The 218,087-nt window shown below is 57.1% G+C and carries 207 protein-coding genes and 1 pseudogene (1 of these 208 running past the window's edge); 113 read left to right on the top strand and 95 right to left on the bottom strand.

The genetic code is table 11. From position 1 onward, the window contains the following. Positions 1-428: 428 nt before the first annotated feature. From ACR0NE_RS04125 to iolD, 9 genes are all read right to left on the bottom strand, one after another. Positions 429-1,976, bottom strand: a complete 1,548-nt coding sequence (locus ACR0NE_RS04125) for a S8 family serine peptidase (protein ID WP_170598199.1) — start codon at positions 1,974-1,976, stop codon at positions 429-431. Between the two features lie 21 nt (positions 1,977-1,997). After that, complete coding sequence (locus tag ACR0NE_RS04120; protein ID WP_170408598.1) at positions 1,998-3,149, bottom strand: phosphatase PAP2 family protein; 1,152 nt, start codon at positions 3,147-3,149, stop codon at positions 1,998-2,000. Between the two features lie 26 nt (positions 3,150-3,175). Beyond that, the gene (locus ACR0NE_RS04115) at positions 3,176-5,362 is read right to left on the bottom strand and encodes an adenylate/guanylate cyclase domain-containing protein (protein WP_170598202.1); all 2,187 of its coding nucleotides are present in this window, start codon (positions 5,360-5,362) and stop codon (positions 3,176-3,178) included. A gap of 2,201 nt (positions 5,363-7,563) precedes the next feature. After that, positions 7,564-8,553 (bottom strand): inositol 2-dehydrogenase, encoded by a 990-nt coding sequence (gene iolG / locus ACR0NE_RS04110; protein ID WP_170598205.1) that lies wholly within the window; start codon positions 8,551-8,553, stop codon positions 7,564-7,566. Between the two features lies 1 nt (position 8,554). Further along, positions 8,555-9,385, bottom strand: a complete 831-nt coding sequence (locus ACR0NE_RS04105; protein ID WP_170598208.1) for a class II fructose-bisphosphate aldolase — start codon at positions 9,383-9,385, stop codon at positions 8,555-8,557. Next, entirely contained in the window at positions 9,382-10,239 is an 858-nt protein-coding gene (locus tag ACR0NE_RS04100; protein ID WP_170395026.1) for a 5-deoxy-glucuronate isomerase, read from the bottom strand. Before ACR0NE_RS04100 ends, ACR0NE_RS04105 begins: the two co-directional genes overlap by 4 nt. A gap of 12 nt (positions 10,240-10,251) precedes the next feature. After that, the gene (gene iolC / locus ACR0NE_RS04095) at positions 10,252-11,229 is read right to left on the bottom strand and encodes a 5-dehydro-2-deoxygluconokinase (RefSeq protein ID WP_170598210.1); all 978 of its coding nucleotides are present in this window, start codon (positions 11,227-11,229) and stop codon (positions 10,252-10,254) included. Continuing rightward, positions 11,226-12,065 (bottom strand): phytanoyl-CoA dioxygenase family protein, encoded by an 840-nt coding sequence (locus ACR0NE_RS04090; RefSeq protein ID WP_170598213.1) that lies wholly within the window; start codon positions 12,063-12,065, stop codon positions 11,226-11,228. The genes iolC and ACR0NE_RS04090 overlap by 4 nt, the downstream gene beginning before the upstream one ends. Further along, positions 12,065-13,933 (bottom strand): 3D-(3,5/4)-trihydroxycyclohexane-1,2-dione acylhydrolase (decyclizing), encoded by a 1,869-nt coding sequence (gene iolD, locus ACR0NE_RS04085; RefSeq protein WP_170598216.1) that lies wholly within the window; start codon positions 13,931-13,933, stop codon positions 12,065-12,067. The genes ACR0NE_RS04090 and iolD overlap by 1 nt, the downstream gene beginning before the upstream one ends. Positions 13,934-14,062: 129 nt before the next feature. Between iolD and ACR0NE_RS04080 the strand changes: the two genes are divergently transcribed. The 3 genes from ACR0NE_RS04080 to ACR0NE_RS04070 are packed head-to-tail and all read left to right on the top strand — an operon-like array spanning position 14,063 to position 17,226. Further along, a complete protein-coding gene (locus ACR0NE_RS04080; protein ID WP_170598219.1) occupies positions 14,063-15,166 on the top strand; it encodes a Gfo/Idh/MocA family protein in 1,104 nt (367 codons plus the stop codon). A 19-nt stretch (positions 15,167-15,185) separates the two neighbouring features. Then, a complete protein-coding gene (locus ACR0NE_RS04075) occupies positions 15,186-16,079 on the top strand; it encodes a sugar phosphate isomerase/epimerase family protein (protein ID WP_170515248.1) in 894 nt (297 codons plus the stop codon). Between the two features lie 13 nt (positions 16,080-16,092). Then, positions 16,093-17,226, top strand: coding sequence for a Gfo/Idh/MocA family protein (locus tag ACR0NE_RS04070; RefSeq protein ID WP_170598222.1), 1,134 nt, complete (start codon positions 16,093-16,095; stop codon positions 17,224-17,226). Here ACR0NE_RS04070 and ACR0NE_RS04065 read toward each other — a convergent pair. After that, positions 17,223-18,227 (bottom strand): LacI family DNA-binding transcriptional regulator, encoded by a 1,005-nt coding sequence (locus ACR0NE_RS04065; RefSeq protein WP_170598225.1) that lies wholly within the window; start codon positions 18,225-18,227, stop codon positions 17,223-17,225. The genes ACR0NE_RS04070 and ACR0NE_RS04065 overlap by 4 nt on opposite strands. Positions 18,228-18,414: 187 nt before the next feature. Here ACR0NE_RS04065 and ACR0NE_RS04060 point away from each other — a divergent pair, with 187 nt between their 5' ends. From ACR0NE_RS04060 to ACR0NE_RS04050, 3 genes are all read left to right on the top strand, one after another. Then, a complete protein-coding gene (locus tag ACR0NE_RS04060; RefSeq protein WP_170395010.1) occupies positions 18,415-19,365 on the top strand; it encodes a sugar ABC transporter substrate-binding protein in 951 nt (316 codons plus the stop codon). Positions 19,366-19,452: 87 nt separating this feature from the next. Then, the gene (locus tag ACR0NE_RS04055) at positions 19,453-20,577 is read left to right on the top strand and encodes an ABC transporter permease (protein WP_170408588.1); all 1,125 of its coding nucleotides are present in this window, start codon (positions 19,453-19,455) and stop codon (positions 20,575-20,577) included. Position 20,578: 1 nt separating this feature from the next. Then, on the top strand, positions 20,579-21,367 hold the full coding sequence (locus ACR0NE_RS04050; protein ID WP_170395006.1) for an ATP-binding cassette domain-containing protein: 789 nt from the start codon (positions 20,579-20,581) through the stop codon (positions 21,365-21,367). A gap of 36 nt (positions 21,368-21,403) precedes the next feature. Here the strand turns inward: ACR0NE_RS04050 and ACR0NE_RS04045 are convergent, their stop codons facing one another. The 5 genes from ACR0NE_RS04045 to ACR0NE_RS04025 are packed head-to-tail and all read right to left on the bottom strand — an operon-like array spanning position 21,404 to position 25,604. Next, a complete protein-coding gene (locus ACR0NE_RS04045) occupies positions 21,404-21,946 on the bottom strand; it encodes a DUF3833 domain-containing protein (RefSeq protein WP_170395003.1) in 543 nt (180 codons plus the stop codon). Next, positions 21,943-22,560, bottom strand: coding sequence for a DUF3833 domain-containing protein (locus ACR0NE_RS04040; protein ID WP_170598228.1), 618 nt, complete (start codon positions 22,558-22,560; stop codon positions 21,943-21,945). The genes ACR0NE_RS04045 and ACR0NE_RS04040 overlap by 4 nt, the downstream gene beginning before the upstream one ends. Beyond that, on the bottom strand, positions 22,557-23,780 hold the full coding sequence (locus tag ACR0NE_RS04035) for an MFS transporter (protein ID WP_170598231.1): 1,224 nt from the start codon (positions 23,778-23,780) through the stop codon (positions 22,557-22,559). Before ACR0NE_RS04035 ends, ACR0NE_RS04040 begins: the two co-directional genes overlap by 4 nt. After that, entirely contained in the window at positions 23,780-24,319 is a 540-nt protein-coding gene (locus ACR0NE_RS04030) for a hypothetical protein (protein ID WP_170598234.1), read from the bottom strand. Before ACR0NE_RS04030 ends, ACR0NE_RS04035 begins: the two co-directional genes overlap by 1 nt. Continuing rightward, positions 24,276-25,604, bottom strand: coding sequence for an FAD-dependent oxidoreductase (locus ACR0NE_RS04025; protein ID WP_170598237.1), 1,329 nt, complete (start codon positions 25,602-25,604; stop codon positions 24,276-24,278). Before ACR0NE_RS04025 ends, ACR0NE_RS04030 begins: the two co-directional genes overlap by 44 nt. A gap of 185 nt (positions 25,605-25,789) precedes the next feature. On the opposite strand from ACR0NE_RS04025, the gene ACR0NE_RS04020 reads away from it, so the two are divergent. After that, the gene (locus ACR0NE_RS04020; protein WP_170515234.1) at positions 25,790-26,515 is read left to right on the top strand and encodes an SDR family NAD(P)-dependent oxidoreductase; all 726 of its coding nucleotides are present in this window, start codon (positions 25,790-25,792) and stop codon (positions 26,513-26,515) included. 2 nt (positions 26,516-26,517) lie between these two features. Here the strand turns inward: ACR0NE_RS04020 and ACR0NE_RS04015 are convergent, their stop codons facing one another. Further along, the gene (locus ACR0NE_RS04015) at positions 26,518-26,805 is read right to left on the bottom strand and encodes an I78 family peptidase inhibitor (protein ID WP_170566838.1); all 288 of its coding nucleotides are present in this window, start codon (positions 26,803-26,805) and stop codon (positions 26,518-26,520) included. Between the two features lie 129 nt (positions 26,806-26,934). On the opposite strand from ACR0NE_RS04015, the gene ACR0NE_RS04010 reads away from it, so the two are divergent. Next, entirely contained in the window at positions 26,935-28,047 is a 1,113-nt protein-coding gene (locus ACR0NE_RS04010; RefSeq protein ID WP_170394983.1) for an S-(hydroxymethyl)glutathione dehydrogenase/class III alcohol dehydrogenase, read from the top strand. 54 nt (positions 28,048-28,101) lie between these two features. Here ACR0NE_RS04010 and ACR0NE_RS04005 read toward each other — a convergent pair whose 3' ends face one another. After that, positions 28,102-29,040, bottom strand: coding sequence for a DMT family transporter (locus ACR0NE_RS04005; RefSeq protein WP_170408579.1), 939 nt, complete (start codon positions 29,038-29,040; stop codon positions 28,102-28,104). A 196-nt stretch (positions 29,041-29,236) separates the two neighbouring features. Between ACR0NE_RS04005 and ACR0NE_RS04000 the strand changes: the two genes are divergently transcribed. Beyond that, positions 29,237-29,704 (top strand): DUF1203 domain-containing protein, encoded by a 468-nt coding sequence (locus ACR0NE_RS04000; RefSeq protein ID WP_170394977.1) that lies wholly within the window; start codon positions 29,237-29,239, stop codon positions 29,702-29,704. Here the strand turns inward: ACR0NE_RS04000 and ACR0NE_RS03995 are convergent. Next, positions 29,701-30,693, bottom strand: coding sequence for an ABC transporter ATP-binding protein (locus ACR0NE_RS03995; RefSeq protein WP_170598240.1), 993 nt, complete (start codon positions 30,691-30,693; stop codon positions 29,701-29,703). The two genes, ACR0NE_RS04000 and ACR0NE_RS03995, sit on opposite strands and share 4 nt — an antisense overlap. An 87-nt stretch (positions 30,694-30,780) precedes the next feature. Between ACR0NE_RS03995 and ACR0NE_RS03990 the strand changes: the two genes are divergently transcribed. The 3 genes from ACR0NE_RS03990 to polA all read left to right on the top strand — a co-directional run bounded on the left by ACR0NE_RS03990 (position 30,781) and on the right by polA (position 34,579). Further along, a complete protein-coding gene (locus ACR0NE_RS03990) occupies positions 30,781-30,966 on the top strand; it encodes a zinc-finger domain-containing protein (RefSeq protein ID WP_170598243.1) in 186 nt (61 codons plus the stop codon). 44 nt (positions 30,967-31,010) lie between these two features. Beyond that, a complete protein-coding gene (locus ACR0NE_RS03985; protein ID WP_170598246.1) occupies positions 31,011-31,673 on the top strand; it encodes a YrbL family protein in 663 nt (220 codons plus the stop codon). A gap of 104 nt (positions 31,674-31,777) precedes the next feature. After that, positions 31,778-34,579, top strand: coding sequence for a DNA polymerase I (gene polA / locus ACR0NE_RS03980; protein ID WP_170598249.1), 2,802 nt, complete (start codon positions 31,778-31,780; stop codon positions 34,577-34,579). A gap of 45 nt (positions 34,580-34,624) precedes the next feature. On the opposite strand, the gene ACR0NE_RS03975 is transcribed toward polA, so the two are convergent. After that, complete coding sequence (locus ACR0NE_RS03975) at positions 34,625-34,855, bottom strand: DUF2798 domain-containing protein (protein WP_170408576.1); 231 nt, start codon at positions 34,853-34,855, stop codon at positions 34,625-34,627. A 73-nt stretch (positions 34,856-34,928) separates the two neighbouring features. Then, positions 34,929-35,684, bottom strand: a complete 756-nt coding sequence (locus ACR0NE_RS03970) for a TIM barrel protein (RefSeq protein WP_170598252.1) — start codon at positions 35,682-35,684, stop codon at positions 34,929-34,931. Positions 35,685-35,857: 173 nt separating this feature from the next. Between ACR0NE_RS03970 and ACR0NE_RS03965 the strand changes: the two genes are divergently transcribed. Beyond that, positions 35,858-36,871, top strand: coding sequence for a DMT family transporter (locus ACR0NE_RS03965; protein WP_480780085.1), 1,014 nt, complete (start codon positions 35,858-35,860; stop codon positions 36,869-36,871). On the opposite strand, the gene ACR0NE_RS03960 is transcribed toward ACR0NE_RS03965, so the two are convergent. Then, positions 36,796-37,374, bottom strand: coding sequence for a DUF1285 domain-containing protein (locus ACR0NE_RS03960; RefSeq protein WP_255611964.1), 579 nt, complete (start codon positions 37,372-37,374; stop codon positions 36,796-36,798). The genes ACR0NE_RS03965 and ACR0NE_RS03960 overlap by 76 nt on opposite strands. Before the next feature lie 64 nt (positions 37,375-37,438). Here ACR0NE_RS03960 and ACR0NE_RS03955 point away from each other — a divergent pair, with 64 nt between their 5' ends. From ACR0NE_RS03955 to ACR0NE_RS03930, 6 genes are all read left to right on the top strand, one after another. After that, positions 37,439-38,446: an AAA family ATPase gene (locus ACR0NE_RS03955; RefSeq protein WP_170394959.1), complete on the top strand. Its 1,008-nt coding sequence runs from the start codon at positions 37,439-37,441 to the stop codon at positions 38,444-38,446. After that, positions 38,443-39,318: a DUF58 domain-containing protein gene (locus tag ACR0NE_RS03950; RefSeq protein WP_170598256.1), complete on the top strand. Its 876-nt coding sequence runs from the start codon at positions 38,443-38,445 to the stop codon at positions 39,316-39,318. Before ACR0NE_RS03955 ends, ACR0NE_RS03950 begins: the two co-directional genes overlap by 4 nt. Further along, complete coding sequence (locus tag ACR0NE_RS03945; RefSeq protein ID WP_170598260.1) at positions 39,315-42,077, top strand: DUF4159 domain-containing protein; 2,763 nt, start codon at positions 39,315-39,317, stop codon at positions 42,075-42,077. The genes ACR0NE_RS03950 and ACR0NE_RS03945 overlap by 4 nt, the downstream gene beginning before the upstream one ends. Next, entirely contained in the window at positions 42,074-44,116 is a 2,043-nt protein-coding gene (locus tag ACR0NE_RS03940) for a hypothetical protein (protein WP_170598262.1), read from the top strand. Before ACR0NE_RS03945 ends, ACR0NE_RS03940 begins: the two co-directional genes overlap by 4 nt. A gap of 67 nt (positions 44,117-44,183) precedes the next feature. Continuing rightward, positions 44,184-46,397, top strand: a complete 2,214-nt coding sequence (locus tag ACR0NE_RS03935; RefSeq protein WP_170598265.1) for a response regulator — start codon at positions 44,184-44,186, stop codon at positions 46,395-46,397. A gap of 9 nt (positions 46,398-46,406) precedes the next feature. After that, positions 46,407-46,868 carry a VOC family protein gene (locus ACR0NE_RS03930; protein WP_170598268.1) on the top strand — a complete coding sequence of 154 codons (462 nt, stop codon included), beginning with the start codon at positions 46,407-46,409 and terminating at the stop codon, positions 46,866-46,868. Here ACR0NE_RS03930 and yaaA read toward each other — a convergent pair. The 3 genes from yaaA to ACR0NE_RS03915 form a co-directional block, all read right to left on the bottom strand. Next, a complete protein-coding gene (gene yaaA / locus ACR0NE_RS03925) occupies positions 46,859-47,629 on the bottom strand; it encodes a peroxide stress protein YaaA (RefSeq protein WP_170426033.1) in 771 nt (256 codons plus the stop codon). The genes ACR0NE_RS03930 and yaaA overlap by 10 nt on opposite strands. Positions 47,630-47,662: 33 nt before the next feature. Further along, positions 47,663-49,702, bottom strand: coding sequence for a DNA helicase RecQ (gene recQ, locus ACR0NE_RS03920; RefSeq protein WP_170598270.1), 2,040 nt, complete (start codon positions 49,700-49,702; stop codon positions 47,663-47,665). A 78-nt stretch (positions 49,703-49,780) separates the two neighbouring features. Beyond that, complete coding sequence (locus ACR0NE_RS03915; RefSeq protein WP_170394943.1) at positions 49,781-50,068, bottom strand: YggT family protein; 288 nt, start codon at positions 50,066-50,068, stop codon at positions 49,781-49,783. A 133-nt stretch (positions 50,069-50,201) separates the two neighbouring features. Between ACR0NE_RS03915 and ACR0NE_RS03910 the strand changes: the two genes are divergently transcribed. The 10 genes from ACR0NE_RS03910 to smpB all read left to right on the top strand — a co-directional run bounded on the left by ACR0NE_RS03910 (position 50,202) and on the right by smpB (position 58,351). Beyond that, entirely contained in the window at positions 50,202-51,569 is a 1,368-nt protein-coding gene (locus tag ACR0NE_RS03910) for an MFS transporter (RefSeq protein ID WP_170598272.1), read from the top strand. Further along, the gene (mepA, locus tag ACR0NE_RS03905) at positions 51,566-52,429 is read left to right on the top strand and encodes a penicillin-insensitive murein endopeptidase (RefSeq protein ID WP_170598274.1); all 864 of its coding nucleotides are present in this window, start codon (positions 51,566-51,568) and stop codon (positions 52,427-52,429) included. The genes ACR0NE_RS03910 and mepA overlap by 4 nt, the downstream gene beginning before the upstream one ends. Next, entirely contained in the window at positions 52,402-53,286 is an 885-nt protein-coding gene (locus ACR0NE_RS03900) for an esterase-like activity of phytase family protein (protein ID WP_170598276.1), read from the top strand. Before mepA ends, ACR0NE_RS03900 begins: the two co-directional genes overlap by 28 nt. 91 nt (positions 53,287-53,377) lie before the next feature. Beyond that, positions 53,378-54,025 (top strand): queuosine precursor transporter, encoded by a 648-nt coding sequence (locus tag ACR0NE_RS03895; RefSeq protein ID WP_170394930.1) that lies wholly within the window; start codon positions 53,378-53,380, stop codon positions 54,023-54,025. A gap of 263 nt (positions 54,026-54,288) precedes the next feature. Further along, on the top strand, positions 54,289-54,708 hold the full coding sequence (arfB, locus tag ACR0NE_RS03890) for an alternative ribosome rescue aminoacyl-tRNA hydrolase ArfB (protein ID WP_170394928.1): 420 nt from the start codon (positions 54,289-54,291) through the stop codon (positions 54,706-54,708). A gap of 60 nt (positions 54,709-54,768) precedes the next feature. Then, on the top strand, positions 54,769-55,515 hold the full coding sequence (locus ACR0NE_RS03885) for an SDR family oxidoreductase (protein WP_170598278.1): 747 nt from the start codon (positions 54,769-54,771) through the stop codon (positions 55,513-55,515). Positions 55,516-55,597: 82 nt separating this feature from the next. Further along, positions 55,598-56,611, top strand: coding sequence for a P1 family peptidase (locus ACR0NE_RS03880; protein WP_170598449.1), 1,014 nt, complete (start codon positions 55,598-55,600; stop codon positions 56,609-56,611). Between the two features lie 112 nt (positions 56,612-56,723). After that, the gene (locus ACR0NE_RS03875) at positions 56,724-57,137 is read left to right on the top strand and encodes a c-type cytochrome (RefSeq protein WP_170394920.1); all 414 of its coding nucleotides are present in this window, start codon (positions 56,724-56,726) and stop codon (positions 57,135-57,137) included. Between the two features lie 144 nt (positions 57,138-57,281). Next, the gene (gene idi, locus ACR0NE_RS03870) at positions 57,282-57,824 is read left to right on the top strand and encodes an isopentenyl-diphosphate Delta-isomerase (RefSeq protein WP_170394917.1); all 543 of its coding nucleotides are present in this window, start codon (positions 57,282-57,284) and stop codon (positions 57,822-57,824) included. A 44-nt stretch (positions 57,825-57,868) separates the two neighbouring features. Next, positions 57,869-58,351, top strand: coding sequence for an SsrA-binding protein SmpB (gene smpB / locus ACR0NE_RS03865; protein WP_170394914.1), 483 nt, complete (start codon positions 57,869-57,871; stop codon positions 58,349-58,351). Here smpB and glpK read toward each other — a convergent pair. The 3 genes from glpK to panB form a co-directional block, all read right to left on the bottom strand. Further along, positions 58,348-59,826, bottom strand: coding sequence for a glycerol kinase GlpK (glpK, locus tag ACR0NE_RS03860; RefSeq protein ID WP_170598280.1), 1,479 nt, complete (start codon positions 59,824-59,826; stop codon positions 58,348-58,350). The genes smpB and glpK overlap by 4 nt on opposite strands. Positions 59,827-59,896: 70 nt before the next feature. Continuing rightward, the gene (gene panC / locus ACR0NE_RS03855) at positions 59,897-60,748 is read right to left on the bottom strand and encodes a pantoate--beta-alanine ligase (protein WP_170598282.1); all 852 of its coding nucleotides are present in this window, start codon (positions 60,746-60,748) and stop codon (positions 59,897-59,899) included. Next, entirely contained in the window at positions 60,745-61,584 is an 840-nt protein-coding gene (gene panB, locus ACR0NE_RS03850) for a 3-methyl-2-oxobutanoate hydroxymethyltransferase (protein ID WP_170598284.1), read from the bottom strand. The genes panC and panB overlap by 4 nt, the downstream gene beginning before the upstream one ends. Positions 61,585-61,755: 171 nt before the next feature. On the opposite strand from panB, the gene ACR0NE_RS03845 reads away from it, so the two are divergent. From ACR0NE_RS03845 to ACR0NE_RS03825, 5 genes are all read left to right on the top strand, one after another. Next, positions 61,756-63,243: an ABC transporter substrate-binding protein gene (locus tag ACR0NE_RS03845; RefSeq protein WP_170408558.1), complete on the top strand. Its 1,488-nt coding sequence runs from the start codon at positions 61,756-61,758 to the stop codon at positions 63,241-63,243. Between the two features lie 154 nt (positions 63,244-63,397). Further along, complete coding sequence (locus tag ACR0NE_RS03840) at positions 63,398-64,345, top strand: ABC transporter permease (RefSeq protein ID WP_170426057.1); 948 nt, start codon at positions 63,398-63,400, stop codon at positions 64,343-64,345. Next, positions 64,342-65,157, top strand: coding sequence for an ABC transporter permease (locus ACR0NE_RS03835; RefSeq protein ID WP_170408556.1), 816 nt, complete (start codon positions 64,342-64,344; stop codon positions 65,155-65,157). Before ACR0NE_RS03840 ends, ACR0NE_RS03835 begins: the two co-directional genes overlap by 4 nt. Then, positions 65,154-66,752: a dipeptide ABC transporter ATP-binding protein gene (locus tag ACR0NE_RS03830; protein WP_170598286.1), complete on the top strand. Its 1,599-nt coding sequence runs from the start codon at positions 65,154-65,156 to the stop codon at positions 66,750-66,752. Before ACR0NE_RS03835 ends, ACR0NE_RS03830 begins: the two co-directional genes overlap by 4 nt. Positions 66,753-66,788: 36 nt before the next feature. Then, entirely contained in the window at positions 66,789-68,240 is a 1,452-nt protein-coding gene (locus ACR0NE_RS03825) for an aldehyde dehydrogenase family protein (RefSeq protein WP_170598288.1), read from the top strand. Here the strand turns inward: ACR0NE_RS03825 and pncB are convergent. After that, complete coding sequence (gene pncB / locus ACR0NE_RS03820; protein ID WP_170394888.1) at positions 68,237-69,529, bottom strand: nicotinate phosphoribosyltransferase; 1,293 nt, start codon at positions 69,527-69,529, stop codon at positions 68,237-68,239. The genes ACR0NE_RS03825 and pncB overlap by 4 nt on opposite strands. Before the next feature lie 164 nt (positions 69,530-69,693). Between pncB and ACR0NE_RS03815 the strand changes: the two genes are divergently transcribed. Then, a complete protein-coding gene (locus ACR0NE_RS03815) occupies positions 69,694-70,224 on the top strand; it encodes a hypothetical protein (protein ID WP_170598291.1) in 531 nt (176 codons plus the stop codon). A gap of 3 nt (positions 70,225-70,227) precedes the next feature. Here the strand turns inward: ACR0NE_RS03815 and pncA are convergent, their stop codons facing one another. Continuing rightward, complete coding sequence (gene pncA / locus ACR0NE_RS03810) at positions 70,228-70,821, bottom strand: bifunctional nicotinamidase/pyrazinamidase (protein WP_170598294.1); 594 nt, start codon at positions 70,819-70,821, stop codon at positions 70,228-70,230. A gap of 96 nt (positions 70,822-70,917) precedes the next feature. On the opposite strand from pncA, the gene trhO reads away from it, so the two are divergent. Both trhO and ACR0NE_RS03800 read left to right on the top strand, forming a co-directional pair. Beyond that, positions 70,918-71,823, top strand: coding sequence for an oxygen-dependent tRNA uridine(34) hydroxylase TrhO (gene trhO / locus ACR0NE_RS03805; protein WP_170598297.1), 906 nt, complete (start codon positions 70,918-70,920; stop codon positions 71,821-71,823). Positions 71,824-71,887: 64 nt separating this feature from the next. Then, positions 71,888-72,388, top strand: a complete 501-nt coding sequence (locus ACR0NE_RS03800) for a potassium channel family protein (RefSeq protein WP_170394876.1) — start codon at positions 71,888-71,890, stop codon at positions 72,386-72,388. 6 nt (positions 72,389-72,394) lie between these two features. Here the strand turns inward: ACR0NE_RS03800 and ACR0NE_RS03795 are convergent, their stop codons facing one another. Then, positions 72,395-72,724: a hypothetical protein gene (locus ACR0NE_RS03795; protein WP_170598300.1), complete on the bottom strand. Its 330-nt coding sequence runs from the start codon at positions 72,722-72,724 to the stop codon at positions 72,395-72,397. 191 nt (positions 72,725-72,915) lie between these two features. Here ACR0NE_RS03795 and betB point away from each other — a divergent pair, with 191 nt between their 5' ends. After that, on the top strand, positions 72,916-74,370 hold the full coding sequence (gene betB, locus ACR0NE_RS03790; RefSeq protein ID WP_170598303.1) for a betaine-aldehyde dehydrogenase: 1,455 nt from the start codon (positions 72,916-72,918) through the stop codon (positions 74,368-74,370). 680 nt (positions 74,371-75,050) lie between these two features. On the opposite strand, the gene ACR0NE_RS03785 is transcribed toward betB, so the two are convergent. From ACR0NE_RS03785 to ACR0NE_RS03765, 5 genes are read right to left on the bottom strand one after another with little or no spacing between them, the layout of a single operon-like run. Then, on the bottom strand, positions 75,051-77,198 hold the full coding sequence (locus ACR0NE_RS03785; RefSeq protein WP_170598306.1) for a hypothetical protein: 2,148 nt from the start codon (positions 77,196-77,198) through the stop codon (positions 75,051-75,053). Further along, positions 77,195-78,064 carry a flagellar motor stator protein MotA gene (motA, locus tag ACR0NE_RS03780; RefSeq protein ID WP_170408548.1) on the bottom strand — a complete coding sequence of 290 codons (870 nt, stop codon included), beginning with the start codon at positions 78,062-78,064 and terminating at the stop codon, positions 77,195-77,197. The genes ACR0NE_RS03785 and motA overlap by 4 nt, the downstream gene beginning before the upstream one ends. A 46-nt stretch (positions 78,065-78,110) precedes the next feature. Beyond that, positions 78,111-78,704: a MotE family protein gene (locus tag ACR0NE_RS03775; protein ID WP_170394862.1), complete on the bottom strand. Its 594-nt coding sequence runs from the start codon at positions 78,702-78,704 to the stop codon at positions 78,111-78,113. Next, the gene (locus ACR0NE_RS03770) at positions 78,701-79,213 is read right to left on the bottom strand and encodes a DUF6468 domain-containing protein (protein WP_170598308.1); all 513 of its coding nucleotides are present in this window, start codon (positions 79,211-79,213) and stop codon (positions 78,701-78,703) included. The genes ACR0NE_RS03775 and ACR0NE_RS03770 overlap by 4 nt, the downstream gene beginning before the upstream one ends. Positions 79,214-79,222: 9 nt before the next feature. Then, entirely contained in the window at positions 79,223-79,720 is a 498-nt protein-coding gene (locus ACR0NE_RS03765; protein ID WP_170598312.1) for a flagellar basal body-associated FliL family protein, read from the bottom strand. A gap of 119 nt (positions 79,721-79,839) precedes the next feature. Between ACR0NE_RS03765 and fliF the strand changes: the two genes are divergently transcribed. The 4 genes from fliF to fliP are packed head-to-tail and all read left to right on the top strand — an operon-like array spanning position 79,840 to position 83,030. Further along, positions 79,840-81,429 carry a flagellar basal-body MS-ring/collar protein FliF gene (gene fliF, locus ACR0NE_RS03760; RefSeq protein ID WP_170598315.1) on the top strand — a complete coding sequence of 530 codons (1,590 nt, stop codon included), beginning with the start codon at positions 79,840-79,842 and terminating at the stop codon, positions 81,427-81,429. Continuing rightward, positions 81,429-82,025: an ABC transporter ATP-binding protein gene (locus tag ACR0NE_RS03755; RefSeq protein WP_170598318.1), complete on the top strand. Its 597-nt coding sequence runs from the start codon at positions 81,429-81,431 to the stop codon at positions 82,023-82,025. Before fliF ends, ACR0NE_RS03755 begins: the two co-directional genes overlap by 1 nt. Beyond that, positions 82,018-82,305, top strand: a complete 288-nt coding sequence (locus ACR0NE_RS03750) for a FliM/FliN family flagellar motor C-terminal domain-containing protein (protein WP_170598320.1) — start codon at positions 82,018-82,020, stop codon at positions 82,303-82,305. Before ACR0NE_RS03755 ends, ACR0NE_RS03750 begins: the two co-directional genes overlap by 8 nt. Next, a complete protein-coding gene (fliP, locus tag ACR0NE_RS03745; protein ID WP_170598322.1) occupies positions 82,302-83,030 on the top strand; it encodes a flagellar type III secretion system pore protein FliP in 729 nt (242 codons plus the stop codon). The genes ACR0NE_RS03750 and fliP overlap by 4 nt, the downstream gene beginning before the upstream one ends. On the opposite strand, the gene ACR0NE_RS03740 is transcribed toward fliP, so the two are convergent. Further along, positions 83,031-84,473 (bottom strand): sensor histidine kinase, encoded by a 1,443-nt coding sequence (locus ACR0NE_RS03740; RefSeq protein WP_170598324.1) that lies wholly within the window; start codon positions 84,471-84,473, stop codon positions 83,031-83,033. Continuing rightward, a complete protein-coding gene (locus ACR0NE_RS03735; protein ID WP_170408540.1) occupies positions 84,470-85,207 on the bottom strand; it encodes a response regulator transcription factor in 738 nt (245 codons plus the stop codon). The genes ACR0NE_RS03740 and ACR0NE_RS03735 overlap by 4 nt, the downstream gene beginning before the upstream one ends. Before the next feature lie 217 nt (positions 85,208-85,424). On the opposite strand from ACR0NE_RS03735, the gene ACR0NE_RS03730 reads away from it, so the two are divergent. The 5 genes from ACR0NE_RS03730 (at position 85,425) to ACR0NE_RS03710 (ending at position 90,512) form a co-directional block, all read left to right on the top strand. Then, the gene (locus tag ACR0NE_RS03730) at positions 85,425-86,669 is read left to right on the top strand and encodes an ABC transporter substrate-binding protein (protein ID WP_170514081.1); all 1,245 of its coding nucleotides are present in this window, start codon (positions 85,425-85,427) and stop codon (positions 86,667-86,669) included. Between the two features lie 57 nt (positions 86,670-86,726). Beyond that, the gene (locus ACR0NE_RS03725; RefSeq protein WP_039543053.1) at positions 86,727-87,599 is read left to right on the top strand and encodes a carbohydrate ABC transporter permease; all 873 of its coding nucleotides are present in this window, start codon (positions 86,727-86,729) and stop codon (positions 87,597-87,599) included. Beyond that, positions 87,592-88,491, top strand: coding sequence for a carbohydrate ABC transporter permease (locus ACR0NE_RS03720; protein WP_010438517.1), 900 nt, complete (start codon positions 87,592-87,594; stop codon positions 88,489-88,491). Before ACR0NE_RS03725 ends, ACR0NE_RS03720 begins: the two co-directional genes overlap by 8 nt. A gap of 5 nt (positions 88,492-88,496) precedes the next feature. Beyond that, positions 88,497-89,594, top strand: coding sequence for an ABC transporter ATP-binding protein (locus ACR0NE_RS03715; protein WP_170408536.1), 1,098 nt, complete (start codon positions 88,497-88,499; stop codon positions 89,592-89,594). 108 nt (positions 89,595-89,702) lie between these two features. Beyond that, positions 89,703-90,512, top strand: a complete 810-nt coding sequence (locus ACR0NE_RS03710; protein WP_170394826.1) for a methyltransferase domain-containing protein — start codon at positions 89,703-89,705, stop codon at positions 90,510-90,512. Between the two features lie 59 nt (positions 90,513-90,571). Here the strand turns inward: ACR0NE_RS03710 and ACR0NE_RS03705 are convergent, their stop codons facing one another. Together ACR0NE_RS03705 and ACR0NE_RS03700 are read right to left on the bottom strand one after the other, a co-directional pair. Further along, complete coding sequence (locus ACR0NE_RS03705) at positions 90,572-91,180, bottom strand: MlaC/ttg2D family ABC transporter substrate-binding protein (RefSeq protein WP_170408534.1); 609 nt, start codon at positions 91,178-91,180, stop codon at positions 90,572-90,574. Further along, on the bottom strand, positions 91,170-91,985 hold the full coding sequence (locus ACR0NE_RS03700; protein ID WP_170598328.1) for an MlaA family lipoprotein: 816 nt from the start codon (positions 91,983-91,985) through the stop codon (positions 91,170-91,172). Before ACR0NE_RS03700 ends, ACR0NE_RS03705 begins: the two co-directional genes overlap by 11 nt. A 297-nt stretch (positions 91,986-92,282) precedes the next feature. Between ACR0NE_RS03700 and ACR0NE_RS03695 the strand changes: the two genes are divergently transcribed. From ACR0NE_RS03695 to ACR0NE_RS03680, 4 genes are read left to right on the top strand one after another with little or no spacing between them, the layout of a single operon-like run. Beyond that, positions 92,283-92,738 (top strand): RidA family protein, encoded by a 456-nt coding sequence (locus ACR0NE_RS03695; RefSeq protein ID WP_170514071.1) that lies wholly within the window; start codon positions 92,283-92,285, stop codon positions 92,736-92,738. Beyond that, on the top strand, positions 92,735-93,505 hold the full coding sequence (locus ACR0NE_RS03690; protein WP_170598330.1) for a glycerophosphodiester phosphodiesterase family protein: 771 nt from the start codon (positions 92,735-92,737) through the stop codon (positions 93,503-93,505). Before ACR0NE_RS03695 ends, ACR0NE_RS03690 begins: the two co-directional genes overlap by 4 nt. A 45-nt stretch (positions 93,506-93,550) precedes the next feature. Further along, complete coding sequence (locus ACR0NE_RS03685) at positions 93,551-94,738, top strand: GNAT family N-acetyltransferase (protein WP_170598332.1); 1,188 nt, start codon at positions 93,551-93,553, stop codon at positions 94,736-94,738. Beyond that, the gene (locus tag ACR0NE_RS03680) at positions 94,735-95,040 is read left to right on the top strand and encodes a 4a-hydroxytetrahydrobiopterin dehydratase (protein WP_170394812.1); all 306 of its coding nucleotides are present in this window, start codon (positions 94,735-94,737) and stop codon (positions 95,038-95,040) included. The genes ACR0NE_RS03685 and ACR0NE_RS03680 overlap by 4 nt, the downstream gene beginning before the upstream one ends. On the opposite strand, the gene ACR0NE_RS03675 is transcribed toward ACR0NE_RS03680, so the two are convergent. The 4 genes from ACR0NE_RS03675 to ACR0NE_RS03660 form a co-directional block, all read right to left on the bottom strand. Then, a complete protein-coding gene (locus tag ACR0NE_RS03675) occupies positions 95,023-95,331 on the bottom strand; it encodes a hypothetical protein (RefSeq protein ID WP_170408530.1) in 309 nt (102 codons plus the stop codon). The genes ACR0NE_RS03680 and ACR0NE_RS03675 overlap by 18 nt on opposite strands. Before the next feature lie 28 nt (positions 95,332-95,359). Then, positions 95,360-95,707 (bottom strand): EF-hand domain-containing protein, encoded by a 348-nt coding sequence (locus ACR0NE_RS03670; RefSeq protein ID WP_170394805.1) that lies wholly within the window; start codon positions 95,705-95,707, stop codon positions 95,360-95,362. An 11-nt stretch (positions 95,708-95,718) separates the two neighbouring features. After that, positions 95,719-95,964, bottom strand: coding sequence for a glycine zipper 2TM domain-containing protein (locus ACR0NE_RS03665; RefSeq protein ID WP_170466621.1), 246 nt, complete (start codon positions 95,962-95,964; stop codon positions 95,719-95,721). A gap of 103 nt (positions 95,965-96,067) precedes the next feature. Beyond that, the gene (locus ACR0NE_RS03660; RefSeq protein ID WP_170408529.1) at positions 96,068-96,553 is read right to left on the bottom strand and encodes a peroxiredoxin family protein; all 486 of its coding nucleotides are present in this window, start codon (positions 96,551-96,553) and stop codon (positions 96,068-96,070) included. A gap of 99 nt (positions 96,554-96,652) precedes the next feature. On the opposite strand from ACR0NE_RS03660, the gene ACR0NE_RS03655 reads away from it, so the two are divergent. From ACR0NE_RS03655 to ACR0NE_RS03640, 4 genes are read left to right on the top strand one after another with little or no spacing between them, the layout of a single operon-like run. Beyond that, positions 96,653-97,864, top strand: coding sequence for an FAD-dependent oxidoreductase (locus tag ACR0NE_RS03655; RefSeq protein ID WP_170598335.1), 1,212 nt, complete (start codon positions 96,653-96,655; stop codon positions 97,862-97,864). Further along, positions 97,861-98,418, top strand: a complete 558-nt coding sequence (rsmD, locus tag ACR0NE_RS03650) for a 16S rRNA (guanine(966)-N(2))-methyltransferase RsmD (protein ID WP_170598338.1) — start codon at positions 97,861-97,863, stop codon at positions 98,416-98,418. Before ACR0NE_RS03655 ends, rsmD begins: the two co-directional genes overlap by 4 nt. A gap of 1 nt (position 98,419) precedes the next feature. Beyond that, entirely contained in the window at positions 98,420-99,055 is a 636-nt protein-coding gene (locus ACR0NE_RS03645; protein ID WP_170598341.1) for an HAD family hydrolase, read from the top strand. Positions 99,056-99,080: 25 nt separating this feature from the next. Further along, positions 99,081-99,260, top strand: coding sequence for a hypothetical protein (locus tag ACR0NE_RS03640; protein ID WP_170394788.1), 180 nt, complete (start codon positions 99,081-99,083; stop codon positions 99,258-99,260). Here the strand turns inward: ACR0NE_RS03640 and map are convergent. Beyond that, entirely contained in the window at positions 99,248-100,060 is an 813-nt protein-coding gene (gene map / locus ACR0NE_RS03635) for a type I methionyl aminopeptidase (RefSeq protein ID WP_170515096.1), read from the bottom strand. The genes ACR0NE_RS03640 and map overlap by 13 nt on opposite strands. A 109-nt stretch (positions 100,061-100,169) precedes the next feature. Beyond that, complete coding sequence (gene sfsA / locus ACR0NE_RS03630) at positions 100,170-100,871, bottom strand: DNA/RNA nuclease SfsA (protein ID WP_170598344.1); 702 nt, start codon at positions 100,869-100,871, stop codon at positions 100,170-100,172. A 51-nt stretch (positions 100,872-100,922) separates the two neighbouring features. Between sfsA and ACR0NE_RS03625 the strand changes: the two genes are divergently transcribed. The 5 genes from ACR0NE_RS03625 to ACR0NE_RS03605 all read left to right on the top strand — a co-directional run bounded on the left by ACR0NE_RS03625 (position 100,923) and on the right by ACR0NE_RS03605 (position 104,795). Continuing rightward, positions 100,923-101,645, top strand: coding sequence for a molybdopterin-binding protein (locus ACR0NE_RS03625; RefSeq protein ID WP_170515093.1), 723 nt, complete (start codon positions 100,923-100,925; stop codon positions 101,643-101,645). Then, complete coding sequence (locus ACR0NE_RS03620; protein WP_170598347.1) at positions 101,642-102,352, top strand: GNAT family N-acetyltransferase; 711 nt, start codon at positions 101,642-101,644, stop codon at positions 102,350-102,352. Before ACR0NE_RS03625 ends, ACR0NE_RS03620 begins: the two co-directional genes overlap by 4 nt. Positions 102,353-102,377: 25 nt before the next feature. Further along, complete coding sequence (locus ACR0NE_RS03615; protein WP_480459544.1) at positions 102,378-102,935, top strand: peroxidase-related enzyme; 558 nt, start codon at positions 102,378-102,380, stop codon at positions 102,933-102,935. After that, on the top strand, positions 102,932-103,831 hold the full coding sequence (locus ACR0NE_RS03610; RefSeq protein WP_170598351.1) for an OmpA family protein: 900 nt from the start codon (positions 102,932-102,934) through the stop codon (positions 103,829-103,831). Before ACR0NE_RS03615 ends, ACR0NE_RS03610 begins: the two co-directional genes overlap by 4 nt. A gap of 148 nt (positions 103,832-103,979) precedes the next feature. Further along, positions 103,980-104,795 carry a DUF2189 domain-containing protein gene (locus ACR0NE_RS03605; protein ID WP_170514036.1) on the top strand — a complete coding sequence of 272 codons (816 nt, stop codon included), beginning with the start codon at positions 103,980-103,982 and terminating at the stop codon, positions 104,793-104,795. A 67-nt stretch (positions 104,796-104,862) separates the two neighbouring features. Here ACR0NE_RS03605 and ACR0NE_RS03600 read toward each other — a convergent pair whose 3' ends face one another. Beyond that, complete coding sequence (locus ACR0NE_RS03600; protein WP_170394766.1) at positions 104,863-105,768, bottom strand: LysR family transcriptional regulator; 906 nt, start codon at positions 105,766-105,768, stop codon at positions 104,863-104,865. A gap of 228 nt (positions 105,769-105,996) precedes the next feature. On the opposite strand from ACR0NE_RS03600, the gene ACR0NE_RS03595 reads away from it, so the two are divergent. After that, the gene (locus tag ACR0NE_RS03595; RefSeq protein ID WP_170598353.1) at positions 105,997-106,437 is read left to right on the top strand and encodes a DUF4399 domain-containing protein; all 441 of its coding nucleotides are present in this window, start codon (positions 105,997-105,999) and stop codon (positions 106,435-106,437) included. A gap of 26 nt (positions 106,438-106,463) precedes the next feature. On the opposite strand, the gene ACR0NE_RS03590 is transcribed toward ACR0NE_RS03595, so the two are convergent. The 3 genes from ACR0NE_RS03590 to ACR0NE_RS03580 form a co-directional block, all read right to left on the bottom strand. Next, positions 106,464-106,853, bottom strand: coding sequence for a hypothetical protein (locus tag ACR0NE_RS03590; RefSeq protein WP_170598355.1), 390 nt, complete (start codon positions 106,851-106,853; stop codon positions 106,464-106,466). Further along, positions 106,850-107,101 carry a hypothetical protein gene (locus ACR0NE_RS03585; RefSeq protein WP_170394756.1) on the bottom strand — a complete coding sequence of 84 codons (252 nt, stop codon included), beginning with the start codon at positions 107,099-107,101 and terminating at the stop codon, positions 106,850-106,852. The genes ACR0NE_RS03590 and ACR0NE_RS03585 overlap by 4 nt, the downstream gene beginning before the upstream one ends. Before the next feature lie 96 nt (positions 107,102-107,197). Then, positions 107,198-109,225 (bottom strand): NADPH-dependent 2,4-dienoyl-CoA reductase, encoded by a 2,028-nt coding sequence (locus ACR0NE_RS03580; protein ID WP_170598359.1) that lies wholly within the window; start codon positions 109,223-109,225, stop codon positions 107,198-107,200. A gap of 137 nt (positions 109,226-109,362) precedes the next feature. On the opposite strand from ACR0NE_RS03580, the gene ACR0NE_RS03575 reads away from it, so the two are divergent. Then, positions 109,363-109,848: an RNA pyrophosphohydrolase gene (locus ACR0NE_RS03575; protein ID WP_170598361.1), complete on the top strand. Its 486-nt coding sequence runs from the start codon at positions 109,363-109,365 to the stop codon at positions 109,846-109,848. A 6-nt stretch (positions 109,849-109,854) separates the two neighbouring features. Here ACR0NE_RS03575 and ACR0NE_RS03570 read toward each other — a convergent pair whose 3' ends face one another. The 5 genes from ACR0NE_RS03570 to ACR0NE_RS03550 all read right to left on the bottom strand — a co-directional run bounded on the left by ACR0NE_RS03570 (position 109,855) and on the right by ACR0NE_RS03550 (position 114,095). After that, entirely contained in the window at positions 109,855-111,192 is a 1,338-nt protein-coding gene (locus ACR0NE_RS03570; RefSeq protein ID WP_170598363.1) for a serine hydrolase domain-containing protein, read from the bottom strand. Between the two features lie 83 nt (positions 111,193-111,275). Next, positions 111,276-112,265, bottom strand: a complete 990-nt coding sequence (locus ACR0NE_RS03565; RefSeq protein ID WP_170466608.1) for an adenosine kinase — start codon at positions 112,263-112,265, stop codon at positions 111,276-111,278. Further along, a complete protein-coding gene (gene nth / locus ACR0NE_RS03560) occupies positions 112,262-112,906 on the bottom strand; it encodes an endonuclease III (RefSeq protein WP_170598366.1) in 645 nt (214 codons plus the stop codon). The genes ACR0NE_RS03565 and nth overlap by 4 nt, the downstream gene beginning before the upstream one ends. Before the next feature lie 96 nt (positions 112,907-113,002). Further along, a complete protein-coding gene (locus ACR0NE_RS03555) occupies positions 113,003-113,644 on the bottom strand; it encodes a cysteine hydrolase family protein (protein WP_170598369.1) in 642 nt (213 codons plus the stop codon). Between the two features lies 1 nt (position 113,645). Then, positions 113,646-114,095, bottom strand: a complete 450-nt coding sequence (locus tag ACR0NE_RS03550) for a MarR family winged helix-turn-helix transcriptional regulator (RefSeq protein ID WP_170598372.1) — start codon at positions 114,093-114,095, stop codon at positions 113,646-113,648. A gap of 120 nt (positions 114,096-114,215) precedes the next feature. On the opposite strand from ACR0NE_RS03550, the gene ACR0NE_RS03545 reads away from it, so the two are divergent. Together ACR0NE_RS03545 and ACR0NE_RS03540 are read left to right on the top strand one after the other, a co-directional pair. Then, positions 114,216-115,067 (top strand): bifunctional helix-turn-helix domain-containing protein/methylated-DNA--[protein]-cysteine S-methyltransferase, encoded by an 852-nt coding sequence (locus ACR0NE_RS03545; RefSeq protein ID WP_170598375.1) that lies wholly within the window; start codon positions 114,216-114,218, stop codon positions 115,065-115,067. A gap of 175 nt (positions 115,068-115,242) precedes the next feature. Then, positions 115,243-115,677, top strand: a complete 435-nt coding sequence (locus tag ACR0NE_RS03540; protein ID WP_170598378.1) for a glyoxalase superfamily protein — start codon at positions 115,243-115,245, stop codon at positions 115,675-115,677. Positions 115,678-115,732: 55 nt separating this feature from the next. Here the strand turns inward: ACR0NE_RS03540 and ACR0NE_RS03535 are convergent, their stop codons facing one another. Further along, positions 115,733-117,172, bottom strand: a complete 1,440-nt coding sequence (locus tag ACR0NE_RS03535) for an aldehyde dehydrogenase family protein (RefSeq protein ID WP_170598381.1) — start codon at positions 117,170-117,172, stop codon at positions 115,733-115,735. A gap of 218 nt (positions 117,173-117,390) precedes the next feature. On the opposite strand from ACR0NE_RS03535, the gene ACR0NE_RS03530 reads away from it, so the two are divergent. Beyond that, positions 117,391-118,041 carry a peroxiredoxin gene (locus tag ACR0NE_RS03530; RefSeq protein WP_170408508.1) on the top strand — a complete coding sequence of 217 codons (651 nt, stop codon included), beginning with the start codon at positions 117,391-117,393 and terminating at the stop codon, positions 118,039-118,041. 39 nt (positions 118,042-118,080) lie between these two features. Here the strand turns inward: ACR0NE_RS03530 and ACR0NE_RS03525 are convergent, their stop codons facing one another. Together ACR0NE_RS03525 and ACR0NE_RS03520 are read right to left on the bottom strand one after the other, a co-directional pair. Next, positions 118,081-119,076, bottom strand: coding sequence for a Hint domain-containing protein (locus ACR0NE_RS03525; RefSeq protein ID WP_170598384.1), 996 nt, complete (start codon positions 119,074-119,076; stop codon positions 118,081-118,083). Between the two features lie 316 nt (positions 119,077-119,392). Then, on the bottom strand, positions 119,393-120,022 hold the full coding sequence (locus ACR0NE_RS03520) for a TIGR02466 family protein (protein ID WP_170598387.1): 630 nt from the start codon (positions 120,020-120,022) through the stop codon (positions 119,393-119,395). A gap of 250 nt (positions 120,023-120,272) precedes the next feature. Here ACR0NE_RS03520 and ACR0NE_RS03515 point away from each other — a divergent pair, with 250 nt between their 5' ends. Together ACR0NE_RS03515 and ACR0NE_RS03510 are read left to right on the top strand one after the other, a co-directional pair. Then, the gene (locus tag ACR0NE_RS03515) at positions 120,273-120,854 is read left to right on the top strand and encodes a hypothetical protein (RefSeq protein WP_170598389.1); all 582 of its coding nucleotides are present in this window, start codon (positions 120,273-120,275) and stop codon (positions 120,852-120,854) included. 36 nt (positions 120,855-120,890) lie between these two features. Next, complete coding sequence (locus ACR0NE_RS03510; protein ID WP_170394711.1) at positions 120,891-121,391, top strand: helix-turn-helix transcriptional regulator; 501 nt, start codon at positions 120,891-120,893, stop codon at positions 121,389-121,391. A 294-nt stretch (positions 121,392-121,685) separates the two neighbouring features. Here ACR0NE_RS03510 and pnp read toward each other — a convergent pair whose 3' ends face one another. The 4 genes from pnp to ACR0NE_RS03490 form a co-directional block, all read right to left on the bottom strand. Continuing rightward, a complete protein-coding gene (gene pnp, locus ACR0NE_RS03505) occupies positions 121,686-123,836 on the bottom strand; it encodes a polyribonucleotide nucleotidyltransferase (RefSeq protein WP_170598392.1) in 2,151 nt (716 codons plus the stop codon). 224 nt (positions 123,837-124,060) lie between these two features. After that, positions 124,061-124,429, bottom strand: a complete 369-nt coding sequence (locus tag ACR0NE_RS03500) for a DUF1761 family protein (protein WP_170513987.1) — start codon at positions 124,427-124,429, stop codon at positions 124,061-124,063. Beyond that, positions 124,426-124,848, bottom strand: a complete 423-nt coding sequence (locus tag ACR0NE_RS03495; RefSeq protein ID WP_170566946.1) for an SRPBCC family protein — start codon at positions 124,846-124,848, stop codon at positions 124,426-124,428. The genes ACR0NE_RS03500 and ACR0NE_RS03495 overlap by 4 nt, the downstream gene beginning before the upstream one ends. Next, positions 124,829-125,182, bottom strand: a complete 354-nt coding sequence (locus ACR0NE_RS03490; protein WP_170426150.1) for an ArsR/SmtB family transcription factor — start codon at positions 125,180-125,182, stop codon at positions 124,829-124,831. The genes ACR0NE_RS03495 and ACR0NE_RS03490 overlap by 20 nt, the downstream gene beginning before the upstream one ends. Positions 125,183-125,450: 268 nt before the next feature. Between ACR0NE_RS03490 and ACR0NE_RS03485 the strand changes: the two genes are divergently transcribed. Beyond that, positions 125,451-127,052: a BCCT family transporter gene (locus tag ACR0NE_RS03485; RefSeq protein ID WP_170513982.1), complete on the top strand. Its 1,602-nt coding sequence runs from the start codon at positions 125,451-125,453 to the stop codon at positions 127,050-127,052. 116 nt (positions 127,053-127,168) lie between these two features. On the opposite strand, the gene ACR0NE_RS03480 is transcribed toward ACR0NE_RS03485, so the two are convergent. Continuing rightward, positions 127,169-127,378, bottom strand: coding sequence for a hypothetical protein (locus ACR0NE_RS03480; RefSeq protein ID WP_170598395.1), 210 nt, complete (start codon positions 127,376-127,378; stop codon positions 127,169-127,171). A gap of 450 nt (positions 127,379-127,828) precedes the next feature. Between ACR0NE_RS03480 and ACR0NE_RS03475 the strand changes: the two genes are divergently transcribed. Beyond that, the gene (locus ACR0NE_RS03475; RefSeq protein WP_170598398.1) at positions 127,829-129,076 is read left to right on the top strand and encodes an MFS transporter; all 1,248 of its coding nucleotides are present in this window, start codon (positions 127,829-127,831) and stop codon (positions 129,074-129,076) included. Between the two features lie 387 nt (positions 129,077-129,463). Here ACR0NE_RS03475 and rpsO read toward each other — a convergent pair whose 3' ends face one another. From rpsO to ACR0NE_RS03460, 3 genes are all read right to left on the bottom strand, one after another. Then, the gene (gene rpsO, locus ACR0NE_RS03470) at positions 129,464-129,733 is read right to left on the bottom strand and encodes a 30S ribosomal protein S15 (RefSeq protein ID WP_050605082.1); all 270 of its coding nucleotides are present in this window, start codon (positions 129,731-129,733) and stop codon (positions 129,464-129,466) included. Positions 129,734-129,876: 143 nt separating this feature from the next. Beyond that, the gene (locus tag ACR0NE_RS03465; RefSeq protein ID WP_480459540.1) at positions 129,877-130,926 is read right to left on the bottom strand and encodes a calcium-binding protein; all 1,050 of its coding nucleotides are present in this window, start codon (positions 130,924-130,926) and stop codon (positions 129,877-129,879) included. Positions 130,927-131,007: 81 nt separating this feature from the next. Then, positions 131,008-131,511, bottom strand: coding sequence for a DUF1643 domain-containing protein (locus ACR0NE_RS03460; RefSeq protein WP_170513974.1), 504 nt, complete (start codon positions 131,509-131,511; stop codon positions 131,008-131,010). Positions 131,512-131,617: 106 nt separating this feature from the next. Between ACR0NE_RS03460 and ACR0NE_RS03455 the strand changes: the two genes are divergently transcribed. Continuing rightward, positions 131,618-133,066: a pyridoxal-dependent decarboxylase gene (locus ACR0NE_RS03455; RefSeq protein WP_170598404.1), complete on the top strand. Its 1,449-nt coding sequence runs from the start codon at positions 131,618-131,620 to the stop codon at positions 133,064-133,066. A gap of 7 nt (positions 133,067-133,073) precedes the next feature. Here the strand turns inward: ACR0NE_RS03455 and truB are convergent, their stop codons facing one another. The 3 genes from truB to rbfA are packed head-to-tail and all read right to left on the bottom strand — an operon-like array spanning position 133,074 to position 135,169. Next, on the bottom strand, positions 133,074-133,982 hold the full coding sequence (gene truB, locus ACR0NE_RS03450) for a tRNA pseudouridine(55) synthase TruB (protein WP_170598407.1): 909 nt from the start codon (positions 133,980-133,982) through the stop codon (positions 133,074-133,076). A 54-nt stretch (positions 133,983-134,036) separates the two neighbouring features. Continuing rightward, on the bottom strand, positions 134,037-134,759 hold the full coding sequence (locus ACR0NE_RS03445; protein ID WP_170598452.1) for a phosphodiester glycosidase family protein: 723 nt from the start codon (positions 134,757-134,759) through the stop codon (positions 134,037-134,039). A 14-nt stretch (positions 134,760-134,773) separates the two neighbouring features. Then, entirely contained in the window at positions 134,774-135,169 is a 396-nt protein-coding gene (gene rbfA, locus ACR0NE_RS03440) for a 30S ribosome-binding factor RbfA (protein WP_170513964.1), read from the bottom strand. Positions 135,170-135,259: 90 nt separating this feature from the next. Here rbfA and dapB point away from each other — a divergent pair, with 90 nt between their 5' ends. Further along, on the top strand, positions 135,260-136,069 hold the full coding sequence (gene dapB / locus ACR0NE_RS03435; protein ID WP_170598410.1) for a 4-hydroxy-tetrahydrodipicolinate reductase: 810 nt from the start codon (positions 135,260-135,262) through the stop codon (positions 136,067-136,069). A gap of 72 nt (positions 136,070-136,141) precedes the next feature. Here dapB and tmpB read toward each other — a convergent pair whose 3' ends face one another. Together tmpB and tmpA are read right to left on the bottom strand one after the other, a co-directional pair. After that, positions 136,142-136,732, bottom strand: a complete 591-nt coding sequence (tmpB, locus tag ACR0NE_RS03430) for a (R)-1-hydroxy-2-trimethylaminoethylphosphonate oxygenase (protein WP_170426167.1) — start codon at positions 136,730-136,732, stop codon at positions 136,142-136,144. Then, a complete protein-coding gene (gene tmpA / locus ACR0NE_RS03425; RefSeq protein WP_170598413.1) occupies positions 136,729-137,865 on the bottom strand; it encodes a 2-trimethylaminoethylphosphonate dioxygenase in 1,137 nt (378 codons plus the stop codon). Before tmpA ends, tmpB begins: the two co-directional genes overlap by 4 nt. 99 nt (positions 137,866-137,964) lie before the next feature. On the opposite strand from tmpA, the gene ACR0NE_RS03420 reads away from it, so the two are divergent. Further along, positions 137,965-138,825 carry a LysR family transcriptional regulator gene (locus ACR0NE_RS03420; RefSeq protein WP_170426171.1) on the top strand — a complete coding sequence of 287 codons (861 nt, stop codon included), beginning with the start codon at positions 137,965-137,967 and terminating at the stop codon, positions 138,823-138,825. Here ACR0NE_RS03420 and ACR0NE_RS03415 read toward each other — a convergent pair whose 3' ends face one another. Next, positions 138,826-139,008, bottom strand: a complete 183-nt coding sequence (locus tag ACR0NE_RS03415) for a DUF1674 domain-containing protein (RefSeq protein WP_170394659.1) — start codon at positions 139,006-139,008, stop codon at positions 138,826-138,828. A gap of 90 nt (positions 139,009-139,098) precedes the next feature. Here ACR0NE_RS03415 and ACR0NE_RS03410 point away from each other — a divergent pair, with 90 nt between their 5' ends. The 8 genes from ACR0NE_RS03410 (at position 139,099) to ACR0NE_RS03375 (ending at position 148,018) form a co-directional block, all read left to right on the top strand. Beyond that, positions 139,099-140,358 carry an RsmB/NOP family class I SAM-dependent RNA methyltransferase gene (locus ACR0NE_RS03410; protein ID WP_170426173.1) on the top strand — a complete coding sequence of 420 codons (1,260 nt, stop codon included), beginning with the start codon at positions 139,099-139,101 and terminating at the stop codon, positions 140,356-140,358. 88 nt (positions 140,359-140,446) lie between these two features. After that, the gene (locus ACR0NE_RS03405; RefSeq protein ID WP_170598416.1) at positions 140,447-142,186 is read left to right on the top strand and encodes a heparinase II/III domain-containing protein; all 1,740 of its coding nucleotides are present in this window, start codon (positions 140,447-140,449) and stop codon (positions 142,184-142,186) included. Between the two features lie 22 nt (positions 142,187-142,208). Next, complete coding sequence (purH, locus tag ACR0NE_RS03400; RefSeq protein WP_170598419.1) at positions 142,209-143,798, top strand: bifunctional phosphoribosylaminoimidazolecarboxamide formyltransferase/IMP cyclohydrolase; 1,590 nt, start codon at positions 142,209-142,211, stop codon at positions 143,796-143,798. After that, positions 143,798-144,268 carry a signal peptidase II gene (gene lspA / locus ACR0NE_RS03395; protein ID WP_170513939.1) on the top strand — a complete coding sequence of 157 codons (471 nt, stop codon included), beginning with the start codon at positions 143,798-143,800 and terminating at the stop codon, positions 144,266-144,268. Before purH ends, lspA begins: the two co-directional genes overlap by 1 nt. Before the next feature lie 50 nt (positions 144,269-144,318). Then, positions 144,319-144,834 carry a DUF3035 domain-containing protein gene (locus ACR0NE_RS03390; RefSeq protein ID WP_170466572.1) on the top strand — a complete coding sequence of 172 codons (516 nt, stop codon included), beginning with the start codon at positions 144,319-144,321 and terminating at the stop codon, positions 144,832-144,834. 85 nt (positions 144,835-144,919) lie between these two features. Further along, the gene (locus ACR0NE_RS03385) at positions 144,920-146,260 is read left to right on the top strand and encodes a M16 family metallopeptidase (RefSeq protein ID WP_170394641.1); all 1,341 of its coding nucleotides are present in this window, start codon (positions 144,920-144,922) and stop codon (positions 146,258-146,260) included. After that, positions 146,257-147,561 carry a M16 family metallopeptidase gene (locus tag ACR0NE_RS03380; RefSeq protein ID WP_170598422.1) on the top strand — a complete coding sequence of 435 codons (1,305 nt, stop codon included), beginning with the start codon at positions 146,257-146,259 and terminating at the stop codon, positions 147,559-147,561. The genes ACR0NE_RS03385 and ACR0NE_RS03380 overlap by 4 nt, the downstream gene beginning before the upstream one ends. A gap of 307 nt (positions 147,562-147,868) precedes the next feature. After that, positions 147,869-148,018, top strand: coding sequence for a hypothetical protein (locus tag ACR0NE_RS03375; RefSeq protein WP_170648760.1), 150 nt, complete (start codon positions 147,869-147,871; stop codon positions 148,016-148,018). A 69-nt stretch (positions 148,019-148,087) separates the two neighbouring features. On the opposite strand, the gene ACR0NE_RS03370 is transcribed toward ACR0NE_RS03375, so the two are convergent. Genes ACR0NE_RS03370 through deoC form a run of 3 tightly spaced genes read right to left on the bottom strand, consistent with a single transcriptional unit; the run spans position 148,088 to position 152,272 of the window. Then, positions 148,088-148,903, bottom strand: coding sequence for an SDR family oxidoreductase (locus ACR0NE_RS03370; protein WP_170598425.1), 816 nt, complete (start codon positions 148,901-148,903; stop codon positions 148,088-148,090). A 25-nt stretch (positions 148,904-148,928) separates the two neighbouring features. Then, positions 148,929-151,262, bottom strand: a complete 2,334-nt coding sequence (locus ACR0NE_RS03365; protein ID WP_170598428.1) for an aldehyde dehydrogenase family protein — start codon at positions 151,260-151,262, stop codon at positions 148,929-148,931. Positions 151,263-151,273: 11 nt separating this feature from the next. Beyond that, positions 151,274-152,272: a deoxyribose-phosphate aldolase gene (gene deoC / locus ACR0NE_RS03360; protein WP_170514996.1), complete on the bottom strand. Its 999-nt coding sequence runs from the start codon at positions 152,270-152,272 to the stop codon at positions 151,274-151,276. A gap of 199 nt (positions 152,273-152,471) precedes the next feature. Between deoC and ACR0NE_RS03355 the strand changes: the two genes are divergently transcribed. The 6 genes from ACR0NE_RS03355 (at position 152,472) to ACR0NE_RS03330 (ending at position 159,782) form a co-directional block, all read left to right on the top strand. Beyond that, positions 152,472-153,425, top strand: a complete 954-nt coding sequence (locus ACR0NE_RS03355; protein ID WP_170513915.1) for a metal ABC transporter solute-binding protein, Zn/Mn family — start codon at positions 152,472-152,474, stop codon at positions 153,423-153,425. A 3-nt stretch (positions 153,426-153,428) separates the two neighbouring features. Beyond that, positions 153,429-154,232 carry a metal ABC transporter ATP-binding protein gene (locus tag ACR0NE_RS03350; protein WP_170598431.1) on the top strand — a complete coding sequence of 268 codons (804 nt, stop codon included), beginning with the start codon at positions 153,429-153,431 and terminating at the stop codon, positions 154,230-154,232. Between the two features lie 2 nt (positions 154,233-154,234). Then, positions 154,235-155,440 carry a metal ABC transporter permease gene (locus ACR0NE_RS03345; protein WP_170598434.1) on the top strand — a complete coding sequence of 402 codons (1,206 nt, stop codon included), beginning with the start codon at positions 154,235-154,237 and terminating at the stop codon, positions 155,438-155,440. Continuing rightward, positions 155,437-156,366: a metal ABC transporter permease gene (locus ACR0NE_RS03340; RefSeq protein ID WP_170426196.1), complete on the top strand. Its 930-nt coding sequence runs from the start codon at positions 155,437-155,439 to the stop codon at positions 156,364-156,366. Before ACR0NE_RS03345 ends, ACR0NE_RS03340 begins: the two co-directional genes overlap by 4 nt. A gap of 283 nt (positions 156,367-156,649) precedes the next feature. After that, positions 156,650-158,500 (top strand): DNA mismatch repair endonuclease MutL, encoded by a 1,851-nt coding sequence (mutL, locus tag ACR0NE_RS03335; protein ID WP_170394611.1) that lies wholly within the window; start codon positions 156,650-156,652, stop codon positions 158,498-158,500. 52 nt (positions 158,501-158,552) lie between these two features. Further along, entirely contained in the window at positions 158,553-159,782 is a 1,230-nt protein-coding gene (locus ACR0NE_RS03330) for a DNA recombination protein RmuC (RefSeq protein ID WP_170426200.1), read from the top strand. 3 nt (positions 159,783-159,785) lie between these two features. Here the strand turns inward: ACR0NE_RS03330 and ACR0NE_RS03325 are convergent, their stop codons facing one another. From ACR0NE_RS03325 to ACR0NE_RS03315, 3 genes are all read right to left on the bottom strand, one after another. Further along, the gene (locus ACR0NE_RS03325; RefSeq protein ID WP_255611950.1) at positions 159,786-160,127 is read right to left on the bottom strand and encodes a hypothetical protein; all 342 of its coding nucleotides are present in this window, start codon (positions 160,125-160,127) and stop codon (positions 159,786-159,788) included. Between the two features lie 112 nt (positions 160,128-160,239). Further along, positions 160,240-160,890: a ChrR family anti-sigma-E factor gene (locus ACR0NE_RS03320; protein WP_170408477.1), complete on the bottom strand. Its 651-nt coding sequence runs from the start codon at positions 160,888-160,890 to the stop codon at positions 160,240-160,242. A 10-nt stretch (positions 160,891-160,900) separates the two neighbouring features. Beyond that, positions 160,901-161,557, bottom strand: coding sequence for a sigma-70 family RNA polymerase sigma factor (locus ACR0NE_RS03315; protein WP_170598454.1), 657 nt, complete (start codon positions 161,555-161,557; stop codon positions 160,901-160,903). A 147-nt stretch (positions 161,558-161,704) separates the two neighbouring features. On the opposite strand from ACR0NE_RS03315, the gene ACR0NE_RS03310 reads away from it, so the two are divergent. The 4 genes from ACR0NE_RS03310 to ACR0NE_RS03295 all read left to right on the top strand — a co-directional run bounded on the left by ACR0NE_RS03310 (position 161,705) and on the right by ACR0NE_RS03295 (position 163,505). After that, positions 161,705-162,475, top strand: a complete 771-nt coding sequence (locus ACR0NE_RS03310) for a DUF1365 domain-containing protein (RefSeq protein ID WP_170598437.1) — start codon at positions 161,705-161,707, stop codon at positions 162,473-162,475. An 87-nt stretch (positions 162,476-162,562) separates the two neighbouring features. Then, positions 162,563-162,880 carry a DUF3775 domain-containing protein gene (locus tag ACR0NE_RS03305; RefSeq protein ID WP_170408475.1) on the top strand — a complete coding sequence of 106 codons (318 nt, stop codon included), beginning with the start codon at positions 162,563-162,565 and terminating at the stop codon, positions 162,878-162,880. 130 nt (positions 162,881-163,010) lie between these two features. Beyond that, positions 163,011-163,247, top strand: coding sequence for a DUF1127 domain-containing protein (locus ACR0NE_RS03300; RefSeq protein WP_170394595.1), 237 nt, complete (start codon positions 163,011-163,013; stop codon positions 163,245-163,247). A 57-nt stretch (positions 163,248-163,304) separates the two neighbouring features. Further along, the gene (locus tag ACR0NE_RS03295; RefSeq protein WP_223117180.1) at positions 163,305-163,505 is read left to right on the top strand and encodes a DUF1127 domain-containing protein; all 201 of its coding nucleotides are present in this window, start codon (positions 163,305-163,307) and stop codon (positions 163,503-163,505) included. Between the two features lie 66 nt (positions 163,506-163,571). Here the strand turns inward: ACR0NE_RS03295 and ACR0NE_RS03290 are convergent, their stop codons facing one another. Genes ACR0NE_RS03290 through ACR0NE_RS03275 form a run of 4 tightly spaced genes read right to left on the bottom strand, consistent with a single transcriptional unit; the run spans position 163,572 to position 167,063 of the window. Next, positions 163,572-164,714: a saccharopine dehydrogenase C-terminal domain-containing protein gene (locus ACR0NE_RS03290; protein WP_170598440.1), complete on the bottom strand. Its 1,143-nt coding sequence runs from the start codon at positions 164,712-164,714 to the stop codon at positions 163,572-163,574. Between the two features lie 3 nt (positions 164,715-164,717). Continuing rightward, the gene (locus ACR0NE_RS03285) at positions 164,718-165,773 is read right to left on the bottom strand and encodes a saccharopine dehydrogenase (protein WP_170598443.1); all 1,056 of its coding nucleotides are present in this window, start codon (positions 165,771-165,773) and stop codon (positions 164,718-164,720) included. A gap of 14 nt (positions 165,774-165,787) precedes the next feature. Next, positions 165,788-166,402, bottom strand: a complete 615-nt coding sequence (locus ACR0NE_RS03280) for a glutathione S-transferase family protein (protein ID WP_170426208.1) — start codon at positions 166,400-166,402, stop codon at positions 165,788-165,790. Between the two features lie 10 nt (positions 166,403-166,412). Then, complete coding sequence (locus ACR0NE_RS03275) at positions 166,413-167,063, bottom strand: histidine phosphatase family protein (RefSeq protein WP_170513888.1); 651 nt, start codon at positions 167,061-167,063, stop codon at positions 166,413-166,415. A 129-nt stretch (positions 167,064-167,192) separates the two neighbouring features. Between ACR0NE_RS03275 and ACR0NE_RS03270 the strand changes: the two genes are divergently transcribed. The 7 genes from ACR0NE_RS03270 (at position 167,193) to ACR0NE_RS03240 (ending at position 176,802) form a co-directional block, all read left to right on the top strand. Then, positions 167,193-168,380, top strand: coding sequence for a Zn-dependent hydrolase (locus ACR0NE_RS03270; protein ID WP_170598446.1), 1,188 nt, complete (start codon positions 167,193-167,195; stop codon positions 168,378-168,380). A 291-nt stretch (positions 168,381-168,671) separates the two neighbouring features. Further along, positions 168,672-169,769 (top strand): glycine cleavage system aminomethyltransferase GcvT, encoded by a 1,098-nt coding sequence (gene gcvT, locus ACR0NE_RS03265; RefSeq protein WP_480459533.1) that lies wholly within the window; start codon positions 168,672-168,674, stop codon positions 169,767-169,769. Between the two features lie 17 nt (positions 169,770-169,786). Further along, the gene (gene gcvH / locus ACR0NE_RS03260; protein ID WP_170393732.1) at positions 169,787-170,152 is read left to right on the top strand and encodes a glycine cleavage system protein GcvH; all 366 of its coding nucleotides are present in this window, start codon (positions 169,787-169,789) and stop codon (positions 170,150-170,152) included. Positions 170,153-170,263: 111 nt separating this feature from the next. After that, on the top strand, positions 170,264-173,119 hold the full coding sequence (gene gcvP, locus ACR0NE_RS03255; protein ID WP_170596853.1) for an aminomethyl-transferring glycine dehydrogenase: 2,856 nt from the start codon (positions 170,264-170,266) through the stop codon (positions 173,117-173,119). 96 nt (positions 173,120-173,215) lie between these two features. After that, positions 173,216-174,211 carry a helix-turn-helix domain-containing protein gene (locus ACR0NE_RS03250; RefSeq protein ID WP_170596135.1) on the top strand — a complete coding sequence of 332 codons (996 nt, stop codon included), beginning with the start codon at positions 173,216-173,218 and terminating at the stop codon, positions 174,209-174,211. Positions 174,212-174,528: 317 nt separating this feature from the next. After that, positions 174,529-175,545 (top strand): GlxA family transcriptional regulator, encoded by a 1,017-nt coding sequence (locus tag ACR0NE_RS03245; RefSeq protein ID WP_170394570.1) that lies wholly within the window; start codon positions 174,529-174,531, stop codon positions 175,543-175,545. A gap of 108 nt (positions 175,546-175,653) precedes the next feature. Then, a complete protein-coding gene (locus ACR0NE_RS03240) occupies positions 175,654-176,802 on the top strand; it encodes an amidohydrolase (RefSeq protein WP_170511639.1) in 1,149 nt (382 codons plus the stop codon). 89 nt (positions 176,803-176,891) lie between these two features. On the opposite strand, the gene ACR0NE_RS03235 is transcribed toward ACR0NE_RS03240, so the two are convergent. Together ACR0NE_RS03235 and ACR0NE_RS03230 are read right to left on the bottom strand one after the other, a co-directional pair. Then, complete coding sequence (locus tag ACR0NE_RS03235; protein ID WP_170511637.1) at positions 176,892-178,871, bottom strand: bifunctional 2',3'-cyclic-nucleotide 2'-phosphodiesterase/3'-nucleotidase; 1,980 nt, start codon at positions 178,869-178,871, stop codon at positions 176,892-176,894. A 244-nt stretch (positions 178,872-179,115) separates the two neighbouring features. After that, a pseudogene (locus ACR0NE_RS03230) lies at positions 179,116-179,229 on the bottom strand (IS5/IS1182 family transposase); the annotation flags it as partial. Between the two features lie 370 nt (positions 179,230-179,599). Between ACR0NE_RS03230 and ACR0NE_RS03225 the strand changes: the two are divergent. From ACR0NE_RS03225 to ACR0NE_RS03215, 3 genes are all read left to right on the top strand, one after another. Then, on the top strand, positions 179,600-180,916 hold the full coding sequence (locus ACR0NE_RS03225; protein WP_170596137.1) for a nucleotide sugar dehydrogenase: 1,317 nt from the start codon (positions 179,600-179,602) through the stop codon (positions 180,914-180,916). A 360-nt stretch (positions 180,917-181,276) separates the two neighbouring features. Further along, the gene (locus tag ACR0NE_RS03220) at positions 181,277-183,016 is read left to right on the top strand and encodes a type I secretion system permease/ATPase (RefSeq protein WP_170394562.1); all 1,740 of its coding nucleotides are present in this window, start codon (positions 181,277-181,279) and stop codon (positions 183,014-183,016) included. Next, positions 183,016-184,323, top strand: coding sequence for an HlyD family type I secretion periplasmic adaptor subunit (locus ACR0NE_RS03215; RefSeq protein ID WP_170596140.1), 1,308 nt, complete (start codon positions 183,016-183,018; stop codon positions 184,321-184,323). Before ACR0NE_RS03220 ends, ACR0NE_RS03215 begins: the two co-directional genes overlap by 1 nt. 20 nt (positions 184,324-184,343) lie before the next feature. On the opposite strand, the gene ACR0NE_RS03210 is transcribed toward ACR0NE_RS03215, so the two are convergent. Next, positions 184,344-186,257, bottom strand: a complete 1,914-nt coding sequence (locus ACR0NE_RS03210) for a M10 family metallopeptidase C-terminal domain-containing protein (protein ID WP_480459532.1) — start codon at positions 186,255-186,257, stop codon at positions 184,344-184,346. Positions 186,258-186,606: 349 nt separating this feature from the next. On the opposite strand from ACR0NE_RS03210, the gene ACR0NE_RS03205 reads away from it, so the two are divergent. From ACR0NE_RS03205 to ACR0NE_RS03185, 5 genes are all read left to right on the top strand, one after another. Further along, positions 186,607-190,461 (top strand): Ig-like domain-containing protein, encoded by a 3,855-nt coding sequence (locus tag ACR0NE_RS03205; RefSeq protein ID WP_170596144.1) that lies wholly within the window; start codon positions 186,607-186,609, stop codon positions 190,459-190,461. Positions 190,462-190,525: 64 nt separating this feature from the next. Further along, on the top strand, positions 190,526-191,332 hold the full coding sequence (locus tag ACR0NE_RS03200) for a SapC family protein (protein WP_170596146.1): 807 nt from the start codon (positions 190,526-190,528) through the stop codon (positions 191,330-191,332). Positions 191,333-191,699: 367 nt separating this feature from the next. Then, a complete protein-coding gene (locus ACR0NE_RS03195) occupies positions 191,700-191,882 on the top strand; it encodes a hypothetical protein (protein WP_170596148.1) in 183 nt (60 codons plus the stop codon). After that, positions 191,879-194,011, top strand: coding sequence for a type I secretion system permease/ATPase (locus tag ACR0NE_RS03190; protein ID WP_170596150.1), 2,133 nt, complete (start codon positions 191,879-191,881; stop codon positions 194,009-194,011). The genes ACR0NE_RS03195 and ACR0NE_RS03190 overlap by 4 nt, the downstream gene beginning before the upstream one ends. After that, a complete protein-coding gene (locus tag ACR0NE_RS03185) occupies positions 193,995-195,305 on the top strand; it encodes an HlyD family type I secretion periplasmic adaptor subunit (protein ID WP_170596152.1) in 1,311 nt (436 codons plus the stop codon). The genes ACR0NE_RS03190 and ACR0NE_RS03185 overlap by 17 nt, the downstream gene beginning before the upstream one ends. A 74-nt stretch (positions 195,306-195,379) precedes the next feature. Here ACR0NE_RS03185 and ACR0NE_RS03180 read toward each other — a convergent pair whose 3' ends face one another. The 4 genes from ACR0NE_RS03180 to aspT form a co-directional block, all read right to left on the bottom strand. Beyond that, entirely contained in the window at positions 195,380-196,081 is a 702-nt protein-coding gene (locus tag ACR0NE_RS03180) for a response regulator transcription factor (RefSeq protein ID WP_170394537.1), read from the bottom strand. Beyond that, the gene (locus ACR0NE_RS03175) at positions 196,082-197,947 is read right to left on the bottom strand and encodes a PAS-domain containing protein (protein ID WP_480459564.1); all 1,866 of its coding nucleotides are present in this window, start codon (positions 197,945-197,947) and stop codon (positions 196,082-196,084) included. 91 nt (positions 197,948-198,038) lie between these two features. Beyond that, a complete protein-coding gene (locus tag ACR0NE_RS03170; protein WP_170596156.1) occupies positions 198,039-199,655 on the bottom strand; it encodes a bifunctional aspartate transaminase/aspartate 4-decarboxylase in 1,617 nt (538 codons plus the stop codon). Between the two features lie 18 nt (positions 199,656-199,673). Beyond that, on the bottom strand, positions 199,674-201,359 hold the full coding sequence (aspT, locus tag ACR0NE_RS03165) for an aspartate-alanine antiporter (RefSeq protein WP_170407834.1): 1,686 nt from the start codon (positions 201,357-201,359) through the stop codon (positions 199,674-199,676). 396 nt (positions 201,360-201,755) lie between these two features. Here aspT and ACR0NE_RS03160 point away from each other — a divergent pair, with 396 nt between their 5' ends. From ACR0NE_RS03160 to ACR0NE_RS03145, 4 genes are read left to right on the top strand one after another with little or no spacing between them, the layout of a single operon-like run. Then, a complete protein-coding gene (locus ACR0NE_RS03160) occupies positions 201,756-202,880 on the top strand; it encodes an ABC transporter permease (RefSeq protein WP_170422810.1) in 1,125 nt (374 codons plus the stop codon). A 1-nt stretch (position 202,881) separates the two neighbouring features. After that, positions 202,882-203,697 carry an ABC transporter ATP-binding protein gene (locus ACR0NE_RS03155; protein WP_170394521.1) on the top strand — a complete coding sequence of 272 codons (816 nt, stop codon included), beginning with the start codon at positions 202,882-202,884 and terminating at the stop codon, positions 203,695-203,697. Between the two features lie 5 nt (positions 203,698-203,702). Then, positions 203,703-205,019, top strand: a complete 1,317-nt coding sequence (locus ACR0NE_RS03150) for an MlaD family protein (protein WP_170394518.1) — start codon at positions 203,703-203,705, stop codon at positions 205,017-205,019. Beyond that, complete coding sequence (locus ACR0NE_RS03145; RefSeq protein ID WP_170596158.1) at positions 205,016-205,672, top strand: ABC-type transport auxiliary lipoprotein family protein; 657 nt, start codon at positions 205,016-205,018, stop codon at positions 205,670-205,672. The genes ACR0NE_RS03150 and ACR0NE_RS03145 overlap by 4 nt, the downstream gene beginning before the upstream one ends. A 6-nt stretch (positions 205,673-205,678) precedes the next feature. On the opposite strand, the gene ACR0NE_RS03140 is transcribed toward ACR0NE_RS03145, so the two are convergent. Continuing rightward, entirely contained in the window at positions 205,679-207,259 is a 1,581-nt protein-coding gene (locus ACR0NE_RS03140) for an FMN-binding glutamate synthase family protein (RefSeq protein WP_170596160.1), read from the bottom strand. A 216-nt stretch (positions 207,260-207,475) separates the two neighbouring features. Here ACR0NE_RS03140 and ACR0NE_RS03135 point away from each other — a divergent pair, with 216 nt between their 5' ends. Together ACR0NE_RS03135 and ACR0NE_RS03130 are read left to right on the top strand one after the other, a co-directional pair. Next, positions 207,476-207,883 (top strand): fluoride efflux transporter FluC, encoded by a 408-nt coding sequence (locus tag ACR0NE_RS03135; RefSeq protein WP_480459525.1) that lies wholly within the window; start codon positions 207,476-207,478, stop codon positions 207,881-207,883. Beyond that, positions 207,880-208,242, top strand: coding sequence for a fluoride efflux transporter FluC (locus tag ACR0NE_RS03130; protein WP_170465759.1), 363 nt, complete (start codon positions 207,880-207,882; stop codon positions 208,240-208,242). The genes ACR0NE_RS03135 and ACR0NE_RS03130 overlap by 4 nt, the downstream gene beginning before the upstream one ends. Here ACR0NE_RS03130 and ACR0NE_RS03125 read toward each other — a convergent pair. Genes ACR0NE_RS03125 through ACR0NE_RS03100 form a run of 6 tightly spaced genes read right to left on the bottom strand, consistent with a single transcriptional unit; the run spans position 208,239 to position 214,763 of the window. After that, entirely contained in the window at positions 208,239-209,756 is a 1,518-nt protein-coding gene (locus ACR0NE_RS03125) for a DHA2 family efflux MFS transporter permease subunit (protein ID WP_170596162.1), read from the bottom strand. The genes ACR0NE_RS03130 and ACR0NE_RS03125 overlap by 4 nt on opposite strands. Further along, entirely contained in the window at positions 209,753-210,730 is a 978-nt protein-coding gene (locus ACR0NE_RS03120) for an HlyD family secretion protein (RefSeq protein WP_170596164.1), read from the bottom strand. Before ACR0NE_RS03120 ends, ACR0NE_RS03125 begins: the two co-directional genes overlap by 4 nt. A gap of 35 nt (positions 210,731-210,765) precedes the next feature. Then, on the bottom strand, positions 210,766-211,092 hold the full coding sequence (locus ACR0NE_RS03115; RefSeq protein ID WP_480459523.1) for a cytochrome o ubiquinol oxidase subunit IV: 327 nt from the start codon (positions 211,090-211,092) through the stop codon (positions 210,766-210,768). Then, on the bottom strand, positions 211,085-211,717 hold the full coding sequence (locus ACR0NE_RS03110) for a cytochrome c oxidase subunit 3 (RefSeq protein ID WP_170394501.1): 633 nt from the start codon (positions 211,715-211,717) through the stop codon (positions 211,085-211,087). The genes ACR0NE_RS03115 and ACR0NE_RS03110 overlap by 8 nt, the downstream gene beginning before the upstream one ends. After that, a complete protein-coding gene (locus ACR0NE_RS03105) occupies positions 211,714-213,804 on the bottom strand; it encodes a cbb3-type cytochrome c oxidase subunit I (RefSeq protein WP_170596166.1) in 2,091 nt (696 codons plus the stop codon). The genes ACR0NE_RS03110 and ACR0NE_RS03105 overlap by 4 nt, the downstream gene beginning before the upstream one ends. After that, complete coding sequence (locus ACR0NE_RS03100) at positions 213,801-214,763, bottom strand: cytochrome ubiquinol oxidase subunit II family protein (protein ID WP_170596168.1); 963 nt, start codon at positions 214,761-214,763, stop codon at positions 213,801-213,803. Before ACR0NE_RS03100 ends, ACR0NE_RS03105 begins: the two co-directional genes overlap by 4 nt. A gap of 132 nt (positions 214,764-214,895) precedes the next feature. Between ACR0NE_RS03100 and ACR0NE_RS03095 the strand changes: the two genes are divergently transcribed. Beyond that, complete coding sequence (locus tag ACR0NE_RS03095) at positions 214,896-216,131, top strand: lytic murein transglycosylase (RefSeq protein ID WP_170596171.1); 1,236 nt, start codon at positions 214,896-214,898, stop codon at positions 216,129-216,131. A gap of 391 nt (positions 216,132-216,522) precedes the next feature. Continuing rightward, positions 216,523-218,087: the 5' portion of a peptide ABC transporter substrate-binding protein gene (locus ACR0NE_RS03090; RefSeq protein WP_170596173.1), read on the top strand. It continues 64 nt past the right edge of the window; 1,565 of the gene's 1,629 nt are visible here — the first part of the coding sequence; it begins with the start codon at positions 216,523-216,525; the stop codon falls past the right edge of the window.

Raw genomic sequence — 218,087 nt, 5'->3', positions numbered from 1 at the left:
CCTGAAGGTCGCAGGTTCAAATCCTGCTCCCGCAACCAACTCTAGAAAATCCCAGAGCAGCCCGTGCAGACTACAAACAGTCCACCGGATCAATTGCTTAACGATCAGACACTTTATCGCGCCACGCCCTTAAATCGACGCGTGATGAAGAATGGGAGAATAGGGATGACCCTGAATCTATCGCTCTACGTGCTTCTGATCTCAACCCATTAATGGCGCGATATTGGTATTCTGCACCAAGCGTTCCGATCGCTTAATGCCAATGCCGCGTTCAAACGCAGTCTGTTGGCGTGAAAGCCCAATGATCAGCTTGATCCGTCTCGCAGCAGAGACGAATCAATCCGTGCGCTTCATTCCCATATTCAATCTCCTTTGCGGCAAAATGCCTTGAAAGGAGCGGCATCAACCCATCACACGTCCTAGTTTGTTCAAACCTGTAAAAGCAGTTTTGCGACGTCCAATAGTCCTGCCTGCCCAAAAAGCTCATCAGTGCTCGGTGTAGTATATGAGTTCATGGCATCTGGCTGCAAAGATGACCCTGCATCTAACCAATACCAGTGGTCTAGATTTAGTTTATTGGTATCAGCCGAAAAACCTTCGAAAATGTTCTTGACGTCAACACCTGACACCTTTGAAGTCGACTTGCGCTGCATCATCGCGATTGCACCGGCTACCAAGGCAGCAGCACCTGATGTGCCCCCAAATTCAGCATATAATCCCGAAGGATCGTCGCGCGCACTTTCTCGTTTCTTCACGGGGCCAGCGAATGTTCCTTCCACGTAGCCCCGCGGTCCTGGAACATCCAACGAAAGTAACCGTTGTGATGCAAATGAAATTTCAGGGATATCATCATAAGGTGGTTCGCGCTTTTTGTGCACGTTCTCTACCCAGAAGTCGCCTGCTGAAGCAGCGCGACGGTCCAATCGGATTTGGTATCGGTTATATACTTCTCCGTCATCTGAAGGTGCGACTACGGTCAGATCACCCGAGTAGTTGGAATAACCCGATCGGTAGCCGTTGTAATTGACGGCGCCTACTGAAATGACACCGTTTGCGGAATTCGATGACAAACTGGCCGGGTAAATCAGTTCACTCCTGCCCTCATTACCTGCGGCGCATACAACAGGCGTCTGCTTGCTCACCCATTCTATGACTTTCTCAAGTAGAGCCCAGGCTTTTTGGATATCCAAAACATCTTCATGAACTTCTCCCGCCTTGCTTTTGTGAAGGCGGGTCTCTTCATCATCGTCAAAAGAGGTTGGATAGCCGGGCCAATACGAAGGGTCAGCGGCATCGCGCGGAAATAGAATGACATCCACACCTTTCGCTTCTGCATAAAGAAAGGCCGCTATCAGTTCTTCAGGGCTAGGAGATATTGAAGTTGTGATAGGAACTATTTTGCTTAGCGGGTCTACGCCAAAGTAAGGGGCAACATTACCCGCATTGCCGAACTGATCCAATTCATAACTGGTACCGCTCGTCAGGCCGGCACATCCAGTCCCGTGAGCGGCATACCGATCATCATAGGCATCGACGTAACGCTTGACGCCAAAACCGTTACTAATTCTGTTAATTATCTCGGTTTCTTCGGGGTCGAGACCAGGTATGACCAAAGCGCTGATTCCGGTCAAATGTTGTTCTGGTAGCTCGCGGTGTCTGTTTGCTGCAGGATATGCCGATAACTCCTCGTACTTTGCTCCATACGGGTGGCTCGCTAGATCAATTGCGTCATTCCAAATAACTTGATCTGGAGGGGGAAGGGGGGCCTCTGGCGCTTCTAAGTTTGGATGATGCCGGGCCACCCCCATATCAATGAGGCCAATTTTTACATCCCGTCCTGCAAAATCCCATTCGACACCAGTTATCGTCGGGCAAACCTCACCAGATGAGGTGCCAGTTGGTACGGAAATCGCATTGATCGCCACCAGATGCCAAAGATAGTAGTAACGTTTATATAACTCATCGCCAACAGGCATTGGCTCACCTCCCCTTTGTAGCTATCCCAGCCATTCGTCTTGGGCTTCATCCATCAATTCATCGAGAGCTTCTGTTAGATAAACCACTGTTTTCTTTGCGAGACTTCGTCCTGCAGCTGTATCACTTGGGTAGTGTAGACCTGCCCATTCTCGGTTCTCGGCAATACGCTGGGCGCGATGGAAAAGCGCTATCGTTCCCGGATGCTCGGGAACCAGCCGAGAGAACAGCTCTGCAATCGCGAATGATTGATAAGAATGGTTGGATGGATATGCAGCGTGATAGGGTACGGGGATGTAAGGACGGATAAGCGGCTGCACGATGTTTGGTCGAGGTCGGCTGAACCTATTCTTGTAAGTAAGGCCGATCTCGTTGGTGATTTCCAGCAGGATGACCATCAAGGCCTTCGTCGCATCAAATCCGCCCTGCTCGTCAATCCCTAAAGGGGTCAGGTAATCGTCAATTCCGAACTGCGCTTGTGCAACAATTTCGTCGCGACGGCGCACTTGATCTGGCTGTTTCAGTTGCTCCTGAAGCTCCAGCAGATGAGTGGTTTCGTTCAGGCTTTCATCGGGTCCTGGAGGTGGTAGAAGATCAATATTCTCCCAGATTTTCCCGAGAATACTTGTATCAATAGGAATGCCAATTTTACAGAGATCACGCATTTCGCGCCACCCAAATGAGGCATCGCTCCCACCGAAATCGAACTCAGTGCGGTTTCTGTTTCTATTTCGATTCCTATTTCTGTTTCTATTTCGATTCCTGTTTCTATTGCGGTTTCTATTTCTGTTGCGGTTCAGGGCAAAGGATGAAGACTGACCCATCGCAATTACAGCGGCTCCGAGTGCAGACCGGCTTCCAATTTCTGTGGCAACCGAATTAGCTACTTGTTCGTTCCGCTGAAGACGATCTACCAGCGTCATCTCATCAAAAAACAAATTCAATTTTTCAAGTGTTGGATCATCAATTATGTCGTCCTTGATCTCACGAATCGCATTGATGTACGCCCAGAATGTTTGCTGCTGTTCGTCATAGATTAGCGATACAAGTTCATCCCTATTTCGCTCAGGATTGTTCGCTGCGCCCAAGTTCGCCAGCTTTAAAACTTTACACGAAATCAATTCCCCACGCCGAACGAGCATACCGAAGTTGTTGAGAAAACTAACGTAATTCAATGAATCCCCCTCCCTTGATCGAAATACTAAATTTGTTTTGGCAGCCCGATACGGCTCAGACCATCCTCCATAAGTTTTGCGCTGAAGCGGGTTGGAACCGGAAACCAGTCTTCTCGAATACTTGTGAGAGACATGTCTGGCTCCAATTCGACAAGTCGATGTAACGCTTTCTCACCTTTGGTGTGATCGCCCAAGTGACCGTAAGATGCCGCCAGATAGCGCATAACTGCTTTAAACTGTGGTTGTACCGCCATTACGTTTTCGCCAAATTTGACGGCTTGTTCGAAGTCGCCATTTACCAACGAAGCTACGCAGCTTGCGCCGTCGAATAGATGACGATAAGGGCTGTGCCGTCCGATAACCCTAGCTTTGTTCGCGGCCTCCACTGCAAGCCTCGGACGATCGGTATAGCAATAGAGCATCGCAGCAGAATCCCAACACATTGCACGATATGGGCTCAGCTCCAGGGCTCTGTCAGAAAGGTCCTGAGCAATCGAAAACTCGCGGAACACGTAGGAATAGACGTGAGCGACAAGCCCTAAAACGGTCCCGTTATCTGCGTCAGCTTCGACTGCTCGCCTCGCTAGCTCTCGTGCTCTTTCTTCAAGCTCAATGTCCCACGTTCCGTAACGTTCGCCGATTTGGAACGTCGTAAAATATGCTAGCCAGGCCAAGTAAACAGGCTTGGGGTCGATTTCGTAGGCCGCCAATATGTCTGCCTGCAAATGGTCCAAACCGGGTCCGGACATTGTTAGCAAGTGATGGACTGCTGAGATCGCCGTCTTTGCAGCATGATGGGCAGCGGGGTCTCGCATATGACGCCCGTTCACCAATGCCGTGAGGAGCGCATCGGTAGCGTAGCTTACAAAAGCTGCAACGCTGGAGGTTGAGAGCCCAAGAAAGTCGCCCTGATCAGCCACCACATTCTGATTCCAAATAACTTTCCGGTCCTCGGGGCGCATTGCAGTGACAGAAACTTGAAGCATGCTTTCGCAGGCTGACGCTCTGCACTGAAGAAACAAGTCGGGACCAACACCGTGGCTGGGGCTGGAGTTGTATGGCCCGGGCACGTTCGGGGTGCGATAGTCCTGAACAATCAGGGCCTCGGTTTCCGAAAGAGATTTTGATAGCTGCTCTGCGACGATATTTGCTACGAAAGAGGCTTTTTCCGATCCCGCTCCCACATCTGAGGCTAGAAGGCCAATTACGAAATTTGTTCTCGTAGTTTCTACCCATGACGCATTAGGCGTTGGCTGAGTTGTGAGATCGGTTTTACTTACTAGATTAGCACCATCTTGGTTGATGCATCGAACCGCAGACCGTTGATGCTGGAGCCAATCCATGAAAGCAGCATTGCGGCAATTGAAACCCTCCAACAGCCTATTATTCGATAGTTCTGCTGCTGGCTCCGTTACGTCTATTTCCAATTCTTGTTGATTGAGGCAAATGAGATCTTTGTCGCGAACTACACTGATTAGGGTTGCCAAACCGGTGTGTTCATTGGTGGCGTCGACGAGCCGCTCCAATAAAGCAGACCTTTCAGAAGTAGACTGGTCCTCCCAAATAATTTCGCCAGCCCGATGCGCTGAAAAAACACCTTGAGAGCAAGCTAAGAGCGAGAGAAGCATTGTCTGCTCGTTGCTTAGGTCCAGCAAAGTGTTTTGGGAGCCCCAATACTTCGGATACCCAATCAATTCGAGACGGGCCTTTGCCAGCGACTCTTGGTCCGAAACTCTGATCACCTTGAATAACTCGAGAGAGTTTCCCAGATTTTTTAGTGTTGGGTAGCCGATGGAGACAAACCGAAAGTCGTTTCCACCCTGAAGCGAATTTCGGACCGCACTGGAGACCAGGACATCACCGGCCGATCCAGCACTTTCGATACGGGCCGCGGTGTTTACGGTATTCCCTATGATTTGGCGGTCTATTTCAAATGTATCACCAACATGTACACCGATCCTGAACCCGCGATCATAGTTTCCGACTTGTTCAGAAAGAGTTTCCTGTACCCTCAACGAGGCTTCTACCGCGACTGAAACACTTCTGAATGTCGCGCAAAAACCATCACCAGCAATACCCGTGACTTCACCTCCAAGAGCGACCACTACTTCACTGGCTAAATTCAGATCCGCGCGAATAGTGGATAGGGTTCGCATTTCAGTTTCGCGAACCGCTAACGAGTACCCACATGCATCAATGAACACGATGGCCATTAGGCGGGCTTCGGGAGTTTTAGTCTTGGAAAACTTTGTCTGGTCTACCCCATATCTTGACCTCAAAGTAAATAGATTAAACGTTTCTAATGCCTAAAATTCGACACCCTGATCGATTGTTTTAAATAAAAATAACCCCACAGTTAGGGTCAGTAGTACACTAATCTCAGTAACTCGTCGACATTAAACGCGCTCGACATTTGCATTTGAGAACGCAGGTATTTGTTAAGCTCCAGATATAAATAAATAAATTTAGTGGTGGGTGATATGAACTGATACTTTCCGGTCATTGGTAGATGTTAAAGAGGGAAAGCTTCCGCATTACTTCATAAGTGCTTGATTCCGGTGAATAAGAATGAAACGCACCGTCGCAGCGCGAGATAAGGATGCACATTAAGAGGTCAAAGAGTGAATGCCACTTGAATATCGACAAAAGGCGTTTCTTGACATCTTGTCATTGGCTTCAATTTTTGCATCAACACGTACCAAGACTTCAAGCGCTGCTAATTCATCTTTCTCTATGACAACACAACGGTAAAACCCAAGGGTCGTGTTATAATTGAATTAGATCTTTGGATTTCTACCAATTGAAGCATTGTACTATATTTCGTCAAAATGGATGCTCATCAGTTGAAGTATATTGAACTAACCTAGAACTCCCTCGTTTTTGTTTACAACAAATTTTGCTCCCAAGGTTTGATGACTTGACCCGTTCTCTGGAACGAAGGATGCGCGATGGGCACAGATGGGGAAGCAAGATGCATTCCAGTTTAAAGTGTCAGTTCAGTAGCTCGGGAAGTGCCCATCCAGTGTTGGCCGTTCAATTCGGTTGAAGCTTGATGAGGCTATCCCTCATCCAATGAGAGGTATTGTAGTTTCTGCTGAGAAGGACACCAAGCAGCGATGGTCCGCTTATCGAGCCTTCTTCATAGGTGGAGAGAGTGACGTCACAGTGTTATCTTTCGAATTCAAACTCTCATCACTGAGCACCTTCGAAGTGCAGGGTTCTCAGTGGTCCCGAGAATCTTTCCGAAACATCTTGTTTCCAATTCACGAACTAAGAGTTTCGAATTTAGCCGTGGACACATTTTTGCCATAATGCCATCCTGCCACAGTGGGCGGCATGTCTTTATTTTTAGCACTTTCTAGTTTTTCCAACTGGATTTGAGGGGGTTACCTAGTTCGATATGCCGCCCCACGAGCAGTCTTCTGATCGTCCAATGAATGAAGCGCATTTTCGGTGGCATTGATACAATGCGCGTTCAAATCTTTTGTATCGCGCATCTGGGTGTAGCTATGGTGTACCTCGACAGCGCCATTAGATTCTATGGGCGCAGTTTCAGGTATCTTTCCATTGATCGTTGCGCGCCGAATGATGTGCAATCGGCGATGCAGAGGTGCAACAGGTCAAGATAGAAATGCCATCAGAACGACCCCAACTAACGTCCTGAGAGCGGTATCTGAGCAAGTAAGCGCTGCCTGGATAGCAAGTTTCCGCAACGTAAACATAAGCTCACTTTTCGCCTTTCAAGACTTGCTCTATGCCGTGTGCAGCATTCCGGTGGGGGCCGATATGAAACTCAGTGCGTTGGAAATCCTTTGCGTCATTTTGGCGAGTATTGTGGCAGTGGCTGGTTTTGCCGGAGCCGTGAATGCGCTTGTTTCAGCGATCTAATATAGCACCGCAAAGTTGTGGAGCCTTTAGGCGCGCATTGTCGCGCTCGTGACAACTGTTCTCTCGGGGTGTCGAGGTTTGATTGTAAAGCATAGAAATTAAACAATTAAAGAAACAGCACGCACTTCTTTTTCGTTGATCGGTGACGCCGTCGTCGCACAAAGTGAACAGGTCTAAAGCCCGAAAAAAAGCCCGCCTCGTCCAAATCTCGCGGTAGCGGTATAAGACTGAAAGCGTCGCCTCACATTCCACCTAGCAGAGGGGTCGGCGAGGGGGTCGAGCCAACCCCTCTGAAGGGGATACACGGATCAGTGAAAGTGGTCCGTTGAGTTCAGGTTATGCGATGCGTGTAGGCCCGTATATTGGGGGTTCCCCGTAGTTGGGAAAATTAATCTTTCAGACACATTCCGGACATCTCGCCCAGATACCAAAACGATACGGCGCGCCTAGAAGATGTCTGATGATTTCTTGAGGGGGTACGAGTTTGGCGCGTCGTACCTTGAACCTCGATGATTTCCCAAAAACCTCAAGCGAGGCTGATAACGGTGCCCTGCTTCAAGGACGCGTCCGCCGCATCGGCCAGCAACTGAGCCCGCAGCCCATCGATGATACCTGGTGCAAGTTGTCCTGATCCGGACACAGCGGCAGTGAAATGGGCCATCTCAGCTTGATAGGCGCCTTCGTAGCGTTCAAGAAAGAAATGCTGGGCGGGGGCTTTGCGGAAACCCGACGGAGTCGCGACCTCAACCGCATTCTCCAACATGTTTTCAGCCCGCAACATACCCTTCGCGCCATGCACCTCGATGCGCTGATCATAGCCATAGCTGGCGCGGCGCGAGTTGGAGATCTGGCAAATCTTGCCACTGGCCGTCGTCAGGGTTACGGCTGCGGTGTCGACGTCTCCGGCTTTGCCGATCTCGGGATCGACGAGCGATGATCCAACAGCGTAAACGCTGATAGGTTCTTCGCCCAGTAAGAAACGTGCCATATCCAAGTCATGGATCATCATATCGCGGAACAACCCACCCGAGCTTTCGATATAGCTGATCGGTGGCGGCGAGGGGTCGCGGGACAGAATGGTAACAATTTCGACCGCGCCGATCTCACCTTCGGCGATGCGGGATTGAATATTGGCAAAGCTCGGATCAAAGCGGCGGTTGAAGGCCGTCATGAAGGGCACGCCGGTGGCTTCGACAACCTTGATGCAATCGCGGATGCGGTCAGCGGACATGTCCACCGGCTTTTCGCAGAAGATCGCTTTGCCGGCATTCGCCGCTTTATGGATCAGATCGTAATGGGTGTCGGTCGGAGTACCGATGACGACAGCATCGACATCTTTGCTTTCGATCAGTTCGTTCGCCGACAGGATCTGTGCGCCAGTTTTGTCGGCCAGCATCTGAGCCGGTTCTGTGAATGCGTCCGCCACTGCGCTCACCCGTGCGCTATCAATCTGCCCGATCGAGCGCGCATGAACCTGACCGATCCGCCCGCATCCCAATAGCCCAATATTCAGCATGTCATGCCCCTTTGAACGCTTTCAGTACTCGGCGCGTCGCCTCGACCACCGGTTCATGTGTATCTTTCAGTATTTGAACGCGGTCGAACCTGTCCGGATCGGCATTCACGGCCGTTCGCAGGGCATTCCCAAAGGCCATTCGCAGCTCGGTCCCGATGTTAAATTTGCAGATTTTCGATCCGCGCGCCAGCGTAGCACGCTGCGCAACCGGTACGCCCGAGCCGCCATGGATCACCAGAGGTATATCGGTCACGGCTTCGATGGCGCGGATACGGGCCTCGTCCAGACCGCCCTCTTTGTTCTGCTGCAAATGGACGTTGCCGACCGAGATCGCCATTGCATCCACGCCGGTCTCTCGGGCGAATTGCGCGGCTTCCTCGGGGTCGGTTCCGTCCGAACCTTCACCACCCGAATAGCCGACAAAACCGATTTCCCCCTCGCAGGAGACACCAGCGGCATGGGCCATCTCGGCAATTGCAGCGGTCTCGGCGATATTCTGTTCCAAAGGCTTGCGTGAGCCGTCAAACATGACAGAGGTGAAGCCGCTGTCGATGGCGATGTGGCATTCGTCATGGGTGTAGCCATGGTCCAGATGGGCCACGACAGGCACACTGGCCCCTTCGGCCAGATGGCGGAACATCTTGCCCAGAACCGGCAGCGGCGTGTGTTCGCGGCATGATGGGCCGGCTTGCAGGATGATCGGTACGCCTTCGGCTTCTGCAGCGGCCACGTAGGCACGCATATCCTCCCAGCCCAACGTCACCAACCCGGCCACGGCATAGCCGTCACGCAGCGCGGGTTGCAGCACGTCCGATAATGTCACAAGGCTCATTTGAACTTGGCCACCATGTCCATAATGCCCGGGATCGTATGCAGCTGGGCTGCATGGGTCGGTTGGAAATACTGCTTCAGCGAGCGCTGACTGAGCCCGCCGAGGATGGTGAAATAGTACATTTCATACCCCGGCAAAACTGCGCAGGGGTGATAGCCCTTGTCCAGCAGGATCGTCGAGCCATCCATGATGTGATAGGCATCACCCGGCTTGTTGTCTTCGCGCTGCAGCATCTGGACGCCAGAACCATAGTTGGGCCGGAAGCGGAAATTATAGGTTTCGTCATGGCGGGTTTCGATCATTTCGCCATCGTCGCTTTTGCGGTCGGTGTCATGTTTGTGGCTGGGAAAGCCGGACCAGCCGCCCTGACCCACGGTATAAAGTTCAGACACCAGCAAGCGGCCGACCTTGTCGTGATGGTTCGCGCCCAGAATGTGTTTGATTTTTCGATGGGTTTTGGTGTCGTCCGATCCATACTGCACCAAATCCAGCTCGGGTACGCGGACATCAAAGGGTTCAAGTACACGGTCGAATTTTGCGCCCGCGATGAAGGTTTCGGTTTCATCCGTCATGCAGGTTATTCGAACCTTGGCGCCGACGGGAACGTATACGCCCTCGGGCTCGCCATCCCAGACGTCGATGGTGCGGTTGCCAAGGTTGGTATAGATCGCGCCGTCCACATCGACATCCACGGTACCGGTGGCGGGCACGATGCAGGTCTCATAGCCCGGTACGGCATATTCGAACACTTCGCCCTTTTTCAGTTTGACGATGTTGAAATAGTTTAGCGGCACCAGATCATGGTCGGCATCGACGATAGGTTTGTTCTGGTTGTCATGGGGCGCAATATGCATCTGCGTCTCCTTTCAGGTATCCGTGGAGCCCGGGTGTTGGGCCAGAAATTCGTCAAGTTCGGGCGTCGTCGGCATGGCCCCGGCGCAGCCGGGTTTCGACACGACGATCGACGCGCAGGCCGAACCGCGCAGCACCGCATCGCGCAGGTCATGCCCCGCAGCGACCGAGGCCAGCAGTCCGGCCAGAAAACTGTCGCCTGCGCCGTTGGGCTTCACGGCGGTAACCGGGTAGATGCCTGTGCGGACCTCTTGCCCGTCTGCCAGCGTAATGGCCCCTTCATGGCCCATCTTGTAGATCACCATCTTGCCGTTGGCCGCCAATTCGCGGGCCTTGTCTAAACCTTTTTCGATGCCGCCCGCCATAAAGCCGAACTCTTCATCATTGCCTACGATCAGATCGCTTTCATTCCCTGCGCGGGTCAGAACCTCCGAGGCGACTTTGGGTGATGGCCAACTATAGGGGCGGTAATCGATGTCGAAAATCACCGGCAGACCTGAGGCGCGCGCATTTTCAAATGCGCGGAAGGTGGCCGAGCGTGAGGGTTCCGCAGCAAACACCGTGCCCGCCGTGATCAGGGCTGAGAAGGCGCTGTAGTCGACCTCATCCATATCCGCCTCGGTTACCTGGAAATCAGCGGCGCCGTTGCGGTAGATGACATTCTGAAAGTCTTCGATGCAACTTTCGTAGACAGCCAAGGACGTACGCGCCTCGCCACCCACAGCTCGGACATATCTCGTTTCAACGCCATAGTCCCGCAGCCGGTTCACACAGAACCGCCCCACGGCATCATCCGAGACCGAGGTGACCAGCGCCGCTTGCGATCCCAGCTTCACCAGTCCGGCGCAGATATTGGCGCTTGATCCGCCCAGATCGGCGCGAAACACTTGTGCGTCTTCGCTTTTGGTTCCGACCGGATCCGCAAACATGTCCATTCCGGCCCTGCCGAACACGGCAAAGCGGTTACCTTTTATACCTTCGATCAGAGTCACGTGCGTCCCTCGGTATTGCCTGCCCGCGCAGCATCAAGCACCTCGGGGTAGGGGTAGTTCAAACCCAACAATTGCCGCATATCCGGGCTTGCCTGATCAAGGAAGTCCTTTGGCAGCGCAGCGGGCATATCTTCCATTGGTTTGACCCATTTGGGCAGATACTGGATCAGGATCGCGCTGCGGTCGTGATCCGCTTTGTTGGGCATCGCGCAATGCCATGTCACGCCATAGAACAGAGCAACATCGCCAGGCTCACCGGTCATCTGCTCGAATTTGTCATAGAACTTGTCTTCGGGCGTGGGATAACGAAGCTCTTTCTGCGATCCGGGTACATAGCCGGTCGCGCCGCTTTCCTTGGTGAACGGGTCCAGCAAAACCGAGACCTGTGCATTCATTGGAAATGATCCATTCAGACCGACGGGATGCGTTTCGGGGCTGTGAAAGTCCCAATAGGGATAGTCGACATGCGGCTCCTGCCCCGGCCCGCCCGGCAGGATGCGATTGGCAGCGATCGAGCCCATGATGAACTCGGTCCCCAGAAACTTGCGGAGGATCTTCATCAGAACCGGATGTGCAGCCATACGTGAAAACACGTCGCCCTTGGCCAACAGGTTCCAGACCCGCCGCTGCAGGTTCAGTTTGCCATCTTCTTCCGCAGCGCCTTGGAAATGGGTCACTTTCTCGGCCGCCGTTTCGGATTCGGCCATGACGATGGCACGTGCCTCGGCGATCTCTTCAGGGGTGAAAAGGCCCGAGATTGCGACGACTCCGTCACCGTTCAGCAATTCATCCACAATGACGTCTGGGTCAGCCGTTTCTGCCTTGAACCGTTTCATCAGATGCCCTTGCGTTGTTTTTCGCGGGTCGATTCCCATTCGACATGGGCATCACGAACCCTCTCGTCAGCCGAAGTGTGGGGTGTTCCAACCTCCCACCATGCATGGCCTTCAGTGGTCCAGCCTTCATAGGCGTCCACGTCCATCACAATCACATAAGTCTTGTCGCTGGCCTTGGCGCGCTTGAACGCTTCGGCCAGTTCTGCCGGGTTCGCGACCTTTTCGCTGGTGGCCCCCATCGAGGCTGCGTGGGCCGCGAAATCAACACCAAAGGCTTCGGGGATGGTGGGGCAGTCTTCCAGCAGGTTGTTGAAGCTTTCGTTGCCTGTGTTGTTCTGCAGCTTGTTGATTACTGCAAAACCGCCATTGTCCAGCACCAGAACAATTATCTTCTTACGGCTCAGAACCGAGGAATAGATGTCCGAGTTCAGCATCAGATATGAGCCATCACCGCAGAAGGTAATCGTGTCCTTATCCGGCTCACGCTCAGATTGGGCAATGCGCGCGCCCCAAGCGCCCGCGATCTCATAGCCCATGCAGGAGAATCCGAACTCGACATCAACGGTGCCAATATCCAGCGTGCGCCAATTGGCAGTGACCTCGGCGGGCAAACCTCCGGCAGCGGCGACCACACGGTCACGCGGGTCGCAAAGCTCGTTCACAACGCCGATGGCTTGCGCGTAGGAGCTTGGGCGGTTCCCGTACGCGACATTCTCGGCCACATAGGCATCCCATTTACGCCGTTCGTCCTGCGCCAGTGAAACCCAATCGGATGCAGCCGTGTAGTCAATTGCCTGTGTTAGAGCCTGAATTGAAAGCTTGGCATCCCCAACAACTGGTAAGGACATGTGCTTACCCGCATCATGCCGCGCAGCATTGATCGAGATGAACTGAGCGTCTTTGGCAAAGGCGGTCCACGATCCGGTGGTAAAATCCTGCAGCCGCGTCCCGACGGCGACAATCACATCGGCTTGCTCTGCAATTGCGTTGGCACTGTCCGATCCAGTGACGCCGATCGGGCCAATGTTCAGCGGATGGGTCGCCAGCATATTGGCGCGGCCCGCGATGGTTTCGACGACCGGAATCTGAAACTTTTCGGCGAATTCGGTCAAATCGGTCACGGCTTTGGAATACTGCACGCCCCCTCCCGCAATGATCATCGGGCGTTTCGCGCCGGCCAAAGCGGTAGCGGCATCGGCGATTTCATTAGCATCGGGAGATTGGCGGCGAATGCGATGCACTTTTTTCTCAAAGAACTTCACCGGGTAGTCATAGGTCCAACCCTGCACATCCTGTGGCAGCCCAAGGAACGCCGGCCCGCAATCGCCCGGGTCCAGCATTGTCGCTATAGCGGCGGGCAGAGATTGAATGACCTGTGCCGGATGCGTGATGCGATCCCAATAGCGGCTGACCGGTTTGAAGGCGTCATTCACACCAAACGTCGGGTCATAGTAGTTCTCCATCTGCTGCAGAACCGGATCCGGCAAGCGGGTGATGAACGTGTCCCCGCACAACATCAGCATTGGCAGTCGGTTCGCATGGGCCAGTCCAGCAGCAGTCAACAGATTCGCAGTGCCGGGGCCTGCGCTAGCGGTGCAGAACATGAATCGCTGACGCAGCCATTGCTTGGCATAGCCCGCGGCGGCGAATCCCATGCTCTGTTCATTCTGTCCGCGATACAACGGCAGTTCATCCCGGACAGTATTCAGTGCCTCGCCTAAGCAGGTCACATTGCCATGACCAAAAATTCCGAAACCCCCGCCACATAGGCGATATTCCTGACCATCGATCTCGATGAACTGGTTCGACAGCCAGCGAATGATCGCCTGCGCCGTTGTCAGGTAAACAGTGTCGTGTTGCGCGGACATGTCTGCGGGCTCCTTTAGGAAAATTATGATGCAGTGCCGAATGCAGCTTGCGAGAGTCCTATTCTCACGATACAAGTTTTGCAACCGGTTGCAAATGGTTTTCAAGAAAAAGCGAGGGAGGACGTCGGAATGGCAGAGATCGGCATTGGCATTCTAGGCGGCGGATATATGGGCAAGGCCCATGCGGTCGCCATGTCCTCGGTTGGGGCGGTGTTCAACACGGCCTTGCGACCACGGTTAGAGATGGTGTGCGCCTCGTCACCGGAAAGCGCTGAGCGGTATCGTCAGGCCTATGGATTCGCGCGCTCGACGGATGACTGGCGTGTGTTGGTGAACGACCCGAAGGTCGAGGCCGTCGTGATCGCCACGCCTCCGGAAACACATCGCGAGATCGCTCAGGCAGCGTTTGCGCTGGGCAAACCGGTGCTGTGTGAAAAGCCTTTGGGCGCGTCTCTGGAAGATGGTGCAGCGATGTCAGCAGCGGCCGAGGCCTCGGGCTTGGCCAACATGGTTGGTTTCAACTATATCCGCACCCCGGCCAGCCAATACGCTCGCGCTCTGATAGCCGAAGGAGAGATCGGCGACATCACATGGTTTCGTGGTGAGCATACCGAAGATTTCTACGCGCACCCTCAAGCCCCGGCAACCTGGCGTACAACAGGAATGTCGAACGGAACGATGGGTGATCTTGCGCCTCATATGATCAATGCCGCACTGGCTTTGATCGGCCCGATTTCACGCGTGATGGCCGAGGTCGAAACCGTGCACAATAGCCGCCCGGGTGGCGAAGTTGACAATGACGACCACGCTCAGATGATGGTGCGGTTCGCGAACGGAGCAATGGGATCGATCTATATCAGTCGAATCGCGACTGGGCGCAAGATGGGCTATGCCTATGAGATCAGTGGCACCAATGGTGCGATCCGCTTTGATCAGGAAGACCAGAACGTTTTGTGGCTCTACCGTATGGAGGGTCCCGAAGCTGAGCGTGGCTTTCGTAAGATCCTGACCGGCCCTGCGCACCCGGACTATGAGCCGTTCTGCCAAGGGCCGGGCCATGGCACGGGCTATCAGGATCAGATCATCATCGAGGCGCGAGATTTCCTGCGCGCGATCGAGACAGGTAAACCGGTCTGGCCGACCTTCCACGACGGGCATGAGGTCAACCGGGTCGTCGCTGCGGCATTGGCATCGTCAGCGGATGAAAGCTGGAAAAATATCGAAGATTTCTGAGCATCGGAGACAAGACAAGATGAGCATCAGAATTGGCAATGCGCCCTGTTCCTGGGGCGTGGAATTTGCGCAGGACCCGCGCAATCCGCATTGGAAAACCGTTCTCAGCGAATGCGCTGCGGCCGGGTATAAGGGTATCGAATTGGGCCCGGTGGGCTTCATGCCCGAAGACCCTGCGGTGCTGGCCGATGCGCTGGCCGAGCATGATCTTGAACTGATCGGCGGCGTTGTGTTCCGCAACTATCACGACCCCGACGCGTGGGAAGACGTGCTGGACGCCACCCACCGCACCGCTCGCGCATTGAAAGCGCATGGGGCGCAGCACATGGTGCTGATCGATGCGATCTCACCCCGCCGCGCGCCAACCGCTGGTCGCGCCGATGAGGCTGAGCAGATGGACAAGGCCGAGTGGACGGCGTTCCGGGATCGGATTTCTGAAAGCGCGCGGATCGGGTCCGAGGAATACGGGCTGACCGTTGGGATGCACGCTCATGCTGCGGGCTTCATGGACTTTGAACCTGAACTTATCCGTTTGCTGGACGAGGTCGATGAAAGCCTTCTTAAAATTTGCTTCGATACGGGGCATCACTCTTATGCCGGGTTCGATCCGGTCGGCTTCATGAAGCGCTACGTTGATCGGATCTCGTACATGCACTTCAAGGATATCTCTCCGACAGTGAAAGCGGATGTAATTGCCAATCGGACGGGCTTCTATGATGCTTGCGGGCAGGGGATTTTCTGCAATCTGGGCGACGGCGACGTGGACTTTCCGACCGTTCGCCAGGTGCTGCTGGACGCTGGTTTCACAGGATGGTGCACGGTCGAGCAGGATTGCGACCCAACGCTCGACCCTGATCCTGTAGGGGACGCGCGGAAGAATCGTGAATACCTTGAATCAATTGGTTTCAGTTAAGGAGGTCCAGACCATGACCAAGCTGAAATGGGGCATGATCGGAGGCGGCGAAGGTAGCCAGATCGGACCGGCGCACCGGTTGGGGGCGCTGGCGGACGGGCATTTCCAATTCACCGCCGGAGCGCTGGATCACAGGCCTGACATTGGTCGCGAATACGCCCAACGATTGGGTATCGCGGCAGACCGAGCCTACGGCGACTGGACCGAGATGCTGGAAGGTGAGCGCGGGCGCGAGGATCGGATTGATCTGGTCACAGTAGCCACTCCAAATGCGACGCATTTCGAGATCACCAAAGCCTACCTTGAGGCCGGGTTCAACGTGCTGTGCGAAAAGCCCATGACCATGACGGTGGAAGAGGGCGAAGAGATTATCAAAGTCGCCGAGAAATCAGGGAAGATTTGCGCGGTAAACTACTGTTACTCGGCTTATCCGATGGTGCGTCAGGCTCGCGCGATGGTGCGCGCAGGTGAGATCGGCAAAATCCGTCTGGTCGTTACCAATTTCAGTCACGGCCATCACGGAGACGCCACTGATGCTGACAATCCACGCGTGCGCTGGCGCTATGATCCTGCGATGGCGGGTGTTTCCGGGCAGTTCGCTGATTGCGGTATCCACGCGATGCACATGGCCGGATTCATTGCGGATGATGAGGTTGAGACCCTGTCTGCAGATTTTGCTTCAACCATTGGCAGCCGTGAACTTGAAGATGATGCCATGGTCAACTTCCGCACGACAAAAGGCGCTGTTGGCCGGTTGTGGACCTCTTCGGTCGCCATCGGTCGGCAGCACGGGTTCGACATTCAGGTGTTCGGAGAAACCGGCGGTCTTCGATGGGCGTCGGAGCAGCCGAACCAGCTTATCTACACGCCTGTTGGTGGTCGCCTGCAGATCATAGAAAAAGGCGAAGGCGGGCTGCATGAAGACGCGCAACGACTCAGCCGGGTGGCGATTGCGCATCCCGAAGGGTTCCCGTTGGCGGTTGCGAATATCTATTGCGATCTCGCAGATGCTATTGCCGGGGAAACCCGCGACGGCTTGCCCAATGCGGCCGACGGCGTGCGGTCGATGGCGGCTGTGCATACAGCGGTCGAGTCGGCGAAACAGGGCAGCGCGTGGATGGATGCCCGGCCGCCGATGTTTCGTTAACTCTCAGATACGGGGCGCAATGTGCCCCGTTCCACCACCGAGCATGGGAATATCCGTGCCTCCGGATATCGGTCGGGTTCGTTCAGGGTTGCCACCATCAGCTCGATCGAAGAACTCACGATTTGCCGGATCGGCTGATGGATGGTGGTGAGATCAATATTCTCCCACCGTGCCATTTCCATGTCGTTCAGGCCGATGATGCCGATGTCTTCGGGCACCTTTAGGCCACTATCCAGAATTGCGGACAACACCCCGATGGACAACACGTCATCACCGCAGAAATATGCATCAGCCCGCTCAGATTGCAGCAAGCGTAGCATTTCCTGACGACCTGCATCGAATGAGTAAGCCTCAGCAAACGAGCAGGTCACATCAATGCTAGGATGCCGGGCCATCTCTGACATGAAGCCCGCATGGCGATCCTGAGTCGAGGTCGCCGCTTCGGGTCCGCCTAGAAAGGCTACTTTCGTGTAACCACGCGCGACCAGCTCGCGGGCCGCCATGCGTCCGCATTCCACATTGTCGATCCCGACCACATGAACCTGCGGTGAAGAGGATGACCGGCCAAAGCTGTGCACCACTGGTACGCCAGCATCCCGAAACGCTTTTGCGAACCCGGGCGGCAAGGTCGACGACGCTACGACAACGCCATCGACCGAATATTGGCGCAGCATTCGTACCGAATTTTCGGGTTCAACCTCGTCGGTCAGATTCACCAGCAACGGGCGCAGGCCTCGGTCCTGCAGCCCCCTGGTAAAGAGGTCGAAAACTTCAAGAAATATCGGGTTGTGGAAGTTGTTCGAGACCAGACCGATCAGCTTAGTTCGGCCTGTGGTCAGAGATGAAGCCAGTGCATTTGGGCTGTATCCCAGCTCACGCGCGGCCTTCTCGACTTTTCGGCGCATCTTGTAGGATACCGAGGCCCCATCGGTGAAAGTGCGCGACACCGCCGAACGTGAAACGCCGGCGCGTTCTGCAACCTCTTTCAATGTGACAGCCATGATCCGTCTGACCTTCCTGCGTTTAGTGGCAGTCCTTTTACCTGTATTCTCTGGCAGATACAGTATGAAACACATCTGACACCGTTTGCAACCGGTTGCAAAATTTTGGCAGATATGCTCTAACTCGAGTCGGAGAGGTGCGAAGGACTGCCTCAATCCGCGATAACATGAGTTTTGGGAGGACATCATGACTTCACTGACGAAGAAGTTGGCGCTGGCGGCGGCGGTAGCTGCGACGCCTCTGATCGCAGCCACGGGCGCTGCGGCGGAAGGTGAGAAATACATTCTGGTCAGCCACGCGCCAGACAGCGATAGCTGGTGGAACACGATCAAGAACGGCATCGCGCTGGCAGGCGACCAGATGGGTGTCGAAGTCGAATACCGCAATCCGCCCACTGGCGACCTTGCTGATATGGCGCGGATTATCGATCAGGCGGCTGCTTCGGGTCCGAACGGGATCATTACCACGTTGGCGGATTATGATGTGCTGAGCGGACCGATCAAATCAGCGGTCGATGCGGGCGTTGATGTCATCATCATGAACACTGGTACGCCGGATCAGGCCCGGGAAGTTGGTGCCCTGATGTATGTGGGTCAGCCCGAATATGATGCCGGATTTGCTGCAGGCCAGCGCGCCAAGGGTGACGGCATCGGCTCGTTCCTTTGTGTGAACCACTATATCGTTCAGCCCTCAAGCCAGGAACGTTGTCAGGGCTTTGCAGACGGCTTGGGCATTGAACTGGGGGATCAGATGATCGACGCCGGCCAGGACCCAGCCGAGATCAAGAACCGCGTGCTGGCCTATCTGTCGGCGAACCCGGATACTGATGCGGTTCTGACACTGGGTCCAACCTCGGCTGATCCGACAATTCTGGCGCTGGAAGAAAATGGTATGGCCGGTGACATCTATTTCGGCACCTTCGATCTGGGTGGTGAGATTGTCAAAGGCATCAAGTCTGGCGTGATCCAGTGGGGAATTGATCAGCAGCCCTTCCTGCAGGCTTACCTGCCGGTTGTTGTGATGACCAACTACCACCGCTATGGCGTTTTGCCGGGCAACAATATCAATTCGGGTCCCGGCTTCGTAACTGCTGATGGTCTGACCAAGATCGAAGAATTTGCTGGCGAGTACCGCTGATTCTTACAGCGCGGGCGCCCCGCCAAAGCGGCGCCCGCCAACAACTATCTGACGCAAAATCACTGCTTAACTCGGAGGGGCGTTCTAATGAGCGAGTCTGCTCAAAACACGGCTGTAACCGACGAACGGATTAAAGAAATATCGCCGCTGCGCAAGGCCTTGATCCGGCCTGAACTCGGCGGGATGGTCGGCACCGTTGCCGTCTTCACCTTCTTCCTTTTGTTCGCTTTCGACAGCGGCATGTTCAATGCACAGGGCATGATGAACTGGTCGGTTGTCTCGGCACAGTTCATGATCATCGCCGTGGGTGCCTGCCTTCTGATGATCGCGGGTGAGTTTGACCTGTCAGTCGGGTCGATGATCGGCTTTTCGGGCATGATGATCGCAATTTTCTCGGTCACGCTGGCGTGGCCGGTCTGGATGGCGATTCTCGTCACGTTTGCAATGGCGGTGGCAATCGGCGCGCTGAACGGTTGGATCGTGATCCGGACTGGTTTGCCCAGCTTTATCGTAACGCTGGCCTTTCTGTTCATTTTGCGCGGCTTTACAATCTTCCTGCCGCAGGTGATCGAGCGCAAAACTATTATCGGCGGTGTGAAAGACGCAGCCGAAGGCGATTGGCTGGCGCCGATCTTTGGTGGTAAAATTTTGCAGGGATTGTTCCAATGGCTCGGGGATGCCGGGATCATCGCCGTATTCGAGCGTGGCACCCGCGCCGGTCAGCCAGTTGTGGATGGTATTCCAATGCTGATCGTCTGGGCGATCGCACTGATCATCTTTGGTCACGTGCTGCTGACCAAAACGCGGTTCGGCAACTGGATCTTCGCCTCGGGCGGGGATGCTGAGGCGGCGCGCAACTCGGGTGTGCCTGTGAACCGGGTCAAGATTCTGATGTTTATGTTCACGGCCTTCTGCGCCACCGTCTTTGCGGTCTGTCAGGTGATGGAGTTCGGATCGGCTGGTGCTGACCGGGGTTTGCTGAAAGAGTTCGAGGCGATCATCGCCGTGGTCATCGGCGGCGCGCTTCTGACCGGAGGATACGGCTCGGTACTGGGCGCGGCGCTGGGCGCGTTGATCTTTGGCGTGGTGCAACAGGGGTTGTTCTTTGCCGGTGTCGAAAGCTCGCTGTTCCGGGTCTTCCTAGGGGTGATCCTGCTTGGGGCTGTGATCCTCAACACCTATATCCGCCGCATCATCACGGGGGAGCGTTGATATGAATCCCGAACATGAACCCATCATCCAGATGAAAAACATCGAAAAGCACTTCGGCAGCGTGATCGCGCTGGCGGGTGTCTCGGTGGACGTGTTCCCCGGTGAATGCCACTGCCTTCTCGGCGACAACGGTGCGGGCAAGTCGACCTTCATCAAAACCATGTCGGGCGTGCACCAGCCTACGCACGGAGAGATTCTGTTCGAAGGCCACCCCATGCATTTCGCCGACCCGCGTGATGCCATCGAGGCCGGGATCGCAACCGTACACCAGCATCTGGCCATGATCCCGCTGATGTCGGTCTCGCGCAATTTCTTCATGGGCAATGAGCCGGTAAAGAAGGTCGGACCTCTTCACTTTTTTGATCATGACTATGCCAACAAGGTCACGATGGAAGAGATGAAGAAAATGGGGATCAACTTGCGCGGCCCTGATCAGGCGGTGGGCACGCTGTCAGGTGGTGAACGCCAGACCGTCGCCATCGCGCGGGCGGTGCATTTCGGGGCGAAGGTTCTGATCTTGGATGAACCGACCTCGGCCCTTGGGGTGCGCCAAACAGCCAACGTTCTGGCGACCATCGACAAGGTGCGCAAGCAGGGTATTGCAGTGGTCTTTATTACTCATAACGTCCGCCATGCGTTGGCAGTGGGGGACCGGTTCACGGTACTCAACCGCGGTCAAACGCTGGGTACGGCGCAGCGTGGCCAGATCACCCCGGAAGAGCTGCAGGACCTGATGGCCGGTGGTCAGGAGATGGTCGAGCTTGAAGGCAGTCTGGGCGGAACCGTCTGATACTTTTTTGCCCCGCTGGCTGTGCTGGCGGGGTGACTACTTCTTCTCGAAGTACAATATGACTTCACCCAGCCTTACGCCAAAACGCGAAACATAGGCTCGGTTCAATAACCGGTCATCCGACAACAACCACATCCAGTCATCAAAATTGACACGCATGGTGCCGTCTTTGACGGGCAGGTCGATTTTGTACTTCCAGTTAAACGTATCGCCCCTTTCGACCCCACTGGCTGTGCCCAGCACACCGGGAGCGGTGCCGGTCCAGGTGTCATCGCCGGTCTTAGTCAGGGTCCAGATCCGTTGTTCGGTCGCACCATCGTCATAGACGAAATCTTCGACAAGCGTCAGAGTCTCTCCGTCCCATGTGCCGTCAATATCGACCTGGAAGCGACGCGGGACATTACCTAGTACATCCTGAAACTGACCATAAGCGACAGTCTTACCTTCGAAGAACTCTTCAAGGTTCAGCTGACGATCTGACAGAAACGATTTTGGTATACGCGGTTTGGCCGAGCATGCGGCGAGGATGGCCAACCCCGCGATCGCGACACCTGCAATAAGGGTACGGCGGGCGATCATTGCAAAACCCTCAGCTCAGAGTCTGTATCGTGGCCGTTTGCACCATGCAGATGGGTGGATTTCACTTCAGGCGCAGGGCGCATCGTGGCGACCAGCTCGGCCACCTTGATCCCGAATTTTCGCATCTCGGACCGGTTCATGATTACACCGTTCTCCGTCAGATACATCCAGTCGGTCACATCCAGTGTATGCCCGCCCGCGTCCTCGGGCAGGATGATGCGATAGGTCAGCTTGACGGTTGAGCCCGAAATCACGCCTTTGCCCTCGCCGACAATATCGTCAGCTGTTGCGGTGAAAGTGTTGCCCGTGCCCAACGTCAGATGCCATTTGCGGGTCATCTGTTTGCCGTTGGAATAGGTGAAATACTCGGACAGCGTACCGGTATTGCCGTCCCATTCGCCCACCATGCGTGCGACAAAGCTGTTCGACATCTTGCCGTTGGGGCCATAGATCAATCCTTCGGACAGGATTTCGCCATTCAGGTTCTCTTTGAGTGAAAACTCAGGTCCGGTTCCGCTGTAGTCGGAGGGTGATTGCGAGCGGAAACTGAGGAACCGGTTCTTCACAGCAAACAGCGCAAAAATCGCAAGCAGACAGATCAGGAGCGTTTTCATTTGGCAGAGACCTCTGTCGGGAGGGTCAGGACCATGCCAAACGCTCCGAGTTTCAAAATGCAGGGCAGCACCGCATAGGCGAGGGTGAGTGTATTCAAAGCCTCGGCAGAATTGGCCTGTCCAGGTGTAAAGCCGCTGCGTTCCAGTAGCGGCAGTGTGAAAAAGGCGGCCAGAGCTAGACCCAGCTTGCCTGCGAAGGACCAGATGCCGAACGCAGCAGATGCGTTCAGCCCGGCCCGGGTCAGAACGACCGAGAACATTGCTGGCAGGACAACCATGTCCGCCCCAAGCGCCGCGCCGGATGCGAGGCATATGATGGCGAAACCGACGAGATTCCCAGGGGCTAGAAGAGCGGCCCCGACAAAGCCGAGAATGGCCAGCGGCATGGCGATCATCAGAGTCTGTTTCGGGCCAATCCGATTGCTGAGCCTGGCCCAGAACGGAACGCTGAGCCCGGCGCTGAGGAAGAACAGGATCAGCAATGGCCCCGCTTTGCCCGGCAGTTGCAGCCGATCTTCAACAAAGAACAGAAACAGGGTCGAGGTGATGGCGACGGGCAGGCTGTTGACCAACGCAAGGGCAAGCAGACGTAAAGCCCCAGCCTGTCCTAGGCCTGCAAAGGACAGCCCTTGACCGGTGATCGGCGTGCGTCGCCACATTGGCAGGGTAACAGCCAGAGTCACAACGCTCAGAAGCCCGAGAAACATTCCAAAGGCCGGATACCCCTGCGCGGCTGCGCCAAGCGCCACGAACACAGCGGGTGCTGCGGCTGCTATGATAACTCCGGTCAGTTGTCCGCCTTCGCGGAAGGCGGCCAGTGTCATCAGTTCCTTCGCGCTAGCCTGTTTCGCCAGCGTGGCGCTGCGGCCGTAAAGCAAGATGGTCCCAAGGCTGTAGGCCGAGAATAACAGGATCAGAATAGACACTAATGCGGCGATACTTACCCCTTCTGGCAAACCAAACAGCAATGGAAATCCAATTGCGAGACCCAGCGCAGCGGCGGCGGCAAATAACATCTGCCCACCGGGCCAGCGATCAATGGCCCAGCCAATCAGTGGATCTTGCACCAGGTCGACCAGCCGGATGACCAGCAGAATGGTGCCAATGACCCCCAGCCCGATACCGAGATTCACGGCGGCAAAGCGCGGCAGGTGGATGTAAAGCGGGATACCTGCTGCAGCAAGCATCAGCGCATAGAGGCTGACACGCGGGTACAGCATCACTGCCCCTTCAACTGCTGTGTGAACGAGGCGGATCGTGTATTGTTACCCAGAAAAATTGACATGAAGCTGCGTGTGATACCCGGATTTGTCAGAGTGCAGGTTTTGCTTCCGTTGCGCCAGAAGCTGACGCTGTTGGGGCCTTGCGCGATGGCCAGATAGCTATCGCCTTTGCTGACCGCCTGAAAACAGCTCTGCAATTGGGCTTCCGTCGGCGCAGAATTGCCTTGTCGGGCCATCTCTTCCAGGGTCGACTCGACCAGCGCTTTTTGTTTCAGGTTTTTCCGATAGGTCAATTGTAGGCCGAAATTCTCGTTCCAGCTGAATGCGGCACCGCCGGGCGTGTAAAGCTTGGCGTCATAGAGCGGCAGCCCCAGAAAACGGAATGTCCCGGTGCCGCGCAGCTTAGGGTCTTTGATTGCATCCGACAAAGGCGAAGCCGCCAGTCCGCCGGGGACCATCAGCGCCAGTGACAGCAGCGCAGCGCAACAGGTTCTATACGCTGGCCGAAACAGCGAGGTCCGTTTCAGGGATACCATTGTCAGCTCCGATGCTCTGCGGGATGGCGGTGAGGCGCTCGACAACATGCATTGCGCTGGCAATCCCGTCTTCGTGGAAACCATGCCGGTTATACGCCCCGGCAAACCAGGTTCGGTTCTGTCCCTGCATCTCGCGGATTTGCCCTTGCGCGCGCAGGGCGGCTTTGTCGAACACCGGATGGGCGAACTCGACCTCGTCATAGATTTTGTCCGCTGGAATGTCTGATGCGGCGTTCAGGGTCACAAACAGCGGGTCACTGTCGGGGATATTCTGAAGCCGATTCATCCAATATGTGACCCCAACATTGCCCTTTTGCGATCGATAGGTCCAACTGGACCAGCAAGCACGCCGCCTGGGCATTTGGCGGGGATCACAGTGCAGGATAGCTTTGTTCGGTTGATATCTAATCGCGCCGAGCGCCGCTTTTTCCACTTCGGTCGCTGCATCGCCCAGAATGGCGAGGGACTGATCGGAGTGGGTGGCTAGGATGATCTCATCAAACAGATCGGCGTCGCCGCCGGCATGCACCGTGACACCCAGATCGTGCCGTTCGATCCGCTGAACGGGCGAGGCCACACGAATGTCGGCCCCCCGCGTACGCAGAGCGGCCTCGATCCGGCGGACATATTCGATGCTGCCGCCTTTCACGGTGTACCACTGGTGCTGATTGGCACGGCCCGAGGCCAGCAGCGCGTGATTGCGGAAGAACTGCACCAGCGAGCGGGCTGGGAACTGATCGACGAACTCGACCGGAGTTGACCAGATCGCGCCGCACATCGGCATCAGATAATTGTGCCGGAACCAGTGGCCGAGACGCAGTTGATCCACAAGCTCACCGATCGTGGTGTCGTCGTCCTGCGCGGCTTCGGGGGCCTCTTTGCCAAACCGCAGGATATCGGCGATCATCTTGTAATAGGCTGGACGCGCGAGGTTGCGTTTCTGCGCGGTCAAAGTGCGCAGATTGTTCAACCCATATTCGATGCGGCCATTGTCGATAGTTGCACCAAAGCTCATCTCACTTTTGGTAACTGGCACGTTCAGCTCATCAAACAGCCGGGTCAAATAGGGGTATGTGACATAGTTGAAGACAATGAAACCGGTATCTACCGGCTGATCTCCGTTCTTTCCGGCCATCACCGTGCGGGCGTGGCCGCCCAGTCTGGGCTCAGCCTCGAACACGGTTATTTCGTTGTCCTCGGAAAGGTAATAAGCTGCGGAGAGACCTGAAATGCCTGCGCCTATGACAGCGATTTTCTTGCGTACGCCCCGGGTTTCGTCGAACATTCCATCCTCGTTATTCGGTATTTACAACAAGATACGCAGGGAATGAGCCTTTGGATCAACCGCATTAGAAGTTTTTTTCCGACGCGCTATGTAGTGTTATCTGGCCGAATGCTACGAGCGCTGGGCGTGATCCATTGCTGCTGTCAGAACGTATTCGACCCAGTAGTACGAAAAAAGACTTACGCATGAGCAGTTTTGACGGAAAAACCTATTGGATCATTGGCGCCAGCGAAGGGCTGGGCCGTTGCTTGGCCGAAAAGCTGAGCCGCGAAGGCGCGCATCTGATCCTTTCTGCTCGCAATGCCGAGCGATTGGATGAAATCTGTGGCACCTTGCCTAATGCACGTGCAGTACCGATGGATGTGACTGATCTCGACACTGTGCGCCGCGCTGTGGTGGAGGCTGGCTCAATTGACGCGCTTGTCTACAACGCAGGCGCCTATGAGCCGATCAGTACGTCAGATTGGGACACCGATGCCGCCTTGGCGATCAGCGATGTGAACTATTCCGGTGCGCTTCGGGTGTTGGGTGAAACCGTCCCAGGATTTGTGGGCTCAGGCAGTGGTGATATCACGCTGATCGGGTCGCTTGCCGGGTATCATGGGCTTCCCAATGCGATCTCGTACGGGGCCAGCAAGGCTGCGCTGATCTCGCTGGCCGAGACCATGCGGCACGATCTGGCAGGGTCAGGCGTGACGGTGCGCATTGTCAATCCGGGGTTCATCAAGACCCGTCTGACCGACAAGAACAGTTTCAAAATGCCGATGCTGATGACACCCGAAGATGCGGCCGATCGCGTAGTGCGCGCCATGTCCCGTCGCCGGTTTCGAACCGATTTCCCGGCACCGTTCTCATGGGTTGTGCGCCTGATCGATTATTTGCCCGATATTCTGGTGTACCGGGGAAAGTGACCCTATCCGCAAGTAAGCCTCTGAATTGTGCCTGCGCCGTTCACATAAACGTTCAGCCGGTCGATGCGATAATCCTGCGTGGCAATATCATCCGGGCCCAGAACGCGCGACCGTTCAGGCAATTGGGCTTGTATGGTTGAAACCGGCTCACCAATGGTGTTCGCAAACGGTTCTCCCTTGCAAAATGCAAGATCAACCGGTGCCTCCGCTAGTTCAAGCGCCGCGTCCTGCGGTGCAGAGGTCTCAGAACATGCGGTCAGAAGAATTAGGATCGGAAATAAACGGTACATTGGCGCAGGGCTTTCTGGTGATGTCGTTTCTGAAATATCAAAGATTTAGCCAACCTGTCATGAAAGCGCAGTTGAAAAAACCCTGTATTTGACGCAGGGTCGGGCAAAACAGACAGGGAGACAAGCACCATGCGTACCCGTGCCGCCGTCGCCGTTCAGGCAGGCAAACCTTTGGAAGTGATGGACGTAAACCTTGAAGGCCCCAAAGCGGGCGAGGTTCTGGTCGAGATCAAGGCGACAGGCATTTGCCATACCGATGAATTCACCCTGTCGGGCGCCGACCCTGAAGGCTTGTTTCCCGCCATTCTGGGCCATGAAGGCGCAGGTGTCGTGCTTGAGGTCGGCCCGGGTGTAACCAGCCTGAAACCCGGCGATCACGTCATCCCGCTTTACACGCCCGAGTGTCGTGAGTGCGAATACTGCCTGCATCCCAAGACCAACCTGTGCCAGGCAATTCGCGAAACCCAAGGCCAGGGCCTCATGCCGGATGGCACCTCGCGTTTTTCTACGTTGGATGGCGATCCGATCCTGCACTACATGGGCTGCTCGACCTTCTCGAACCACACGGTTCTGCCTGAAATCGCGCTCGCCAAAGTTCGTGAGGACGCGCCCTTTGACAAGATCTGCTATATCGGCTGCGGCGTGACCACCGGAATTGGCGCAGTGATCAACACTGCCAAGGTAGAAATTGGCAGCCGTGCCATCGTGTTCGGTTTGGGTGGTATCGGCCTGAACGTGATTCAGGGCCTGCGCCTGGCTGGCGCGGATCAGATCGTGGGCGTTGATTTGAATCCAGCCAAGGTGGAAATGGCGACCAAGTTCGGCATGACCGATTTCGTGAACCCCTCTGAGGTCGAAGGTGATCTGGTGCCGTATCTGGTCAACCTGACCAAGGGCGGCGCGGATTATACCTTTGACGCCACAGGCAATGTCGGCGTAATGCGCGCAGCGCTGGAATCGGCTCACAAGGGCTGGGGTGAATCGATCATCATCGGTGTGGCACCTGCGGGTGCCGAAATCTCGACCCGACCGTTCCAACTGGTAACAGGCCGCTCATGGCGTGGCACCGCGTTTGGCGGAGCGCGTGGACGCACCGACGTCCCGAAAATCGTGGATTGGTACATGGACGGGAAGATCGAGATCGACCCCATGATTACCCACACCATGGGCCTGGATGACATCAACCACGGTTTCGACCTGATGCATAAGGGCGAGAGTATCCGATCAGTGGTCGTCTACTAAGGCTCTATAAGGGCTGAAATGGATTGCACTGCGCGCTGCAATGCGCGCCGTATTTTATTCTCCGGGCCTCGTCGCTCCAGTATCTGACCGCGGCGACCTGACGCGCAGCACAGGCGTATTAGCAGAGGTAGTGTTTGATCGGCTCTCTCGCCAAACCACGAAAACACCTGATGCGATGATGATACTTGCGCCAACGGCGACCCAGATATCCGGGTGCTCGCCAAAGAAAATCACGCCGAAGATCGTGGCCCAGATGATCTGGCTGTATTGACTGGGCGCAATGACGCCGGCGGGGGCGGCGCGATAAGCAAGGATGATCAGGTGCTGTGCGATTACCGAGAACACCCCGACAAACGCCATCATCGCCAGATGCAGCAATGATGGTGGTTGATAAACTGCCGGTTGGGCGACGCTCATGACGGCGATGGCCAGCAGCATAGGATAAAGGATCAGGACGGCAGAGCGTTCTTCATTCCCGATTTTGCGGACAAGAACCGAAGCAAATGCGCTGCAGAAGGCTGCTGCCAGAGCCGCTAAATGGCCCAGGGTGATTTCGGTCGCGCCAGGGCGCAAGACGATCAGGACGCCGATCAGGCCGACGCCCACGGCCGCCCACCTTTGGGCACGGACCACCTCACCCAGAATCGGAATCGACAGAACAGTTACGATCAGCGGAAAGGAAAATAGCAGGGAATAGACTTCGGCCAGCGGCAGCACCGAAAAAGCGTAGAAGGCACAAGACATGGCCATGATCATCGTCGCTGATCGCAACAGCACCAACCACGGATGCCGCGGCAGGAAATTCCCAGTGGTCCGATCGGCCAGAATTGTTACTGCCATAGGGACAAAGGAAAACAGCGTCGCAAAGAAGATGATCTGCAAAACCGAATAGGTGCCACCCAGCACCTTGATCAGCACGTCATGCGTCGCGAAGACGGCAAAGCCTAAGAACGCAAAGGCAAGCCCACGAAGGGTGGAGTTCTGAGCGCTCATGACAAAAGCCTCAATCATAGATGGATCGTTTGGGGTGTTTGATGTTTGCTTAGACCCAAATTGGTCTGACGGGTAGCCCTTATTTTATCGCTAACATTCTTTTGCAGGCAGGGTTGCAGATTTTGCAATACGCAGGAAACGGGTCGAGTCCAAAACAAGCGATTGCCATGATCATCTCAAATCAAGGAGAAACGTCATGCACGGAATTTCAGCCCTACCAACACAGCAGGTTCAGGCATATCGCGCCGGTGCGCCGGATGGATATGGAAACCCACCAGAGCGTGCGATTTCCAATGGGGCCGGCAACCCATGCCGACATTGTTTGAAATACATACCGGAAGGCAAAGAGATGCTGGTGTTGGCGCACCGACCCTTCCCGGAAACGCAGCCTTATGCAGAGACTGGACCGATCTTCCTTTGTGCCGACCCCTGCGCGCGCTATGAAAGTGAGGATGTGCTGCCCGAGGCGTTGACCGACTCGCCCAACTACCTGATCAAAGGGTATGGTCCGGACGACCGAATTGTCTATGGAACCGGGATCATCACCCCACAGGCGCAGTTGCATGAGGCGGCTGAAAAAATCTTCTCCCGCGCTGAAGTCGCTTACATCCACATCCGATCTGCTCTGAACAACTGTTATCACGCACGGATCGATCGTGTCTAAAGCTTGACGCGGTGCATCCCCCGATGTGGTTGGTTCGTGTGGTTGACAGTTGCGTCGTCGACCCGACTGGAGGTCAACGCAAGGAACACATCCTCAAGATCAGCTTCTTCAGTGCGGACGTCCTGGATGCGAATATCGGCCTGACGTACAGATTCCAGCACCTGCTCGGCTGTAGTTAGGTTGCTGTGGTATTGCAGCACAAGGTCGCCGTTCTCACGTTGCGCTGCAATCACGTTATCCGCTACAGGCAGAGTCTGTATGGGGCTATCCGGCACAATCACCATGGTTCGGCTGTCCATGCGGTCCAGCAGATTGGCCGTGCTGTCTTGTGCGATCTTTTCGCCGTGATTGATAATGGCGATCTCGTCACACATCTCTTGCGCTTCTTCCAGATAGTGCGTGGTCAGGATGATGGTCATGCCCTGTTCGTTCAGCTTGCGCACATTGGCCCAAAGCATCTGTCGCAGTTCAATATCCACACCCGCCGTGGGTTCGTCGAGCACCAGAATCTTGGGATGGTGCACCAGCGCTTTGGCCAGCAGCAGACGCCGCCGCATTCCGCCCGAAAGCGTGCGCGCATAGGCCTCGGCCTTGTCGGCAAGGCCAACGAGGTCGAGGATCTCATCGCTTCGCCGATCAGACTTGGGAACACCGTACAGCCCGGCCTGAACTTCTAATGCGCCTCGAGGTGTAAAGAACGGATCAAGGTTCAATTCCTGAGGCATCACGCCGATGGCGGCGCGGGATTGGCGCGGGTTTTGATCCTGGTCGAAGCCCCAGATCGAGACGCTGCCAGACGTTTTGACCACCAGCCCCGCCAGAATGTTGATCAGGGTCGATTTGCCGGCTCCATTCGGGCCAAGCAGACCGAAAACGGACCCCTGCGGTACCGTCAGGTCGATCCCTTTCAAAGCCTGTTTCTCGGGCTGGCCCTTGCCGCCGCCATAGGTCTTGCGCAGTGATCTGATTGTGATTGCCGCATCGGACATGTGGCCCTTGCCCCCGGTTTACTCATCGCCCATAAACGCACCTAATACATGCCCGCGAGGCCGACAACCAAAGAAGGATCGCCAGCCGTGACCATCGAAGCGCCGGAAACCAAGATTGTCGATAATACCCGCGTCGCCTGCGATGGTGGCGAGGGTGCGCTGGGCCATCCGCGCGTCTGGCTGCAGATTCCCGAAGACACTGGTTGGGTCGAGTGCCCCTATTGCGATTGCAAATACATGTTGCGCGGTGAGGACACTGGTCAGGACGCGTAAGGGCGACCAGGACGGCAGGCGGTCGTAACTGGCGAGGATGGATAATGCTGTTCACAGCCAAAACGATTGACCTTTCCGACAACCAGCCAATCGCGAACGGGACTGTGCGCAGTGTCTATGACTTTCCCGGTCATCCTGACTTACTGATTAAAGTTTTTACCCGGTCCCAAGATCGTGTCTCGCACAGGCTTGGCAAGCGACTGGCATGGAAACTGTTCCCCGAGGCGCAGTATCGCAGCACATTGAAAGAGCTGGAATGCGAGCTTCGCGTATCACTTAAACTCGGGACGGAAATTGAGCGTTCACCCCTGTCCAGGATGTTGGGCGTGGTTCAGACGACGCATGGGGCGGGGGTTGTGGTTGAGCGCATTTCTGGCCTTGATGGCGGGCTTGCACCAAAGCTGTATGAAGTCTGCCGTAGTGGATTGGACGCCCCGGTTTTGAATGCGCTGAATGCATTCGTCGGGCAGATGTTTGACCTTCACATCGTCGCCCGCGACGTCAAAAGTTCGAATATTGTCTTCGGGACAAGGGGCGCTGGTCCGGCCTGTTTCCTGATCGATGGATATGGTGAGCGGAACCTCATCCCACTGCGCAGCCTGTCCCAACGTCTGAATGATCGCTCGCTGAACAAACAATTCGCGTTGATCGCGCAAAAAGCAGGTTTGGCTTGGAATGCGGATAAGCGCACTTTTTCGAATAGCTAAGACCAGACCACGGGCAAATTAGGTCGCAACGAATTGGCCAGGTGGCCTCGTCTTTCGTGCAGCCCTTCTGTACAACTTGGCGCAACCCAGCGCAGGAGCCTCATATGACCACCACCCAATTCGGAAAAGGCTGCCATCTGCATCTGATTGATGGATCAGCCTTTATCTTCCGCGCCTATCACGCTTTGCCGCCGTTGACGCGGAAATCAGATGGGCTACCGATTGGGGCCGTGTCGGGCTTTTGCAACATGCTGCAGAAATATGTCGAAGGAAACGCCGGGCCGGATGCGCCGACCCATGTCGCGGTGATCTTCGACAAGGGCTCGCATACGTTCCGAAATGATCTGTATGATCTCTACAAGGCCAACCGTGAAGCGATGCCCGAGGATTTGCGCCCGCAAATGCCGCTGACGCGCGAAGCCACCAAGGCGTTCAACATCGCCTGCAAAGAACTTGAAGGCTATGAAGCCGACGACATCATCGCGACCCTCGCCGTTCAGGCGCGTGAGGCCGGTGGGCGGGTGACCATCGTCAGTTCTGACAAAGACCTGATGCAGCTTGTGGGTGGCGGTGTCGAGATGCTGGATGCGATGAAGAACAAGCGCATCGATCGCGACGGGGTGGTTGAGAAGTTCGGCGTCGGGCCCGAGCGTGTGGTCGATGTGCAGGCTTTGGCCGGGGATTCGGTGGATAACGTACCGGGCGCTCCGGGCATTGGTGTGAAGACGGCAGCGCTGTTGATCAATGAATATGGCGATCTGGAAACCTTGCTGGATCGCGCTGAAGAGATCAAACAGCCCAAGCGCCGCCAGACCCTGATCGAAAAGCGCGACCAGATCGAGCTATCGAAGAAACTTGTGCAATTGGACGAAAACACACCGTTGGATTTCACTCTGGATGACCTTGAGGTGAAGGATCCCGATGCTGAGACTTTGATGAAGTTTCTGGCAGAGATGGAATTTCGTACGCTTACCAAACGCATTGCTGACAAGCTGGGCGTCGAGTCCCCCGTCATCCCCGAGATATCCACGCCTGAGGCGGAGTCACAGGCCGAAGACGTCCCATTTGATGCATCGAAATACGAATGCGTGCGCGATGCAGCGGCATTGCAGAAATGGATCGATCAGGCCTACGAGCGCGGCTGGGTTGCGGTGGATACCGAGACCACCGGCTTGAATGAGATGATCGCCGATTTGGTCGGGATTTCGCTATGTGTCGAGGCGGGTGAGGCTTGTTACATCCCGTTGACTCACCGTGAAAGCGCGACCGATGATCTGTTCGGATCGGATGCGCTGGCCGATGGACAGATGCCGCTGGATGCGGCTCTAAACTTGCTGAAACCGATGTTTGAGGATCCGTCGATCCTGAAGATCGGACAGAACATGAAATACGATGCCAAAATCTTTAAGCGATATGGCGTCGACGTCGCCCCCATCGACGACACGATGCTGATGTCCTACGCCATGCATGGCGGTGAGCATGGGCATGGCATGGATACGCTATCTGAACGCTATCTGAGCCATACGCCGATTCCCATCAAACCTCTGCTTGGCTCGGGCAAGTCTGCAATCACTTTCGACAAGGTGCCGATTGACGAGGCCACGGCCTACGCTGCCGAGGATGCGGACATCACCCTTCGCCTGTGGAAATTGTTCAAGCCGCAGTTGCATCAGGTGCAGGTGACGACGGTGTATGAAACACTTGAACGTCCATTGGTGCCGGTTCTCAAAGAAATGGAGATGCATGGCATCAAGGTCGATCGCGATGTTCTCAGCCGAATGTCAAATGCATTTGCGCAGAAGATGGCCGGATTAGAGGCTGAAATCCACGAATTGGCGGGTGAGAACTTTAACGTCGGTTCGCCAGCGCAACTGGGTGAAATCCTGTTCGACAAAATGGGGCTTGAGGGCGGCAAGAAGGGCAAGACCGGTAAGTACTCGACCGGGGCGGACATTCTTGAGGACCTTGCGACCGAACATGAACTGCCGCGCCGGGTGCTGGACTGGCGGCAACTCTCCAAGCTGAAATCGACCTATACGGACGCGCTGCAGACCCATATCAATCCTGATACGGGCCGGGTGCATACGTCATATTCGATTACGGGGGCGAATACGGGCCGTTTGGCCTCGACCGATCCGAACCTGCAAAACATTCCGGTGCGGACTGAGGAAGGTCGGCGCATACGTGAGGCGTTCATTGCCGAGCCGGGCAATGTGCTGGTCAGCCTTGATTACAGCCAGATTGAGCTTCGGATTCTGGCCCATATCGCCGATATTCCGACCCTGAAACAGGCGTTTGCGGATGGTTTGGACATTCACGCAATGACGGCGTCCGAGATGTTTGATGTTCCGTTGGACGAGATGACGCCGGATATCCGTCGTCAGGCCAAGGCGATCAACTTTGGTGTGATCTACGGCATTTCGGGCTTTGGGCTGGCGCGCAATCTGCGCATTCCCCGGGCGGATGCGCAGGGTTTCATCGATCGCTATTTCGAACGTTTCCCCGGTATCCGCCGTTATATGGACGACACGATCGCGTTTGCCAAAGAGAATGGCTATGTCCAGACCCTGTTCGGCCGGAAAATCCATACACCTGAGATCAATGCCAAGGGGCCGCATGCGGGGTTCTCGCGTCGTGCTGCGATCAATGCTCCGATCCAAGGGACGGCAGCAGATGTGATCCGGCGCGCGATGGTGAGGATGCCGGATGCGATCAACGGCTTGCCCGCCAAGATGCTGTTGCAGGTGCATGACGAATTGCTGTTCGAAGTGGCCGAAGAGGCCGTGGATCAGACCATCTCGGTCGCGCGCGCGGTGATGGAAGGGGCGGCTGATCCGGCAGTGAAGCTGGATATCAAGCTGGTCGCGGATGCCGGACAAGGCGCGAACTGGGCCGAGGCCCATTAGGGGCGGCGCAGCTTATCAAGCCCTGCGGGCCCTCTTTGCAGCGGGTCAGGCTTCTGGCCTGACCAGGCGGGCGATCAGGCGTTTTACGAAAGGGCCCAGCGTCAGGATGACGGTAAAGGCGATAGGCCAGCAAAAGGCCCAAGAGGCCATCCAGTCTCCGAGTGTTGAAGGGCTGAAGCCGATAGCTTTGAGCGTGGCTATGCCGGTGACGACGCAGGACATCAGGCCGGACATGATCAAGGCGAACAGGGCATTGGCATAGCGGGCAGATATCATGCGGGGCATCCTTGGCGTGTCGATGCCCTCAATTGCGCCATTTCAGTCTGAAAATCCAGCGTTCATGCAGGGTTTAATACTGTATCCAAGCCAGTGAGTCCTCAGTCCGCCGGGTTGAGGGGTTGTATTCGGCGCTGACCCAGCCGCTGTAATCCGACTGGTCCATCGCAGCAAACAACGCGGCAAAGTCCATTGTACCCAGTCCGGGTTCCGAGCGATCCGGCGCAGCCCCGATCTGTGCATGGACAATATGGGGCTGAAAACGGTGCCAAATCGCCAGCGCGTCGCCGTGGATCATCTGCGCATGAAAACTGTCATATTGTAGGCCGACATTTGCGCGGTCGACGCGGTCCAGCACTTCGGCGGCCAGATCATAATTGTTCAGGAAGTAACCGGGTTGCGATACGGGGTTGAGCGGTTCGATTGTAAACCGCTGTTCCGGCGCAAGATCTGCCGCCCATTGCAGGTTCTCGACAAAACAACGCAGGGCCTCGGGGCCGGAAGCGTATCCGGCCATAACGTGAATCATCTCTGGCCGCAGCACATCCGCGTAGCGCAGAACGCGCCGGATATCGGACTTAAACCTGTCAGAGCTGCCGGGCATGGCGGCGTAACCCGGTTCACCGCCGGTATAATTCGGGGGCGGGGCGTTGATCAGCACCAGATCAAGCCCGCTGGACAGCAGCGCGCGGCGGGTCTCTTTGGCCGCGAGGCCGTAGGGGAAGAGAATTTCAACAGCCGTAAACCCGGCCTGCGCGGCGGCTTGAAACCGGTCGAGATAGGGCAGTTCTGCAAACAGCAGTGAAAGATTGGCGGCAAATCTGGGCATCGGGCATCCGGTGTCGAACTTTGCAGAGCCTAACGATCACGACGGCCACGTGAAAGAGACTGAAAACGACAGATTGTCGAAAATCGGCCAGATAAAGGCTTTCGAATCAGGGACCATCAGGCTCAAGCGGTATCCCGTTGCGAGGGCCGCGCCAACAATAAGGTCTGATCACGATGGCCATGAGCCCTGAACCCGCGCGCGGGACCGCTATAGCTGTATCTGACGGTCGACAGACCGCGTTCACCGGAAATACGCTGGCGGTGGCTTCGATGCTGACGTGGGCGGCGGGTTTCCCGGCGGCTGAGATCCTATTGCAAAGCTGGCCACCTATCGCCCTGTTCGCAGCACGGATGTCTCTTGCGGTGTTGGTCATGGTACCAATCTGGCTGATTCTGGACGGACCGGCTCAGGTATTGCGCGCCCGTTGGGGCCATGCCCTCCTGGTTGGAGGTTTGGGGCTAGGGTCGGGGATGTTCCTGATCCTTGTAGCGCAGAAGCTGACCGACCCAGTTACCGTTGCCATTATCGCCTCGTGTGCGCCTTTGATCGCTACGATAATGGAGCTTGTGGCGGGAACGCGGCGATTGCGCTGGAGCTTTGCGCTGGGATTGGTGATTTCAATCATTGGCGGCCTGATTGCCACCAGCGCGGTGGCACCGGCACAATTAGGACTGGGCGCGATGTGCGCAGTGGTGTCTACCGCGCTGTTCTGTTGGGCCAGCATGGCCACTGCGCGCGACTTCCCCGAGCTTAGCCAGTTGGGCCGTAGCACCATTACCTTGGTCGGAGGATTGTCGACCGCAGCCATTCTAGTACCGTTAGCCGGATTGCTGGGGCTAGAGGTCATGCCTACACGCCCCGTAGATGTGGCGCAGATGGGTATGTTGGTGTTCTACGCACTGTTCTCACTGGGCCTGAGCCAATTTTTCTTCATAGCATCAGTGGGAAAACTAGGGGTCGCCCTGGCGTCATTCCACATCAATATCGCGCCATTTTATGTGATGGTGATCATGATGGCGCTGGGCGAGGACTGGAACTGGACCCGCGCGCTGGGCGCGTCGCTGGTGGCGCTTGCGGTCGTGCTGGCGCAGGACCGCAAACCGCGACCGGTTCAATCCTCTAGCACATCGGATGCGATCAGTGGGAAAAACTGGCCGTCCGACCAGACACCAAACCAACCGTCGTGATGTCTGGCGATCTCGACCAACCGGTAAAAGCTCTTGCGATCAATGCGCGCCTCAAGATTCGCGCGCACCAATATGTAGGGTGAGGGCTCATCAGTTTCCGTATTTAGGACAATGCGGATCGGGTGATCGGGCCCGGCGATGGCTGTATCGCCCACTTGCGTCGTAAAAGTCAGACGTTGGGCTTCGCCTTGTCCCTCATGCTCAAAATCAACGGCAACAAACGGCGCATCCTCGACGGTGATTCCCACCTTTTCAGCGGGAGTGACGAGAAAGTACCTACCCTCTTCTTTCTTAAGAATTGAGGAAAATAGCTTAACAAGCTCGACCCTGTTGATCGGTGACCCTAGATAACTCCAAGTGCCATCTTTGGCGATCCGAATGTCCAGATCGCCACAAAACGGAGGATTCCATAGGTGAACGGGCGGCAAACCCCGCGTTTTGGCCGCTTTGACCGAAGCCGCCAGACCGTCTGGCGAAGGGGTCACGGGTTTTTGTCCGCTCATTGCTTTTGCCATTTCCTCTCAGCGCGATACACTTCAATCATAACAGTCCACGGAAGGGAACCTCATGTCCGAACCTGCCGACCTCGTGTCCGAGATCGAAGCGCTGGAAAACAAGCTGCAAGAGGCCAAATCCTCGATCACCCGCCGCTTTATCGGGCAGGAGAAGGTCGTGGACCTGACCCTGACCGCGCTTTTGTGCGGCGGTCACGCGCTGCTGATCGGTCTGCCGGGGCTGGGCAAGACGCGGCTGGTCGAAACGCTGTCGACCGTGATGGGCCTGCATGGCAACCGCATCCAGTTCACGCCGGACCTGATGCCTGCTGATATTCTGGGCTCGGAAGTGCTGGATACTGCCGAAGATGGCAGCCGCCATTTCCGCTTCATCTCCGGCCCGATTTTCTGTGAGTTGCTGATGGCGGACGAGATCAACCGTGCCAGTCCCCGGACCCAATCGGCGCTGTTGCAGGCGATGCAAGAGCGTACGGTGACAGTCGCGGGCGAAGACCGCGAATTGGGCGTACCGTTCCATGTGCTGGCAACGCAGAACCCGATTGAGCAGGAAGGGACCTATCCATTGCCCGAAGCTCAACTGGACCGGTTTCTAGTGCAGGTCGACGTGGAATATCCGGATCGCCAGACCGAGCGAGATATTCTGCTGGCTACCACGGGGGTCGAGGAAGCCGAGGCGCATCAGATTTTCACCAAAGAGGAATTGCTGGCCGCACAGGTTCTGTTGCGCCGGATGCCTGTAGGAGAGTCGGTTGTCGAACTGATCCTCGATCTGGTCCGCGCCTTCCGCCCGGATGAGGCAGGTGTGTCAGAGCGAGTGAAGGAAACTGTTGCCTGGGGTCCCGGACCGCGCGCTGCGCAGGCTCTGATGATGACCGTGCGCGCAAATGCGATGCTGGAAGGCCGTTTGGCCCCCAATGCCGAGGATGTTCTGACCATGGCCCGTCCGGTTCTCAGCCACCGTATGGCGTTGAACTTCGCGGCGCGGGCACGTGGTGACAGCCTCTCTGACCTGATTGAGTCCACCGCTACTGGGCTGGTCCGAACTGAGGCCGCGGCGTGAGCGCCGCCCAGACCCTACGCGAACGCTCCGAGGCCGAGGCGTCCCGGTTGCCGCCGTTATTGGCGCGTGCCGAGCATCTGGCCGGAACCGTGTTATTGGGCGATCACGGGCGGAGACGCTCGGGTCTGGGGGATGATTTCTGGCAGTACCGCCCTGCGCAGATTGGCGACAGTCGCCGGTTGATCGACCATCGCCGTTCGGCCCGTGGTGATCAGCAGTTTGTACGTGAGCGCGAATGGCAGATTGCACAGTCGATCATGCTTTGGGTCGATCAGGGCGCGTCGATGCGGTTTGCTTCGGACAAGAACTTGCCGACCAAGGCCGATCGTGCGCGCCTGCTGGGGCTGTCGACCGCTATCTTGCTTGTGCGTGGCGGCGAGCGCGTTGGTCTGACTGGCACGACGCTGCCCCCGCGCAGGGGGAATGCTCAGATCATTCGGCTGGCCCAAGCCTGGTCTGAAGATGCGCAAACCGATTACGCGCCACCCGAACACCGCGCCATGATCCCGCATGCGCGTGCGGTGTTTATCTCGGATTTTCTTGGGCCGCTGGACGAGGTCGAGCTGGCCCTTACCAAAGCCGCTGACCGGGGCGTGCGCGGCGTGTTGCTGCAGGTTCTGGACCCCAGCGAGGAGTCCTTTCCCTATTCGGGACGTACCATTTTTGAAAGTGTTGGTGGCACCGCTCGACATGAAACCTTGAAGGCCGCAGACCTGCGTGATCGTTATCTGGATCGCCTTGCGCAGCGTAAGGACGCGCTGACGCAGCTTTGTCGTGCGACCGGATGGCAGATGGGGCTCCATCACACCGATGACAGCGCTCAATCGGCTCTGTTGTGGCTTTATCGCGCCTTGGATGGGGGTGCGCAATGACGGTTCTTGCAGGAATCGGATTTACCGCGCCTTGGGTGCTGCTGGGTCTTCTGACCCTTCCGATTTTGTGGTTGATCCTGCGTGCCGTCCCACCTGCACCGATCCGACGTCTTTTCCCGGCGGTCACCTTGCTGCTGGGATTGAAGGATGATGAAAGCGTTTCGGACCGTACACCATGGTGGTTGCTGCTACTGCGGATGCTGGCAGCCGCAGCGATCATCATCGGGCTGGCAGGGCCGGTGCTGAACCCCTCACGCGATGAGACCGGATCCGGGCCGCTTCTGCTGGTGCTGGATGCAAGCTGGGGGGGCGCGACACGTTGGTCCTCGACACTTGATCAGATTGATGCGCAATTGACGGAAGCCGGGCGGGCGGGTCGTCCTGTGTCGATCTTGCGTCTGACTGAACCTGAGGCACCTGTGTTTCAGGCCGCCGAGGCGTGGCGTGGTCGTCTGCCGGGCCTTACACCGATGCCGTGGCAGCCAACCGAAGCGCAGATTGACCAAACTCTGATCGCGTTGGGACAGGTCGAAGGTGGCTTCGACACCCATTGGTTCAGCGACCGTCTGTCCTATGTCGGCCATGATCGTTTGACTTCTGCCCTACAAGCGCGTGGGGACGTGATTGTCTACCAATCCTCTGCACCCGTTACCGCGATCTTGCCCGCCACCTATCAGGACGGCGCAATCCTAATCAGCGTACAGCGCGCTAATCCAGGACCAGAGGAAAGAGTCACCGTTCTTGCGCAAGGGCGCGACCCGGCAGGAGCAATGCGGGTGCTGCAATCGACCAGTCTTGAGTTCGAAAACGGCTCTACGCAGGCGGAAATTGATCTTGCGCTTCCATCGGAACTGCGCGCACGCATTACACGGTTCGAGATTCAAGGCCAGCGCTCTGCCGGTGCCATTACACTGACAGATGACAGCCTGCGTCGGCGCGAAGTGGCATTGATCGCAGGTACCCTGAACCGCGAAGGGTTAGAGTTACTGTCGCCGCTTCACTACCTGACACAGGTACTGATTCCGACCGCTGATTTTGTCGAAGGCGGCCTGGCCGAGGTTCTCCCCGCGAACCCGGATGTGATCGTATTGGCGGATCTGGCCAAGCTGTCCGAGTCGGAACAGGCTGAAGTCGTCGAATGGGTTGAACAGGGCGGCCTACTGCTGCGCTTTGCCGGCCCACGCATGGCCGCCAGCGATCTGGGGCGCGATACTGAGGATGCACTGTTGCCGGTTCGACTTCGTAGCGGTGGCCGCTCGGTCGGCGGCGCCATGAGCTGGGGTGAAGCGAAGGGGCTTGCTCCGTTCACTGAAAACTCGCCGTTCTATGGGTTGGAGATTCCTGCGGACGTCTCTGTGACCACTCAGGTCATGGCACAACCAGATCCTAATTTGGCGGATCGGGTCATTGCGTCACTGTCGGATGGCACACCATTGGTGACCCGAAAACCGCTGGGGCTGGGGCAGGTGGTTCTGTTCCATGTCACGGCTGATGCGGAATGGTCCAGCCTGCCGCTGTCCGGGCTGTTTGTCGAAATGCTCGACCGGCTTGCCGTTGCCTCTGCTGCCAAATCGCGTCAAGAGGCTCAGATGCAGGGCACCGTATGGGAGCCGATTCAAATAATGGATGGCTTCGGTGTTTTGAATGACGCAGGAACGCTGCCCGGTGTCGATGGAGTCGAACTGGTTTCTGGGCAAATCGGGCCGGACCTGCGCCCGGGGCTTTATGAAAACGGCAAGCAGAAACTGGCGCGGAATGTTCTTGCCGAGGATGCTGTACTATCCCCGGTGGTCTGGCCGTCAGATGTCCCAATCCGGGGTCAGGAGATCAGCAATGAGACTCCGTTGGAAGGGCTGTTGCTTGGCCTTGCACTGTTGTTGCTGACAATCGATGTGATTGCGTCTTTGGCGTTGTCGGGGCGCTTGGCCAAGGCAACCCCTGTTGCATTTGCGCTTGCTGCCCTGTTCCTTGCCCCCGAGGTGCGGGCGCAGACCCCTGAAGACACCGATTTTGCATTGAACGCGACGCATGAGCTTGTGCTGGCCCATGTACTTACCGGGAATGCTCAGGTCGACGATATCGCGCTGGCCGGGCTGCGTGGGTTGGTGCAGACGCTGCATTTTCGCACTTCGGTCGAACCCGCCGACCCGATTGGCATCGACCTTGAACGTGATGAGCTTGCATTCTTTCCGCTGCTCTATTGGCCTGTCACTCCGGACCAGCCGCAGCCCTCGGTTGAAGCTTATGCAAAGCTCAACGCCTATCTGCGGTCGGGTGGGATGATCCTGTTTGACACGCGCGATGCCGATATCGCCGGTTTCGGGGCCTCCAGTCCCAATGGGCGCAAGCTACAACAGCTGGCGGCACCGCTGAATATCCCCTCGTTAGAGCCTGTTCCGCGTGACCACGTGCTGACTCGCGCCTTCTACCTGTTGCAGGATTTTCCCGGACGATATTCTGGCACCGAGGTCTGGGTCGAAGCCGCGCCACCCGATGCCGAGCAGATCGAAGGAATGCCCTTCCGAAACCTCAACGATAACGTGACCCCGGTGGTGATCGGCGGTAATGACTGGGCCGGGGCCTGGGCGGTGGATCGCAACGGTCAGTCCCTATTGCCCGTGGGTCGCGGTTATGCCGGAGAACGGCAGCGCGAGTTGGCCAATCGGTTTGGGGTTAATCTGGTGATGCATGTGCTGACCGGGAATTACAAATCCGATCAGGTTCACGTACCCGCGCTTTTGGACAGGTTGGGACAATGACCGGAACCGTCATCTTTGACCCGCTAATCCCGTGGCCGTTTCTGGCAGCCGTGGCATTGATTGCCATGTCAGGTGTGGTTCTGGCGCTTTGGCGCGGTCTGTCGGGCTGGGCCCTGCGCGGCTTGGCGGCCTTGGTCATCCTCGGGGCGCTTTGCGGTCCTGTTTATCAGGTCGAAGATCGCGCGCCGCTTACCGACATCGTGTTGATGATCGAAGATGAAAGCGCCAGTCAAACCCTATCGGATCGTGCCGAACAGACTGCTCAGGCTGCCAACGACCTCGCGACCGAGATCGAAGCCCGAGATAATACCGAGCTGCGCCGCATCCAGGTTGGTGACGGCGATGGTGACGAGGGCACGCAGGTCATGGCTGCGCTGAACGCGGCGCTGGCCGAAGAACCCCGTGCGCGGATTGCGGGCATTGTCGTGGTGTCAGACGGCATCGTTCATGATGCAGACCTGGCACCTGACCTGCCTGCTCCAATGCATCTGTTGCAGACCGGGCGCGAAGGCGATTGGGATCGGCGCCTGATCGTGCGTAACGCCCCAGCCTTCGCCATTATCGGTGAACCCGTGACCCTAACCCTGCGCGTCGAAGATACTGGCGCTGCGCCTGCTGGAGTTACTAACGCTCCGCTTGAGATTTCCGTCGATGGAGGTGAACCCGAGCAGTTCACCATTCCAATCGGTCTGGACGTCGAGCTCCCGATCACGCTGCCGCATGGTGGTCGGAACGTCATCCAGTTCACGGTCCCGCAGGCCGAGGGCGAACTGACCGACCGCAACAACACGGCTCTGATCCAGATGAACGGTGTGCGGGATCGCCTGCGTGTTCTGCTGGTATCGGGCGAGCCTCATCCGGGCGGGCGTACTTGGCGCAACCTGCTGAAATCTGACAGCTCGGTTGATTTGGTCCATTTCACCATCCTCCGGCCGCCGGAAAAACAGGATGGCGTACCGGTGGATGAGCTCTCACTGATTGCCTTCCCAACGCGAGAGTTGTTTCTGGAGAAGATCAATGATTTCGACCTGATCATCTTTGATCGCTACAAGCGGCGCGGCATCCTGCCTGCGATCTATCTGGACAATGTTGGCGACTATATCGTCAATGGTGGCGCGGTGCTGGTCGCTGCTGGCCCTGATTTTGCCACGGCTGACAGCCTGTACCGATCCCCTCTTGGGCCGGTCCTGCCCGCAAAACCCAGTGCGCGGGTTTACGAGGAACGGTACGTGCCCATGGTCACCGATCTGGGCCAGCGTCATCCGGTTACCGCTGATCTGGGCGATGCTGAGACTTGGGGCGCTTGGCTGCGCCAGATCGATGTCAGCCAGCTGTCCGGCAATATGCTCATGACCGGCGTGGATGATCGTCCGTTGCTGCTGTTGGATCGTGTGGGTGAAGGCCGTGTGGCGCTGATGGCATCAGACCACGCCTGGCTATGGAGCCGCGGCTTTGAGGGTGGTGGCCCGCAGCTGGAACTACTCCGCAGGCTGGCGCATTGGATGATGAAAGAACCCGAGCTTGAGGAAGAGGCGCTGTGGGCCGAAGCGAACGGCCAGTCCATGCGTATTATCCGTCAAACGCTGGAGGATGAGGTTGGCCCGGTCACCGTCACCCTCCCCAACGGCGACACCTTGGAGATTACGCTAAACGAAGTCTCGCCCGGTCGGTTCGAGGCGCAGTACTTCGGCCATGAAATTGGCCTGTACCGTCTGGAAGAGGGCGCGCATTCTGCCGTGATCGGCCTTGGTCCTGCTGCACCAAAGGAATTCGAGCGCACGATCGCGACCGATGAGATTCTAAGCCCCGTTCTGGCCAGCCTGCGCGGAGGAACGATCCGGTTGGAAGAGGGTCTGCCCTCAATCCGGAATGTCCGTGCGGGCCGACCGGCAGCAGGTCGGGGCTGGATTGGTCTGACCCCGCGCGACGCCTATGAAACCCGCGATGTTACACAGGCCGGGTTGCTTCCACCCTGGCTGGTGCTGTTGCTGGCCGGCGGGTTCCTCTTGGCCGGTTGGTTGCGCGAGGGACGTCGCTAACGCTGCTTAAGCACTTTTTCATGCTCTACCGCGATGCTCTGAGCAGATTATCGCGGGAAAACTTTACATGAGTCTTGCTGAGAAACTGGCGCAGGAACGGCGCGCACGACTGGCGGCCGAGCGGTTGTTGCATCTGAAACAGGCCGAGTTGTCTGCTGCCAACCGCAAATTGGGACGTCATGCTATCGCATTGACACGTCAGATCGATGAGACTCAGGCCGAGGTTGCGACGGTTCGCGATGAAAACGAAAAGGTCAAATCCGATCTGACCGTAGCCAATGCCAAGATCGAAGTGGCTGAACGCCGCCTGTGGCATTCGATCCAGACCATCCCTGACGGGTTTGCCTTTTTCGACGGCAACAACACACTGATCGGTGCCAACGCCGCTTACCTAAGCGTTTTCGATGGGCTGGAAGAGGTCGCGCCGGGGATCAGCTACACGCGTATTCTCGAAATTCTGACCCATGAAGGGATCGTGGACATCGGCGCGGAAAATATCGCGGACTGGCAGGCGCGTATGCTTGCACGCTGGGCGCAACCGCACCCCGAACCCGAGGTGATCCAGTTGTGGAACAGCCAATATATCCGGCTGATTGATCAGCGGGGCCACGGCGGTGACGTGCTGAGCCTGGCGTTGAACATCACAGCCTCGGTCCGGCATGAGGCCGAGCTAAACGCTGCACGTGAACGGGCCGAGGCCGCAAACCGCGCCAAATCCGCCTTTCTGGCCAATATGAGCCATGAGATTCGCACGCCGATGAACGGGATCGTCGGTATGACCGAATTGCTGACCGAAACCCCGATGAACGAAGAACAAAGGCTCTATGTAAGCACTATTCGCAATTCGGGCGAGGCGCTGCTGGTCATCATCAACGATGTTCTCGACTATTCCAAGATCGAGGCCGACAAGTTGACGCTGCACCCCGAACAGTTCGATTTGGAGCGCTGTATCCTTGAGGTCGCGATGCTGTTGCAACCCAGCGTACGCGACAAGGGCCTGACCTTGCTGGTGGACTATGACCTGTTCCTGCCGACGCTTTTTGTGGGTGATCCGGGGCGGATTCGGCAGATTCTGACCAACCTTGTCGGCAATGCAGTGAAGTTTACCGCGCAGGGCCATGTCCTTATCCGGGTGACCGGTGTTCCTGACGCGACAACTGAAACCTGCGACATCCACGTGGCCATCGAGGATACGGGTATCGGAATCAAAGCCGACAAGGTCCCGCACATCTTTGGTGAATTCAATCAGGTTGAGGATGCTCAGAACCGCCAATTCGAAGGCACGGGTTTGGGGCTGGCAATCACCAAGCGGCTGATCTCGATGATGGGCGGTGCCGTCTGGGTCGAAAGTGACGCGGGCAAAGGATCTTGCTTTGGTTTCCGTATCACACTGCCCACGGCTGAGGGTCCGCAGCCCGTTCCACCTGATCTGGCGGGGCAGTTGGGCCGTGTTCTGGTGGTCGAGGATATGGCCGTCAACCGCGCCATTTTGACCAAGCAACTGAGCCGCCTTGGGTCTCAGGCGCTCACCTGTTCAACAGGGGCTGAAGCGCTTTCTGCAATGGACAAAACTATTGATCTGGTGCTGTGCGATCACGATCTGCCGGACATGGACGGTCTGGAACTCGCCACAACACTGCGCGACAAAGGATGGGGTGATCTGCCAATTGTGGTGATGTCGGCCAATCCGGGTGTGATTCATGCCGACCCGGCCCATCGCCTGATTGACGGCGTGTTGCAAAAGCCCATTCCTCGCGCCGAGCTGTATTCACGGCTGATGGCGCTGGGTGCTCCTGTATTCAAGTCGGATCGCAGTGACGACTGCGTCGCTGATCCCGAGACTCATGCGCAAGTTCCGCAGAATCAGAGGCTGATGCGGGTTCTGGCAGCCGAGGACAATCGAACCAATCAACTGATCCTTCAAAAGATGACCAAAGATCTGAATATCGATTTGAAATTCGTCTCCAATGGGTTGGAGGCGGTCGAAACCTTCGCCAGTTTCGACCCGGACCTGATTTTCATGGATATCTCGATGCCCAAGATGGATGGGAAAGAGGCGACGGGTGAAATCCGGCGGCGCGAGATCGGCACGGATCGACATGTTCCCATAGTGGCCCTGACGGCCCATGCCATGACAGGGGATGATCAGGGCATACTGGCAGCCGGGCTTGATCATTACATGACCAAACCGTTGCACAAAAAACTGATCCACAAGATGATACTGGAACATCGTCCGGCCGAAGCCTGTGTGGTCGGTGCAGAAGGTGAAAGTACGGAATAGGATCGATTTATGTCAGATGAGCGCGGTTTTCGCCCCCGGGGATTGGGTGAGATTGCAATTCGCTGCGCCGATATGGCGGCAATGGTGTATTTCTATGAGAAGGTGATCGGGTTGCAGCGATTGCAAGGCGACCATAACAGCGCCATCACCTTTTTTCGGATTGCCGAAGGGTTTGGTGGACATACACAGGTGCTGGCCCTGTTTCACCAGTCTTTTGGATCTGGGTGTGGATCGGGCCAGACTGGCGCGGCAGTGCCAGTAACAGGGGGTGCCTCGGCCCTGCACCATATCGCGCTGTCGCTGCCCTTTGTCGAACAGGATGCTGTCATGCGCTGGTACGACCAGATCGACCAGCCTTATCGGGTCGAGCATTTCGGCTGGATCGGCTGGCGCGGTATCTTCACCCAAGACCCCGAAGGGAACACCGTTGAGCTTGTAGCCTACGACCCTTCACTGCTCGATCAGGCCTGATAGGGGCGAACAAACACAGGTTTGTAGTCGTCAGACAGATCTGCCCTGTATTCATAACCACCGCTGTCGAAATCCAACAGGCCAATGGGATCGGTCAGGCGGTGCTGGATGATGTAGCGTGCCATCGCACCGCGCGCTTTCTTGGCGAAGAAGCTGACGATCTTGGGGGTGCCGCCCTTGTCCTCCATGAAGACCGGGGTCACAACGGGCAGCTTCAGTGCCTTCAGGTCGACCGCGCCGAAGTATTCCTGACTGGCGCAGTTCACCAGAACCTTGCTGTCAGTTTCGGCGGCCTGCGCGTTCAGCACCTTGCTTAGCTGATCGCGCCAATATTCGTACAGGTTTTTTCCGCGTCTGGTTTTCAGTTTACTACCCATCTCAAGCCGGTAGGCCTGTATGGCATCCAGCGGGCGCAATACGCCATAAAGCCCGGACAGAATGCGCAGGTGATCCTGTGCCCAGGCCATTTCGTCGGCATCCAGCGATGCGGCTTCAAGCCCTTGATAGGTATCGCCCGCAAAAGCCAGTGCGGCAGGGCGCGTCGTCTCCGCATCGGGCGCGTCCGAGAACATACGATACCGGTCGCGGTTCAGGCGAGCCAGATCATCGCTCAGATCCATCAATTTTTTCAGATCGCCCAATGTCAGATTGCGTGCTGTCTTCGACAAGCGGATCGCGTCATCCTGAAAATCGGGTTGTGTCACTTCGACGTTTCGTTCAGCCCAATCCAGCCGCTTGGCCGGGGAAATCACTACCAGCATATCCGTCCTCGTTTCTCGCCTGCTCAGGCGTATCTAGCCCGCCTGTTGCAGCACGTCCAGAAACGCCGCGCCAAACCTTTCGTGACGACGGTCACCCAGAACCTGCTCCATCGCTCGTGGATCATCCGGGTGCAGTTGCGCCACTTTCGCCAGTTGCGAGGCCGTACAGCTTAGCGGTTTGTCGATCCCGTCGGGGCCACGCGACAATTGCGATTGAACCTCAAGCAACTGATCGTAAATGTCGCCCTGATTGCGGCCGGCAAGCTTGCGCCGCGCCGGGTGCAATTCTTCTACCGCGCCGGTCAGCACCTCAAGGAAAGTGGAACCATAGCGCTCCAGTTTCTTTGACCCAATACCGCTGATCCGCGCCATGTGGTCCAGATTTGCAGGTCGGGTTTCTGCCATCTCAATTAGGGTGCGATCAGGAAAAATAACATAAGCCGGGACCCGAGCGGCCTCGGCCAGTGCGCGCCGCTTGGCCTTGAGCGCCGAGAGCAGCGGCGCGTCTTCCTCGGACACCATCGCTTTGACAGCGGGTCGTCGGGTGGCTTTGCGGATGGTATCCTTGCGCAGATCGATCAGCGCCTCACCTTTCAGGATGGGTTTGGCGGTTTCTGTCATACGCAGCGCGCCGTGGCGTTCAGGGTCGGGGCGCACCAAATCATGGCCCATCATCTGCCGGAAGATCGCTTGCCATTGTGGGCGCGACCAGTCCTTGCCGATGCCGTAGGTGGACAGATTGTCGTGTCGCCGTGCGCGAATTTTATCAGTCTCGTTGGCAAGCAGAATGTCGATCAGATGACCTGCGCCGAACCATTCCTCGGTGCGTAGAATGGCGGACAGAGCCATGCGGACGGGCGTTGTGCCGTCGAAGACTTCAGGCGGGTTGTCGCAGAGATCGCACTTGCCGCAGTGTTCAGCCTGTTCCCCAAAATACCCCAGCAAGCTCTGGCGGCGGCATTTCAGTGCTTCGGCCAATCCCAGCAGCGCGTTAAGACGCGCATGATCCGCCATGCGCCGTTCAGGTGGGGCCAGCCCTTCGTCGATCTGTGAGCGTCGTAGTCGGATATCGTCAGGCCCGAACAAGGTCAGGGTCTCGGCTGGTCCACCATCGCGCCCGGCGCGACCGATTTCTTGATAATAGGCCTCGATCGATTTCGGCAAATCCGCATGGGCGACCCAGCGGATGTCCGGCTTGTCGATACCCATGCCAAAGGCGACCGTAGCGACGACAATCAGCCCGTCCTCGCGCGCAAAGCGAGCTTCCACGATGCGGCGATCCTCGGCCTCCATCCCGCCGTGATAGTGGCAGGCCGTGTGACCTTCGGCGCGCAGGGCTTGCGCCAGCACCTCGGTCTTGTTGCGGGTCCCGCAATAGACGATGCCTGATTGGGTTTTGCGCGCGGCAGCGAAATCGAGGATCTGTTTGCGCGGTCCATCCTTGGCGGCAAAGGCCAGATGGATATTGGGCCTGTCGAACCCCCGCAGGAACTTGCGCGGCTCAACACCGTCGAACAGTTTTTCGACGATCTCGTCCTGCGTTTCCGCATCCGCTGTCGCGGTGAACGCGGCGAGGGGAACATTCAAAGCGCGCCGCAGTTCTCCGATCCGCAGATAATCAGGGCGGAAATCGTGGCCCCATTGGCTGACACAATGGGCTTCATCCACCGCGATCAGATTGACGTTAATCCTACGCAGCATCCCCAGCGCCGACCCGGCGGCCAGTCGCTCGGGCGCCATGTACAGAAGCTTGAGCCGTCCAGCCTCTAATGCGTCCCACACCGCATCAGTTTCTTCGGGGGTGTTGCCCGAGGTGAGCGCGCCCGCCTCGACACCGGCTTCCTGCAGCCCACGCACCTGATCGCGCATCAAGGCGATCAGCGGAGAGATCACAACAGTCACGCCGTCTCGCAGCAACGCAGGTAATTGGAAACATAAGGACTTGCCCCCACCAGTGGGCATGATCGCCAGCACGTTTTCACCTGCGGTCACGGCGTCGACGATCTCTTCCTGACCGGGGCGGAAGTTGTCGAATCCAAAGACGTCTCGCAACAAGGGTGCGGAGTCGAACATGCGACGGAGGGTCCTGTTTTATGGTTTATCTGCTCTTAAGACAGGACCATCACATACTAAGATTCGGTGAACAAGAGGTCAGTAGAAATAGACCGCGTTGTTGATCAGGATGATCCGCAACGCATAGACCCCGATCAGCACCACCAGAGGGGTCAGATCCAGACCGCCCATGGCGGGCAGAATGCGGCGAATGGGGCCGTAGATCGGCTCTAACAAACGGTTCAGTCCGTACCAGATTTGCGCCACCAGTTGCTGGTGCAGGTTCAGCACCTGGAAGTTGATCAGCCAGCTCATGATCACATGGGCAAGGATGATGAACCAGACAATGTCCAGGATCAGCAGAAGGATTTGGATCAGCGACAGCATGGGCACTCCGTTCGTCAATTGCCCTGAGACCTAAGCGTCACAGCCGCAAAGAGCAAGTGCGCCCCAACAGAACGCTTGCGAATTGACCCAAAGCCCCGTCTTATGATCGCAACAATAATAATATGGGGCAGAGATGGCGGAGATTTCCAAGCGTAAGCGCATCTGGGGCTGGTGGTTTTTCGACTGGGCCAGCCAGCCGTTCCATACATTGCTGGTGACCTTTGTCTTTGGCCCCTATTTCGCCGGGGTGGCGGCTCAATACTATGCGAATACCGGATTAGACACCGATGCTGCGGCGGCGCAGGCGCAGACCGTCTGGGCGAATTGCCTGACCATAACTGGGCTGATCATCGCGTTCGGAGCGCCCCTGTTGGGCGCGATGGCGGATGTTTCGGGTCGGCGCATCCCGTGGATTCTCGGGTTTTCGGTGATGTACGCGGTGGGGTCTGCCGCGTTGTGGTATACGATGCCCGATGGCTCGAACATGTGGTTGATGCTGTCGGCTTTTGGTCTGGGCTTTGTGGGCGCAGAATATGCACTGATCTTCATCAACTCTCAGCTGCCCGATCTGGGTGACGATAGAGAAGTGGGCGAGATTTCAGGTTCGGGCTTCGCCTTCGGCTATTTCGGAGGCCTGCTATCGCTGGCCATCATGCTGGCGCTGTTTGTTGAACAGCCCAACGGCAAGACCTTGATTGGTATGAATCCGTTGTTCGGGCTGGATGCGGCAACGCGTGAAGGGACGCGGTTTGTCGGCCCCTTCACCGCTGGATGGTTCGTGTTGTTCATGGTGCCGTATTTCCTGTGGGTTCGGGATGATCCTGAGACCAACAAACAGGGTAGCGTGGGTGAGGCGCTGCGCTTGCTGGGCAAGTCCGTGGCGGCTTTGCGTCACCGGGTCAGTCTGGCGACCTATCTGGGGTCGTCGATGTTCTATCGCGACGCGTTGAACGGGCTATACAGTTTCGGAGGCGTCTACGCGCGGTTGGTGCTTGAATGGGACCTGATAAAAATCGGCGTATTTGGAATCGTCAGCGTTCTGGCCTCGGCCATCTTTGCGTGGATCGGGGGCAAGATGGATCGCAAGTACGGCCCTAAACCGGTGATATTGGTTGCGATTTGGGTTCTGATCTTTGTCTGCGTAACGGTTGTGTCGATGGATCGAACACAGATCTACGGAATTTCATTACCCGTAGGCTCGGGCCTGCCGGACATGGCGTTCTTCGGGTGCGGAGTTCTGATCGGCGGCATGGGAGGTATTCTGCAATCCGCCAGCCGTTCAATGATGGTACGCCATACTGATCCCGCCACCCCGGTCGAGAGTTTTGGGCTGTACGGGCTTTCGGGTCGGGCGACCGCCTTTGCAGCGCCGCTATTGATCGGAATAGCAACAGCAGCAACCGGTAGTGCAAGACTGGGGGTGTCACCGATCATTCTGTTGTTTATTCTGGGCCTAGTCCTGATGCGCTGGGTGAAACCGGAAGGGGATCAGAGCAGATGATTTTACTACGTTTTTTGGCCGTTCTGGCCGCAATAGTACTGGCAGGCGTGGCCACGGCACAGCCCTTGGCCAAACAGTTATTCGGAGCCCAGAAGGTTGGGTCGCAGCAAAAATCTGCCGCATTCGGCAGTTATTCGCGCGGGTGCGCCGCCGGGTCGGTGCAACTCCCTGAAACCGGGCCAACTTGGCAAGCCATGCGCCTGTCGCGCAATCGCAATTGGGGGCATCCTCAGGCGATCGACTATGTGCAGGATCTCAGCCGGTTTGCCGCGAAACAACCGGGGTGGAATGGTCTCTATATCGGGGATATCAGCCAACCGCGGGGGGGGCCGATGACCTCGGGCCATCGTTCGCATCAGTTGGGTTTGGATATCGATATCTGGATGCTGCCGGGCGATAACATGCGCCTAAGCCGCAAAGCACGCGAGAATATCTCGTCTATATCCTTGCGCCGCGCGAACGGCGCGTATGTAAACGGCAACTGGACCAAGCAGCACCATGCGGTATTGCGCGAAGCCGCTAAGGACAAGCGCGTTGCCCGGATCTTCGTGTTCCCGGGTGCAAAGGTGCAGATGTGCAATGACGAGAAGGGCAACAAAGCCTATCTGCGCAAGATCCGGCCATGGTGGGGACATCACTATCATTTCCACGTGCGGTTGAAATGCCCGAAAGGATCGAAAGGCTGTGTAAATCAGGACCCGCCACCCAAGGGTGATGGTTGCGCCGAGGCGCAGCAATGGGTGCGCAATATTCTGAACCCACCGCCACCTGATCCAAATGCGCCAGCACCGAAAAAGCGTCGTGAGTTTCGCCTGGCTGATCTACCCCAGCAATGTACCGCCGTTCTGCAATCCAACTGATCACGGCGCTTCTGCTGGCAGGGACTGTTCAGGCGATGGAGCTTAAGCAGGCTTCGCTGCTGGACAGCTATGTCTGGCGCGACAACGCCAACTGGTTCGGTGGATTTTCGGCGATTCATATCTCCGAAAACGGGCGGAACATGGCCGCTATCAGTGACCGGTCAACACTGATCACCGCGCGGATTGAACGAGATCAAGATACGATCAGAAACATCCAAATCCTTGACCAGTGGCCGATTCTGTCCAGCAAAGGCCGTATCTTGAAGGGGAGGGCAGGGGATTCCGAAGGGCTCGCCGTTGCTGCAGACGGCAGCGTTTACGTCTCGTTCGAAGGCGTTCACCGAGTCGTGCATTACACTGCCCCCGACGCCAATGGACGGGTTCTGCCGCGCCCGCGAGAGTTCCTGAATATGGACCTCAACGGCTCATTTGAAGCGCTGGCGATAGATGGTCGCGGGCGGTTGTATACGCTGACCGAAAAGACCCGCACTGTTCGAGGCGATATACCGGTCTATCGCTGGGATGGCGCACGCTGGTCAGCGCCTTTTGTGTTGCCGCCCCGTGGAAAGTTCCTACCGGTTGCAGCGGATTTCGGGCCCGACGGGAGGCTCTATGTGTTAGAGCGTGCGGTGGCTTTCATCGGCTTCCGCTCACGCCTGCGACGCTGGGTGATCTCTGGCGACGTGCCCAAGGCCGAAGAAACGCTGTTTGAAACCGCTACCGGGACCCATGATAATCTGGAAGGTCTTTCGGTCTGGCGCGATCAGGACGGGCGGTTGCGCGCAACCATGGTATCGGACGACAATTTTCGTTCCTTGCAACGTACCGAGCTGGTGGAATATTTGCTGCCCGATTGACAGGCGGCAGACAAAGGTCTAAACGCACGGCCTGCCTCGGGATGAGCCTGGGGCCAAGTCGCCGCTACCTTGTCAAAACGGGCATCTGAAAATGCAACGCAGCTTTATTCCCGGCATCCTTGCCATGGCCTCGATCGTCGTGGCCTCAAACATCCTGGTCCAGTTCCTGATCCTTGACGGCCTGTTGACCTGGGGTGCCTTCACCTATCCGTTGGCCTTTCTGGTCACCGACATCATGAACCGCGTCTACGGCGTGGGTCCGGCCCGCAAGGTCGTATTCGCCGGTTTTGTCACCGGTATCATCTGCTCGCTGATCGGCAGCCAGATCATGCTGCAGGGTGACGGCTTCACCTATGCCGCCGTGCCGCTGCGCATCGCAGTCGCTTCGGGCACCGCCTTCCTGATCGCGCAACTGACCGACGTCACTGTGTTCAACTCACTGCGTGGTGGACGCTGGTGGCGCGCGCCGCTGGTGTCGACACTGGTTGGCTCGGCGCTGGATACAGCGATCTTCTTTACCCTTGCGTTCTCGGCCTCAGTTACCGTCTTTGGTGCCAATGCAGATGCAGCGATCAACTGGGCGTGGGAGCCTGTGCCCTTCATGCTGTCCGGCCCGATGGCCCCGCTCTGGGTAACGCTGGCCTTCGCCGACTGGCTGGTGAAACTGTCGCTGGCGCTAATCGCCCTGATTCCGTTCAAGGTGATTGTTGCCCGTTTGACCGCCGCGCAGCCAGCATAAAAAAGTGCTTTGAGATTGGCGCATCTTGTGTCAGGCTCAGAGTTAACCGCAACAGATAGAAAAGGAGGTGATCCAGTGTCGAGAAAGAGATTGGAGAGAGGTGTTGGAACAACCGGGGGGATCGCCTGTTAAGGCAGCCCTTGGCGGAGCGCTCGCTCCGGCTGGTCGATTGATCTAACCGACCCAACCTCCTGAACTTTCGAAGGGCCGTCCCGCCGGGGCGGCCCTTTTTGTTTTCAACTGCGCCCTGTAAGGTCCGATCCATGTTGCGCATCACCGACGATATCGCCCTGCAAGACTGGGAAATGACCGAAAGCTTCGTGCGGTCCTCTGGTCCGGGTGGGCAGAACGTCAACAAGGTCTCCACCGCCGTTGAGCTGCGGTTCGAGGCCGCGCGCTCACCCTCCTTGCCTGATCCGGTCAAGACACGTCTGAAACGGCTGGCCGGACGTCGCTGGACCAAGGACGGCGCCATCATCATTCAATGTGAAGAAACACGCTCTCAGGCCCGCAACCGCGACATCGCGCGCGCCCGGTTGGCTGAACTGATCACGCGGGCTTTGGTCAATCCCAAGCGCAGGATCGCGACCAAACCCACTTATGGTTCGGTCAAGCGAAGGCTTGCTGCTAAGAAAGCCCGCGCGGATGTCAAAGCCCTGCGAGGCAAAGTGTCCGAAGATTGATCTGGCAGTTTCGCTGCACGTTGCTACTCTGCCGGTGCAAGACGCAGGGGAGGTAAAGCCATGAGGCTTGAGGGAAAAACCGCCATCGTAACCGGCGGCGCATCCGGGTTCGGCGCTGGGATTGCGCAAAAGTTCCTGACCGAAGGCGCCCGCGTGATGATCGCAGATATCAATGGCGAAGCGGCTTCCGACATGGCGTCTGCGGTCGGCACGAATGCCATCGCACAGCGCGTTGACGTCTCGGATGCGGCATCGGTTCAGGCCATGGCAAATGCGGTGTCGGAAGAATTCGGAAAGCTTGATATTCTGGTGAATAATGCGGGCGTGACGCACCTGCCGGCCCCACTTGAGGACGTCGATGACGATGAATTCGACCGCGTCTTCGCCGTGAACATGAAATCCGTCTACCTGACCGCGCGCGCCTTTGTTCCGCAGATGAAGATACGCGGCGCGGGGACGATCCTGAACGTGGCCTCAACGGCAGGCCTGTCGCCGCGCCCTAATCTGAACTGGTACAACGCCTCCAAAGGCTGGATGATTACCGCGACCAAGACGATGGCCGTCGAACTTGCCCCCTCGGGCGTGCGCGTCAACGCGATCTGCCCGGTGGCGGGTGAAACCCCGCTGCTGAAAACCTTCATGGGTGAAGACACCCCGGAAATCCGCGCCAAATTCCTGTCGACGATCCCGCTTGGTCGCTTCTCAACCCCCGGAGATATGGCAAACGCCGCCTGTTTCCTCTGCTCGGACGAGGCCAGCATGATCACCGGCACAGCCCTGGAAGTGGACGGAGGCCGATGCATTTGATCCGCCCTTCATCTGGCCATAAATAACTCCGCCGGAGGCAGCGCGCCCCAGCGCGCTTTCCGGCCCAGTGCGCGAGACGAAAATGAACCCCGGACCCAGAAACCTGATCACTGATGTCGCTGGCCTCAAGGTTGGCAATGCGCACGATGATACGCTTAAATCAGGCACAACTGTCCTGACGGCGGACGACCCGTTCACAGCTTCGGTTCATGTGATGGGCGGCGCCCCCGGCACGCGTGAGACCGACCTTCTGGCGGTCGACAAAACTGTTGATCGGGTCGACGCGATTGCTTTGTCCGGCGGCTCGGCCTTTGGACTGGATGCGTGCTCGGGCGTTTCAGACGCATTGCGCGCTCAGGGGCGCGGATTTCAGGTCGGTTCGGCCGTCGTGCCCATCGTGCCGGGCGCGATTCTGTTCGATCTACTCAATGGTGGAGATAAGAACTGGACCGAAAATCCTTATCGCGATCTGGGGAAGTCTGCGTATTTGACCGCCTCACCAGAATTTGAACTGGGCTCGGTGGGGGCTGGTACCGGCGCATTGGCCGCGATGCACAAGGGTGGCTTAGGCTCGGCTTCGTTAAAGCTTGAGGGTGGCGTAACCGTCGGTGCGCTGGTTGCGGCCAATCCGCTTGGCAGCGTAACCACACCGGGTGATCGGCATTTTTGGGCTGCGCCGTTTGAGATCGATGACGAGTTCGGTGGATTGGGGCCAGACCCGGCCTCGGGCCTTGGTTCCTCTCTTGTCAGCCGCAAGGCGCAAATGATGCATTCTGTTCCGCCAGATCGCGCAAACACCACGATTGCTATAGTTGCAACTGATGCAGCGCTGACCAAACCGCAATGCCAGCGTCTGGCGGTAGCAGCCCATGACGGCATCGCCCGCGCCATCGTGCCTGCGCACACGCCTGGCGATGGAGATCTGGTATTCGGTCTCAGCACCGGCGCGCGCACGGTTGGCCCCGAGGCGATGGCGATGATTGGCCATGCGGCCTCGATCTGTCTTGCGCGCGCGATTGCACGGGCTATCTATCTGGCTTCCCCCCGCGCTGGCGACCTGCTGCCCTGCTGGTCGCAGTTACATGACTTCGGTTAAGTACGACACCGATCGCCTGTGACACAGTGCCGTCGCGCGGCAATCTGCGCGTTGACTCTCTGCTGTGCCAGCGATCCATTCGGTGCAGCCAATTCATATCGGAGCAAAAGCTATGAATCGTATCCTTGCCACCGCAATTGCCGGTCTGCTGGCCCTTCCTGTCTATGCAGAAGGTGATGCCGAAGCGGGTAAGAAGACCTTCAATAAATGCAAATCCTGTCACATGATTGCTGACCCTGCGGGTGAAGTTATCGTTAAGGGCGGTAAGACGGGTCCGAACCTGTACGGAATCGCAGGCCGCACCGCCGGCACTGAAGAAGGCTTCAGATACGGCGATAGCATCGTGGCCGCGGGCGAAAATGGGCTGGTCTGGGATGAAGAGACTTTCGTGGCCTACGCCCAAGACCCCAAAGCATTCTTGAAAGACTATTTGGGGGAAACCTCGGCCAAGTCGAAAATGACCTTCAAGCTGAAGAAAGGCGCCGAAGACGTTTACGCCTATATCGTGAGCGTTTCGGGAGAGTAACTCCGCCAACAGGTTTACAGACGAACTTCGAAATGCCGCAGCCCCTGCGGCCTTTCGTGCGATTGATTGACATTGTAATCAGCGCCACTTTGGGGAAAACCGGTAAGGCCATGTGCACCGGAGATCGCCAACAGGAGACGACAGATGGGAATCTTGATCCCGGCTTGGGTTGAGGGCGAACTGACACCCGTCGACAAGCTGGAGGCGCATGAAAAGGGGCTGCGACACAAGGCTGTGTCCGTGTTTGCCGTGCGCGGGACCGAGATATTGCTGCAACGCCGGGCGATGGGCAAATACCACACGCCGGGTCTATGGGCGAATACCTGTTGTACGCATCCGGATTGGGACGAAAGCGCTTCGCATTGTGCCGTCCGGCGCCTGCGCGAAGAATTGGGCATCACCGGGCTTTATCCCGAATATCGGCATCGATTGGAGTATCACGCCGATGTCGGCAACGGAATGGTCGAGAACGAGGTGGTCGACGTCTTTCTGGCCCATGTGCGTGGAGCCCTGAAAATCGAGCCTAACCCGGAAGAAGTGATGGATATCCGCTGGGTCGATTACCACGATTTGCTGGCCGAGGTGAAACGGCATCCCGACCGTTTTACCCCGTGGCTCAAGATTTATCTGCACAATCACGCTGACACGATATTTGGACCTGACCTGATAATCTCGGCCAATTCGTAACCCTGCCTTGCAAGGCGGACGCAAGCGGCATACATCAACGCGCCATGGCCAAGCAGAAGCAGAACACTGACCCGAATTACAAAGTGATCGCCGAAAACCGGCGTGCGCGCTTCGATTATGCGATCGAAGACGATCTCGAATGCGGTATTGTCCTGGAAGGGTCCGAGGTCAAATCCCTGCGCGCCGGTGGGTCGAACATTGCTGAAAGCTACGCGTCCGTCGATGATGGAGAGCTATGGCTGATCAACAGCTATATCGCGCCCTATGAGCAGGCCAAGGTCTTCAAACATGAAGAACGCCGCCGCCGTAAACTGCTGGTGTCACGCAAGGAACTGTCGAACCTGTGGAACGCGACCCAACGCAAAGGCATGACGCTGGTGCCGCTGGTGCTTTACTTTAATCACAAGGGTCGGGCGAAGCTGAAGATCGGCATCGCCAAAGGTAAGAAGCTGCACGACAAGCGCGAAACGCAGGCCAAGCGCGACTGGTCACGGCAGAAACAGCGCTTGATGAAGGACCACAGTTAGAACGCCATGGCCGCCTGAACCGCGCGTTGCCAGCGTGCATAGGCCGCGTCTCGGTCAGCTACGGGTTTTGCAGGCTCAAACCGCCGGTCCAGATCCCAGGTTTCGGCGAATCCGGCCTGATCCGGGTAGACACCCGCTTTCATGCCCGCCAGCCATGCGGCACCAAGCGCGGTGGTTTCCTGCATCACCGGGCGGTCGACCGGGGCGCCCAGAATGTCGGAAAGCCCCTGCATGGCCCAGTCCGAGGCGCTCATTCCGCCGTCGACGCGCAGGATCACGTCAGTCTCTGCGCCCCAATCGCCCTGCATGGCGTGCCACAGGTCGCGGGTCTGGAACGCGATGCTTTCCAGCGTGGCGCGCGTGATTTCGGCGCGGCCTGAATTGCGAGTCAGGCCAAAGATTGCGCCCCGGCAATCGGGTTTCCAATAAGGCGCGCCCAGGCCAGTAAAGGCAGGGACGAGAACAACGTGCTGGTTTGGATCAGCTTTGGCGGCCAGTTCACCGCTTTGCGGTGCGGTTTCGATGATTTGCAACGCATCGCGCAGCCATTGCACCGCCGCACCGGCAATGAAAATCGAGCCTTCAAGCGCATAGGTTTTCTGCCCGTCCAACTGATAGGCAATTGTCGTTAGCAGCCGGTTTTTCGATTCAACTGGCTGCGTACCGGTGTTGAGTAGTGCGAAACAGCCCGTGCCATAGGTGGATTTCATCATGCCCGGCTGGAAACAGGCCTGTCCGATGGTGGCAGCTTGCTGATCCCCCGCCACGCCGAGAATTGGAATATTACCGCTAAACAGGGAGGTCGATCCGAAGTCTGCGGCGCAATCGCGCACGTCGGGCAACAAAGCTTGGGGGATGTCCAGCAAGTCGCAGATCTCGGTACTCCATTCCCCTTTGTGAATATCGAATAGCAATGTGCGGGCCGCATTGGTGGCGTCAGTGGCGTGCACGCGCCCTTCTGTCAGTCGCCAGATCAGGAAGGTATCGATAGTGCCAAACAGCAGCTCTCCGGCGGCGGCACGGTCGCGTGCGCCGGGGACGGTATCAAGCAACCATTTGACCTTGGTGCCTGAAAAATAAGGATCTAGCAGCAGACCGGTCTGGGCAGTTACGTCATCCTCGCATCCCGCTTTGCGAAGACGCTCGCAAATCTCAGCGGTGCGACGGTCCTGCCAGACGATTGCGTTGTGAATGGGGGTCCCGGTGGCGCGATCCCAGATGACAGTGGTTTCGCGTTGGTTGGTAATCCCGATACCAGCGATCTGTGCCGCGGATACACCTGTCGTTTGCATCACTTCACGGCAAACCGTCAGAACGCTGTCCCATATCTCCTCGGCATCATGCTCAACCCAGCCTTCCTGTGGGAAATGCTGTGTAAACTCGTGCTGCGCAGTGCCGACGCGCTGCATTTGCGCGTCGAACAGGATTGCACGAGACGATGTGGTGCCCTGATCGATTGCCAGAATATAGGTCATTCCTGCGCCCCTCCCGCTTTGGTTTTGCAGGACTTTAGCGCAAACACAACCAAACGTACCAGAGGGGAAATCAGACCGGAGACACCGGTAGATTGTCGATCAGCCGCACGCCGTCGACCAAGGCTGCCGCAAACAGTCGTGCGGGTCGTTTGGCATGGGTCATAGGCTCCAGCGTTTCAGCGCAGCGTAGTTGCAGATACTCCACTTCGTTGAAACCGGCGGCCAAAAGATCGGCCTGTGCCTGAGAAGCCAAAGCTTCGAATTCTTCGCCGTTTTCCAGCGCCTGAACAACTGCACGCATGATACGATGTTTTTCGGCTGCGATGGCCAGACCATCCTCGGATAGCCTTTGATTGCGCGAAGACATTGCGAGGCCCGAAGGTTCACGCACCGTGGGGCAACCAATCACCTCGATCGGGATATCGAGGTCGCGGGCCATCCGGTGGACGATCATAAGCTGCTGATAGTCTTTTTCCCCGAAATAGGCTCGATCCGCTTGCGTTTGCAGGAACAGCTTGGCGACAACTGTTGCCACACCATCGAAATGACCCGGGCGGAATTCTCCCTCCATCGCGTCGGTCAGACCCGAGACCGAGACTGTGGTGGCGAAGCCATCAGGGTAAATCTCGTCCGGGTCGGGCACGTATATCGCATCGACGTTGTAAGGCGCGAGCTTTTTCGCGTCTTCTTGTTCGGTGCGCGGATAGTTGGCGAGGTCTTCGGGGTTGTTGAACTGCTTGGGGTTTACAAAGATCGTCACGATCACCCGGTCGCAAGCCGTCTTCGCGGCTTCGGCCAGCGACAGATGCCCCTGGTGCAGCGCACCCATGGTGGGGACAACTCCGATCACCTCACCATTCAGATGCCAATCACGGGTCAGGGCGCGCAAGTCTGCCAGTCGACGCAGAATAGGCGCGGTCATGACTTGGGTCCTTTGACGGGTACGGCATTGGCAAAGACATGTTCGTCTGCCGGGAAGCTTCGCGCACGAACCTCGGCTGCGTATTCAGCAATGGCGGCTTCGGCCAGCGGGCCAAGATCAGCATAGCGTTTGACGAATTTCGGTTTGAAGGCGGTGAAAAAGCCAAGCATATCGTCCACCACCAGAATTTGCCCGTCGCACCCGGCCGAGGCACCAATGCCGATTGTGGGGATCGCAATCTCAGCGGTAATCCGGTTGGCCAAACCCTGCGGAACTTTCTCTAACACGACCGAAAACGCGCCTGCTTCAGCGACGGCCCGGGCGTCGGCCAATACGGCATCGGCCTGTTCGTCGCGCCCTTGTACCTTATAGCCACCCAAAGTGTTTATCGACTGCGGTGTCAGGCCAATGTGTGCCATCACCGGGATCCCACGTTTGACCAGAAACCGGATGGTTTCAGCCATCTCGACGCCACCTTCCAGCTTAACCGCCCCAGCTCCTGTTTCCGACATCAGCCGGGCTGCGTTGCGGAATGCCTGAGCCGGGTCATGCTCGTAGCTGGCGAAAGGCATGTCGATCACCATCATTGCCTTGTCCAGACCACGGGCAACGGCCTGGCCGTGCATGATCATCATCTCCATCGTCACACCAAGGGTCGACGTCAACCCGTGCAACACCATGCCGACGCTGTCACCGACCAGAACGAAGTCACAATGCGCATCCATCAACTGCGCCATCGGTGTTGTGTAGGCGGTCAACGAGACCAGAGGATCAGTACCTTTCCGGGCGCGGATATCCTCGGCGTTCGGGGCTTTCTTGCGGGCGGTGGCGCTCATGCTCGCTCCTCGCAGGGTTCATGTTGCAGCGCGGCATAGCAGATGCGGCAGGCGCAAAGAAACCCCGGTTGCGCCAACAATTCCTTGATTGACCTCGGGTTTGCGAGGACATTGGTCGCAGATCGGCCCGAAAAAAGCAGGGCTAGCCAATTTCAGTGGGGAGAGATTTTCATGACAAAGCAGCGCTTTCGCTCGTTCGCGTCGGCCCTAGTCCTTGGCGCGGGCCTGTTTGCCACGCAGGCCATGGCCAAATCTGACATCACCATCGCCATGCAGCTTGAGCCACCGCATCTGGACCCGACCAGCGCTGCGGCGCAGGCTATCGATTCGGTTGTCTACACCAATATCTTCGAAGGCCTGACCCGGTTCATGGGGGATGGCTCGGTGGTGCCGGGGCTGGCCGAAAGCTGGGAAATCTCGGATGACGGTACCGTTTACACATTCAAGCTGCGCGACGGTGTGACATTTCACGATGGCACAACGATGGATGCCGAGGACGTCAAGTTCACCCTTGATCGCGCCACGGCAGAAGACAGCGCCAACGCGCAGAAGGCTTTGTTTGCGGGCATTAAAAGTGTCGAGGTGGTGGACCCCCTGACCGTTCAGGTGACGTTGAATGAGCCAAACGGGAACTTCCTTTTCAATCTCGCCTGGGGTGACGCGGTGATCGTTGCGCCCGAAAGCATCGAGAATATCAAGACCAATCCGGTTGGCACGGGGGCCTTCACCTTCTCTGACTGGCTGCAGGGTGACAGCATCATCCTGAATCGCAACCCCGACTATTGGGGCGAACAGCCTGCGCTAGAGACCGCAACGTTTAAGTTCATCTCGGATCCGACCGCCGCCTTTGCCGCCATGATGGCCGAGGATGTAGACGTGTTCGACAACTTCCCCGCACCCGAGAATCTGCCGCAATTCGAGGCTGATCCGCGCTTTCAGGTTCTTGTCGGCTCGACCGAGGGGGAAACCATTCTGTCGACCAACAACAAACAAGCCCCGTTTGATGACATATTGGTCCGACAGGCATTGGCCCACGCGATTGACAGGCAGGCCATCATTGATGGGGCTATGTTCGGCTATGGCACACCCATCGGTACGCATTTTGCTCCGCATAACCCGGCTTACGTCGATCTGACCGGCAATTCGGCCTATGACCCGGAAAAAGCCAAGGCGCTGCTGGCCGAGGCCGGGTATCCCGATGGGTTCGAGACCACGCTGCACTTGCCGCCGCCTTCCTACGCCCGACGCGGGGGTGAAATCATCGCTGCGCAACTGGCCGATATTGGCATCACCGCCGAGATCATCAATGTGGAATGGGCGCAATGGCTGGAAAGCGTGTTCAAGGGCAAGGAGTTTGGCCTGACCATTGTCAGCCATACCGAGCCGATGGATATCGGTATTTATGCCCGGCCCGACTATTACTTCCAATATGACAGCACCGACTTTCAGGCATTGATGGACACGCTGAATTCGACCACAGACCCTGATGAGCGCACACGTTTGCTGGGTGAGGCACAGCGCTTGATTTCGACCGATTACGTCAACGGGTACCTGTTTCAACTTGCCAAGCTTGGCGTGGCCAAGGCCGGTGTTGAGGGGCTATGGGAAAACGCACCCACGGCAGCGATTGATCTGACCGGGATCAGTTGGTCCGAATAGAAGAACAGAGTTGGACCGGGGCGATGGCCAGCGCCCCGGCGCGAACTGTTGCACCATGAAACCCACAAGGAATCTGGTTTGGCGGGTTTCTTTTGTCTATCTTCTCGTACCTTAGGCGCTGGACCCACACGGGATGTGACCCTAACGTTTCCAAATGCTCCGCTACGCCCTCAAACGTCTGCTGTCGCTGATCCTGAGCCTGGCCGTCGCCTCGGTTGTCATCTTTGCAGTGATCGAGGTCGCGCCCGGTGATCCGGCGTCGTTCATGCTGGGCGTGAACGCGCAGGCCGATACATTGACCGCGCTGAGAGCTGAACTGGGCCTCGATGTCTCGAAGATCGAGCGGTACTTTAACTGGGTCGGCGGGATGCTGGTTGGGGATTTTGGTACGTCCTACACCTATCGCACACCCGTGTCGCAGATGATCGCAGATCGATTGTGGGTGTCATTGCCGCTGGCTTTATACGCGCTGACCCTGTCCACGCTGATTGCTTTCCCCGCCGGTATCTACGCAGCCTCACGGCGCGGCAAACCGGGTGATCTGACCGTGATGGGTGCGACTCAGCTTGGTATCGCGGTGCCGAATTTCTGGTTCGCGATGATGCTGGTGCTGGTCTTTGCCATCAACTTGCGCTGGTTCAATGCCGGCGGGTTTGCAGGGTGGGAGAACGGCATTTGGACCGGTCTACATTCGCTGACCCTTCCAGCCATTGCATTGGCCCTGCCGCAAGCGGCGATCCTTGCGCGGGTTATGCGCTCGGCTCTGTTGGATATTCTGGCCGAGGATTTTATGCGCACCGCACGCGCCAAGGGCCTTTCGCGTCGGCAGGCGCTTTGGCGACACGGAGTGCGGAATGCTCTGATCCCGGTACTGACGATCATTGGACTCCAATTTTCCTTCCTGCTGGCGGGTTCGATCATCATCGAACAGGTGTTTTATCTACCCGGCCTCGGGCGGCTGGTTTTTCAGGCCATATCGGCGCGCGATCTGATCGTCGTGGAATCGGTAGTTATGCTGCTGGTCTTTGCCGTCATCATGGTGAACTTTTTTGTCGATCTGGCCTATGCCGCAGTCGATCCAAGGCTGAGGAGCAGGACATGAGCCGCAACCTGATCCTTGGCGCGACGCTGTCCTCACTGGTGGTGCTGGCAGCGCTGGTGTCCTTTGTCTGGACCCCATACGACCACGCCGCGCTGAGCATTCCGGCCAAGCTGCAGCCACCCAGCGCGCAGCACTGGTTCGGTACCGATCATTTCGGACGCGACATGTTCTCGATGATCATGGTTGGTGCGCGCACCTCGATTGCGGTGGCGCTTGTCGCGGTCGGGATTGGCATGGCGCTGGGCGTTCCCTTGGGTCTGGCTGCCGCTGCGCGCAGTGGATCGTGGCTAGATGAATTCATCATGCGCGGCAATGATCTGGTCTTTGCATTCCCCTCTCTCGTCATCGCCATTCTGATCACCGCCGTCTTTGGTGCCGGGGCCATAAACGCGATCATCGCCATCGGTATCTTCAACATCCCCGTTTTTGCCCGCATCACCCGAGGCGCAGCTTTGTCTCTTTGGGAGCGCGAGTTTATCCTTGCCGCCCGCGTGTCAGGCAAAGGCGCGGCACGGATATCGGCTGAACATATCCTGCCCAATGTCGCCAATCTGCTGATCGTTCAGGGAACAATCCAGTTCTCACTTGGCATTCTGGCCGAGGCCGGGCTGTCCTATGTCGGTCTTGGTGCGCAACCGCCTACGCCAAGCTGGGGCAGAATGCTGGCCGATGCGCAGACGATGGTTAGTTTTGCCCCGCATTTGGCTCTGATTCCGGGTCTTGCCATCATCGTGACGGTATTGGGCCTGAACCTTCTGGGTGATGGCTTGCGCGATTGGCTGGACCCTCGGATACGGGTGGCCCGCGCATGAGTCTTTTGCAGATCAAGGACCTCTCGTTGGCTATCCATGGCACGCCGATTTTAAAGAAGATCAACCTGTCGATTGCCCCTGGGCAGATCGTGGCTGTGACCGGAGAAAGCGGTTCGGGCAAATCAATGACAGCCTTTGCCGTGATGCAGTTGCTGCCAAACGATGCCGAAGTAGATGGGGTGCTAGAGTTAGAGGGCCAGAACCTGCTGAACCGGTCTGAGGCCGAGATTTGTGCGTTGCGGGGCGCTGCGATCGGAATGGTTTTCCAAGAGCCGATGACTGCCCTGAACCCGGTGAAGACCATCGGCGATCAAGTTATGGAGACTATCCTGATCCACAAGGCCATGCCCCCGGCCAAAGCGCGCGCTCGGGCCGAAGAGGTTCTAGCCCGGGTTGGATTGCCAACCGACAGGTTTCCGTTGAAGCGTTATCCTCACGAACTGTCAGGCGGTCAGCGCCAGCGAGTGGTGATCGCCATGGCGATTGCACTGCGCCCCCGACTGTTGATCGCGGATGAGCCGACAACGGCGCTTGATGTGACCACGCAGGCGCAAATCCTTGATCTGCTTAAAGGGCTCGTGTCGGAGTACGGCATGGGTCTGCTGATGATCACGCATGATTTGGCGGTGGTTGCAGACATGGCGGATCAGATTGTGGTCATGCGGCACGGGGAGGTTGTTGAAACGGGCGCAACAGATCATCTCCTGCGCCATATGCAGCACCCTTACACCCGTATGCTGTTCGAAGCTTCGGGGCATCAAGTCAACCTGCCGACCTCTCCTGCACCGCGAGCGTTGCTTGAGGTCGAGAACGTGGTGCGGGACTACCGTCTGCCCCGAACGCGCCTGTTTGCCACGCCAGGTCATCATCGGGCCGTCGATCATGTCAGCTTTACCCTGAATCGGGGGGAGCGTTTAGGGCTGGTTGGAGAGTCCGGTTGTGGAAAATCGACCCTAACACGAGCTATTTTGGGCTTGGAGGAGGAGCAGCAAGGCCGCATTTCCCTTGATGGCCAGCCTGTTTTCACCGGCCACAAACCCAATCTGGCAGTGCGACGCAAGATGCAGGTGGTGTTTCAGGACCCCTACGGCAGCTTCAATCCTCGCCACCGGGTCGCGCGCCTGATCACCGAGCCATTTCATTTGCTGGACACCCCGCCAACCGGTTCTGAACGGCAGGATCGCGTCGCTGAGATGCTTACCGCCGTTGGCCTAAGCCCCGATGATGCGGGCCGCTACATTCACGAATTCTCGGGTGGGCAGCGGCAACGTATCGCTATAGCGCGCGCTCTGATTATTCGACCCGAGTTGATCCTGTTTGATGAGGCTGTCTCGGCGCTGGATGTCTCAGTCCGCGCCCAAGTTCTCGACCTGCTGGCCGAGCTTTGTGCGACTTACGATCTGACTTACCTGTTCATCAGCCATGACCTGAGCGTGGTTCGAACCATTACCGACCGTGTGTTGGTGATGCAGGCCGGCAAGATTGTGGAACAGGGTGAAACCGAGCAAGTCTTCACAGAGCCTCAGCATCCTTACACAAGAACTCTGATCAATGCGGCACCGAAATTGCCGGAGACAGGACGAGGCGCTGCATGAAAGACCTTTGTATAGAGCCTGATATTGGAGCCTCCGATGACTAACCCTCTCTGGTTCGATCCCAAACTTTGCCTGATCGGCGGAGAATGGAAAATGCCCGCGTCAGGTCAAACCTTGCCGCTGGTGAATCCCTCGGACGGTTCCGAAATCTGCCAGATCGCTCGAGGTGGCGAAACCGATATCGACGCTGCGGTGCAGGCCGCCCGATCCGCGTGTGATGGCGATTGGGGTCGCATGACGGCCCTGGAGCGAGGGCGTATTCTCACCCGACTGGGGCAACTGGTTCTGGACCGAGTGGATGAACTGGCACAGCTAGAGGCGATGGATGTCGGCAAACCGCTGACCCAAGCGCGGGCAGATGCGGTAGCATTGGCGCGGTATTGCGAATTTTATGGTGGCGCTGCGGATAAAGTGATGGGCGAGACCATTCCCTATCTGGATGGCTATACCGTCTACACGTTGCGCGAGCCGCACGGTGTGACCGGCCACATCGTGCCGTGGAATTATCCGATGCAGATCATTGGCCGTTCTGTCGGGGCGGCGCTGGCAATGGGTAACGCCTGTGTTCTGAAACCGGCGGAAGAGGCCTGCCTGACCGCACTGGCCTTCGCGCATCTGGCGATACAGGCGGGCCTTCCGCTTGGTGCCCTGAATGTGGTGCCTGGCCTGGGGGCTGAGGCGGGCGCGGCCCTGTCGGCACACCCGGGTGTGGAGCACATTTCATTCACCGGTTCGGTCGCGACAGGCGCGTTGGTTCAGCAGGCGGCGGGACGAAACGTTGTTCCGGTGACACTGGAACTGGGCGGCAAGTCGCCGCAACTGGTTTTCGAAGACGCCGATCTGGATGCCGCGCTGCCGTATCTGGTGAATGCGGGTATACAGAATGCGGGCCAGACCTGCTCGGCCTCGTCGCGCATTCTGGTGCAGCGCGGTGTATATGATGCGGTGAAATCCCGTATGGCGACTGCCTATCAAGAACTCACCGTTGGACCGGCGGTCCAGGATTTGCGCGTCGGTCCGCTGATCTCAACACGGCAAAAAGAAATCGTGACCGGTTTCCTTCACCAAGGCTCGGACTTGGCGATTGCCGCCGAGGGCCAGATTGCGGCTGGCGCACCCGAATCCGGCGCATATGTCCGGCCCACATTGTTCTCGGATGTGCCGCCCGATCATGCCTTGGCGCGGGATGAGATCTTTGGCCCCGTACAGGTTCTGATCCCGTTTGACACCGAAGAACAGGCTCTAACCATAGCAAATAGCACCGAATATGGCCTTGTTGCCAGCGTCTGGACTCGAGATGGTGGGCGGCAGATGCGGCTGGCCAAGGGTTTGCGTTCGGGGCAGGTGTTCATTAACAACTACGGCGCGGGCGGAGGTGTCGAGCTGCCTTTTGGCGGCGTTGGAAAATCCGGCCATGGCCGCGAAAAAGGGTTCGAGGCGCTTTATGGGTTCTCACAACTGAAAACGGTTGCGGCCTACCACGGCTAAACGATCACTTCGATCGGCTCCTGCGCTCCAACGCCAAAGACGCGCTTGTACCGCTCAATCTGCTCGGCGGGTCCCATCGCCTTTTCCGGGTTGTCAGATAGTTTGACCGTCGGGTAGCCATTGGCCGAGACCGCCTTGCAGACTAGCGAAAAGGGAGCCAATGCGTCATTCGGTACAAGTTCGCGGAAGTCATTGGTCAGCAACGTACCCCAGCCGAACGAGACATTGGTTTGATCCGCGAACTGAGCGTGCAATTCGCGTATCTTGTCCACATCTAACCCGTCCGAGAAAATAACCCGCTTCTGCGTCGGGTCTTCGCCGCGTGATTTCCACCAGTCTATTGCGATTTTTGCGCCGGTAGCGGGGTCGCCGCTGTCAACGCGAATGCCGGTCCAGCCTGCCAGCCAGTCAGGCGCGCGATCCAGAAACCCTTTGGTGCCATACGTGTCGGGCAGAATGATGCGCAGATTTCCATCATGTTCCTCGTGCCAGTCGCTGAGGACGTCATAGGGCGCCTGCGCAAGCGCGGCGTCGTCTTCGGCGAGCGCAGAATACACCATAGGTAGTTCATGTGCGTTGGTGCCAATAGCCTCAACTTCGCGTCGCATTGCGATCAGACAGTTGGACGTTCCGGTAAAGGACGAGCCCAAACCTTCAATCATGGCTTGCACACACCAGTCCTGCCAAAGGAAGGAATGCCGCCGCCGCGTGCCGAAATCCGCGATCCCAAGCCCCTCAATAGTGCGAAGCTGGGCTATCTTTTCCCATACGCGTGTCATTGCACGGGCATAGAGCACCTGTAGTTCGAACCGGCGCATATCGTTCAGAACCGCGCGTGAGCGTAATTCCATCAGTACGGCCAGCGCCGGGATCTCCCATAGCATGACCTCGTGCCACTTACCCTCAAAGGTCAGCTCATACTGATCACCCTTACGCTCCAGATGGTAAGGGGGCAGGCGCAGGTTCTCGAACCATTCCATGAAATCCGGGCGGAACATCTGACGCTTGCCGTAGAATGTATTGCCCCGCAACCACGTGCTTTCCCCACGACTCAGACTTAGCGAGCGGATGTGATCCAACTGCTCGCGCAGCTCGCCTTCATCGATCAAACGGGCCAATGGCACGTGATTCGACCGGTTGATCAGCGAAAACACCACATCGGTTTGGGGCTTATTTCGAAACACTGACTGGCACATCAGCAGTTTGTAGAAATCTGTGTCGATCAATGACCGGATAATCGGGTCAATCTTCCATTTATGATTGTAGACCCGCGTCGCGATATCGACCATGGGGACCTCCTGCAATTTCCGTTGTTAGATCAATCGGAGCACGAAATGGCAAGAGTCGCGGAATTGGGAACAATGCCCACGACAGAACACATTACGGGCTTATTGTGGGTTTCCTTCACGCTTTAGTGAGGGGTGGGGATGGAACTGAAGGTTGAAGTTAGTGAATGAGTCTCGAGTACGATTTTGACATTGTTGCAATAGCTCCGGATGAGGTTGATCCTGAGCATGGGCAAACATCGATAACTGGGCGGCCCCCGGTGCGGGCGCGGTTCAGGGATATCAAGACGGCAGACGCTTTGCGCGCTGCATCGCCCAAGATTCGCAGAATATTTCTGGAATCAGGATTTAGCCTGGACGAGTCGGATGGGCATCTTGCCCGAGGTTATTTTCGGCCAGAAGAGGCTGAAGATCGCCTCCTGATCCTAAAGCGGCTTTTTGCGAATATCCGGAATATGGGTGTCCAGGGAGAGTATAGTGGTGAGTTCGATTTCCATCACTTCTTGGGCCATATCAGGTCCGCAAAGCCCGGGACCGTGAACCGGAAAATGCCCGAGCGACCATTGCAAGCGCCACGCCCAAGACCAGTGCGTCCAAAGCGTCGCACGGTTTCTGGGCGTATCGGTTTCGCGTTAGGTCTTGCTGTGATCCTGTTTGTGTTTCTGAAACTTCTGGCCGAGCATGGTGCCGCGCTTTGATCCTCAGGCCAGTGTCACACCTGCTGCGCGCATTGCCTGCTCTGCGACAGCCAAAGATCCGTCCATATCAATGGCGCGGCACAAGTTGCTTAAGACAGTGACATCAAACCCCAGCTGTGCCGCATCTACCGCCGAATAATGCACGCAGAAATCTGTCGCCAAACCGACCATGGTCAGCTGCGTGATCCCGCGCGTCTCAAGATAGCCTTTTAGACCAGTGGGCGTGGAATGGTCGTTTTCGAAAAACGCGCTATAGCTATCGATAGCGCTGCGAAATCCCTTGCGGATGATCAGATCGCCATCTGTCCGCAAATCCGGATGGAAGTTCGCGCCTGCGCTGCTCTGAACACAGTGATCGGGCCACAAGACCTGAGGGCCATAAGGCATGTCGATCATCTCGAACGGCGCTTTGCCAGTATGAGAACTGGCGAATGAAGAATGCCCCTCCGGGTGCCAATCCTGTGTCAGGATCACCGTATCGAACGTATCCATGATCGCATTGATCGGTGCGACGATCTCGTCCCCTCCGGCAACGGCAAGCGCGCCGCCGGGGCAGAAGTCATTCTGAACATCGATAACGAGCAGGGCGTGGGACATGCTGACCTCCTAAAGTCGTGTTATCGGTATGGTGCGCAGCGGGTATCGTCAATCCGGTCTCTTGTGTGTTTTTGCCAAGGGCATTAGATCGCCCACATGTACACAATCGCTGCCCTATATCATTTCACGCGTTTTCCCGACCCAGATGCGCTGCGCCTGGCTTTGCACGAGCTTTGCCGCGCGCAGTCGGTAAAAGGCACCCTGCTGTTGGCGCAAGAAGGGATCAATGGCACCATCGCCGGACCCCGCGCAGGTATCGATGCGGTTCTGGCGCATATCCGTGCTTTGCCAGGATGCAGTGATCTTGAGTGGAAAGAGGCGACCTCGGACCACCCGCCCTTCGGCAAGATGAAGGTGCGGTTGAAGAAAGAGATCGTGACGATGGGCCAGCCCGATGTCGATCCCCGCGCAAATGTCGGGAATTACGTCGAGCCTGAGGACTGGAACGCGCTGATCCGATCAGATGATGTGGTGGTGATCGACACCCGCAACGATTACGAGGTGGCGATTGGCACGTTTGAGGGTGCAATAGACCCTAACACAGCCAGTTTCCGCGATTTCCCGGCGTGGTGGGAACAGAACAAGGACCGCTTTCACAACAAACGCGTTGCCATGTTCTGCACCGGTGGCATCCGGTGCGAAAAATCCACCAATTATCTGCTGGGGCAAGGGGTCGAGGATGTCTATCACCTGAAGGGTGGCATCCTGAGGTATCTGGAAGAAACGCCACCCGAAGACAGCACTTGGCAGGGTGAGTGTTTTGTCTTCGACAACCGCGTTTCAGTTGGTCATGGTCTGGTCGAAGGCCCACACAAGCTGTGCCATGGTTGCCGTCGCCCGATCCTGCCCGAAGATGTGAAACGCCCTGAATACGAGCATGGCGTATCCTGCCATCGGTGTATCAATGAGACTTCAGAACAGGACAAGGCGCGGTTTCGCGAGCGGCAAAAGCAGATACAGCTGGCCCGCGCGCGGGGCGAGGAACATCTGGGCTCTGACTGAAATCAGCTTGCAGGCTGCGTTTGAAATCGGATGATTGTGCGCAAGCCCAACCGACGGAGCGCTCATGACCCACGAACCCAGAACCCTGGAAGAATGGAAATCAACTTTGCTGGCGGCGCTTGGGCTGGTCTTGGCAAGCTTTCTTGCGTGGTACGGTCTGTCGCGCCTGAACGAAGCTACTGCAGGCGACACCATTGGCACTCTTTCTTCGGTAGGCCTTCTGATCTGGATCGCCTCGCAGTCCTGGTACTACATGACCCAGGTGAAATCTCCCCGGAGGTTGTTGTTCCTGATGGGGGTGTCCTTCATCCAGGTCGTGCCATTCCTGTTCGCAGCCGTCTACGGCGCGTTTGGATATAACGACCATTGTGTGATCGGCGCCGAAGGGCCAGCCGATATTCTGTATTTTTCATACGTCACCTTCACAACGGTCGGATATGGGGACATGTCCCCAACTGGCTTTTGCCGTGGGCTGGCTGTGGCCGAGGCTGTGACGGGTTACATCCTGTTGGGCATGTTTGTGGCCGCCGCCGTCGCGCTATACGCGCGCAACCACGGCAAATAGAGCGATCTATTTATTATGATCGATCCAGCGCGACATCATTTGTTTGTCGCGGAAACATTCGGACGGGATCGGGCGGCGCTTGCTGCGCGAGATACGTTCGGCAAAAGCAACCTGCTTACCTGTTGGGTAGTTTGCAAAGGGCGACGGATCATGCGGCGTATGAGCTGAAATCCAGTCCGACAGGGATTTGCGGTCACGCTGCGCCTCGACCGGAATCTCAAGCGCTGATTGTTGCGCGATGGCGCGGGCAAAGCGCATCTGCCGATCGGTAACTGGCAGCAGGTGATAGTCGTTTGTCGGGCCGCTCAGGGCGGAATTTCGCATGTTCTGGGCCATCGGGTAATCCTCTGACTATGTAGAACATAAATAGAACATTAACCTTTCGTTTCAAGGGAAGACCCTTTGGGTTAGGCGAGAACCTGCCAATTTGCAGCTTGATTGACTGATCAGTCAATAATCGATAATTCGATCCTCAACGCACGCGATCTCTTTGCCTAAAGAGATTTCTGAACACAGAGGGAACCGGCATGAAGTTTCAACCTAAGGCCAGCCATTTCATCAATGGCGAGTATGTCGAGGACACCAATGGCGCGCCCATCGACGTTATCTACCCCGCCACCGGAGAGGTCATCGCACGGCTACATTCCGCCACGCCTGAGATTGTTGAAAAGGCTCTGAATAGCGCAAAATCGGCCCAAGCGGCCTGGGCTGCCCTATCGGGCACCGAGCGAGGCCGTGTGCTGCGACGCGCGGCCGACATCATGCGGGATCGCAATCGTGACTTATCGATCATCGAAACCCATGATACCGGCAAACCTCTGCAGGAAACGCTGGTGGCCGACGCTACCAGCGGCGCGGATGCGCTGGAGTATTTTGGCGGTCTGGCGGCCTCGCTGACCGGCGAACATATCCCTCTGGCAGACGGGGATTTTGTCTATACCGTCCGCGAGGCGCTGGGCGTTTGTGTGGGCATTGGGGCATGGAACTACCCGACGCAGATCGCTTGCTGGAAGGGTGCCCCGGCGTTGGCGTGCGGAAACACAATGATCTTCAAGCCTTCCGAGACTACTCCGCTGTCGGCATTGCAAGTAGCCGAGATTCTGATCGAGGCAGGTGCACCCAAAGGCGTCTATAACGTTGTTCAGGGCTACGGTGATGTAGGCGCCAGCCTGGTGACCGACCCCCGAGTGGCCAAGGTCTCGCTAACAGGGTCGGTTCCAACGGGCCGCAAGGTGTACGCTGCTGCCGCCGATGGCATGAAACATGTCACCATGGAATTGGGTGGCAAGTCCCCGATGATCGTGTTCGACGACGCCGACATCGAAAATGCCGTGTCAGGCGCCATTCTGGGGAATTTCTACTCCTCGGGACAGGTCTGTTCCAACGGCACTCGAGTTTTTGTGCAAAAGGGAATCAAGGAAGCGTTCCTTAAGCGCCTGTCTGAACGCCTTGCTACGGCGAAAATCGGCGACCCGATGGATGAAGAGGTCAACTTTGGCCCGATGGTCAGCGAAAATCAGATGAATATCGCGCTTGGCTATGTCGAAAAGGGGAGGGCCGAAGGCGCGCGGCTGATCTATGGCGGCGAACGGGTCGAAGGCGATGGTTTCTACATGCAGCCCACGGTTTTTGCCGATGTTAAGGACGATATGACAATCGCGCGCAAAGAGATTTTCGGCCCGGTGATGTCGGTGCTGGACTTCGACACCGAAGAAGAGGTTCTGGCCCGTGCCAATGACACCGAATTCGGTCTGGCCGCCGGCGTCTTCACCAACGACCTGACCCGCGCCCACCGCATCGTGGCAGGTTTTGAGGCGGGAACTTGCTATATCAACACTTATAACCTGGCCCCGGTAGAGGCGCCTTTCGGCGGCTCCAAGATGTCGGGCGTCGGTCGCGAGAACTCGAAACTGGCAATCAACCACTTCAGCGAGATGAAGACAGTCTACGTCTCGATGAATGATGTGGAGGCCCCATACTGAATAAATCCGGTTGAATAGTCTCTGTTCTTGATGGTTCACGTCGGGGACAGAGCACATGCTGGCTCGTACATATGACTAAATTCCTCAAGACGCCTCCTCCGCAAACCGGAGATCAGTCTGTGAAAACACACGCCCAAGCTTATGTGATCGGTGCAGTTTGATCCTTTATCAACTGGCCAAGTTTGGTTGGATTGACGTGGCGATGCTGGAAAGGGCGAGCTATCTTCGGGCCAACCCCAGACCATGTCCCCGGCACAATACGCAATGCCAATTGTAGCGATTGTTTTGGCGGAGCATGTTCGCATCTGGGCTGAACACATCTCTGGGGCGGGTCTGCCGGATCCCGATGTGACAACCGTAATGCCCCGGATCACGGTTTTAGAAAGTCTGAGTCACTCGGCCCGGTTTACCAAGGGCAGATGTGGTGATCGTAATCTCAGATGGAGTTGTCCGAGAACCAGCACACTTGAACGCGTGCGGTGGTCATGAATGATCATTGAGCCAGCTGAAGATCTTCGACACGTTCACTGAGTTTGACGCCACTGTCCTATGGGCATCATGGATTGGTGCATAGGAAGTCCAAATGAATTCAATACCTTTGTTAGAGGCTGATTTTGGCGTCTATCAGCCTACAGGCCAAAGCAGTTACACTTGTCTCTGCAAGAACAGACTTCCAAGGTTCAATTCGGGTCGATTGCGCGCACTGTCTCAAGCATTTCAGTGATCTGCGCGCGTGCGATGGTGCTGTCCTGTAATAGCGTTGCGGCGTCCGACAACGGCTTGTCCGGCTGCCGCGCAACGGGCTTGATCAGGGACGTTCGGATGCGGGACAAATCGGTGAAGGTGTTTGACCTCTCTTCATCCGCACCGCCGGAGCCCGCCAACCAGTTGTATCGATCGGCCATCTCGTGCTTCCCGCCTGCCTGTAATGCGCGCGCGGCGGCATCGAAATCCTGTGTTTGCATCATGGCCTGGGCGCGTATCTCTTGTGCGGTGTCCGAGGAATCGTCCGCGATTTCCAGCAGCGCCTGACGGGGACGGTTCCCCAACAGAGCCGCCTTTGCCCGAAGCCGAGCACGATCACGGCTGCGTTCCCGATCTTGCGGTCGGTTTGCCAACGCGTAAGCCTGCGCTGAAAACCCAAGGTCAGCCAATCGCTCTGCCATGGACACGGCAGTTTCGACCGCCAGCGTGTTGCGTCGCTTGTCCTTCAATTCCATCACATGGCGCAGGAAAGTAATGTCGTCCGCCCGCTCCGCCAGCAATTGGAACACCTGATCTCGTGTCCTCTGCCATTCGTCGGAATCCGAGACATCCTCAAAACTGGCAAGAGCTCCGGTAAAATCCTGCGACAAAGCCATCGCCAAAGCGTGTGCACGCGCCAACATCGGGCCAAGATCGGACTTCCGAAGCTCGCGCGCATAACTTGCAGCTAAATCGAGGTCGCGGGGCGAGACCGTACCCCGGTCCGACCACCGCTTTTCGATCAACCGCGCAAGTGCCAACGGCGCATCGGTCGCGGCATCGGGCGCCGATATGATCTCGGTCAACAGCGTTTCTGCGGTATCGGTATCCCCTGCAGCATCCGCGATTTTGGCTTGGGCAAAGGTTACATCAGCGGGTTCGTCCTCTAAGATCCGTTCGACCGCACGCAAGATCCGGCGCGATGCTTCAAGCCGGCCTGCCGAGACAAACATCTCGGCGATATCCGGGCCGAGATGTTGCCTGAGATGCCACGGCAACCGACCAAAACTGCGTTCGATCGCTTTCACATGCGCATCGGATTGAAGTTTACCCTCACTCAAAAGCGCCCAGAGTGCGGCGGCACCATCACATCTTTGCTGCCCTGCCAAAGGGTTCGGCGTCGGTGCAGGCAACCCGTCCATCACTGATGCGATGGCCGCTACTCTGCGCTGCTCAACCGAGGTCTCCGACAACAAAGACAGGGCTTGGTGCGCTTCTACACCGAACCCGAAATACGTATAGAGCTTCGCCAAATCCATTGCATAAGCCTGGTCGACACGATCGAATTCCTGAAATAGCCCGACCCGCAATTCGGCCACATCCTCGGAAAATGATCGAGCGCCCGACCATGTCTCAAAACCCAGTTCGCTGTTCGTGATACATTCCGGTTTGCTATCAATCTGAGGAACTGCCAGATTGCCCAGCCCCGAAACCTCATCGAGCACCGAAGACAGTCGCAGATTTGGCACCAGCTTTTCCGAAGATCGCAGCGGACCAAAACTGGACGATTCCCTGCGTCCGACACCTGCCAGTTCAAGATCAACAACCTCTCGATCAGCGCTTTGCAATAAACGTGATGCCAACTGCTCCTCGAAATTTCGTTGATTTAATTGCAGCAAAGGCAAGGCCAGTTCGGTGGCTGGAATATCAGTAGGTAAGGGTTTTTGGGCCGTGATACTCGCAGTCCTGGGAAGTGCCTCTGGCTCTACCGGGTCACTTGCAGGTGTACCCTGGCCGGGTGCGATATCTATGACAACCATAGTTTGGCGATGCAGAAATGCCGTTGCCACGCAGTCGCACCCAAATGTCATCTCCAACGCTGCACCTGGCCCGGCCTGTTGAAGCGATTGCAGACGGTTCCCCGACAGGCGGTCGAAGACAGCTGCAGTGTTGAATGTCGCATTATCGATGCCAATGCTCAGCCGCGCGCCGTTCTCGACCGGATCCAACATCCAACCGGTGCCAGAGGGGACCTGTACCACCAGTCGCGTGTACCCCTCATGCTCGCCCGATCGCACGGTCAAAGCCTGTGCTGACGCGCTTGTGCCCCATGCGAGCAAGACCAAAGACAATGCGCGGATCATGCTGCAGCCTGCTTGAGTTCCTTAAGCGCGTCTTCAAGTTCCGAGAAACCGGGCCGGTTGTGGGTCGGTGTGTTCTGGCGGCCGACCTCTATACACATGGCCGCGTTGTGGTTGTGAAGATTAGCCACCAGAACCTCTTTGATGAGTTGGTAAAAGTGGTTGTCTTCTTCAACAACAGATTTCAGCTTGCCCGCGAAAGGACCCACCAATCCATAAGCCAGAAAAACCCCCAGAAACGTCCCAACCAACGCGCCGCCGATCAGCTTACCCAGAACTTCCGGTGGTTGGTCGATTGATCCCATCGTCTTGATCACACCCAGAACGGCGGCCACGATCCCCAAGGCGGGCAACCCGTCAGCAACGGTTTGCAGCGCGTGGCTTGAATGCATGGCATGGTGGAAGTTCGCCTCCATCCGCTTTTCCAGCACCTCCTCAACCTGGTGCGGGTCGTCATAGTTCATCGCCGCCGAGCGCATGGTGTCACAGATCAGGTCCACCGCTTCTTTGTCGGCTTGAATCTTGGGATATGCGGAAAATAGCGATGAGCTTCCTGGCTCTTCAATGTGCTGCTCTACCTCGACCGGGTTAGCGCGTGCGATCCGGATCAGAGAGAACAACAAGCATAACAGATCGCGATAATCCTCGGGCTTCCATTTGGGTCCTTTAAAAACTTTCGCGATATCCTTGGCGGTGTGTTTTACGCCGCCGATATCATTGCTGATCAGAAATGCGCCGACTGCGGCCCCTCCGATCATCATCATCTCGAAGGGCAGTGATTTCATAATGATGGCCATCTTGCCGCCTGCGGCAAGGTAGCCGCCGAATACCATGACAAAGATGACGGCAATTCCGATGAGCCCGATCATGAAAGGTCTCCAGCGTTGAGGGTGCAGATAGATATGGCCATGAGGGTCATTCCTGTGGGGCACGTGCATTGCGCCCGGCCATGATCACGCTGATGGTGTAAGCAGCCTCGGGGCTGAGACCGGCCATAACTTCAGCGGCAGCTTCCGGTGGCATGCGAGACAGGAAGCCAGCGGCGAATACCGCGTCCATCGTTTCGAACAACGCGGCGGCATCTTTGGGCTTCATGCTCTGATACACGTCAGTCAGTTGTGTCAGATCGTTTTCGGCGGCCTTTTCGGCAATCGCCACCGTTTCACGCAGAGCGTTCTCGGCGTCCTCCAGCATCGTGAGCCGGGTTTCGATGGCCTGATCGGCAATGTCGAGCGCCCGTTCCCGGTCCAAAATCGTGCTTTCACGCTGGTTTAGAGTCTTTTCACGGCGTAATAGTTCCGTAAGCAGCATTTGTAGATCTGCCGCATTCGCCTCTTTGCGTTCACCACCGACGGGCGAGGCCATGTTTGGTTCCGCGCCGCGGGCAAGTGCAGGCCCGGCCTCAAGCCCGATGCGAATAATCGCAGAGCCGACCATCAGCAAGGAAATGACGGTCAGAACACCGCCGCGCGCTCGGCGATCAGGCGCTTTTGCCCGGTTGCGACTCATTTCGCTGCTCCGCCAGATGGAGCGGCGCGCCGAAAGAACATCAGGCCTTCTGGTTTCTTTGCGGGCGGCTCTGGTGGTGCTTCCGATGGCTCAGTCGAGACCTCAGTTGGTTCACCAGACGGATCGGATGCAGTTTCTTGTGCTTCGCCGGGCTGCTCAGACCTGTCCTCAGCAGGTGCGTCATCTGGCTGATCCATGGGAACGTCCGGCTCAGAGGGCTCTTCCTGAACGACATCGTGCATCGAGGCCATCATAAGCTCCAATCGTTGTGCGACGGTTTCCGCCCGTTCGGTCAGCGTCTGCAACGCGGTGCCGGAATCATCCGAAGCCTGACGCGCGCTATCCAGCGATTTTCGCAACTCTTCTGCTTGCGAGGACAGCACAGAAACGGCGCCACCCACACCCTTCTCAAGATCGGTAAACCGCTTCAGGCGTCGCGACAGAACGAAACAATACAGACCAGCCCCAAGAGCGCCCGCAACCAGCAGAATATCGGCAATCAACTCCACCATCGCCTCCTAATTCAGTACAAATTCCATGACCAGAACGTCACGCACTCGGCCTTCGTCCACGACGATCCCAATGCGTCGTAGCAGGTGTCCGCGGATCCTCATCAAAGCCAGAGAATCTTCCAGATCGGTTAACTCAAGGGCGCGCAAATAGCTGTTCAGAACGTCCATGATTCGCGGCTGCATCTTTTCAACCTCGGCGGCGTAGCCCGCATTCACTTCAAGCTGCGCGTGAAATTTCAAATGTCGCGAATCATCTGACTTGACCGAGATGATCACCGGCGGAAGATCGACAAATTTCACATCGGGAAGTGCCTTTACGGAAGCGTCTTCGCCTTTCTTTTTGGCCTCTTTCACCATCTCGGACCCACCTATGGGAAGCAGGCCGGATGCAGTTATGAAATAGCCACCAACACCGCCCGCGATAGCCAGAGTCAGTCCAAGCAGAAGGCCCTTTTTCCCTGATTTTTTAGCGGCTTCCACCTCATCTGCAGTTGCGTCGGTCATGCCGTCCTCATGAATCTGTTCGGCAACCGTCATAACCCCTCAGGGACTAACCGATTGTTAAGGGCAATCGTCCAAACAAGGGCAGAGCCGCACAGAATGTCGGTGAGTCGGAGGTAAGCGTGCAGCAGATCGGAACTGTCTGGGCTAGTTTGGACAGGCGCAAACAAATTATCGTGGCCGGTGCCGTGGCACTGGTGTTTCTGGGTGTGCTTGCGATGTCACGGATTGTGACAGCGCCGTCGATGACGCTGCTTTATGCGGGGCTCGAAAGCGGTGCAGCCGGGGATATCGTGCGGGCGCTGGACCAGCGTGGTGTGACCTATGAAATAAGGGGTGGCTCGATCTACGTCCCCGGCGTTCAGCGGGATGAGTTGCGGATGACTTTGGCCAGCGAGGGCCTGCCTGCGAACGGCAATCGCGGTTACGAACTGCTTGATTCGCTCAGCGGCTTTGGCACTACGTCGCAGATGTTTGATGCCGCCTATTGGCGCGCAAAAGAAGGAGAGCTGGCGCGCACGATCGTGGGCAGCCCGCATGTCAGCAAGGCCCGGGTGCACATCGCCAACAGCTCCTCCAACCCGTTTCAGCGCAGCATAGCACCAACCGCTTCGGTTTATCTGGTCCCGTCGGGTGCACCGATTAACGGAGATCAGGCAAAGGCGATCCGGTTTTTAGTGGCGTCGGCGGTTAGCGGGCTGGCACCGGAAAACGTCACTGTGATTGATTCAAACGGGGCCGTGATTGGCGCGCAGGACACGGCGGTGGCAGCCGATACTGCAGATGATAAGGCGCGCCAATTGCGTGAGAAAGTTCTGCGCCTGGTCGAAGCCCGGGTCGGGGCCGGCAACGCGGTGGTTGAGGTCAGCGTAGATACGGTGACCGAAACCGAGTCTATCCGGGAACGTCGCTTTGACCCCAAAGGCCGTGTTGCGATCAGCACGGATGTTGAAGAACGGTCGGACAGTGCGCGTAATCAGTCGGCGGATGTGACAGTGGCGTCGAATCTGCCGGATGGCGACGGGGCCGGAGGCGATGAATCCAATTCGAATGCCACTCAGACCCGCGAACGGGTGAATTATGAGGTGTCAGAGACCGAGTTGGAAGTTCATCGCGCGCCAGGTGCGATCAAACGTCTGACTGTCGCGGTGCTGGTCAATGGTGTTCGAGCGGCAGGTACAGATGGCGTCGAGGTTTTTGAACCCATGCCGCAGCCCGAGCTTGATGCACTGCAAGAGCTTGTGGCTTCTGCGGTCGGGTTTGATGCTGAACGCGGCGACGTCATCACACTGAAATCGCTCGACTTTCCCATGGCTGAACCCCAGGGCGAGTTGGTGTCCGGGTCGATCTGGCAGAACATGCATATCGACGCTATGTCGCTAATCCAGATGGTGGTTTTGGCGCTGGTTTCCCTTGTTTTGGGTCTGTTTGTCATACGGCCAATTCTGACGAAATCTGCGGCATCGGCGCTGCTGCCAGCAGGTGCACCGGTCGAGGTCGCCCCAGCGCCTTCCCTGACCGGGGAAATTGCGACCGCAGATGCGCCGGACTTTGCACCGCTCGCGGATGCGGCGCAGCCGAATGTTCCGGCGATTGCCGCTGCGCGTGGGGAAGATCCTGTCGACCGTTTGCGCGCCATGATCGGCGACAAGCAGGAAGAGACGGTAGAGATCCTGCGCAGCTGGCTTGAAGAAGGCGAGGAGAAGGTGTGATGTCGATCGCTCATCTTCTTGAAGACTTCACCGCCCCTGCGGCTGGGGTGGCCGTACATCTACTGGATGAAGACGCACTGGAAGAACAGCGGCTTGCTGCATTTGAACAAGGCTATGGGGCGGGCTGGGAAGATGCGGTTCAGGCGCAGGAGCAGACCGGCACACAGCTAAGCTCCGATCTGTCGGCGACGTTATCCGACCTGTCCTTTACCTATCAAGAAGCATTGACCCGCATGACCCTGTCGCTGGAACCGATGTTCCACAGCCTGGTTCAGACTATTCTGCCTGAGACGATCGAGCATGGCTTTGCGAAGCGATTGACCGAGCAGCTTTGCGACATGGCGCGTGAGCAGGTCGGCCAGCCACTGCAGCTGACTGTTCCGGCGGGCACTTCGGATCAGGTCGAGGCGATGCTGCCGCAGGATATCTCGCCGCGTCCCCAGGTCATCGAGGATGTCTCGCTCCAGCCGGGACAGGCGCGATTGCAGGTGGGGATCGCCCAACGCGAGGTGGACTGCGCTGCCTTGCTCTCATCCATTGCTGCAACGTTCGAAGCATATCTGTTTGAAGCAAAAGAGGCTTTGTCAAATGAGTGATCCTCAACCACCGAAACCCGAAAAACCCAACCCGTTCGAGACTGTTCCGATCGAAGTCTCCGTCTCGGTCGGGCGTGCGCGGCCTTTGATCCGTGACCTGTTGAGCATGGGCGAAAATGCCGTACTGACACTGGACAAGCGGATCGAGGATCCGGTTGACCTCTATGTCGGGGACCAATTGGTCGCGCGCGGTTTGTTGGAAGAGATGGAGGGCGATCAGTCCGGGCAACTGGCTGTACGGCTGACCGAAATCTCGGATCTGCAGAACGGGATCGGATGATGCGCCACCTTTTTTGGCTGGCATTTTTGCTGGTCATACCCTCCGGTGGCGCGGCGCAAGAACTGTCGCTGTCCCTGGGCGAGGGCGGGTCGATCTCGGCCCGGACCATCCAGTTGATTTTGCTGATCACGGTGCTCAGCCTGGCACCGGGACTGGCGATCATGATCACCTGTTTCCCGTTTTTGATCACGGTTTTGGCGATCCTGCGGCAAGGAATCGGCTTGCAGCAGTCACCGCCAAACATGCTGATCGTCAGTCTGGCGCTGTTTCTGACCTATTTCGTCATGGAGCCGGTTTTTACCGAGGCGTGGGAGACCGGGATTCAGCCGATGGTCGAGGAAACGCTTGACGTAGAGCCTGCGCTGGAACGCGCGCTGGTGCCGTTTCGCAGTTTTATGGCAGCGCGTATTGATGCCGACACGTTTCAGGCCATGGCAGACCTGCGCCCGGATGGTGCTGCGATTCAACTATCGCCCGAGGCCCCGTTATCCGTGCTGATGCCGTCCTTCATGTTGTCGGAAATCGCGCGGGCCTTTCAGATCGGGTTCCTGATTTTCCTGCCTTTCCTGATAATCGATCTCGTTGTCGCAGCGGTTTTGATGTCGATGGGAATGATGATGGTGCCCCCGGCTACGGTCTCGCTGCCGTTCAAATTGGCGTTTTTCGTCATCGCTGATGGCTGGGCCTTGATCGCCAGCGCCTTGGTGCGCAGCTACGTGCCATGACTATTGCCGGGTGATCTGCAGGCGCGCGCGCAGGCCCTGATCTCCGGCCTCGAAACTCAGCGTTCCGCCGTGTTGTTCGGCAACGGTGCTGACAATTGTCAGGCCCAATCCGAACCCATCCGAAGATCCGATGTTTGATCCGCGCTGGAACGGTGCCAGTAGCGCCTCGATATCCGCGACCGATAGGTCGGTGCCCTTGTCTTCGACGATGATCGTGGCGGTCTGAGCATCAGTTTCCAGTTCAACCTCGGCGTGACGACCGTATTTCAGGGCATTGTCGATCAGATTGGACAACGCTCGTTTCAATGCGATGGGCTGACCCGTCACCAGGATGCGCCGCGTTTCCGGCAGCGACGCATGCCCACGGCGTGACATGAAAACAGACGACGCGCTTTCGACGACAACGGGGTCAACGGCTTTCAACGACACTGGCCGGTCCATATCCTGATAATCGGCCACAAGCGATTCAACCAGCGAGGTCAACGATATCTGGCGCGGTTCCTCGACGCTGAGTTCCGATCGCGTGTAAGTAAGCACGCTTTCTATCATGCCGGTCATCTGGTCCACGTCGGCCTCGAGCTTTTCGCGCAACTCGCCATCGGGAATCAGCGCCGCACGCAGCCGGACGCGGGTTGCAGGTGTCCCCAGATCGTGGCTGACGCCCGACAGTACAATGGCGCGTTTCTCAAGCTGCGCACGTTCGGCATCCAGGTGATCATTCACCGCAGTCACGATATCGCGCAGCTCTTCGGGCCCGTCCGCGTCATAGCTTTGCGGCCCGCCGCGACGTCGGCGGTCGCCTAGTGCCTGAGCGAAACGTGCGAAACTGTCAGAAACATTCCCGACCGAGGTCAGAAGCACCGCCAAGGACACAATTCCCAGCAATATCGCGGGCAAACGCAGATCAACCGGCGCAGCCTTACAGCCCCAGATTTCGGTGCCGTCGACTTGCTGCCAGACTCCGCGCCCGAATTGCGCGATCAGGATAGGTTCGCTGCAATATGTGGCCAACAGACGGGTCAGGTTCCCCATCTTCTCGGGGCCGGTCTGATCGCTGCCAGATACGATGTCTGAAACCGGATAGACCAGTCGATCCGATAACACCGCAAGCGTCAATTCGCGGCCACTCAGGGGGGCTGAACTGTCGGTCAGAATCGACAGATTGGTGACAAAGCGGCGATCCGCAAAGCCGGGCATTTGCTGGAACGCTCCCCTATCAGCAAGCGCGGCTGCCTCGGTTGGCAATGGGTTGATCAATAGGCCGGGTGGCGGCGCCATCCCCGTTCGCAAGTCTTCGTATATGGTGAAACCGGCAACAAATGCTGCGGTCTGATACCGGTTCCAAGCCTGTGCCGAGGTGAACCACATCCCGGCAGCCACCAGCCCCGCGACAAAGGCGGACAGGGTCCAGAGCCACCCAATACTGCGCAGGCGCAGGGTCATGCGTCCTCATCCACCATAACGTCAGCGGTAAACAGATAGCCAACACCGCGCTCGGTGCGCAGCATCTGGGGGTCTTTCGGGTTGGCCTCGATTTTCGACCGCAACCGCCCCACCAGCATATCTATGGCACGGCCTTGCGCCTCAGGCTTGTCGGCCTCACCGGTTACATCCAGTGCGGCGGCGATCTCATCACGGGTCAGCGGAATATGCGGGTTCGCCAGCAAAACCTTCAACAGGGCGGTCTCCCGTTGGGACAGGGAAACCAGATAGCCTTCGGGCGAATGCACCTCGTCCCGTTTGCCGTCAAAGACCCAGCCGTCAAAGTGAAAGGTGCGCGTGCGGCGGCGGTATGCCAGCGAAGGCGTGCGTCGGGCGCGTTGCATCACCGCACGGACGCGGGCCAGCAACAGTTGCGGGTTGAATGGTTTGGCGATGTAATCGTCTGCTCCAACCTCATATCCTGCCATGCGCTGATGATCCGCCGACAGGGCCGAGACCAGAATGATCGGTACATCCTGTTCGGCCCGCAACCGGGCACAGATCTCGACGCCGTTTTCATCGCCCAGCATCACGTCCAACAGGATCAGGTCGATCCGCCCCGAGGTTAGATGCGTGCGTATTTCACTTTCGGAACTGGCAGGCAGAGCAATATACCCGTTCTGCTGAAAGAACTGGGTCATCATCGACCGCATCTCCGAATCGTCGTCCACCACCAGGAGCCGGGGAATGCCCACTCTGTTTCTCCTCCTTAGGGTTCTCCGTCGCCGCCAATTGTAACGAATGGAAACGGATTCAAGGCCAACGTAACACGGGGTAACAAAAGCGGTGAAAATTTCCACCTTGTCAGGATATTGCATCGCATTCTGCGTTGCCATGCGGCAATCCGTTAGCGCTATATCACCTATGGCCGCCCTTGGGGTGGCACCGAATTCTCAGGGAGGAGAACAAAAAATGAAGCGTTTTGCATTTGCCACCGTGTCGACCTTGGCCGTAGTGGCCGGGTCGGCTGTTGTGGCTGAACCAAAGGCCGAAGTTCTGCACTGGTGGACATCCGGTGGTGAGGCGAAATCGGTCGCGGTTCTGCAGGAAGAGTTCGCCTCGAACGGCGGCACATGGACCGATATGCCGGTCGCAGGTGGCGGCGGCGATGCGGCCATGACTGCGCTGCGGGCCCGGGTTCTTGCGGGTAACGCGCCGACTGCTGTTCAGCTGAAAGGACCTGCCATTCAGGAATGGTATGAAGAGGGCGTTTTGGCAGACATTTCATCCGTGGCAGAAGCCGAAGGCTGGGCCGATGTGCTGCCAGCATCGATTGCAGGCCACATGATGTGCGAAGGTACGTGGTGCGCAGCACCTGTGAACGTGCACCGCATCGACTGGATCTGGGCCAATGCTGACGTTCTGGCCGCCAACGACATTGAAATGCCCACAACTTGGGAAGAGTTCAACGCCGCTGCCGAAAAACTGCAGGCTGCCGGAGTGATCCCGTTGGCCCATGGTGGCCAGGCGTGGCAAGACGCCACAGTGTTCGAAGCGGTTGCGCTGGGACTGGGTGGCCCCGAGTTCTATCAGAAAGCCTTTGTCGATCTCGACCCCGAGGCGCTGACCTCGGACACCATGGTTCAGGTCTTTGATCAGATGCGCACCCTGCGCGGTTATGTGGACGAAAACTTCTCAGGCCGCGACTGGAACCTTGCCACCGCCATGGTGATGAATGGCGAAGCAGCCTTCCAAATCATGGGTGACTGGGCCAAGGGCGAATTCCTGGCGGCTGGCAAGAAGCCCGGCGAAGACTTCCTGTGTGCCTCGACCCCCGGCGACGGATATCTGTACAACGTCGACAGCTTCGCCATGTTCGAAGTGGAAGGTGACGACAACCGCGCTGGTCAGGAATTGCTGGCCAAGCTGATCGTCGCGCCGAAATTCCAGGAAGTGTTCAACCTGAACAAGGGCTCGATCCCTGCGCGGACTGATGTGGCGCTGGATGCGTTCGACATCTGCGCGCAAATCTCGGCCGAAGATATGGGTTCGACCTCGGCAGGCGGTTCGCTGCTGCCGTCTTATGCCCATGGCATGGCGCTGCGCGGGTCGCAGGCCGGTGCGATTACGGATGTTGTAACCGCACATTTCAACTCGGATATGTCCTCGGCTGACGCGGTTCAGCAACTGGCGGACGCGGTAGCAAACAGCTACTGATCCAATACGCTCTGCCCCCTATAGTGAGGGGCAGAGCATCTTTCCCCGGAGGCTAAAATGTCCGAATGGCTGGAAAACCACCTGCCCAAGGTGGTGCTGGCACCGTCGTTCATCGCCGTATTGATCTTTGTCTACGGCTTTATCGGATGGACCGCATGGGTGTCGCTAACCCGATCGAAACTACTGCCGAAATACGAGATCAAAGGCTTCATTCAGTATGAACGCCTGTTCGACTCTCCCCGCTGGGATACGGCGATCAACAACCTGTATATCTTTGGCGCGCTGTTCATCGTGATCGCGATGGTACTGGGCCTGTTGCTGGCCATCCTGCTGGATCAGAAGATCCGCGTCGAAGGCGCGATCCGGACGATCTACTTGTACCCGATGGCGTTGTCGATGATCGTGACCGGTACGGCGTGGAAGTGGATTTTGAACCCGGGCCTGGGCATCGAATCCATGGTGCAGGGCTGGGGCTTTCCGAATTTCGAATTCGACTGGCTGGTGAACCCTGACTATGCGATCTACACTATCGTGATCGCCGCGATCTGGCAGAGTTCCGGCTTCGTCATGGCGTTGTTTTTGGCCGGTTTGCGTTCGGTCGATGGCGAGATCATCAAGGCCGCACAGGTCGATGGTATCCCCACGTGGCGCATCTATACGGCGATCATCATCCCTTCGATGGCCCCGATTTTCCTGTCTGCTTTCATCGTGCTGGCGCACCTCGCAATCAAAAGCTTCGACCTTGTCATCGCCCTGACTGGTGGCGGTCCGGGCTACGCAACCGATCTGCCCGCTACTTACATGTACGCCATGGCCTTTTCGCGCGGCGATATTGGTCAAGCGGCCTCGTCCGCGATGATCATGATGCTGGTCGTCTTTGCCATCGTGGTTCCCTATCTTTACTCAGAGCTGAGGGCGAAAAATGACTGATCTGTCGATGCCCCAAACACAAACCCGCACCCAAAGCGCTACGGGCAAGATTGCCCTGCGTTGGCTGCTTTACGTCCTGCTGGGCCTGTTCGCACTATATTACCTGATGCCGCTGTTCGTGATGCTGACCACCTCGCTGAAAAGCCTTGAGGAAATCCGGACGGGCAGCCTGATTTCGCTGCCGCGAGAGGTCAGCTTTGACGCCTGGAAAACCGCATGGTCCGGCGCTTGTACCGGTATCCAGTGCGAAGGTCTGCGGCCATACTTCTGGAACTCGGTCCTGATTGCGGTCCCTGCGGTGGCCATCTCGACCCTTCTGGGAGCGCTGAACGGCTACGTCGTGGCGCAGTGGCGGTTCAAAGGCGCGAACATCATCTTCTCGCTGATGCTGTTTGGTTGCTTCATCCCGTTCCAGGTGGTTCTGCTGCCCATGGCGCGCCTTCTAGGCATCATGGGAATCGCAGGAACCATTCCGGGTCTGATCTTTGTCCACGTGATATATGGGTTGGGCTTCACCACGCTGTTCTTCCGCAACTACTATGTCACCATTCCGGCCGAGCTGACCAAGGCGGCGCGTGTCGATGGGGCCGGGTTCATGCGGATCTTCTGGTCGATCTTCCTGCCGCTGTCGCTGCCGATCATCGTGGTGACCGTCATCTGGCAGTTCACGCAGATCTGGAATGACTTCCTGTTCGGCGTGTCGTTCAGCCAGGCGGGCACACAGCCCGTGACCGTGGCGCTCAACAACATCGTAAACTCCACCACCGGCGTCAAAGAGTACAACGTCGACATGGCTGCCGCGATCATCGCGGGGCTGCCGACGCTGCTCGTCTATGTCGTCGCCGGTAAGTATTTCATCCGCGGCCTGACCGCTGGCTCTGTGAAGGGATAAGACCCATGGCTCCCATCCTTGATATCAACAAACTCTACAAGAATTACGGCGCGACCGAGATTCTGAAAGACATCAACATCTCGATTGAACCGGGCGACTTCCTGGTGCTTGTCGGCCCCTCGGGCTGCGGTAAGTCTACGCTGCTGAACTGCATTGCGGGACTGGAAGAGATCACCGGTGGCACATTGTCCATCGGCGGCAACGACATGACCCATGTCAGCCCCAAGGATCGCGACATCGCGATGGTGTTCCAGTCTTACGCTTTGTACCCGACCATGTCGGTGGCCAAGAACATCACCTTCGGCATGAAAGTGCGCGGGGTCGATCAGGCCACGCAGGAAGCCAAGCTGAAAGACGTCGCCTCCTTGCTGCAGATCGAGCCATTGCTGAACCGCCGCCCCAGCCAACTGTCGGGTGGTCAGCGTCAGCGGGTCGCGATGGGCCGGGCGTTGGTGCGCGACCCCAAGCTGTTCCTGTTCGATGAACCGCTGTCGAACCTTGACGCCAAGCTGCGGGTCGAGATGCGGACCGAGATCAAGAAGCTGCACCAGACACTGGACGCATCCATAGTTTATGTTACCCACGACCAGATCGAAGCGATGACGCTGGCCACCAAGATCGTAGTCCTGAAAGGCGGGGTCGTGCAGCAGATCGGTACTCCGGCCGAGATCTACAACAACCCGGCCAACCTGTTTGTGGCGGATTTCATGGGCTCACCTGCGATGAACCTGATCCCGGCACAGGCATCGAACAATGGCTCGGGAACGCAAATCTCGATCGCGCGCGAATCCGGTGAAACGCTGGTTCTGAACGATGCACGCGACTTGTCTCTGCCGCAGGATGTCATCCTTGGTCTACGCCCTGAAGATATCGCCGAGGCGGGGTTCCGCGCTGGCGCAGGCGTGCAGGAAGCCGCCTGCATGGTCGATATGGTCGAACCCGCAGGGGCAGATACCTATGTGGTGTCGGAATTGGGTGGCAAGCAGGTCACGGCGCGGCTGCATGCTGAAACCAGCGCGCAGGCTGGTCAATTGCTGAACTTGGCGTTCGACATGAGCAAGGTGTCCTACTTTGCCAAGGAAACGGGTGAACGGCTGAATTAAGTTGCCGTTGGCCCGCACCAACCCGGGGTGGGCCATAGCAATCACGGTCGGTTTTGGCCGGTTAATTTGAAATATGCTATCTTGGGACGTAGCGAAGGGAGGCGCGCTATGTCCGATCCGTATTCCGATCTGGCCGGGCAGGATATCTCGGTCCAAGAGCGTATCGCCGAAGCTATGGAAGCGCGGTGTCTGGAGCCGGCGCAGAAAGAGATCAGGGATAGCTATCTAAGTGATCTGATTGTCCCTGAGGGCGGGTTCGCGGTTGAGCTGGGTTCAGGCACCGGGCACATCACGCAAGAGCTGCTGTCAGTTGGCGGGGTGGAGCGCGCGCTCGGCATTGAGCCCTCACCGGTTATGGTCAAACGTGCGAGAAACAGCTTCGCCAGCGAGAGCAATCTTGTTTTTGAAACCGGCGATGCAAAGGCAACCAGGCTTGAAGATAGCTCAGCAGACCTTGTTCTGGCGCATACACTGTTGTGCCATGTACCCGGCCCCGACGATGTGGTTTCCGAGGCCTTTCGGATACTGAAACCGGGCGGGATATTCGCGATTTGCGATGGGGACTACGATACCGCCACAGCGCAGATTGCCGATTTTGATCCTCTGGATCAACTCATTCGGTTCATGATCAATCAGAACGTCACAAACCTTTGGATCATGCGCCAGATTGGCGGTGTACTCTCTCAGGCAGGTTTTGAGCTGGGCCGTCGCCGGGGACACGGTTATGTAGCCGAAGGAGAGGCGACTTACTTTCTGACCGTTATCGACCGTGGTGCGGATCGAATGGCCGAGACCGGGTTGTTGGCGCCTGAAACGGCACAGGCGCTGAAATCCGAGGCCCGGGCGCGTGTGTCTGCAAACACGTTTTTTGGCTACATGTCTTATGTCAGCCAGATCGCGCGCAAGCCTGCAACCTGAACAAAAAAGCCACCGCGCGAACGGGTCGAGCGGTGGCCGGCGTAGGGTAATACCTCTGATCAGCCAGTCTTTTTCAGATCTTTGATCAGGCGATTCAGGTCGCCGCCGCGCGCATCCAGCATTGCGCCAATCTCTGTGCGCTCGGTCAGCAACAAATTTACACCTTCGATGAACATGTTGTAGAACTTGCCACGGCCCGATTTGTCGGACACCAGGAATGTCACTTCGAACGGGGATGAGCCGCGCAATTTGACCGAGGTTCTGACCTCGTATCCGGTCTTGATCTTGCGCGCGTTACGCACGGTGACCTCACCGCCGATGAACTCGCGGAACCGGCGACCATATTTGCGCGAAATATAGCCTTCGAACGCTTTGGTGAACTGACGCAGCTGTGCGGATGAGGCTGTGCGTGCATCCGCCCCCAGCGCATAGCGGGCCATGATCGGCACATCACCGTATTGCACAAAGATCTTTTGAAAATCACGCAGCATGGCATTTTCGGATTTACCCGAGTCAATGATACGCGTGATATCGGCCACAACGCTGTTGACCAGCTGTTTGGCCTGCGCTTCGGTCAGCGCGAACGCGGGCAGAGGCAATGCGGCAACTGTCATCCCGGTCAGGGCGGTGGCCACAAAACGGCGTCGGTTCAACAGGTTATTCGGCATAGGGGTCCTCGTACGGGTCAAGATAGGGGTCTCTGACAGGGTCGGTCCCGGTGGTGGCGTAGGGATCGTCATACAGACCCAGATAGGCGTCTTCATCATCCCTTGCCAGTTCAAAGCGGCGATTTTGCAGGTAGATCGTACGCGCCTGCGCGTAACTGTCTGCACTTTCGTACAGAATCGAATCAACTGTATCCGAGAACCGACCGCGATCTCCCATCCGCCGCACGACCTCGGCATAGACACCAATATTGTCGACCGGGCGGGTCGGGCTAAAGTTGATCGGATTCGAGAACAGGTTGACCACGACGCCGACCGCATCGCGCGCAGTGGACGGGCCATAGAAGGGCAGTTCCACATAAGCACCTTCGCCCACGCCCCAGACATGCAGGGTTTCGCCGAAATCAGTGTCAACAGGCGGCAGGTTCAGCTCATCCGCCGGGGCTGACAGGCCAAAGCCGCCCACGGTCGAGTTGATCAGAAAGCGCAGCAGCGCATTGCCGGACTGTTTCAGATTGCCTTGCAGCAGATAGTCCAGCGCCTGCCCGGGCATCGTCAGGTTTTCGGCAAAGTGATTGAAACTGGTAACCATCGGATCTGGTACGATCTTCACATAGCCTTTCGAGGCCGGTCGGAACAGGAATCGGTCTACACCCAGATTGAACTTGTGAATGCCCCGGTTGGTCCCTTCATAGGGGTCAAAAATCTCACCCCGCGCCGCTGCGTCCTGAGGCTGCGTCGCGCATGCCGATAGGACCGTCAGGATGCCGAGTATGATCAGGTGCTTCAGACGAATGTAACTTGGCACTGTCTTCGTTACTCCGAAAATTGCCCAGCGGTATCTGGGCCTTCAATCAATACAGCCTATGCACCCTTGGTGGCGCAATTGGTCTCACATAGAGGTTTCGCGCAGGATTTGAAACAACAACTCGCGTTTACCTCAGCCGATGGGGCGACGTAAAGTGACACGAATTCAACACTTCCTGAATAAGAGAAGACCTGCCCAGTTTGCAGGCAATGGGAAAAATCCCGCTTTCACGCTTTCGGAAACAGGTTTTCCCGGTTAGCGTCCGCGCGGAATCACTATGAGATGAGGATAATCCACATGAGCATCGCAGCAAAACTGGACAGCCTGGGTATCAGCCTGTCGGACGCACCTGCTCCGGCAGCGAACTACGTTCCTTTCGTGCGCATCGGCAACATTGTCTACGTGTCGGGCCAGATCTCAAAGGCGGATGATCTGATCACTGGTAAGCTCGGTGATGATATGGATGTTGAGGCAGGCGCCGCTGCAGCCAAAGTCTGCGCCATCAACCTACTGGCTCAGGTCAAAGCGGCCTGTGGTGGCGATATCGACAAGCTGGTGCGCGTGATCAAGCTGACCGGTTTTGTAAACTCGACCGCTGATTTCACAGAACAGCCGAAGGTGATCAACGGGGCCTCCGACTTCCTGGTCGAAGCGCTGGGCGATGCCGGTCGTCATTCGCGCTCGGCCGTCAGCGCAGCCTCATTGCCTTTGGGTGTTGCCGTCGAAATCGAGGGTATTTTCGAGGTTCAATGAAACCGTCCCTTCCGTCTGAGTTCCTGCAGCGCCCGATAGCACATCGCGCGCTGCATGACATTTCTGATCAGCGGCCCGAGAATAGCCGGGCCGCCATTCGTGCCGCAATAGACGCCGGTTATGGGGTCGAGATTGATCTGCAACGCACCCGTGACAATCGGGCCATGGTGTTTCACGACTATGACATGACACGTCTGACCGGGCAGCCCGGACCGATCCAACAGATCACCGAGACACAAGCGCGGGCCCAGACGCTTCTGCATTCTGACGGTGAAGGTATCCCCTCGCTGGAAGAGGTGCTGGCCATTGTTGCAGGACGGGTGCCCTTGCTCATCGAGCTGAAGGATCAAGATGGTGCAATGGGCCCCGATATCGGCGCTTTGGAAGCAGATGTTGTAAGCGCACTGAAAGACTATGAAGGCCCGGTCGCGCTGATGTCGTTCAACCCGCATTCAGTCGCAGAGATTGCACGCCTTGCGCCACATTTGCCGCGCGGTCTCGTTACCAGCTCTTACGAGCCCGAAGTCGAGCTTCTGCCGCAAGCCGTCTGCGATCATCTGCGCAACATCCCGGATTTCGACCGCGTTGGAGCCAGCTTTATCAGCCATGAAGTCATCGATCTTGACCGCCCCCGGGTCGCTGAGTTGAAGGCACAGGGTGTGCCGATCCTGTGCTGGACCGTGCGCTCGCTTGAACAAGAAGCAGAGGCACGCAAGGTTGCCGATAATGTTACGTTCGAAGGCTATCTGGCCGAACATCCCGCTTGATCCCGGCGCGCGCGATCACAGATAAAGGTGCAGCGCGGAGGGGATATGGATCAGGCAAAGATTGAGGTTCGGGTTCTGACATCGGTCTCGCAGATTTCCGCGAGCGACTGGGACAGTTGCGCCTGCCCCGAGGTTGCCGATGACGGGCGACCGTTTGATCCGTTCACGACACATCGGTTTTTGCATGCCCTGGAAGAAAGCGGCTCGGTCGGGCGCGGTACTGGCTGGCAGCCGCAATACCTGACGGCCTATCTGGACGGGATGCTGATTGCGGCAGCCCCGATGTTTGCCAAGTCGCACTCCCAGGGTGAATACATCTTCGACCATAGCTGGGCTCATGCCTATGAAAGCGCGGGCGGGCGATATTATCCCAAGCTGCAGATCGCGGTGCCCTTCACACCCGCGACTGGCAGGCGTTTTTTGGTGCGACCCGGCTACGATGCTGTCGGGATCTCGGCGCTGGTGCAAGGAGCGGTGCAACTGGCCGCCGAGAATCGAATTTCATCGCTGCACGCTACGTTCTGCACCGAGGCCGAAGCGCTGGCAGGTGAGCAGATGGGCCTGATGGTCCGCCACTCGCAGCAGTTTCACTGGCTCAATGATGATTACGCCGATTTTGACGAGTTTCTGGCTGCGCTGTCCTCGCGCAAACGCAAGAATATCAAGAAGGAACGCACGCAGGCCTGTGATTTCGGTGGGCAGATTCGAACAATCACCGGCGATGATCTGCGACCCGAGCATTGGGACGCGTTCTGGCGGTTCTATCAGGATACTGGCGCGCGAAAATGGGGCTCGCCCTACCTGACGCGACAATTCTTTGATATCGCTCAGGAAACCATGACGGATGACATCGCTTTGGTGCTGGCCGAACGCAATGGATACCCCGTCGCCGGTGCGTTAAATTTTGTCGGGCGGGAAACGCTGTATGGCCGGTATTGGGGCTGTGTCGAACATCACCCCTGCCTGCATTTCGAACTGTGCTATTATAGGGCGATCGACTTTGCCATTGCGGAAGGTCTGGCGCGGGTTGAGGCCGGTGCGCAGGGCGAGCACAAGCTGGCGCGCGGCTATCTGCCAACCCGCACGCATAGCTTGCACTGGGTTGGCGATCCGGGTTTTGCTGATGCGGTTCAGAAATATCTGGACGCCGAGTCCCACGCAGTGGGAGAAGAGATCGAGATTCTGACGGATTTTGGTCCGTTCAGGAAATCGAACCCGGAGGAACAGCAATGACCGAACTTCTGTCAACCGAGACCCGCGGCCCGCTGCTGGACCCGCTGTTCAGAAATGGCTGGACCATGGTCGAAGACCGCGATGCGATCACCAAGACCTTCATCTTCGATAATTTTGTCGCCGCCTTTGGCTGGATGACGCAGGTGGCGATCTGGGCCGAGAAATGGAACCACCACCCCGAATGGTCGAATGTCTACCGCACGGTCGAGGTGGTCCTGTCGACCCATGATGTTGGCGGTCTGTCTGCACAAGACGCCAAGCTGGCGCGTAAGATGGACAGCCTGCTAACGGTCTCCGCGTGAACCCGTCCCACCGGCCAGCAATGTTGCCGTTCCCAGCTGCTTGAATTCTGCCGGGGTGATCGTGCCGTCGCTGACATTGATATTGCCCGGAATTCTGATCGTACGGGTGCCGACGGACCGCACGCTGCGGGCCGCCGGATTGATGTCGAGGCACCGATTTTCATAACAGGTCAGACCGCTGGTATTGATCTGAATCTGCACCTGACCATCAGGGCCGCTGATCACCGGGGATTGCTGTACGTCACATGCGGCCAAAGCCACCAGGCTACCGAGGCAGATCCATTTATTCATGACACGCTCCTGCCAACCAAGTTGGCGTTTAATCTAAGAGACCGTTGCCATCCTTATCCGCAGCGTCAAAATCGTTCTGCATCTGGCTGACATACTCTGCCTTTGAGATAAGACTGTCGCCATCCCGGTCAACGGCTTCGAACTGTTTGATATCCAAGAACGGTTTTGCTTCGCTCAGGCCCAGAGTGCCGTTCTTGTCTTCGTCCATTGCCTGAAATGCATAGTCCGAGAAGGCGTTGAATTCGTCCTTGGACAGGAAGCCGTCATTGTTGGTGTCGATGTTATTCAACTCGGCCTCGTGCAGTTCTGCGACAGTCTCGGCGTTTGCAGCAGCAGCCATCAGGAATGCGGTGGTGATAATCAATACTCGTTTCATCTCAAATCTCCTCAGCACGCGTAACGTTCGCCAGACACGCCACCCGCAGCGGCGCCCGCCGCCGTCAGGATGGTCTTTCCTGAACCACCGCCAAATTGATTGCCGATCACTCCACCGATCAGGGCGCCGCCTATGGTACCACTCAGGCAGGCGATCTCGTGCTGTCGCGCAGCCTGTTGTTGGGGTGTGGGTGCAGGTCCGCACGCCGCCAGGGCCCCGGCGGTGCCAAGAAACAATGTAAGAAATTTCAGTCGCATCAATGAACTCCCCAGTTGTATGGGCCAAGTATTGGCGCATCGGGGCGTTGCATCAAGTTAAATGCGTTTCACGTGGCCCCGGTCAAACCGGGGCCGACAGGGATCAGATACTATCAAGCAGGCCTTCACCAGCCGAGACCTCACAGACACCGGGGTTTTCTTCCAGATTCATCGCCACAACCTTGCCGTCTTCAACCAGCATTGCATAGCGTTTGGAGCGTGCAATCAGGCCTACGGGCGGGGCGTCGAAATCCATGCCGATCGCCTTGGTAAACTCGGACGCCGCATCGGCCAGCATGGTCAGCCCGGCCGCTGTTGCACCGGTGCTTTCTCCCCAGGCGCCCATCACGAAAGGGTCGTTGACTGAGATACAGATGATTTCCTCTACACCCTTGGCATCGAACTGGTCCTTGGTCCGCATGAAGCTTGGTACATGAGCGGTTGTGCAGGTTCCGGTGAACGCACCGGGTACAGCGAAGATCACAACCTTGCGCCCTTTGGTCTTGTCTGAAATCCGAACCTCCTCGGGGCCTTCGGCACCCATCTGGATCAGCGTGGCCTCGGGCAGCATGTCACCTGTTGCAATCATTTTTACGCTCCTGTCATTTGGATTTGCAGAGTCGGGCTTTGCCGCAATATAGGTGGTCGAAACAAAGTAACCACGTGAATTCTGCAGGGTGAGCGAAACATGAGCCATATTGTCGTGATCGGGGCAGGGCAGGCCGGTGCTTCTTTGGTAGCACGGCTGCGCAAGGACGGGTTCGAAGGTGACATCACCCTGATCGGTGCCGAGCCGCATTTGCCCTACCAACGCCCGCCCTTGTCCAAGGCTTACCTGTTGGGCGAGATGGAGCTGGAGCGCCTGTTCCTGCGGCCTGAGAGCTTCTATGCCGAAAACAACATCACCCTACGGTTGGGTCTACGTGTGACGGCGATTGATCCAGAGGCCAAGACGGTGACCCTCGGCGATGAGGTGATCACCTATGATGAACTGGCGCTGACCACTGGGTCCGACCCACGCCGCCTGCCCGCAGCGATCGGGGGCGATCTTGAGGGTGTCCATGTGGTGCGAGATCTCGCCCATATCGACGAGATGGAACCTCGGGTATCGGATGGCGCCCGCGCGCTGATCGTTGGTGGCGGCTATATCGGGCTTGAAGCCGCCGCCGTTTGTGCCAAGCGCGGGGTCAAGGTGACCTTGGTCGAGATGGCCGACCGCATCCTTCAGCGTGTCGCGGCCAAAGAGACAAGCGACTACTTTCGCACGCTGCACACCGAATACGGGGCCGACATTCGTGAGGGCGTCGGGTTGGATCGTCTGGTTGGTGAAAACGGCAAAGTGAAGGGTGCTATTCTGACCGACGGCACCGAGCTTGAGGTGGATTTCGTCGTGGTTGGCGTCGGCATCGCGCCGTCGATTCAATTGGCTGAAATAGCCGGGTTAGAGCTGGATAACGGCATCAAGACCGACGCCCATGGCCGCACCTCAGATCCGTCGATCTGGGCGGCGGGCGATTGCGCGTCGTTCCCGCATGGCGAAGGCCGTATCCGCCTGGAAAGCGTGCCGAACGCCATTGATCAGGCCGAGATCGTGGCCCAGAACATGTTGGGCGCGGCTAAGGATTACACTGCAACGCCATGGTTCTGGTCCGATCAGTATGACGTCAAGCTGCAGATCGCCGGGCTGAATACCGGCTATGACCGTGTGGTGACTCGCAAGGGTGAGGGCGCGACGGTGTCCTTCTGGTACTACAAGGGCGATCAGCTGATCGCGGTCGACGCGATGAATGACCCGCGCGCTTATATGGTCGGCAAACGCCTGATTGATGCGGGCAAGACCGCTGATCCGGCTGTTGTTGCCGACCCAGAAGCGGACCTGAAACCGCTGCTCAAAGCGTGAGGATCATCGCCGGAGACTTCCGGGGCCGGGCTCTGACTTCGGTTGGCAAAGGCGATGCCGGTGCGCATCTTCGCCCGACCACTGACCGGGTAAGGGAAAGCCTGTTCAACGTTTTAAATCATCAGATCGACTTCGACGGCTTGCAGGTTCTCGACCTGTTTGCGGGCACCGGTGCATTGGGACTTGAAGCGCTGTCTCGCGGCGCGTCCCACGTCACGTTTGTCGATGATGGGAGGGTCGCGCAGGGTCTGATCCGCAAGAATATCGCCCTGACCGGAAGCGCCAGCCAGACCACTTTGATCCGGCGGGATGCGACCCGTTTGGGCGAAAACCCGGGCGCTGTCTGTGATCTGGTTTTTCTGGATCCGCCTTACGGAAAAGCTCTGGGTCAAAGGGCACTGGCCGCGGCTACCCAAGGTGGTTGGTTGTCTGATGACGCTCTGATCGTCTGGGAAGAAAGCACCCCCATGCTCGCGCCCGAGGGCTTCACGCTGCACGACGCGCGGAAATATGGCGACACGCATATCTCGCTGATGTGGCGCACAGGGGGCTGAGATGCACGATCTGGTTATCTTTGATTGCGACGGCGTTCTGGTCGATAGCGAGGTTTTGTCCAATCAGGTCATGGTCGACAATCTCGCTGGCCATGGCCTGCACTTGTCCTTAGCCGAATGCATGTCCCTGTTTGTTGGCGGCACCATGACCGGTGTGCGCGACAAGGCGCGCGAGCTGGGGGCTGATCTGCCGGATGACTGGACTGATCAAATCTATGCGGAAATCTACGAGACGCTGAAAGCAGGCACGCCTCTGGTCGCGGGTATCCGTGAATTGCTGGCGCAACTGGATGCAAGCGACATTCCCTACTGTGTCGCCTCAAATGGGCGGCCTGAGAAAATGAAGATTACTTTGGGCCAGAATGGTCTTTGGGAGCGTTTTCAAGATGTGATGTTTTCGGCGCAGGTGCTTGGAACGGGCAAGCCCGACCCGACCCTGTTCCTGACCGCTGCACAGCATTTCGGCGCAACGGTGCCGGTTGTGATCGAAGACAGCGAAAACGGTGTCACCGCAGCAATCCGCGCCAATATGCGCTGCCTGGGCTACGCGGCCCATGATGATGGTGCGCGATTGGAAGAACTAGGGGCCGAAGTGTTCTCCGACATGTTACATGCGCCCAAGCTTTTGGGACTTTGAGCCATAAACGTGTTATGCTTGGTCCATGGACCGCGCTATCACACCTCCGCTCTGGGCTTTTTCGAAAGACGCCGACACCACAACTGGGCCTCCGCCCAAACCGATGCGCGCGCCGGTGTTCATTCACGACGCGGTCATCCCGTGGCGGGATGAAACCTTACTGCTGAAGCTATTACGCGATCAGGCGACCGATCAGGACGAATAGGTCGGGTGATATTTGCCGCCCGGTGACAAGGTGAAAATCTCAACCCCATCTGCGGTCACACCGACCGAATGCTCGAACTGCGCCGACAGCGATTTGTCGCGGGTCACGGCAGTCCAGTCATCGGACAGTGTCTTGGTTTCGGGACGCCCCAGATTGACCATCGGCTCGATGGTAAAGAACATGCCCTCTTCCAACACAGCTCCGGTACCCGGACGACCATAGTGCAGGACATTTGGTGGCGCGTGGAACACCCGGCCCAGACCGTGGCCGCAGAAATCGCGTACAACGCTCATCCGATGCGCCTCGACATAGGCCTGAATGGCGTGGCCGATATCGCCGAACGTATTGCCCGGCTTGACCATCTCGATACCTTTGAACAGTGCGTCGTGGGTCACCTGAATCAGCCGTTCGGCCTTGCGCGGCAATTTACCCGCCACATACATGCGCGACGTATCACCGAACCAGCCATCAACGATGACGGTCACGTCGATATTCAGAATGTCGCCATCCTTCAGCTTTTTGTCACCCGGAATGCCGTGACACACCACGTGGTTCACGCTGATGCAGCTGGCGTGCTGATAACCCTTGTAGCCAATGGTTGCCGATTCCGCACCTGCATCCTCGACCATCTGAGTGATCAGCCCGTCAATCGCACCGGTGGTCTGGCCGACAAAAACATGTTTAGCAATGTCATCCAATATCCGCGCAGCCAGCGCCCCTGCCGCATGCATGCCGGCAAAGTCACTCTGTTCATAGATGCGGATACCGTCTTTGGTCAGACGGCCACGATGTTCTTTCATCGGTGCGGGACTCCAAATATTTCACGCAGCACTTCTTTTACGCTGCTTGTGCAGAAAGTACCAGAGGGCTCGGTTTTCAACTAGTAAATAGGGTCTATCAAAGAAGTTTCTAGCCCGTGCCCCATTGCCGAGCGGGCTCAACCCAGACGCCTTCGGGCGTGATCCGAGTTCCAACGACAAAGCGTTCAACCCCTATCGCCGCCTCAAACGCCGCCGCATAGGCTGGGTCAATATCATCGGCCAGTGCAAACCGATTGCAATCGGTCCTTTGCACCAAATAAAGCATGATCGCCCGGTGGCCCTGTACGGCCATCTTTGCCAGTTCGCCCAAATGTTTGGTGCCGCGTGCGGTGACGCTGTCGGGAAACTCGGCGAGGCCCGCTTGGCGTGAGAGGGTGACGCTTTTGACCTCGACATAAGCATCGGGTAGGCCCGGCCCAGTCAGCAGGAAATCGATACGGCTGTTTTCACCGTATTTGACCTCGGGGCGCACGGTTTCATAGGCGGCCAGCTCGGGGATTTCACGCGCCTCGAGCGCCACCCGAAGCGCCTTGTTGGGGACTGATGTGTCGACCCCTGTGAAATGCCCGTTCTCATGATCGACCAGCCGCCAGCCGTATTTCAGCTTTTTCTTCGGATCGTCGTTGGGCTCCAGCCAGATTTTCTCACCCGGTTCTGCCAGCCCCATCATTGAGCCCGGATTGGCGCAATGGGCTGTCACCTCGCGCCCGTCTTCCAGCCTGCAGTCTGCCAGAAAGCGTTTGTAGCGGCGGATCAGTCGAGCGGGGACAAGGGGGGTTTCAAATCGCATGGCCAAGGGCCTATACCTGCCCTAACGGTCGATCAAGAGGGAGGGCGCGTCATGGCCAATCCAACCGCTGCAATGTTGGTGATCGGGGATGAGATCCTCTCGGGCCGCACCCGCGATGCCAATATGCACTATCTTGCCGGAGAGCTGACCAAACACGGCATTGACCTGAAAGAGGTGCGCATTGTCAGCGATGACGCGCCCGCGATTGAGGCGGCGGTCAAGGCACTGTCCGATGCCCATGACCATGTGTTCACCAGCGGCGGCATCGGCCCGACCCATGATGATATCACTGCCGATTGCATCGCCCGTGCCTTTGGCGTGCATATCGATGTTCGCGACGACGCGCGTGCATTGCTTGAGGCGCATTACGAGAAATCCGGGCTGGAACTGAACGACGCTCGCCTGCGCATGGCGCGTATTCCGGAAGGGGCCGAATTGATCGACAACCCGGTCTCGACCGCGCCCGGCTTTACCATCAACAACGTCCATGTCATGGCCGGGGTGCCTTTGGTTTTTCAGGCCATGGTTGCGAGTGTTCTGCCTTCGCTCATCGGAGGTAGCCCGCTTTTGTCGCAGACGCTGCGTGTGGATCGGGGTGAAGGCGATATTGCAGCAACTTTGGCCGCACTGGCCAAAGACTTCGGCGATCTTTCGATCGGCTGTTATCCGTTTCAGACGAATGGCGTCTTCGGAGCCAACGTCGTCGTGCGCGGCACCGAGGGTGGACGGATCGATGCCGCCATGACCCGCCTTGCGAAAGAGATCGAGCTTTGAATCCCGATTGGGCCGCCGTTGTCGATGGCACATGGCCTGCCGCCGGCTATCAAACGCAAGGCCCATTTCGACTGCGGCAAGGACAGGGCGGAGGTTCACGCGTTTCTGCCGCCAATCGCACCGGGGACGTCACCAGCGCCGATATCGATGCGGCCGAAAGCGCCATGCAGGCGATGGGTCAAAAACGCATCTTCTGCCTGCGGCCCGGAGATGAGGCGCTGGATGCAATGCTTGCGCAACGCGGCTACGACATCCTTGATCCGGTTAGTATCTATTCCTGCCCGGCGCAGCAGTTGACCGATATCCCGATCCCGCGCGTGACTGTTTTCAACATCTGGGAACCGCTGGCCATCATGCGTGAGATCTGGGCGCAGGGCGGTATCGGCCCCGAACGGATTGCGATCATGTACCGGGCACCGGGCCCAAAGACCGGCCTTTTGTTGCGCCACAGCGATCAGCCCGCAGGAACCGGCTTCGTGGCGATCCATGAAGGTATCGCGATGGTTCACGCGCTGGAAATCCTACCGGATCACCGCCGCAAGGGGTTGGGCCAGTGGGCCATGCGCGCCGCGGCCTTTTGGGCGCTGGACAATGGCGCGCAGACGCTTAGCGTGATCTGTACCAAGGCGAACGCGGGGGCCAATGGCCTCTACCACTCGCTTGGGATGAAGATCGTCGGAGAATACCACTATCGCCAGCGCGTCTGAGGAGGACGAATTGACCAAACAGGACATGCCCACTGCCCTGGATCTGCCAATGGTGGACCCACTACCGTCAGAGACGCAGAAATACTTTGATATCTGTGTTGAGAAACTGGGAATGGTGCCGAATGTCCTGCGCGCCTATGCCTTCGATATCGACAAGCTGAATGCCTTCACTTCGATGTATAATGATCTGATGCTGGCCGATAGCGGGCTGACCAAGCTGGAACGCGAGATGATTGCGGTCGTGGTGTCCTCGATCAACAAATGCTTCTACTGCCTCGTGGCTCATGGCGCAGCGGTGCGGCAGCTTTCGAGCGATCCGCAGCTGGGTGAGATGCTGGTCATGAACTACCGCGTCACCAAATTGGACGCGCGCCAACGTGCAATGCTGGATTTCGCCGCCAAGATGACCACCGCCAGCACCACAATCGAAGAGCCCGATCGCCAGCAATTGCGCGACGCCGGGTTCTCGGATCGCGACATCTGGGACATTGCCAATGTCACCGGTTTCTTCAACATGACCAATCGCGTCGCCAGCGCCACTGCGATGGTCCCTAATCCCGAGTATCACGCCCAGTTCCGATGATCCGTTTCCTGTTTCTTAGCCTCCTTCTGGCTGTGCCTGTGCAGGCGCAGGAACTGACGCTGCCTGCCAACGCCCGGCAGATATCTGACCGCACCAGCGCGCTGGACAGCTATGATTTGCCGACCGGTGAGTTTGCCGATGGCTCGGTTCCGTCGCGCACCGTCGAAGGGCGTGTTGAGCGGCTGACATGGCGACTACAGGCTGGATCCAGCACAACGCTGCAAATTCTCGCGCCGCTACGGGATCAGTTGCAGGAACAGGGCTTCGAAATCGCCTTCGAATGCGAGGCGCGCTCCTGTGGCGGGTTCGATTTCCGCTTCGGCACCGAGGTGGTGCCGACGCCTGACATGTATGTGGCGATCCACGATTACCGTTTTCTATCCGCCTCCCGCGGTGACGAAGCGCTGAGCCTGCTGGTCAGCCGCAACCCGCCGGATGGCTATGTGCAGATGATCCGGGTGACCCCGCAAGGTACGCAGCCTGCGCAGCCACTTGTGATCGAGGAAACTGTTGAGGGCCCTGCCGGGTTGCTAAACGATCTCAGCAGTACCGGACATGTCATCCTTGATGACCTGCACTTTCGCACCGGCGAAGTCGCGCTGGGCGAAGGGTCGTTTGCCTCGCTTGCGCTGCTTGCGGGCTATCTGGCCGACAATCCTTCGACCCGTTTGGCGCTGGTAGGGCACACGGATGATACGGGCGCATTGCAGGCCAATATTGCGGTCAGCACCAAACGGGCGGAAGCCGTGCGTGCGCGCCTGATCGAAGCGCACGGTGTTGCCGCCGACCGGATCGAGGCGCAGGGCGTAGGCTATCTTGCGCCCATTACCTCTAACGCTACGCCCGAGGGCCGCGATCTCAATCGCCGGGTCGAGGCGGTGTTGCTGGTCAACTAGCAGGCGCGAGCACCGCGGACGCCCTGTGTCCCCCTTGCCCTGAGGGCGCGGCCTGATGCACACTTGCAGCTAATCGGTGCGTCTGTCTTGCCATCAGGCCTGTTGGCAGTCAGTCCCACCAGTCACCATGCTTTGGGAGGAATGCGTCATGGCATCCAAAACCGAAGATACCACTCCGCCGGATAACACGGTCCCACAGCAATCCATGCCCGAGGTTAACAGGCTGACGGCCGAGGATATTACCGCATCGCTGAAGGCCGGGTTTTCCGACTTCCTCGCACACCCGGTCATGAGCGGCTTTTTCGGCCTGTTCTACGCGGTTTTCGGCATCCTGTTCGTTTGGTGCCTGGTCGGGCTTGGCAAGATCTGGATGATCATTCCTGCCGCCGTAGGCTTTCCGCTGGTTGCCCCATTTGCGGCCGCCGGGCTTTATGAAATGTCCCGTAGGATGCAGAAAGGAGAAAGCTTCGGTTGGTCCGAAATCCTCAGCGTCATGGCCCATCAACGCAAGCGCGAGATGGGTTGGATGGCCTTTGTCACCCTGTTCATTTTCTGGGTATGGACCTACCAAATCCGCCTTTGGCTGGCGATCATCCTGCAAAAGGCGTCCTTCTCGGATTTCGAAGGGTTCATGAACACCATCTTCTTCACACCGCAAGGCTGGACCTTTCTGGCGGTCGGCACCTGTATCGGCGCTTTTTTGTCGGCGGTCCTGTTCTCGGTGACTGTGGTGGCCATGCCCATGCTTCTGGATCGGGAAACCAACTTTGTTTCCGCCATGCTCACGTCCATTCGCGTGGTCGCTGAAAGCCCGGTGGTAATGCTCAGTTGGGCGGCGATCATCTCGGTCACCATGCTGTTGTCGCTGGTTCCGGCGTTTCTGGGGCTGATTTTCACGCTGCCGATCCTGGGCCATACCACGTGGCACCTGTATCAGCGGGCCGTATCACCAGAGACTAACTGATGCATCGCTAGACAAAAAAAGACCCGTGCCATTCAGCACGGGCCGTTTAGGTGCCACAGGGAGAATTCTACCAATCCATCGGACCCTTTTCAGCAAAGGACTCGACAAGAAAATCAATGAACGCCCGCACCTTGGGCTGGGTGAACCGGCCCGGCGGGTAGACCGCATAGACGCCCTGAACCTCATCCGGTAGCGATGGCATGGCGTCTACCACCTCGCCCGATTTCAGTGCTTCGGCATATAGATAGCTGGGCAGATGCGCGATCCCAAGCCCCGAGATCGCGGCGTTCAGCAGCGACTGCCCGTCATTCACGCTCAGCCAGCCAGCAGTGCGGACCTGACGCTTCTCGCCCGAAGGCGCCGTCAGCTTCCACACGCTGCCCGAGGATTGGCTGGAGTAATGCAGCAGTTTGTGTTCGTTCAGATCGTCGATCTTCTGCGGGCGTCCGAACTGCTCGATATATCTCGGCGACGCGACCATGCGTTTCACTGTTTCGGTCAGCTTACGGGCGCGCAGCGTGCTGTCTTCCAGCTCGCCAATGCGCACGGCCACGTCAAAGCCTTCGGAAATCAGCTCAACATAGCGGTTGTTCAGAACCATGTTCACGGTGATGTCCGGATAGGCCGACAGGAAGTCCGACAGGACCGGCGACAGGTGATTGACGCCAAAATCTGTTGCCACAGAGATCCGCAGCAGACCAGAAGGCGCAGATTGCATCGAAGTCACCAGCGCATCCGCTTCGCCTGCGTCGTTCAGCACGCGACGGGCGCGATCATAATAGGCCAACCCGATCTCGGTTGGCGAAACCCGGCGCGTTGTCCGGTTCAATAGCCTTGCCCCCAACCGCGCCTCGAGGCTCGAGACGTGTTTAGACACGGCTGATTTGGAGATGCCCATTTTCTTGGCCGCGTCGGTGAAACCACCCTGGTCCACCACGTTGGAAAAGGCCTCCATTTCAGTTAGTCGATCCATTCTCGTTCCCCAGGTCTTCCGTTCGTTGTCTCTTTATCGCGATCAATCTGGGCAAGAACTGGGCAGACATGGGATAATATCAGGGTTTTGAATCGGATCGTTTGCAACTAGGAAACGCCCGGGCCTAAATGCCGCGGACCATGCCTTTCGATGCAAAACCCCGTTTTCTGGACTTTTTTCCAATCGTGCTATGATGAGAATGGCATTTTTGTGACCACGGAGGAGACTATGAAAGCCCTATTTGCTGTCATTACCCTGTGTCTGACCGCCAGCCTCGTGTGGGCCGGGGGGGAAACACCATCGAATCCAGATGCGAAGGTCTATTTCGTGAACTTGTCTGACGGGGACACCGTGCAATCACCTGTGACCGTAGTCTTTGGCCTCAGCGGCATGGGCGTTGCCCCTGCAGGAACCGAGAAGGAAAATACAGGGCACCATCACCTCCTGATTGATCGCCCACCACTTGGGCAGGGAGAAGACGGTGCGGACGAACTGTCATACGGTCTGCCCGCAGACGACAATCACATTCATTTCGGTGGCGGTCAGACTGAGGTGACTTTGGAACTTGCTCCGGGTGAGCATACTTTGCAGCTGGTGCTTGGGGATGCAGGCCACGTCCCTCATGCGACGCCCATTGTGTCCGAGGTGATTACGATCACAATGGAGTAACAATTCACCTCCGCCGCAAAACGCGATTATGCGGCGGCAGGCAGCAGGAATATATCGCGGGCAAGCTGCGTGTTGAGACGTTCCGCAGAATACCATTGGTTGAGTACTGACTTGGCCATCAGGTCGGAATTTTCCTGTGCGAAACTCTTAAAGTCAGTAGCTTGCGTGTTGGCCAGCCGCTCTGCGATCAGGCTCATGAATGCGTAGGTGATTGTCAGATTGAACTTGTTCGGTGCGCCTGCGTTCGCTGCTAACGTGCGAATTCCCTTGGCGTAGATCGCTGCGGCATCGATGAAATCATACTTGCGTAGCAGGTCATAAGCGACTTGCACATGTTCGGCGTGTCCGAACGTTGCGTTGTCGATTGCGTGTGCTTCAAATGCGATGGTGACGTCGGCGTATCGCGATGCGCTCATTCTTCATCCTCCTTGAAACGGTGGCTGTCTTCAGCTGTCCAATCGAAGTCGTAGACACTTTTGAGTTGTTTGATCTTCTTCAGCGTCTCTTCAGAGAAGGCTGGCTTGTTCTCAAAGCTGTGCAGCGCGATGCCCTCAATCAGGTCGCCAAGGGTCATGTCCAGCGATTCTGCCAGCCCTTTGAGAACTTTCAGAAGCCGCTTCTCGATTCGAATTCCTGTTTGGGTGCGTTCTATTTTCTGACTCAAGTGGTACATATGTATATTGATAACAATTGAGTCAAGGAAAACGAAAAAAGCCGCCTCTTCCGGGGCGGCTTTCTCCAGCGCACTGGCATTACAACGTCAGAACGCTGCCGCCAGACGTGTGCCCTGATTGATCGCACGTTTGGCGTCCAGCTCAGCTGCCACATCTGCGCCACCAATCACATGGCAGGCGATTCCACGTTCGATCAGCTCATCCGCCAGCGACCGGTCCGAGACCTGCCCGGCACATAGGACGATCGACTCGGCTGCGATCACGGTTGGATCATCGCGGGTTTCACCAAAGCTGACATGCAGGCCGTCCTCGTCGATGCGCTCATAATTCACACCACCAACGAAACTGACGTCCTTCATCTTTAATGTCGCGCGGTGGATCCAGCCCGTTGTCTTTCCTAGCCCCTTGCCGTGACGCTGCGCCTTGCGCTGCAGCAGCGTGACCTGCCGTGCTGGTGCTTCGGGCTGCGGGCCCTCGGGGGCCAGGCCCGAGCGGTGTTCTGCGGGGTCGGTCACGCCCCATTCCTTCATCCACAATGGAAGGTCCGTGGTTGGGCTGTGACCGTCTTCCAGCAGGAATTCGGAGACGTCGAACCCGATGCCTCCGGCCCCGATCACGGCGACGGTGCTGCCGACCTCGGCCTTGTCGCGCAGCACGTCGATGTAGCTGAGCACATTGTCCCGTTCCTGCCCGGGTATCTGCGGATCACGTGGAGTGACACCGGTGGCGATGACCACCTCATCATAACCGGTCAGATCATCTACGCTGACTTCGCGGTTCAGTTCGACCGTCACGCCTAGGTCGTCCATCATGGTACGATACCAGTCGACCAGTCCCCAGAACTCTTCTTTCCCTGGCACCTGTTTGGCCATGTTCAACTGCCCGCCTATCTCGGCGGCGCGATCAAACAGGGTTACATCATGGCCGCGCTGGGCAGCTGTCATCGCTGTGGACAAACCTGCAGGGCCAGCGCCGACAACGGCCACTGTCTTGCGTGTCTCGGCCTTGCCGATCACCAATTCGGTCTCATGACAGGCGCGCGGATTGACCAGGCATGAGGTCAGCTTGCCGCTGAAAGTGTGGTCCAGACAGGCCTGATTGCATGCGATACACGGCGCGATCTTCGCGGCCTCATCCGCAATCGCCTTGTTCACGAAATCCGCATCGGCCAGCATCGGCCGCGCCAGAGACACCATATCGGCGCAACCGGTCGACAGAACTTCTTCGGCAACCTCAGGCGTGTTGATCCGGTTCGAGGTGATCACCGGAATCCCGACTTTACCCATCAGCTTCTTGGTAACCCACGCAAACGCTGCACGGGGAACGCTGGTGGCAATCGTCGGAATCCGCGCCTCATGCCAACCGATACCGGTGTTGATGATCGTTGCCCCGGCCTGCTCAATCCGCTGCGCAAGTTCAACGACTTCGTCATGGGTCGACCCATTGGGCACAAGATCAATCATCGAAAGGCGATAGATGATGATGAAATCGCTCCCCACGGCTTCCCGCGTGCGGCGCACCACCTCGATAGGCAGACGCATCCTGTTCTCGTATGACCCACCCCAGCGATCCTCGCGCTTGTTGGTGTGGGTCACGAGGAACTGGTTCAGGAAATACCCCTCGGAGCCCATGATCTCGACCCCGTCATAGCCCGCCTTCTGGGCCAGAACAGCCGCGTTGACGATGTCGCTGATTTGCTTCTCGATACCCTCTTCGTCCAACTCATGCGGCGGAAACGGAGAAATTGGGGATTTCACCGGGCTGGGGGCCACGCATTTCGGACCATAGGCATAGCGCCCCGCATGCAGAATCTGCATCGCGATCTTGCCGCCTGCCTCATGCACACGTTTGGTCACAATGGAATGGTTCGCCACCTCTTCATCATTGGTCATCATCGAGGCCCCGGGCAGCACCGAGCCCTCAAGGTTCGGGCCAATCCCACCGGTCACCATCAAAGCAACACCACCGCGCGCGCGATCCGCGTAGAACTCGGCGACACGGATCCAGTCGCCGGTCTCTTCCAGACCGGTATGCATCGAGCCCATCAGCACGCGGTTCTTCAACGTGGTAAAACCCAGATCCAGCGGGGCCAACATGTTTGGGTACGCAGTCATGGCAAACTCTCCCTCCCGACTTTGACCGTCAGATTGACCTTCGCGTCACCTTTGTCACGCGAAACCTAACGTCATTCCCTTTGCCTTTACTGCGGCGCTTGCTAGAGACGCAGCAAAGCTTAATCACGAGGCCGCGCATGACCCCTGATGAAATCGCCAAACTGCCCTATCGCCCCTGCGTGGGACTGATGTTGATGAATGCCGAGGGGAAAATCTTTGTCGGTCAGCGCAATGATCGTCACAAGGACGCCTGGCAGATGCCGCAGGGCGGCGTGGACAAGGGCGAAGACCCGCGCGATGCGGCCCTGCGCGAGCTTTGGGAAGAAACTGGTGTAACCAGCGATCTGGTCGACATCATCGCCGAGACCGACGGCTGGCTGCCCTATGACCTACCGCATGACATTGTGCCGAAAATCTGGAAGGGCCGGTATCGCGGACAGGAGCAGAAGTGGTACCTGATGCGGTTCTTAGGCCGGGATGATCAGATCGATATCGCAACCGAGCACCCCGAGTTCACCCACTGGAAATGGCAGACCACGACGCGGCTGGTCGATGAGATCGTGCCGTTCAAAAAGGACGTCTACCAGCAGGTGCTTTCTGCGTTTCAGCCGCATCTCGGGTAGTTCGGGTTAGGAACCAAGCGCCGTAATCACCGCTTTGGCCAGCGGCAGCGGGGAATAACCGGTATCGGACGGTGTAAGCCCCAATCGCACGATCACCAAATCACGCGAAGGGAATATCCCGACCGATTGCCCATCATGTCCGGCCATCCAGACCGCATCTTCGAACGGGGGTTCTCCACCCGGCACGTCGCGCCACAAGTGACCTTTGGCATATGCCCCGCCCGAGACAGCAACCGGTTCGAACATCCAGTCAGTGAACCCTTCGGGCAGAATTTGCTGCCCGTCCCATGTGCCGCCCTGCAGCAGGAATTGCCCATATCGTGCCCAATCCCGCGCTGTGGCGTACATATAGCTTGAGCCGACAAAGGTGTCAGAAACATCAGTTTCAAGTATGGCCGAGGTCATGCCCAGTGGCAGCAGGAGTGCGCGCTGCGGATAGGACAAGCTGTCATCTTTGACCTGATCCTGCCAGACCCGCGCCAAGACGGTGGATGTGCCCGACGAATAGTTGAATTCAGTATTTGGCTCAGCCTCGGCCTCAAGCGAAGTGACAAACCCCGCCATGTCGTCGCTCAGATATAACATCCGAGTCACGTCCGAGACGTCACCATAGCCTTCGTTCCATCGCAGGCCGCTTGACATGGTCAACATATCCTCGACGGTAATGTGCTGCCGGTTGTCCTCTGCCCAATCGGGAAATGAATCGACCAGTGTATCCGTCAACTTCATCTGACCGGATTTTATCAGCGTTCCAATCAATCCAGAGGTTATGGTTTTGGTCATTGACCAGCCCAGAAGAGGGGTATTTTCGTCGAACCCATCCGCATAAGCCTCACCAATGATCCGGCCATCATGCACCACAACTACGGCGCGGAAGCCCTTTCCCAGAATGGTCGGGTCCGACAGAACCATTGCCAATTTGGAGTTCTGCGCTGGGGCCACGGTGGTGCCTTCCGGCCAAAGTGCATCAGACAGCGCGGGCAGAGTGTTTAGCTGGGCGTTGACCGGTTGGGCCTCATGCGTATTCGCACATCCAAGCCCCTCGCGATATTGGCTGGTCGCAGGGGCGAAGATCCCGAGTAGCTTTGCAGATACTGATTGCGCCTCGGGGTCAACCGAGACCGAGACGTGTTTCAGCAACGGATGCCCGGGCGCCTGCACATCAACCGCCAGTATCTCCTGCGCATCCCGCCCGGCGATGAACACGTTAGAACAGACGATCTTGGCCGAATAGTTGGTCCCGACTCGCAACAGGTCGGGCGGAGAGATCAGCAGGTACCCAACGCCGGCCACAAGCCCCAACGCCAATGTTCCTGCGGTGATCCTGAGTGCTCTGCCTAACATGAATTGGCTCCCCCCTTACATCCAAAAAAAAGGGTAGCCATCCCGAAATGTGACGCACCAGCGTTACGTTGCGTTTCGCGGGATCAGAGCAATCCCTCAGCCCGCAGCAATTCCTGCATATTCGCCTCGGGCCGGGGGCCGATATGGCTGATGACTTCGCGTGCGCAGACGTTGCCAATTTTTGCGCAGGTCTCGTAATCGCGGCCCGTCGCCATGCCGAACAGGAATCCGGCGGCGAATTGATCGCCCGCGCCGGTCGCGTCCACGGGTACGACCTTTTCAACCGGTACATCGATGCGCGCGTTGCCGTTCAGAACAGTCACCCCGTCGCCCGACCGGGTGCAAACGACCAGAGGGCAAATCTCGGCCGTTTTCGCCAGCGCCTCCTCAAGATCGTCGGTTTCGAACAGCGATTTGATCTCGGCCTCGTTGCCGATTACAAAATCCAGCTCATTCTCGATCAGCAGCAGGAAATCGACCCGGTGCCGTTCTACACAGAACGGGTCAGAAATGGCGATGCCCGCCTTGCCGCCACCCTTATGGCAGTTGCGCGCGGCTTCAAGGAACGCGGCTTTGCCCTTTTCCTTGTCGAACAGATAGCCCTCGAGGAACATGATCTGGCTGTTGCCCGCGACGTCTTCCGAGACATCCCGAGAAGACAGCTCGGACGAAATACCCAGATAGGTGTTCATCGACCGCTCGCCATCCGGTGAGACAAAGATCATCGAACGCGAGGTTGGCAGCTCGCCCCCCGGCACCGGCGGGTTCACAAAATCCACCCCGTCTTCGTTCATCGCATCGGCATAGAAACGGCCCAGCGCATCATCATGCACCCGCCCGATAAACGCCGAATCCAGACCCAGTGCACCCGCACCCGCAATGGTATTGGCAACCGAGCCACCCGGAGTCTGCACCCGGCCTTCCATCGAGGCGTACAGTACCTCGCCGCGTTCCTGTTCGATCAGCTGCATGATGCCCTTTTCGATGCCCATCAGCTCAAGGAAACTGTCATCGGCTTGGGAAATCACGTCCACAACGGCGTTTCCGATGCCGGTCAGTTGGTAGGTTTTCATAGAGTCTTGTCCTCAAATTCGCAGAGATCGCGGATGATACAGGTAGGGCACTGCGGTTTGCGTGCCTTGCAGTGATAGCGGCCATGCAGGATCAGCCAGTGATGCGCATGCAGCTGAAAGTCGGTCGGTATGTTGTCTTCGATGGCGCGTTCGACGGCGTCCACATTCTTGCCCGGGCAGATGCCGGTGCGGTTGCCGACGCGAAAGATATGCGTGTCCACGGCCTGCGCCGGATATCGCCACCACATGTTTAGGACAACATTGGCTGTCTTGCGCCCCACACCCGGTAGCGATTGAAGCGCCGCGCGGGAGTTGGGCACCTCACCGCCATAGTCTTCGACCAGAATGCGACTCAGCTTGATTACGTTCTTGGCCTTCTGGCGGAACAGGCCGATGGTCTTGATGTGTTCGATCAGACCTTCTTCGCCCAGATCCAGCATCTTCTGCGGCGTGTCGGCGATCTTGAATAGCGCGCGCGTAGCCTTGTTGACGCCGGCATCGGTCGCCTGCGCTGACAGTGCGACGGCAACGACCAGAGTATAGACGTTTACATGCTCCAACTCGCCCTTGGGTTCAGGGTCGGCGTCGTGAAAACGCGTAAAGATCTCGCGGATCTTGTGGTATCCGAGTTGTTTGGCCATCCGAGCCTTAATGCCCTGCCAGACAAGCGGTCGCAATTGAAAAGGTGCGTTTTGGTTTTGCCCAGGCGCGGGTCTTGGTCGATTTATCCCTATGCCTCACTTCTGCAGTCGGAAATCCACCCCCGCCGTTGCAAGTTGATCCCTGATCCCCTGCCACCGGTTCGGATCAGCCGCCAGAACGGCTGCCGAATTGATCTGAACCCGGTATCCTCGATTGAGCGCGCCCTGCGCGGTCTTATTCACGCAATGACACCCGTCCAACCCTGTCAGAACCAGCGTTCCGATCCGATTGTCTTGCAGGAACCGTTCAAAGCCCGGCGAAGAAAAGGCGTCACCTACGGATTTTACAAACTCGGCATCGGGATTCAGCGCAAGGCGCGGATCCAACCCAACTCCGTCGGAACCTGCGTTGCCGCGCCCCTTATTGAACCACCCGTTCAGCAAGTTCGCCAGCCGTCCCTTGAATTCATGACGGATGGCAATCACGGACCAGTCAGACTGGCGGGCGCTGTCCGTCGTTGACCGGATCGTCGACAAGGCACCCTCAATTTGCGCGTCATCCCAGGTGGGTATCGAGGTAAAATCTGTTTGCATATCGATCACCAGCAGCGCCGTTTCAGGCCGCGATGCCAGGTCTATTTTGGGTCCGGTTGTCGGAGTGCCAATCTTTCGGATTTGCAAGAGGATGTACAACACGGCGATCATGATGCTTGCTGCCATTATCCAAAGGACGGTCATATCAGGCCTCCTTGGCGAGTTCTGCGAAATAGCGGGTCAGGGCCAGCTGAACCTTGTGATAGGCGGCAAGCTCTGACGCAGAAAAATCCTGTGCAAAGCGTGTCAGCTTGGCCATCTCATCCGCTCTGATAGCCGTGATCGTCTCTTCGCCCGCTGGGGTCAGCCGGTAGCAGTAGGTGCCTGCACGTTTGGGATTGGGCTGGCTTTCGATCAGCTGTGCGCCCATCAGCTCTTTTAAGATGCGCGAGACATATTGTCGTTTCAGCTGCAGCTCGGTGCATAGCACCGGGGCTGTCGCGCCGGGAGATAGCGACAGACCTTCCAAAAGGGCACGTTGCCCGACGGTCACGCCTTTGCGCTGGCTGCCCTGCTCAACCGCTGCCGTGATGTTCCGCAGCAAAGGCCGGGTGGCCTGAACTGCCTGATAAAGCTGATCCAACCTGTGTCCCATACCTGAATGGTAGGAGAAATCGAATTGATTCGTCAACTCAGTTGACAAGATAAAGCGCAGGTTCCGGGTCGCAAGATCGACAGGGGCAAGTTACTGTTCCTGTAACTGATGAGGTGACCGATGAACGTCCAGACAGCAGAAAGCGGATATCATTATAACGTCATGCGGCGCGCGATCGAATTGATCGATCAAGGCGGAGAGAGTCTCAGTCTTGATGAGTTGGCTCGCCAGATGGATATGAGCCCTGCCCATTTTCAGCGTCTGTTCTCACGCTGGACCGGGGTCTCTCCGAAGCGATACCAGCAATACCTGACTCTCGGCCATGCCAAAGCTCTGTTGCACGAGCGTTTCACCACGCTGGAAACCGCTCATAATGTGGGGCTGTCCGGCAGTGGGCGGCTTCATGACCTGTTCCTGAAATGGGAATGCATGAGCCCCGGTGAATATGCCCGCAAAGGCGCAGGTCTCACGATCTACTGGGGCTGGTTCGAGTGCCCCTTTGGCCCTGCGCTGGTTATGGGAACTGACAAGGGAGTCTGTGGAATCGCCTTTGGGGCCGAGACAGGCGAGGAGGCGGCGATGGAAGACATGATCTCTCGTTGGCCCAATGCTGATTTTGTCGAGGACCCGATTCGCCTGCGGCCTTGGGTGCTCAGCGCCTTCGGTGCGGCCAGCGACCGGTTGGAGCCGACCCCGCTCTACCTGATCGGCTCACCACTGCAGATCAAGGTATGGGAAGCGCTGATGCACATCCCTTCGGGGCAGGTCACCACCTATTCCGAGATCGCGCAGCGGGTCGGCTCACCCCAAGCGGTGCGCGCCGTGGGCACCGCAGTTGGGCGCAACCCGGTCAGTTGGCTGATCCCCTGCCACCGTGCCTTACGCAAATCGGGCGGCCTGGGTGGCTACCACTGGGGATTGCCCGTCAAGCGCGCCATGCTGGCCTATGAGGCGGCGCAGGCCGACGCCTGATTGACATTCTGGCGCGTCGTTGCCATATGCACGGCAGGTTCGGGTCCCCTGCCGTTCGCGGCCTTAGGCTTTGGTGAAACCCGATTGAATCACATCTGTTGCCCTTTCCAGGCGCGCGGATGGCAATGCGAACCCCGTCCAGATTTCGCGCCCGTTTCAGGAAACGAGGCACACCATGACACATATTCAGAACATCGCTCCGGTTGCGGAGCTGAAAGAGCAGGCAAAACGCCTGCGCAAACGCCTGCAGGACGCCGGAGTGAAGCTATCGCATAGCGAGGCGCTGGAACTGTTGGCGCATCAACTCGGTGCGCGGGATTGGAACACGTTGCACGCGATGGCAGGAAATCGAGTGCAGTTGCGCGTTGGTGACCGGGTTGAGGGCCGATATCTGGGTCAGCCCTTCACCGCCGAAATCCGCGGTCTGACCCAGATCGGGGATGGCGGACATCGCCGGGTGACCCTGCAGTTCGACGTGCCCGTAGATGTGGTCCGGTTCGACAGTTTTTCGTCCCTTCGCCAGCGGGTGACAGGTGAGATTGGCTGGGATGGTCGATCCACCCGCCACACGTCGGACGGAGAGCCGCAGCTTATCGTCCGACCTGCCTAAGAAACAAAGCGAGGCACCCTTAGGGTGCCTCACATTTTGATAGCACCAAGATTGACTATTCGGCGGCCCAACCGCCAACGGCCTTGACCTCAAGGAAGTCCTCCAAGCCCCAAACCCCGCCTTCGCGGCCATTGCCGGACTGTTTCATCCCACCAAACGGGGACCCAGCGCTGCGCGACTGGCCGTTCATCTCAACCATGCCCGAGCGCAAGACGCGAGCCATTCGGTTGGCGCGTGCACCATCTTGGGTCTGAACATAGTTGGTCAGCCCGTAAGGTGTGTCATTGGCAATCTCGATGGCTTCTTCTTCGGTGTCGAAGGGGATCATGGTCAGAACCGGGCCAAAAATCTCCTCGCGCGCGATGGTCATCTGGTTGTTGGCATCTGCAAAGACCGTAGGACGCACATAGTAGCCCTTGTTCAGTCCCTCAGGGCGACCGGTACCGCCTGCCACCAGACGCGCGCCCTCATCAATTCCTTTCTGGATCAGGTCCTGAATTTTGGTCCACTGCACTTCGTTCACCACCGGTCCGATATGTCGGCCTTCCTCGGTGGCACTGCCGACGGTGACCTTGTTTGCCACTTCGGCGGCTGTCTCAACCGCCTGATCATAGATCGGACGCTGCACCAGCATCCGGCTGGGCGCGTTACAGCTTTGACCGGTATTGTTCATCATGTGCAGGACGCCGCGTTTCACCGCCTTTTCGTCGGCATCGGCGAAGACCACATTGGCCCCTTTGCCGCCCAGTTCCAGATGCACTTTCTTCAGTGTATCCGCCGCATTCTTGGAAATCGCCGTGCCCGCGCGGGTCGAACCGGTGAAGCTGACCATATCAACATCTGCGTGCCCCGAGAGCTGAGAGCCCACGCCCACGCCATCGCCATTTACCAGGTTGAAAACACCAGCCGGGAAACCAGCCTCATCCATCATCTCAGCAAAGATCATCGCGTTCAGCGGGCTTTGCTCGGACGGTTTCAGCACCATCGTGCAGCCCGCAATCGCGGCGGCCCCGACTTTGAGCGTGACCTGATTCATCGGCCAATTCCATGGGGTGATCAGGGCTGCCACACCCACCGCTTCATAGATGATCCGGTCATTCGGCGCATGATCGCCCAACGGACGTTCGAATTGGAACGCCTTGGCGGCACGGATGAAGTTTTTCAGGTGATAGATCCCCGCGCCCGATTGCTGGCTGCGCGCCATTTCGATCGGTGCACCCATCTCCATCGACATCGCCTGGGCCAGATCCTCTGAGCGGGTGGCGTAAATATCGACCAGTTTCTCTACCAAAGCGATGCGCTCGTCCACCGGGGTTGCCATCCAACCAGGCAGAGCAGCTTTGGCCGCGGCGACCGCTGCGTTAGTGTCAGCCTCTGACCCCAATGAGATCACCGCGCATGGTTCTTCGGTCGACGGGTCGATCACTTCGAAATCATTCGGCTCTGATGGGGCGACCCATTTGCCGTTGATATAGAAATCGCGTTTTTCGATCATGGCTCATCCTCCGGATCAGGAATCAATCGACCGAACGGTCGGTTTTCATTCGCACTCTGTCACCCACCCGGGTGTCGGGCAAGGGTAAAACATAATTTGATCAAATTATCTACCTACTGAATCTTCTGACAGCGCAACATGAATGGTTTAACCTCTGCGCAAAGTGATTAGGTTGGCAGCAATCGACTCGCGATTTTTCACAGGAAAGGAGTTTCCCAATGGGTTTGCGCATCAATGATACGGTCCCGAATTTCACCGCAGAGACAGATCAGGGCACCGTCCAGTTTCATGACTGGATTGGCGATAGCTGGGCCATCCTGTTCTCACACCCCAAGGACTTCACTCCTGTTTGCACGACCGAGTTTTCGGCAGTTGCGCAGCTGAACGATGAATGGGCGGCGCGGAACACCAAAGTGATCGGCGTGTCGGTCGATGGTGTCGAAGATCATAAGAAGTGGAAAAAAGATATCGAGGCCTATGGCAACGCCAACCCCGGCTTCCCGATCATCGCCGATGACGGTCTGGCTGTTTCCAAAGCCTTCGACATGCTGCCGGCCGAGGCCTATCTGCCCGACGGCCGCACGCCTGCCGACAGCGCAACTGTACGCTCTGTCTTTATCATCGGACCCGATAAGCAGTTGAAACTGTCCATGACCTACCCGATGACCGTGGGCCGCAACTTTGCCGAGATTCTGCGTGCGCTGGATGGCCTGCAGATGAGCGCCAAGGGCGTGGCAACCCCCGCAAATTGGGTGCCGGGTGAGGATGTGATCATTCCACCTGCGGTCTCCAACGATGAGGCAAAAGAGAAGTTCGGCGAGTTCGAGACGATCTTCCCCTATCTGCGCAAAACCAAAGCGCCGTCGTAATCGGATCAACGGGCAGGGGGCGAAAGCCCCCGGCTTTTTCTAATGCGCAAACGCCGAGGTTGCGCCGCAAGGGGCAGATAGCTCCGGGCGCAGCATCTGCACTTCGTACGGTTTCAGAACCGGCAGCACCGTATCACCATAGCCGCCTGTGTCGGAATGAAGCTCAGGGAACAGCTCGAATAGTTCCTCCTTCACTGCACTGCTCATCGCGTCCAGCGTATATCCGCCGGGATAAAACGATTCCGACCACAATCCTTCGACATTCACCAGCTCATGCTGGTCGAATAGAATGTGAATGTACTCGACGCCCCCGCTTGGCGGTACTTGCGTGATAGACTTGCCGTTGAGCAGAGACTTGGCCGTCGCCAACATCATCGGGTGACTATGATGCAATTCCAATGCAGGTGAGGACACGACAACCCGATGCTGAGGTGACAGCAGCAGATCTCGCGATGGTGTCTGCGGCCCAAGACTGCCCGCACTGATCCGGATCGGGCAATGCTTAGGGGTCTGTCTCAGATCCGCCTCACTCATCCGTCGCCGACCCACCCAGCGCACGGCCCGACCGGTGCCATCTGCGGTGATCACATGATCGCCTGCTTTGACTTCTTCGATCAGACGCTGGCCCGATGGTGTCAGAATATGTGACCCCGAAGTAAAGCAGACAAAGCTGGGAAGGTTGTCATATTCGACCGCAGGTGCAGTACCCTGGGCCAGTGAGTTGCCTGTCAGTACATCGTTAACAGCAACGTTTCCCGAGGTCACAACGATGTATTGCGTACCTGAGAATTGCAGCAGTGTGTAGGTGACTGGTGCAACTCCGACCGTCGCGCTGTAGCCTTCAAATATCTGAAAGCTGCCGGAGTTGTTCAGCCCGGGGATTGGGAGGGTATCGAACTGTTGGCTGCCGTTGTTGTCCGGATTTTCGAGAAAATTATCATCATCAGTAATGGTGACCTGAAACCCCTGGGTCACCGTCACACTGGGGTTGCCAAACGGATCTCCGTCGATCTCAAAGATGGTGATAGAGGCCAAAGCGCGGCGACGTCCCAGATGATTTGGATTTCCTTAACTTTGAGCTAACTCAACTTAGAAGTGTTAACATATCGTTTACCGTGACGCGCAGGGCTCGAAAGCGGCACTGATCGAAAAAGGCAGATTGGCTATGGTTGGATCGACTGTGTGCACGCCTGCCGAGGCGGTGGTTGGGATCGGATACGTCAGTTGAACGCGGTCTCGCTGCCAAAGGATTGTATCTTCTGATGGAAACTGAAAGCCGCGCTGACTGCGCTGACCAGGCGAAACATTGCCATGATGTTCGATACCACAGAGGCTGCGTATCTCGAGGCGATCAACTGGGATCCGATTTTGGACGTCGAAAGGTTGCGTTGAAGGCAACCGTGACGCGGCTTTCTTTACTTTGGTTTGGGTGGACCCAATGAGTCAGATAGGATGGAAAAAGGATCATTTCGCCGGCTGCCGGGCGCAGCTTCTTTTTGTTCCGAAACGCACTCGCCTGAAGTATGCGCCAGTGAGGCAACTCGTTTCGAGGGTCGAGAAACTCAATCATTCCAGACGAACCTTCTTCGATCTCGGGTTGAGAAACATAGTACACTCCAGACCAATGCGCGCCGGGATGAGTATGCGGCGCATTGTACCCGCCGGAAGGATTGTCGTTTATCCACCCGAACAGTTTCAGGCGAAGTTTATCCAGTTCAACCTTGTCTGAGACCTTTCGTGTTATTTGAAACACCGCATCTTCGGCCGCGTCTCGCAAATTCTGAATAGCGGGCGTATCGCGATCAAAGAGGTTTCCGTTTGAGTGCCATCCGCCGCGATTGGATTTTGAGGTACCCTCGTCTTCCTCACGCATCTTTTCGGCCTCAAACAGAATCGCCGCATTAAGCGCTGCACTGTTAGGCACCACAAATCGCATCATTGGAGTAGAGAAGAGCTTTTCGAATTTCTTGGCTTCGGGCATATCCTCGGTGTCACCTTCAAAAACTACATGGCTGTAAATTCAGATCGGTCCGAGATCAAATTCAGGAATTTGCTCCTGAAAAATTTTTCGGCGCTTTCCAAATCCACGTTCCCGTACATTGCGCGCATTACCCAGTACCGTTGAGGATATAGTTCTTTGGTTCAAGTCTGGCCTAACCAACCTAAGTTATATTCCCATCGCAAAGCGCCGATGTTTTAGTTCAATTGGCAATTCCTTTGAGGATGGGAACATGAACAAGAAAACTATCGGTCTGACATCAACTTTCGTTCTGATGGCCACCACGGCGCTTTCGCAAACCACCAAGCAAGACATCATCGACGAACTCACAGAACAAGGTTTCCAACGAATCGAAATAACCAACACGCTGTTTGGGAACCTTCGCTTTGAAGCGACTGGACCTGGAATCGAGAGAGAAGTGGTGCTGGGGAAAGACGGAACCATCGTTCGGGATCGTTCAGAGCGAGACGATGAGTTCGACGATGAGGAAGATGACGACGAAGATTTTGATGACGAAGATGACGACGAAGGATTTGATGACGAAGGTGACGATGACGAAGGCGATGGGGAAAACGATAGCGAAGGCGACGATGGTGAGCGCGACAGCGAAGGCGACGATGGTGAGCGCGACAGCGAAGGCGACGATGGTGAGCGCGACAGCGAGGGCGACGATGGCGAGCGCGACAGCGAAGGCGATGACGGCGAACGCGATAGCGAAGGCGATGACGGCGAACGCGATAGCGAAGGCGACGATGGCGAGCGCGACGGTGAAGGTGACGATGGCGAAGGGGATGACGAAGGCGACGATGATTAATTCAGCTTCCAACTTGAGCCCAAGCGAGATTGGGGTTTGAACAAATGGTTTAAAAAAGAAGCCATGTTCAAAGCGGGGATCGCTGTATATGCGATCTCTGCTTTGACGTTCGTGATCGAATTGATTGGCGAAATAACAGGATACTACATTTTTTCCGCGAGTTGGGTGGTCCATGAAATCACGGCTCTCATCACCCTATTTGGGTTTATTCTTGGGGGGCTTTTGATTTGGCAAAGCCACAGGCTGTTTTTGCGACGTCACCAAGAAGTCAAACAGAACCTGCGAAAGGCTCAAGGCGAGTTTTTTCGAATGCTGGAACTACAGTTCGACCGTTGGGGCCTTAGTGCTGCGGAACGAGATGTTGCACTGCTCACCGTAAAGGGCCTGTCCCTCGCAGAAATAGCTAAACTGCGCGAGACCAGCGAGGGAACAATCAAGTCCCAGAACAATTCAATCTACAAAAAAGCTAAGGTCAAATCGAGGACGCAACTGTTAGGCGCGCTCATAGAAGAGCTTTTGATCGAAGAAAAGAAATAAACCAAGAAACGATCGGATATCGTCGTAAATTCATTCATTTATCGGCAATGAGTAGAAAAGAACGCCCAAGTAGATGCCTCGGGGCTGTAAAGCCAACGTTTTAAGTGGTTGCGAGGCTCTGTTTCAGGGCAATGCACTCAGCGATTAAAACTGTATCCTCATCTAAATTGAAGCCTACCCCAGCACCAGCTGATGATCGGCACATTCCACAGTATCGCTTCGGCACTCGACATTCGCCCAAAGAAAAAGGCCCCGGCAGATTACCGGGGCCTTCGTTCTTGCAAAAGAGGCAGATTACTCTGCGCTTTCCTCTTTCTTTTCTTTCTTCTCGGGAACGATCTCTTCGCCGGTTTCCTGATCGACAACTTTCATCGACAGGCGCACCTTGCCGCGATCGTCAAAGCCCAGAAGCTTGACCTTTACTTCCTGACCTTCTTTCAGAACATCCGACGGATGGTTCAGGCGGCGGTTTTCGATCTGGGACACGTGTACCAGTCCGTCGCGCTTGCCAAAGAAGTTCACGAAGGCACCGAAGTCGACGATCTTGACCACTTTACCGGTGTAGATCTGGCCCTCTTCCGGCTCAGCAACGATCGAGTGGATCATCTCATAGGCCTTCTTGATCGATTCACCGTCGGGCGACGCGATCTTGATGACGCCGTCGTCATTGATGTCGACCTTGGCACCCGAAACCTCGACGATCTCGCGGATGACCTTACCGCCCGAACCGATCACTTCACGGATCTTGTCGGTGGGGATGTTCATGGTCTCGATGCGCGGGGCGTGGACCGAGAATTCGTTGGTCTCGGACAGGGCTTTGCCCATCTCACCCAGAATGTGCATCCGGCCGTCCTTGGCTTGCGCCAGGGCTTTCTCCATGATCTCAGGCGTGATGCCCGCAACCTTGATGTCCATCTGCAGCGAGGTGATGCCGTTTTCGGTGCCAGCCACTTTGAAGTCCATGTCGCCAAGGTGGTCTTCGTCACCCAGAATGTCCGACAGGATGGCATAGTTGCCGTCATCTTCCAGGATCAGACCCATGGCCACACCGGCAACCGGTGCTTTCAGCGGAACGCCCGCATCCATCATCGAAAGCGAACCACCGCAAACCGACGCCATCGAGGACGAGCCGTTGGATTCGGTGATCTCCGACACGATGCGGATCGTGTAGGGGAAGTCGGTCGCTGCAGGCAGAACCGCCTGCAGGGCACGCCATGCCAGCTTGCCGTGGCCGATCTCACGACGGCCCGGACCACCCACGCGGCCAACTTCACCCACCGAGTAGGGAGGGAAGTTGTAGTGCAGCAGGAAGTTCGATTTGAAGTTGCCGTGTAGCGCGTCGATGAACTGTTCGTCGTCACCGGTGCCCAGCGTGGTCACGGCCAATGCCTGAGTCTCACCACGGGTGAAAAGGGCAGAACCGTGTGTACGCGGCAGCATCGAGGTTTCTGCGACGATCGAACGGATATCGGTGGTCGAACGACCGTCGATACGCCTGCCGCCTTTGACGACGTCACCGCGCAGTATGCCTGCTTCCAGCTTCTTCATTGCGGAACCGAGGTTGCCGTCTTCCAGCTGCTCTTCGGTCAGCGCTTCCTTGATCGCTTCACGGGCCGCGGCAACAGCGGCGGTGCGCTCTTGCTTGTCGGTGATCGCGAACGCGGCGCGCATCTTCTCTTCACCGGCAGCCGAAACAGCGGCGGACAGCTCCGAGTAATCGGGGGCGACGAATTCGAACGGCTCTTTCGCGGCTTCTTCGGCCAGCGAGATGATCAGGTCGATCACGGGCTGAATTTGCTCATGCGCGAAGTTTACCGCGCCCAGCATTTCCGCCTCGGACAGTTCGTAAGCTTCCGATTCCACCATCATCACGGCGTCTTTGGTACCGGCAACAACCAGGTCCAGACGCTGTTCAGGGTTCAGGCGCAGGTCCTGCATGTCGTCGACGGTCGGGTTCAGAACGTATTCGCCATCCTCGAAACCAACGCGGGCACCGGCGATCGGACCCATGAACGGCGCGCCGGAAATGGTCAGAGCAGCGGATGCCGCGATCATCGCAACGATGTCGGGGTCGTTGACCAGATCGTGGGACAGCACGGTGCACATCACCAGAACTTCGTTTTTGAAGCCGTCAACAAACAGCGGGCGGATCGGACGGTCGATCAGACGCGCGGTCAGCGTCTCTTTCTCGGTCGGGCGTGCTTCGCGCTTGAAGAAGCCACCCGGAACCTTACCGGCGGCATAGTATTTTTCTTGATAGTGTACGGTCAGCGGGAAAAAATCCTGACCGGGCTTTTGAGCACGGGCAAAGGTCACGTTTGCCATCACGCTGGTTTCGCCCAGCGTGGCAATCACGCTGCCGTCGGCCTGACGGGCAACCTTGCCGGTTTCCAGTGTCAGCGTCTCTTCGCCCCACTGAATCGATTTCTTTGTTACATCAAACATATGCGTATCCTAGAACGGAGCACTCCCGCCCCTGCGGGTCTCCGGTTTGCATGGCGGCCCCATTGCCGCCGACCCCACTTTATCTTCCATTCGAGTGCCGGGGTCAGGGCACAACGTCTCAGATGACAGGCCCATACATCAGTTTGCAAGCTTTGGAAAGTCGGGAGTTTTTGGGGGGCAGGGGATTGCCTAACCCCCGCCCAAGCTGGGCAGGGGCCGATGTATCAAAGGATAGCGTGCGCCAATATCATCACCACGCCGCAGCCCAGCGCATATCCGGTGTCGACTGCGATGGCGAAGCCGCTTTTCTGCGCCCATGCCCCGACCGATGCGGCCTGAGCAGCCACTGCGAGGATCGCCAGCACCGCAACGCCAAGGCTGTTGTTGGTCTCGGTCACCGCGATCACAGCGGCTAGCAGGATCAGGAAAACGATCTGGGCCGCCATCTGCGGCAGGGGTGGAGATTCGGGCGGGGTGGGGTCGATCCGTGTTCCCTCGGCCCAGCGTTTCTGAAAGCCGACGGGTCCGTAGACCAGCCAGCCCAGCAGAAAGGCGGCGATCACACCCACGCCAAGGGCGAGCCAGTTGATCACAGCGCACCCTCCAGCGTCTCAAGGATTCGGGTCCAGCCACCTTCGTGATTGTTGCGGCTTTCTTGCGAAGGGAAACGGATGTGATGCAGGCGCAATTCCGTGCCCTTATCGGTTGGAGTGAAATCCAGCGTCACGGTGGAATCGTCCTGACTGTAAGGAGAGTTCCAAGTAAATTGCAGCCGATTGGGCCGGTCGATCACTTTGTATTCGCCCTCATGCGGCAGGTCCCCGGCCTCGGGCGCGCGCATGATGATCTTGAACCGGCCCCCTACCTTGGCGTCAGAATAAGCTTCGGGCACTGACATGTTGGGACCGGGCAGCATGAACTTGGCCAGCATTTCCGGGTCTAGCCAAGCATCAAACACCTTTTCCGGCGGGTGCGGAATGGCGCGGGTTATTTCAAGGGACAGTTCCGTCATCTTCTGGGTCCTCCAAAGCAGTTTCCAAGGCGTCCAGCCGAAGCGCCCAGATCGAACGCAGCCCGGCGAACCAGTCATCCACGGCTGACAAGGGGGCCATCTGCACCTCGATCAGATGCTCGCGCCATTCCGTCCGACGCCGCACCAGCCCGGCATTCTCGAGCACCTTGATGTGCTTGGACACCGAGTTGAGGCTCATATCGAATTGCCGTGCAATATCCGTCACCCGCAAGGGGCCCTGCTGCGCGAGCATCGTTAGGATGACGCGGCGGGTTGGGTCGGACGCGGCCTTCAATATAGCGCTTAGGTCATAGCGATTCTCTCGTTCAACCATTTGGATGAATTACATGCCTTTTCTGCTTCAGTCAACCATTTGGTTGAATAACAGGATATTTGCAGCTCTGAAAGCTAATTCGGTCGCTCCCACCGCCTAACTATTCGCGAAATCGAATATATTTGGTGAAAATTTAGTATCCGTATAGGCTGAAACCACCATACCTGCGGTCGAAACGACGGAAACGCGCCAAGGGAATACGAATATCACCTCCGTCCGCCGGTCGAATACCTTGGCGTTTGCACGTAGCGAACAGAAGGGCAGACGCATGGCACAAACCAAGAAAATGCTGGATCCGGATCCCCGGATTTATGACTTTGAGACCGAATATGAGCTTGGACAGGACAATGTCCGGCCTTTCGGTCTGGACATCCATAACCCGGTCTTTTTGATCTCTAGTATCCTGATCTTTGCGTTCGTCCTGATCGCGCTGGCGAATCAGGAATCCGCAGCCACGTTCTTTGGCTGGCTCCGGCCATGGCTGACCAGCACGTTTGACTGGTTTCTGGTGCTGTCGGTTGACGCAATCACCCTGTTCTGTCTGGTGTTGATCATCTTGCCGGTGGGCAAGGTGCGGATCGGCGGCAAGGACGCCAAACCCGACTATTCCTACGCCGGATGGATCGCGATGATGTTCGCGGCCGGGATCGGCATCGGGCTGTTGTTCTTCGGCGTGATGGAGCCGGTCTATTACAACTTTGCAGAAGACGGCAACGCCCGCCCACTGGGCATCGATATCGCTGTGCCGGGTAACGAATATATCGGCATTGTCGGCACGATCCATCATTGGGGTCTCGAAGGCTGGGCGGTATATGCGGCCGTTGGTCTGGCGCTTGCAATCTTCAGCTATAATCTCGGGCTACCATTGACCCTGCGTTCGGCTTTTTATCCGATCCTGGGCGAGCGCGTCTGGGGCTGGTGGGGCCACATCATCGATACTCTGGCAGTATTCGCGACCCTCTTCGGCCTGACCACATCATTGGGTTTGGGCGCACAACAGGTGGCCGCCGGGCTGTATGAGGTTTTTGGCATCGAACCCAGCCCCACCGTCACCGTCCTGCTGATCATAGGCATTACGATGATCGCACTGGGCTCGGTCCTGATGGGCATGGATGCAGGTGTCAAACGGTTGAGTGAGATCAACATGATCATGGCCGTAGGACTGTTCATCTTCGTCATCGTAGTTACCGGTGTCGGAACTGCCATTGCACGGTACTTCAACGTGATGGTGGATTACGTGACCCATCTACCGGCCCTGTCCAATCCGTTTGGTCGGGAAGACACCAGCTACTTCCACGGCTGGACAACCTTCTACTGGGCCTGGTGGATTGCGTGGTCACCTTTCGTGGGCATGTTCATCGCCCGCATTTCCAAAGGTCGTACGGTGCGTGAGTTCGTGATCTGCGCTTTGTTGGCACCCACTGCGGTATGTGCCTTGTGGATGTCGACCTTTGGCGGCGCAGCCATCGACATGCTGAACGCAGGCGGCGCAGAAGGCGTCCGCGCCACGGTGATCGACAGCTACGCCCCAGAAGGCGCGCTGTTTGGGTTCCTGAAGGAACTTCCGCTCTACGGCATCATCGCACCCATCGCGCTGATCCTGATCGTGGTGTTCTTTGTGACATCGTCGGATTCGGGCTCGCTGGTGATCGATACGATCACGGCAGGCGGCAAGATGGACGCACCAGTTGTGCAACGCGTGTTCTGGTGCACGCTTGAAGGCCTTGTTGCAATCGCACTGCTGCTGGGCGGAGGTCTCTCTGCCTTGCAAGGGGCAGCGGTGTCGACTGGAATTCCGTTTACCTTGGTGGTTCTGATCATGTGCTACTGCCTGTGGCTGGCGCTTAAATCAGAAAAGGCCAAGATGTAACTGGGATTATCCTGAGAAAAACGAAACGCCCGCCAATTCGGCGGGCGTTTTTGGTCCGGAGCGGCCCCTGTAGGGCGTGCCCATGCAGAAGTCGTCGGGAGCGTACCAAACGGCGGTCAGTGCAGCGAATCCTTGCGATTGCCTTGGGTTGGATATTCCATCTTTTCATCTTCTAGGATCCCGCGAAGAACCGCCGCTGTCTCAACCTTCGAAATTGCCTTCTTATGGTCGTAGGGATTATTCAAAATCGACCGCGCATTTGTGGCGTTGGACGTCTCAGACATCTTGGTTGCAAACACCCGGCTCAGAATTGTCTTCAATGGCATCATTCAACTCCCGCAACATATGGTCATCAAATCCTTGCCGCTGCGGGTCAGGTCCAAGCCACTTGAGGGAAGGGCTCAAAGACCAACTTCCGTGAGTGTGAACCCGCAGCGACACCGTCCATGTAAGAAAAATGGGGTGCCGAGAAAGGGGGAAGAAATCTGCTGTTTGCATCATTTTTTTGACCGCTTGGAAAAAAATCACGGCACTGCTTACGCTTACGTCAACCTTCTAACCTAGGGCCCGGCTTTCGCGACGCGGCGTCACAATTCGAAACCCAAGGTCAGCCACCCGGATACCGCCCGTCGCCGCGCCAAATTGGACAGAAAACAAAAGAGCCCATACCCTGACTCCGGGCAACTCTTGGCGCAGCGCGTGTTTCTTGTGATGTGACCTGCCCCCTCGATGTTTTTGAAGTTGGATTTTTCCGGGACCGTAACGAGGATGCTGTTATGAACCTTTCACGATTGTCTCTGTTGCTGGTCGTATTCATTGACGTGATGGGTTTTGGATTGATCGTGCCGATTTTCAACACGATCCTGCTGGATCCACACCAGGCTTTCCTCGCACATGGAACAGCGACGAATATCCGCCAGCTCGACTATACGATTCTGATTGTCGTCTTCTTTCTGTTCTACTTTTTCGGGGCGGCCTTCATCGCCAAGTTGTCGGACTATATCGGGCGTAAAACAGGCATCATGATCTGCCTTACCGGTGCCCTGATCGGCTACGTTCTGACTGTGGCCGCGATCATGACGTCCAGCTATTGGCTGTTACTTTTGGGGCGCGCCATTTCCGGGTTTACGACGGCCAACCAACCCATTGCGCAGGCCGCATTGATCGACATCAGCCATGACGATCAGGAGAAATCAAAAAACCTCGGGATGATTGTTGCGGCATCCGCGCTGGGCCTGCTCGGGGGGCCACTGATTTCAGGATTGCTCAGCGACCAAAACCTGATGGGATCATTTGCGTCACTGGAACTGCCTTTCTACGTCGCCATTGCCCTGATCCTGATCAACATGGCACTGATTCTGTTCTTCTTCTCCGAACCCGGTTTCAAAAGACAAAAAATTGACTTCGGGCTTTTAGATGTTGTTTTGAACCTGTGGAAAGTCTTCTCGAACCCGGTCGTTTTGCGGCTTTCGGTCGTCATGTTGTTCTCGCTGATGTGCCTGAATGCGTTTTTCTTCTTCATCGACACGTATCTGCTGACCCGGTTCAAGTTCAGTACGCTTCAAAACAGCATGGCCCTCGCCGTGTTCGGAGGCTCCATGGCCTTTGGCAGTGCCTACCTCACCGCGCCGCTGCACGAGCGGTACAAAAAGTTTCCGATTCTGTATGTCTCCATTGCAGCGATGGCACTTGGGATATTGGCCTTCATGCTGAACCCCATGGCCGATCTGACCTATGTCCTGATTGTTCCGATAACCATCGCGTTCGCGATCATGTACCCGACCATGCTTTCGTTGTTTTCCGCGAGCGTCGGCCCAACCGAGCAAGGTTGGGTCATGGGTGTGACAGTCGCCATCTACGCGTTGGGCTCCGGGACCATTACGGCCCTCAGCGGGTCCCTCATGGCTATCAATTTGCGGATGCCTTTCGTGCTCGCGGTCATCTGCGGTGTACTGGCATTGATTGCGATGGCGAAACTGTTTCGCCATCCCGGCGTTCAGGCGCTTGATACCAAAGGCAAGTAGGTTTCATCAGTGTGTCCCGAACGAAAATGGGCGCGCCCGCTACAGGCACGCCCAGTAAAAAAGGGAGGACTATGAAAAACCTGACGCTCGAAACAAAAGAAGCGCCTACTCACTAACATCCTCAGAATGGCGCAATCTTTGACCGCGTTCAGTGAAGTGGTTCACAGGAAGTTAAAAAAAGTTTGCGCTTCTTTGCGTAGCGGTAAGGTTTGGGCCGCAGGTATGTGTGTGCCGTCTCTCATGAACATGACGGGAAATTCGCGCGCCGCACAGTTCACTAGATTAGACAGTGACCAAAACAAATACGCCCACCAAATGGCGGGCGTACAAGATGTACAATTTGTACGAACAGGGCCTCAGCGCCTGTACAACATGAACAAAACGCGTTTAGCGGCGGATGCCCAGCTTTTTGATCAGGTCCTGATAGCGTGCTTCTTCTTTGCCCTTCAGATAGTCCAGCAGCTTACGGCGCTGAGCAACCATCTTCAGCAGACCACGACGCCCGTGGTTGTCTTTCTTGTGGGTTTTGAAGTGCTCGGTCAGGGTGTTGATGCGCGAGGTCAGGATAGCAACCTGGACTTCAGGCGAACCAGTGTCGCCGTCCTTGGTTGCGAATTCTTTCATGACGCGTGCTTTATCAGCGGCAGTAATCGACATCGGGGTCTCCTTTAAAGGTTAGAGTTGATGGCGCAGGCCGGGATGTCGTCCAGCACAGGCCCATGGAGAAAACCGCACCGATTCCGATGCGGATGGGCGCGTATAGGCGCATTCACCGCAAATGGCAAAGGGATTCTGCAGGCTCAACTAGTGAAGGCGTACTGCTCCAACTGGGCTTCGGTCACAAACTGAATATCTTCAACAGTCAGACCCTCTGCGCCAAAAAGCTGAGCGACGTCTTCGCCATTGACCCGAACATGGGTCAAGCTGTTGTTTTGACTGTCCTGTTCGATCGTCAATTCCGGTTCTTCCGGGTTGTCCCAGGTGATCAGAAGCTTGTCGTGACCGATCTGGAAATCCATGATTGTCGTGGCTTCCTGCTCGGGGTCGGACTGCACAACGATCTCGTCCTCACCCTCTCCACCTGTGACCACATCGCCGTCTTCGGCAAGAATGACATCGTCCCCAGAGCCCCCGTTCAGGAAGTCGCGCGCAGGCTCGTCCAGGCCATCTTCTCCGGACAAGATGTCATCACCATCTCCGCCAAACAGGGCGTCTTCACCGGCACCCCCAACAAGGTAGTCGTCGCCATCTCCGCCTTGTAGCGCGTCGTCGCCGTCATCGCCGCTTAACGTGTCATCGCCCTGACCACCAAAAAGCCGGTCATTCCCATCACCGCCGCTCAGATCATCTGTTCCGAAATGACCATACAGGTCGTCATTTCCTGACATTCCGTCCAACGCGTCGTCACCATATTCACCATGGAGCACATCATTCCCGAGGTTGCCAAACAGGACGTCCCCGCCACCACCACCATACAACACGTCGTTGCCAGCGCCGCCGTCGATCCAGTCGTCCCCGCCATATCCGTTGATCTGATCGTTGCCTTCCTGCCCGGTCAGAACATCCGCATCCTCATCGCCCGCAATGACCAGATCAACTTCATACTCGGACACAATCTCACCAGTGTCAGAGCGGGTTTCCTCGGCAGAGCTGGGCTCGTCGATATTCTCGTCCGCGTCAAGCAAATTGCCTTCCGACAGGTCGTCGTCGACCGTTTCCTCGATGCGATCGTCTTCATCCTCGTTGTCGCCTTTGTCTTCTGGCACAAGTACGTCGCTGATTGCGTAGGCCGCACCACCCATGGCGGCCATTCCGAATAATCCGATCAGAAACACATCTACCCTCCGCAAGCACAATGGCTCCGAGTGTAAAACATCTCATGCAAACAATGGCTTGGTCAAAGCGAAGCTGAGAGCGTGGTTAATCCTTTATCACCAGGGTTCGGGCTGCTGAGTGTACGCAATGTAGAGAGGATGCTTCGGATGCCCGTCCTTGGTCAGCCCAAGGTGGAACAAGGGCTGGCCCGTGCCGCGCAGCAAGTCCTCAACTGCGGGGCCGCGTTCCAGATGTGCGCCATGGGTGCCCCAGGCGGCGATGACCTGATCCGCCCATTCCACGCCGTCTAGGATGGCTGCGTCATTCTCAGGCCCCACCGGATCTGCAGATGCTCGCATCTTGCGCGGATCAGTGTCGCGCCAGGCAAAGATATTGGTGACCTGAAAAGCTCCGAAACCCAGTGTGCGTGCGCGACGCTCGCAACGTTCCACCGTGGGGTCGTTCTGCACCTCGGTCGCCGTCGACGGATTCAGCATCACAAACAACGCCTTGCGGCCCGCCGGGTTCCAGATACGGGTCAGGCTATAGCGGTATTTTTCGCAATCGGAGTAGATAGCAGTCGAGGGCGCGTCGCCCTTGGTGTGAGAACGGGTGATCATGCAGTCGGGTTTGGCTGGAATTAGGCCCGTTTACAAGGGGCGATGTCCTGTTTCTTAACTTGTGCTATACCTGCCTTCATTTGAACGGCTTATTCTGGGGGAAGACATGACATTCGAGACATTGGATCCGGCGGATTGGGAGCAGACCCGCAAGTTAGCACATGAGATGCTGGATATGGCGTTGGATCATACGCGTGATGTGCGTGATAGGTCGATTTGGAAAGATATGCCGACTGCCATACGCAACGGGTTCGAAACGCCCGCACCTCAGCAGGGTATGCCGTTGGGTGATTTGATGGATGATGTCCAGTCTCAGGTCATGCAGTATCCAATGGGCAATATTCATCCCCGGTTCTGGGGCTGGTATATGGGCGCGAGCAATTTCACAGGCGCGATGGCGGATTTTCTGGCGGCGGTTCAGGGATCGAACCTAGGGGGTGGGAATCATGCGGCAGCCCTGATCGACCGACAAGTCGTCGACTGGCTACGCGAGATGATCGGTCTGCCGGAGGGGGCCAGTGGGACATTGGTCAGCGGCGGCAGCGTGGCAAACTTGATCGGGCTGACGGTGGCCCGCAACGTCAAATCCGGGATCGACATGCGCGAAGAGGGCATCGCCGCCATGGATAAGCCGATGCGGTATTACGGATCGGATCAGATGCACAGTTGTCACCAAAAGTCGCTCGAAACACTGGGTCTGGGCAACAAGGCGCTGCGGCGCATTCCTACGCAAGACGATTTGACGATGGATCTTGAAGCGCTTGCCGGCATGGTCGCGCAGGATCGCGCAGACGGCCTTAACCCCGCTTGTGTGATTGCCACCGCCGGAACCGTGAACACAGGCGCCATCGACGACTTGTCGGCGATTGCCGATTTCTGCCGCAAGGAAGGCCTGTGGTTTCATGTTGACGGCTGTATCGGTGCGTTAATTGCAATCGCCCATGATAACAGTTGGCGCGTGTCCGGCATCGAACGCGCGGATTCCGTCGCGCTCGACCCACACAAATGGTTACATGCGCCTTTCGAAGTGGGTTGCGCGTTGGTGCGAAGCCATGATGCCCACCACGCGACATTTACTCTGACCCCGGAATACCTGGAACCGCAATCCCGAGGCGTCGCCGGGGCGGCGTTTTTGCACGATTACGGCATTCAGACTTCGCGTGGGTTTCGAGCGCTCAAGGTCTGGATGTCCTTGAAGGAGCACGGCGTTCAGAAATTCGGCAGGCTCATTGATCAGGATATCGAAAAGGCGCGTTATCTGACTTCGCTGATCGAGGCAGAGGATGACCTCACCTTGATGTTCCCCACCAATATAAACATCGTTTGTTTCCGCTATGACCCGGGCGGTCTCAGCCCCGAAACTCTGCGTGCGATTAACAGCGAAATCATGTTGTGCCTGCAAGAGGAAGGCACAGCGGTTTTATCGGATACAACGGTTCAGGGGGCGCATTGCCTACGGGTGGCGGTCAACAATCACCGCACGCAAAAGCAGGATCTGGATCTACTGGTGTCCGAGATACTTCGACTGGGTCACAAATTGCGTATCGCCGCCTGAACAGTCATCAGTTGGCGGCAAAGACGCGGCTTGGGTGCAATTCGCCCGACTTGTAAATTCCTACGGCCACGGCCTTGCCATCCAGCGAGGCCCAGGCCTCGTCGCCGTATTCCACGTCAGAGGCCAGCACCATGCCCGGATTGCCATTCCGCAGACGGGTGGCTCCTTCAGAGGTGCATTTCAGCTCGGGTAGGTCCGACAAGCCGGTTTCCAGCGGATGCAGATAATCATCCAGAGCGGTGGTTTTGGCCATCTCGTCGATCTGTTCGATGGTCAGGCCATCCTCGGCCTCAAACGGGCCGGACCAGATGCGGCGCAGTTTTTTCACGTGGCCGTGGCAGCCGAGCGCCTCACCCAGATCACGCGCAATGGAACGGACATAGCCACCTTTGCCACAGGTCATCTCCAGCACGACGTGGTCTTCGTCGGGGCGGTCGATCAGCACCAGTTCCTCTACCCAAAGAGGGCGGGCGGTCAGCTCTACATCCTCGCCATCTCGGGCCAGCTTATAGGCGCGTTGACCGTCGATTTTCACGGCCGAGAACTTGGGCGGCACCTGTTTGATATCGCCCAGAAACGGGCCAAGCGCTTGTTTGATATCCTCATCCGAGGGGCGCGCAGTGCTCTCAGCGATGACTTCACCCTCAGCATCATCGGTGTTGGTGGCCTGCCCCAGCCGCACGGTGAAGGTGTAGGCCTTCAGCGCATCGGTGATGTAGGGGACGGTCTTGGTTGCCTCACCCAGCGCAACGGCCAAAACGCCGGTTGCCTCTGGGTCCAGCGTGCCCGCATGGCCCGCTTTCTTGGCGTCCATCGCCCAACGCACCTTGTTGACCACCGCGGTCGAAGTCATGCCAGCGGGCTTATCCACCACCAGCCAACCGGAAATGTCGCGGCCCTTGCGTTTGCGTCCCATTCTACACCTTGAGTCTTGCTGAGGCGCGCGAGTTAGCGGATCGTTTCGATGCTGTCAATTTGCCGGAACGTCCTCGACGACACCCACGATGGGTCCCAGCGAAAACCCGATATCCGACCGATTGCTGGCGCGATCATACATGCGGGAAATGTTGCCATCTAGAAACAGCGCATTCGGTGTTTTCAATACATCGCGGAATAGGCTGCCGAATTCGTGGAAAGTGACGTAATCGTCCGAGATCGCAAACACCGCACGCGTGCCATCGGCGCTGGTGCCCACCCCGTTTCGGGTGTAGCGCGAGGTTGAATCCGGCAGAAAGCGAGGGTGTAACTCTCCGTTGATCACTAGCATGGGGCCCGATTGTGTCGCAAAGCGGCACTGCGGCGCCTGATCGACGAAATCCAAAGTCTCGAACACATCGGCACGGTTTTCACGGATGCAGAACACACCGTTGGGCAGCAGTCCGAAATTGCCGGGTCCGGCATTCGGTATCACGCGCATCTGCTCTTGCCCCTCTTCGACATAGTGGCCGACGGGCGAGCGGTCGTCATGGTACATGCCCGCATTCATCGCAAAGACGAGCCTTTTCCCCTGAGGCTCCAACGCCTCATTCACCGAAGAGAAATGACCCAGCAGATCGCCATTTTCATCGTTCAGAAACAGGCGCAAATCTTCCGAGGTATCTACCTCGCAAACCGTATATCGCTTATCCTCATGAGTCAGCTTCTCGCAAGTGACTGCAGAGACTTGCGCGGCCCAGAGGACAGCACACAGCATGACAAGGGTACGGATCACTCGTCCAGATCGCGGCGTACCGCGTCCTGATTAAACATACGGCGGGTGTCGTCCAGTCGATCAAATGTGTCGTCCAAACGGAACCGCAGGTCGGGTGAGAATTTCAGGCCCACCTTCTTGCCCACTGCGCGCCGAAGCTCACCCTTGTTTCGAGCGAGCAGTTCGATCACGTCCTCCTGCCCCTTGCCGCCCAAGGGCAGCACATAGGCGGTGGCGATCTTCAGATCGGGCGAGGTGCGCACCTCACCCACGGTGATCGACATGCGGTTCAGGTCGGGGTCGTGGACATCTCCGCGCGCCAGAATCTCGGACAGGGTGCGGCGGATCAGTTCGCCGACGCGCAGCTGTCGTTGGGAAGGGCCGGGGCCATCGTGGAATTTGTTCTTTGCCATGCCCCCCGATCTAAGCCCAAAGCGGGGCTTTGCCAAGCGGGCGCGAACCGGGTAGGAGGCTTTGAGCCGACTTTAGAAAGGACCAGCGCAATGACCCATATTCCGGGGATCGTCATCACAGGGGCTTCGGGCCGTATGGGGCAGATGCTGATCAAGACCGTGTCTGAGAGCGATCAGGCGCGTCTGGTTGGTGTGGTCGAGCGTAAGGGTCATGACTGGATCGGTCAGGATGTGGGTCAGGCAATGGGCGGGCAGGCGCTCGGTGTTACCGTCACTGACGATCCGCTGGAGGCATTTGCGCAGGCGCAGGCTGTTATCGACTTTACGGCGCCCGAGGCGACGCTCGAGTTTGCCGCGCTGGCAGCACAAGCGCGGTGCGTTCACGTGATTGGCACCACCGGAATGACGGATGAACAGATCGCAGCTTTGGAACCTGCCGCGCGCCATGCCGTGATTGTGCGGGCCGGGAATATGAGCCTCGGGGTAAATTTGTTGGTTCAGCTGACTAAGAAGGTCGCCGCCGCGCTGGATGAGGATTTTGATATCGAGATCATCGAGGGGCATCACCATCACAAGGTCGATGCGCCTTCAGGCACGGCTTTGATGCTGGGCGAAGCTGCCGCAGAAGGGCGCGGTGTCAAGTTGGCGGATGTGGCCGATCGGGGCCGCGACGGTATTACCGGTGCGCGAAAACGCGGCGATATCGGCTTCCACGCGATTCGTGGCGGAGACATTGTCGGCGAACACGATGTCCTGTTCGCGGCACTCGGTGAGCGTATCGTGTTGCGCCATCTGGCTACTGACCGTGCGATCTTTGCCCGTGGGGCGCTCAAAGCCGCGTTGTGGGGTCAAGGCAAGGCGCCGGGCCAGTATGACATGGTGGATGTTCTGGGGCTGTAGGCTTCAGGATCAAGAGCCAAGAAAATTCGACGAATTTTCTTGGCTCTATCGATCGGGCGGATGAAAGCTGTCTCAGCTTGCCTGAATGTGCCGGTCGACCATCCGTTGTACCATCGGTGCGAAATGGGCGAAATCCGGGGTCTCCATATCAGCGCGTTTTCCCGCTTCGTCCAGATAACGGACCTGAATGATCTCTTTCAGGTTCGGATTTGCCTCGAACTCGGCTATCTCCTTGGCACTCATCGGACCACCCTGCAGTTCCAGCGTATGGACCGAGGCTGCGGACAGGCGATTGAAATACTCCGGCTTGGTGGCGCAGAGATACCGCTTGGCTGCAACGTGATACCGGCAGCAATCGGTGATGACCGACGGAAAGAACTGCTCCAACACCTCTGCACCTGCATCTTCATGATATCGGTCCTCGGTATCGTCCGGATGGTAAGTGCCGAATTCCGACGTAAAATGGCCAATGTCGTGCAACAGCGCACCGACGATGATTTCTTCAGACTGTCCGTTCTGTTCCGCAATCGTGGCACCCTGCAGCATGTGCTGGGCCATGGTGACGGGTTCCCCCAGATATTCCTCACCCCCCCGACGATCGAAGATGTCACCGATAAAGGCCACGATATTGTCCCGGTTTAAGGTCGAGAAATCGGGTTTCATTCCGCCGCCTCCGGTTGTGTCATCTGCATGGCGGCCAGTGTCGAAAGCAGCCCATCCTTGTCAGCATAGCATCCCTGCAACCAGCGAGACCCGGCCCCGGAATAGCCCAGCCGTGCATGCATTACGCGAGTGTTGTCGACGATGAAACTTTCGCCCGGTTCCAGCTTGAAAGACACGCCCATAGCGGGATCGTCAATGATCTCGCCCAGCTGGCGATAGGCTGCATAGTAGGCTTCCATCTTGTCAAAGGGTACATCCACGAACGGCGCAGACGAGCGGTTGTTGAAGCGAATGCCGATCAACTCGCCATCGGGGGAAAGCTCGATCATCGGGCGACGTGACCGCAAACAGACCCCGTCCGAACCTTTATACTCGAACCGTGCCGGATAGCCTGCAAGCAAGGCGAAGCCCTCGGGGTTCAGATCGCGCAGACGCTCAGCCGCGCGGAAACCATCGACAACGATGGAATCGCCGCCTTCGGCCGAATTCTCAAGGCAGTAGAGGATTTGCAGTGTCGGTACCGGGTCGCGATAAGGGTTGTCGGTATGGGCCTGCAACCCCAACCCGGTATAGGCGAGGTTGGTCGGGTTCACCTCGGTCCGAACCTCGAAATAGGGGCCATAATTTGTCTGGCGCACGTAGCCGAACAGATCGGCCACTTTCAGCAGCGATTCCGGCTCGGTCGGGCCACCTGTCAGCTTGGCAAAGCCGTACTCCGCGACGGCAGCCAGCCAGCTGCGCTTGGCCTCCGGGTCGGTGTGCACCATTTCCCAGTCACCGCTGGGGGCGCTGATACCACGCTCCCATGTGGTGACGCCGGATGCGGTGCGGCCAACGTCTTGCGCCTGTTCGCGGTCATAAACGTGATCGGCCAGCCAATCGGCAGGGAACATCACGGATTTGTTTTCGGGCTGAAAGGTAACACTCAGATCGCCATTTCGGATCTCGGCAGCGCTGACCGAGATATTGGAGGGGATATCGCCGATTGTGATCAGGCGCTGCCCGTTGCCGGGGGCGCGGGTCTCGGGGTCCAGCGCATTGTCGCGCAGCCAAATGGCGTGGAAGCGGGCCTCGGTACCATCGGAAAACGCGATAGTGACCACAGATGGGTCGAAAGTGGCTGAGCGCAGCATGGGGTCTCTCCTGTTCGGCGCGGGCTTTGCTTGAGGAGATATGCGCTTCGTGACATTACTACAATTAAACCTTATTGCCTCTGAGACTTGGAAAATCTTATGGATAAGAAGAAGATTGGACTACCTCCATTGGACTGGCTGCGTGTGTTCGAAGCCGCCGGGCGGCTGGGTGGTTTTTCTGCTGCTGCGCGCGAATTTGGTTTGACGCAGGCGGCGGTCAGTCAACGGATAGGCAATCTTGAGGCTTGGCTGGGCCGGTCATTGTTTGTGCGCGAAGCCCGCGGTGTTTCGCTGACCATCGAAGGCGAAAGCTATCTGCCATTGGTGCAGGACAGCCTGCAAGCACTGGAACGCAATACTGAGGATCTCTTCGGCAAAACTCCGCGCGAGCTTCGGGTCGCGGGACTTTCGTCGCACATCCACGCGCTGGTTCTGCCAGCCTTGCCCACGTTCCTTGAGGCGCAGCCCAATGTGCGTGTGATGACAGATTCCATGGCGCGCCGGGCCTCATTGGAGGAAGAGCGTACCTGGCTGCAGATCCGCTATGGCAGAGGCGTTTGGCCTGGACGAAAGGCAAAGCTTATTGCGCCTGAAGTTCTGGCACCGATGGCCGCATCTGGCATCAAGTGGGGTGCGCCGCTGATTGATTTGCGCGGAGAACGCCCCGGTTGGAAGGACTGGGCGCAGGTAGCGGGGGTTGATGAATTACCGGCTGGCCGGATCAGTTTTGACTCGGTAGGTCACGCGATCACGGCGGCGCGTCAGGGCATGGGGATCGCGTTGGGTTCACTACCGTTGGCTTCGGGCAGCTTAAAGACTGGTCAATTACACAGATTGGATATGCCCGAGCTTAGGACAAAGGATGGCTATTGGCTGACATGGCCCGAGGATCGGGCAAGGTCGAAACGGCAAAGGGCGTTGATAGACGACTTTCTGCAAGCGCTGCGGGGCGGGGCCTGATCAGAAGTCGATGGCGATGCCCTTTTTCTCCCAATCGCCATAGCGGGCCGGATCAGGACCGTCGCGCCCACCCAGTTCCTTGGGCTGCGCCTTGGCTTCCGCTTCGGCCTTTTTGCGACGTTCCTCAGCCTCGGCCAATGCGCGCTGAGCGGCGGGGGGCAGGTCTTTGCGCTCGTCACTCATGACATCGGGTTCCTTTCTGTTCAGGGCCTTGATATACGCCCTCGTCCGCCCAAGGCAATGCGGCAAAGGTCACGAGAGGCACTCAGCATCATGTCAAACTCTGCAACCGCCGCGCGGCGCAGTGCAATCTATCTGCTGGATCAGATATTGGGCGAGGGGCGGCTGTTACCTGAATGTCTGGCGGCGGGCGCATTGGATCGTCTGGTACCCGAGGATCGCGCGCGCGCGCAGCGGTTGACGATTGAAACCCTGCGAGGGCTTGAGCGTGCCGACCGGCTGTTGGCCGATCACCTGCGGCAGACACCAGCGCTAACGGTGCATAACGCACTGCGGCTTGGAACGGTCGAGCTGTGTCAGGGCGAGGCCGCGCATGGCGTGGTCAATTCGATGGTCGAGATCGTGGGACGCTCGCGCAAGCATGGGCGGCTCAAGGGGTTGGTGAATGCAGTCTTGCGCAAGATTGCCGCCGATGGACCGGATGCTTGGCCCAAGATGCGCGTGCCCCGTCTGCCCGACTGGCTGCGCGATCCTCTGATCATGGCGTGGGGCGATGACGCAGTAAAGGGTATGGAACAGGCCCATTTCAATGGTGCACCGCTGGACGTGACGCTGAAACCGGGCGCTGAGGCGCCGGGCGGAGAAGCCCTGCCCACCGGCTCAGTCCGTTTGCAGGATGCGGGGCAGGTGTCGGCTTTGCCGGGCTACAAGCGTGGAAACTGGTGGGTTCAGGATGCGGCAGCGGCGCTGCCTGTGCGCGTGCTGGCCCCGAAAGCCGGGGAAAAGGTATTGGACCTTTGCGCCGCGCCCGGTGGCAAGACGTTGCAATTGGCTGTGGTAGCGGCAGAGGTCACGGCGCTGGATATCTCCGAAACACGGTTGGAGCGGGTGCGCGAGAACCTGAAACGGACAGGTTTGAAGGCCAAGGTGATCGCTGGTGATGCGCTGGACCATCAGGGCCAGTATGATGCCATCCTGCTCGACGCGCCGTGTTCGGCCACGGGCACGATTCGCCGCCATCCTGATTTACCCTTCGCCAAGGATGGCTCGGAATTCGGGGGATTGATCGAACTACAGGCCCGGATGCTGGCCCATGCCTGGACCCTGCTCAAACCCGGAGGCCGATTGGTATATTGCACCTGTTCCTTGTTGCCGGACGAAGGAGAGGTGCAGATCGAAGAGGCGCTGGATCAATACCCGGATATGCAGATTGACCGTGCGGCGCTTGAGATTGCGGGCGTTGAACCAGACTGGATTACAGAAGAAGGTGGCTTGCGTTTGCGCCCGGATTTCTGGGCGGACAAGGGTGGCATGGACGGGTTCTATATCGCCTGTCTGAACAAATCCGCTTGAGGCGACGCTTTTCGATGACTTGACGCGCGGACCGGTCTATCGTGTGTTCAAGCGCCCGCAGAGCGCAAGGGGCAGAGTCGCAAGCGTCATGTCAGAATCGGACACAATGGCCAATCGCTGGATGCGGTTTCAGAACCGCCTTTACGCGCGCCTGAGCCAAAGGCGGAAGGCGGTTTCGGGATTCGTCAGCCAGCCTGAGCCGCGCACCGTCGGTTCGTTTGCACGCGGGCGACAACTGGTGGCCGGGAATCTCCTTTTCGCTGGATATCTGGTCGAGGCGGATGACACCGATCTCTGGGATGTTGCTGCGCCCAGTCCGGATTTTGATGATGAACGCCACGGTTTCATCTGGCTGGATGATCTGGCAGCCGTCGGCGATATGCGCGCCCGTGAAAAGGCGCAGCGATGGGTCTGGGGCTGGATCACCGCACATGGGCGCGGGAAGGGGCCCGGCTGGGCGCCGGACCTGACCGGGCGCCGGGTGATGCGCTGGATCAACCACGCGCAATTTCTGCTACGCGGCGTTGATGAGGCGCAAAGCAGAGCTTTCTTCCGCTCCTTGGCACAACAAACATGGTTTCTTTCCAAACGCTGGACAGCAGCAACACCAGGATTGCCGAGATTCGAAGCGCTCGCAGGGCTGGTTCAGGCTGGTTTGGCCCTGGAGGGGTTGGAGCAACTGGCTGATCCCGCATTGCGCGCACTGGCCCGGGAATGCGACCGCCAGATCGATGCCGAGGGCGGCATTCTCACCCGCAACCCTGAGGAATTGCTGGAGGTCTTCACTCTGCTGGCCTGGACCTCTGCTGCACTTGGTGAAGTTGGCCGAGGCACGCCTGCCTCTCAGACCGGGGCGATCAAGCGCATTGCACCTACTCTGCGAAATCTGCGTCATGCAGATGGATCTCTGGCCAGATTTCACGGGGGCGGGCGTGGGCTTGAAGGGCGGCTGGATCAGGCACTGGCGCAAAGCGGTGTCAAGCCGCAGCAGCATTCGGACCTGTCAATGGGTTATGCACGATTGGCCGCCTCGAGAACCACGGTTCTGGTGGATGCCAGTGCGCCTCCCAAAGGTGCTGCGTCGTTCAACGCCCATGCATCCTCGCTTGCATTTGAGCTGACCTCAGGCCGCCGTCCTCTGATCGTGAACTGTGGATCAGGTGGCAGTTTTGGGCAGGAATGGCGCAGGGCAGGGCGCGCGACCCCGTCGCATTCGACCCTATGCGTCGAAGGGTATTCCAGCGCCCGGCTTGCAGAAGGCGCAAATGGGTCGTCGCAGGAAGCATTGGTGGATGGCCCGCAGGATGTGCCCGTGGATTTCGAGGATGCATTCGAAGGCACCCGCTTTATGGTGGGACATGACGGCTACGCCAAAGTGTTTGGCCTGACCCATGCCCGCACGCTTGAATTGCGCTTTGACGGGCGTGAGCTGGTGGGCGAGGATATTCTGCTGACCGCAACCGACAAAGCCAAACGGCAGTTCGATCGCGCGATGGACGGGGCAGGTCTGCAGGGGATAGCCTTTGACATCCGGTTTCACCTGCATCCTGACGTTGATGCGGCACTTGATCTGGGTGGCGCTGCGGTGTCGATGGCGCTCAAAAGCGGTGAGATATGGGTTTGCCGCCATGATGGCGTTGGAAAGTTGTCAGTTGAACCAAGCGTTTACCTTGAAAAAGGCCGTTTGAAGCCACGCGCGACAAAACAGATCGTTCTATCTGGGCGCGCAATGGAGTATGCGACGCGCATCCGGTGGACGCTCAGCAAGGCTCAGGATACAGCCTATGCCGTGCGGGATACGCACCGGGACGAGCCCGTTTTCGACTGACGCCAAAAGGACCTTTGGACCCATGACCGACCTTCACCCCGTGCGCCGCGCGTTGCTTTCCGTTTCCGACAAAACCGGGCTGATCGAGCTGGGAACGGCGTTGGCCGAACGCGGGGTTGAACTGCTTTCGACCGGCGGTACCGCAAAGGCGCTACGCGATGCGGGGTTGGAGGTGAAAGATGTCAGCGAGATCACCGGCTTCCCCGAGATGATGGATGGCCGGGTCAAGACGCTCCACCCGATGGTCCATGGCGGGCTGCTGGCTCTGCGCGATAATGACACCCATGTCGCCGCGATGAACGAACATGGTATCGGCGCAATTGATCTGCTTGTGGTAAATCTCTACCCTTTTGAAGCGACCGTGGCCAAGGGCGCTGCCTATGATGAGTGTATCGAGAACATCGATATCGGCGGCCCAGCCATGATCCGTGCCGCATCGAAGAACCATGCTTTTGTAAACGTGGTTGTGGACGTCGAAGACTACTCGTCGCTGCTGGATCAGCTGGAAGAGAATTACGGTAAGACTTCTCTGGGCTTCCGTCAGTGGTTGGCGCAAAAGGCCTATGCCCGCACTGCCGCCTATGACACAGCCGTGTCCAACTGGATGGCCGATGCGCTGGAGCTTGAGGCCCCCAAACGCCGCGCCTTTGCCGGTGAGCTGAAACAGACCTTACGATATGGCGAGAATAGCCACCAGTCGGCAGCGTTCTATGTAGATGGCTCGGGTCGTCCGGGCGTGGCGGCGGCGGTACAGCATCAGGGCAAGGAACTGAGCTATAACAACATCAACGATACCGATGCCGCCTTTGAACTGGTGGCCGAGTTCGACCCGGCCGAAGGGGCAGCCTGTGCGATTATCAAGCATGCCAATCCGTGTGGTGTAGCCAAAGGTGCGACGTTGCTTGAGGCCTATAAAGCCGCGTTCGACTGCGACAGGACTTCGGCATTCGGCGGTATCGTGGCGTTGAATCAATCGCTGGACGCGGAAACCGCGCAGGAGATCACGGGGATTTTCACCGAGGTTGTGATCGCTCCGGGGGCGTCAGACGAGGCCAAGGCGATCTTCGCCGCCAAGAAGAACCTGCGCCTGCTGACGACCGAAGCTCTGCCGGATGTGACCGCCGGTGGTAAAACTGTGCGACAGGTGGCAGGTGGCCTGCTGGTGCAGGACAAGGATAACGGCTTTGTTGGTATGGATGACTTGAAGGTGGTCACCAAAAAAGCACCATCTGAGGAACAGATGCGCGACCTGCTGTTCGCGTGGAAAGTGGCGAAACATGTCAAATCCAACGCCATCGTCTATGTCAAAGACGGCGCGACCGTGGGTGTCGGCGCGGGGCAGATGAGCCGCGTTGACTCGGCACTGATCGCGGCAAAGAAAGCCGAGCGTATGGCTGATGCGCTGGGCTTGCCCCAGCCGCTGACCATCGGTTCGGCCGTAGCTTCTGATGCATTCTTCCCCTTCCCCGATGGGCTTATGGAGGCCGCCGAGGCAGGCGCAACATGCGTTATTCAGCCCGGCGGTTCGATGCGTGATGATGAAGTGATCGCGGCGGCGGATGAGGCCGGTCTGGCAATGGTCTTCACCGGCATGCGGCATTTCCGTCACTGATGCGCGGTTCGTTCATCCTATGGGCCGGATTGGCGGCGTTTTTGATCGACCAGATCAGTAAGTATCTGGTCATTCACGTCATGCGCGTGGCGCAGGGCGATATCGACGTGCTGCCACCGCTTCTGGTTTTCAGATACGGCGAGAATCGCGGCATCAATTTTGGCCTGTTTCAGGGCGACGGTGACGCCGCCCGCTGGGTGCTGATCGGGGTTTCCGTGGCGATCTGCCTGGGCGTCCTGATCTGGCTGGGCCGCATCGCTCCTACGAAGCTTCAACAATTCTGCGGCGGTCTCCTGATCGGCGGTGCGCTGGGAAATGTCGTGGACCGGGTGCTTTACGGCTATGTTCTCGACTTTTTGAACATGTCCTGCTGCGGGATCAGCAACCCTTTTGTGTTCAATCTGGCGGATGTGTTCATATTTGCGGGAGCTTTGGGATTGGTCCTGTTCGATGGCAAAAAGCCCTCGTGACCTGCCGGACGATATGCGATAAAAGCGCCTGAAACTGGCTGGAGACACTGATGCGTATGCCACGCGCCATTCTTGTTCTGACACTCGCCGTTGTCGTTGCGGGCTGTTCCGATATTGGTTTGCGCAATCTTGATCCGCCCGGAGCGGGGCCGGATGAATTTTCGGTATTGCCCGTCAAGCCGCTGACCCAGCCCAAGGACTACGCCTTTCTTCCAGCGCCGACTCCCGGCGGTGCAAACCTGACCGATCCTAACCCCAAAGCGGATGCCGTTGTGGCGCTGGGTGGTAGTGAGGCAGCGCTGAACCCGAATACCGCAATACCGGCCAGCGATGCGGCGCTTGTGACGGCCTCAAGCAGATATGGCGTTCCTGCCAATACGCGTCAGGTAACGGCCGAAGAGGATGCGGCTTTCCGCAAAAATCGCGGTCGCTGGACCCGCCTGCGCCTGTTCCCGGTTGATCGGTACTCGCAGGTCTATGAACGTCAGTCAATCGATGCGAACGCGACCAATGAAGCGGCGCGTCGTCGTGGGATCGAAACGCCGTCGGCCCCGCCGCTGGAATGAATTCTTCTTAACTTTCCGTCATTGGCCTTGAACCCCGGCGGCACCACCGTAGTTTGAATATCAGAAATGAAACGGAGGATGCCCCATGGTTCGGGCCCTGGCACTGTCGGCTGCCCTGATCGCCGCCACCCCCTTGTTCGCGAAAGAGGGGCAAGAGGCTGTCACCACATTTACGCTTGAAAACGGCATGGACGTCGTGGTGGTCGAGGATCATCGCGCGCCTGTTGTTCAGCATATGGTCTGGTACCGGGCCGGATCCGCCGATGAACCGATCGGATCCTCTGGCGTTGCACATTTCCTGGAACATCTGCTGTTCAAAGCCACCGACACAATGGAAGCGGGCGAGTTGTCAGCCACTGTCGCGGCCAATGGCGGCAATGACAACGCTTTCACTTCTTACGACTACACCGCCTATTTTCAGCGCGTCGCCGCTGACCGGCTGGAACTGATGATGCGGATGGAGGCAGATCGTATGCGCAACATCCGCCTGACCGAGAATGATATCATCACCGAACGCGACGTGGTTCTGGAAGAGCGTAATCAGCGGACCGAAAACAATCCACGCGCTCTGTTCGGAGAACAGATGAATGCAGCGCAATATTTGAACCACCGTTACGGAGCGCCGATTATCGGCTGGCGCCACGAGATGGAGGCGTTGGATATGGACGACGCCCTGTCCTTCTACCAGACCCATTATGCACCCAATAACGCCATATTGGTCGTCACCGGAGATGTTGACCCCGACGAAGTCAGGGCGTTGGCCGATCAGTACTACGGTGTTATCCCAGCCAACCCTGATTTGCCCGAGCGGATACGCTCGCAAGAACCACCCCAGACTGCCGAACGTCGCCTGACCTTCAAGGATGCGCGTGTCGCACAACCCTACGTGCAGCGCAGCTATCTGGCCCCTGAACGGGACGCCGGTGAGCAGGAGAAGGCCGCTGCCCTGTTTCTTTTGGCGGAATTGCTGGGAGGAAGCACAACCTCATATCTGAATGAAAAGCTGCAATTTGAGCAGCAGAAGGTGGTCTATACCGGTGCGTTCTACAAGGGGGTCTCATTGGATGACACGACCTTTGATCTGATCGTTGTGCCGGCTGAGGGCGTTTCGCTTCAGGATGCGGAGGATGCCATGGATCAGGCCGTTGCGGATTTCATCGCGGAAGGTGTCAAGGATGAAGACCTGGAGCGCATTAAGATGCAGCTCCGCGCCGCGCAGACCTATGCGCGCGATAACGTGGACGGTATTGGAAACCGCTATGGTCGTGCGTTGACCAGCGGGTTGACGGTCGAGGATGTGCAGGCCTGGCCCGACATCCTGCAGGCTGTGACGGGTGACGAGATCATCGCGGCTGCCCGTGAAGTGCTGCAACCTGAAACCTCGGTCACTGGCTGGCTGATGCGTGACGATGAGGTGACACAATGAAACGGTTTGCCGCAACGCTGATTGCGCTGATCATTGCCCTTCCCGCCTGGGCCGAGATTAAGATCAAAGAGGTAACCTCGCCCGGTGGTATTACCGCTTGGCTGGTCCAAGATCATTCGATCCCCTTCACCGCGCTGGAACTGCGGTTTCGTGGAGGAACGTCGCTGGATGATCCCGATAAACGCGGCGCGGTCTATCTGATGAGCGGCCTGATTGAGGAAGGCGCCGGCGACATGGATGCCCGCACCTATGCACGCGAACTTGAATCTCTGGCAGCGTCCTTCAGCTACAGGGCAACAGATGATACGGTCTCCATTTCGGCGCGGTTCCTGACTGAGAAACGGAATGAAGTGATTGATTTGCTGCAGACCACGATTCATGAACCGCGTTTCGATGAGGATGCGATCGATCGGGTGCGCGCTCAGGTGATTTCGGGTCTGAAGTCCGACCAGACTGATCCAAGCGATATTGCCGGACGCAGTTTTGCTGAAATGGCATATGGGGATCATCCTTATGCGTCGGACGGTAAAGGTACGATTGAAAGCGTTTCAAGCCTGACCCGCGACGACATCGTCGCTGCCTACGACAATGTCTTTGCCAAGGACAGACTGTATGTCGGAGCTGTTGGCGACATCACGGCAGAAGAGCTGGGCGTACTGTTGGACGAATTGCTGTTGGATCTGCCAGCAACCGGGAAACCCATTCCAGAGAAGGCGAAGGTCACCATTGACGGCGGTGTCAGCGTAGTGGACTTCAACACTCCGCAATCCGTCGCCCTTTTCGGGCAAAGTGGCATTGATCGCGATGATCCCGATTTCTTTGCGGCCTATATCCTGAATCACATTCTGGGCGGCGGCGGTTTCGAAAGTCGCCTGATGCAGGAAGTACGTGAGAAACGTGGTTTGACCTATGGCGTGGCGACCTATCTGGTACCCAAGGATCTGGCGTCAGTGTATCTGGGCTCGGTCTCATCTGCCAATGACCGTATCGCCGAAGCGGTCGAAGTGATCCGACAGGAATGGGCGCGCGCGGCTGCGGAAGGTGTGACGCAGAAAGAATTGGATGACGCCAAGACCTATTTGACCGGGGCCTATCCGCTGCGTTTTGACGGCAATGGCCAGATTGCCGGAATCATGGTTGGGATGCAGATGGAAGATCTGCCTATCGACTACATTGCGACTCGCAACGACAAGGTGAATGCAGTGACCTTGGAGGATGTGAACCGGGTGGCGTCTGAACTGCTGGACCCCGAGGGTCTGCATTTCACCATCGTCGGCAAACCGGAAGGGGTGGACGGCTGACGTCGTCCATCTACCCGCTGCCAAACAGAATTTTTCGTTGTTATTGAATAATTTTTCTTGGAATTGACGGCAGGGGGTGATGCGAACCACTGGCGGAAACAACGAGTTTGTGAACTCTTCCAGGGCGCAGCGCCAGACAGAGGATCGGCAATTCTCCGCCTTAAGTAATCGTTAACTCGCCTTGGCCATACTTTGGCCAGAAATGTCGAGAATTCTATGTTAGTCGGGAACGGAGATGGGGTTCAGAAGATCAACATCTCCTGAGACGAGGCTTGGGACGGATAGCGGCACCATGATAGTTGCGATAATGGGATTGGGAATACTTGCAGGGTTGTTAACCTTTGCTGCCGCTTTGATTGTCGGTCAATCTCTGCTCAGCGCTTTCGCACTTTACGTGGTGGCCGGTACGCTGACATCGCTTTTGGTAGCAGCGGGTATCTATTTCAGAAGCTCTTGAATTTGGTGGGTTGGAAATAAAGCCCAGCGACTGAAAAGTTTGCCACCAATCGGATTCCTGTGTTCTAACCTAAGCCTGGCCCTTTTTCGCTGCGCGCAGCATCTGACCCATCATCTGGCCAAACTTGCCCGAGCCGCGCTGATACAAAGCCCCGTCAACGGCCATGACTGTTCCGCTGATATAGCTCGCCATATCAGAGCTAAGGAATAGGCAGGCATTTGCCACATCCTGGGGTTGACCCCAGCGACCCAGCGGGACGTCCCGACGCAGCTCTTCATGGGCATTTTCGGTAGGGGCCAGCCGTTTTGCGCCTTCGGTTCCTTCGATAAAACCCGGAACGACCGAATTCACGCGAATCCCTTCGACGCCCCATTCCATTGAAAGGGTTCGGGTGATTTGATCAACGCCCGCCTTGGCGGCGCAAACATGGGCCTGCCCTTCGTAAGGCAGATAGGATTGCGGGGCCGAAATGTTGATAATGCTGGCACCGGGACGTTTGAGATAGGGGTAGGCCCCTTTCATGACGTGGATCGTGCCCATCAGATCGATATCTATGACCGCCTTGAATGCATTGACCGACATTTCAGATGCCAGCGCTGGGAAGTTGCCGGCAGCACCAGAAATCAGGACATCGAAATCTCCAAAAGCGTCGTGGAATTGCTTAAGGCCTTCGGCTACGGCCTCTGGATTGCGAACGTCGAACGCCGCGCCGGTCGCGTCGGATGCGCCTGCTGCTTTCAACGCAGCCACGGTATCATCGACCTTTTCCTGCGACCGACTGGCGACAGCCAGATTAGCACCCGAGGCGGCAAAGGCCTCGGCAATGCCGCGATTGATACCGCTGGTGCCACCAACGACGATGACGGTCTTACTTGAAAAATCCATTTAGGCCTCCGGTGGTACGGGGGCCTTACTCTCCGTAGGGCACCCAGATGTTTTTCACTTCGGTCGCAGCCTGCAGGAAGCGGCGCGAATGGTCCACGCTCCAGTCAAATGCCGTCGCGTTATTGACCCAAGTCCGCTTCAGATTTCCGGCCGAGACGACCTCGATATCTTTAGACAGATCGGTGGACGAGAAGGACCAGACCGCATCCACGTTCAGATGTGAGGCCAGCGGCTTTGCCAGCTCTGCGTGGCTGCCGGTCAGGATGTTGACCACACCGGCTGGCACGTCCGAGGTTTCTAGGATCTGGTAAAAATCCGTTGCTGCCAGCGGGTAGGGCTCACTTGCCGCCAGAACCACCCGGTTGCCCATCGCAATCGCTGGTGCCATGGCCGAAACTAGACCCAACAGCGGTGCTTCATCCGCACACAGGGCGCCGATCACGCCAACCGGCTCTTTCATGGCAATGGCGACGCCCCGGATCGGAACACCATGTACTTGACCATCATACTTGTCCGCCCAGGCGGCGGCGGTGAACAGTCGCTGGATCGAGGCCTCAACCTCTTTCGCGCCGTCTTTCTTACCGGTCATCGCATCAATACGAGCAGCGAACTCGCCCGCACGTGCCGAGAGGTTTTCACTGATGTAATACAGGATCTGAGCCCGCAGATGGCCGGTGGTCTTGGACCAGCCTTTTGCACCCTCTGCAGCCTCAACCGCGTTGCGCACGTCCTTGCGGTTGGCCAGACCCACATGGCCAAGTAGGCCGGACTTGCCCCAGACGGGTTTCGAATAGCCGCCATCGGGCCGCGCCTGCTTACCGCCGACATACATCTTGGCGGTGCGGTCAATAGGATCGACTGGAGCGCCTTCGCCCATTGCCGCCTCAATCTTCGTCAGCGGTTTGGCCTTGGCTTTGGGCTTGGTATAGGCCGTCAGCCCTTCCCAACCGCCTTCTCGGCCAAAGCCGCTTTCGCGTACACCGCCGAACCCGGCAGCAGCGTCGAACAGGTTAGTTGCGTTCACCCAGACCACGCCCGCAACCAGCTTGGGCGCGATATCCAGCGCGAGGTTCACGTTCTCGGTCCAAACAGTTGCGGCCAGCCCGTAGCGGGTGTTGTTGGCCAACTCGACCGCTTCTTCCGGGGTGCGGAAGGTCGAAGAAACCAGAACCGGGCCAAAGATTTCTTCCTGCATCAGCGGATCGGAGGTTTCGAGCCCAGAGATCAGCGTTGGTGGGTAGTAGCAGCCATTTGGGGGCAGCTCACAGGCCGCCTGATGAACATGCCCAACCGTGTTGCTTTCGACCATGCCCTTGATGGTCTGTAACTGCACGGGGTCCACAACCGCACCCACGTCGATGCACTTGTCCAGCGGATCGCCGATGCGCAGCTTGTCCATACGGGCACGCAGCTTGTCATGGAAGCGATCTGCGATGCCTTCTTGTACCAGCAGGCGCGAGCCCGCACAGCAGACCTGGCCCTGGTTGAACCAGATCGCGTCGACCAAGCCTTCGATCGCTGAATCAATATCGGCGTCGTCAAAGACAATGTAGGCGGACTTGCCGCCCAGTTCCAACGTCAGTTCTTTGCCAGAGCCAGCGGTCGCTTCACGGATGCGACGGCCCACGACGGTCGAGCCGGTAAAGGCGATTTTGTCGACGTCCGAAGACACAATCATCTCACCAACGGCACCATCACCTGTGACGATGTTGACCACGCCTTTCGGCAACCCGGCCTGCATGCAGATGTCGGCAAACAGCAGCGCGGTCAGCGAGGTGTACTCGGCCGGCTTCAGAACCACCGTGTTGCCCATTGCGATTGCAGGCGCGATCTTCCACGCCAGCATCAGCAGCGGGAAGTTCCACGGGATGATCTGGCCGCAAACACCCAGTGCTTCGGCATCTGGCAATTCGCTTTCCATCAACTGCGCCATGCCGGCGTGATAGTAGAAATGCCGCTGTGCCAGGGGAATGTCGATGTCGCGGGATTCTCGGATCGGCTTACCGTTGTCGAGGCTTTCGAGCACGGCAAACAGGCGCGAATGCTTCTGCAGCAGGCGTGCTATCGCGTAGAGATAACGTGCACGCCCCGCACCGCCCAGCTTCACCCACTTGGGTTGCGCCTTGCGTGCGGCAGCAACGGCAGCGTCCACGTCAGCCTGTTTCGCTTGTGTCAGCTTGGCCAGAACTTCGCCGGTCGCCGGGTTGCGGCTATCAAACCCTGTGCCGGGTTTGGTGAATGCGCCATCGATGTAGTGGCCGAACTTGTCGCCCTGATCGACCAGCCAGGCCAGTGCCTCGGCTGCGCTTTCGGGGGCAGGGCCGTAGTCCATGGTCTCGAAAATCTCTTTGACTGTCATTGTTTTTGTCCTCAGCCCATGGAGTGACGGTAACCGGCAGAATAAGCACCGGTAACATAGTGTTCCAATTGCCGCTCAATGTCGCCCAGCAGTGATGAGGCACCAAAGCGGAACAGGTCTGGTTCCAGCCAGCGGTCGCCCAGCTCGTCCTTGATCAGCGACAGGTAGACCAGCGCATCTTTGGCTTTCGAAATCCCACCCGCAGGCTTGTAGCCTACGCGATAGCCGGTGCGGTCATAGTAGTCGCGAATAGCTCGGATCATCACCAGCGACACAGGCAAGGTGGCGTTGACGCTTTCTTTGCCGGTCGAGGTCTTGATGAAATCGGCGCCCGCCATCATGCACACCAGCGAAGCACGCGCGACGTTGCGCAGGCTGCCCAGCTCTCCGGTCGCCAAAATGGCTTTGACATGTGCATCGCCGCAGGCGACGCGGAAGGCCTTCATCTCATCATACAGGGCCTGCCAGTCGCCAGACAAAACATGACGGCGCGAGATGACGATGTCGATCTCCTCGGCTCCGGCCTTCACGCTTTCTTCGATCTCTGCCACACGCAGATGAAACGGAGAGAGCCCAGCCGGGAAGCCAGTGGATACCGCCGCAACCGGAATACCAGTGCCTTCCAATGCGTCCACAGCCGTTTCGATCATGTCATGGTAGACACACACCGCTCCGGTTGTGATCGGCGGCATGTCCAGCGCCTGCAAAACCGAAGCCGCGACAGGCTGACGAGCCTTTGCGCACAGGCGACGAACCCGCCCAACCGTATCATCGCCCGACAGAGTGGTCAGGTCGATCATTGTGATCGCCTTGAGCAGCCATGCGGCCTGGTATTCTTTTTTCACCGACCGCCGACCGGGCAGCGTCGCTGCGCGGCGCTCGATGGCCGAAGTGTTGGCCTGCACGGCCCGCACCCAATCCAGATCCAGATCCATTCCTGGGTTCCGGGGCTCGGTCACTTGCGGCAGATGCGGAGTGCGCACGGTGCTTTCTGAGCTCTGCGTTTCCATTATTCCGTCCTTTTGGAGGTTCGCGTCAAAATCGCATGGGTCGCAGCGAAAGGGAAGGTGTGCCAGCGTCGTAAGGAGAAAATTTTTGACCAAATGGACAAATATAGTCGTTTTCTTGCGAGTAATTCGCATTTGCATTGACTTAGTTGCGAATGGTTCTCATATTTTGACTTAACAGGATAACCGTTCGGAGTCTGAAATGATTCGTCGATCGCTACTTACGGCATTGGCTCTCGTGCTTGTGTGGCCCGTCGCCGCAATCGCTCAAGCGCCGCTGAAAGTCGTCGCCACCACCGGCATGATTGCAGACGCTGCGCGCCAGGTCGGCGGTGAACAGGTCGACGTGAAGGGCTTGATGGGACCCGGTGTCGACCCTCACGCCTATCGCCAGACCCGCACCGATATTGTTGCGATGACCCGCGCTGATCTGGTGCTGTGGCACGGCCTCTATCTAGAGGCTCAGATGGAAGGTTTCTTTGACGATCTGGGCCGCAAGCGGACAGTGGTTGCCGTGGCGGATGGCATCGACACATCGAAACTGCGCGCCCATGACGATTACGCTGACAAATTTGACCCGCATGTCTGGATGAGCCCGGTTCTGTGGCGCGATGTCGTGATCGAAGTGCAGGAAGCTCTGACCGAAGCCCGGCCCGAAGCGGCAGATAAGTTCGCAGCCAACGCACAAGTTTTTCTGGCCGAGATCGATCTGCTGGCCGCCTATGGAAAGCAGGTTTTGGCGGCCGTTCCCGAAAACAACCGCGTGTTGGTGACTGCGCATGATGCATTTGGCTATTTCGGTGATGAATATGGCTATGAGGTGCTGGGTATTCAGGGCATCTCAACCCAATCCGAGGCAGGGTTGAACCGGATCGGTGAGTTGGTCGAAACTCTGGTAGAGCGTCAGCTGAACGCCGTGTTTGTGGAGAGTTCCGTTTCAGATCGATCCATGCGTGCCTTGATCGAGGGTGCTTCGGCCGAAGGTCACAAAGTGGGTGTCGGCGGAGAGCTGTATTCCGACGCAATGGGCGAGCCGGGCACATATGAGGGTACTTATATCGGCATGCTTGATCACAACATTACCGTGATTGCCGGCGCGCTGGGCGCGGATGTTCCCGAACGCGGCATGAACGGAAAACTGTCGGCGGGGTTTTGAGCCATGATTGAACTCGCCACAGTTCAAGGGGTTTCTATCGAAGGGCAGGACATTGATCTCTGTCCTCTCGCCATACGGGGTTTGACCGTCTCGTACGGTCAGAAACCCGCAGTCTTCTCGGTCGATATGACGGTGCAGCCCGGCGCCATGACGGCAATTATCGGGCCAAATGGGGCGGGCAAATCAACCTTGCTAAAGGCTGCTTTGGGGATCGTGTCTCCGTTGTCGGGTCAGGTGACCGTGTTTGGTCAGCCGCTCGAGGAGCAGCGGGCACGCATCGCCTATGTACCGCAACGCGCCAGCGTGGACTGGGATTTCCCGACGCGCGTGATTGATGTGGTGCTGATGGGCTTGTCGCGTCAATTGGGCCTGCTGGGTCGTGTTCGTGCCCGCCATACCGCCCGTGCCATGGACTGTCTGCACCGTGTCGGGATGCGGGAATTTGCTGACCGTCAGATCGGGCAGCTTTCTGGTGGTCAGCAACAGAGGGTCTTTCTTGCGCGCGCATTGGCACAGGATGCCGACATGTATTTGTTGGACGAACCTTTTGCAGGCGTGGACGCCGCGACTGAAAAGGCGATCATCGCCGTGCTGAAATCGTTGAAAGAGGCTGGCAAGACCGTTGTTGTAGTGCATCACGACCTGGCCACGGTCACCGACTATTTCGACCATGTGTTCCTGATCAACACCCGCAAAGTGGCCGAGGGACCGGTGGAGCAGGCCTTTACCGCTGAAACGCTGCAGGCCGCTTATGGCGGACGTCTTGCAACGGCTCAAATCGATCAGATTTCGCGCGCGCTGGGGTAATCATGCTTTGGGAGGCTTTGACCTTACAGCTTGGCTATAACGCCACGCTGGTTGCTATTGGTGCGACGTTACTGGGCGTTTCAGCAGGTGTGACGGGCACGTTCTTATTCCTGCGTAAACGCGCGCTGGTTAGCGATGCCATCAGCCACGCGACCCTACCGGGCGTTTGCCTTGCCTTCATGGTGCTGGTGGCCCTCGGTGGTGATGGGCGTAACTTGATCGGACTGCTTGCAGGTTCGGCATTATCCGCATGGGTTGGTTTGCTCTGTATGAACTGGCTGACCAGTCGCACACGTTTGGCAGAAGATGCAGCGATCGGCGCAGTGTTATCGGTGTTCTTCGGTTTTGGTGTCGTACTGCTGACGGTTATTCAAACCATGGGGGTTGGACGCCAGGCAGGATTGGAAGGATTCTTGCTGGGTTCTACTGCGGGGATGCTGTGGGCGGATGCTCTGGTCATCGCGATCGGGGGCGCGGCAACTTTGGTGCTGGTGATGATCATCCGCCGCCCGATGACGATGGTCGCCTTCGATCCTGAATATGCCGCCGCGCGCGGGTTGCCCGTGCATCGGATTGATCTGGCGATGATGGGGCTCGTGATGGCGGTGACCGTGGTCGGGTTAAAGATCGTTGGTCTGATCCTGATTGTTGCTCTGCTGATCATCCCGCCTGTGACAGCGCGGTTCTGGACGGAGCGATCCGACCGCGTGGTCGTTCTGGCCGGTTTGGCCGGAGGTCTTGCAGGGTTTCTGGGGGCAGGTATTTCGGCCTCGGCTCCGAACCTGCCGACCGGACCGATCATCGTTCTGGTCAGTTTTGGGTTCTTTGCCCTGTCGCTCCTGTTCGCGCCGGTTCGGGGCGTGTTGGCAGCTATTCTCAGCCACCTTCGGTTCCAGCGTCGAGTGCACATTCGGCAGGGACTGCTGGCACTGGCGCAGGGGCAGCAAATCTATGAACCCCTAACCATTCGCCTGTTACGCCGCACCGGCCTTGTGCGCGCCGATGGAGTTGCAACAGAGGAAGGGAGGGCGCGTGCGGCCAAGGCCCTACGAGACGAAAAGCGGTGGGAGATCGTCCGCGCGGATCAGGCGCATGAGGCCACTGCGGCGCTGTACGATGGGCTGCGCGATATCGAGACCGTGCTGACTCGCGATCAGATCGCCGAGATTGATCGTCGTATCGGCGGCCCGCAGGAGGTCACGCCATGAGCGGAGAAGAGTTCGTACCCCTGTCGCTGACGCCTTTGTTGATTGGGACATTCGCGGCCATCGCATGCGCTCTGCCCGGCAACTTTCTGGTGCTGCGCAAACAGGCGCTGATTGGCGACGCGATCAGCCATGTGGTGTTGCCCGGTATTGTCGTCGCGTTTCTGCTCACAGGCGCAATTTCAACTTGGCCGATGATGCTTGGCGCAGCAGGGGCTGCTGTGGTCGCCGTGGTTATGATCGAAGCGATCCGGCGATTGGGTCAGATCGAGCCGGGGGCAGCGATGGGTGTCGTATTCACGACCATGTTCGCCGGTGGTGTCCTACTGCTTGAGCAGACTGACACTTCGACCGTCCATTTGGACGTTGAACATGCGCTTTACGGCAATCTGGAAAGCTTGATCTGGCTGGATGCAACGGACTGGTCATCGCTGCTGGATCTACAGGCATTGGCAGGGTTGCCACCTGAATTGCCGCGCATTGCGCTGACACTGACGGGGGTCTTGCTGTTCACGTGGTTGTTCTGGCGACCGCTCAAGATATCAACCTTCGATGAAGGCTTTGCGCGCACAATTGGTATCCGCACTGGTGCGTTAGGGATGGCGCTGGTGATCATAGCTGCGATTGCTGCTGTCGCGGCATTTGATGCAGTGGGGTCGATCATCGTGATTGCAATGTTCATCTGCCCGCCAGCTGCGGCACGGATGATGACCAACCGGTTGGAAGTCCAGATCGTCTGGAGTGTCCTGTTCGCAACCCTTTCCGCCGTGTCCGGTTATGTTTTGGCAGGCTATGGCCCATTGTGGTTGGGGGCTGCGGATGCTGTCAGCGCCGCAGGAATGATCGCCACGATATCAGGCCTGATTCTGGCGCTGACCGCTGCTTTTGGCCCATGCCGAACCCGCAGCGGAGCGCCCAGTCAGGCTTGACTTGGCGTATTCACGCCAACGCCCATCACGCAGTTTCGGCTGAACTTCGCCAAGTGGAAACAATCACGAATTCTTAACAAGATTTATTCCATTTTCGGTGATACCAAACTTTCAATTGGAAACCACAAGACCACCACTCACTCTGGTATATCCGGCCAGTTCTGACCTTAGTCGCTACCCCCTTAACGGCGCGGTCAAACTGGCCGGATACCTCGTTTAAAGCCCGCTCTTCACAATTCAAACCAGTGGTCGAATCGCGTGCACATATGCTAGGTCTAGCGGTATGGTGTATGCTAACCCCAATATCAGCGACGATCGGCCGGTCATTCGACAGCTTGACGACGCAGCGATCAACCGGATTGCAGCGGGTGAAGTCGTGGAACGGCCTGCTTCTGCCGTCAAGGAACTGGTCGAAAACGCCATCGATGCCGGGGCCACACGTATTGCTATTGAGGTCGCGGATGGCGGCAAGACCCTGATTCGTGTCACCGATGATGGGTGTGGGATCGCAGCGGGGGATTTGCCTCTGGCGCTGTCGCGCCATGCGACATCGAAGATCGACGGGTCAGATCTGTTGAATATCCACACCTTTGGATTTCGCGGTGAAGCACTGCCCTCGCTGGGGGCGGTCGGGCGTTTGACCATCACCAGCCGTGTCTCGGGTGCTGATGCGGCCTCGATCCAGGTGTCCGGTGGCAAAATGGATGCAGTGAAGCCAGCGGCCTTGCGCGCTGGGACTGTGGTTGAGTTGCGAGACCTTTTCTACGCCACCCCGGCACGGCTGAAATTCATGCGCACGGACCGGGCCGAGGCGCAGGCGATCTCGGACATTGTGAAACGTTTGGCGATGGCAGAGCCTTCGGTCGCGTTCACCCTGCGCGATGTCTCGGGTGGGGGAGAGGGCCGCGTGACCTTTCGTGCCGACCGCGAGAATGGCGATCTGTTTGATGCGCTGCATGCCCGATTGGCGCGCGTTCTTGGCCGTGAGTTCGCTGAGAATGCTTTGCAGATCGATGCCACACGCGAAGGGCTCAGGCTTTATGGCTATGCCGCGCTGCCGACCTATTCGCGCGGGGCTGCAGTGGCGCAGTATCTGTTCGTCAATGGGCGACCCGTGCGGGACAAGATGCTGACCGGTGCGCTGCGAGCGGCCTATTTCGATTTCCTCAGCCGCGACCGGCATCCGGCGGCGGCGCTGTTCATAGATTGCGATCCAACGCTGGTGGATGTGAATGTACATCCGGCAAAATCCGAGGTTCGGTTCCGCGACCCCGGCCTCGCGCGTGGCTTGATCGTGTCCAGCCTGCGTCACGCGTTGGCCGAGGCCGGGCACCGGGCATCTTCGACCGTGGCCAACGCAACCTTGGGTGCGATGCGGCCCGAGCCCGCACCCGCAACCCCGGCGCGGGTGTATCAAATGGATCGCCCGTCACCCGCGGCGCGTCAGGCGGCCTATCGGGCGCAATCTCCGGGTTTTGCGGAACTGTCTCAGGACTATAGTGGACGCATCGTGGAACCGGTGCCCGAAACTGCACCGGAGGATGAGCCGCAAGACCTGCCCTTGGGGGCGGCGCGCGGGCAGGTGCACGAGAATTACATCATCGCCCAAACGGCAGACGGCATGGTGATCGTGGATCAACACGCCGCACATGAACGGCTGGTGTACGAAAAGCTCAAGGCTCAGATGGCCGAAAATGGCGTTGCCGCACAAGCGTTGTTGATCCCCGAAATCGTCGAACTGACAGACGGTGACTGCGCACGTCTGATGGCCGTTGCAGAGGACCTGTCGCGCTTTGGATTGACCATCGAATCCTTTGGTGGCGGAGCAATCGCCGTGCGCGAAACTCCGGCCATTCTTGGCGAGGTCGATGCCCGCGCGATGATCCTCGATATCCTTGATGAGCTCTCCGATCAGGGCGAAAGCCAGATGGTGCAAGCGCGGATCGAGGCGATCCTGAGCCGCGTGGCCTGCCATGGCTCGGTTCGGTCTGGCCGTCGGATGCGGGCCGAAGAGATGAATGCCCTGCTGCGTGAGATGGAGGCGACGCCCCATTCCGGGCAGTGCAACCACGGGCGGCCAACTTATGTGGAACTGAAGCTGAGCGATATCGAACGCCTGTTCGGCCGCAGTTGAACCGCTGGCCCGCTCGGGCTATGAAGAATAAAACAAGAACATCTGAGGCGATATGATCGAGATTGCTGGCACCCAATATGCATTGAATGACCCTATCATCCTGATTGCAGGCGGGGTGGTGGTGTTGATTCTGCTGCTTCTGTTTCTGTCACTTCGAGCGTCACAGCGTTCAGCTCGGATGGCGGAGCCGCTGGCCCGGCAGATGGCGCACCTTGGGCAGCATGTGCAGCAACTGGGCCAGGGGCAGGAACAACTGCGGGGTGGCCTACAGCATGTCTCGGACACGCAAGCCAACGCGCAGGTGCAGGTGATCCAGACCGTTGAATCCCGCCTGTCATCGGTGCAACAGCAGATGAATGACCGGCTGGCCGATAACGCGATGAAATCGGCGCGCGCTCTGGCTGAGATGCAGGAGCGGATGAAGGAATCGCTGCATGGTTCGTCGAAACAGACGGCGACCTCGCTGACGCAATTGCAGGAACGTCTGGCAGCCATCGACAAAGCGCAGGACAATATCACCAAGCTTTCAGGCGACGTGCTGTCATTGCAGGATATTCTGTCGAACAAGCAGACGCGCGGGGCATTCGGGGAAATCCAGCTGAACGATATCGTTTCGAAGGCGCTGCCATCAGATAGTTTTCAGCTGCAGGCCACGTTATCGAACGGACGGCGCGCTGATTGCCTGATCAACCTGCCGAACCCTCCCGGACCGATCGTGATCGACAGTAAGTTCCCGCTGGAAGCCTATGAGGCGCTGATCGGATCGACCAACGACATGGAGCTGAAAGCAGCGGTACAGATGTTCCGCAGTACCGTGCGCAAGCACATCAACGATATTGCCGAGAAGTACATTCTGGACGGTGAAACTGCAGATGGTGCGCTGATGTTTCTACCCTCTGAGGCAGTCTATGCCGAGCTGCACGCCAAGTTCCCTGAATTGGTGCAAGAGAGTTTCTCGAAACGCGTTTGGATCGTTTCACCCACAACTTGCATGGCGACGCTGAACACCATGCGGGCGATCCTTAAAGATGCGCGCATGCGCGAACAGGCCGGTGCGATCCGCAAGGAATTGGGGCTGCTGCATAAGGATGTGGAACGTTTAGGCGACCGGGTGTCGAACCTCGACCGTCATTTCGGGCAGGCTGCAAAGGATATCTCGGAAATCAAGATCAGCGCGGAAAAGGCGGGTCGCCGGGCGCAACGGTTGGATAATTTCGATTTCGAAGAGCTTGCGCCGGATGACCAAACAAACGTCGTGCCGCTGGGCAAAACCGAAGGGTAAGCGTTATTGGATCGACAGGTCCAAATTGTAACCAACCGTCTTGCCTGTGTCGCGATCGTTACCCATCAGATAAACACGTATGGTGTAGTCGCCATCATCGGGAAGCTCGATCCGGGCGGTATTTCCATCGATTGAGCCGTTGTAAATTGCGACGCCGTCGCTATCCGGCGGCAAGATGTTGAAATAGATCACGCCGTTGCCATTGGTGTCACTGACCTTAAGGTCGGCGAACATCTCCTGCCCAGCCTTGGCTCCGAGTTTATAGTCGAAATACTCGTCGCCGGTGACAGTCCCATTCACCATCGTGCCGAAATTGCCCGGTTGGAATTTAACGTCTGCGGACATCTGTGCGGAAACGCTGGCTCCAAAAGTCAGCAAAAGCGCTGTGACTGCCATCCTTAAGAACATTTATAACCCCGATTTAGTTAGCGTCGATAAACAACCCTACCACAACGGATCAGATTCGAAGGAATGGTTGGAACAGGCGCGGCATCAGCTTGCTGAACTTCAGTGGAGCATCAGTGACGGCCAGGCAAATGCAGTCTTCAGAGATATCTGCCGTAGGGGTATGATGGATAGACTGGTCAGCGATTTCGACATCGCCGCGGTCGAAGCGGTCGATCTCGTCAGAGAATGCACCCTGCAGGACCATCGTCAGTTCTATGCCTTTATGGCTGTGATCCGGCACTGCTGCCCCGGCGGGGATAAACAACAACCGGGCGGTGGCTTCGCTGGTCGTGGGCAGGATTGCCTGTTTGACACCCATGCCGACGGGCTTCCATTTGATCGCGTTCACGTCGCCGCCGACATAGTCCTGCAGCGGTGTCGGAAGAACTGCACAAGACGGGTGCGCGGGTTTCACCTTTGGTGCGCCCTGAGCAATCAATGCCATTGTTGCCGCCAGTGAACCGTCACTCATGCTTGCTGACGCATCTTGTTCCTGCAAAACGCATCCGCCAACTGCGTCAAAGCTTTCAGCGCGGGCGCGGCAGTGGTCGCACAGAGACAGATGCGTTGCGACCATCAGGTCAAACGCTTCGGGCAGATTGCCTGCGGCATAGGCCATCAGCAGGTCGTCTGTCAGGTGATGTTTAATCTCGTTTTTCATGCTCGTCATCTCAATTCATCGCGTGGCGCAAGCGGTCCAGCGCCAGCCGTATCCGTGATTTGATCGTTCCCAAGGGCAACCCGGTCTGGGATGCGATTTCTCGATGGCTCAGATCTCCGAAGTAGGCCTTCTCGATCAGCTGTCTTTGCGCCTCAGGTAATGCCGCCATGGCATCACGCAGCTGCGCGGTTTCCTGTTGCAGCGCTAGAACGACTTCCTGTTCCGGCTCCGCCTCCGGCCCCCACCCGAGGTCTTCGGGTTCGGGGCGGCGTTGCTTGCGCAATACGTCAATGCGCTTGTTCCTTGCGATCGTGAACACCCAGGTCGCAACCGTTGCCCTTGTCGGGTCAAACAGATGCGCCTTGTGCCACAAGGTCGCCATGACCTCCTGCGCGCATTCTTCAGCCAGGGCGGCATCCGAACCGGACTTGATCAGGAACGCCTTGATACGAGGCGCGAAATGCTGAAACAGTTCGGCGAAGGCCGCCTGATCCTGAGCGTCTCGGATTCGACGGACGTGTTCCACCCAATCCTTTCTGGCGCCACAAGTATTATTCTGTCCGTTCACCGAGTTGCCCTTAAAACGCTTAGGTCCGCGCCAAACAATTCTTCCAGCAGCTTCTGCCGTCGGTTCGTCCAATGTCGCGGTGTCAGTCTCGGTAAACATAACCACAATACGTGGGGACACCCAAGGTGGATCAGTCGGTTGGATAAATTTCATCCAAAACCGGCTGAATATCGTATTGTGAGATACCAGATATGCGGAAATGCATGTCAATTGAATGATTTGCGGGCAGGACGGGAAATCTGTTTTATGAACAGAATTGACTATATCGCGGGCCATACCTTTCACGGGCGCAAAGGTGCGGTCGAGAATGCGTTTCGCTATTCCGTCGATTACATCTTGCTAGACCCCGAGGCCCACCCCAAGACCCCATCCCTGTTTTCGATCAATGGCGCGAACCTGACAAGCTGGCAAGATTGCGATCATGGGGGTGAACCTGGTCAGGGTCGCGGGGCGATCTGGCTGCGTGAATGCTTTGAGGCGCAAGATATTCCACAACCGGACAGGATGACCTTGCTGACACAACCCCGTGTGTTAGGGCATGTGTTCAATCCGGTCAGTTTCTGGTTCTGTTTTGATAAAGATAACCAGCTTTATGCTGTGGTGGCCGAGGTGACCAACACTTATGGCACACGCCATAGCTACTTGTGCCACAAACCCGATCTTTCATCGATTGCACCTACCGATCGGATACTTGCGGACAAGCTGATGCATGTCTCTCCGTTTCAGAAGATCGAGGGCACCTATACCTTCCGCTTTGACTATCAGGACGAACGTGTTGGTGTCTGGATCGATTATGGGCGTGCCCGAGGCGGTTTGATTGCCACGCTGACCGGTCCGCGCCAGCCGTACAGCAACCGGATCATTTTTCAGTCTCTCTGGCGGCGTCCGTTCGGCGCGCGTCGGGCGGTGTTTCTGATCCACTGGCAGGCGGTGAAGCTGTGGTTCAAACGGGCGCGGTTCAGCCCGTTTCGTACCGCGCCGGTTCCCGATCAGCCTGTATCCCGGTCGCGGCACTAAAGCCCTCCGCTTTGCGCAAGATCAAAGACGGTCACCTGCGGGATCGTGCAGAAATGCCTGGACCGCGAACACGAGGAGTTGAGACAGATGTTGGAAATCTCGGCAAGAAAGATCGCCCAGGTCGCCATGATGGGGCGTGAACTGGACCGGGCCGAGGGCGAATTGCGCGCATTCATCGACCGTATGGGTGAGGATGAGCAAGCAGAGCTGGTAGCCGTCATGTGGATCGGTCGAGAAAGCTTTTTTGCCGAGGATTTGGCCGAAGCGATCGCGACGGCTAAGTCCGAAGCCTCGACGCCTTGCGCGGATTATCTGATCGGAACACCGCATTTGTCGGACCATCTGGAAAACGGTTTGGATGCGCTGGGAATTTCAGCCGAGGACGTTGAAAACGATCTGATGTAGTCGGTGATCTGGCGACGGGTCAGCTTATCCTAGCGTATGAAGCAAAATTAATGCGGCCTTCCGTCGGGGTTAATGTCGAGTTCTTTGATCAGGTTCATCAAACACAGCGATGAATCTAGGAGGAACCGTCATGGCACATGTCAATGCAACCGGAGCAGATCATCGGGATCTGCTTTTTGGCCAACTTGTGAACCAAACAGTGCCAAAGTCAGGATGGCAGCGCCGCAAGGTCTACAAGAACACGATCCGGGCGCTTGAAGAACTCAGCGATCGTCAGCTTTTTGATATCGGCATTCCGCGTGGTGAGATCAGGCGGCGCGTATATCGAAACGTCTATCAGAACATACCCTATCTGAACGGCGTTTAAGCCTTTCCGGCGCTGTACGGATATCGGTCCATTGTAAATTTTGCTGAGGTAACGAGTATGCTGGATGCCAACCCAATCCCGAAACAAACCCCTTCAAAAAGCGCATTGATGCTGTTTGACCGGGCGATGAGAATTCACGCGATCAGGGCGGATATCGTTTGTGCCGCCCAGGAACTGAATCGGCTTTCTGATTCCGATCTGTCAGAACTGGGCATCAACCGCTGCGATGTGGAAGCGGTGATTGCGCAATACATCTGACGATAGCGGGTTAAGCCGCATTAAGAACGCAGCCGCTCCGAAGGTTCCGGAGCGGCTGTTTGTGATTTAGGCCGTGTGGTCCACGATCTGCAGGTGCTGCGCCAGCGTGTCGATCTCGCGCATCCAGTCCTGCACCAGCTTCGGGTCGCTGGGTGCAGCGTGAACTCCTGCGGGAATAGCGCGGTTCAGCACGGCCTCGACGGCCAGTGAAACCGGGATCGAAACCAACCGCGCCATCGCCGTCCCGCGCGCGTTGCCCCAGGCATCCATGACATAGGTTTTGTGCCAAACTTCAACGCCGTCCTTTTCCGCCTTTAGGCCCACACATAAAACCACGCGGTCAGGCTCGCCCTCGTCATAGGCGTTCTCGGCCCAGAACTGATCCGACATCTCTTTCAAGCGCGCATCGCCTTCGGGGCCGGACAGCGTTTCGATTTCGGTGAACACATCCGACCAAGCCTCAGCCCAGCCGTTCAGGCGCAAGGTGCCACGGACAAATTCCTTGACCGGCCAGTGATCCTCGAACTGGTACTCGGCCTTGAAGGGGATCGAGTCGCGGTTCGGGTAGACTTCGAAGCTTTCCGGAGTGGGCAGCGGTGCGATGTAGCTGGTGATCGCGTCCCAAGGTCGGGCGACATCCAGCGGCGCGTAGTCCCGGATTGACTTGGAAGGAGAGCGCAGCGCTTTGAGCACACCCAGAGGTGACCAGCTGAATTTGTAGCGGAACGGGTTGGGATTCTTGGGAACGCCTCCGCAATAAGAGATAAAGCTCAGGTGGTTTTGCGGATCAAACGCGTCCGAGGCGCGGTAATCGGCAACCAGCGCATGCGCCATCAGATGGTCGATGCCCGGGTCCAACCCAACTTCGTTAACCAGCGCTACTCCGGCCTCGCGGGCCTTGCTGTCCAGCGCGCGCATCTCAGGTGCGATATATGAGGAAGAGACAAAGTTGGCTTCTTTCGTGATTGCCAACTCTGCCAAAGGTACATGCCAGTCACCAGGCAGCATCGATACGATGACGTCACCTTTTCCCAGCACCTCACCCAACGCATCGATGTCGAAGGCGCGGATGTCGTCGGTGAGGTCACCAACCTCTGTCTTGGCCTTCTCAATGGTCCGGTTCCAGACAGTGACTTTGTGCCCGCCTTCAATAAGACGGCGCAGGCCGGGGATGGCCGACAGGCCGGTGCCGCACCAGTGAATCGTCATCGCTCAGATCCCTTCAATATGAGTTTTGTAAGTTGCTTCTGCCCGGCCCCAGACGCCGCTATCCAGATCGGTGAGGGTCAACAACGACGGAAGTAGTTGCGCCGCGTAGTCCTCGGAACTTTCGACAGGCAGCATCGACGGCAGGTTGTCGATCGCCATAACATCCATCACCGGATCGGTGGCCACGCGCAAGGCGGGGGCATCCCATGTGGTCGCGCGGTCATAGACCGGCACCGGGTTGTAATCGCTATCCGGGTCGCAGGCCACATCGCCGATAGCTGTAAGGTTCCGCGAGGTGGTCAGCGCTGACCGTGGGACAAAGACCGGTGTGCCGGGACGAGCGAAGATACAGTTCAGGAACAGGTCGTGATCGAGGATTTCTGGGAATGGTCCGCCGCGGGCGGTTTCGGCCATGTCCCACTTGGTAACGCTGACGCCCATTGCCTCGCAGAGATCAGCCGCGCCTGTGCCAACACGGCCCAACGCACCGATGACGATGGCGCGGGGACGGTCGGCGCCGGTGGAGTCCAGCTCGGCCAGCAATTCGGCGTTCAACGTGTCTTTGTTCTTATAAACACCAACCGGCGGGCATTCTTCATTTCGTTGCTGGGCCGCCCATGTCTTGAGCGTCACGGCAGCCCCCGCGTACCCAGCCCAATAGCCGAAAGCGGCAACCCGGCGGCCGTTTTCCTCGACCAGATACTCCAGATCATAAAGTGTGCCGCCGCCAGCCTTGAACCGCTGCAAAAGCGCGCGTCCTGAATGTTGCCCCTTATAGGCATGGCCGAACATGATATGGCGGTGGGGCAGGGGCGTGCCGTCCTCGGGCAGCTCCTTGAGGCCAAAGATGATCGCGTCCAGCGGGGCATTGGGCCAGGAATTCTCAGCCGCGATTTCACAGCCCGCGTCCTTGTAGCCATCAATTGCAATGGCGCGGACGGAACTTTCCTCGACTGTCACGCGGATGCCTGCCGCGATCAACGCGGCAGTGCCTTCGGGGGTCAGCCCGACCCGTTCCTCGTTCGGGCGCTGTTCTGCCCGGACCCAGAGATGTGTCATTCCAATTCCTTTTGTCAGAGCATACCGGCAGCGCGTACCGCCTGTACCGAGGGACGCGCCTCCATCGCTTCGCGGAAGGCGATGATCTTTGGAAAGGCCGAGACGTCAACACCGTCGCCCTCCAGCCAGCTGCAAACCACGTACAGGTACGCGTCGGCCAGCGAGAACGCCTCGCCCAAAACAAACGGCCCACGCAACCCGTTCGACGAGATATATGCGCAGGACTCAGTCATGTTTTGCGCGACTTTGTCCTTCATGTCTTTCCAGCTGGATTTCTTGTCTGCCCAACGGGGCCCGCGCATCTTGTGGGCATGGTTCACATGCATGGTCGAGGCGAGATAAAACATCACCTCTCGCATCCGCGCCGCCATAACCGAATCTGATGGCACCAATCCCGCCTCGGGCGCTTTAGCGGCAATGTATTCCAACAACGCTCCGGTTTCGGTCAGAATGCCGCCATCCACAACCAGTGCCGGGACCCGACCTTTTGGATTGATCTGCTTATAGGCGGGTTTGGTTTGCTCACCTCCGGCAAAGTCCAGTTGGATGGCCTCATACTCAAGCCCGGCCTCTTCCAGCGCAATTGCCACGGCGACCGAGATTGTGCGGGGGGCATAATAAAGTTGCATTGTAGCCTCCTTACAGATGGGTCTGCGCGAACTGACGGTCTGGCGCTTCCAGATGGGGCACTGCGTTGAACAGAACCGGACTTAGCTGCGCGCCAATCGGGTGCAGACGATGCATCGACGTGTTCATGATGGCAAGCGCCACCCGCGCCATCGATGGGATATCCAAGCCCATCGCCTGCCGCACCACCATCGAGATCAGCCCGCCCGAGGTCACGACTATTGCCGGACCGCCTTCGGTACCTATCTCTCGCAGAGCATCGCGAACGCGAGTCTCGAACTCTTCAAAGGATTCCGGCGTATCTTCGATCTCGCCCCGGGACCAGGCGGCAAAGGTGCGGGGCAAGTGCTCGACAAAGCCTTCGCGGTCGGTTGGTATTTCAACCCCGTGCTGCTGTTGGAATAACTGGGCGAGGGTGAAATACTCGATCTCATTCAGCCGCGCATCCCGAGTTGGCTGCGGCAGCCCCATGCTAGCCGCAGTTTCCACGTGCCGGTTGAGTGTGCCGCAATAAACCCGAGGGTAATGCAGGCGGGTATCGCGCAAATGCGCGCCCAGCCAACGGGCCTGTTGGTGACCCAGTTCGCTCAGCCGGTCATAGCTCAGCTCATCCCGTGCGGTTGTGTTGGCCTGCCCGTGGCGCACTAATGTGATATGTGACATGATGATCCCTCTTGCGTTGACGTCTTAGGGCAGGTTCGGGGCCGGGACCAGAGGGCTTTCACGCGGGCCCGAAAAAACTCCTATATCAGGCGAAGTTTACCGCTATGGTCACCCCGACAAGGAGGACCCATGGCTGTCGATCACACACGGTTTCTGACCGATCTACACACGCTGCGTTCATTCGGGGCTTCGGGCGTCGGCAAGGGCGTCATCCGTCCCGCCTATTCCGAAGCTGACATCGCCGCGCGCCAGTGGCTCGCCGCGCGCATGGCCGAGGCTGGGCTGACCCCGCATGTCGATCCGGTTGGAAACATGTTCGGGTTGGCCGAAGGCCGATCATTGCTGATGGGCACGCATTCCGACAGCCAGCCCGAGGGCGGTTGGCTGGACGGAGCGCTGGGCGTCATTGCGGCACTGGAAATCGCGCGCTCCAGTGACCGACCCATCTCGGTCGTCAGTTTTCAGGACGAAGAGGGGCGGTTCGGCGTCACCACCGGATCGGCGGTCTGGTCAGGTGGATTATCTTTGGAACAGGCGGACGTGCTGATTGATGGCTCAGGCGTCACCTTTGGCAGCGCGCGGGCTGAAATGGCAAAGAAGTCGCAAGGCTTTGTTGATCCTGCTCGGTTCAGCGGTTTCATCGAAATGCACATCGAACAGGGCCCAGCACTGGATGCAGCCGGTGAACAGATCGGCGTTGTCACCGATATCGTCGGCATCCGCGATATGGTCATCACCTTCCAAGGCCAGCAAAACCATGCTGGAACCACGCCAATGCATTTGCGACGTGACGCGTTTCAGGCCCTGTCGCTGTTCAACACGCGCCTCAATAACCGGTTCCGTAATGTGGTCACGCCGCAAACCGTCTGGACCATCGGGCGTGTTGATGTTCACCCCAATGCGTCCTCTATCGTGCCGGGACGGGTGCGGTTTTCGATGCAATGGCGCGACGGCGATCCTGAGCGTCTGGTGCGTATGGAAGACATCATTCGCGCGACCGCACAGCAGATTGCCGAAGAGCAGGGCGTAACACTAACCTACGGCCCGATGCTGGGGTTAGAGCCCGTCAGCATGGACCCGGTTTTGCGCGGTGCGCTGGAAAGCGGCGCGCAGGCCATTGCGCCTGGGCGTTGGCGCAATATGCCATCCGGAGCGCTCCACGATGCCACCAATGTCTCGCGCCTGATGCCGGTTGCGATGCTCTTTGTCCCGTCGATTGACGGAATCAGCCACGATTTTGCCGAAGACACAGCCGAAGAGGATTTGGTTGCAGGTCTCAGGGTGCTTGATCGCGCAGTTCATTCCCTTGAGGAATGAAGGTAAGTTGAAGACCATTTCATGATTTTCCACGCGAAACCAAGTTACTATCGGGGATGTCCACCAGCTATGGGCGGGTGCTCGGCACAGTTTTACCGACTCCGAACAAGGAGTGTTGCCTAACGGAAAAAAGTTTCCTATAGGAACATTATTGATGCATGCACCCGTATACTGTTCTGCCGTAATCGAGGCGATCCGCTGAAATCCTGGGCTGAATCGTTGCAATCTGTGCAGCTTGGGTCAGACTGACAGGAACGTTTCTGGGTAACTGATACAAAGCAGGTGGCCACCATGACTTCATCCTTAAAACGCACGCCTCTTCACGCTTTGCATGTTGAGTTGGGGGGTAAGTTGGTTGATTTTGCGGGTTGGGAGATGCCTGTTCAGTATCCGTTGGGGATTATGGGGGAGCATAAGCAGTGCCGTGAGAAGGCGGCGGTGTTTGATGTGAGCCATATGGGTCAGGTGATTTTGCGGGGTGAGAATGTGGGTGAGAAGCTGGAAGCGCTTTGCCCGCAGGCTTATGCGACGCTGAAGGAAGGCAAGGCGCGGTACGGGTTTTTCACCAATGCCGAAGGCGGGATCATGGATGACCTGATCGTGTCGAATGCGGGCGATCATTACTTTGTGGTGGTGAACGCGGCGCTGCGGCATCAGGACATTCCGCATATGCGTGAGCACCTCGAAGGCGTCGAAGTGATCGAGATTTTCGACCGTGCGCTGGTGGCCGTTCAGGGCCCTGCGGCGGAAAACGTTGTGGGCGAACTGTGCCCCGCCGCGCGGGATCTGAAGTTCATGGAAACCACCGTGGCGGATATCAACGGCGTCGAATGCCGTATCTCGCGGCTGGGCTATACCGGCGAGGATGGCTACGAGATTTCGATCCCCGAGGACAAGGCGATTGAGATCACCAAAGCCTTCCTGGCGCATGAGGATTGCGAAGCGGCCGGTCTGGGCGCGCGCGACAGCCTGCGGCTGGAGGCAGGTCTGTGCCTTTATGGCAATGACATCGACCAGAGCACCTCGCCGATCGAGGCCTCGCTGGCTTGGGCGATCCAGAAACGCCGCAAGGAAGAGGGCGGCTTTCCGGGGGCGGACCGCGTGCAAAAGGAACTGGCCGAAGGTCCCGCCAAAAAGCTGGTGGGCATCAAGCCCGAAGGCCGTGCGCCAGCGCGTCAGGGCGTGGAAGTGCAGTGCCTTGAGGGCAACAGCATCGGTCAGATCACCTCGGGCGTGTTTGGCCCCACGGTGGGTGGACCGGTGGCGATGGGCTATGTGAGCAAAGGCCATGGCGAGCCGGGCGAGAAGGTGAACCTGATCATCCGGGGCAAGCCGCAACCGGCTGAGATCGTGGCGCTGCCCTTCGTCAAACAGAATTACAAGCGTTGAAGTCAGGAGAGAGAGACATGGCAACCTATTATTCCGAAGAGCATGAATGGCTGAGCGTTGACGGCGACACCGCCACGCTGGGCATCACCAAACACGCCGCCGAGCAGTTGGGTGACGTGGTGTTCGTGGAACAGCAGGAAGCAGGCGACGAGTTCGAAAAAGGCGGCGAGATCGGCGTGATTGAATCCGTCAAGGCGGCGTCCGAGCTTTACGCACCGGTCGACGGCGAGATCACCGAGGTGAACGAGGCACTGGCCGACAATCCCGGCGCGCTGAACGAAGACCCCGAAGGCGAGGCCTGGATCTACAAGATCAAGATCGCGGACGCCTCGCAGCTCGAAGACCTGATGGACGAGGCCGGCTACAAGGCCTTCATCGGTTAACTCAGGCGGCGGGTCCGTGCGCGGCCCCGCCCCTTCATCTGTTTCCAAATACTTCCGCCGGAGGCTCCTGCCGTCTCCGCCGGGCCTGACCTATCCTTGAGGAGCGCACACATGGCCTTCAAACTGACCGATTACGAAGCCTATGACTTCGCCAACCGCCGCCATATCGGGCCCAGCCCGACCGAGATGCGCGACATGCTCAAGGTGATCGGCTTCAAGACGCTGGACGAGCTGATCGACGCCACCGTCCCGCCCGCGATCCGGCAGAAAGAGCCGCTGGACTGGGGTCCGGCGATGACCGAGCGCGATGCGCTCTTTCACATGAAAGAGGTGGCGAGCAAGAACAAGGTTCTGACCTCGCTGATCGGTCAGGGCTATTATGGCACCACCACGCCGGCGCCGATCCTGCGCAACATTCTGGAGAACCCGGCCTGGTACACGGCCTACACGCCTTATCAGCCCGAGATCAGCCAGGGCCGACTTGAGGCGCTGTTGAACTTCCAGACCATGGTCAGCGACCTGACCGGGCTGGACGTGGCCAACGCGTCCTTGCTGGACGAAGCGACTGCTGCGGCGGAAGCCATGGCGATGGCCAAGCGCGGTGGCCGGTCCAAGGCCAACAACGCAGCCTTCTTTGTCGACAAGAACTGCCACCCGCAGACCATCGCGGTGATTAAAACGCGCGCCGAGCCTCTGGGCATCGAGGTGCAGGTGGCTGATCCGGACACGCTGGATGCGGGCGCGGTCTTTGGCGCCATCTTCCAGTACCCCGGCACCCATGGCCATGTGCGCGACTTCACCGCTGAGATTGCGGCCCTGCATGAACACAAGGCGATTGCCATCGTCGCCGCCGATATCCTGTCGCTGGCGCTGCTGAAGTCGCCCGGCGAGATGGGCGCGGATATCGCCATCGGCTCGACCCAGCGCTTTGGTGTGCCGATGGGCTATGGTGGCCCGCACGCCGCGTATATGGCGACCACCGACAAGCTGAAGCGCTCGATGCCGGGCCGGATCATCGGTGTCAGCATCGACAGCCGGGGCAACAAGGCTTACCGCCTGGCACTGCAGACCCGCGAACAGCACATCCGGCGTGAGAAAGCCAACTCGAACGTTTGCACCGCGCAGGCGCTGCTGGCGGTGATTGCCTCGATGTATGCCGTGTATCACGGCCCCGACGGCATCAAGGCCATCGCGCAATCGGTGCACCGCAAGACCTCGCGTTTGGCCGCCGGTCTGGAAGAGGCAGGCTTTGCTGTGGAGCCGGAAGTGTTCTTCGACACGATCACGGTTGAGGTTGGCCATCTGCAGAAAACGGTCATGGAGGCCGCTGTGGCCCGGGGCGTCAACCTGCGTAAGGTCGGCGACACGAAAGTGGGCATCAGCCTGGACGAACAGACCCGCCCCGAGACCATCGAGGCGGTCTGGGGGGCCTTCGGCATCGACCGCAAGGATGACAGCTCGAACGTGGCCTATCGCCTGCCGGATTACGCGCTGCGCGAAAGCGAGTACCTAACCCACCCGATCTTCCACAAGAACCGGGCCGAGGCCGAGATCACGCGCTACATGCGCCGTCTGGCCGACCGCGACCTGGCGCTGGACCGGGCGATGATCCCGCTGGGCTCGTGCACCATGAAGCTGAACGCCACGATCGAGATGATCCCGGTCACCTGGCCCGAGTTCGGCAACCTGCACCCGTTCTGCCCCGAAGATCAGGCGCAGGGCTATCATGAGATGATCGATGATCTGAACGACAAGTTGTGCCAGATCACCGGCTATGACGCGATCAGCCAGCAGCCCAACTCGGGCGCGCAGGGTGAGTACGCAGGCCTCTTGACCATCCGCAACTATCACTTCGCCCGGGGCGAAGGGCAGCGCAATGTCTGCCTGATCCCGACCTCGGCGCATGGGACCAACCCGGCCTCGGCCCAGATGGTGGGCTGGCAGGTTGTGCCGGTGCAGGCGGATGAGAATGGCAACATTGATCTGAATGACTTCCGCGCCAAGGCCGAAAAGCACTCGGACCATCTGGCCGCCTGCATGATCACCTACCCCTCGACCCATGGCGTGTTCGAGACCACCGTGCAGGAGGTCTGCCAGATCACTCATGATCACGGCGGTCAGGTCTATATCGACGGCGCCAACATGAACGCCATGGTCGGCCTGTCGCGTCCCGGAGACATCGGCGGTGACGTCAGCCACCTGAACCTGCACAAGACCTTCTGCATCCCCCATGGCGGCGGCGGCCCCGGCATGGGTCCGATCGGCGTCAAAGCGCATCTGACCGAGCATCTGCCCGGCCACCCGGAATACGGCACTGCCGTGGGTCCGGTCTCGGCGGCGCCCTTTGGGTCTCCGTCCATCCTGCCGGTTAGCTGGGCCTATGTGCTGCTTATGGGCGGCGCGGGTCTGACGCAGGCGACCAAGGTGGCGATCCTGAACGCCAACTACATCGCGGCGCGGCTCAAGGATGCCTACCCGATCCTCTACACCTCGGAAACGGGTCGCGTGGCGCATGAATGCATCCTCGACACCCGCCCGCTGGACGAGGCGGCCCATGTCAGCGTCGATGACATTGCCAAACGTCTGGTGGACAGCGGCTTCCACGCGCCCACCATGTCCTGGCCGGTGGCCGGCACCCTGATGGTCGAGCCCACGGAATCGGAACCCATGGACGAGCTGGACCGCTTCTGCGACGCCATGCTGTCCATCCGCTCCGAGGCACAGGACATCATCGACGGCAAGATCGACGCGGAAAACAACCCGCTGAAAAACGCCCCCCACACGGTGCGCGATCTGGTCGGCGACTGGGACCGCCCCTACACCCGTGAACAGGCCTGCTTCCCCCCGGGCTCCATGGGCGTCGACAAATACTGGTCCCCCGTCAACCGCGTCGACAACGCATACGGCGACAGAAACCTCATCTGCACATGCCCGCCAATGACCGAATACATGGACGCAGCAGAGTAAACCTCAATCAATAAACCCCCGCCAACTGGCGGGGGTTTCAATCCGAATTCGGGAACGACTGCTCGCGGCCGAAGTGCTAAAGAAGGTGGAGGAGAAATGAAGCATTATGTCCCTGTAAATGACCATGCGCATTTGACCGAAACCACGTTGGCAAGATCCAAACGAGATCATCAGATCGAGATCATTCTTTGCGAGGGCGGAGCGGAAGCATCGGCAGATATGCTGGTTGATTTCTATCGTGCCCTGAATGAACTGAACGAAGGCCATACATACATTACAAATATCCGCACCATTGCCGACGGTGCTGCGGGCGGACCCTTGCACTGGGCCGGGCGAACCGCGATTTTCTGGGGGGATATCTATAAAAGCTGGCCTCTGACACCGTCGGACAAAACCTGGATCGCCCAAGTATTGAACCTGTCCTACCGATCAATTCTCGTTGGCGGTGCAGTGTTTCTTCTCGCCCAGACTAGTCGCGCAACCAAGCGGATTGCATCGGTTCACCCCAACTTTTCTGCCGCAGCGCAAGAGGTTGGACTGATCGACGTCGGTTCGGGTACATACTGGTCCTCGGATAGCCGCACCCATAGCGCATCAACCAGATTGGGCACGTTGCGTTTGTTGTCCGATTTTGTTGCCTTTGATCACGGCGAGCATCTGGCCGAGTCAGTACGCAGCTATATCGGGTTGGCCGACAGGCAAACTACATGCGCAAGCCAACTGGCAGCTCGATTGATCAGACGTTCAAAAGCCGACCCAATGGTGCGACAGGTTGTTGAAAAGATGCAGAACAATCTGGAGGATCCGCTTAGGATACCGGAACTTGCGATGGCGCTTGGTACATCAACGCGCCAGTTACAGCGGCGGTTTCTGGACAGAACGGGTGTGAAACTGCTGACAACGTATCGGGAACTTCGCCTAGAACGGGCCTATGGCCTGCTTCAATTTACCGAGATGACCTATCTTGAAGTGGCGACCGCTACGGGCTTTTCTTCCACAAGTGCATTGGTGCGTGCGTTCCGGGATCACTATGATGCATCGCCCGAAAGTGTACGAAATCGGCGATTTGCAGGCAAAACTCAGGCTGTTTAGCTTGATCGTGTGAATCGACAGCGCAGTCGAATGCGGTTGATACCGCACTGGGCCTGACCTTTTGGCATTCACCATTCATGAGGTTGACGACAGATACGATTGTTAGTCCAGTTAACAATGCTTTGCCACCGGCCCAAATATTGGCCCGGCTAAATCCTCAGTTGCCGTCTTTCAGACAGGCTCGCAGCTACGCGCTGGCTAATTGTTGTCGTGGGACCTCTCGCTTGTGATCTGCGAAGTTGATACGCTGGTGTTTCGATCGATGCGATTTTGTACGGGTCGGTTATCCATCCAGGTCCGCACTGGGAAAAGAGAGCATGAAACCTAGGAATTTCGTTCCGAAAGGGGCTGCGACGTTCGACATCGATTATGACGGATCATCCAACGAGATCTATTTTCTGTTGCTGCCGAAACTCACCATGCTTGCCTTTAGCGCAGCGGTTGAACCGCTGAGGATCGCCAATCAGGTCACCAACAAAGAGCTCTACAAGTGGTTTCTGATCTCCGAGGATGGGAACCCTGTTCGATGCTCCAATGGAGTCGAAATAGCAGCTGACTTGGCTCTGCATAATTTGCCGCGATCATCCAGATTGTTTGTGTGTTCAGGGATCGAACCATCGGAAAGCATTAATTCAACGATCCTTTCGTGGATCAGCCGTCAGAAAGCGTTTGGCTGCAAGCTTGGTGGAATTTGTACCGGCGCATTTACGCTGGCCAAGGCAGGTATGCTGACCGGCAAGAGGTTCACACTGCATTGGGAAAACCAACCCGCCTTTGTTGAACACTTCGAACACCTGACACCATCGGCTAACCTGTATGAGATTGACAATGATCTGATGACCTGCGGTGGAGGTAACGCGGCAACCGACATGGTACTGGACATGATTGAAACCGACTTCGGAAAGGATCTGGCCATTATCGTCTCGGACATGTGCATCCACTCACGATCCAACAATCAAAAAACGCTCCAGAAATCCGCGTTTTCTGTCGCGTTGGGTAGCCGAAACCAATACCTGATCAACGCCATCCAGATCATGCATGAGAATCTGGAAGAGCCTCTGGATATCTCTGAGATCGCCAAGATCGTTCAGATTTCTCGCCGACAGTTGGAGCGGCTGTTTCAAAAATATGTCGAGGTTTCCCCGGTACAATTCTACATCGAGTTGCGTGTGGCGCGCGCTTACGCGTTGCTAAGCGAAACAGAAATGACCGTTGCTGAAATTGCGGCCGCCACGGGTTTTGGCAGCGCGACCCAACTGACAGTTCGGTTCAAGAAACGATACGGCGCAGCGCCGACTTCATTCAGGCGGGGCTGGTCGGGACAGAACGATTGAGAGATGCCGTGCCGGTGGACCCGTCTGCCATCGTACTCTACCAATCAGGGCTAGAGTCTGAGTTCGCCCCGCTCGGATAGCACCTGTAATCTGGGAACATTAACCGCCATGGAATTGAACCAAACCGAACTGCGCCAACTTAGGCGGTCATTCCACAGACACCCCGAATTGGGCTTCAATGAAACGAAAACCAAAGCCAAAGTTGCGGCGCTGCTGCGTCAATACGGGCTTGAAGTTCATGAAGGCGTGGGCGTAGTGGGTATCCTCAGGGCCGGTCAAGGCAACCGCGCGATCGGATTACGCGCAGATATGGACGCGCTACCCATTCAGGAAGCCAGCGATCATGATTACGTGTCGCAAAATCCCGGCATTATGCACGCCTGTGGCCATGATGGTCACATGACGATGCTGTTGGGCGCAGCAAAGACTTTGTCCTCGGATCCCGGTTTCAGCGGCACGGTGGTGTTCCTGTTTCAACCGAATGAAGAGCTTGGCCTTGGGGCTAAAGCAATGCTGGACGAGAATGTCTTGACGCGATTTCCAATCGAAGAAGTCTACGCCATACATAACCTGCCTGGGGCACCCGTCGGGCAGATGTCGACCCGAACCGGTTTAATATGCACATCAGAAAGCCTTTTCGAAATTACGATCAATGGACAAGGCGGCCATGCATCCATGCCGCAGTCTGGACGTGATGCGCTAACCGTTGGGTCAGAAATCGTTCTGGCGCTTCAGACAATTGTCGCGCGCAAGCTGGCCCCGGGCGCCGGGGCGGTTGTGTCAGTGACCGAGTTTCTGACCGACGGGCAGCGCAACGTTCTACCTGGAACTGCAACGCTAAAGGGTGATGCGCGGGCTCGCAGCCCTGAAGATCGAAATATGATTGAAGAACACATGCGCAAGATTGCGCATGGCATCGCATCCGCGCATGGCGTCGAAGTCCAAGTGGATTTCAAAACCGAATTCATCGAAACAGTCAACGCACCGATCCCGACCGAGGCTGCCATCCGCGTCGCGCAGCTATCCGGGCTGGACACACTTCCCAATCGTCAACCGATGAGCTTTTCAGAGGATTTCGCGCATTTTTGCAAAGCCGTACCCGGCTGCTTTATCCTATTGGGCAACGGTGAATCCGGCTCCAACGGTCAACCGCTGCATTCGAACGACTACGACTTCAACGATGCGTTACTGCCGATCGGCGCGGAATACTGGGCAAATCTCGTGCGCGATAGGCTTCCGCTTCAAGATGAAGACTGAACGGTGCCCAGCGACATAGCACCTTCGAACGGCCGTCAGATGAATGATCTAAGACGGCCGCTCACACTATAATTTGGACCTTACCCTTGCTAGAGCCTGATGCGGAATGCCGCAAACCCATCAGCGCCTTCACCGGCGTCCTCGATGGTGACGCCTTTGACTTCGCCCATGTAGTCGCGCGCTTTTGGACCAGTTTCAAACAACACGGTGGTGTCAGAAAGCGGCGCAAACGACCAGTTTGCATCGGCCTTGGGATCGATTGTTCCTTGCTCGACGATATACCGCACGATCACGTCGCGGTTGGTGTCAGGGGCTTCGAACACGACGGTATCACCCATTGCGCCCGGGAAAGAGCCGCCGCCCGAAGCACGATAGTTGTTGGTGGCAATGATGAACTCCATGTCATCCGTGACCGCCTCACCGTTGAAGGCCAAATCTACGATACGGGCTGCATCCGGGTTGATCTCTTCCCCCTTGGGTCCAAAGCGCGACGGTTGCGATAAGTCGATCTGGTAGGTCACACCGTCCATCACGTCGAAATTGTAAGACGGGAAGTCCGGGTTTAGCAAAATCGCATCCTCGGATCCCGCCTCGATCTGGTTGAACATACCCGCCGAGCGTTCCAACCAACCCCGAACCTGTGCACCGTTCACCCGCACCGCGCGCACGGTATTGGGATACAGGTAAAGATCAGCCACGTTTTTGATCGCAACATCGCCCACCGGAACATCTGTGTAATAGTCCGGGCCGCCGCGACCCCCGGCCTTGAACGGCGCTGCAGCCGATAGAATGGGCAGACCCTCATGTTCGGTGCCCTTCATCATCTCTTCGACGTACCATTTCTGCGCGATCGAGACGATTTGCACCGATGGGTCATCCGCAACTAACGCGAAGTAGCTGTGCAGCGGAGCCGAAGTCTTGCCGACCGCACGGCGTACATAGGCCAGTGTTTCGTCATGGTCTTTCGCGACCGAGTCCAGCACCTTCTGATCGTCGCCAACAAGTGCTGTGATTGAACGATCTTCGTTGCGCTTTGAAATCGGGCGCGCCTCAGACGTTGTCGTCACAACCCGCCATTCGTTCCCGTCGCGCTCAAGCAGCAGGTCCAGCAGGCCAAGATGTGACCCCCAAAATCCGCCCATGACCGCCGGTTTGCCCATCAAGGTCCCCTTGTCGACATCAATGCCGGGACGATCAGCAAAGGTAGCGGACGGGAATACGAGGTGATTGTGCCCGGTCACCAGCGCGTCGATGCCATCGACCCCTGCCAAAACGACTGAAGCATTTTCCATTCCATCAGCGTGATCCGCATCCCCAATGCCGGAATGCGACAGGGCGATGACCAGGTCGCAACCCTGCTCTTGCATCTCGGGGACGTAAGCCTGCGCAGTTTCGACAATGTCACGCGCCTGCACGTTGCCTTCCAGATGCTTGCGATCCCAGTTCATGATCTGAGGCGGAGTAAATCCGATGACACCAACCTTGATCGGATGCTTGCTGCCATCCCCCATTTCAATCTCACGCTCAAGGATGGCATAGGGCTTCACCAGAGTCGTATCATCGCGGGGGGACGCCCCAGTCTCTTTTGCAACATTGGCCAGAACCACGGGGAATTCTGCACCAGCAAGCGCTTTTTCAAGGAAATCTAGGCCATAGTTGAACTCGTGATTGCCCAAAGTGGCAGCGTCATAACCAACAGTATTGAAGGCAGTGATGATCGGATGGCTGTCGCCTTCTTTCATGCCACGCTCATAGGCGATGTAATCGCCCATCGGATTGCCTTGCAGAAAATCTCCATTATCGACGAGCAGCGAATTTGTCGCCTCGGAACGAATCTCATTGATGATCGAAGCGGTCCGCGACAGCCCGACAGTATCGCGCGGTTTGTCCGCATAGTAATCGTATGGGAACACGTGAACATGGATGTCAGTGGTTTCCATGATCCTCAGATGCGCCTGATTGTTGGCCGCCGCCGCCGAAAAGGGATGCAAGGTGATGGCAGCAGCGCTGGCGGTCGTAGTGGCAAGAAACTGACGGCGCGAAATCAAACTACGATTGGAATAGGACATAAGGCACCTCTCAGGTTTGTGGATCGACGCGTGTTCTGGATGCTTTTCACAACAAGGGTATGACAGTGAAGATCTTTGCATCAAACATGTCGAACTTGGGGGTAGGATCCTAAAAGCCTATTGTATTGAATTGCACAGTCCAAGCCACTTTACGCACCAAAGGCGATTGCAGTGAACTGCCCGCATCGTCAGGCCTTCCAACCGATGGATGGCGGTTCCCGCGAGAGCGATGGCTGAGAGACAGACAGCGGTCAAAGCGCGTCGCAACGCGCATTAGACCCTTGAGCCTGCCGGACATGATCTCGACGCGGTTTTGCCGTCTGTACCGACGCTTGTCATATTTGACCGGGGTCTTGCGCGGACCATAATCGGCAGGAGCGGCACGTCTGCGCATATCATTGTGAATGAAAAAGACTATTTCTCTCAGTACACACCTATCGTCGAACCGGGGCTTTCTAGGCGACTTCGGGATGAAGGGTCTAGGCGTGCTATCTGCGCGTCAGCCAGCCGATGAACTCAATCATGATTTCAGTTCAATTTTCCAATCGGGAAAAAAGTGAAAGCTGCAAGTCAATGGCTTCCGAACTTGACGAAGTTACAATGGCCAAAACTGTTTGCAAAGCAAATACCCATTGCCTTTTCCACCAAAGCAACTAGTAGAGACGCGACTTCGTATTCGGGCCCCCTCTGACTTTCCTGCGCAGACTTAGATAATGAGCGATTTTGTCATGACACAGACATCACTGGACAACCTGCTACACAAACTTAATGCGAAGCAGGCTGTGATCGGGATTGTTGGACTGGGATATGTCGGTCAACCCCTGGCCCTCAGATATACCGAAATTGGATACCGGGTCATTGGCTTCGATCTGGATGCCACAAAGGTGCAGGACTTAAACTCCGGTCACAGTTCGATTGAGCATATCGACGATGCCCGCATCACAGCGGCACGGGAAAATGGGTTCGAGGCTACCACGGATTTTTCGCGTATCGCTGAGGCGGATGGCATTATGCTTTGCGTGCCAACGCCACTCAACAAATATCGCGAGCCAGATCTGAGCTTTGTCACCGACACGTGCGATCAGATAGCAGATCATTTGCGTCCGGGTCAGGTTATTGCGCTGGAAAGCACAACTTATCCAGGCACAACCAAAGAAGAAGTTTTGCCTCGGCTTGAGAAGAACGGCCTCAAGGTCGGCGAGGATATTTTTGCGGTCTACTCACCTGAACGGGAAGACCCAGCCAACCCGGATTTTACCACCAATACCATTCCAAAGGTTGTCGGCGGGCATACAGGCGCCTGCCTGAAAGCGGGTATCGCGCTTTATGAACACGCAATTGATAAACTCGTACCAGTCAGCTCGACTGAAACTGCCGAGATGACAAAGCTTCTGGAAAATATCCACCGGGCGGTAAACATTGGCCTCGTGAACGAGATGAAAATCGTTGCTGACCGCATGGGGATCGATATTTTTGAGGTCATCGACGCGGCCGCGACCAAACCCTTCGGGTTCACGCCTTACTATCCGGGTCCGGGACTTGGAGGGCACTGCATCCCTATCGATCCATTTTACCTGACCTGGAAAGCACGTGAATACGGCATCAACACACGCTTCATCGAATTGGCCGGTGAAGTGAACACGGCGATGCCGGAATATGTGTTTGGCAAACTCGCCAATGCGCTGAATGATCGCAGCAAAGCGATTCGTGGCAGTAAAATTATGGTTTTGGGCATCGCGTACAAAAAAAATGTCGACGACATGCGTGAGAGCCCTTCTGTCAGCTTGATGGAGCTGATCCGAGACAATGGCGGAGACCTCAGCTACTCGGACCCCCATGTGCCCGAGTTTCCCACGATGCGGGAACACTTCTTCGAATTGTCATCTGAGACCCTTACCCCTGAGGTTCTGTCGGAGCAGGATGCAGTTATTCTGGCTACCAATCACGATGCCTTTGATTATGAGTTGATCAAAAAACACTCGAAACTCCTCATTGACACCCGCGGTAAATACCGTACCTCTGAGCAAAATATTGTTCGTGCTTAAATGAAATCGTGACCGGCTTTGCCGAGCAGGGCAGGAACACCTGGCGGATGGTACTTAGGAACGGCTGTCGCTCGTATGACCGCTTACGCGGGACCAAAACTCTGAATGGTTTGACGGTGTCCTAAGCGCTGGATGAATGCGCTGAGTATTGGACCCGCAAGGCAAAAATGTCGGCACTTTCCTGCCATTCCAATCAATTCATAGGTACGAACACCGCCTAAACAACTGGCGGCGCCTGAAACGCGCGTTGTTCCGGTGCAGGTAGGCAGATATAGTTACGGGAAATGTCAGGCCGCCTTCGGGTACAGGAAGATTGGCTGTTGACGAGTTCCAATTGTGAGCAATCAAGGGCCAAAACGCGTGAGCTTGAAAAACCGCAACACCCCGCCTCAGCGCCATGAGCTGCGAAAGGTGCGTAATCAGGGGAACAGTTTCCTGGCGCTTGCCTTCATTTTCAGCGTTTTTGTCAATCTGCTTATGCTGACCGGACCGCTGTTCATGCTGCAAGTGTATGATCGGGTCCTTGGGTCACGCTCGGTCGAGACTTTATCAGCGCTATTTCTGCTTGTCGCGCTGCTTTATGCGCTGATGGCGATGTTGGACTATGCGCGCGGCCGAATTGTGGCTCGGTTCGGAGCGCGATTTCAATCAGCACTCGATGAACGCGTGTTTGAAGGGACCATGCGACGCGCATTGTTCCCACAGGTTCGATCAGCACCTGCGACTGCATTGCGAGATCTAGAATCGATCCGTGCATTATGTGCCTCGCCCGTTTTGTTGGCGGTAATGGACATCCCTTGGACTCCAATCTTTGTGGCTGCAATTTTCCTGTTCCACCCGTTGCTAGGCTGGTTGGCCGTCGCAGGCGGAACGCTTCTGGTTGTTATCGCCCTACTAAACCAAGCGTTGACCCATCGCAAAGTGGCAGATGCTCAAATCGCCTCTGCCAAAGCAAATGCATTTTCTGAACACGCCAGACAAGCTGCCGAGGTCGTCAGATCTCAGGGCATGCAGGAAGATGTCTCAAAACGCTGGTTGAACCAACGCACCGAGGCGCTTTCTCAATCCATATCCGCAAGCGACTGGACCGGCAGCTTTACTTCGTTAACTAAGTCTCTGCGGCTGTTTTTGCAATCCGCCATGCTGGCGCTTGGCGCGTTGCTGGTTCTGCGCAACGAAATGACGCCCGGCGCTATGATTGCTGGCACGATCCTTCTGGGTCGCGCTTTGGCTCCGGTCGAAATGGCGGTGGGTCAATGGTCGATGATCGAACGCGCGCGCACGGCATGGATTAACCTGAACACATTTCTTGATTCAACGCCCCCCGAGGCGTCGCGCACCAAATTGCCCGTTCCGAAAGCACATCTTGTCGCAAAGGGCCTGACGGTGATCCCTCCGGGCGCGAAGACACCGACACTACGGAATGCGGCACTTGAGTTGCGCCCCGGCACAGCTCTGGGTGTGATTGGTAAAAGTGGGTCTGGCAAAACGACCCTAGCCAAAGCGTTGTTGGGCCTTTGGCAACCGGCGGCAGGGGAAATCCGTTTGGCCGGCGCTACACTTGATCAATACGACCCTGATGATCTTGGGCAACATATTGGCTATTTGCCCCAGCAAGTGACCCTCTTTAACGGAACGGTTGCTGAAAACATCGCCCGGATGTCACAAACCCCTGATCCCGAAGCTGTAGTTGCCGCAGCGAAAACAGCCAATGCGCATGAGCTGATTCTGGGGCTTGAGAAAGGATACGATACGTTCCTTGAGGGCAATGACAGCCAGCTTTCCGGTGGGCAGAAACAGCGGATCGCATTGGCGCGCGCTCTCTATGGTAATCCGGTATTGTTGATATTGGATGAGCCAAACTCGGCCCTGGATGCAGACGGAACCCTCGCCCTGAACAACGCGGTCCGCGAGCTCAAGAGCGCGGGCAAATCCACGATTATCATGACGCACCGGCCTCAAGCGATCTCGGAATGCGACGATCTTGTCGTTGTCGAGAAAGGCCAGATCGTCAAATCCGGTGGGCGCGATGAAGTTTTGAACACGATGGTCCAAAACGCCAACGTTATCAAAAGGCACCTGAACAAGGTGGGTGAATAATGGCAGACAAGAGTTCACGTCCCGTTTGGAGTATTAAAGCGCCCGCTTTTGTCGGCCTTTTGGCTCTGGCAGCTTTGATCCTGGGACTGGGATTATGGAGCGTCCGCACTGAGCTGGCCGGTGCTATTATCTCGCAAGGTGTGATCGAAGTTCAGAGCAATCGTCAGGTCATCGAACACCCCGATGGTGGCGTTGTAGGCGAGATATTCGTACGTGACGGTGATGCAGTGGCGCGTGGGGACATGATGCTGCGGCTCGACGATACGTTTTTGGCCTCGGAACAAACGATCGTGGAATCTCAGCTATTTGAGTTACTTGCCCGAAAGACCCGGCTAGAGGCTGAACGGGATGGTGCGAACGCAGATACGTTGAAGAAAAATCTGCAAGAGCTCAAAACCCGCGAATCGATCGACGACGATCTGTTGGAAGGCCAACAACGTCTGTTCAACGCCAGGTTGGAAACGCTGACCCAGCAGATCGACCAGCTTGGGAAACAGAAGATACAGATCCAGAACGAGATTGAGGGGACGCAGGCGCAATTGGCGTCACTGAATACTCAGGTCGAATTGATCAGAACGGAGCTCGAAGATCAGCAAGGTTTGCTTGATCGCGGCCTGACACAGGCCAGCCGCGTTTCTGCATTGCAGCGGGAAGAGGCAAATCTAACAGGGCAAATCGGCAGCCTCGAATCCACAGTTGCGCGACTGACAGGCCAGATCGCCACGACCGAGATTCAAATTGTTGAATTGCAGGCCACGCGGCGCGAAGAAGCCATCACCGAGCTTCGGGATGTGCAGTCTCGCGTTGTAGAACTGGCAGAACGTCGTCTTTCCCTTTCCGAGCGTTTGTCGCGTCTAGACATCCGTGCACCCGTCGCTGGCACAGTTTACGACAGTCAGGTTTTTGCCATCCAGTCTGTGATCCAGCCGGGTGAGCCGATGATGTATGTAGTGCCGCAGGATACGCCCTTGTTGGTCGCAGCACGGGTGGATGCGTTGCATGTGGATCAGTTGCATCGCGGACAGGAAGTCGCCCTGCGCTTTCCCGCATTCAATCAACGCGACACGCCCGAGCTGAATGGCCGTGTGATCAATGTCTCAGCAGATTCATTCACAGATGAGACAAGCGGCTTTACCTTCTACCGTGCTGAAGTTGTGCCTGACGAAGGACAACTGGACCGTTTGAATGGCCAGGAACTGTTGCCGGGTATGCCTGTCGAAGCCATGATCAAAACTGATGAACGCACTCCGCTTTCTTACCTGGTCAAACCCTTGGCAGATTACTTCTACCGCGCGTTTCGAGAATAGCACCGGTCACGCAGTCTCATTCAAACTGCCTCGATATTGCCAAGCAGTATTGAGGTCATGTCGACCGACAGATCACTATCAACAATTGTGACCTCTGCTCCGGTTTCGTAGGTGACGTTGCTGCGTGAAATTCCGGATAGATCCGCATTTGCATCCAGAAAAACCCACTCAGCGTTGTGCGCAGAAGGCTGGCCTACTGCAACCTGAAGAATTGCCAGTGCATCCAACGCGTTTACCGATCCATCCCGGGTGATATCGGCCGCAATGTAATTTTCGACCGTTGCCGGACCCCATGTGGGATCAAGTCCAACCGACATGCGCAAAACCTGCAATGCATCCAGCGCTGTTATCTCGCTGCTTGCCGTTGAATACGATTTAATGATGTCCAATTGGCCGGAAAACGCGCCGTCTGGTAGATCCAGATCAAATTCACCTTGTGCATTTGCCTGCGCAACAACTGCAGACCCTCCGTCTGGGGTGAACCGGATTTCAGCATTTCCCAACGCTGCGTTTGGAGTCGTCGAATTCAGCGTGAACCCACCAGCTACCCCGTCTGATGAGTTGTTATCCGGCCCGCTACCCAAATTGACAGGAATATGATCGGGACCCCCAAACCCTGCGCCGAATACCTGCTCAGTTGTCAGGGACGTGCCATTAGCTGAAACAAGTTCTATCGTTTCGTCGCGATAAGCGATTTGGGCGCCTTGAGCGGTGGAAGTGAAATCCAACTGCGCTGGGGTGCGCAGAAAAGGATAATCGGTCAGATCCAAACGATCGGTGCCAGCCTGAAAGTCCGTGATCAAAGTCGGGCCGCTTGTTTGACGGATCACAAAGATGTCCGCGCCAGCACCACCCGTCATGGTCGTGGAACTGGTGCCCGTAATCAGCATATCGTCCCCTGCTCCGCCGTCCAGAATAGTGTCCAGTATGCCGCCTTTTAGCATGTCGTCCTGCGCGGTCCCGGTTACTGTTCCGAATCCTTCGGCAACAATTCCAAGGTCGGCAATCGATATACTCAGCTGAGTGAGCCCTGCATCGTGTTGAGATGATACAAATATCTGCAGTTCATCCCCCATATGCGCAACGCTGATCGTTTGAACATTTTGCAATCCACTGTCCAGGGTATCAGCAAAACTATCCATATGGATGAGCTGCCCGTCCGGCGTCATTGTAAACAGCGTGATCCCATCATCCCCGCCCCCAGCCACCACGAAAACCCGACCATCAACCTCAAGGACTGAAAGATCCTGTACGGCCCCAAACCGGGTATGCAGGGTGTCCAGAATATGATCCGTCGGTTTTAACTGCCCGCTGGCGCCCAATTCCATAACGCTTAGCGAATTGCTTTGCGATCCGGCCATAACAATCCATGACTTTCCATAGGCTTGAATTGTCTCAACCGCCGTAGGAGAACTGATGCCCAGCGTTTGGATATCGTCATTACCGGCAACCTCAGAGAGCACGCCACTGCCTTGATCGATCGAATATGACGAGATTGTTCCACTGGTTGCATCTGCGCCGACAATGAAATGATTCGACCCCGATTGCAGGGTCTGAAGCGTACTGGCAGACGCGTTGATGCTATGCGCCGGGCTCAGCGATCCATCACCATTGATACTATAGGTGCCGATCTGGCCTGTGTCCTCATGCGCAAGCGCAAGCAAGTCGCCAGCCCCAATCGTTACCTGGACCGCTGCAGCGATATCCCCGCCGCCCGACAAGGCATTGGTTTCTTGCAAGGCACCGATAGTGCCATCCGCGTTTAGTTCATAACCCACAAGCCCTGTGGCAGTATCGACGTCGAGGACCAGTTGATCATTGCCCGCCAGATGAATCGGGGTTCCGCTGTGCCCGACCTGATGGGCAATCGAGGCATCGAAATATTGTTGGTCCTGTTCTTGTGGGCCAGCCCCCTCCACAAGGCGCCAAGACACGAGCCCTCCCCCGGATCCGCTCGTGCTGTAAAGATACGTTTCCCCGTTAAACGTTTTTAAAGCCGTATCGCCGATACCTGAATCGAGCGCTGCGGTCCCCGTTGCCACCACTCTTTCGAACTGAAGCATCATCGCCCGTTACCCCCTGCCACCCCTGGCAACACATACAGGATGAAGCGATGTTCGGTTCTGAACCAGAACAGAAATGTGGTGAAAACAAGGACTTCAGTTCCAGATTAACTCAAATTTTTCGCAGCGGTCGAATGGCTCAGAAGATCAAACCACAGACCAGATCGGCCGAAAACAGCATATCACGCAACGACCAGCGTCCATCTAATGAGAGGGCAAAATGACCAAAGATACCGTTTCGACCAATAAATCGACCACGGACGCCGGGCCCGATGCGCAACGTACGCGCCATATCCGCAAATGGTTCGACAAAAAACTTCAGCGATGGGTAGGACGCGGGGTTGCTGGCGGCCTTGGCTCGACACTATTCGCATTACCAGCTCTTGCGCAGGCCACCGATGAACAGCTTGCGTCTCATCAGTTTGCTGAGTCAATTCCGGGCGTTCGGGTGGCAAAGCTGCTTTCGAATGGCGACGTGCAGCTGAAACTGACAGATGGGCGGACGATTGTTGTCTCTGCCGAGAACGTACAGATTCTGGAAAACGGCACCATAATGGTTGCAGATGAAATCGTCGGCGAAATTGCACAATTAGGTCTAGCCGCAGAGGCCGCAGGTGCGACCGCAGCGACCGCAGGTGGCGTAAGCGGTGCCGGGCTGGCCTTGGGCGGGTTGGGAATAGCCGGTGCTGCAGCTGCCGGTGGCGGAGGCGGCGGCGGTGGAGACAGCGACGATGAAACTGATGCCGAACCCACCGTTACCCCCTCACCTCCTCGACCGCCCAGCCTGAACCTGGCTGAGCTGCAATCAAACGCATTGGGCAATCTCAGCAGCCAAACAACAGCGCCGGATGGAACAACGACTGTCGAAGTTACCATCGGATCGGTGACAAAATCAGTCACTCCTGCAGGCGACGGAAGCTGGAGCGTTTCACTGACGCAGGCCGAGGCAGCGGCCCTGCCTCAGGGGATCTCGGATGTTTCCGTGCGCCATCTGGATGGTAGCGGGATGGAGCTATCGGCTGAAACCGCAAGGTTCGACGTTGATACCATTCCGCCGGTCCTGACCATCGATACATTCTCGGCGGGTGCGGTAATGAATGCTGCAGAACAAGGTACAAATCTCGAAATCTCTGGCACAACGGATGCCGAGAATGGGCAGACCGTAACGGTAGCGATTGGTGGGCAATCCTATAGTGGCACCGTTTCGGGCGGCGGCTGGAGCGTTTCGGTGCCCGCTTCAGATCTTACCACGCTGCCAGACGGGTCAAGCGTCACGGTGACGGCTGATGTATCGGATCGCGCTGGGAACCCAGCAGCTCAGGCCAATGGAAGTTTTGACACTGATCTGACCGCGCCTGATCTGACACTAAACCCAGTGGGTGGCGGTTCAATAGATCTGGCCAATGTCGTTGGGGATCTTGTCTTGTCGGGTACGACCACAGCTGAAAACGGCCAGGCGGTCAATGTATCTTTCGACGGTCAGGATTACACGGGGTCTGTATCGGGCGGCAGTTGGTCAGTGACGATCCCGAATGCCGATTTGTCTGGTTTGACTACCGGTGTGCCCGCATCCGTTTCAGTTGCCGTCAGCGACACAGCAGGCAATTCGGCAACACCGATATCGGTATCCGTTCCGGTCGATCTCACGGGCCCATCAATTGCAATCACTCCCTTGTCGGTCGGGGCTATCCTGAATGCGGTCGAAACCGGATCTGACCTGGTCGTAAGCGGGACAACAGGGAACGTAACCGACGGGCAGCAGGTAACAGTAACCCTTGATGGGCAGACTTATACCGACTCGGTCTCGGGCGGCAGTTGGAGTGTGACAATCCCCAGCGCCGATCTCATAGCGCTTGCCGATGGTGGAGACTTCAATATCACGGGCGACGTGACGGACGCCGACGGCCTTGTCGCCCCGCAAGTCAGCGTCAACTTATCCAAAGATGTCACCGCCCCAACTCTGAGTATCGACAGTTTTTCGGGCGGAGCGGTTTTGAATGCTGCGGAACGTGGTACGGACTTGACCATTACGGGCACTACATCCGCCGAAGATGGTCAGACAATCACCGTAAATCTGAACGGCCAATCCTACACTGGACAGGCCTCAACCGGGGGGTGGTCGGTGAGTGTCCCCTCGGCGGATTTGGCGGCGCTACCCGATGGAGCTACGATCAGCGTGATAGCGGATGTATCGGATGCCGCCGGCAATCCGGCGATACAGGCGACCAACAGCTTTGACACGGACTTCTCCGCCCCGTCGCTCGCCATATCATCACTGTCAGATGGAGCAGTAGTCAACCTGACCGAACAAGCAACGGATCTGGTGGTCTCGGGAACTTCTGATGCGGCCAATGGTACGCAAGTTTCGGTACAGATCATCCAATCCGGAGGTGCGGTTCTGACCGGCGGAACCGCCACTGTAAATGGTGGCATCTGGACATTCACAGCGGCTGCTGCCGATTTGAGCAGCCTGCAGGACGGGCAAACGTATGACGTGAACGCCTCAATCACGGATGCGGCTGGCAACACGAATGCTGCGACGACCAGTTTCAGCACCGACCTCAGCGCACCAACAATTGCATTGAACCCGCTTTCGGTTGGATCGGTTCTGGATATCGTTGAACAGGTAACAGACCTCAATGTGTCGGGGACAACAAATGCCGAGGACGGGCAGATTGTAACGATTAGCCTTAATAGTCAGACCTACAGTGCGGTGGTTTCTGGTGGCTTGTGGAGCACAAGCATTCCTTCGGCGGATTTGGCCAGTTTGGCCGATGGAGGCAATTTTGCGGTCACGGCATCGGTTCAAGACGCCGCAGGAAACCCGGCAACCGATGCGACAACCATGTTGGCCACGGATTTCAAACCTATCCTCTACATCAATGATGTGGGTGCCAATAGTGCCGTGTCGCTGATCGATGCACAAAACACTGGAATGACCGTATCAGGCAGTTCCGCAGGCCTGTCTGCCGGACAAGCGGTCGATGTCACGCTTAACTCGGTCTCGCTTGGTTCGGCCACAGTTGCAGCCGATGGGAGCTGGACCCTGTCCGCGCCTGCTGCAAGCTTTGCCTCGATTGAAGCGGGAGACGCCCTCGATTTCGCGGCACAGGCGACAGTCGCAGGCGGCCCCGATCCTGATCCGGTGTCCGAACAGGCAATTGCTCATGTTCCGGCGGCCTACACCATCGTTGAAGCCGGTCGCAGCGGAACGACAGTGACGTTCGAGGTCTACGCAGATTCCGATCGCGATATCTCAAGCGGTCTGGCCTTTACCGCCGAGCTGGGGTTCGATCCTACGGCGGCGACCTACGATAGCGGCTCCGAGACAGAAAACCCTGACTTCAATCTCTTTCTGGCTAACCCGAATGGAGGTTCCGCAATCAGTTTCGCGGGCGCGGCCACGAGCTATGGGGATTTATCGCAGCCTGTGGTGACATTTACTATGACAGTTCAGGACGCGAACCAACCCATCGTCTTGACGTTGACCACTCCAGACGGAGGGCCATCACAGCTCCATCTCGGCACCAGTGGGAATGATACCATTACGGGCTCGGATGTTGATGATGTCATCCGCGGCAACCAGGGCGACGACACCATAGATGTGTCCGGGGCGGGTCGAGACGTCATCGTTTTCGAAGCTGACCCATCTTCAAATGGCATTGATACGATCAATGGTTTCACACTGGGCCCAGCAGCCAGCGTTTCTGACGCCTTGATGTTCCAAGGGTTGAATACCACATCGCTTCGCGGCGACGGGACCGGTGTCGAGACCTTGGTGGCCGGCAGCACAATTGGTGCCAACACCGGGTTCGTCGGGCTGGAGACCACGCTTTCGGACCTTGATCTGGATACAATCACTAGCGCAGCCGAAAACCTGAATGGAGCTCAATCAGGTGATGAGATGTATCTGCTGGCAACGGACGGCACTGACAGCATTCTGGTCAAGGTTGACTACTCTGGCCCAGATTCGGCGTCGGTCGAAGCGCTTGCACAGTTCGATGGCCTTTCCGATCTGAGCAGTTTGTCCGACGACAACATCCTGATCACTGACCCAACTGGCGCTTCAGCCTAAACGGCGCTCGTAGCTTGGGGCGATGCACAAATGTAGCCTCGCCTCTTCAGAACAAGAGGATCACATGGCAGAGAACGGCCTTTTCCCAGTCAGCCTTGTACGGCGCAGGAATCGATTCTGGCGCCGGTTCACATCATACCAATTTGTTGCAGAGATGGACGCCTGTCCCATCGTCATCTCAGAAGTTCCGCAAATTGCCACATCTTTTCCGATTGTGTTCCTGTCAAACCAAACAGGTTTTTCTCCCGTCGCACTATTCTCAGTCATCCCGGAAATGGCACCGCCCTTCGTCGACCAAAACGGTCGCTGGCTTGCGCCTTATGTGCCCTCAGCGTTGCGTTGCTTTCCATTCCAGGCAGAAGCTATGAAAAAGGGCGACTCTCGGTCACGTCTGTTTGTCGACGAGGATTCAGGGTTGGTTACACATGACCCTAAAGACCAACCATTTTTTACAGTGGACGGACTTTTGACGCAGGATCTCTGCGGTGTGCGCCGCTTTCTGCAAAATCGCCTGGCTTCGGCAAACAAAACGGACCAAGTCTGCTCTTTGATCGCTGAGATGGGTCTGCTTGTACCACTGGACGAACAGAATGGCATCACATTGACCAAGGGTTACTGGGGCGTTGACCCAATTCTGCTGGAACGATTGCCCGAGTCTAATAAATTGGCCCTGCTTTCCAGCGGCGCGCTACGGCTGATTCACGCTCATCAAGTATCCCTGTCGCATTGCATGTGGCTGTCCAGTGCGCAGAGCCAATCAGGCACGAGGAGTTCAGAACACAACGACACCTTTGGCGGATTCATGACTGCACTTGCTGAAGAGGTTCGGCACGGACAATGCAAGGAGGGCGCGATCCATGCAATGGGTTAAGTTCGGGCTTGGAATCCTTGGCATAACAGCGGGGTTACTGTCAGTTTCAGCCTGCACCTCAACGCCCAACCTTGCCGATGTCGAGACACCTTTAACGCGAGGAACGACCGGAGCAAGCGCAACAGCGCGATCAAAAGAACTTTCAAAGAACGCTTTTGACCAACAAGTGCGACAGGCTGTTCAGAGCAGTTCGATTGTGGCACGAAGTGGGTCCAAAACAAGGACAATCCAAGCTTACCAGAATGCCGCTGGCGGTGCATTTTTGGCTCAGGCTTTATTGGGGTTGATAGCACGGCCCGTTCAGACGAACTCCATTAGTAGTGAAGTGCCGTCTTACTTGCGGGTATCAAACGGTCATGAATCTAGAATGGGTGTATTGACCGCGAAATCCCGAGTGTCGGGTAAGAAACGCAACGACATGCAGCTACGGGAACGGCTGATTCTGGCAGAACAGAACTTCGCTTTGGCCAATTACGCCTCATTGAGCCTAACTGAGCGCATTCTGGATTTTCCGAGGTTCACGATGGACGCGCTGGATAAGTCGCTATGAATGTTGATCGTGCAACTCTGACCGAACTGGAAGCTTGCTTGTTGAATGTCGCGGCGACACTTGAGCGACCGTTGACAGTGGCAGCACTGAACGCCTGCCAATCTGGTGATACAGGTGAGTTGACCGCGCGCGATGCGATGCACGCGGCACAACGAGCAGGCCTGCAGGTCGGGTTTGGTGCGCGAAAGCTGTCGGCATTTGATGCATCGCTGGCACCTGCGATCTTGTTGTTGGAAGGCGATCGCGCCGTTGTGTACCACGGGCGCACGCGCAATGGCGATCTATTGCTTTACGACCCCGCTTTGGATGACGGTATCGGAGAGGTTCCCGAAAGCGGCGTGGGCGAAGTCTACACGGGCTATGCATTGTTGTTTCGACCCTTGCACCGCGACGAGGTTAACGCAGATCAAGCGGATCAGCGGGGTCATTGGTTCTGGTCGGCACTTTCCGCAAACCGCTGGTCTTACGTTCAGGTGGCGCTGGCTGCGGCGATGGCAAACGTTCTGGGGCTTACGACCTCAGTCTTTATCATGATCGTCTACGACCGGGTTTTGCCCAACGAGGCGACCGAGTCGCTGATAGCTTTGACGCTTGGCGTGGGGTTGGCGCTTCTTTTTGACTTCGCGCTGAAGCTCCTTCGCGCGGGGTTCATAGATCGCGCCGGCCAGAATGCTGACATGTCCATGGGACGGCGAGTATTTGACCAGGTGCTGAATATTCGCATGTCGTCCCGAACGGGCTCAACGGGTGCAATGGCCAGTACCATCCGCGAATTCGAAACTTTGCGTGAATTCTTCACTTCTGCCACACTCGTCGCTGTCGTAGACTTGCCATTCATCGCGGTATTCATATTCGCGATCTATATGGTGGGCGGCCCGCTGGCGCTTGTTCCAGCACTCGCTGTACCAGTCGTTCTTCTCAGCGGACTGGCTGTTCAACCGATCCTGTCGCGTCTTGCTGAACAAAGTTTTGCAGACGGACAATCCAAGCAATCTGTTCTGGTTGAGGCTGTATCAGGCTTGGAAACCATCAAGACAACCGCCGCCAGTCGGCAGATGCGAATGCGGTGGGAAGGTGCAATTGCACGCCAGTCAAACTACGGATCACGCAGCAGGGCCGTTACTCAATTTGCCCTGAACCTAACTGGATTTACTCAGCAGGCCGCGCAAGTTCTTATCGTCTTTTATGGTGTATTTCTGATCACGGATGGCCAGACGAGCATGGGGGCACTTGTTGCGTCGGTGATGCTGACCGGCCGTGCCCTGGCACCGCTGGGACAATTGGCGCAAACCCTGACACGTGTCAATCAGGCACGCAGTGCCTACCGCAATCTGGACACGTTAATGCAGGCGAGCAATGAGCGGCCTGAAGGCAAATCTTGGATCAGCAGATCCGAGTTTTCCGGGCGGATAACGTTTAACAATGTTCATTTCGCATATCCTGATCAAACGGAAGACGCGATGAAAGGTGTTTCATTTACAATCGAACCCGGTGAAAAAGTCGCTGTCCTGGGCCAGATTGGGTCGGGCAAGAGTACGATTGCGCGACTGCTGTTGGGCCTCTACCAACCGCGCGTGGGCTCGGTGATGTTGGACGGGCTGGACATTCGCCAGATTGATCCCGGCGACTTGCGGCGAAATATTGGTTCAGTCTTGCAAGACATCTGGCTGTTTTCCGGTACCGTCCGGGAAAACATTGCCAGCGGGTCGGTGCGCCCGCGTGATGATGAACTGATCCGTGCAGGGCGCATTGCAGGTGTCGAAGATTTTATCGCGCGGCACCCACGGGGCTATGATCAGCCTGTAGCCGAACGAGGAGAAGGATTGTCAGGTGGTCAAAGGCAGGCGATTGCATTGGCCCGGGCGCTTATCGGGCATCCTCCTGTCCTGCTGCTGGATGAGCCTACGAGTGCGATGGACGTCAAATCCGAATCCGAAATTATACGCCGCCTTAAAAAGACCACGCCAGATACCACGATGATCATTGTGACGCACCGAACCAGCCTGCTGGAACTGGTTGATCGGGTCATAGTGATTGAGGATGGCAAAATTGCGATGGATGGACCCAAAAACATCCTGACGCAGACAGTTCGCAAACCCGGGAGGCATCTGAATGTCGCGGCATCCTGATCTGGAAAGCCTCGCCTGTGAAATGCGTGGCGGGTCACCGCTGCGGGGATCATTGCTGCTGCTCCTGATACTCAGTTGTTTGATAAGCGCCGTCGCCTGGGCTCATTTAACTGAACTCGACGATGTCGTGAGGGCAGATGGGCGTATCGTGCCATCCGGCGATATTCAGGTGATCGAAGCGACCGAACCCGGTGTTTTGCGGTCCGTTCACGTGCGCGAGGGTCTGGTGGTTGAGGCTGGTACATTGCTGATGGAGCTGAATACTACTCAGATCGAACGAGAGTTGAGCCAAGAGCAACAGCGTGCCTTTGGTTTGATGGCCCGCGCACAACGACTACGTGCCGAAATCGATGGGGCTGAGCTTGAGTTCGACGACGATCTTCTGACTGGCGCGCCAGATGTCGTGCGGTCGGAGACTGCGCTGTACCACGGTCGGCAAGCAGAACTTGAAGCTGAGATTGCAATTCTCTCTCGACAGCGCGAACAGCGGCAACGCGAGTACGAAGAGGGATTGGTTGACCAGGTCACGTCAACCGAGACCCTGAATGTGTTGGCCGATGAGCGCGCTATGATGGTGCCGTTGGTCGAACAGAAGATGGAACCGGCAACAACCCTTTTGGCCCTGCGCCGCAGCGAGGCGGAATGGAAAGGCCGCAAGGTCAGAGCAGAGGCGATGATCAACCGGTTGAAGGCCGGGCTGGATGAAGTGGATGACAAGGTCCGCGCGACGCGCAGTCGGTTTCGTAGTGCCGCACTAACTGATCTGGCTTTGGTTTCGGCAGAGCTTGCCGCCTTGCAACCTGCCCTGCCCTCTTTGCGTGACCGTGCGTCTCGCGCGCTGATCCGGGCCCCCGTACGGGGTGTCGTAAACCGGATTCACCGGACGACGATCGGCGGGATGGCCCGAAGCGGTGAGGAACTGATTGAGATTGTTCCGTTGGACGACAGATTGTTGGTGGAAGCCTATGTCCGGCCCAAGGACATCGCCTTCCTGCACCCAGAGCAAAAGGTCAAAATCAAGATCACGGCCTACGATTTTTCGCGGTACGGCAGTCTGGATGGTGAGATCGTTCGAATCGGTGCCGACACCATCACTCGCTCGGAACGAAGTGAAGAAGAGGTTTTCGTCGTCGAAATTCAGACGTCAGACACGATGTTGGATGCGGGTGGTACAGCGGTTGAAATCATCCCAGGAATGATCGCTCAGGTCGATATTCTGTCAGGCCGAAAGTCAGTTCTGGATTATCTGATCCAACCTGTTCTGAAGATAAAAGACGAGGCGCTGCGCGATTGAAGAGAACGACAGATGGGCAGCAGATAGCAAAGCACCAGCCGATAGACATCTTAGGCGTCGGGGGGGACCGACGACTAAGACCAGGTCACGTCACCAAGAAAGATATATCCCGCACCATATATCGTTTTAATAAGGCGCGGGTTTTTGGGATCTTCGCCCAGCTTCGTTCGCAAGCGGGAAATCCGAACATCCATAGCGCGGTCAAAGCTGTCACCTGCCCCGCCACCCAACATGTCCTGCATGCGCGCGCGGCTGATCAGGCGTTTGGGACTTTCAAGAAACAATCGCAGAACCTCACCTTCGGCATGACTGAAAGGTGTCTCGACGCCATCGGCATTGATCAAGACATATCGATCAAACTGTGCGGTCCAACCATTGAATTCGGCTATGTCTGAATTCGGCGTTGCTGGTCCAGTAGAGCGTAGCCGGGCGCGGACCCGAGCAATTACTTCGGCTGGATCAAATGGTTTGGTGATGTAATCATCTGCGCCAAGCTCCAATCCCGTTACCCGGTCCTGTACCTGAGCGCGGCCTGAAATGATGATGACGGCAGCACCTTGCTCAAGCGCAAGTTTGTGCACAAGTGCAAGACCGTCGGTATCCGGCAATGATAAATCCACCAAACACAGATCCGGAGTGACCCTTTTCAGCGAAGCTTCAAATTCACGGGCACGTGAAAAGCTTTGAGTTTGAAACCCGGCATCTTCCAGCGCTTCCGTTAGGATACGGCGGATTTCAGGTTCGTCATCGAGAATGGTCACCAAAGGTTGTGTCATTCAGGCGGCCTCGGTTCGGATCAACGCCGACAATTGCGACAATGTGAATGGTTTGCTTAGGACAGGTGCACGGGTCAATGCCTGATGATGTAGCGGGTCATTTAGCGGCAGCGACGTCATCAGTATACAGGGCAACGCACCATTCAGGCGGTCGACAATGTCGATCCCAGTGCCTTCGCCCTCTAGCTTAATATCTGATAGAACCAGCGCGATATCACCGATTTCCGACGTCAAGGTCAAAGCTTCATCGACCGAGCTTGCCTCGATCACCGAACACCCCAAATCGATCAGCATGTCCCGGAACTGACTGCGCAGTTCATCGCTGTCTTCAACCAACAATACGAGACCCGCTTGCGCGGACGGGGCAGGACGGTAGGGCAAACGTATCACGACCGAAGCACCAGAAGGCGTGTTGCGCAAATTAAGGTCACCGCCCGCCAGCTTTACCGTGTCGTAGACCATTGGAAGTCCCAACCCCGAGCCATCGCTGCCTTTGGTGGAAAAGAATGGGTTTAACGCCTTCTTTAATGCTTCCCCGGTAAACCCCGGGCCAGTGTCCGACACCGTGATCTCAACCCATATTGTCCCGATTGCATGCGCAGTGATCGTGATCTGGCCCGATGTGCCGCAAGCATCCCGCGCATTCAGAACCAGGTTCAGCAGTGCATCCTGAACCATGCCGGGATCGAGCATCAGCGCCTTGTCGGGTAGAGTATTGACCACCGACAACCCCATGCCCCGCGGCAAGGACGGGGTGGCAAGGATTCGCAAATCCTCAAGTAAACCGCGCATATCCGTCGCCTGAGGTTGAGGCGTGCGATTGCCGGTCATGTCTGCGATGCGATTCAGCAGTTGCCCCCCGCGTCGGGCAGTTTGTTGCGTAGCCGTGACTAGCTGATCGGCTTCCTCGGGTAGATCCATCCTCTCTAATCGCGCCTGCATGCCCAGAATAATGGTCAGCAAATTAGAAAAGTCATGGGCAAGCCCGCTTGTCATCTGCGCCGCCATGGCTCTGCGCCGCGTTTGCTGAAGGGCGACACGGGCTTGAGTTTCTTCGGTGATATCCACCGACATGACATAAACACCACCCGCTTTATCCGGGGTGAATGATACCCGAATGCGGCGTGAATCCTGATCTTCGGTAAACTCGAAAACCGAAGGTTGGCCTCCATAGGCCTGTTCCAGATGTGGCTTTACCCGGTCATAGGCAGATGACCCCAAAGCCTTTGATATATGAAGGCCCAGAATGTCAGACGGACGGCCGGGCATGACCGAACTGAGGCGGCGGTTTGAGTAATCGTATCGTCCATCGGCATCCAGATGCGCGATATGAGCCGGCATCATCTCGGTCGTCATCCGCGTGCGGGCCTCGATCTCGGTCAGCTGACGCTTGGCTTCTTCCAGCGCGGTGATGGTTGCCGCCAGTTTGCGGTTGGTTGCGGAAAGCTCTTCGGCATGGCTCAGAAGTTGGCCAGACAGTTCTTCTGAACGGGCACGCAGCAAATCTTCTACCCGCTTCGTGCGAGTTATGTCGGTATAGACGGCCACCCAACCCCCATTGGGCAAAGGTGCACCTTCGACCGAGATCACCTGACCATTGGGCCGTGTGCGCTCCATATAATGCGGCTCGAACGCGAGGGCCTGTGAAACGCGTAGCTCGACCATCTCGTCAACATCGCCGACCGAACCGTATTCCCCGCGGCTAGCGAGAAAATAAATTGTGTCGCGAAACAGAGCCCCCGGCTCGACAAGTTCGTTTGGCAGGTCGAACATTTCCTGAAACCGCAGGTTGCTGACAACGAGACGCAATTGGCTGTCATAAATTGACAGCGCCTGACCGATCAGGTTCAGGCCAGCCGTGGTCATCGCCTTGATGCGCTGTTCGGAAATGTCCAAATTCGTCCTCCCCTGCGCCCATGGGTATCACCAGTTCAGGCGCAGGTGTAGGGAGATTTACCTATCCGTGCAGCGGCAAATTGTTCGCGGCACGGTAGGCTTGAACATAGCCGCGTGCCACTGATCGAACGGCTGTTCCGATCTGCGAATATGCCTCGTCCGGCAGATTCGCAAAGGACACGCGAGCCGACCAGCCCGGAGCATCAAATCCGCTGCCGTTCAGTAGAACTATCCCATAGTCTTCCGCCAATTTGAACGCAATATCCAATGGGTGAACATTCTGCTTGATCCAAGCCACGACATCTTCACCGACATATTTTCGCAACCAGTATTCGAAATCGATGATACCGTAATAGGCGTCGTAATGCTCACCTGCCTGCACCTCGATGCCCATCGCTTCGGTCAGCAGTTTGAAACGGCGATGAACCAGCTCCATGCAGGCGGTCTGATAGATTTTCTTGCTGTCGACCAATTCACTGAGTGAAAACAGCGTCATCATCACCTGCTGCGGCAGCGACAGGCCTGCTGTGTGGTTCAGGGCCACATCGCGGCTATCGGCCACAAGCCGGTCGATAAAGCGAATGTCACGTGGTGTCAGGCTAAGCGTGCCATAGCGCTTGTCCAGGGACTGTTTGATCTCATCCGGATGATCCGCCAGCTTGAGATCGAAGATGTTATCTTGCGCCACGGCAATCACGCCGAGACGCCAGCCGGTGCAGCCAAAATACTTCGAGTAGGAATACACACCGATTGTGTTGCGCGGCAGATGGCCCATGACCGAGGTAAAATCGTGCACAAAGGTGCCGTAAACATCATCCGTTAGCACGATCAGATCAGGCCGGTGATTCTCCACCAAATCCGCTAGTTTGCGAAGTGACGCGGTACTGAGCGCGACCGAAGACGGATTGCCGGGATTGACTAGGAAGAACGCTTTTACATTGGGATCTTTCAACTTTTCCACTGCTTGGTCGGTCAGTTGAAAACCATCCTCTTCATCGGTTTCCACATGCACGGATTCAAGGCTGTAATCCTCCAACTCAGGCATTTCCAAGTAAGGCGTGAAGATCGGAGTGCACAGAGCTATCGTGTCACCCGGGTTCAGCAATCGGTTGGCTTTGAGCGTCTTGAAGATGTAGCACATCGCCGCCGTGCCGCCTTCGACTGCGAACAGATCGAACTGAGCGTCAGGCCGGTGGCCCCGACACATGGACCACATCAGGTATTCATGGGCAATGGTGGCATTGTGTTTCAGGATGCGGTCAGGCACCGGATAGTTATCACCGATGATCGAATCCGTCAGTTCATGCACAAACTCGTCCGCATCGAAATCAAATGCGGATATGGCATGCGCCACGAGCTCAAGCAGCGTATCGACGCCCGGCGTTTCGGAATTATCAGACGCCCAGCTTTGCAGCCGCCCATGGCAACCTTTTTGCGCCGGCATTCCGCCTAAACCAGCGGGGTGATCCATCACACGTTTGGATTCAGTTATGGCAAATTGACCAAGGGCAAAGAACGCTTCACGCGGACGGGTGGCAACCCAGTTAGGATTGCCACGCCCCGCGTTCAGGAAAGCGCTATTGGCCTTACGCGCCTCGGCCGAGGCCAGTTTGATCAGCTCATCCTTGATCTGAAACGGGCTGAGTGCTTCGTAATCGTGCAGCGTTACTCTATCCATAACGTGAACCTCTCCAAATCAGCTTAGGATCAAAACAACGACCATCCCGAAGATGGTCAATAATGTATTTCCAATCGCATACGGCATTCCGTAGCCAAGCGCCGGGATGCGACTTTGCGCGGCTTCCTGGATCATACCCAACGCCGCTGTCGTGGTGCGCGCACCTGCGCAGGCACCAAACAGAATGGCCGGGTGGAATTTGAACACGTAATGCCCGACGTAAACTGCAAAGATCATTGGTAGCGAAGTCGCGACGATTCCCCATAGCAGCAGCGCAATACCGGCCTGTTGCAGTCCCGCGACAAATCCCGGCCCTGCGGTGATCCCTATCACCGCGATAAACACGTTCAGACCCAGAGTGTTCATCAACCAAAGCGCCGGACCCGGGATGCGCCCAAAGGTCGGGTGCACCGTACGCAGCCAACCCAGCACCAGCCCAGCCAGCAGCGCGCCTCCGGTGGTGGAAAGGCTGATCGGGAAACCACCCATCATGACTGACAGTGTTCCAATGATGCCGCCGATGAAAATCCCCCAGCCTACAAAGGCCAGATCCGTGGTGTCTACCGGGCGGTCGGCATAGCCAATCTGGGCAACTGCGGCCTCGACATGACGCTTGCTACCCTGAATTGTGACGATGTCACCACGATGCACGACTGTCCCGGGTAGCAGCGGCAAATCCTGCATGTTTCGCATCAGTTTCGAGACATAAATGCCCCGCGCGATCGACAGTTTGCTTAGCTCTTCAAGCGTCTTGTTATGAACCTCTTTGCTGGTGATCAGAACATCCAGTTTTTCCGACGGTATGCTCAGCAGATCAGGCGCGTCAGCTTCTGTAAGATTGGTCTCAAGCAAACTCACCAGATCAGCGCGGCGGCCTGAGAACATCACAACATCTCCGGCCTGCAATACGGTGTTATCATCTACCTCTATGATCTTCCCGTCGCGTCTCAGGCGTTCGGCATAGATGCGGATACCGGGCATCAGATCTTTGACCGGTTGCCCTAGCAAATCGCTACCTTCTGGGATCTCAAAGGCCCGCGCCTCGATCGCGCGATATGCCGAGACGATGCCATCACCGGTTTCAACCGACGTCGTGCCACCCAGCTTAGCCTCATATTCCTTGCAGGCCGCGACCAGATCGACGCCAATCAGACGCGGGCCGATCTTGGCCAGAATGATGGCCGACCCGATTGTGCCGTAAATATAGGTCACCGCATAGGCAATCGGAATCTGGTTCGCATAGGTTTTGGCCTGTTCCGCCGACAGGCCCAGCTGGCCGATTTGGTCGGTGGCAACGCCGATCGCCGCTGAAATCGTCTGCGATCCGGCATAAAGCCCCGCGGCATAGCCAAGTTCCAGACCCGCGACCTTGGCTGCGATGATCGGGATTACAAGGCAAAGTGCGAGCACGCTGAGCGCAAAGAACACCTCGCGCGCGCCGTCTGCTTTCAGGCCGCGGATGAACTGAGGTCCGACACCGTAGCCCACAGCAAAGATGAACAAGATGAAGAAAGTCGATTTGACCGCCGAGTCGATTTCAATCTGGGCCTGCCCGATCACCACCGCCGCCAACAACGTTGCCGTGACCGTGCCCAGACTGAACCCCATCAGTTTCCAGGGACCAACGAGAAAGCCGATACCGATGGACAGGAACACCGCCAATTCAGGGTAGTTTTGAAGAATATGCACCAGCCAATCGACCATCAATCACCTCTCAATCCGCGCCTGACAGGCATTTGAGGCAAAAGCCGGAGACAAGGTGAAGAAGCGCCCAATTGGCCCACTTGCTGCCCGACCAAGCCGCCTGTTCGAACACACAACCGCAACAGGAAAACTTCGGCCTCACGATACCTTACAAAGGACATTTGTCTATAATTATCTGAATATTAATAGTTCTGCTTGTCCGCCCTCATTCAGAACACCCCGACTGAGCCTGCGCCACAATGCAAACACGCGAAACGCATGGCTCGCCCGCTCTGCCTGCTCCAGAACCGGAACCATGGGCTTCACTGTCGCTCTACCGCAATGCGCGGGTGCAAAATCCTGAGGGGTTCGAACAAATCCATTGCAGCAACCCGGTGTTTGCCATCACATACCGCTATGACACGGCCGACGATTATTTCCGAGACCAGCGCAACCGGCGTTTGTATCCGCCTTGCCGGAGATCTGCGCACTCAATCGTTGGATCGTGTCGAAGCGGGTTTTGCTGCCCAAAAGCCCAACGGCCAAGATGTCATTGTGGACATGTCACAGGTGGAATCGCTGGATACCGGAGGGGCCTGGCTAGTCGCCAATCTGGTGCAGCGGATGGGAAGCGAGGGCGCTCAGGTCCAGCTCGAAGGGTTGGCCCCTGCGCATTCGTCATTGATCGAAACAGTATCGCACAACATATCCGAGGTTACAGGAGAAGAACTGCCGCCGCATGGCTTTGTGAATTGGGTTGCCCGGATTGGGCAAAAAACTTTTGGCGCCTGGCAGGACACATTATCAATCATCGGCTTTCTTGGCCTTACTCTGCATCGATTGGTCCGGACTCTGATCATGCCATGGCGACTGCGTCGTGCTGCCTTGGTGTCACAGATGGAGCAAGTCGGCTTCAAGGCGCTGCCGATTGTGTCCTTGATGGGTTTCCTGATCGGCGTCGTTCTGGCCTTTCAGGGCGCGACGCAGTTGAAACAGTTCGGGGCTGAGATCTTTGTTGTCGAATTGATCTCCATCTCGATCCTGCGTGAGCTTGGTATCCTGCTGACAGCGATCATCGTCGCTGGTCGCTCCGGTTCGGCTTTTACGGCTTCGATTGGCTCGATGAAGGTGCAGGAAGAGATTGATGCGATGCGCACCCTGGGGTTGGATCCGATTGAAGTTCTGGTCATTCCCCGTGTTCTGGCGCTGTTGATCATGTTGCCCATTCTTGGCTTTGTTGCCGATATGGCTGGCCTGATCGGCGGAGCGTTGATGAGTTGGATCGACCTCGGTGTCAGCCCCGGCATGTTCCTGACCCGGTTGAAGGAAAATACCGGCGTCGCACAGCTTGCCGTCGGGATGATCAAGGCACCGTTCTTTGCACTGGTGATCGGTGTCATTGCCTGCTGGCAGGCTATGCAGGTCAAAGGTTCATCCGAAAGCGTTGGTCAGCGGACGACGGCCTCGGTCGTGCAATCGATCTTTATGGTCATCGCCATCGACGCCCTGTTTTCGATCTTCTTCTCAGAGTTGGGGATCTGACATGGATGGAGCCGCGCTTCAGGACAAGCCCCAATCCGACACGAAACGCGAGGCCGTTATTCGTGTGCGCAATTTAACCAACCAGTTCGGCGAGCAAGTGGTCCACGACAACCTCAACCTCGATGTCTGGCGCGGTGAAGTGCTGGGTGTTGTCGGTGGATCGGGCACTGGGAAGTCCGTGCTTTTGCGTACGATCGTCGGGCTGAACAAGCCCAAGTCGGGAAGTATTGAGGTTCTTGGCGTCGATGTTCTTAATGGCCCCGAAGAAGAACGTCAGCGGATCGAAAGAAGCTGGGGCGTGGCATTTCAGGACGGTGCGCTGTTTTCCTCACTGACTGTATTGCAGAACGTGATGGCGCCTCTGCGCGAGCACACGGGTATCAGTGAAAAATTGATGGCCGCACTAGGTGGGCTGAAGATCAGTCTCGTTGGCTTGCCTCAACTAAGTTGCAGCAAGTTCCCCTCGGAACTGTCCGGTGGAATGCGCAAACGCGCTGCGTTGGCCCGCGCCCTGTCGCTGGACCCCGAAATCGTTTTTCTGGACGAACCAACTGCCGGGTTGGACCCGATCGGGGCCGCCGCATATGATGAACTGATCGGGGAACTTCAGCACACGTTGGGGCTGACCGTGTTCATGGTAACGCATGATCTGGACAGCCTTTATGCCATATGTGATCGCGTCGCGGTACTTGCGGAAAAACGCGTGCTGGTTGAAGGTCCGATAGAAGAGATGACCAAGGTCGACCATCCTTGGGTTCAGGAATATTTCACAGGCCCCCGCGCCCGTGCGGCACAACAGAAGGGGCAGGACAGGTAGAGGCGATGGAGACCCGAGCGAATTACATCCTGATCGGTGCGTTCACCCTGGCGGGCATCCTTGGTGCCTTCGGGTTCTTTCTGTGGCTCGCCAAATTCGAAGTGACCCGGCAATACGCCTATTATGATGTGTTGTTCGACAATGTCTCGGGCCTGTCGGCTGCAGGTGGCGTAAATTACAACGGCTTGCCCGTGGGTCAGGTGGTTTCCTTGGACTTGGACAAAGATGACCCGTCAAAGGTGCGAGTGCGGCTTGAGGTTGATGCCGACATCCCTGTTACCAAAGAAACCATCGCACAGTTGCAATCTCTGGGTGTGACAGGGGTTGCTTATGTTGAGCTTTCCGGCGGGTCCCCAACCGCAGAAAGGCTGGCCCAGAATAGTGTCATCCCAAGCAAGCGCAGTTCGATTCAATCCTTGCTTGAGGGTGCGCCAGAGGTTCTGGAAAAGGCGGTCACCCTGTTGGAGAACCTCAATTCGGTTGTTGATGACAAAAACCGAAAGGCGGTGTCGGATATCCTGAACAATCTGGCAGAAGCGTCGGGCAAGCTGGATAAAACTCTGACGGATTTCCAGTCGCTCTCGTCCGATTTGGGCGGTGCGGCCAAAGACGTTGGAGAATTTACCAAGAGACTGGATACGTTGGCGAATACGGCCGAGACGACGTTGAGCACAGGAACGGACACGCTGAAGAGCATCAAAGAGACCTCAGAATCCGCCAAAACAACGCTAGAGACTGCAAATAACGCCATTGCCAGTGCTGAAAGCGTGATTCAGGAAGATATCCGGCCCTTTATCGAACGCGGGTCAATCCTGGCCGAAAGGCTGACTCGGCTGTCAGATGAAGGCAGCGTTACGCTTGAAGTAATCAGCGAGACTGTTCTGAATGCAAACACCACCCTTGAGTCGGTTACATCGACTATGGATTCAGCCAAAGGGGCGCTCGATTCAGCAGAGAGGGCGTTTGACTCGGCAAACCGGGTGATGGACGAGGATATCTCACCTGTCGCTGAAGATGTGAGTAAGGCGGCTAATCAGGTTGCGGAAACCGTCTCGAATATCACCGAAAAGATTGACAAGATTTCCGACGATGTTCTCAGCGCCTCCCAATCGGCGTCGGATCTGCTGGGAACCATCGACGGGATCGTTCAGGACAACCGCCGTCAGGTTTCGGACTTCTTGCGCGTTGGGTTGCCTCAGTTCATCCGGTTCATCGAGGAATCACAGCGTCTGGTCATCAGTCTGGATAGATTGGTCGACAAGGTCGAACGCGACCCGGCCCGCTTTTTGTTAGGCACCCAAGCATCGGAGTTTCGTCAATGATACGGCCCTTAATATTGACTCTGGTTTTGGCCGCTTTGACGGGCTGCACGGGCTTGGGCACGCTGCGGCAGGCTTCTAAGCCCAATGATTTGTATTTGCTGACACCCAAAAGCACGTTCTCGTCATCGCTGCCGCGTATCCAAAAACAGATCGTTGTCGAAGAGCCCACAGCGACGGCGGCCGTGAACACCGATCAGATCGCCGTGCAGCCCACCTTGCTTCAGGTTCAGTATCTGCCGCGGGCCCGATGGGTGGATCGCGCGCCGTTAATTGTGCAGGCGCTGATGGTAGAAAGTTACGAAAATTCCGGCAAGGTCGCGGCCGTAGGACGTTCGACCGTTGGCCTGAGAGCGGACTATGTGATCGCGCCTGATCTGCGCGAATTTCAGGGCATCGTCATCAGCGAAACCGAAGACACGAAGACGGTCCGCGTAGAAGTGCGCATCAATATCAAGATTATCGATGAGTATGAGGACAAGATCATCGCTTCAAGCTCATTCCAGGAAGCAGTGCTGGCGACCAGCGATAAAACACCCGAACTGGTTGAGGCCTTTGATATCGCCTTGGGCAAGACAATGCGGGATGCCGTGGAATGGAGCATCCGCAAAATCCATACGCATACGCTCAATAACCCGCGATCAACACCTAGCTAGCGGTCACTAGAACTGGCTCGCTGAGGCGACTTCCCAGTCAGCGGCGAACTCTTCAGGGATGGTCTTGCCCAACAGAGAGCCGTCATCCAGAAAGCTGTATAGCTCGGCATAAGACCGCTCTCGTTCATCCGCATTTCGGCGCCGGATGTCAGCAGGGCGCAGGTCGGAAACTTTTGCTTTGCCCATAGCCCCTAATATCTCGCGGAAGCTTTCAAGCGTCGCGTCATGAAACCGATGCACGCGCTGTCGTTTCTGTGGCACATTCACCGCCCGCCCACGGATCGGATCTTGCGTTGCCACCCCCGAAGGGCACCTGTTGGTGTTGCAATGCAGCGCCTGAATGCACCCCACCGCAAACATCATTGCCCGCGCCGCGTTACACATATCCGCACCCAGAGCAAATTTCTCGACCATATCAAATCCGGTGGCCACTTTGCCCGAACAGATCACCCGAACCTTGTCGCGGACTCCAATACCGCGCAGGCAGTTGTTCACAAAGATCAGCGCCTCGTTAAGCGGCATCCCCAATCGGTTGGTAAACTCGACCGGGGCAGCGCCAGTGCCCCCTTCCGCGCCGTCCACCGTGATGAAGTCAGGCAGAATCTCAGTTTCCAACATCGCTTTGCAAATCGCCATAAACTCGGATCGACGACCGATGCACAGTTTGAAGCCTACGGGCTTGCCACCTGACATCTCTCGCAGATGCTGAACGAAATGCATCAATCCAGTCGGTCCATCAAAAGCCGAATGAATAGGTGGGGAAATCACATCCTGATGTACTGGAACCCCACGAATCTCGGCGATTTCTTCATCCACCTTTGCCGCCGGTAGGACCCCGCCATGAGACGGCTTCGCCCCTTGCGATAGTTTGATCTCGATCGCCTTGACGACGTCTTTCTTGGCCTTTTCGGCAAACAGGTCCTTATCGAACCCACCTTCAGGCGTGCGGCATCCAAAATATCCTGTTCCGATTTGCCAGATGATGTCTCCACCTTCTGCCAGATGGTGGGGGGACAGTCCGCCTTCGCCCGTGTTATGCGCAAAACCCCCATCTTTTGCACCGCCATTCAAAGCACGGATTGCGTTGGCGCTGAGTGCACCGAAACTCATTGCTGATACGTTCAGACGCGACGCATTGTAGGGTTTGTCGCACTGAGGGCCGCCCAGTATCACCCGTTCTTCGCTCTCTTCAACGTGCTTGGGGGATAGCGAGTGATCAGCGCGGTGATAACCTACCGTCATGATATCGTACTGAGTGCCAAACGCCTGAGTATCCACCTGCCCCTTGGCGCGGGAATAGACCAGACTGCGGATAATCCGATTATAGGGCCGCCCGCTCTCATTGGTTTCAACGAAATACTGCCGGATTTCAGGGCTGACAAACTCCAACATATATCGGAAGTGACCCAGTACCGGGTAGTTGTTCAGCACATTATGCTTTGTTGTCAGCATATCGTAGAGACCGACAACCGCATAGGGGATCAGTATGATCAGCAACCAGTGGGCGGGTGGCCAGAAAAAACCCCAAAGCAAAGTCAAAGGCAAGCAGACATAGCTGAGGAAATAGTAAAGCCTGCGAACAATCATTTCCTATCTCCCTGAGTAGCGCTGTGACAGCGTGACCTTGAATGGACATTGGGTCCATGACCCTGCTCTTCATCCAGAACGTGGAACAAATTGACCTGTTTGCGCAAGCCCTTGCTAATCAAACAAAGATAACGGTTGGGTTAGCGAGGCCGGTTGAACCAAGCAAAAGCAGCCTGTATGCAAAATGAAACGCTGGTCAGAGCAGGATCAACCGCAGTGTCGAAAACAGCGCCTGCATTCGGGCATCGCGCCCTGATGTATACAGCCGTCTTTGTGGGGGGTGCTGCAGGGTCGTTGCTGCGCGAGCTATTTTCGCTGGAGATCCCCGGCGCTCCGTTCCTGACCGCGACTTTCGGCATCAATGTTGCGGCCTGTTTCGTTCTAGGTTGGCTCTATGCCATTCGAAATCGTGTCCACGCCCACGTCCTGCATCTAGGGGCCGTCGGATTTTGCGGTGGGCTATCGACGTTTTCCTCATTCGTTGCCGAGCTGGAAAGACTGGCAGAAACCGGGAATTGGTTTGTGGTTATCGCCGTAAGCGCGGAGATCGCATTTGGTCTTACGGCGGCGGTTCTTGGGGAAGCGCTGGGTCGGCGGCATCATTCCCGGGAAACATCGGAATGACGACCTTGTATCTGCATGCCATGTTCGCATTGGGCGGAGGATTGGGGGCTGTACTGCGGCATTGGCTGGCACTTCGGGTGACGCATGATCTGCCGTACTCGACCCTGATCGTGAATGTTCTGGGCAGCCTTCTGCTGGGTCTATGGATTGGTTATCTGGGTGGCTCTGCAGAAATGGGCGAAGAGGAAAAACGCCTTGTATTCGGGTTTTGCGGCGGCTTCACCACATTCTCAAGCTTCGCCTATCAATCGCTGCAATTGCACCGTGAACGGACGATCGTATTTGCCGCCGGGAACATCGCTCTCAGCCTCGCATTGTGCTGGTTCGCGCTATGGCTGGGCCTTGTTCTGACGCGCTAGTGAACGGGTGCTGCAGCCCTTTGGTCGGGCCTGGGCGCGCGGCAGAAGAACAACAGTGGGATCGTGGCCAACGCCAGCAGTCCAAGATTGTTGAATACAGTAAGGTACGAGATCATCTCGGCCTGCCGTGCGATCTCTTGCCCCAGAATGGCGGCGCCCTGAGCGCTATCGGGTGTCAGCCCCAGCGGCGCAAGATAAGCCTGTGCAGCAGGATTGTAGGGTGTCACATTCTGGCTGAGCACTGCCGTATTGGTTTGCAGGCCTCGCACGACCCAAGTCCCCACTAATGAAATACCTACCGAAGAGCCAAGCTGCCTGGTGACGTTGAATAGGCCCGAGGCCTCATCCTGCCTTGATTTACTGATGCTCTCGAATGCCAGAATAGACATCGGCACAAACACCAGCCCCATCCCCAGACCACTGACAAAGCCCGGCCAAGCCAGTTGCCAGAAACCGGCGTCGAGGTTGAGCGTGCCTAACATGAAATTCCCCAGTGCTGTCAACAGCATCCCCAACCCGGCTAAAACTCGTGGATCAAACCGGGTGACCAGTACGGCCCCGGTCAGCACCATCGATGCACCTGCGGCGATCCCGCGCGGTATGAACAAATGACCGGATTCGATCACGGGGTAATCGAGCAGGCTTTGCACAAAGGTTGGCAGTATGGCGATCCCGCCAAACAATGAGATCGCGAACCCCGCTATCACTAGGTTGCACAGGGCAAAGTTGCGATCCGCAAAAAGGCGCAAATCAACGACAGAATGCCGGGATGTCAGAGAATGGACGATGAACCCCAGCGCCCCAAGAACCGAAGCGATCAGCGCCAGCTGTATCATCCTCGATGACAGCCAGTCCTTGGTCTCACCTTGGTCAAGAATGAATTGAAGGCATCCAATGCCAACTGCCAGCAGCGCCAGGCCTTTCCAGTCGATGCGCACCTCTTCGGTTTTGTCGTCCGGCAACTCGCCCGCCAAAAGCAGCAGGGCCATGGCAGCGACCGGAAGGTTGACGAAAAACACCATTCGCCACGAAAAATACTCTGTCAGGACTGCGCCTACAGTTGGGCCCAACACTGGTGCGACCACCACGCCCAAGCCAAAGACCGCCATGGCCTGCCCCCGTTTTTCGCGCGGAAAGGCATCAAACAGGATGGACTGCGACAACGGGATCAGGAACGCGCCGAACATCCCCTGCGCCAGGCGGAACGCGACGATAGTCTGAAGACTCCATGACAGGCCGCACATGACAGACATTGTGGCAAAACCCGTGACCGCAGTCAGGATCAGCCTGCGCCGCCCGACCCGACGCGCGACAAACCCGGTCAGCGGCATGACCACAACGGCTGAGACGATATAGCTGGTTAAGATCCATGTCGCCTGATCGGTTGTGGCCCCAAAAGCCGCCTGAATATGCGGCAACGCAACATTGACGATGGTACTGTCCAGAACTTCGAGAATAGCACTGAGCACGACGGCCACGACAATCACGCGATTGATATGGCCGGCATCAGTCATTGGCTGGTTCCGGTTGTATCCACCGTAACTTTGCTGCTGCCTCCTACACGCAGCGGAGCATCAGTTGGATCAAGCTCAATCCGCACCGGGAAACGACGAGTGACCTTAACCCAGTTGCCGCTGGAGTTTTCGGACGGCAACAACGAAAACGTATCGCCCGAGCCTCGACCGATCGACGCAACCTTTCCGGTCAGGGTCGTGTCTGGAAGCATATCCACCTGCACTGTGACCGGCTGACCGGGTCGGATGCGTGGCAGTGATGTTTCCTTGAAATTTGCATCGACCCACCAGTCAGACGACTCGACAATGGAAAATTGCGGCGCATTGGCCGAGACAGACGACCCTGGCCGCAGCGTCAGATTTACGATCCAGCCATCGGCCGCGGCATAGACCTTGGTCCAGACAAGATCGGCCTGCGCGATTTCCAACGCAGCCTGCGAGGACAACACATTGTCCTGCCGGGCCGCGAGGCCACTTTGCAACGCAGAAAGCTCGGACCGGCTGGTGGTCAACCGGGCCGAAGCCTGTGCGAATTCGGACGTAGTTTGGTCCAGCGAGGCCTGCGCGAGGTCCCCGTCCGAAAACAAAGCTCGGGCGCGTTCAAGATTGCTCTGAGCGGTTTCGTAGAACGAGTTGGCGCTTTCGACAGCGGCCTGTGCAGCGGTGATCTGGTTCGAGAAGGAGTCAGCCTGCTGAATGGCACTGTCCAGATTAGCTTTGGCCTGATCGACCGAGGCTTGGAACTGTGTCGGATCAATCGAGAACAGCAAATCGCCTGCATTGACCGGCTGGTTTTCGACCACCGCAACGTCTGAAACCTGCCCGGTCACCTGTGCGGCCACATAGATGATATTCGCGCCGATATAGGCGTCTTTTGTTGACGGATACCGCTCTTCATGCCGCCAGAAAAGGAACAATCCAACAGCAATCGTGACCAGGATCCCTGCGGCGGCAATTGCCTTGAATGACTTCATAAGCAGCTTCCTTTTTGGTGCCTAAGCGAGCGACCTCACATCACCTGCATATGCATGCGCATGGCCAGATTGCCCAGAATCCAAACTGTCCCGCCGATGATAATCAGCAGAACAAGTGTCGAGAACAGAACCAGGTCCAGATCCTCTCGGCTGCTGCGGCGGCGGTCGATGTGTAGAAAATAGATCAGTTGAACAACCAGTTGTGCCAACCCCAGAAGGCCTATGGTCATATAGACGCTTGGTGTTTCAATACCGAAATGATAGGCGATCACAAATACCACCAGCGTGAGCAGCAGTGACCCACCATAGCCAATCACGTAACGCCGCCGTTCGCGGTGATGCATCTCGGATCGTTTATCCATAGGCCAGCCCTCCGAAATACACGATGGTTATTATGCCGATCCAGATAAGATCGAGGAAATGCCAGAATAGCGCCAACCGCACCATACGCGACATCAGCAGATCGGTCAGCCCGAACATACGCAGCTGAATACCCAGCACGATTAGCCACAGACACCCGGCTGCAACATGCAAGCCGTGGAGCGGTACGAGACCATAGAAGGCCGACAAAAACCCGCTACGCTGTGGGATACCGCCTTGGGCTGCCATGTTCATGAAATCACGGATTTCCAAAACCAGAAAACTGAGCCCCAGCAACAGAGTCACTCCGAACCACAGCACGATCCGTGCCCGAGGCAGGTTGTATTTCAGCGCCAACATCGCCAACCCGACGGTCAAACTGCTGGTCAGCAGAATGAGAGTCTGGGCAAAGATGCTTTTCAGGTCGAACAGCTCATGCGGGCCTGGACCGCCGGCCTGCGCGTCTATCATGGTGATATAGATCGCGAACATCAGGCCGAAATAGACCAGATCGCTCATCAGGAAGACCCAGAAGCCGAAAGTGACGACCTCGGTCGCCTTGTGGGCGCTGGCGTGGTCCTCGCCGAGGTTTATCCCCGGATAGCTGTGCTTGGGTGCGCGCCTCATGTCACGGCCCCCATATCCGGGCGGGCGAGGCCGCGATTTTCCGGTGTACTTTCATGATCGCGATCCACAGCGGCGGTGCTGTGGACCAGCGCCAACCACGCCTCGTGTTCTTTGCAGACCTCTTCGGCGGGGATGATGACCTCGGTGCTGGTGTCGAAACTCCAGATGATAATGGCGAGGATCATCGCGATGGTCATCAGTGCTGCCAGCCACCAGATCCACCAGACCAGAGAGAACATCCAGATGCCACTGAGCACGCAGAGGATAAACCCGATGCCGGTGTTGCGCGGCATCTCGATATCTTCGTAGGCCGCGGGTGCAGGATAGGCTTGTCCGCGCTCCTTAGCTGCAGCAAAGTCATCGCGGTCACTAACCTGCGGAATAATAGCGAAGTTGTAGGGCGGCGGCGGAGACGGGATCGACCATTCCAGCGTGCGCCCGTCCCAAGGATCACCGATCGGTGCGCGGGTCTGTTCTCGGTCGCGTATACTGACCCACAATTGGACCAGGATCGAAAGCAACCCGCAAGTAATCACCAGCGATCCTATGGCGGCGGTGATCATGTAGGGGTGAAAGCTGGGATCCTCCCAACTGAACGACCGGCGGGGCATGCCCATCAGACCAACGAAGTAGAGCGGCATGAAGGTCAGCAGAAACCCAACCGTCCAGCAGAAAACCGAAACGCGGCCCCAGAACTCGTTTAGACGGAACCCAAAGGCCTTGGGGAACCAGTAGTTATAGCCGGCGAGCAACCCGAACAGCACACCGGGTAGCAACGCGTTGTGGAAATGCGCAACCAGAAACAGCGTATTATGGACCTGATAGTCGACGGTTGGATTGGCAAGAACCACTCCGCTGAGGCCGCCGATGACGAACAACATCAAGAACGCAAGGCCATAAAGCATCGGGACCGAGAATCGAATGCGCCCACGGTACAGAGTCGCCATCCAGTCATAGACCTTAACCCCGGTCGGAATGGCGATCAGCATCGTGGCAATCCCGAACACCGCGTTGATCAGAGCGCTTTGCCCCATGGTGAAGAAATGATGCAACCAAACCGTGAAGGACATGACCGCAATCGACATTGTTGCGATGACCAGTGAGTTGTAACCATAGAGACGCTTGGCCGAAAAGGTGGCAAAGACCTCGGAATAGATGCCGTAGGCGGGCAGGACCAGCAGGTAGACCTCGGGGTGACCGAACAGCCAGAACAGGTTGGCATAGTTCATCATGTTGCCGCCAAGGTCATTGGTGAAGAAGTGAAAATCCAGATAGCGATCCGCGGCCAGCAGCAGCGCGGCAACGCCTAGGGGCGGCATAGCAAAGATGATCAGGATCGAGCTGCAAATGATCGTCCAGCAATACATGGGCAACCGCATGAACTTCATCCCCGGCGCACGCAGCTTGTAGATCGTGACGGCAAAGTTGATGCCAGTCAGTGTTGTGCCCACGCCAGAGACCACGATGGCCCAGATCCAATAATCCGGCCCAACGCCAGGATTGAACGCGGCCCCGGTATAGGGCGGATAGGCGGTCCAACCACCTGTTGAGAATTCGCCCACCACCAGCGAGACCATCAGCATCAGCCCGGCCGAGACGGTCAGACCAAGCCCGATCTGGTTCATCACCGGAAAGGCCACGTCGCGCGCGCCTATCATGAGCGGAATTATGTAATTAGCGACGCCAAAGACAAAAGGTACCGCGACGAAGAACACCATTATGGTGCCATGAGTGCTAAACAGTTCCGCGAAATGCTCGGGTTCCAGAAATCCGTCCCCCGGTCCCGCCGCCTGTTGGGCCCGCATCACCACGCCTTCCAGGACGCCCCGCGCCAGCATGACGATGGCGAAGACAATGTACATGATGCCGATCTTCTTGTGATCAGCGCTGGTCAGCCAATCGCGCCAGAGCGGCCCCCACAACCGGAACCACGTCAGGATGCCAATCACTACCACTACGCCCACGATCACAATAGCAGCAGCAGCGTTTGCAATGATCTCATTTGCGCCAGGATACTGGATCAGTCCAGCGATGGGAAAGGCATCCCAGCTCAGGCGACCGAAGAAACCGGTCTCGGCATTTGTCATTGGCTTGCCTCCTGCCCGTATTCAGCCGTTCCGGGTTGCTGATCCAACTGCAGAGGCTCTCCGCTGTGATAACGACGCAGGATCGAATGGAACAGGTCGCCCTCTTCCAGCGTGAAATAAAGCGCATTCAGCGGCATGAGTTCGGTGCCCAATGCCGCCTGTACCTCATCCCGATCCGTACGCATCGCCAACGTCCGATAGGTGCCTTCGGTCAACGGTATGCCATGCGCTTTAACACTGGCGACCCATGCCTGAAAATCCTCGGGCTGCATCGCTTGCGCCAGGAATTTCTGCTTTGTGAATCCTCGGCCATTATACTGTGTGTTCTCGCCTTGCATCGTTTCAGGCGAGTCTGCCACCAGGTGTAGCCGAGTCGTCATCCCCGGCATGGCATAGATTTGCCCTGCCAGCGCCGGGATCATGAACGACTGCATCACCGTGTCTGTGGTCAGCGTCATCGCAACTTGCTGTTTGATCGGTATGCCCAGTTCTCCCACCGTTGCGATGCCATGATCTGGATAGATGAACAGCCATTTCCAATCGAGGCCAACCACCTGCACATTTAGGGCAGGCTCTTTTCCAAAAGGGGCCGAATAAGGGTCAAGACGATGTGTCGCTTTCCAGAGATAGAAAGACAGGATCATCACGATCACGACCGGGACGCCCCACATCACAAATTCAAGCTTCGCCGAAAAATCCCAATGCGGCGTGTATGCAGCATTTCCACCCTTACGTCGGCGATAACGCAGGGCAATCAGCGGCACCAGAGCCAGAACCGGTATCACGGCGATCAGGATAAGAGCCGTCGCGCGCAAAAGGTGTGTCTTTTGCACCGCTGCAATCGGGCCTTGGGGGTCCATGAAGCTATCACTCGCCCCGGCAGCCTCAGCCGTCAACAACAGAGCAACAAAGATCACCAAGGCTGGCACAGCGACTGAATGTATCCGAGACAAGGTCACACCTGATGATCCTCTTGCGGCGGGGTTTCCCGGCAACTATCGGCAGAGTCACGGATTTTCTCAAGAACTTTTCCAAAATCACCCTGCGGCGCCGCTGTTGACATGAGGTCAAGCGCGCGCGAGACCAATCATATGCGTTTGGTTCTTGCTATAGTCTCCCTGGTTTGTCTTGCCGCCCCCTCGGTAGCGCAAGATCGCGCTGAGGTTGAACGTCAATTCCAGAACTGGCTGCAACAAGCCATATGGCCTCAGGCAAAAGCAAAGGGCGTTTCGAAACGCACATTCCAAAGTGCCTTTGACGGGGTGACGCTGAACTGGGACCTTCCTGACCTGGTTCCGCCGGGAAGCCCCAAAAAGACACCCAAGCAACAACGGCAGGCCGAGTTCGGCTCACCTGGTCGTTATTTTAATGCCGGATCAGTCCAGGGTGCCACCTCCGTCGGTCGCAAGATGGCTAGGCGCCATGCGGGTACACTGGCGCGTGTCGAGGCAGAAACCGGTGTACCCGCCCGTATCATACTGGCCATCTGGGGCCGCGAAAGCGGATACGGACAAGTCCCGATCCGCCATAATGCGTTTCAGGTGCTGGGCACCAAAGGGTTCATGAGCACACGGGCAGAGTATTTCACGGCTGAACTGATTGCTGCGCTACAGATCGCTGAATCCGGTCACGGCCAAGGCCACGCACTGAAAAGCAGTTGGGCGGGTGCCTTGGGGCAGCCTCAGTTTATGCCCACAAATTTTCTGACTTACGCGCGCGATGGCGATGGCGATGGCCGAACTGATATCTGGGGCTCAGCCTCGGACACGATTGCATCGATCGGCGCGTATCTTGACGAGCACGGATGGGTGACAGGCCGCGACTGGGGGTTCGAAGTTATCCTACCCACGACCGTTTCTTGCGCATTGGAGGGCCCTGATCAGGGGCGGTTGATCCGCGATTGGGTCGCCATGGGCGTAAATCGCGTTTCCGGCAAACCTTTTCCTGCACATGAACTTGCTGCCGAGGGCTATCTTATGATGCCTGCCGGTCGTAGCGGTCCGGCCTTTATCGTAACGCCCAATTTCTATGTCCTCAAAGATTATAACACCAGCGACCTTTATGCGCTGTTTGTGGGACATGTCGGTGATCGCATCCAATACGGAGTTGGCGATTTTCGGGGTCGTTGGGGCGATGTCGGCAATCTCTATCGTTCAGATGTCGCCAGCATGCAGCAGGTGCTTGTTCAACAGGGTCATGACGTCGGTGGCGTCGATGGCCTGCCCGGATACAAAACCCGACGCTCGATCGGGCGCTGGCAAGAGGCTTCTGGAAGCACACCAACCTGCTTCCCCGATGCCTCATTGAAGGCCGTTCTGAAGCCGTAGCAGCGTACTGATTCGCCATTTACGAGCATCACTGCGAACACATTCACCCACGGTGATATGTTGAGCTTCACGAAAATGTCACTGCCACGAAGCGTTTCAAAATAAAATTTTAACACCTCCGCCGGCTGCGGTTCTAATCAGCCTTTGTGGTCTTCACCCACCGCAAAACCCTTTACCTTTGCTTCAAAACTGACAGGTTCATGGGCAGTGAAAGATAGCTTTCGCATTCGGATCTCCGACATTGCCTGATGCATGAATGCCGAAATTATCGATCTTGGCACGATCTAGATCAAGGTAAAGTCCAGACAATTGCCGGAGACAAAATGGCAGACAAGCGCCCACCGCGAATGCGGTTTGGACGTTCGAAACCATACAAAATGGGAGTAAACACATGAACAAAATAATCAGAACCTCTTTGGCAGGACTGTTGTCCTCGACCATCATTGCCGGTGCTGCAATTGCTGCCGGTACACATCCCGAAACCGGAGAAGCCCTGGCCGACGATCAGACCTTCACCTATCGGATTCTCGATGAACACAGCTCGGTCGACCCGCAAGTCGTAGAAGATGTGTCGGGTGCAGAAATTGTTCGCGATCTGTTTGAAGGCCTGATGAATCAGGATGAGGACGGTAACCTGGTTCCTGGTGTCGCCACCGAATTCTCGGTCAACGATACCAAGGACGTTTACACCTTTACCCTGCGCGATGAAGCGAAGTGGTCGAATGGTGATCCGGTGACCGCAGGTGACTTTGTGTATGCCTGGAAGCGCGCCGTCGATCCCGAACTGTCGTCGCCCTATGCGTGGTTCATGGAACTGATGTCGATCGAAAACGCTGCCGAGATCATCGCGGGCGAAAAACCGGTAGATGAGTTGGGTGTCAAAGCCATCGACGACAAAACGCTGGAAGTCCGCCTGAGCGCCCCCCTGCCCTATTTCCCGCAGATGACCACACATTCGACAACCTTCCCGGCACCGCAGAAAGTGATCGAAGAATTTGGTGACGCCTGGACCAAACCGGAAAACATCGTCTCGAACGGCGCATATGTTCTGACCGAGCACCTGCCGCAGGAACGCTCGGTACGTGAACGCAACACCGCCTATTGGGACAACGATAACACCATCATCGACAAGGTCGTGGCGCTGGTCATCAATGATGAAAACGTCGCCCTGACCCGCTATTTGGCTGGCGAACTGGACCGCACCGAAATTCCAGCCGGCCAGTACCCACGACTGAAGGAAGAGCACCCTGTAGAAGCCATCAGCTTCCCACGCCTGTGCAACTATTATTACACCTTCAACCTATCTGATGGTGGCCCCGAGGCTTTCAAGGACCCGAACGTCCGCCAAGCCCTGTCACTGGCCGTTGATCGTGCGATTATCACCGAAAAAGTGATGGCAGGCGGTCAGCCCGAAGCCTACACTTTCGCCCCCGAAGCAACCGCAGGCTTCACCGTACCGGCCGTTGAAATGGCATCCATGTCCCAAGCCGAACGCGACGAGTTGGCGAAGGAGCTTCTAGCAGAAGCAGGTTATGGGCCTGACAACCCTCTGAGCTTCCAGATGGTTTATAACACCGCGGAAAACCACAAGAAGGTCGCCGTTGCGCTGAGCCAGATGTGGAAGCAGAAGCTTGGCGTGAACGCCGAACTGGCAAATATGGAGTGGAAAGTCTTCCTCGAGGAGCGCGGCAACCAAAACTTTGAGCTGGCACGTGGTGCTTGGTGCGGAGACTATAACGAAGCGTCGACCTTCCTGGACCTGCTGCAGTCGGACTCGGGCTATAATGACGGCAAATATGCCAACGCGCGCGTTGATGAGCTGCTGGCCGAGGCCAAAACCTCGGACGATCCGGCTCCGCTTTACACCGAAGTTGAACGCATCATCGCCCAAGAAACGCCTGTGATCCCGATCTATCACTACGCAGGCGTCTATATGATGGACAGCGATGTAGGCAA

The organism is Ruegeria sp. C9 (assembly GCF_056537585.1).
Note: the sequence above shows the minus strand (reverse complement) of the source record. Positions and strands in the feature narration are given on the sequence as shown.

Bases quoted from the DNA above. Each gene is read 5' to 3' on its own strand.
- ACR0NE_RS04125 (WP_170598199.1), bottom strand. From the start codon at position 1,976: ATGCCTGTTGGCGATGAGTTATATAAACGTTACTACTATCTTTGGCAT.
- ACR0NE_RS04115 (WP_170598202.1), bottom strand. From the start codon at position 5,362: ATGGCCATCGTGTTCATTGATGCATGTGGGTACTCGTTAGCGGTTCGC.
- iolG (WP_170598205.1), bottom strand. From the start codon at position 8,553: ATGCTGAATATTGGGCTATTGGGATGCGGGCGGATCGGTCAGGTTCAT.
- ACR0NE_RS04105 (WP_170598208.1), bottom strand. From the start codon at position 9,385: ATGAGCCTTGTGACATTATCGGACGTGCTGCAACCCGCGCTGCGTGAC.
- ACR0NE_RS04100 (WP_170395026.1), bottom strand. From the start codon at position 10,239: ATGCATATTGCGCCCCATGACAACCAGAACAAACCTATCGTCGATGCC.
- ACR0NE_RS04090 (WP_170598213.1), bottom strand. From the start codon at position 12,065: ATGAAACGGTTCAAGGCAGAAACGGCTGACCCAGACGTCATTGTGGAT.
- iolD (WP_170598216.1), bottom strand. From the start codon at position 13,933: ATGTCCGCGCAACACGACACTGTTTACCTGACAACGGCGCAGGCGATC.
- ACR0NE_RS04080 (WP_170598219.1), top strand. From the start codon at position 14,063: ATGGCAGAGATCGGCATTGGCATTCTAGGCGGCGGATATATGGGCAAG.
- ACR0NE_RS04075 (WP_170515248.1), top strand. From the start codon at position 15,186: ATGAGCATCAGAATTGGCAATGCGCCCTGTTCCTGGGGCGTGGAATTT.
- ACR0NE_RS04070 (WP_170598222.1), top strand. From the start codon at position 16,093: ATGACCAAGCTGAAATGGGGCATGATCGGAGGCGGCGAAGGTAGCCAG.
- ACR0NE_RS04065 (WP_170598225.1), bottom strand. From the start codon at position 18,227: ATGGCTGTCACATTGAAAGAGGTTGCAGAACGCGCCGGCGTTTCACGT.
- ACR0NE_RS04060 (WP_170395010.1), top strand. From the start codon at position 18,415: ATGACTTCACTGACGAAGAAGTTGGCGCTGGCGGCGGCGGTAGCTGCG.
- ACR0NE_RS04055 (WP_170408588.1), top strand. From the start codon at position 19,453: ATGAGCGAGTCTGCTCAAAACACGGCTGTAACCGACGAACGGATTAAA.
- ACR0NE_RS04050 (WP_170395006.1), top strand. From the start codon at position 20,579: ATGAATCCCGAACATGAACCCATCATCCAGATGAAAAACATCGAAAAG.
- ACR0NE_RS04045 (WP_170395003.1), bottom strand. From the start codon at position 21,946: ATGATCGCCCGCCGTACCCTTATTGCAGGTGTCGCGATCGCGGGGTTG.
- ACR0NE_RS04040 (WP_170598228.1), bottom strand. From the start codon at position 22,560: ATGAAAACGCTCCTGATCTGTCTGCTTGCGATTTTTGCGCTGTTTGCT.
- ACR0NE_RS04035 (WP_170598231.1), bottom strand. From the start codon at position 23,780: ATGCTGTACCCGCGTGTCAGCCTCTATGCGCTGATGCTTGCTGCAGCA.
- ACR0NE_RS04030 (WP_170598234.1), bottom strand. From the start codon at position 24,319: ATGGTATCCCTGAAACGGACCTCGCTGTTTCGGCCAGCGTATAGAACC.
- ACR0NE_RS04025 (WP_170598237.1), bottom strand. From the start codon at position 25,604: ATGTTCGACGAAACCCGGGGCGTACGCAAGAAAATCGCTGTCATAGGC.
- ACR0NE_RS04020 (WP_170515234.1), top strand. From the start codon at position 25,790: ATGAGCAGTTTTGACGGAAAAACCTATTGGATCATTGGCGCCAGCGAA.
- ACR0NE_RS04015 (WP_170566838.1), bottom strand. From the start codon at position 26,805: ATGTACCGTTTATTTCCGATCCTAATTCTTCTGACCGCATGTTCTGAG.
- ACR0NE_RS04010 (WP_170394983.1), top strand. From the start codon at position 26,935: ATGCGTACCCGTGCCGCCGTCGCCGTTCAGGCAGGCAAACCTTTGGAA.
- ACR0NE_RS04005 (WP_170408579.1), bottom strand. From the start codon at position 29,040: ATGAGCGCTCAGAACTCCACCCTTCGTGGGCTTGCCTTTGCGTTCTTA.
- ACR0NE_RS04000 (WP_170394977.1), top strand. From the start codon at position 29,237: ATGCACGGAATTTCAGCCCTACCAACACAGCAGGTTCAGGCATATCGC.
- ACR0NE_RS03995 (WP_170598240.1), bottom strand. From the start codon at position 30,693: ATGTCCGATGCGGCAATCACAATCAGATCACTGCGCAAGACCTATGGC.
- ACR0NE_RS03985 (WP_170598246.1), top strand. From the start codon at position 31,011: ATGCTGTTCACAGCCAAAACGATTGACCTTTCCGACAACCAGCCAATC.
- polA (WP_170598249.1), top strand. From the start codon at position 31,778: ATGACCACCACCCAATTCGGAAAAGGCTGCCATCTGCATCTGATTGAT.
- ACR0NE_RS03975 (WP_170408576.1), bottom strand. From the start codon at position 34,855: ATGATATCTGCCCGCTATGCCAATGCCCTGTTCGCCTTGATCATGTCC.
- ACR0NE_RS03970 (WP_170598252.1), bottom strand. From the start codon at position 35,684: ATGCCCAGATTTGCCGCCAATCTTTCACTGCTGTTTGCAGAACTGCCC.
- ACR0NE_RS03965 (WP_480780085.1), top strand. From the start codon at position 35,858: ATGGCCATGAGCCCTGAACCCGCGCGCGGGACCGCTATAGCTGTATCT.
- ACR0NE_RS03960 (WP_255611964.1), bottom strand. From the start codon at position 37,374: ATGAGCGGACAAAAACCCGTGACCCCTTCGCCAGACGGTCTGGCGGCT.
- ACR0NE_RS03955 (WP_170394959.1), top strand. From the start codon at position 37,439: ATGTCCGAACCTGCCGACCTCGTGTCCGAGATCGAAGCGCTGGAAAAC.
- ACR0NE_RS03945 (WP_170598260.1), top strand. From the start codon at position 39,315: ATGACGGTTCTTGCAGGAATCGGATTTACCGCGCCTTGGGTGCTGCTG.
- ACR0NE_RS03940 (WP_170598262.1), top strand. From the start codon at position 42,074: ATGACCGGAACCGTCATCTTTGACCCGCTAATCCCGTGGCCGTTTCTG.
- ACR0NE_RS03935 (WP_170598265.1), top strand. From the start codon at position 44,184: ATGAGTCTTGCTGAGAAACTGGCGCAGGAACGGCGCGCACGACTGGCG.
- ACR0NE_RS03930 (WP_170598268.1), top strand. From the start codon at position 46,407: ATGTCAGATGAGCGCGGTTTTCGCCCCCGGGGATTGGGTGAGATTGCA.
- yaaA (WP_170426033.1), bottom strand. From the start codon at position 47,629: ATGCTGGTAGTGATTTCCCCGGCCAAGCGGCTGGATTGGGCTGAACGA.
- recQ (WP_170598270.1), bottom strand. From the start codon at position 49,702: ATGTTCGACTCCGCACCCTTGTTGCGAGACGTCTTTGGATTCGACAAC.
- ACR0NE_RS03915 (WP_170394943.1), bottom strand. From the start codon at position 50,068: ATGCTGTCGCTGATCCAAATCCTTCTGCTGATCCTGGACATTGTCTGG.
- ACR0NE_RS03910 (WP_170598272.1), top strand. From the start codon at position 50,202: ATGGCGGAGATTTCCAAGCGTAAGCGCATCTGGGGCTGGTGGTTTTTC.
- mepA (WP_170598274.1), top strand. From the start codon at position 51,566: ATGATTTTACTACGTTTTTTGGCCGTTCTGGCCGCAATAGTACTGGCA.
- ACR0NE_RS03900 (WP_170598276.1), top strand. From the start codon at position 52,402: ATGTACCGCCGTTCTGCAATCCAACTGATCACGGCGCTTCTGCTGGCA.
- ACR0NE_RS03895 (WP_170394930.1), top strand. From the start codon at position 53,378: ATGCAACGCAGCTTTATTCCCGGCATCCTTGCCATGGCCTCGATCGTC.
- arfB (WP_170394928.1), top strand. From the start codon at position 54,289: ATGTTGCGCATCACCGACGATATCGCCCTGCAAGACTGGGAAATGACC.
- ACR0NE_RS03885 (WP_170598278.1), top strand. From the start codon at position 54,769: ATGAGGCTTGAGGGAAAAACCGCCATCGTAACCGGCGGCGCATCCGGG.
- ACR0NE_RS03880 (WP_170598449.1), top strand. From the start codon at position 55,598: ATGAACCCCGGACCCAGAAACCTGATCACTGATGTCGCTGGCCTCAAG.
- ACR0NE_RS03875 (WP_170394920.1), top strand. From the start codon at position 56,724: ATGAATCGTATCCTTGCCACCGCAATTGCCGGTCTGCTGGCCCTTCCT.
- idi (WP_170394917.1), top strand. From the start codon at position 57,282: ATGGGAATCTTGATCCCGGCTTGGGTTGAGGGCGAACTGACACCCGTC.
- smpB (WP_170394914.1), top strand. From the start codon at position 57,869: ATGGCCAAGCAGAAGCAGAACACTGACCCGAATTACAAAGTGATCGCC.
- glpK (WP_170598280.1), bottom strand. From the start codon at position 59,826: ATGACCTATATTCTGGCAATCGATCAGGGCACCACATCGTCTCGTGCA.
- panC (WP_170598282.1), bottom strand. From the start codon at position 60,748: ATGACCGCGCCTATTCTGCGTCGACTGGCAGACTTGCGCGCCCTGACC.
- panB (WP_170598284.1), bottom strand. From the start codon at position 61,584: ATGAGCGCCACCGCCCGCAAGAAAGCCCCGAACGCCGAGGATATCCGC.
- ACR0NE_RS03845 (WP_170408558.1), top strand. From the start codon at position 61,756: ATGACAAAGCAGCGCTTTCGCTCGTTCGCGTCGGCCCTAGTCCTTGGC.
- ACR0NE_RS03840 (WP_170426057.1), top strand. From the start codon at position 63,398: ATGCTCCGCTACGCCCTCAAACGTCTGCTGTCGCTGATCCTGAGCCTG.
- ACR0NE_RS03835 (WP_170408556.1), top strand. From the start codon at position 64,342: ATGAGCCGCAACCTGATCCTTGGCGCGACGCTGTCCTCACTGGTGGTG.
- ACR0NE_RS03830 (WP_170598286.1), top strand. From the start codon at position 65,154: ATGAGTCTTTTGCAGATCAAGGACCTCTCGTTGGCTATCCATGGCACG.
- ACR0NE_RS03825 (WP_170598288.1), top strand. From the start codon at position 66,789: ATGACTAACCCTCTCTGGTTCGATCCCAAACTTTGCCTGATCGGCGGA.
- pncB (WP_170394888.1), bottom strand. From the start codon at position 69,529: ATGGTCGATATCGCGACGCGGGTCTACAATCATAAATGGAAGATTGAC.
- ACR0NE_RS03815 (WP_170598291.1), top strand. From the start codon at position 69,694: ATGAGTCTCGAGTACGATTTTGACATTGTTGCAATAGCTCCGGATGAG.
- pncA (WP_170598294.1), bottom strand. From the start codon at position 70,821: ATGTCCCACGCCCTGCTCGTTATCGATGTTCAGAATGACTTCTGCCCC.
- trhO (WP_170598297.1), top strand. From the start codon at position 70,918: ATGTACACAATCGCTGCCCTATATCATTTCACGCGTTTTCCCGACCCA.
- ACR0NE_RS03800 (WP_170394876.1), top strand. From the start codon at position 71,888: ATGACCCACGAACCCAGAACCCTGGAAGAATGGAAATCAACTTTGCTG.
- ACR0NE_RS03795 (WP_170598300.1), bottom strand. From the start codon at position 72,724: ATGGCCCAGAACATGCGAAATTCCGCCCTGAGCGGCCCGACAAACGAC.
- betB (WP_170598303.1), top strand. From the start codon at position 72,916: ATGAAGTTTCAACCTAAGGCCAGCCATTTCATCAATGGCGAGTATGTC.
- ACR0NE_RS03785 (WP_170598306.1), bottom strand. From the start codon at position 77,198: ATGATCCGCGCATTGTCTTTGGTCTTGCTCGCATGGGGCACAAGCGCG.
- motA (WP_170408548.1), bottom strand. From the start codon at position 78,064: ATGATCGGGCTCATCGGAATTGCCGTCATCTTTGTCATGGTATTCGGC.
- ACR0NE_RS03775 (WP_170394862.1), bottom strand. From the start codon at position 78,704: ATGAGTCGCAACCGGGCAAAAGCGCCTGATCGCCGAGCGCGCGGCGGT.
- ACR0NE_RS03765 (WP_170598312.1), bottom strand. From the start codon at position 79,720: ATGACCGACGCAACTGCAGATGAGGTGGAAGCCGCTAAAAAATCAGGG.
- ACR0NE_RS03755 (WP_170598318.1), top strand. From the start codon at position 81,429: ATGTCGATCGCTCATCTTCTTGAAGACTTCACCGCCCCTGCGGCTGGG.
- ACR0NE_RS03750 (WP_170598320.1), top strand. From the start codon at position 82,018: ATGAGTGATCCTCAACCACCGAAACCCGAAAAACCCAACCCGTTCGAG.
- fliP (WP_170598322.1), top strand. From the start codon at position 82,302: ATGATGCGCCACCTTTTTTGGCTGGCATTTTTGCTGGTCATACCCTCC.
- ACR0NE_RS03740 (WP_170598324.1), bottom strand. From the start codon at position 84,473: ATGACCCTGCGCCTGCGCAGTATTGGGTGGCTCTGGACCCTGTCCGCC.
- ACR0NE_RS03730 (WP_170514081.1), top strand. From the start codon at position 85,425: ATGAAGCGTTTTGCATTTGCCACCGTGTCGACCTTGGCCGTAGTGGCC.
- ACR0NE_RS03725 (WP_039543053.1), top strand. From the start codon at position 86,727: ATGTCCGAATGGCTGGAAAACCACCTGCCCAAGGTGGTGCTGGCACCG.
- ACR0NE_RS03720 (WP_010438517.1), top strand. From the start codon at position 87,592: ATGACTGATCTGTCGATGCCCCAAACACAAACCCGCACCCAAAGCGCT.
- ACR0NE_RS03715 (WP_170408536.1), top strand. From the start codon at position 88,497: ATGGCTCCCATCCTTGATATCAACAAACTCTACAAGAATTACGGCGCG.
- ACR0NE_RS03710 (WP_170394826.1), top strand. From the start codon at position 89,703: ATGTCCGATCCGTATTCCGATCTGGCCGGGCAGGATATCTCGGTCCAA.
- ACR0NE_RS03705 (WP_170408534.1), bottom strand. From the start codon at position 91,180: ATGCCGAATAACCTGTTGAACCGACGCCGTTTTGTGGCCACCGCCCTG.
- ACR0NE_RS03695 (WP_170514071.1), top strand. From the start codon at position 92,283: ATGAGCATCGCAGCAAAACTGGACAGCCTGGGTATCAGCCTGTCGGAC.
- ACR0NE_RS03690 (WP_170598330.1), top strand. From the start codon at position 92,735: ATGAAACCGTCCCTTCCGTCTGAGTTCCTGCAGCGCCCGATAGCACAT.
- ACR0NE_RS03685 (WP_170598332.1), top strand. From the start codon at position 93,551: ATGGATCAGGCAAAGATTGAGGTTCGGGTTCTGACATCGGTCTCGCAG.
- ACR0NE_RS03680 (WP_170394812.1), top strand. From the start codon at position 94,735: ATGACCGAACTTCTGTCAACCGAGACCCGCGGCCCGCTGCTGGACCCG.
- ACR0NE_RS03675 (WP_170408530.1), bottom strand. From the start codon at position 95,331: ATGAATAAATGGATCTGCCTCGGTAGCCTGGTGGCTTTGGCCGCATGT.
- ACR0NE_RS03670 (WP_170394805.1), bottom strand. From the start codon at position 95,707: ATGAAACGAGTATTGATTATCACCACCGCATTCCTGATGGCTGCTGCT.
- ACR0NE_RS03665 (WP_170466621.1), bottom strand. From the start codon at position 95,964: ATGCGACTGAAATTTCTTACATTGTTTCTTGGCACCGCCGGGGCCCTG.
- ACR0NE_RS03660 (WP_170408529.1), bottom strand. From the start codon at position 96,553: ATGATTGCAACAGGTGACATGCTGCCCGAGGCCACGCTGATCCAGATG.
- ACR0NE_RS03655 (WP_170598335.1), top strand. From the start codon at position 96,653: ATGAGCCATATTGTCGTGATCGGGGCAGGGCAGGCCGGTGCTTCTTTG.
- ACR0NE_RS03645 (WP_170598341.1), top strand. From the start codon at position 98,420: ATGCACGATCTGGTTATCTTTGATTGCGACGGCGTTCTGGTCGATAGC.
- ACR0NE_RS03640 (WP_170394788.1), top strand. From the start codon at position 99,081: ATGGACCGCGCTATCACACCTCCGCTCTGGGCTTTTTCGAAAGACGCC.
- map (WP_170515096.1), bottom strand. From the start codon at position 100,060: ATGAAAGAACATCGTGGCCGTCTGACCAAAGACGGTATCCGCATCTAT.
- sfsA (WP_170598344.1), bottom strand. From the start codon at position 100,871: ATGCGATTTGAAACCCCCCTTGTCCCCGCTCGACTGATCCGCCGCTAC.
- ACR0NE_RS03625 (WP_170515093.1), top strand. From the start codon at position 100,923: ATGGCCAATCCAACCGCTGCAATGTTGGTGATCGGGGATGAGATCCTC.
- ACR0NE_RS03615 (WP_480459544.1), top strand. From the start codon at position 102,378: ATGCCCACTGCCCTGGATCTGCCAATGGTGGACCCACTACCGTCAGAG.
- ACR0NE_RS03610 (WP_170598351.1), top strand. From the start codon at position 102,932: ATGATCCGTTTCCTGTTTCTTAGCCTCCTTCTGGCTGTGCCTGTGCAG.
- ACR0NE_RS03605 (WP_170514036.1), top strand. From the start codon at position 103,980: ATGGCATCCAAAACCGAAGATACCACTCCGCCGGATAACACGGTCCCA.
- ACR0NE_RS03600 (WP_170394766.1), bottom strand. From the start codon at position 105,768: ATGGATCGACTAACTGAAATGGAGGCCTTTTCCAACGTGGTGGACCAG.
- ACR0NE_RS03595 (WP_170598353.1), top strand. From the start codon at position 105,997: ATGAAAGCCCTATTTGCTGTCATTACCCTGTGTCTGACCGCCAGCCTC.
- ACR0NE_RS03590 (WP_170598355.1), bottom strand. From the start codon at position 106,853: ATGAGCGCATCGCGATACGCCGACGTCACCATCGCATTTGAAGCACAC.
- ACR0NE_RS03580 (WP_170598359.1), bottom strand. From the start codon at position 109,225: ATGACTGCGTACCCAAACATGTTGGCCCCGCTGGATCTGGGTTTTACC.
- ACR0NE_RS03575 (WP_170598361.1), top strand. From the start codon at position 109,363: ATGACCCCTGATGAAATCGCCAAACTGCCCTATCGCCCCTGCGTGGGA.
- ACR0NE_RS03570 (WP_170598363.1), bottom strand. From the start codon at position 111,192: ATGTTAGGCAGAGCACTCAGGATCACCGCAGGAACATTGGCGTTGGGG.
- ACR0NE_RS03565 (WP_170466608.1), bottom strand. From the start codon at position 112,265: ATGAAAACCTACCAACTGACCGGCATCGGAAACGCCGTTGTGGACGTG.
- nth (WP_170598366.1), bottom strand. From the start codon at position 112,906: ATGGCCAAACAACTCGGATACCACAAGATCCGCGAGATCTTTACGCGT.
- ACR0NE_RS03555 (WP_170598369.1), bottom strand. From the start codon at position 113,644: ATGACCGTCCTTTGGATAATGGCAGCAAGCATCATGATCGCCGTGTTG.
- ACR0NE_RS03550 (WP_170598372.1), bottom strand. From the start codon at position 114,095: ATGGGACACAGGTTGGATCAGCTTTATCAGGCAGTTCAGGCCACCCGG.
- ACR0NE_RS03545 (WP_170598375.1), top strand. From the start codon at position 114,216: ATGAACGTCCAGACAGCAGAAAGCGGATATCATTATAACGTCATGCGG.
- ACR0NE_RS03540 (WP_170598378.1), top strand. From the start codon at position 115,243: ATGACACATATTCAGAACATCGCTCCGGTTGCGGAGCTGAAAGAGCAG.
- ACR0NE_RS03535 (WP_170598381.1), bottom strand. From the start codon at position 117,172: ATGATCGAAAAACGCGATTTCTATATCAACGGCAAATGGGTCGCCCCA.
- ACR0NE_RS03530 (WP_170408508.1), top strand. From the start codon at position 117,391: ATGGGTTTGCGCATCAATGATACGGTCCCGAATTTCACCGCAGAGACA.
- ACR0NE_RS03520 (WP_170598387.1), bottom strand. From the start codon at position 120,022: ATGCCCGAAGCCAAGAAATTCGAAAAGCTCTTCTCTACTCCAATGATG.
- ACR0NE_RS03515 (WP_170598389.1), top strand. From the start codon at position 120,273: ATGAACAAGAAAACTATCGGTCTGACATCAACTTTCGTTCTGATGGCC.
- pnp (WP_170598392.1), bottom strand. From the start codon at position 123,836: ATGTTTGATGTAACAAAGAAATCGATTCAGTGGGGCGAAGAGACGCTG.
- ACR0NE_RS03495 (WP_170566946.1), bottom strand. From the start codon at position 124,848: ATGACGGAACTGTCCCTTGAAATAACCCGCGCCATTCCGCACCCGCCG.
- ACR0NE_RS03490 (WP_170426150.1), bottom strand. From the start codon at position 125,182: ATGGTTGAACGAGAGAATCGCTATGACCTAAGCGCTATATTGAAGGCC.
- ACR0NE_RS03485 (WP_170513982.1), top strand. From the start codon at position 125,451: ATGGCACAAACCAAGAAAATGCTGGATCCGGATCCCCGGATTTATGAC.
- ACR0NE_RS03480 (WP_170598395.1), bottom strand. From the start codon at position 127,378: ATGCCATTGAAGACAATTCTGAGCCGGGTGTTTGCAACCAAGATGTCT.
- ACR0NE_RS03475 (WP_170598398.1), top strand. From the start codon at position 127,829: ATGAACCTTTCACGATTGTCTCTGTTGCTGGTCGTATTCATTGACGTG.
- rpsO (WP_050605082.1), bottom strand. From the start codon at position 129,733: ATGTCGATTACTGCCGCTGATAAAGCACGCGTCATGAAAGAATTCGCA.
- ACR0NE_RS03460 (WP_170513974.1), bottom strand. From the start codon at position 131,511: ATGATCACCCGTTCTCACACCAAGGGCGACGCGCCCTCGACTGCTATC.
- ACR0NE_RS03455 (WP_170598404.1), top strand. From the start codon at position 131,618: ATGACATTCGAGACATTGGATCCGGCGGATTGGGAGCAGACCCGCAAG.
- truB (WP_170598407.1), bottom strand. From the start codon at position 133,982: ATGGGACGCAAACGCAAGGGCCGCGACATTTCCGGTTGGCTGGTGGTG.
- ACR0NE_RS03445 (WP_170598452.1), bottom strand. From the start codon at position 134,759: ATGCTGTGTGCTGTCCTCTGGGCCGCGCAAGTCTCTGCAGTCACTTGC.
- rbfA (WP_170513964.1), bottom strand. From the start codon at position 135,169: ATGGCAAAGAACAAATTCCACGATGGCCCCGGCCCTTCCCAACGACAG.
- dapB (WP_170598410.1), top strand. From the start codon at position 135,260: ATGACCCATATTCCGGGGATCGTCATCACAGGGGCTTCGGGCCGTATG.
- tmpB (WP_170426167.1), bottom strand. From the start codon at position 136,732: ATGAAACCCGATTTCTCGACCTTAAACCGGGACAATATCGTGGCCTTT.
- tmpA (WP_170598413.1), bottom strand. From the start codon at position 137,865: ATGCTGCGCTCAGCCACTTTCGACCCATCTGTGGTCACTATCGCGTTT.
- ACR0NE_RS03420 (WP_170426171.1), top strand. From the start codon at position 137,965: ATGGATAAGAAGAAGATTGGACTACCTCCATTGGACTGGCTGCGTGTG.
- ACR0NE_RS03415 (WP_170394659.1), bottom strand. From the start codon at position 139,008: ATGAGTGACGAGCGCAAAGACCTGCCCCCCGCCGCTCAGCGCGCATTG.
- ACR0NE_RS03410 (WP_170426173.1), top strand. From the start codon at position 139,099: ATGTCAAACTCTGCAACCGCCGCGCGGCGCAGTGCAATCTATCTGCTG.
- ACR0NE_RS03405 (WP_170598416.1), top strand. From the start codon at position 140,447: ATGTCAGAATCGGACACAATGGCCAATCGCTGGATGCGGTTTCAGAAC.
- purH (WP_170598419.1), top strand. From the start codon at position 142,209: ATGACCGACCTTCACCCCGTGCGCCGCGCGTTGCTTTCCGTTTCCGAC.
- lspA (WP_170513939.1), top strand. From the start codon at position 143,798: ATGCGCGGTTCGTTCATCCTATGGGCCGGATTGGCGGCGTTTTTGATC.
- ACR0NE_RS03390 (WP_170466572.1), top strand. From the start codon at position 144,319: ATGCGTATGCCACGCGCCATTCTTGTTCTGACACTCGCCGTTGTCGTT.
- ACR0NE_RS03385 (WP_170394641.1), top strand. From the start codon at position 144,920: ATGGTTCGGGCCCTGGCACTGTCGGCTGCCCTGATCGCCGCCACCCCC.
- ACR0NE_RS03380 (WP_170598422.1), top strand. From the start codon at position 146,257: ATGAAACGGTTTGCCGCAACGCTGATTGCGCTGATCATTGCCCTTCCC.
- ACR0NE_RS03375 (WP_170648760.1), top strand. From the start codon at position 147,869: ATGGGATTGGGAATACTTGCAGGGTTGTTAACCTTTGCTGCCGCTTTG.
- ACR0NE_RS03370 (WP_170598425.1), bottom strand. From the start codon at position 148,903: ATGGATTTTTCAAGTAAGACCGTCATCGTCGTTGGTGGCACCAGCGGT.
- ACR0NE_RS03365 (WP_170598428.1), bottom strand. From the start codon at position 151,262: ATGACAGTCAAAGAGATTTTCGAGACCATGGACTACGGCCCTGCCCCC.
- deoC (WP_170514996.1), bottom strand. From the start codon at position 152,272: ATGGAAACGCAGAGCTCAGAAAGCACCGTGCGCACTCCGCATCTGCCG.
- ACR0NE_RS03355 (WP_170513915.1), top strand. From the start codon at position 152,472: ATGATTCGTCGATCGCTACTTACGGCATTGGCTCTCGTGCTTGTGTGG.
- ACR0NE_RS03350 (WP_170598431.1), top strand. From the start codon at position 153,429: ATGATTGAACTCGCCACAGTTCAAGGGGTTTCTATCGAAGGGCAGGAC.
- ACR0NE_RS03345 (WP_170598434.1), top strand. From the start codon at position 154,235: ATGCTTTGGGAGGCTTTGACCTTACAGCTTGGCTATAACGCCACGCTG.
- ACR0NE_RS03340 (WP_170426196.1), top strand. From the start codon at position 155,437: ATGAGCGGAGAAGAGTTCGTACCCCTGTCGCTGACGCCTTTGTTGATT.
- mutL (WP_170394611.1), top strand. From the start codon at position 156,650: ATGGTGTATGCTAACCCCAATATCAGCGACGATCGGCCGGTCATTCGA.
- ACR0NE_RS03330 (WP_170426200.1), top strand. From the start codon at position 158,553: ATGATCGAGATTGCTGGCACCCAATATGCATTGAATGACCCTATCATC.
- ACR0NE_RS03325 (WP_255611950.1), bottom strand. From the start codon at position 160,127: ATGTCCGCAGACGTTAAATTCCAACCGGGCAATTTCGGCACGATGGTG.
- ACR0NE_RS03320 (WP_170408477.1), bottom strand. From the start codon at position 160,890: ATGAAAAACGAGATTAAACATCACCTGACAGACGACCTGCTGATGGCC.
- ACR0NE_RS03315 (WP_170598454.1), bottom strand. From the start codon at position 161,557: ATGTTTACCGAGACTGACACCGCGACATTGGACGAACCGACGGCAGAA.
- ACR0NE_RS03310 (WP_170598437.1), top strand. From the start codon at position 161,705: ATGAACAGAATTGACTATATCGCGGGCCATACCTTTCACGGGCGCAAA.
- ACR0NE_RS03305 (WP_170408475.1), top strand. From the start codon at position 162,563: ATGTTGGAAATCTCGGCAAGAAAGATCGCCCAGGTCGCCATGATGGGG.
- ACR0NE_RS03300 (WP_170394595.1), top strand. From the start codon at position 163,011: ATGGCACATGTCAATGCAACCGGAGCAGATCATCGGGATCTGCTTTTT.
- ACR0NE_RS03295 (WP_223117180.1), top strand. From the start codon at position 163,305: ATGCTGGATGCCAACCCAATCCCGAAACAAACCCCTTCAAAAAGCGCA.
- ACR0NE_RS03290 (WP_170598440.1), bottom strand. From the start codon at position 164,714: ATGACGATTCACTGGTGCGGCACCGGCCTGTCGGCCATCCCCGGCCTG.
- ACR0NE_RS03285 (WP_170598443.1), bottom strand. From the start codon at position 165,773: ATGACACATCTCTGGGTCCGGGCAGAACAGCGCCCGAACGAGGAACGG.
- ACR0NE_RS03280 (WP_170426208.1), bottom strand. From the start codon at position 166,402: ATGCAACTTTATTATGCCCCCCGCACAATCTCGGTCGCCGTGGCAATT.
- ACR0NE_RS03275 (WP_170513888.1), bottom strand. From the start codon at position 167,063: ATGTCACATATCACATTAGTGCGCCACGGGCAGGCCAACACAACCGCA.
- ACR0NE_RS03270 (WP_170598446.1), top strand. From the start codon at position 167,193: ATGGCTGTCGATCACACACGGTTTCTGACCGATCTACACACGCTGCGT.
- gcvT (WP_480459533.1), top strand. From the start codon at position 168,672: ATGACTTCATCCTTAAAACGCACGCCTCTTCACGCTTTGCATGTTGAG.
- gcvH (WP_170393732.1), top strand. From the start codon at position 169,787: ATGGCAACCTATTATTCCGAAGAGCATGAATGGCTGAGCGTTGACGGC.
- gcvP (WP_170596853.1), top strand. From the start codon at position 170,264: ATGGCCTTCAAACTGACCGATTACGAAGCCTATGACTTCGCCAACCGC.
- ACR0NE_RS03250 (WP_170596135.1), top strand. From the start codon at position 173,216: ATGAAGCATTATGTCCCTGTAAATGACCATGCGCATTTGACCGAAACC.
- ACR0NE_RS03245 (WP_170394570.1), top strand. From the start codon at position 174,529: ATGAAACCTAGGAATTTCGTTCCGAAAGGGGCTGCGACGTTCGACATC.
- ACR0NE_RS03240 (WP_170511639.1), top strand. From the start codon at position 175,654: ATGGAATTGAACCAAACCGAACTGCGCCAACTTAGGCGGTCATTCCAC.
- ACR0NE_RS03235 (WP_170511637.1), bottom strand. From the start codon at position 178,871: ATGTCCTATTCCAATCGTAGTTTGATTTCGCGCCGTCAGTTTCTTGCC.
- ACR0NE_RS03225 (WP_170596137.1), top strand. From the start codon at position 179,600: ATGACACAGACATCACTGGACAACCTGCTACACAAACTTAATGCGAAG.
- ACR0NE_RS03215 (WP_170596140.1), top strand. From the start codon at position 183,016: ATGGCAGACAAGAGTTCACGTCCCGTTTGGAGTATTAAAGCGCCCGCT.
- ACR0NE_RS03205 (WP_170596144.1), top strand. From the start codon at position 186,607: ATGACCAAAGATACCGTTTCGACCAATAAATCGACCACGGACGCCGGG.
- ACR0NE_RS03200 (WP_170596146.1), top strand. From the start codon at position 190,526: ATGGCAGAGAACGGCCTTTTCCCAGTCAGCCTTGTACGGCGCAGGAAT.
- ACR0NE_RS03195 (WP_170596148.1), top strand. From the start codon at position 191,700: ATGGGTGTATTGACCGCGAAATCCCGAGTGTCGGGTAAGAAACGCAAC.
- ACR0NE_RS03190 (WP_170596150.1), top strand. From the start codon at position 191,879: ATGAATGTTGATCGTGCAACTCTGACCGAACTGGAAGCTTGCTTGTTG.
- ACR0NE_RS03185 (WP_170596152.1), top strand. From the start codon at position 193,995: ATGTCGCGGCATCCTGATCTGGAAAGCCTCGCCTGTGAAATGCGTGGC.
- ACR0NE_RS03180 (WP_170394537.1), bottom strand. From the start codon at position 196,081: ATGACACAACCTTTGGTGACCATTCTCGATGACGAACCTGAAATCCGC.
- ACR0NE_RS03175 (WP_480459564.1), bottom strand. From the start codon at position 197,947: ATGACCACGGCTGGCCTGAACCTGATCGGTCAGGCGCTGTCAATTTAT.
- ACR0NE_RS03170 (WP_170596156.1), bottom strand. From the start codon at position 199,655: ATGGATAGAGTAACGCTGCACGATTACGAAGCACTCAGCCCGTTTCAG.
- aspT (WP_170407834.1), bottom strand. From the start codon at position 201,359: ATGGTCGATTGGCTGGTGCATATTCTTCAAAACTACCCTGAATTGGCG.
- ACR0NE_RS03160 (WP_170422810.1), top strand. From the start codon at position 201,756: ATGACACGGCCGACGATTATTTCCGAGACCAGCGCAACCGGCGTTTGT.
- ACR0NE_RS03155 (WP_170394521.1), top strand. From the start codon at position 202,882: ATGGATGGAGCCGCGCTTCAGGACAAGCCCCAATCCGACACGAAACGC.
- ACR0NE_RS03150 (WP_170394518.1), top strand. From the start codon at position 203,703: ATGGAGACCCGAGCGAATTACATCCTGATCGGTGCGTTCACCCTGGCG.
- ACR0NE_RS03145 (WP_170596158.1), top strand. From the start codon at position 205,016: ATGATACGGCCCTTAATATTGACTCTGGTTTTGGCCGCTTTGACGGGC.
- ACR0NE_RS03140 (WP_170596160.1), bottom strand. From the start codon at position 207,259: ATGATTGTTCGCAGGCTTTACTATTTCCTCAGCTATGTCTGCTTGCCT.
- ACR0NE_RS03130 (WP_170465759.1), top strand. From the start codon at position 207,880: ATGACGACCTTGTATCTGCATGCCATGTTCGCATTGGGCGGAGGATTG.
- ACR0NE_RS03125 (WP_170596162.1), bottom strand. From the start codon at position 209,756: ATGACTGATGCCGGCCATATCAATCGCGTGATTGTCGTGGCCGTCGTG.
- ACR0NE_RS03120 (WP_170596164.1), bottom strand. From the start codon at position 210,730: ATGAAGTCATTCAAGGCAATTGCCGCCGCAGGGATCCTGGTCACGATT.
- ACR0NE_RS03115 (WP_480459523.1), bottom strand. From the start codon at position 211,092: ATGGATAAACGATCCGAGATGCATCACCGCGAACGGCGGCGTTACGTG.
- ACR0NE_RS03110 (WP_170394501.1), bottom strand. From the start codon at position 211,717: ATGAGGCGCGCACCCAAGCACAGCTATCCGGGGATAAACCTCGGCGAG.
- ACR0NE_RS03105 (WP_170596166.1), bottom strand. From the start codon at position 213,804: ATGACAAATGCCGAGACCGGTTTCTTCGGTCGCCTGAGCTGGGATGCC.
- ACR0NE_RS03095 (WP_170596171.1), top strand. From the start codon at position 214,896: ATGCGTTTGGTTCTTGCTATAGTCTCCCTGGTTTGTCTTGCCGCCCCC.